Origin of the sequence: Simiduia aestuariiviva, from assembly GCF_014192475.1 — a bacterium.
Classification (GTDB): domain Bacteria; phylum Pseudomonadota; class Gammaproteobacteria; order Pseudomonadales; family Cellvibrionaceae; genus Simiduia; species Simiduia aestuariiviva.
This window is the reverse complement of sequence record NZ_JACHXZ010000002.1, coordinates 645,623-835,309: the sequence shown is the minus strand read 5'-3', so window position 1 is coordinate 835,309 and position 189,687 is coordinate 645,623. Positions and strand designations below refer to the sequence as shown.

The following is a 189,687-nucleotide window of genomic DNA, read 5'->3' as shown; positions in this document are numbered from 1 at the left end:
ATGTCGAACTCGCTTCGACCACGAGCAAGCAGGTAGCAGACTTGACGCTCGCTAAACCATCTAAAGATTCTGCCCAGTTTTATGGTGAGGTGTCCGACTAATCTGACGGGATCAGATTAGGACAGCAGGCCAAAGACTGCTGCCCCGAAGGGGTGAGGCGCAGGACGCGCCGAATCAATGTCGAACTCGCTTCGACCACGAGCAAGCAGGTAGCAGACTTGACGCTCGCTAAACCATCTAAAGATTCTGCCCAGTTTTATGGTGAGGTGTCCGAGTGGTCGAAGGAGCACGCCTGGAAAGTGTGTATATCGAAAGGTATCGAGGGTTCGAATCCCTCCCTCACCGCCATACAAAACAGCCCGGCTAATGCCGGGCTTTTTTGTATGTGGAGAGGGAGATTTGGATGAGAACCCCCGGTTCGATCAGCCCGCGTTCGCGGGCTAAGACGCCGGCTTTGCCGGCGCCCCGAAGGGGTGAGCGCATCGCGCGAATCAATCCCTCGTCCACCTACGGTTCGCGAGGGCCGGTCTTGAGCAAAGCTCAAGCCGCTAACACGGCGCCGAGCAGCGCTCGCCGAAACCCCGAGTTAGCCCCTCACCGCCATACAAAACAGCCCGGCTAATGCCGGGCTTTTTTGTATGTGGAGAGGGAGATTTGGATGAGAACCCCCGGTTCGATCAGCCCGCGTTCGCGGGCTAAGACGCCGGCTTTGCCGGCGCCCCGAAGGGGTGAGCGCATCGCGCGAATCATCAGCCTTGCTTTTCAAGGCTAAGACGTCCGGCTTTGCCGGCGCCCCGAAGGGGTGAGCGCATCGCGCGAATCAATCCCTCGTCCACCTGCGGTTCGCGAGGGCCGGTCTTGAGCAAAGCTCAAGCCGCTAACACGGCGCCGAGCAGCGATCGCCGAAACCCCGAGTTAGCCCCTCACCGCCATACAAAACAGCCCGGCGAACGCTGGGCTGTCTTGTGTTTGGGAGATGGTGAAAGGGTGCGCTAATGGCACGTTTTGCAGTCAATTTGCCCATCTTTTGGTCGCGTTATTGTGGATATGGATTGCCGGTAGCCGTTGAGCAAGGTGCCGCTTTGGTTGGCCGCGCGCTAGGGTGTATGCTCAGTGTCTACTGTGCAGTTAAAGGGAAGTACTATGCCATCTGCGAAGCAAATATGTACCTTGTCATCCGCTCAATTAAGTGTGGCTGTTGATCCCGCGCAGTGCGCCGCTCAACCTCAAGCGGATGCACCGGTTGATTTGCGCGTTATCGGCCATGAGCGTGCACGCGCTGCCTTGGAGTTTGGCCTTTCCATGGCAATTCCAGGCTTTAATATTTTTGCGGTTGGCGATACGGGTACCGGGCGTAGAACGCTGATCAGCCAAGCCCTGTCTGCACATGCTGCGTCGCTGCCCGCTGGCGCGGAATGGTGTTACATCAACAATTTCGATAATCCTCACGCACCGCAAGCCCTGTGGCTTAACCCCGGCGATGGCAAGGCGCTGTTATCGCGCATCAATCGTTTTATCGATGAGCTGTTGGTGCTATTTCCCGAGGTGTTTGAAAACCCCGCCTATCAGCGCAAAAAAAAGCAGATCGATCGAAAGTTTTCTCAGCGCTATGAGGAGGCCATAGCCGCCGTTGAGCAGGAGGCGTTAGCGAACAGCGTAGGCTTGTATGAAGAGGATGGTTCGGTCACTTTTGCGCCATTGATTGACGGCCAGGCAGTGGATGATGCGCAGTTTGCAGCGCTCAGCGAGTCAGACCGCAATCACTTCTATCAATTGCTTGCCAGTCTTGAAGAGCGGTTGTCTGAGCGTCTATTAGAGCTGCCAGTATGGAAGCGCGAGGCGGTGGGGCAGCTGCGCAAATTAAAATACGACACCATTGAGCAGGTGGTGCGCCCGTTATTGAAAGATCTGGGGCGCGAGTATGCCAGTCATTTAGGTGTTCAAAAGTATTTGCGCGAAGTCAAAGAGCACATTGCCGATACGTTGCTGGATATAATTGCCAATGAAGATGAAGAAAATCCAGACGATCGAATTTTTAGGCATCAACTGGAGCGAAAATTTCTTCCCAACCTTTTGGAAGCGCGCGACCCGACCCAAGGTGCCCCTGTCGTTTTTGAGCAAAACCCCACCTTTCAAAATTTGTTTGGTGTGGTGGACTACAACATGGCCCAAGGGGTGCTGAAAACCAACTACCGCATGATTCGCGCAGGCGCCTTTCATCGCGCCAATGGCGGATTTTTGCTCTTAGATGCTGAAAAATTATTGAATCAACCGGCCGTCTGGCAGCAGTTTAAGTTGGTGTTGAAAACCCAGCAGATTCAAATTGAGCCGCCCTATGGCGAGCTGGGTTCTACTGGAGCCTACCAACTGCAACCTGAAAAAATTCCGCTGGCCGTGAAGGTGGTTTTGCTGGGCTCGCCCGAGGTCTATTACACCTTGCAGCAACTCGACGAGGAGTTTGCAGAGTTATTTCGCGTGCTGGCCGACTTTGATAGGCACCTGTTGCCCACCGACGACAATCTCTTTGCGTTTAGTGCTCTGGTGCGTGAACGCGGGCGGCGCTTGGCGTACCCGAGTATTAGTGATGAAGCTGTAGCGCTACTCGCCCGCATGGCCATGCGCAACGCGGAGCATCAGCGCAAACTGTCGGCCAACATTCAGCAGTGGAACGAATTGCTCGATGAAGCTCATTACATATGGCGCACGGCGGGGTCGGAGGGCGACATCACCGCTTCCCATGTGGCCAAAGCGCGCGAGCAAAAGCAGTACCGCACGGGCCGAATCAGTGAGGCCATGCTCGAAGACATTAAAGAGCGGCAGGTGTTGATCAGTACTGAAGGGCGAGCGGTTGGCGCCATCAATGGATTAACGGTGTATTCCGTGGGCGACAACAGTTTTGGCAACCCCGCGCGCATTACCGCCACCGTCTATGCGGGCAAACAGGGCGTGACCGATATCGAACGCGAGGCCGAGCTCGGTCGCGCCATCCACTCCAAGGGGGTCATGCTGCTCACCGGCTATTTGGGTCACACCTATGGCCAGCATTTTCAACTGTCGATCTCAGCCAATATTGCCATTGAACAATCCTATGGGCAGGTAGATGGTGATAGTGCATCTCTGGCGGAAGTGTGTGCGCTCATCTCCGCAGTGACAGGCATACCGATCGATCAGTCGCTGGCGGTGACCGGCTCTATTAACCAGCACGGACAGGTGCAATCCATTGGCGGCGCCAATGAAAAGATCGAAGGTTTCTTCCGCCTGTGTCGCGATCGTGGGCTCACCGGGCAGCAGGGCGTCATCATCCCCAAGACCAACCAAATGAATCTTATGCTCGACGACGATGTTTTGGCTGCGGTGGCAGCAGGGCAGTTCGCTGTCTATGCCGTGGAGACCATCGATCAGGCGCTGGAGCTGTTGCTCGATACAGAGGCCGGCGAGCCCGACGGCAATGGCGGTTACCCACCGGCCTCAGTGCACGGCAAAGCCATGGCGCGGCTCAAGGCGCTATCGGCACTGGCGCATGCGAATTAGTCGCCGGCGAGTCAAAAAATCATCGATTTGGCGCCTATACCGCCAAATCACCAAACGAGCCTAAGCCGTTGAATAAAATTAGTATTTTTCTGGAAAAAGGGCTTGACTCACATAGGGGGCATCCCTAATATACGCGCCTCCAGACGAGACGTCAGGAACACGCGCTTGTAGCTCAGCTGGATAGAGTACCTGGCTACGAACCAGGCGGTCAGGGGTTCGAATCCCTTCAAGCGCGCCATACAAAACAAAAAGGCCCCATGTGAAAACATGGGGCCTTTTTGTTTTGCGGTGTGCGGACGGTGATGAGAACCCCTCGGGTTCGACAAAATGCGAATAGCATTTTAGACCGAGCGCCAGCGAGCCCGCAGGGTGCAAGCAGCCCAAAGGCTGATTGCAGTCAATCCCGACCCGATCCTGCAGGCATTTCAGTAATGAAAACATGGGGCCTTTTTGTTTTGCGGGGTGCGGATGGCCGTTACCGCCGTCCTGGCTCTCACGGCATTTGCACATCCTTGTGCGGCAGGGATGAGGCCGCTCTCAGGCTCCTGCCTTGCGTGCCATTCGTACATCCGAGGCTCCTGCCTTGCGTGCCATTCGTACATCCGTGTACATCAACCCCTCGGGTTCGAGAAAATGCGAGCAGCATTTTAGACCGAGCGTAAGCGAGCCCGCAGGGTGCAAGCAGCCCCTAGGCTGACTGCAGTCAATCCCGCCTGATCGTGTAGGCAATCCCGCCCTAGCAGTACGAAAGTGATAGCTTCCCCTTCAGCTATTCAACGCTTGAGTTCACTAATACTTTCTTTGTTTTTGAAGCTAAGAGCTCATATTGACAGCTTAATGAATCAATAGATTCGCTTGCTAAAGAATCATCCAGCCGTCGACTAAATAGCTGGATCACACGAGATACTTTGATGGTGTAAAGTGCTGTATGAATACCCAGAATATTTAAAATTCCGGTATTTTATTGAAAAATATTGTTCCGTCAGGTCTCATATTTGTTCTTACAAAATAAAAATACTTGATAAAACAAGAACTTCCCGTAGTGCGCATCCTGCATATGAGAACTCGCATTCAGCATACCAAGCGCGCACACTTTCCTTTTGTCGTGCTAAGATCCACCAAATTAATCGTTTTAAATCAGAATGTTACAGCATGTTGATTTAAGCGCCACCGGCATACTGTGCCGGCACACTAATAAAATGTTAAGTTACCAAATATGAGTGAAATTACTCTCAATCAACTAAGAAATACCCTAGAGCGCAGTCATTGGAAAGTTCTAGATGAACTACCAGGCGACGATTATAGGTTTTCGGGATTTTGGAAAATTGCCCGTCCGGATAATAGCTCTCCATTGACTATTGCTTTTAATGGGTTGGATGATATGGAAACATATCCGATGGAAAAATCGTATGGATTCGAACTTGTTGAGCATCCTGAAATTAGCGCTTATATGGGTAAACATACAACAAAGTCTTGGCCGAAAGAATTGCAAGCTTTTATAGAGAAACTAAATGAAATTCAAACTTAACAAGCGCAGCAAAAGCGACGCTAAAAAGCAGCGCGCTTTCTGCGGGCGTTAGCTTAGAACGGAGATTGTCAGGCCTATGAGCAAATGGATCTTTGCACTAATTCAGTTTTTCCCTTTATCCACGTTCGCCACATTTGCTTTTTGGTATGGTGCACCATCTGTAGAGCGTTGGCTTGAGGCTTTTCAGATTGGAGCCCTATTAGGCTTATTTCAATTAGCAATACTACTGCCGCAAAAAAAGCCACTAAACAGACTTGTACTTGCGGGCAATATTTATCTTATCTTTGGTGGGATAGCTGTTTTTTTGCAACAATGGTGGTATTTGGAGATATACGACTCGTTAAGAGAGTCCGCCATTCTAGCTATAATGGTAGTTGTTGGCTGCATAACTACCTTTACATCTTCATATGGCTTCATCGCTGTAAAAGACGTCTCAAGGAAGTATTCTTTGTGGCTGTTAGTGGCTACTTTGTCAATGTTACCGTTTTCAATTGTATTTGAGGGTAATCGTCTGTATGCCGCAGTAATTCCGATAATTTTCTTAGCTATCCTTCATCGCTTTTTGTCGTATGTAGCTAAAGAAGATGTATTGGTTCAAGATGTCAGCTAACAAGGGCAGGCAAAGTGGGCCGCAAAAGACGCGGCCCTGACTCGCTATCACTCGCCTTTCCTGCCGGCGTTATGTGTCCAAGTTACCCACGAAAAGTAGACACCCTGTATAGTTATATTTGACTGATATGGAGGTGTCGAATGACACGCAAAAAACACCAGCATCAAGAAATAAAAATGAGTGAAAATATCGCACAGAAAAGGCCTATCTATTTTCTAGTATTTGCAGTGGTTACATTAGTGCTTGGGTCCTATTTATCATACGCAAACCTAGGACTATCTTTAGCGCTAATCCCTCCAGTAATTTCATACATAGGTATCGCTCTTCTATTTATCGAAATCGCTACGGGTAATATCGCACTGGTCAATATAAGCGACTGGAACAAGGTTGAAATAGGTATCTATGGGAAGCTGGCTTTATTTTTTATGGCTATTGGTGGCGTAGCAAATAGCTTTGTAGTTGGCTAATGCATAACAAGTGACTACGGTCTAAAGTCAAACTCTTAGGCCATTTTCTCGTCCCTGTAAGCGTCGTTTTTACCATCGAATTTAGGGTTGTCGGTTGCTTTCGCATACAGGTAATAGGGGCTGCTTTTTTCGGTTTTCCTGCGATAGCGAATGTCCTGGCTCACGCTATTTATTCAAATGCTTTGCACTTTCGCTTAAACCAAGACAGTCGCTTTACGATATTGTTAGGGCAGTTGCTACTGCAGTGGGCGTTCAGTTGCGAAATTTTTTCGATTTCATTGTTTATGCTGAATACTTTGCCATTTACGATATGCTCATAACCCGGATGTTCTGATGAAAACCGGAAGTGGTTTTCAGAATTGCCGATAATCACTTTTTCCTGTGCAACGGCATAGATATCAAAGCGCCATATATTCCAGTTGCTCCAATTGTAGCTTGATAAACAACGATTCATAGATTCGCCAACTGTCATGCTGTCGAAGCCAGAGCTTTGTGCCGGGCCTGAAATTGTAGTAGTTAACGTAATTAGACGGCTAGTAACGACAGCTTTGATGAGGCTTTTTACCATGGCTCAGTCCTTTGAATTTAGTCAATACGGGGTAAACAATATGTGATGACTTTGAGATGGTCAACAGAAAGTCAAATCTATGTGTCGGCTTGTTAAACCCAGAGTGATTAAGTACAAGCCATTTGAGTGTACGGGTAATTCGACTTTCTTAGACCATAGGTTGCTTTGTAAAAGGAATTGGGTCAGCGTAATGAATTGGCTGATGGGTTGCTCTCAGTGGAGGGGCTGCACGATATAGTCATGGAAGGCAATGCGTGGCAATGCCTTGAGACTGCAGTCTGAGTTCCAATGTATAAACGAGTGACCAAGCTTCATTAAAACCCCTTATCCTCTTCACTCTCATCTTCCTCCATGCTCTCCAATGATAAGTTGCCAAAGGACATAGGTGCCTGGGCCTCTTTGGCGGCCGGTTTTTCCTTGTTGACTTCTGGGACTGGTTCGCTGCTGCCGGTTTTTTTACTGTCGAGTTTAATCCGCAGCCGGAGATTGTTTGGCGAGTCTGCGTTGGCGAGGGCTTCTTCGGCGCTGATGCGGCCCTCTTTGTAGAGATAGAACAAGGCACCATCGAAGGTTTGCATGCCCAAATTTTCAGATTTCTCCATGATTTCTTTGATTTCTTCCAGTCGGCTTTTCAAAATCATTTCTTGAATGGTTTTGGTGCCGATAAGGATTTCTACGGCGGCGCAGCGCTTGCCGTCTACTGTGGGAATGAGCCGTTGGGACACAAAGGCGCGCAGGTTTTGCGACAGTGACAGTAAAAGCTGTGGTCTGCGTTCTTCCGGGAAGAAGTTGATGATGCGTTCGAGGGCTTGGTTGGCATTGTTTGCGTGCAATGTGGAGATGGCCAAATGACCGGTATCAGCAAACTCCAGTGCGTGTTCCATGGTTTCGCGGTCGCGGATTTCACCGATGAGAATCACATCGGGCGCCTGCCGGAGTGTATTTTTTAGGGCATTTTTAAAGCTCCGAGTATCAACCCCCACCTCGCGTTGGTTGACGATACTTTTTTTATGTTTGTGCACATATTCCACGGGATCTTCGATGGTGATGATGTGCCCGCCGCTGGTGCTGTTGCGGTGGTCTATTAACGCGGCGAGGGAAGTGGATTTTCCCGATCCGGTGGCACCCACAAAAAGGACTAATCCGCGCTTGGTAAGGATAATGTCCTTAAGCACTTCAGGTAGTTTTAAGTCTTCAAACTTGGGGATATCGGCCTTGATATTGCGCGCCACGATGGAGACTTCGTTGCGTTGTTTAAAAATATTGATACGAAAACGACCCACGCCTGCAATTGAGGTGGCCAGGTTCATTTCCAGCTCATGCTGAAACACCTCGCGCTGCTCTTCATCCATGATCTCGTTGGCAATGCGCTCGATTTCGCCCGAGGGGTAGGGCGTTTGACTCAGCGGTTTAAGGGCGCCCTGAAATTTGGCGCAGGGCGGGGCGCCGGTGCTCAAGTAGAGATCAGAGCCGTCTTTTTTGGCCAGTATGTTGAGCAGGTTGTCGATCGGTGTGCTCATTGTGCGCTCCCCAAGAATTAGGAATTCATTATAGGAAGGCTGGCGGCTTCTGCCCAGTTTGTTGCGAATTAGACGGTGTTGATGGCGTGATGTGGGAGGGCGTTGCTGTGAATTGTGCCTTGTAGGCGCGGTAAAGACAGGTGAGATCTAGGCCCTGCAGTCGGACAAGTTTCCGTGCAGGCTGTTTAGGTGGCGTGACCTGTATGGCTCAGTGTGGATGGTACAAGGCCCAAAGTGACATGTTACGGGTGCTAGCAGTAAATGTTCACCTTGGGGGACGTCTAGATTGCGAGGATCGTTTGGCCGAATCCGTTCATTCGGCGCGACCCGCGCACTCTAGTGGGACGCAAGAAAGCTGGTTACTTGGCTGGTGGCGCTTTCCTGACTGATGGCGTACTTGTCGCGCACCATTTCAGTGAGCTTTTTCTGATCGCCACCGGAGGCCTTTAGGTCACCTTCAGTCAGCTTGCTCCAGCGGGTGTGTGCTGCGGCAATATTGCTGGACCACGGGTGCTTTGCCTTGGCAGGTTGGGCACTGGCGGCTTTGTTCGGTTGGGTTTTATCGGTGGTTTTCATGATGGCATTCTCGCTGAGTTAGGTTCGCGCCGAGAGTGGCGCAACATCGAGGAGCAAGTGTGTCAATTGGGAGGGCGGGCGTCTGTTCGTTAGCCCGCTTTGGGGCGCAATAATGGCGCCGATCATTTGGTGGATAAGTGGGGTGATGGGCGAGTGCGAGTCCCGGTCCCCTCTGTGATGGTCTTTTGTGTAACTTTAGAAATATCGGCGCGAGTGCAATGCGGGTGGGCCTGCGCCGTGCAATCGCCTAATTCGGCGCCGCGTGTTTAACGATTGCGGCGACATCGATACCTTGTGGCAGTGCACCGTACAGCGATTGGCTGCCCGCGTGGGTTGCCAGCCGGCTCACGCAGAACGCTTCTGCCAGGGGTGACTTGAGGGTAATGAGTGCCATGGCTTGCATGCTCAGTGCTAACCCTGCCGTCAGTTGGCGGGCTTGTGGGGCCAGCTGTGCTTGCGGTTGCTGAAATGTCGCCCGCATACGGGCCACGTGCGGCGCCAGTAGCGGCAGCTCCGCGCTAGCCGTATCTAGGGCCTGCCAGAGCGCTGTTAAGCATTCAGGGTGACGCTGTAAGACCCGCAGCAAGTCGAGGCACTGGACGTTGCCCGAGCCCTCCCAGATGGCGTTGATGGGGGCTTCGCGATACAGGCGCGCCATGGGGCCGGTGTCCATGACGCCCATGCCGCCAATGCACTCCATGGCCTCGTAGGCATGGCCCGGCGTGCGTTTACAAATCCAGTATTTACCCACGGCCGTGCCGATGCGCAGCAATGCTGCCTCGACGGCGTCATCGGGGCGATCCAGTGCCATGGCCATGCGCCATGTGAGCGCCAGTGCGGCCTCGCTCTCCAACGCAAGATCGGCTAAGACACGGGTCATCAAGGGTTGGTCCACGAGGCGTGCGCCAAAGGCGCTGCGGTGCTGGCAGTGGTGAATGGCTTGGGCGGTGGCCGCTCGCTGCCCGGCGCTGGAGCCCATCATACAATCGAAGCGGGTGAGGGCGACCATCTCCAAGATATTGGCGATGCCTCGTCCTTCTTCGCCAATCAGCCAGCCATGGGCGCCTCTGAGTTCGGTTTCCGCAGACGCGTTGGAGGCATTGCCCATTTTTTGTTTGAGCTGCTGAAGTTGAAGAGGATTTTTACTGCCATCTTCGCGCCAACGTGGCACTAAAAAGCACGACAGACCCTGCTGGGTATGCGCGAGCGTGAGAAAGCCATCACTCATGGGCGCCGATACGAAATATTTGTGGCCCACCAATTCATAGAGTTCTCCACCCCCGGGCTGGCCAATCGGGTGGGCGCGGGTACTGTTGGCGCGCACATCGGAACCGCCTTGCTTTTCAGTCATGGCCATGCCGAGGGTGATACCGGCTTTTTGTTGCCAGGGTTTATTGTCGCCGTCGTAGTCTGGACTGCAAAGCTTAGGCAGCCACTGTGCGGCAATGTTGGGTTGTTTGCTCAACGTGGGGACGGCGGCAAAGGTCATGGTGATTGGGCAGCAGTGGCCGGCTTCCACTTGATTGTGGCAATAGTAGAGCGCGGTGCGCAGCTGGTGTGCGTTGGATTGCCCTCCTTGCCACGGCAATGCGTGCAGGCCGGTGGTGACTGCCTCACCCATCAGCTGATGATAGCTGGGATGAAACTCCACGCAATCTACCCGTTCGCCAAAGCGATCATGGGTGCTAAAAATTGGCTTGTGCAGGTTGGCTTGATGGCCAAGCGCTAAATAGTCAGCTTGGCCCCATGTGCGCCCTTTTTCTGCCAGCAGGGCGCGTTGGTTTTCGCCCAGTGATTGTGTGGCATTCACTAGCGCGCGGTCGCTCAGATACAGGTTGTAGTCTGCTAGCGGGCCCGATTGGTTGTCGACGCTGTGGGTGTTGGCGAGGAACGGGTCGTGCTTAAACATGGCGATTATCCAAAAGCGCTGGTGGGTTTACGCGCTGAGTGCCCGCAGGCAAAACTGCACAAGGGGGGCAATATCGCTCGCGCAAAAAGAGGCGTAGCTGGGCGGTACGGCCAACGGCTCGGCCATGGCGCCGACCAGTGCGGTGGCGGCGAGCGCAGCGGGTTGAGGCGCGAATTGTCGCTGCTCAATGCCGTCTTCAATGACTGCCTGAAAGCGCGTGGCCCAGCGGCGTCGGTGCTCATTGCGGGCCTGCTCTACGGCGGGGTCAACGGGCTCTGCCACCAGGGAATAGGCAAGTTGCGGATTGGCGTGGGCGCGCTGTAAAAAGGCGGTGAGCAGCATTTCTAGCTGTACGATGGGGGCTGCGCGGTGATTGACGCATTCGAACACGGCGTGCATTTCATGGGTGCTGGCACGCTCGAATAGTGCCACGGACAAGGTGGCCTTATCGGTAAAATAGCGATAGAGATTGCCTGTGGCCATGCCGGCCTGCTGGGCGATGCGCGCCATCGACAGGGCGCTAAATCCGCCCCTAGCAACAATCCGGTGACCAGACCTTAGCAGCATTTGCTGAGTGTCTACCTTGCGAGCTTCCGTGCGAGCTGTTGCTTGATACGCCATAAAGTGAATGTCCATTCATTTTTGCAGGGCAGTAAACCAGTACAGACGTACAGGGTCAAGCGAGGCGCGGGGGATTCCGACCAGTGGTCACTGTGGCGCTCAGCGGGGCGCTGGTGCAAGGCGTTACCCTTATAAATATCGGATCGCTCACTTGTATGTGGGTGGTGTTATGAATGTCAATAAAGGCTGATGGGTTTGAGGTTGAAGCCGTCCATAATTTAAGTGCCTAACATTTTCTGTGCTATTGGATTTTTAGATTGTGCCAAGTAGCAGACTCTTCGGTAATCGATTAACAAAAAGCGGAAATGCAATGACTGGAAAAAAACAAACATTGGTGTGGCTTGCGGCAAGTATTTGGCTGCTCTTTGCCTCGGCGAGCGGGGCTGCAACCTATCGAGATTTAGATCAGCAACAGTTGTGGTATTTGGAGTTAGACACGGGGCGAGTGGTGATTGAGCTCAATGACACATTTGCGCCCAAAACTGTCGCGCAAATTAAGCAGCTAACGCGAGCGGGCATTTATGACGGTGTGTCGTTTTATCGGGTGATCGATGGGTTTGTGGCGCAGGCGGGGCCTGGTGATACGCCTCTCTCCGATAGCGCAATTAAACGCTTGGGGCAGACAAGTATTCCGACCCTGCCCATGGAATCGGTATTGCCGTGGTCTAATGCACGGGCCTTTACGCCAGTGCAAAGGCAGGATTTGTTCGCGCCGCAAACTGCATTCAGTGCGGGCTTTGCGGTTGGCCTTAACGCGACGTCTAGCGAGGCGTGGCTGTTGCATTGCCCGGGTGCAGTGGGCATTGCGCGCGGCAATGAGCCAGATTCGGCCACCAGTGATTTTTACGTGGTCATTGGTCAGGCCCCGCGGTATTTAGACGGCATCATGACCGTGTTTGGGCGCGTGGTTTGGGGCATGGATAAGGTGCAGGCAATTTTGCGCGCAGACCCCCAAGGCTCTGGTGTGATGGCACCAGATGAACCACAGACGCGCATTCAGCGCGCTGTTTTAGGGAGCGATTTGCCGCCCGAACAACAATTGATGCTAGCGGTTGAGCGCACGGTGGGTGAGGCGTTTGAACAAAAACTTGCCGCTCGTAAACTGCGCGATCACCCCTTCTTTTTCAAGCGGCCGCCGGCGGTACTGGACGCCTGCCAAGTGCCGATTGCGGTGCAGTTGGGCACTTGATTGGCGCCAAATTTAGGCAGTGGATGCTTGGCGACTTAGCGTTAATTGCAGTCAGTTAAGCTAGGACGAAGGTCCCCAGGCCTACGCCGCTGACGGCCAATAGCAGCCAGCCAAGTATCCGATAAAATGCTTGGCTGTTTGCCTGCAGGAGTTTGTTGTGGGCGTGTAGCCCCAGCCAGTGCCCTATAGCCGCACAGGGCAGCAACCAAAGGTGCTGCCGCCATTGCAGGTCTACCTCGGCCCAAATAAACGCGGCCATTTTTATCGACACTAAAATAAACCACAGCGCAAACAGCGTATTGCGTAGTCGCGTACGTGCCACGTGCGCGGCGAAAACCGCAACGATGAGTGGCGCCCCAATGAGTGACGTTCCGCTCACATAACCGCCGAGCATGAGTAGCAGTATGTCCATGCCCGGGTGCTTGCTGACAAACGGCTTATTGAATATGTAGCTGAAGGAATAGAGCGTTACGATCGCAAAAATAATGGCGGTCATGACGTCGTTGGGCAACGCTAATAGCCCAAATACGCCCAGCAATTTGGGCGCCAACATAATGAGCAGCGCGCGCTTTAAGTAGCGCCAATCGACCCGTTGATCAATGTCTGTTGCGGCGCGGCTGTGCCAGATGGTTAGGCTGCTGAAAAATAATAAGTGCACCGCGATAATCGGCAAATAAACCAGAGGGCGATTGTCGACCAGCAGTAGAAATGGCAGTGAGAGCACGGCCCCGCCAAACCCGAGTCCCGAGCGTACAAAGCCGCTCCACACAAAAATGACGGCGATGGCGAGGTGCGCCCAAAGGCCTAATTCAGGTAAAAACACAGTGAGCCCTGTTAGCGATTAGGTGTGGCGTTTACCGGCCTTTTTGAGGGCTTTTTTGGCTTCTTTTTCAGCGGCAATGGCGGCCCTGCGGGCCTGCTCTTCGGCAATCTCAATGTCTTCTTGCGCGATTTCGTCGGGCGTTTCTAGCGTAATCTGACCGAGACGACAGGCGCGAAAATCTGAAATAAGAATTTCACCGCCCTTGTGGAAATCCACTTGATCGGCCTTCATGCCGCCCCGTCGGGTGCAGATGGCGGACAGCAATCCATAGTTGTCTTTGGGGAGCGATTTCAAGCCGTAGCGCGCCTTGAGGCCCTCGGCATAGTGGGGCATGAGGTAATCGGCTAAATAAAGGCCCAAATCCTCGAAATCGATGACGGTGTTTTTGATCGCGCTGGTAGCGGCGAGTCGAAAGCCGGTGTTTTCGTGCTCTAGGCGGGGCCACAGCATGCCCGGTGTATCGAACAGGATGACCCCGCCCTCAAGGTTGATTTGTTGCTGGGCCTTGGTGACGGCGGGTTCATTGCCGGTCTTGGTGGCCGGTCGGCCGGCCATGGTATTGATAAACGTCGATTTGCCCACATTCGGTATGCCCGCGACCATGACGTTGATGGTCCTGTTTTGCTCGGCTTTTTGGGGTGCTAATTTTCGGCACAATTCCGGGATCAGGCTCTTTAGTTTGCCGGGCTTGCGTAAGTCTACGGCCAGGGTCCGAATGTTGTTGTCGCGCTCAAAGTGGGCCTGCCAGGCCTTGGTGCGCTCAGGGTCGGCCAAATCATCCTTGCTGAGTAATTTAATCACGGGAATGTCGCCGCGGGCCTCGCTGATCACGGGGTTCTGGCTGGAGTGGGGCAGGCGGGCATCCAATATCTCTACCAGCACGTCGATGCGGGGGAGCAACTCAAGCATTTGCTTGCGCGCTTTGTGCATGTGACCTGGGTACCACTGAATACTCATCGTGCTTCTCTCAACTGCATATGGATTGGCGCCTACACCGTGGCTTGGCTCTGGGGCGGAATTTTACCGGTTAAAAGCCCGCGTGGCGATGGTGGCCTGACTATACTGAATGCTGCCGTAATAGGAGGGCAGTGTGCACAGAGGCTTAACCGGTTGGCGGACGTTGGCGTTGGTGGGGGGCATAGGCTGTTCCTCGGTCATGGCCCAACTACAAGATTTTGGAGTGACAGAGTCCGTATTGCGCTGGGTCGATGCCAAGTGGGGCACTGATGCACGGCAGCGGGTGGCCAGTTGGCCGCCCCACATGCGCATGACCTTGAAGGACTACCCGGATGATCTCGACAAGCTCAAACGGGCCAACGATTTTTTCAATCAAGTGGCATGGGTGTCAGATATCGAGCATTGGCAGCAGGAAGATTATTGGGCAACGCCCCTTGAAACGCTGGCGACAAACGGCGGCGATTGCGAAGATTTTTCTATCGGCAAGTATGTGACGCTGCACCATACTCGAATGGATCCAGATAAACTGCGTATCACCTACGTCAAGGCATTGGAATACGATCAAGCCCATATGGTATTGGCTTATTATCCGACGCCTAGCTCAGAGCCTCTCATTTTGGACAATATCAATAAGACGATATTGCCTGCCTCTCAGCGCACGGATTTATTCCCTATTTACAGTTTTAATGGCGACGGTCTCTGGTTGGCGAAATCACGCGATAAAAAACTGACCAGTGACAGCCAAAAAAGCCTGCCCCAGTGGCGCGCTGTGAACGAGCGCATGGAGCGCGAAGGTTTCAATAAGAATTAGCGACTAATTGATGCGCTAGTCGCACGCCCACATAAAACATTTTTTCTAAGCCACGGTGGTTTTCCCACGCCAATATTAGTTTTGCTGCCCCCACAAAAAAGGGCCGCAGTGCGGCCCTTTTGGCAAGACTTCTAGCAGTTATTACCAGCCAGTAATCTCTTTCAGTGCCGCACCGATGTCGGCCAGACTGCGAACAGTCTTCACGCCTGCATCTTCAAGCGCGGCAAACTTCTCGTCGGCAGTGCCTTTGCCGCCGGCGATGATGGCGCCCGCGTGGCCCATGCGCTTACCGGCAGGTGCGGTAACACCGGCAATGTAAGAGACAACGGGCTTGGTGACATTCGCCTTGATGTAAGCGGCGGCTTCTTCTTCCGCGCTACCACCAATTTCGCCGATCATCACAATTGCTTCAGTGGCGGGGTCTTCCTGGAACAACTTCAGGATATCGATGAAGTTAGAACCGGGAATTGGGTCGCCGCCGATGCCCACACAGGTGGATTGGCCAAAACCGTAGTCGGTGGTTTGCTTAACGGCTTCGTAGGTTAGGGTGCCGGAGCGCGACACGATACCCACTTTACCTGGCAGGTGAATGTGACCGGGCATGATGCCGATCTTGCACTCGCCGGGGGTAATTACACCGGGGCAGTTAGGGCCGATTAAGGTCACGCCCAACTGATCCACAACCACTTTCGCTTCCAGCATGTCCAAGGTTGGAATGCCTTCGGTGATGCACACGATCAGCTTGATGCCGGCGTTCGCCGCTTCCAGGATGGAGTCCTTACAGAAGGCCGCAGGCACGTAGATCACAGACGCTTCGGCGCCCGTGGCTGCTACGGCTTCGCGAACGGTGTTGAATACGGGCAGGCCCAGGTGCGTTTGACCGCCTTTGCCGGGCGTAACGCCGCCAACCATTTTGGTGCCGTAGGCAATGGCTTGTTCAGAGTGAAAGGTGCCTTGTGCACCGGTGAAACCCTGACAGATCACCTTGGTATCTTTATTGATTAAAACGCTCATTATTTGCCTCCCGCCGCTTTAACTACTTGCTGTGCAGCATCGGTCAGGCTGGTGGCGGCGATGATGTTCAAACCGCTTTCGCTCAGAACCTTGGCACCCAAGTCTGCGTTGTTACCTTCAAGGCGCACAACCACGGGCACTTTAACGCCCACTTCTTTGACTGCGCCAATCACGCCTTCAGCGATCATGTCACAGCGCACGATGCCGCCGAAGATGTTGATCAATACGGCTTCTACCGCATCGTCAGACAGGATGATCTTAAACGCTTCAATCACGCGCTCTTTGGTAGCGCCGCCGCCCACATCCAAGAAGTTAGCGGGCTGGCCGCCGTGCAACTTCACGATGTCCATGGTGCCCATGGCCAGACCTGCGCCGTTCACCATGCAGCCGATGTTGCCGTCGAGAGCTACGTAGTTCAGCTCCCACTTGGCGGCATTGGCTTCGCGCTCGTCTTCCTGTGAGGGATCGTGCATTTCTTTGATCTTGGGCTGACGGTACAAGGCGTTGCCGTCGATGTTGATCTTGCCGTCCAAGCAGTGCAGGTTGCCTTCTTCGGTGATCACCAGCGGGTTAATTTCCAGCAGGGCGAAGTCGAAGTCTTGGAACATCTTGGCCAGACCTAAGAAGATCTTGGTGAATTGCTTCACCTGGGCCGCGTTCAGGCCCAACTGGAAGGCCAGGTCGCGCGCTTGGTAAGGCTGTGCGCCCACCAGCGGATCGATCACGGCTTTCAAAATCTTCTCGGGGGTCTCTTCCGCAACTTTTTCAATTTCCACGCCGCCTTCAGTAGACGCCATGAACACGATGCGACGGGTTGCACGGTCTACCACTGCGCCCAGGTACAATTCTTGGGCGATGTCGGTGCAAGACTCAACCAAAATGCGCGAAACGGGCTGACCGTTTTCGTCTGTCTGGTAGGTCACCAGGTTGTTGCCCAGCCACTTTTTGGCGAAATCTTCGATTTCTTGTTTGGTGCTGACCAATTTAACGCCGCCCGCTTTACCGCGGCCACCGGCGTGAACCTGTGCTTTTACTACCCATTTGTCACCACCGATCTCGGCGGCTGCGGCAACAGCCTCGGCAGGTGTAGCAGCTGCTACGCCCTTGGATACCGGGAGACCGTACTCGGCAAACAACTGCTTTGCCTGATACTCATGCAAATTCATGATGTCGTTCCACTTTGTGCGTTTGTTGGATGGGGCATTGGCCCCGTCATAACCACAATACGCTGTACCTGTGATGGTCAGCCGTTACTCCAGACTGACCCCCTGATGTGCCTCGTGTGAGGCGTTAACGCCGTATTGTTATTATTTGCGCTTTTTGCGGTTGGCGATGTGAATAGCGTGTCCGTTCGCCGCCAATGCCGCTTCTTTAACCGCCTCTGACAGAGTCGGGTGACCAAAAATCGTCATGCCAATGTCTTCGGCTGATGAACCAAATTCCATGGCGATGGCAACCTGCTGAACCAAGTCGGCTGCCGATGGACCCACAATGTGAGCACCCAGCACGCGATCGGTGTCAGCGTGTGCCAAAATTTTCACCATGCCGCCGGTCTCGTTGGCGGCCATGGCGCGACCACTGGCCGCAAAGGGGAACACGCCAACATTGTAGGGCTCGCCCTCAGACTTGAGTTGCTCTTCAGTCTTACCCACAGACGCCACTTCCGGGTGGGTGTAAATGACGTTGGGGATAATATCGTAGTTCACTATGCTCTTTTGGCCAGCGATACGCTCGGCAACTACCACGCCTTCTTCGCTGCCTTTGTGGGCCAGCATGGGGCCGCGCACCACGTCACCAATGGCCCATACGCCGGGCGCTGAGGTAGAGCAGAGGTCATTGACGTAGATAAAACCGCGCTCGTCCAAGTTCACGCCGCTGTCGGCAGACAGCAAGTTCTGGGTGAAGGGGCGGCGACCAACGCACACGATCAGCTTGTCGAACACTTCTTTTTGCTCGTTGCCGTCGGCATCAGTGTAGGTGACGGTGACCGTCTTTTTCTTGCCTTTACCACTGACTTCGCTGCCAGTAACGCGGCAGTTCAGGCGAATATCCAGGCCTTGCTTGGTGAGAATTTTTTTGGCTTCTTTGGCAATTTGCTGATCCATCATGGCCAAGAAGTCGGGCATGGCCTCCAGCAGTACAACTTTTGAACCCAAACGGTTCCAAACTGAGCCCAATTCTAGACCGATGACACCGGCACCAATAACGCCCAGGCGCTCGGGCACCTTGTCGATTTCCAATGCACCGGTGGAATCCAGAATGACGTCGTTGTCGACTGGCGCCACGGGGATGTTCACAGGTACCGAACCGGACGCGAGGATGACGTTGTCGGCAGTCAGTGTTTGAACCTTGCCTTCGAAATCGGTGATTTCAACGGTACGGTTGGCCAGCAGTTTGCCGGTGCCGTAAAAAGAGGTGACGCCGTTGGCCTTGAACAGGCCGGCAATGCCGCCGGTCAGCTGCTTCACGATGGCTGCTTTGCGCGCGATCATGGATGGCACATCAATTTTCACGTCTTTGGTGGTGATGCCGTGAATTTCGAGGTCGTCCTTCGCTTCGTGATACTTGTAGGAGCTGTCGAGCAACGCTTTGGAGGGGATGCAGCCCACATTCAAACAGGTGCCGCCATTGACGCCCTTACCCTCGGCGTTTTGCCACTTTTCAATACAGGCGGTTTTTAAACCCAACTGAGCGGCGCGAATGGCTGCTACGTAGCCCGCAGGGCCGGAACCGATCACGATTACGTCAAATTTGTCAGACATGTTTTGTCCTCAATCCTAAAAGTGTAGGGGGCTAGCGCCCCCGAGAAATTGTGTTGTGCAGGCGATTAAATTTCCAGCAGTATGCGGGCCGGGTCTTCAATCATGTCTTTAATCGCAACCAAGAACTGCACGGCATCTTTGCCATCGATTAAACGATGATCATATGACAGGGCCAAGTACATCATGGGGCGGATTTCAACTTTGCCGTTGACGGCCATAGGGCGCTCTTGGATTTTATGCATGCCCAAAATCGCGGTCTGTGGCGGGTTCAAAATGGGGGTCGACATCAATGAGCCAAAAACGCCGCCATTGGTGATGGTGAAGGTGCCACCCATCATGTCGTCCATGCCCAACTTGCCATCGCGTGCACGCAGGCCGAAATCGCGGATGGTGTTTTCAACATCGGCCAGACCCATGTGTTCGGTATTGCGAAGTACCGGCACTACCAACCCTTTCTCCGTTGATACCGCCACACCAATGTCTTGGTAGCCGTGGTAAACCACGTCGTTGCCATCGATTGAGGCGTTAACGGCAGGGAAGCGGCGCAAGGCTTCTGCAGCAGCTTTTACGAAAAAGCCCATGAAACCTAAGCGGGTGCCATTGTGAGATTTTTCAAATTGATCTTTGTATTTTTTGCGCAACTCCATCACCGGGCCCATGTCCACTTCATTGAACGTGGTGAGCATGGCGGTGGACTGGCTGGCTTCGAGCAGGCGCTCGGCAATGCGCGCGCGCATACGAGACATGGGAACGCGCTTTTCAGTGCGATCGCCGGCCGGCATGGCGGCCGGACTTTGGCTCGCTACAGCCGCGGGGGCAGGCGCACTGGCAGGCGATGCAGCGCCGCCTTTCAAGTGATCGATAACATCGCCCTTGGTGACGCGACCGCCTTTGCCTGAGCCTTCCACAGCGCCCACATTGACGTTGTTCTCGCTTGCCATTTTCCGGGCTGAAGGGTTAACCAGTTTTTCGTCGCTCGCTTGGGGGGCTGCAGCGGCGGGAGCAGTAGCCTCCTGTTTAGGTGCACTGGCAGCGGGCGCAGCGCCCTCTTCTAAGCGGGCAATCACCTCGTTGCTGAGGATGGTGTCGCCTTCGTCTTTGAGGATTTCTGCCAACACGCCGTCGGCGGGTGCAACAACTTCTAACACCACCTTGTCGGTTTCGATATCTACAATTAGCTCATCGCGGCTGACGGCTTCGCCAGCTTTCTTGTGCCACGTGGCAATGGTGCCATCGGGTACGGACTCGGGGAATTGCGGTGCTTTGATTTCGATACTCATTGTCTCTATTCCTTAGCCTTAGCCAAATCTGTTAACGACTGCTACTTAATAGTCAGTGCTTCGTCGATGAAACGGTTTTGTTCTTCCAAGTGTGTGGACATGTAGCCCGCTGCCGGTGCGGCAGAGGCTTCTCGGCCCGCAAAATTCAAATACGCCTTGGATGAAATGTTAGCAATCACGCGACGCATATGGTGCTGGCTGGAATACCAGGCACCTTGGTTCATGGGTTCTTCTTGGCACCATACGAAATCAGTTAATTTACCGTAGGGTTTGAGTGCCTCAACCAGCTCGTCTTCAGGGAAGGGGTAGAGCTGTTCCAAACGCACCAATGCCACGTCTTCTTGTCCGCGCTCCATGCGCGCTTCAAGCAGGTGGTAATACACTTTGCCGGAGCAGAGCACAACGCGCTTCACCTTTTTCGGATTGACCGTCGTGTCGGCGAGCACGTTGTGGAAGTGACCATTGGCCAGTTCTTCTAGGGTTGAGGTAGCGAGTTTGTGTCGCAAAATCCATTTGGGGCTCAACACCACGAGTGGGCGACGCATTGGGCGCACAGCTTGCCGGCGCAGCATGTGGAACACTTGCGCGGGCGTGGTGGGAATACAAATTTGAATGTTGTGTTCAGCACACAGTTGCATAAAGCGTTCAAGGCGAGCGGAGGAGTGCTCTGGCCCCTGGCCTTCATAACCGTGCGGTAACAGCATGGTTAAGCCACACAGGCGACCCCATTTGTGCTCACCTGAGGTGATGAACTGATCGATGACCACTTGTGCGCCATTGGCGAAATCGCCGAATTGGGCTTCCCAAATTACCAGCGCATTGGGCGTGGTCGTGGCATAACCATATTCAAATGCCAGCACCGCTTCTTCCGACAACAATGAATCGAAGATGTCGAAGCGCGGTTGATCGGCACTTAAATTTTGCAGCGGTACGTAACGGCTCGCATCTTTTTGGCTGTGCACCACCGCGTGGCGATGAGAGAAGGTGCCGCGGCCCACGTCCTGACCGGTCAAACGCACGCGCACGCCCTGATCGAGAATAGTGGCATAGGCTAGCGTCTCGGCCATTCCCCAATTGATGGGTAGGGCACCACCGGCCATTTTTTTGCGGTCTTCGTAAATCTTTGAGACCTGACGCTGCACCACAACGCCGTCTGGAATGTCACAGCACTTCTGCGCAATTTGCTGCAGGTGCTTGATGTCCACACGGGTGTCGCCTTCCGCGGTCCAGTCGTGGCCGATGTAGGGGCCCCAGTCTACAAACAACGACTTGTCGGGTTCGCTCACCAAGCCGCTGGCCACGTGTTCGCCGCGATCGAGTGCAGCGCGGTACTCGTCTGCCATGGCCTTGGCCTCGGCTTCAGAGAGCACACCCTCGCTAACTAAACGCTCGGCGTAGAGCGTTCGGCTGGGCTTGTGGTTGCGAATTTTTTTATACATCAACGGCTGAGTCGCAGAGGGCTCATCCGTCTCATTGTGGCCGCGACGGCGGTAGCCCACCAAGTCGATAACCACATCTTTCTTAAATTCGTAGCGGTAATCCATGGCCAACAGTGTCACAAACATCACGGCTTCTGGATCGTCGGCGTTGACGTGGAAGATCGGCGCTTCGATCATTTTGGCGACGTCGGTGCAGTACTCTGTGGAGCGAGCGTCTTCACGCAGGTTAGTGGTAAAGCCCACTTGGTTGTTGAGCACCACATGCAAGGTACCGCCCGTCTTGTACGCGCGGGTCTGTGACATCTGGAAGGTTTCCATGACCACGCCTTGGCCTGCAAAGGCGGCATCGCCGTGCACCACGATGGGCACCACTTTATTACCAACGGGATCGTCGCGGCGATCTTGGCGAGCGCGCACTGAACCTTCAACCACGGGCGAAACGATTTCTAAGTGCGACGGGTTAAAGGCCATGGCGATATGCACTTCGCCACCAGGGGTCATGATGTTCGATGAAAAACCTTGATGGTATTTCACATCCCCGGAGGTGGTGACCAGTTTTTTGCCTTCAAATTCTTCAAACAATTCTGACGGCTTTTTACCAAAAACATTCACCAGGGTATTGAGTCGCCCACGGTGTGCCATGCCCAGTACGATTTCTTTGGCACCGTGTGCGCCGGCACTTTTTACTAAACCGTCGAGCAGGGGAATCATCGATTCACCGCCCTCAAGGCCGAAGCGCTTGGTGCCCGGGTATTTGGTGTCCAAGTGGCGCTCTAAACCCTCGGCGGCGGTTAGGCGCTCGAGAATGTTGAGCTTGATGTCGTTGTGGTAGGCGGGCTTAGAGCGCGTGGACTCCAAGCGTTGCTGCAGCCACTGCTTTTCAGAGAAATTGGTGATGTGCATTATCTCTGGGCCAATGTGGCCGCAGTAGGTGCTCTCCAGTGCCTCGATAATTTCGCGCAGTGGCGCTTCGTCTTTACCGATAAAAAGGTTGCCGGTTTGGAATACCGTGTCGAGATCGGCAGGTGTTAGACCGTGAAAGCTCAACTCTAAATCGGGAATGTGCTCGCGCTCCATCAGTCCAAGCGGGTCGAGCTTTGCCCGTTGATGCCCACGGAATCGGTAGGAGCTGATCAGTTGAACGACTTTAACTTGCTTGCGCTCATGCTCGATATTGGCACCACCAGAGCCGGGAGCGGCAATGGGGCGCGCGCGATTCTTGCCGAGCAATTCGAAATGCTCTCGAATCACAGAGTGAGGTGTATCCTGCACGACCACACCATCGACGCGGGGCAGCTGCTCAAAATAGCGGCGCCACTCTTCATCCACGGCGTTGGGATCGTGTAAATAGGTATCGTACAGATCTTCTACATAGGCCGTGTTCCCATCGGAGATATGGGAAGACTTCCTGAGCAGCTCCAACATGCTTTCTTGCATTTTACCCACCTGGTCGATGGGGCATTGTCTAGCTGTGAGGGCGTGAACAGCGCCATGTTACTGGCAGTGTTTTCCGGACTGGCGAACCAGTCGAGCGGTTACCCCATGAAAGCAGCGACAGTTCATCGTCGCTCTCACAGATAGATCGGGTCTTGCCCGACATACCCCTGCTACTTACTAGCGTCAAACTAGTTGTTTCATATGCAGACTCTTTTGGAGTCGCACTGTTTGTTAACTTGCGCAGGCGCGCTGCGCAAATAAAGTTTAGTAGGGCGAAAGATTAATACGTTGGCCTTGGGCCTTTGCATCTTTCCTGCACCTGGGTTCCGCACCTTGTAAGACCATTCAGAGAATGGTGGGCATGCCGCTTGTATTTTTTTATGACTAACCCCCGGCCCAATGGGCAGGGGGTTAGTGCGGCACTACACAGTTTGCGGGACGAGCCCGCCGCTGATTAAACAGCGCGTTCTAATAACATATTTCGAATGTGGCCAATGGCACGCGTGGGGTTTAGTCCTTTGGGACAAACGGCCACACAATTTTGGATGCCGTGGCAGCGGAATACGCTGAAGGGGTCATCCAATTTTGCCAAGCGCTCATCGGTTGCCGTGTCGCGGCTATCTGCTAAAAAGCGGTAGGCCTGTAGCAATCCGGCAGGACCGATGAACTTATCGGGATTCCACCAGAAGGACGGGCAGCTGGTTGAACAGCAGGCGCACAAAATACATTCGTACAAGCCGTCCAGTTTTTCGCGTTCTTCCGGCGACTGCAAGCGCTCAATGGCGGGCGCAGGCGTATCATTTTGCAAGTAGGGTTGAACCTTCTTGTACTGATCATAGAATTGCGTCATGTCGATGACGAGATCGCGCACGACCGGCAAGCCCGGCAGCGGACGCAGAACCAACTTGTTGTTCTTAACGCACGCAGACAAGGGCATGATACACGCAAGGCCATTTTTGCCATTAATGTTCATACCATCTGAACCACACACGCCTTCACGGCACGAGCGACGGTAGGCCAATGATGCATCTTGCGACTTAATTTGCTCCAGTACGTCCAGCACCATTAAGTCTTTGCCCTGGGTGTCCACCTCATAGGTTTGCATATGAGGGGCTTTGTCCGACTCAGGGTTATAGCGATAGATTTCTACTTTTAACATATTCACCATTCCCCAGACTTAGTAAGTACGAGCTTTGGGTTCGAAGGCTTCCATGGTTTTCGGTGTGAAGTTTACACCGCGCTTCTCTACTTTTTTCTCAGCAGGGAAGTACATGGAATGGCACAACCAGTTGACATCATCACGCTCTTGGAAATCTTCACGCGCGTGGGCGCCACGGGATTCTTTGCGCTCTTCTGCTGCCACTGCAGTAGCCTCGGCAACTTCAAGCAGGTTTTGCAGTTCCAGGGCTTCAATGCGCGCAGTATTAAAGGCGTTGCTCTTGTCGGTAATGCCGACATTTTCAATGCGTGGACGCAATTCCGCCAGTTTCTTGATACCTTCTTTCATGAACTCGCCATTGCGGAATACACCAAAGTGATTCTGCATAATGGTTTGCAGTTCTTTGCGCAATGCGGGCGCGGTATCGGTGCTGGTGGAGGTATTGACGCGATTCAAGCGTGCCATTGCACGTTCGATATCGGCCTCAGTGGCCTCTTTGTGCTCGATACCTTCGCGCAGTGCTTTTTCGATAAACATGCCCGAAGCGCGACCGAAGACCACCAAGTCGAGCAGTGAGTTACCGCCGAGTCGGTTGGCGCCGTGTACTGAAACACAGGCCGCTTCACCACAGGCATAGAAACCTTCGATGACTTCGTCTTTACCGTCTTTCAGGGTCAATGCTTGGCCGTGTACGTTGGTAGGAATGCCGCCCATCATGTAGTGACAGGTGGGCACCACAGGCACGGGCTCTTTCACTGGATCGGCATGGGCAAAGGTGCGCGACAATTCACAGATGCCGGGTAGGCGGCTTTCCAGAACTTCCTCACCTAAGTGATCCAGTTTCAAGAATACGTGGTCGCCGTCCGGGCCGCAGCCGTTGCCAGCCAAAATTTCCAATACCATGGAGCGCGCAACTACGTCGCGCGATGCCAAGTCTTTGGCGTTGGGCGCATACCGCTCCATGAAGCGCTCGCCGTGTTTGTTGATCAGGTAACCGCCTTCGCCGCGACAACCTTCCGTTACCAGTACCCCAGCGCCGGCAATACCGGTTGGGTGGAACTGCCAGAATTCGATGTCCTGCACGGGGAAGCCAGCGCGCAATGCCATGCCAATACCGTCACCGGTATTGATGTGCGCATTGGTAGTGGAGGCGTAAATTCGGCCCGCACCGCCGGTTGCAAATACGGTTGCCTTAGATTTCACGTAGACAACTTCGCCGTCTTCAATGTTCATGGCGATAACACCAACCACAGCGCCGTCGGCATTTTTAACGAGGTCTACGGCAAACCACTCGTTTAAAAAGACGGTGTTGTTTTTGATGTTGTTTTGATAAAGGGTGTGCAGCAGCGCGTGACCGGTGCGATCGGCTGCGGCGCAGGTGCGAGCTGCTTGTCCGCCTTTACCGAAGTCCTTCGACTGGCCGCCGAACGGACGCTGATAAATGCGGCCTTCATCAGTGCGCGAGAAGGGCAGGCCCATGTGGTCCAGTTCGAACACGGCAGCGGGGCCCACGGAACACATGTATTCGATGGCATCTTGGTCACCGATATAGTCGGAACCTTTAACGGTATCGTACATGTGCCAGCGCCAATCATCTTGCGGGTCGTCACTGGCGATAGCACAGGTGATGCCGCCTTGGGCAGATACGGTGTGTGAGCGGGTCGGAAACACTTTAGTGATAACCGCGGTTTTGTAGCCCGACTGTGCTAGCTGCAGTGCTGCTCGCATGCCTGCGCCGCCACCGCCGATCACGATTCCGTCGAATGAAATTGTACGCATATTAGACATTGATCAAGCTCCCCACAAAATTTCAAAGCCCCAGACCAAATAGGTCAGGGTAACCACGCCCAGAACCACTTGCGCAAACAACCGCAGTGCGGTGGCTTTTGCGCCCATTAGGCGGGTGGTGAGGTAGTCGGTCAGTACGGCCCACAAGCCGATCCAGGCGTGTGCGGCGATAGATAGCAGCGTGGCCAGGGTGAAAATGCGCACCCAAAGCTGATTGAATAAACCCTGCCAGATGTCGAAGGTCATCTCAGGCGTGGTGAAAATAAAACCTACAATAAAGAAGGTATAGGCGGCCATGACCACGGCGCTAACGCGTTGGATCAACCAGTCGTACAGGCCGCTGCGGCCAAAACTCGTAACTGCAGTTACCATATCCACACCCCCAGTGCTGTAATAGTGATGACGGCGAGTGCCAGTGCAATTTTGGCGCCGGTCTGTCCACCTTCTAAGCTCTCGCCAATTCCCATATCCATGATCAGGTGACGAATACCTGCGATCATGTGGTAGGCGAGGCCGGCCAGCGTGGCCCATAGAATCAACTTACACAGAGGGCTTGCGGTCAGCTCTTTGAGCTCCTCAAAGCTGGCCTCTGAACTTAGGCTCGCTTCCAACATCCACAGCAAAACAGCCACGCCTGCGAACAGTGCGACGCCAGAAACGCGGTGAAGGATAGAGACGTAAGCAGTGATGGGAAGTTGAATAGTGGAGATGTCGAGATTAACAGGTCTGTTTTTGTTCACGTTAAGTCACACCTTTTTGCCCAGAAATCGGGCGGTTCGAGAAAGTCTGCATAACACACAATCTCTCTAGCATAGGTAGCAAAGTGGCATTTCACCAGCTACCCCCCCTGCAAGACGCGCGAAATTATAAGGACGCAACTTGTAAATTACAAATGAAATCCGGCACTTATGTGCCCATTTTACGGGGCTTTCACCGATTTGGTTCAGGTGCGTGGTGGATGCAAAAGTCGCCTCGGTGGATTGCTGTGCGGATTGGTTACTTTGTGTGCTGTGCGCACCAGAACTGCCGCAGATTTCAGAAGTTGGGTCGTTTTTGGTGCAGCCATCTATAATTGACTATCTATTTGACAAAAACAAACTTAACTTTATAGTTGTGCCCGCTCTAAAGTCCGCTCACGGCCATTAGTGCTATAAAAGAGGGTATGCAAGCCCCGATAGAAGAGACGATTACAACTTGCAGATATAGGAGTCCCAAGATGGCTGAGAAGAAAGCACAACTGGTAGTAGAGGGGCGCGACCCCATTGAGCTGCCCATACACTCCGGTTCCACCGGTCCGGACGTGATCGACGTCAGCAGCCTCACGGCCAACGGGTACTTCACTTATGACCCAGGATTTATGTCAACGGCTTCTTGTGAGTCTAAGTTGACGTTTATTGATGGCGGCAACGGCGTGTTGTTGCACGGTGGTTATCCCATCGAGCAGCTGGCCGATAAATCTGATTATCTCGAAACTTGCTACTTATTGCTTAATGGCGAGCTGCCGAATGCGGCGCAAAAAGAAGAATTTGTGAGCACAATCATGGGTCACACCATGGTGCATGAATCCCTTACCAATTTTTTCCGTGGATTCCGCTATGACGCGCACCCCATGGCCATTATGGTGGGTGTGGTCGGCGCCTTGTCGTCTTTCTATCATGACTCTCTAGATATCAATAACCCCGAGCATCGCCTGATTTCGGCGCATCGTCTTATCGCTAAAATGCCGACCTTGGCGGCCATGTGCTACAAGCACCACATTGGCCAGCCGTTTATGTATCCCGACAATGATCTGAGCTATTCAGAGAATTTCTTGCACATGATGTTTGGCACGCCCTGCGATGATCCGGATGTAAATCCTGTTTTGGCGCGCGCCATGGATAAAATTTTCTTGTTGCATGCCGATCACGAGCAAAATGCGTCCACGTCGACCGTGCGTTTGGCTGGTTCCTCAGGTGCCAACCCCTTCGCGTGCGTGGCGGCGGGTATTGCGACTTTGTGGGGCCCGGCTCACGGTGGTGCCAACGAGGCGGTACTCGAGATGCTGGAAGAAATTGGCTCGGTGGACAATATCGACAAGTACATCGCCAAAGCGAAAGACAAGAGTGATCCGTTCCGCTTGATGGGCTTTGGACACCGCGTGTACAAGAATTTCGACCCGCGCGCTAAGGTCATGAAGGAAACCTGTGACGAAGTGTTGGCCGAGTTAGGCTTAGAGAACGATCCATTGCTGGCCATTGCCAAGCGCTTGGAACAGATCGCGCTGGAAGATGAATACTTCATTGAGAAGAAGTTGTACCCGAATGTGGATTTCTACTCGGGTATCATTATGAAAGCCATTGGTATTCCGACCGAAATGTTCACCGTTATTTTTGCCACGGGCCGCACCGTAGGTTGGATTGCGCACTGGAACGAAATGATCTCCAATCCTTATAAGATTGGCCGTCCGCGTCAGCTGTACACAGGCTACAACAAGCGCGATTTCGTTTCGCTCGAAAAACGTTAATTCTGTTAGCGTGAAAAACCCCGCCACGGCGGGGTTTTTTTTTGGTTTGGTGGTTTAGGGTGTAACTTTCCCCGGGCGCGCTAATCTACACTGAGTAGCACAAGTCTTTGCTCGTCTTGGTAGCATTGCAGGCGCGATCACCGCGAGTATGAAACATTAAGTGAGGTTGTTATGGGCAAGATGCAAATGCCAACGCCAGAGCAGGCGCTGAAAGGGCGCGCGCAGCCTATTGAGATTTCGGGCAAACATTTCGTCAATGGCGTCGGGATAATGCCGCCTTTTCCAGACGGTCTAGAGCAGGCAATGTTCGGCTTAGGCTGTTTTTGGGGGGCTGAGCGACGCTTTTGGCAGCAGCCGGGTGTTTATGCAACGGCGGTGGGTTACGCTGGCGGATTTACCCCCAACCCCACCTATGAAGAGGTGTGCAGCGGCGATACCGGGCATGCAGAGGTGGTGTTGGTGGTATTCGATCCGAAGGTCACGAGTTACGACGCCCTGTTGAAGGTCTTTTGGGAGGTGCACGACCCCACGCAAGGGATGCAGCAGGGCAACGATTTGGGCACGCAATATCGCTCTGTGGTGTACACCTGTAGCGACGCGCAATTGGCGCGCGCCAAGGCCACCTTTGCGCAATTTCAGGCGGGTTTACAGGCGGCAGGAAAGGGCAGTATCACCACTGAGATCGCATCTGCCCCCACGTTTTATTACGCTGAGGAATACCATCAGCAATACCTCGCGAAAAATCCTGCGGGTTACTGCGGATTGGCCGGCACCGGTGTTTGCTTGATGCCGGAGTAAGTGTGTTCAGTGTCAGCCCGTGGCGACGCGGGCTGATCGATTGCTACCTTCCTTGTTGTGCCCGTCCACATAGCTACACCAGTCGCTCCAGCTGCCCGGATAGAGGCTGGCAGTTGCGCCGGTCAGCGCTAACGCAAAGACATTGACGCAGGCGGTTACTCCCGACCCGCAGTAGATTACGGTTTTTTCATCGGCGTCACTCAGCCCAGCATTTTGCCAGCGCTGCACGAGCAGTTCTGGCGATTTGAATTTGCCGTCATCGCCCAGTGCGTCTTGCCAGGGTAAATTGCGCGCGCCGGGAATGTGGCCGGCAATGGGGTCGATGGGTTCTTCCCGGCCCAAGTAGCGCCCGTTTTCTCGGCTGTCTATGAGTTGCCATTCACTTTGGTGGTTCAAAATATCTTGGTGGTGCACTACCGGCATACTGCCCGGCGATAAATTCAGGTTGCCGGCACTGGCTTCGATGGTCTGGGCGCCGGATTCGGTGGGTAGGTGTTCTGCGACCCATGCCTGCCAACCGCCATCAAGCAATTGAATGTTGGCCAGACCTCCGTGCTTCAGCAGCCACCAAGCTCGGCTGGCAAAGGCGCCCTTGCTGGCGTCGTAGAGGACGATGTGGCTGTGGTTGTTGAGCCCGAATTGCGCCAATGTCTTAGACAGGGTTTTGAAGTCGGGCAGTGGGTGACGGCCGCCATGGCGTTGCGCGGGGGCAGACAGGTCGCGCTCCAAATCAACGTAATATGCGCCAGGTATATGGGCGGCTTCGTATTCACGCCGGCCCGCGTTCGGATCCGCCAACTTGAAGCGGCAGTCGAGCACTGTGGGGCGCAGGTCTGAATGGAGGCGGTGATTCAGTTCACTAGCTGAAATGAGTGGGTTCATTCTTCGCGTGCTCACTTAGGGTGCAGCCGGCGGCACTTTACCCTGCAGTTCGTAGGCAAAGGCGAGAATGTGCGCAACGGCAATGTAGAGGGCTTCAGGAATTTCATCGTTCAATTCCAATTGCATCAAGAGTTCCACTAAGCCGGTATTGTCGCACAGTGGAATGTCGTGGGCCTGTGCCAGCCGCACGATTTCTTCAGCCAAGGCGTGCTCACCTTTAGCCACCACCTTGGGTGCCTGCTCGCCGTCGTAAAACAACGCAACGGCTTTTTGAATGTGTTCTTTCGTGACGTCAGGCATGGGTATCCAGCAGTGGGCTGCTAAGGGTGTTGGGGCGCGTTGGCAAACGTCCGGCGTGGCACTCTAGGGTGTGAACTTTGAGGCCGCGGGCATGTAACTTCTGCCTGAGCACCTCTGCTTCCTGGGTCACTAATTTTAAGGTTTCTGGTTGTGCGGCCCACAGGGTGCAGTGCAGTTGGTCATCGCTGTATCGCACCCGTGCATCTAGCGGACCTAGCGCGGCAATTTCGACGCTGAGTGTCACCTGCCAAACGGGTTTTGCTTGGGCGGATTGTTGCTGGCTCGGGTTGTCTGCATCATCGTCTTCGGCCAGCCAATACTTGTGAAAATTCAGCTGCAGTGGCAGCCATTGTTGGTCAACTTTTAATGGCAGTTCAAGATTGAGGCGCCACTCGCCGGGTGTGGTGTTGTCCAATAAATGTTGTGCTTGCTGGGTGACAATTTTAGTGAGCCATTGCAGGGCCAGCGCTTTGAGGGGTTCCGCCGTTTGCGTGTTTGGCACGTGTGAAGTTTGGCTAGGTGTCGCGGGTTGCAGTAGCTGCAGCAAATGCGACAGTAAATCGGTTGCCGGTTTGGTGGTCTGGGCTGTGTTGTTAGGCTGACCCAATAGCTGCCACAGCAAGAGCTTGGCGTCTGACTGTGGCTGCGTCGCGCTGGCGAGCTTGGCTTCGGCGAACAAACCGCTATTGGCAACCGCGTTGCGCAATGACTGGCTGTCCGTGGGTAGCGTCAGTGCGTTGGTAGCCAGCTGCATTAAAGGGTTGGGTTGTTGGCCTGGTGCTGTGGGTTTTGTGGGCAGGGCTGAGGGCGTCAGCGGGGTCGGGGCGGACTGGGTTGACTTATTGGTTGCCGCGGGGTTAGTGCTGCCATTGGGCGCGTTTAGCCAAGGTTGGAGCTTTGTCAGCCATTGTGCCGTGGGTTGTTGTTGGGGTAGGGCGTGTCGTAACACCTGCATCAATGCCGATTGCTGAGCGTTGCTCAGTTGGGGCGGGCTGACATTTCTAGAAAATTGGAGAAGCGGAGTTTGAAGTGGTGGTGCCGCTTTGGCTGCGCTAGTTGTTTGTGGCGCTTCACCCGCCAGCCACGTCAGTCCACCTCTATCGGCGCGCAACGGCAGCGTTTGGCCCGCGGGCACGGGGCGGTCTGCCAGCAGGGTAATGGGGTGCTGGCCAATGCGCGCCTGCACCAGATGAATCGGGGTGCGCAGCAGTTGAGTAAGGGCTTTGATGGTGTCGGCCTGAGTAGCGTCGGCTTGCGTCGCTTGTGCGGGGTGTCCCTGCGCCGGTTTTTGCGGGTTCGACAGCGCCTGTTGTAGCAGTTGCTGCAGGCGTGCTTCAGTGGCAGCGGCGAGCTTGGGCTGACTGGCCAGCGGGGTGCTTTCGGATACCAGTGCCCAAAGCCGTGTGCCTGGGCTGAGCGATAGCGGCGCAGTGGGCGTGGCGGATGCCTGCCCGTTGCTGGCGGCTTGTCCGGTCGCTTGCGAAGGGCCAACGGGGTTGACCATTAGTCTTTCTGCTCCATTGAGTGACACTCCCACGATCGACATATTGAACCTGTCCGCCTGTTAACTCCCTTGTTATCGGCCATGGGTGCACAAGTCTGAGACATTCGGCACGGCACTTGTAGGAAAACCCTTGGCTAACAGGTGATTGTGGCGGGCGGGCTGGTTATAATCCGGTTCCTTTTTACTATAGCTGCTCGGTATGTGCTGGGCATTGACTCCCTTAGACGACGGATATTGGCTTGCTGGCGCTAAAAGACTTGAGTTGTGAACGCGATAACCGGCTGCTGTTTGAGGGGCTGAGCGTGACATTCGGTGCTGGCGACATTTGGCACATTGATGGTCCCAATGGCGTGGGCAAGACGTCGTTACTGCGCCAAATTACCGGGGTGTCGCGCTACCACGGCGGTGAATTGCGTTGGCGTGGGCGAGATGTGGCAGAGTGCCGCTATGAATTTGCGCAATCCCTCGTATATATCGGTCACACGCCTGGCATCAAAAAAGCGCTGTCAGCGCGCGAAAATCTACACCACTACTGCCCCGCTGCAGATACCTCCGCGCTTGAGGGAGCGCTCGCGGAATTGGGCTTGTATGGTTTCGAAGATGTCCCCTGTTTTCGATTGTCGGCGGGCCAATTGCGGCGTGTGGCGCTGGCGCGTCTAGCGCTTGCTTCCGAACCGTTTTGGGTGCTTGATGAACCTTTCACCGCGTTAGATGTGCATGCGATTGCGGCACTGGAGCAGCGTTTGAGTGCGCACGCGGCGCGCGGAGGTTGCGTGGTATTAACGTCGCATCAGCCAGTGAATTTACCCGTGCAGCGTTTGGCGCTGGGCGACTACTCGGTGGTGCCCGCATGAGTGTCGGTTTGGCGCAGGCCATGGGCCTGCAATTTACGCAGGATTGGAAGCTCGCAGTGCGCTCGCGCAGTGATTGGGCTAACCCCATGATTTTCTTTGTCCTGGTGATTACCCTGCTGCCTCTGGGCATTGGGCCCGAAGTGAAACAGCTTGCGGCCATTGCGCCGGGTATGATTTGGATTGTGGCGCTGCTGGCGACACTGTTGTCGTTGGATGCGATGTTTCGCAGCGATTGGGACGATGGCAGTCTTGAGCAAATGCTCATTTCTCCGCACCCCTTGCCGATGCTGGTGCTCAGTAAAATTGCCGTGCATTGGCTCGTCACTGGCCTGCCATTGACGTTGTTGTCGCCGCTTTTGGGGTTGATGTTGTCGCTGCCAGAAGCGGGTTATTTGCCGCTCATCGTCTCTTTGTTTATCGGCTCCGCCTGTCTGAGTTTTATCGGCGCAATTGGAGCGGCGCTGACGGTGGCATTGCGTCAGGGCGGGCTGTTAATTTCGTTAATTATTATGCCGTTTTATGTGCCGGTACTGATATTTGGTGCCAGTGCGGCCATGCGTGCGGTCCAGGGTTTTGAGTATCACGGATTGTTGGTCATGCTGGGCGGATTTTTAGCTTTGGCCGTAGCGGGTGCGCCCTTTGCCGTGGCCGCCGCGCTGCGGATATCCAGCGAAGGTTAACTGATGAATACCATAAAATATAAAAGGGTTTGCTTGTGAATTGGCAATGGTTCCACCGTCTGGGGTCGCCCCGATGGTTTTACGAGAAAACGGGTCGTTGGTTGCCTTGGTTGGCCACGCTGACAGCAGTGTTGATGTCGGTGGGATTAATTTGGGGCTTGGCGTTTGCGCCCGTTGATTTCAAGCAAGGCAATTCTTTTCGGATAATTTATATTCACGTACCCGTTTCTTTTCTGGCGTTGGCGGGTTACTACATCATGGCCATCAGTGGTGCGGTGGGCTATATCTGGAAAATGAAATTGGCCGATATGGTGATGAAGTCGGCGGCGCCCATTGGCGCAGCGCTCACATTTTTGGCGTTGGTGTCTGGCGCGATTTGGGGTAAGCCCACGTGGGGTACTTACTGGGTCTGGGATGCGCGCATCACTTCAATGTTGGTGTTGTTTTTCTTGTACCTTGGCATCATGGCGTTACAGGTTTCCTTTACCAATCAACAGCAGGCCGCGAGTGCCAGTACTATTTTGGCGTTAGTGGGGTGTGCGAACATTCCCATTATTTATAAGTCTGTGGATATCTGGAACACACTGCATCAGCCGGCCACCATTAAATTCACCTCGGCGCCGTCAATGCATCCCGATATGTTCTATCCGTTGTTGGTGATGATTGTTGCCATGTACTGTTTTTACGCGCTGGTATTAATCTTATTTACCCGCGCTGAAATTGTGAATCGCGAGCGTCAAACCCGCTGGGTTCAGGCTTTGAACGAGGGTCAATAAGGTGAGTTTTCAATTTGAATCGCTGCACGCGTTTCTGGCTATGGATGGGCACGGTATTTTTGTGTGGTCGGTGATGGGGATTTCGTTGGTGGTGCTGATCGCTCTTGTGGTCTGGCCCATTCGCGCGCACCGACAAGCATTGCAGGAACAACAACGGCTGGCCCGTATCGCCCAGGCCCGTCAGGCACAGCAAGCCGGACAATCACATTAAGAGGTAATTCATGCACCCCGTACGAAAGCAGCGTTTGTTCTTGATAGGATTTGTGTTGGTATTTAGCTCACTTGCTATCGGCTTAATTGTATTTTCACTGCGTGAAAATCTAAATCTGTTTTACCCACCGCAACAGTTGGTGAGTGGCTCTGTGCCATTGGATAGGGACATTCGCGCGGGCGGTTGCGTCGTGCCCGGCAGCGTTAGCCGCGATCAAACGTCGCTCAAGGTGCTATTTCGCATCACCGATGGCGTTGCAGAGGTCGGTGTGAGTTATCAAGGCATATTGCCGGATTTATTTGCCGAGGGAGAGGCCGTGGTCATCAATGGCCAGCTGCACAGTGACGGTATTTTTGAAGCCAAAGAAGTGCTCGCTAAACACGATGAAAATTATATGCCGCCCGAAGTCGCGGAGGCCATTGCCGAAGAATCACAGCAGCAGGGTGTAGAACACCAAAAAACCTGTGGAGTCATTTCCTATGATTCCTGAGTTAGGGCATTTTGCACTGGTTTTGTCCCTTGGCTTGTCACTGCTGTTATCGGTCTTGCCATTGTCGGGCAGCTTTAACGGCAGGGCGCTGTGGATGAGTACCGCCCCCTCGCTGGCCACTGGTTCCTTTGTTTTTGTGGCATTGGCGTTTGTGTGTTTGAGTTACTCCTTTGCCATAGATGATTTTTCCGTGGCCTATGTGGCCAGCAATTCCAATAGCTTGCTGCCTTGGTATTACAAGCTCAGCGCGGTATGGGGCGGCCACGAGGGATCGCTGCTGTTGTGGGTATTGATTTTGACGGTGTGGACTTGGGCCGTGGCTTTGAAGTCGGCACATATGCCCATCGAAATGCGCGCGCGCGTGCTGGCGGTGATGGGCATGGTGGCTGTGGGTTTCCTTAGCTTCACCCTGTTTACGTCCAACCCTTTCGACAGGCTGTTGCCCGGCGCGCCGGTCGAGGGCAGCGATTTAAATCCACTGTTGCAAGATTTTGGCCTGATCATCCACCCGCCGATGTTGTACATGGGTTACGTGGGTTTCTCCGTGAGCTTTGCGTTTGCCATAGCCACGCTCATTTCCGGTCGACTGGATAGCGCCTGGGCGCGCTGGTCGCGGCCGTGGACAAATCTCGCTTGGGCGTTTTTAACGGTGGGCATTGCGCTTGGCAGTTGGTGGGCCTATTACGAGCTAGGGTGGGGTGGCTGGTGGTTTTGGGACCCCGTCGAAAACGCGTCGTTTATGCCGTGGCTTGCGGGTACTGCGCTCATGCATTCACTGGCGGTGACGGAAAAGCGCGGTGTGTTTAAAAGCTGGACGCTGTTGCTGGCCATTTTTACTTTTTCACTGAGTCTGCTCGGCACTTTCTTGGTGCGCTCGGGGGTGCTGACGTCTGTGCATGCCTTCGCTACAGATCCTGAGCGAGGTTTGTTCATTCTGGCGTTTTTGTTGTTGGTTGTGGGTGGTTCATTGACCTTGTATGCCCTGCGCGTGCCCGCCGTGCGCAGCTCTGTTTCCTTTTTGGGTTTTTCCCGCGAGTGGTTTTTACTGTCTAACAATGTGTTGCTGGTGGTGGTGCTATTTACGGTGTTGCTGGGCACACTCTACCCGCTGATTGCCGATGCATTAGGCTGGGGCAAGCTCTCTGTTGGACCGCCGTATTTCAATCGCTTTTTTATTCCCTTAATGGGCATATTGTGCGTGCTGTTAGCGGTGGGGCCCTTGACGCAATACAAGCGCACACCGGCAGCCAAGTTGTTAAGCAATTTGCGCTGGCCGTTTGTGGGTGCATTGCTGCTAGGCGTGGTCACGCCCTTGGCGGCAGACGGCCCCTATTTATGGCAAGCGTCGGTGGCCGTGTTTATCGCCAGCTGGATTGTGTTCGCTGCAGTGCAGGATTTGCGCACTAAGCTGCGTCACCGCGCATCGTGGCGAGAGGGATTGTCAAAGCTGCCATTGAGCTTTTTTTGTATGCATCTCGCGCATTTGGGCATGGCGGTGACCTTGATAGGTGTGAGTTTTGTATCGCTGTTTAATGAGGCGAGGGATGTGCGCTTGTCGCCTGGCAAATCGCTCGATGTCGCGGGGTACCATTTTGAGTTGGTAGAAATGCGCAAATTGCGCGGGCCCAATTATTTGGCTGACGAGGGCTTGGTGGTAGTCACCTACGGCGGTGAAGAGGTGGCCGTACTGTTGCCGCAAAAGCGCCGCTACTTCTCCGGTGGGAATTTAATGACCGAAGCGGGAATTGACGCTGGTCTATTTCGCGACGTGTTTGTTGCGCTCGGCGAGCCCCTTGATAACGGCGATTGGGCGGTGCGAGTTCAAGTGAAACCCTTTGTGCGCTGGATTTGGCTGGGCGCCCTGTTTATGGGAATCGCGGGGCTATTGACCGTATGGGACAAGCGCTACCGGTTTGTTACGCGTAAAGCCGCGATTTCGGCTGAAGCACAGGAGGTACCCGTTGCAGCGCCTTAAGCTATTTATTCCGTTGGCCGTGTTTGCGGCGCTGGCGTTGTTGTTTTGGCAGGGCTTGAAGCTGGATCCCAACGCCATGCCGTCGGCACTAATTGATCGCCCTGTGCCTCCGTTCCACTTGGTGACGTTAGAAGACGGCAGCCAAAAGGTCGATCGCTCGGTGTTCAAGGGGCATGTCAGTTTGCTCAATGTTTGGGCCACCTGGTGTGTGTCTTGCCGGGTCGAGCATCCCTACCTCAATACACTGGCCGAGCAGGGCGTGCGCATTGTTGGCTTGAATTACAAAGATGATGTGGACCAGGCCCGCAAGTGGTTGGCTGAGTTTCACAATCCTTATGTGCTTTCAATCGTGGACGCCGACGGCCGCCTTGGGCTTGATCTGGGAGTCTTCGGCGCGCCGGAGACCTATGTGGTGGATCGCGAGGGCATTATTCGCTTTAAGCACGTAGGGGTTGTGGATGAGCGGGTCTGGCTGCGCGATCTGCGCCCGCTGATACAGCAGTTGGAAAATCAATAGCTGGTAGCACTAAACAGCTATTTAACAAAGGGTCACGTTTCAGTGGCCCTTTTTTATGGGTGCTAATTCGGCTCGGCTATAGGTGGCAGAGGTGTGTCTGCCGGTTGAGTTGCCAATTAATTACTCGGGGAGGCTAGGTTGATCGAGGGTCCAGGGCGCGTGAACAGGGCAAAAACGCCAGAGTTTACTATTCTTTGAGTGGCCGCTGGCGGCATTCATGGCGCGCTGATCAAAAATCATCCTATTGGGAACCCCTATGACCGAACAGCTCCTTCAGTTTTTCAGCAACGAGTACATGCCCCACGGGCACTGTTACCTGTGGTTACCGAGCATACTCTGGATCAATGTGGTGTCTGACTTGCTGATTGCGGTGTCGTATTTCTCGATCCCAGTGCTATTGATCCACTTGATTCGTCAGCGCAAAGACGTGAAGTTCAAAGGCATATTCATTCTGTTTGCCGCGTTTATTTTGCTGTGCGGAATTACCCATCTATTTTCCATTTACACCGTCTGGCACGGTACCTACGGTTGGCATGGTCTGGTTAAGTTCGCCACGGCTATCGTGTCGGTATTGACGGCGGTTGCGCTCTTTATGAACCGGAAGGCGATATTGAGCATTCCCTCCACCTACAAGCTGGAGCTCGCGCTGCAAGATGCCGAAGATGCCAACAACGCCAAGCGCAATTTTCTTGCCTGCATGAGTCACGAAGTGCGGACGCCCATAAACGGCGTGGTGGGCATGATCGATTTGGCGCTCAAGCACGAGGCTGATCCAGAGCAAAGCAAGCGACTGGAGACGGCGAAAAAAAGCGCCAATGCATTACTGGCAGTTATCAACGACATCATCGACATATCTAAAGTTGAAGCGGGCAAGCTGGAAGTGGAGCATGTGGCATTCAACATCTTAGAGCTGTTGGGCGAAACCGTGCGCACCTTTGGTTTTCAGCGCGGACACAAAGACATAGACATTATTTTGGATGCCACGGGCGTCGACCATGAAATGTTGTTGGGCGACCCTGGGCGAGTTCGCCAAGTTATCAGTAATTTAATGGGTAATGCCGTTAAGTTTACGTCTAAGGGCTCTGTGAAGTTGGTGGCTGAGTTAGTGCGAACTGAAGGCGGGCAAGCCACGCTTAGCTGCCGGGTGGAGGATACCGGTATTGGTATCGATGCCGCTGCGTTGGAGCAATTGTTTACCCCCTTTACGCAAGCGGATTCGTCAACCACCCGTAAATACGGCGGCACTGGGCTGGGTTTGGCCATCTGTAAGCAGCTGTGCCGTTTGATGGGTGGAGACGTTTGGGCGACCAGCGAGAAGGGCAAGGGATCGGTGTTTAGTTTTAGCGTTCCCGTGGGCTTGGTGGAGAACAAAAATAAAGGTGTATTCGACGTCAATCATGCCGATGTGAATGTGCTGTGGATTGACACCAATCCTGTGACCCAACGCATCGTGCAAAACTATTTGCGTCGAGCGAAATACAATGTGGTGCGCTGCAGTGCCGTGGATGAGCTGATGAGGTTGGACGGCAGTGTGGCCGCCAACGTCGATGTGCTGTTGGTTGACGGCGCCACCGCCAGCCAGTTTCCACCGGATATATTGGAACAGTTTGTGCGCGACCACCCCTGTGTGAAGCGCGTGTGGGTCATCGACTACGACAACGATGATCGTTTTGATGCCCCCAACTTGCCATTGACCGGCTACATTGGCAAACCGGTGTCACCTGTAGAGTTATACGCCTGCTTGAGCCAAGAGCGCAGCGTGGCGCCCGAGGCCGAAAAAACGGTGGCGCCCACTGAGGGCATATTGCCTTTGCGAGTGTTGATCGTTGAGGACAATGACATTAATCGTTCGGTGGTTGAAGGAATATTGGAGAATTTTGTCTCCCATCAGGTGTTTGCCGAAAATGGGGAAATTGCCATTGAAGTGTTAAAGAGTGTGCGCGTCGATTTGGTGCTCATGGATTGCCAAATGCCGGTCATGGACGGTTATGAAACCACCCGCGCGATTCGCAATGGCGATGCAGGGGATTTTTATCGTGAGGTTCCCATCATCGCCATGACTGCTAATGCCATGGACGGTGATCGCGAACGTTGCTTGGAATCCGGTATGGATGAGTATTTGGCGAAACCAATCGACATGGGCCAGTTGCAGAGTCTCATTGTTGATTTCGCGCACAAGATCGGGCGATACAAACCCGAGCAAACAAGCAAGGCTAGCGCGCTGGTTGAGCGGGAACCGCTAAAATTTCCAGACGGATTGCGCTATATCCTGCCAGAGAAGTTGCCCGCCTCCGCGAAGAAGAGCCCCGCGCGGATGATGAGTATGTTTCAATCGTTTTTGCTCAACAATCGCAACTTTATGGAACTGCTTGAACGCGCAGTGAACGATGATGACCACGATACTCAGCGATCGTTGATGCATAACATGAAAGGGATTAGTGCGAATTTAGGCATGAACCCGCTGTATGAACGCGTCAAGAAGATGAATGTGGGTCTGCGCATGGGCCGCGAAATTGATCAGCCTCACTTCCGCGCATTGAGTGACGTCTTCGACGCTACCGTGAAAGAATTGGAACAGGTGGTCGAATTGAATGAAGGGAGTGCGTCTTCTAATTAGCACGGTGGCCGGGGTAGGGGCGCTATCGATACTTCAATTTGAACGCTGACAGCGGTAAGGTAGTCCGCTGTCATAAACACTCAGGTGTTTATTTATAACAATAAAATTGGGACTGCTGCTATGAAAACGCGCGCCGCTATTGCCTTTGCTGCGGGTCAACCGCTGGAAATCCACGACGTCGATTTGGCGGGTCCCAAGGCCGGCGAAGTACTCGTTGAAATTAAAGCCACGGGCGTGTGTCACACGGATGCATTTACGCTTTCGGGCGATGACCCAGAGGGCGCGTTTCCTGCGATCTTGGGGCACGAGGGCGCGGGTGTTGTGGTGGATGTTGGGCCCGGTGTGAAAAGTTTGCGCCCAGGTGATCATGTGATACCGCTATACACTCCCGAGTGCCGCGAATGCGACTATTGTTTACACCCTAAAACCAATCTGTGCCAAGCCATTCGCAGTACCCAGGGTCAAGGGGTGATGCCCGATGGCTCCAGTCGATTTTCTCTAGATGGCACACCCATACTCCATTACATGGGCTGTTCTACCTTTTCCAACTACACCGTGTTGCCGGAAATTGCGCTCGCAAAAATTCGCCCAGATGCACCTTTCGACAAAGTCTGTTACATCGGCTGCGGCGTGACCACGGGCATTGGTGCCGTGGCGTTCACCATGAAAGTGGAGGCGGGCAGTACTGTGGCGGTGTTCGGTTTGGGTGGCATTGGGTTAAATGTCATTCAAGGCGCGCGCATGGTGGGCGCCACCCGCATTATCGGCATCGACACCAACCCCGCGAAGGCCGATTTGGCGCGCCAATTTGGCATGACGGATTTCGTCAATCCGGCTGAGCACGAGAACCTTGTGGATGCCATTGTGCAGATGACTGGCGGTGGCGTGGATTACAGCTTTGAGTGCATTGGCAATGTGAAGGTGATGCGCGATGCGCTCGAGTGTGCGCACAAGGGCTGGGGTCAAAGTTGCATTATCGGCGTGGCGGGTGCCGGCCAGGAAATCTCCACGCGACCGTTTCAATTGGTGACCGGCCGCAGCTGGCGCGGGTCGGCGTTTGGCGGCGCCCGAGGGCGCACCGATGTGCCGCGCATCGTCGATTGGTACATGGAGGGCAAGATCAATATCGATGACTTGATTACGCACACCCTGCCGCTCAAGGATATCAACCGCGCCTTTGATTTGATGCACAGTGGCGAAAGTATTCGCTCAGTGGTGGTGTATTAGCAATATGGGTAAAGACAGCAAAGACACTGCAAATTCAAGCTTGGAACAGGTCTCAGATATTCACTGTTTCGGCGGTCGCCAACTGCGCTACCGGCACCGAGCGACATCGCTGCCGTGCACCATGAATTTCTCGCTCTTTTTACCGCCGCAAGCCGAGCGTGCGCCAGTGCCGATTGTGTATTGGTTGTCGGGCTTGACCTGTACGGACGAAAACTTTGTCACTAAGGCCGGCGCCCAGCGGGTGGCGGCTGAATTGGGTATAGCCTTGTTGGCCCCCGATACCAGTCCCCGCGGTGAGCAGGTGCCCGATGATCCTGCTGCGGCATACGACTTGGGCTTAGGGGCCGGATTTTATGTCAATGCGACGCAGGCCCCGTGGGCAGAACACTACCGCATGTATGACTATGTGGTGGATGAATTACCCTCATTAGTGGCGTCATCCTTCGCAGAGATCGACGCAAGCCGCGCTGCCATTATGGGGCACTCCATGGGCGGACACGGCGCGCTCATGATTGCCCTGCGCAACCCTAGCCGTTACGCATCGGCATCGGCGTTTGCACCCATTTGCGCGCCGAGTCAGTGCCCCTGGGGAATCAAAGCGTTTACCCACTATTTGGGTGACGATCGCAGCCGCTGGGCGCAATACGACACTTGTGCGCTGATCGCTGGCACCGAGGCCGATATTCCCATGCGCGTCGACCAAGGCGAGGCCGATCAGTTTTTAGAAGAGCAGCTGATGCCCGAAAAATTGGTAGCGGCACTGCCGCCCGGCTACCCGCTATCGTTTCATCGCCATGCGGGTTACGACCACAGCTATTTCTTTATAGCGAGCTTCATTGAACAGCACCTGCGCTTTCACGATCTATACCTGAAAGCGAACCCGTGAGCATCGCCACGCGCACACACTTTAAGAGGCCGTAGGGATAGGCGCCCCCTAAAGCATCGAACACGGGTTTGAAGCGAAAGCCCTGTTCGCCCCCGTCGTAGTGCAAAATTTCATCTTGAATACAGCCCAATTCAGCGGCGCTGAGGTCGATGGCGTCGGCGAGTGCAATGCGCTTGTCTTGGAGTAAATTGGCGAGGTGGGTGTACACGGTGTCTTCTGTGAGACCTCGATGGGCCGCGATTTGCGCCACACTCATGCGCGCCTGTGCCAGTGCCAGAGTTTCATCGAGGGTGGCACTTTGGCCCTCGTCACTATCACTATCACTACCACTATCGGAATTTACATGGGCCTCAATGGCGGCAATAAACGGTTCGCCAAAGCGCGCTAATTTGGATTCGCCGACGCCACTAATTGCCAGCATGGCTTGTTCGGTGGTTGGGCGATAGCGCACCATTTCCATCAGGGTGGCATCGTGAAATACCACGTAGGGCGGCACGCCGTGCGCTTCGGCCAATTGTTTGCGGCAGTCGCGCAGGGCTTGCCACAGGGCCTGATCGGCTTGCGCCAACTGTTGGCCATGCTTTGAGCGTTTAGCTTTAATATCTTTGGTGTCGCGTCGCAGTTCAATGCGCGCTTCGCCCTTAAGCAGCCCGCGACAGGATTCTTGCAATTTCAGGCCGCCATAGCCTTCGGTATCCACTGCCAAATAGCCGCGCGCCACCAGTTGGCGAAATACGGAGCGCCATTGGTTGGCGTCCAGCTCTGCACCGATGCCAAAAGTACTCAATTGCTGGTGGTCGAATTGGCGGATCTTTTGGTTGTCTTTACCCAATAAAATGTCCACCAAGTGCGACACCCCAAAGCGCTGACCGGAGCGGTACACGCAGCTGAGCGCTTTGCGCGCGGCCTCGGTGCCATCCCAGGTGTCGACGGGGTTGATACAGGTATCGCAATTGTTGCACGGCGGGTGGTCGGCTTCACCAAAGTAGCGCAGCAGGGTTTGACGCCGGCAGCTGGTGATTTCACAGAGCCCGAGCATGGCATCTAACTTTTGTCGCTCGGCTTGCTTGTGCGCCAGCGAGCCATCGGATTGGCTCATCATTTGGCTGAGTAAAATCACATCTTGGTAGCCGTAGGTCATCCAGGCCGTGGCCGGTGCGCCGTCGCGGCCAGCGCGGCCGGTTTCCTGATAGTAGGCCTCCACGCTTTTCGGCAGATCCAAGTGCGCCACAAAGCGCACGTCGGGCTTATCGATGCCCATGCCAAAGGCCACGGTGGCCACCATGATAATGTTATCTTCGCGCAAAAAACGGTGCTGGTTGTGCGCCCGCGTCTCGGCGGGCAGGCCCGCGTGATAGGGCAGAGCGGTCATGCCTTCTTGGCGTAAAAAGGCCGCCACTTCCTCGGTTTTTTTGCGCGACAGGCAGTAGACAATGCCGCTATCGGCCGCGTGTTCTGCGCGAATAAAACCCAGCAGTTGCTGGCGCGGATTGTTTTTCCCCGTGATGCGGTATTGGATGTTGGGTCGATCAAAGCCGACGATAAATTCGCGGGCTTGGGTGAGGTGCAAGCGCTCGGCAATTTCTGCGCGCGTGCGACCGTCAGCCGTCGCCGTGAGGGCAATGCGTGGGATTTCTGGAAACTCTTCGGCGAGCAACCCCAGCTGCAAATAATCGGCCCGGAAGTCGTGGCCCCATTGGGACACGCAGTGGGCCTCATCGATGGCGAATAAGGCCAGTGGTGCTTGGCGCAGCAAGTTAATGGTGCGGGCTTGATTGAGCCGCTCTGGGGCGATGTAAAGCAAGTCTAATTCGCCTGCTACCAATTGCCGCTCAATGGCGCTAGCGGCATCCGGGGCGAGGGTGGAGTTTAGAAATCCAGCGCGCACGCCAAGTTGTTCGAGCGCACTGACTTGGTCTTGCATCAATGCGATGAGTGGCGAAATCACCACGCCGCAGCCGGGCCGCGCAATGGCGGGTATTTGGTAGCACAGCGATTTTCCGCCGCCTGTGGGCATGATCACTAGCGCATCTTGGCCCTGTACGAGAGTGTCGATGATGACATCTTGCGGGGGGCGAAAGCTGGGGTAGCCGAACGTGTGCTTGAGAATGTGCAGGGGATCTTGAGTCATGGGCGCATTATACGGATTGGCGCGCCCATTGCCGCAGATTCATGTGCCATTGGGTCGATTGACAGTTATCCACGCAACCCCTTAATTTTCTGACCAAAATCGGTATAATGCGGCCGCCTAGTGTTACCTCGGGTAACATTTCGGAATAATTTGAGTATATTCAGCCGTAAAATACAGAGGTAAAGCGTGAAGTTAGCAGTACGCTGGGTAATGAGAAACCACCGCGTGATCACCCGTGGCAAAATGGTGGCACGTATGTCTGTTGAAGGTTACCGCAACGGCGGTTACTGGTTTTAAACGGGTAGGCCGCACGCGCGGTCGTATTTAACGGTGCGCAAATGGCGCAATTGAGTCGAGGTTAACGTGGCGAAGATCGGCCTGTTTTTTGGCAGCGATGAGGGCAATACCGAAGGCGTTGCCTATCGGATTCAGGCGCGCCTAGGGGCGGATCTCGTGGACGTACACGATGTGGCGGATGTCACGGTGCTCGACTTTGAAGATTACGAGTACATCATTTTAGGTATACCCACCTGGGATTTCGGGCAGATTCAATCGGACTGGGAAGATTTTTGGGGTGATATTGGCAGTGTCGATTTCACTGGCAAAACCGTGGCGCTATTTGGTCTGGGCGATCAATTTGGCTACGGTGATTACTTCCTTGATGCCATGGGTATGTTGCACGACGTGGTGGTGGCAAATGGCGCGGCCATCGTGGGCTACTGGTCCACGGAGGGCTACGAATTTGATGCCTCCAAGGCACAGGTGCCGGGCGAGCCTTTGTTTATGGGGCTCGCCATCGACCAAGATCAGCAGGAAGATCTCACCGCTGATCGCTTGAATCGCTGGTGTGAGCAGATCCACGGCGAGTTTGGATTGGACACTCCCATCGTCAATCTCGACGACTAGTCGCCCTGCCAAGCTAGCCCACAGTGCGCCTAGGCCTATGCTGCGGAGGGGTGCAAGTTTTTTAGCCAGTTCCGATTCCAGCTAGCGATGCGCGGTACAAGCCGCAATAATGGCGCTGTTCTTCTAGGAATCGCGCCATGACAGTCCCCAATTCTCAATCACTGCCGGTAGCGAGCGCCCTGTGTCAGGCGGCGCGATTGGCCCGCGATGCGCGCTTCGATGGCCTGTTTTATACCGCTGTGCTCAGCACGGGTATCTACTGCCGACCTATCTGTCCCGCGCGGGCACCCAAAGAAGACAACGTACGCTATTTTGCGTCTGCCGCGGCCTGTGCCCAGGCCGGCTATCGGCCATGTTTGCGCTGTCGGCCCGATGCCGCTCCCGGCAGCCGCCCAGCGAGCCCAATCGTCGCAGAGGCGTTGCCGCTATTGAATGCGGGGCAGAGCTTGGCGGCGGTAAGTGAGGCATTGGGTATTTCCGATCGCCACTTGCGCCAATGCTTTCACGGTGAGCTCGGTGTGGCGCCGAAGCAATACCAGCTGTACCAGCGCTGTTTGCTGGCCAAGCAATTGCTGCATCAAACTGATTGGCCGGTGACCGACATTGCGTTTGCGAGTGGCTTTCACAGCGTGCGCCGCTTTAACGACTGCTTTAAGGCGCAGCTGCAATTGACGCCCACGCAAGTTAGGCAGCGAGAGGCCTGCGTCGAAAAACCGGTGACGCTGACGTTAAAGTTGACGTATCGCCCGCCCTACAACTGGCCCTGGGTTTCGGCGTTCTTGCAGGCGCGCGCCATCGATGGCTTGGAGTCTGCCGGCGCCAATCACTATGGCCGGTGCTTTACCGTGGCGGACGCAGCCGCCTGGTTTATGGCCCGCCACGACAGCGAAGCCTGTGCATTTCAGGTGACCCTTTGGTTGGCGGACTGGCGCCAGTTGACCTCGGCGGTATCTGCCATTCGCAGGATGTTAGATTTAGACAGCAACAGCGCGGCCATTGATGCGGCAGTGCAGGCGGCACTGCCAAACGCCGCCATCAATAACGGCTTGCGACTGCCCCAATTTCCGTCGGTTTTTGAGGCGGGTATCCGCGCAGTACTTGGGCAGCAGGTGTCCGTTAAAGCCGCCCGAACACTGGTGACGCAGCTCGTGCACACGCTCGGCCCGCCCTTGGCCGGCGATGGGCAAGCCCCGCCGGAAACCGCGCGGGCGGGCGAACTGCGCGTTGGTTTTCCAAGCCCCGCGGCCGTGGCCGACCACGATTTAGCGTTTTTAAAAATGCCGGGCCAGCGGCGCGAAACCCTGCGGCGCTTGGCGGCATTTTGCGCGGCGTCTCCGCACGCGCGGGCTGACAACTGGCTGGCATTGAAGGGTATTGGCCCGTGGACCGTGGACTACGCCCGCATGCGTGGGGAAGCGGCCACGGATATTTGGCTGGCGGGCGATTTAGGTGTGAAGCAAGCGCTGGCCGCGCTTGCTCGGGTAGAGCACGAGGCATGCCGCCCATGGCGCAGCTATCTCACAATCCAAATGTGGAGCCAATTAACATGAGTGACAAGGTAGCTGACAAGGTAACTGACAAGGTAACAACGCAGGGCGCTATGTCCACGCCGCTGGGCAATTTGTGGGTGAGCGCCAGTGCCGAAGGGTTGACAGAAGTGGTGTTTCGCGAGGGGCGGCCCGTTGGGTCGCCATCGGCATTGGTAAGCAGGGCGCTGAATCAGTTGGCGGAATATTTTGACGGTGAACGCCAGACCTTTGATGTGCCTTTAGCCGCGGAGGGCACGGACTTTCAACAGTCGGTCTGGGCGGCCTTGTGCGAGCTGCCCTATGGCGTCACGGCGAGCTATCGAGATATTGCCGTGCGCATCGCCAAACCCAAGGCGGTGCGGGCGGTAGGCGCCGCCAATGGGCGCAATCCGCTGGCCATCATCGTCCCTTGCCACCGGGTCATTGGCGCCGATGGCTCGCTGACGGGTTATGCGGGTGGTCTGTCTCGAAAGCAGTGGCTGTTGCAGCACGAGGGCTGTGGCACCTTGGCTGCTATGGCGCAGGGCACCTTGCCGCTGGCTTAGCGTGGCCCTCTATCGCTAGGGGGCCTCGGCAATAAACGTGGCCCGAATGGGGGCGGGGTGGCCCTCGGCGGTTTTCGATTTGTCGATTGGATCCAAGAACTCGTTGAGCGAGTGGTACAACATCCAGTCGGTGGTGCGCTGTTCGTCGAGACTGGTGGTATTCATTTCCACCATGCGCGGATTTTTAAACCCACACTTGCGCAGCCACGATAACAGGGTGTCCGGCGCGGGCAGAAACCACACGTTATTCATCTTGGCGTAGCGCCCCTCTGGCACCAATACTTCACCCATTTGACCCTCAATAACCAAGGTTTCCAGCACCAGTTGGCCACCCGCACGCAGTGTTTCGCGCAGCTCGCGCAGATGGTCCATGGGTGAGCGGCGGTGATAGAGCACGCCCATGGAAAATGTGGTGTCAAAGCAGCCGAGGTTGGCGGGCAGTTGTTCGATACCGATGGGGAGTACATCCACGGGCACCTCGCCCACAAAATGCTTCAAGCTGTAAAATTGCATGACAAAGCGGGGGGAGGGGTCAATGCCGATCACTCGACGGGCGCCCGCGCCGTGCATCCGCCAGCAGTGGTAGCCATTGCCGCAGCCCACATCGAGAATATGGCGGCCGTTTAAATTATCCAGGTGCGGGGCTACGCGATCCCACTTCCAGTCGGAGCGCCATTCTGTGTTGATGGGAAAGCCAAAAATCTCATAGGGGCCTTTGCGCCACGGGATCAGTTCGCGCAGGGTCTGTTCAATGGCTTGCCGCTGCGACGTGGGTAGGTCGGCATCGAGTGTGACGCCATGGCTGAAATCCACCTGTGTGGCCCGTAGCTTAGGGAGTTTCAAGAAGCTGTCGCGCCACTGGGCTAGGTCGCCGTAGCGGGTTTCCGATAACCCCTCTTCAATCTGTGCCGGCAGTTGCGTGGCCCATTGAGCAAAGCGCGCATCGGCGCTTAATTCGGCGAGCAGAGGGCGGTAAAAATCTAAGTAGTTCATGCTTTTATGGCGATCAAAGAGGCGAAGTTAAAACACTGAAACCAGACGTCACTGCTGGCAAAGCCCGCGGCTTTTAAACGTTTGCGATGGGCTTCAAGGGTTTCGGGAATCAATACGTTTTCGAGTGCGGTGCGCTTTTGGGCGATCTCTAAATCGCTGTAACCGTTGGTGCGTTTAAAATTGTGGTGCAGTTCGATCATTAACTCGTGGTGAGGCGCGTCCTCAAAGGCCACTTTTTCCGACAGAATCAGGACGCCACCAGGGCGCAAGCCGCGGTAGATCTTTTCCAGAATGGCCTGCCGCTCGGCGAGGGCAATGAATTGCAGGGTAAAGTTCAGGACCACTACCGAGGCGTTTTGTAGATCCACCGCCTGCAGATCATTGCAAAGTAAACGCACGGGCACTTCGCCGCTGTCGGCCTGCATGACCTGCTGAGCACGCTCAATCATGGCCTGTGAGTTATCCACGGCCACGATGGTGCAATTGGCCGCGCGAATGCGGTGGCGCATGGCGAGGGTAGCCGCGCCTAGAGAGCAGCCGAGATCGTAACAGGTGGAGTCGGCTTGCGCGTAGCGCTCTGCCAAATCCCCAATCATGCTAATTATGGTGGTGTAGCCCGGCACCGATCGCTTGATCATGTCTGGGAATACGTTGACCACGGTATGGTCGAAGCGAAAACGCGATAGCTCAGGCAGAGGCGTGGCGTAAATGTCGTCTTTCGGGTGGGTCATGCCAGGTTGCTCGAAAAACCGCCAATTCTACTGACCGGCGCCCGCGCAGGCAATGAATCTGATCTAAGCTAGTGTGCAAGGGCGCAGGAACCGCGCATAGGTAGGAGTGGAGTTCTGGTTAATTACAAATCCATCAAAGTGCTGGTGGTCGACGACTTCGACAGCTTTCGCATGACAGTGAGCCGCATGTTACAGGAGTTTGGCTGTCGGCAAGTGGATACGGCAGTGAGTGGTCAGGAGGCCCTGCGGTTGTGTGAGGCCACCGAGTACGATTTGATCTTGTGTGATTTTAATTTGGGGCGCGGCCGCAATGGTCTGCAAGTGCTAGAGGAGATGCGCCACACGCAGTTGCTGCGGCGCAGTACGCTGTTTCTCTTGGTGAGTGCAGAATCCAGTCGCGAAATTGTATTGGCGGCATCGGATTATGAGCCAGACGGCTACCTCACCAAACCCTTGAACGGCAAATCACTGCGGCAACGTCTGGACCGGGTGTTGCATCAACGCCAAGCCATGAAATCCATCTTTCGCGCCATTGAGGACAATTACCTCGATACCGCCATTGTGTTGTGTCTTCAGAAAATTGACGAGGGCAGCCGCTACGGTATTTTCTGCCAGAAATTATTGGGCACCCTCTATGTGAAAACCGGCCAGTTAGATCTGGCGGAGCAAGTTTATCGCCAAGTTCTTGAGGTGCGCGACATGGATTGGGCGCAAGTGGGCATGGCCCAAGTCAAACGGGCGCAAGGGGATATCGATACCGCCATCGATTGGCTCAATCAAATCGTGGATCAACACCCGCTGTGCATGCCGGCCTATGATGAACTGGCCGATTGCCATAACGAGTTAGCCCACAATGACGAGCGCCAAGCGATACTGGAGCGCGCTGTGGATGCCTCTCCTGCAGCGCTCTTGCGGCAGGCGACCTTGGCTGAAGTTGCCACCGCCAACAACGACAAAGTGACCGCTGCAAAAACCTATAAACGCGTGGTTAAGCTGTCTGAAAACTCAGTGCACGACAATGTCGACTGCCATCTGGCATTTACCCGAGCGGCAGCTGCCGTGTTTAGCGAAGATGATTCAGTAGGCCGCGATCTGCTGCGCGATGCCATCGCGGTTATCGATAAAGTTGAAAAAAAGTTTGGCAAGGATGAGTGTCGACACCGACAGCTGCAGCTGATTGAGTGCCAGCTGCAGATTCAGCAAGGCAATCAAAAGCGCGCCAACGAATTGTTTTTAGAAGCCAATAAAGATATGGAAAATCTAGGCTTGCAGGATGTCGAGACTGAATTGGACCGGGTGCTCGCAATGCAGGCGCTGGGGCAGCGCGACAAGGCACAAGCCAAGCTGAAAATGCTGGTTGAGGCCTTTGGCCACGACGAAGTGGCGCTGCGAAAAATCGATCGATTGCTCGAAGAACCGGTTAGCGAAGAGAGCAAGCAACAGGTGGCGCAAATTAACAAAGAGGGAATACGCCTGTACGAACAGCACGCATACCTCAAGGCGATCGAATGTTTTCAACGCGCCCGCCGACTGTTTCCCATGCATATGGGGGTGCAGTTAAATTTGGTGCAGGCGTTAGTGGGGCAAATGCGTACGGGCGATAACTCGCAAGAATGGATGGACACCGCGCTCAGTTGTCTCACGTCCGTGGAGGCCATGCTCACCGGCGGACACCCACAATTTCAGCGTTTTCGTCAGCTCCAGCAGATGGTTCGGCAGGTGGATGTCGAGCGTCAACAACAGCGAAGGGCGTGATTTAACCATGACTAAAAAAGCCCCCAATGGTCGACAGGATTCCGTGGCTGATTTTTCATTCATGCTCGCATCCAGTGTGCACGACATGAAAAATTCACTTGGCATGTTGCTCACTACGCTCGATGAAACAATGCGCGATATGCCAGCTAAAACACCGGAGCAGCAACAGCGATTTGCCACGTTGCAATACGAAGCCTCGCGCATTAATGGCGAGTTGATACAGTTGTTATCTTTGTATCGCATGAATTTGCAGGCGATGCCTATTCGCGTAGAAGAAAATTATGTGCGCGATGCTATCGATGATCAGTTAGCGCGCAACGACATGCTATTTGTGAGCCGTCATTTAAATGTAAATTTTAACTGCGACGAAGATTTGCTGTGGTACTTCGATAGCGATTTAGTGGGCGGCGTGCTGCACAATGTATTGGTCAATTGTGCACGTTATACGCGCAGCCAACTGTCCATTAAGGCGTGGCTTGAGGATTCAGGATTGTTCGTTCAGATCGAAGACGACGGGCAGGGCTATCCAGAAGCTATGCTGTCGCAGCCCGTTGACCTGGGGGCCAGTGTGTCCTTTGAGTCGGGCAGTACGAATTTAGGCTTGTATTTTGCGCAAACTGTGGCGCAATTGCACAAGGCGAAAGATCGCAAGGGTTCCATTGCTTTAGCGAATGGCGGCGACTTGGGTGGCGGCGTTTTCACGCTGTTTTTGCCATAGTGCACACCACTCTCCGACCAAGGTCTTACATTCAATCGATGCATCACTTGATAACCTGAGGCACTTAACGCGTCTTTTTCAGGTGGTGTCATGCAAGAAGTTTCCCATACTCGTCCACTGGCCGGCCGTCGCGCACTCGTGACCGGCAGTAGCTCCGGCATTGGCCTAGCTATAGCGGAGGCCCTAGCAAAAGCCGGTGCTGCGGTGGTGGTGCACGGATTAGTACCGCAGGCAGAGGGGCAGGCGCTGGCGGCCCAGATTGCGGACGCACACCTTGTGCCCTGTGTTTTTCTCGAGGGCGACATGAGTAATGCCGACGCTATAACCGGATTGATAGAGCAGGCGCAAGCGGCGCTTGGCGGGCTGGATATTTTGGTGAATAACGCCGGAGTGCAATTTACTGCGCGCACGGAAAATTTCCCCATTGAGCGTTGGCAGTCAGTGTTGAACATCAACCTTACCGGGTGTTTTGTGGCAATTAAGGCAGCACTGCCGGCCATGCAGCAGCAGGGCTTTGGCCGTATTGTCAACATCGCATCGGTGCACGGACTGGTGGCCTCCGTTGAAAAGGCCGCGTACGTGGCAGCTAAACATGGTCTGGTGGGGTTGACTAAAGTGGTGGCGCTGGAAAATGCTGAGCAGGGCATCACCTGCAACGCCATTTGCCCGGGCTGGGTCGACACGGCAATTGTGGCCAAACAAGTCACCGCCCGCGCCGAGCGCGACCAGCTAACGGAAGCGGATGCGCGTCGCGCTCTGGTGCAAGACAAACAACCCATGAGTCGAATGACTGCGCCAGCTGCCATCGGCGACTTGGTTCGCTTTCTGTGCTCCGACAGTGGGCAAACGTTAACGGGTGCGGCCCTGCCCGTAGATGGTGGTTGGACGGCGCAATGAGCGTTATGATGTGCGCTACCGCGTGCAACGAGTTTTATACAACGCCCATGCCTTTGTTACTGCTTGCCGATGATCACCCGCTGTTTCGCACCGCGCTCAAACAAACCCTGACCCAGTCAGCGTTGGTGGATGCGCCACAATGCGTAGAGTGTGAAGACCTTGCCGCTGTGCAGGCTCAGTTGGAGGCGGGTCTAGAGCCCGATTTGATTTTGTTGGACCTGCACATGCCCGGCACGCTGGGCTTTGCGGGGCTTGCCAGTTTACGCGGTTGCTACCCGGAAATTCCCGTGGCAATTGTCTCAGGCGATGACAGCTATCAGCGCGTGATGCGCGCCGAGCAATTGGGTGCCTCTGGATTTATTTCTAAGTCATTGGCGCCGGCGGAGTTGGAATTGGCTATTAGTCGCCTACTGGCTGGCGATGTTTGGTTTGAAAAAACCGATGGTGAAATCAATGACGATGTGGAGGATGTGGCCGAGCGCATCGCGAGTTTAACGCCGCATCAATTTCGCGTATTTTCCTTGATTTGCGAAGGTCGACTCAATAAACAAATCGCCTTCGAGATGTCCATCGCAGAACCGACGGTTAAATCCCACGTAACCGCGATTATGCGCAAGCTGGGTGTGAGAAAACGAACGGAAGTCATTTTGCTCGCCCAGAAGTTAGCCAGTTAATTCTCCAAATAAACCCGTCACCTAGTTTGTCAATTCCTAGGGTATATCTGCGTGCAGGCGTTGCGCATCGCCTCAAGGCGTGGGCGATGGTGTGTTCCGCTGTTTGAGTAGGCGCGCCATGAGTGCGCGCAAGGCCGCTACCTTGACCGGTTTTTTCAAAAAATAAAATCCCGCAGCGCGGGCTTCGGCTTTTACTTGATCGTCGTAGTCTGCAGAGATAATGATGGTGGGCGTATGGTGCCCGAGCAGTTTATGCAGGTGTGCAGCTACCTCAACGCCCTGCGTATGTTCAGTGAGGTGGTAGTCGGCCAGGATTAATTCGGGCGTAAACGTCGTCAAGAGTTGCTCTGCCTCGGTGGCGCCAAGTACGCCGCGCACATCGCAGCCCCAGGGCGCGAGTAGTGACTGCATAGCTTCTACGATGGCGGGCTCATTGTCCAAGCAGAGTACCTTTAAACCATCAAACTGTGCTCCCTGTCGGCTACCGGCACTGCGCGGCGCAATGCGTCTTGGGCTGGCATCGCTGAGGGGTAAGGTCAAACTGAAGCAGCTACCGCGTCCGGGCGTAGAACGCAGTGCGATTTCGATACTTAAAAGTTTGCACAATCTTTCCACCGTGGCCAAGCCCAATCCAAGTCCGCCGTCTTTGCGATTGTCGTTGAGTCGTTTAAATTCAACAAAAATTGCATTCTGATGCTCGGCGGCGATGCCTACGCCGGTGTCCCACACCTGCACCACCAGGTTGCCCCCACGGCGCCGGGCAGACATCAGAATGCGACCCTTTTCGGTGTAGCGAATGGCATTGGATAACAAGTTTTGAAGTACTCTGCGCAGCAGTTTGAAGTCCGTACAGGTTGTCCAAGTCGCACTGTGCACGCTGAGGCTTAAGCCCTTAGCTGCAGCTTGGAGTTGGAAGTCTTGCTGCAGTCCATCCAATAAATCCTTGATGTGAAACGCTTCAGGTGAGGGCGTAATGGCGCCGGCATCGAGCTTGGCTATAGCCAATAATTCACTGATGATGCTATCGGCAGCGTGGAGTGATGAGTCTAAATGTTGCAGCGTTTTTTGCAGTTGCGCCATTGGCATGAGATTGCTGTTAGGTGAAAACTGTTGCAGCAGTGCATTGGTGAAAAGCTTGGCGGCGTTGAGCGGTTGCACCAAATCGTGTCCGGCGGCGGCCAGAAAGCGCGTCTTGCCGGCATTGGCGAGTTCCAGTTGTTGATTGGATTCCTGTAACTCTGCCGTGCGCGCGCTGACGCGTTGTTCCAGCAGGTTGCGATGTTCCTCCAGTGCATCGAGGGTGCGTTGGTAGTCGGTAATATCGGTGAACGTTGTCACAAAGCCACCACCGGGCATGGGGCTGCCGCGCAACTCCAAAACGCGACCATCGCTGTGCGCGCGTTTGACCACATAGGCGCTGCCCTCAGCCATGTAGGTCAAGCGCTTTTGTACAAACTCCTCGACGTCATCGGTGTCAGAAATGTTGAGATGAATGGCGTTAAAGCGCAGCAGGTCAGCCACATGCCGACCCACGTGCACCAAATCTTTCGGGTAGTCGAACAGTTCGAGATAGCGACGATTCCATGCCACCAGGCGCAGGTTTTTATCGACCACGCTAATGCCTTGGCTGATGTTGTCGATACTGGCTTGTAATAATTCACGGGAGAAGTGGTAGATCTCTGAGGTTTCATCGAGCAGCGGCGCAGGCGCCGCGCCGCGCGCGTGCTCAACCACGTGATGGGCCGATACCGAACCGATCACGCCGGCTAGCATGTTTTCAACAAATTCCACATAGGCGGCGTCTGCCTGTGCTTGTGGCAGCAATGTTTCTGGGTATTGTGCGAGCGCGAGTCGCGCCTGCTCCGGGCCTAAAAACTTTCCGGCCAGTGCCTGTAATTGGTAGACGGGCAAGCTTTCGGCAGGTTCAGTGCTGGGCACTTCCACGTTTTGTCGCCAGCGGCTGAAGGCAATCACCGTGAAAATGTTGGCACATAAACTCCAGATAACACCGTGACTGATACTCGATAGACCTTCTAGGCCGAGCAGTGCAGTAGGGCGCAACCATTGAATTCCCGCGGGTCCGAAATTCAATAGTGCGTCGTCCAGCCAACCTGCACGCACGAGCATGGGCAACAGTAAGGTGTAACACCAAAAACCAAAGCCGATGGCAATGCCCGCCAGTACCGCCGAGACGTCTTTGCGGCCGCGGGCAACGGTTAGCCACAGGGCCGGTGCAAATTGCGCAACCAATGCAAAGGAGCTCAAGCCAATGGCGCCCAGCGCGTTGTTGTTGGCAAATAGATGGTAGTAGCCGTAGGCAAACAGCATAAGCACGAAAATGATGGTGCGACGAACCACGCGCAATTGCACGCTGATGTCGGCGCTGGGGTGGCGCTTAAGCCAGCGTTTTTCCAGTAACACGGGCACCACCAGCTCGTTGCTGATCATGGTGGCCATGGCCACGCAGGCCACAATAACCATGCTGGAGCCGGCCGATAAACCGCCCAAATAGGCCAGCAGTGCCAGGTCGGGTCGGTCGTTGGCGAGTGGCAAGCGCAGCACAAAGTGTTCAGCGGATATGGTTAAGTTTTCAAAACTTAAAAGACCACCGTAGGCGATTGGCAAAATGCAAATGCCAAACAAAATCAAATACAGCGGGACCACCCAGCGCACGGTGTCGAGATCGCGTTCCGACTCGCTTTCAACCACCAGCACATGGAATTGGCGCGGCAAGCAAATAATGGCAATCATGCCAAGGACAGTGGCCGCGATAAATCCTTGGTCGGCATCGTGACTGGCCAGTAGTTTTTGCACGCCGTCATTGTTGATGGCTTTGAGGGTTAAATCTGCGAAGCCATCGAATAGGTTGTAGGTGACGAACCATGCAATGCTCACAAAAGCGGTAATTTTAATCAGTGCTTCAAAGGCAATGGCAATCATTAGACCGTTGTGATGCTCGCGCGCATCGAGATGGCGAGTGCCGAAGGCAATGGCAAACATGCCAAGAATCATCGCAATATAAAAAGCGGTATCTTGCACGACGGGCACATCGAGCAAGTAATGGGAGTGCACCATGTTATCAGTGAGTACATGGAAACTTTCGGTGATGGCTTTCAGTTGCAGTGCGATGTAGGGAATGAGCAGAATCAGGCAAATCACAGTGACAATAACCGCCAGCGCGCGCGAGCGGCCAAAGTGCATAGCCAGATAGTCGGCGAGTGACGTGGCATTGCCTTTTTTGGCCGCGATAATCAGTCGCTTTAGCGGTGCTGCCATAAATACCAGCAGCACAATCGCGCCTAAAAATGTGGGCGGAAAATACCAACCGTTGTAGGCGGCCTGAGCAGTGGTGCCGTAAAAGCTCCACGCACTGCAGTAGATGGTGGCAGCCAGACCAATGATGAACGGTTTAAAGCGCCGGATGGTGGATTCGGCAATGCGATCGCCCCACCAAGCAATGGCAAAAAGTAGGAGCAGATAGCCCAGCGACAACAGCAGTAATTCAAAATAACTCAGCATGATTTTTTGCTATAAGTTGTGCGCAGGGCGTACCCGATGCGGCAGGTCTACTTCAGTTGAACCCCCGCACGAGTAACTACCAGTGGCCGATTGGCCGAAGACGCATTCATGGTGTCTGCATTTAATGCAATTGCCGGCAGGCTGGCAAGGGGCAGGCTTGGATCTTGAACGGGGTTGGCCTGCACCGTTTGGCTGGGTGGTAGTGCCTTGCCGTCGGTGAGGTGCGCGAGCATTTGATTTAACGCCTGCTCATAGTAAAAGTGCATGGGGACGTAGTGCATGCGCATCGGGGCATAGTTGAGTAGGGCATCGAAATGCTGGCCGTGGCTGATTTCAACATAGCGCAGACTGGGTTTGGCGGCTGCGCGCTGGTGCAACGTGGCGTATGCCCGACCCAAGTGATTTACCTGAATCAGATTGTCACCCGTGCCCTGAATGATCAGTGCCGGTTTGCCGCGCAAATCGCCGCTCATGGCGAGAGTATTTACGACGGTGCTCACAGCTTCACTGTGTGCAAGTGTGTGGAAGCAACGCAGCGCTTGATACCCTAAGTCCGGTTGCCCTGCAGCATTGCGAGAGAAATAGAGGGATTTTGGGCCACCCTCTGCTTGATCATTGATAAGGGTTATGCCGCCGGTAGGTACCACGCCACTGCCGTTGCCAAATAATCCGGCCTTTACGGCTGCAGCCGTGGCTACCGGTGTACCCTGGGCGTCGACAGAGGCATAGCTTACGCCGCACTGGTGATCTTCGACGCGGGCGCCGAGGTAGCTATTGAGATAGTTGACGACGTACGCCTCCCATAAGCTAATGGCGGCCGAGGTAGTGACCATCGGTTGCGCAGCATTGGTGAGTCCGAGCGCAGTCAACTGCTGTAACGCTTCGGCAGCCTGTTGCTCTGTGGTTTCGGCAGTCAGGTACCCATCGGCCTTAAGTTGGCCGCAGCGCGTAGCAAAGTGGTGCTGAAAAAGCGGTAGCTGATAGGCTGCCAGCGGGGACGGTAGCCCCTCGGCCAAGGCGGCACATGGGCCGAGCAGGGCGGTGTGTGTTGCCAGCTGTGGCAATGACAAGATTTTTTGTTTTTGGCCGTTAACCGAAAACGCCATCTGGTTTGGAAGGAACACGTTGGGCTCTGAAACCACCACGGCGTCCAGCCACCCCTGATCATCCTCCTCAGCCGCGCGCAACAGTGCACCGCCACCGTTCGAAATGCCCGCGCCAATGACCGTGGTATTGGTTCGGGTGTAAAACTGTTTCTCCTGTGGTTCGGCAGAGTGAAATTGGTTTAATACATAAAATCCAAATTGGGCGGCTTGCAGTGCAAAATGTCCCCAATCCATTTCCAATTGCTTGCCGCTGTGGGCATGTTTTGTGGCGACGCGGTGCGGGTAGGATTGTTGAAAGTCGGCCCGTGTGGTCGTGGCCGCCGCTTTAAAATGTACGCTGGCGTGATTGTCGGCTACTAGCGTGCCATCCACAGCCTGAGCTTGGCCGCTGTCTAGAAAATGAAAGCCGGTGCCGGTGCCCTTATCTGTGGTGGCAACGGCGCAGCCTTTGTGGAGTGCCCAGCTGCCCACTACGCCAACGGCGCCATAAATTCCTCTCGAGCCTGAAGAGGCGGTGACGACTAAACAGGGTTGCTTAGTGTCGAAACTGTCGGGCACTTGCACCATCAACAAGTTGGCAACCGAGTGATCGTTGTAGCGCACCGGCATGAGGTATTCGCGACCCGCGACGGGTGTGTCGATGGCATCGGCATAGAGTCGCCCGAATCCGTCGGCATCATTTAACGCTAACAGGGCGCGGTAATTTTCATAGTAAGCGCGCCGCCGAAGTTCCGCCGGCGTGGGCGCTTCCGCATCTTGGTAGCTGGGTGCGGCGCCACGCAGGCCCGCCAAACCCAAACCGGCAGTGGCGAGATCATCGGTCACGCCGTCAGCAACGTGCACGCGAATGTCATCCACGGCGAAGGTGGGCTTGCGGGCTTCCTCTGGTCGCAGATTGGATTGTGAAAATTGTTCGGTACACGCCAGCAATGCGGCGACCATTGGCAATAGCGGGGTAAGCCTCATGGGTTGTCCTTAAAAGACGATGAATAAAAAGAGCGCCAATATCGTGCCCAATACGGGTACCACCACCGTAAGTGCACCCATGGGTCCGTAGGCATCCTTATGGGTCTCCCCGCAAATGGCGCGAATGGTGGTAACTACATAGCCGTTGTGTGGCAGCGAGTCTAACGCCCCTGAGGAAATCGCGACCACTCGGTGCAGGGCATCCGGATTGACGCCCGCATCGAGATAGTGGGGCGCCAACTCGGGCAGCGCAATACTTTGGCCGCCCGACGCCGAACCGGTCATGGCGGCTATCACCGTGACGGCAATGGCGGCACCGATGAGCTCATTACCCGGTATGGAGGTGATGCTGGTGACGGCCAGCGCAAAGGCGGGCGACGCCTTTGCCACTGAGCCAAAGCCTACCACGGCGGCGGTATTGGCAATGGCGAGTAGGGCGCCGGTAGTGCCGGCGGTGATGATAGCGTCTAGCCCAGAAAAACTGCGTAGGGCCAAGCCCCAAGCCGCCAAGCAGCCTGCCAATAAGGCAAGAATGAGCGCGTATTGCGCGAAATATTCATGGCAGAAAAAGGTGACGCCTAACACGGCCAAAATGGGCGCCGCGGCGGCAAAGCGCGAGGGCAGTGGCTTGTCTTGTAATTCGGGGTCGTCTACCCGCGCTTGAAAACATTCGCCACGGGCAACGGCTTTGCGCATCATGGCGTTGAGCCAAACGAAGCCCATGGCTGCCATGGCAATGGCCACCACCAAGCTGACTTCCCAGCCGGCATAGGGCGACGTGCCGAGGTATTTTATGGGTATCCAGTTTTGAATTTCAGGGCTGCCGGCGGAGGTCATGGTGAAGGTTACCGAGCCAAAGGCCATCACAGCGGGAATGAAACGGCGCGGCAAATTGGCTTGGCGAAATAAACTCACCGCCATGGGGTAGGCCGAAAACGCCACCACAAACACACTCACGCCGCCATAAGTTAGCAGCGCACAGGCGAGTACCACGGCCGCGGTGGCGTGTTTCATGCCAAGCCACTGGACAATATCAGAGGCGATACGATCGGCGGCGCCAGAGGATTCCATTAATTTGCCAAACAAACTGCCTAACAAAAACATAAAAAACCAGGCCGCAATAAAATCGGTGAAGCCATTCATGTAGGCGTGAATGAAGTTATCTCCCTCGCCGACGGGAAGTAGCGGCAGACCGGCACACAGTGCCACGATCATGGCAGTGATGGGGGCCGCGATGAGCAGGTTCATGCCCTTAATGGTCAAATAGATCAACAGACCCAAGGCAAACAGCAAACCCAGCAAGCTGAACATAGGCTTTTCCAACGATTCATTATTGTTAGGGGTGCCCATTATGGCGAATGGTTGCGACAGAGAAACTAGACCTTGGTATGGTCGACCTGAATCCCTTTACTAGAACTGATGTTGCCTCATACCAAGGTCGTGCATTCAAAACGCCACTAGGCCAGTACACTGTGGTGAAACATCGGGGTAGCCCCATGTCTGCGAGCAATGAAGATATCCATAACAATAGATAAGGTAGATCACATGACTAGCTACACATTTAATGCTCAGCCTCTGGCAATGGCGATTGCACTGGCCGCCGGCATCGCGCTGCCCGCCACTGCAGAAATTGCACTTGAAGAAGTCGTGGTGACGGCGCAAAAACGCGAACAGTCGCTACAGGAAGTGCCCGTCGCGGTTACCGCCATTGGTGAAGACGCGCTGATGCAGAACGGGGTTAGCGACATCACTGACGTGCAAAAGCTTTCGCCCAACACCACCTTACAAGTAGGGCGCGGTACCAACTCGACGTTGACTGCATTTATTCGAGGCATTGGACAACAAGACCCTTTGTGGGGCTTTGAGCCAGGTGTAGGTATTTACGTAGACGATGTATACATCGCGCGCCCACAGGGTGCGGTAATGGATGTTTTAGACATCGAGCGCATTGAAGTATTGCGTGGCCCGCAGGGGACTCTGTACGGCAAAAATACCATTGGCGGCGCCGTGAAATACGTCACCAAGCGCATGAACGAGGAAACCCGTATTACGCTCAGTGGTGCTCTGGGCAGCTTCAATCAGCAGGACGTGAAATTGGCGGGCTCAACGCAAATTGCTGACGGTGTTTACTTTGGTGGCGCTATCGCTAGCTTCCAACGAGATGGCTACGGTGAGAATGTGCTGACCGGTAAAGATCAGTACGACAAAGACGTGTTAAGCGCGCGGGTTGCAATGGAGTTCACGCCCACGGATACCGTTTGGATTCGCGTGGCCGCAGACCAAACAACTGACAACTCCTCGCCTAAACACGGCTATCGTATGAATGCTGACCTCACGGCTGCGCCGGTGTTAGATAGTGTTTACGATACCGAATCAAACATGTTGCACGACAATAGCGTCGAAACCAGCGGCTTTTCTTTGACGGCCGAATGGCAGTTATCTGACAGCTTGGTATTGAAATCTATCACTGCCTACCGCGAGGGCGAAACGGAAACAGCTATCGACTTCGACAGCGTAAACCGTCCCGATTTTGATGTGCCTGCGTTCTACAAAGATGACCAAACCACACAGGAATTCCAGCTCAACTGGGAGGGCGACAACGCCAATTTGGTCAGCGGATTGTATTACTACGATGGCTCCGCCACCGGTGCGTTTGATGCCGTGTTGGGTTTCATTAATCTCACCCAACAAGTCGCGGGCAGCGTGGACACCAAGAGTCTGTCTGCATACGCTCATTACAACTGGCAATTCGCTCCGGACTGGAACTTGAGCTTGGGCGGACGCTACACCCAAGACAAAAAAGATGCTGAAGTGTATAAAGCAAACTTTTTGGGCACTTACAGCCCGCTGTTCGCCGGTAAGTACAATGCCGGGCAACCCGCGGCAGTCTTTTTGAATACTTTAACGGATTATTCAAACGATGACTCTTGGAGCAAGTTTACCCCGCACGTGGGGATTGACTACCAAGTGAACAGCGACCTGATGGTGTATGCCACTTACAGCACCGGCTTTAAGAGCGGCGGCTTTGATATGCGTGGCGACGCCGCAAGTCTGCCTTCAACCGTCGACGGGTTTGATCCAGAGACGGTGACCAGCTATGAAATGGGCGTTAAAAGTGACTTGTTCAACAATCGCCTGCGCCTGAATGCTGCGGCGTTTTACGCAGATTACACCGACATGCAAGTTACCGTGCAAGCCTTTACGCCCGGCGGTGGTTTCTCAAGTGCGGTGTTGAATGCCGGTAAATCGCGCATTCAAGGCGTAGAGTTAGAGGCCTCCTTGGCCATGACTGAAAACTTGTTGGCCAACATGACCTTGGGTTATGCGGATACTGAATTTGTTGAATTCATTTCCGGCGGTGTCGATGTTTCCAGTGATCGCGATATGCAAAATACACCGGATACCACAGCGATGTTGCAGCTAAACTACACGCTGCCCTTCGCCAGTGGTGCGGAGCTAGTGTTTAACCCCACGCTTTCCTATCGCGCTGAAACGCAAATTTTTGAGACGCCAAGCCAAATCGACCAGGATGCTTACACCTTGTTTGATATGAGCGCCACCTTCTACAGCAGCGATCAAAAGTGGCAGTTGAGCTTGGTGGGTAAGAACTTAACTGATGAAGAGTATCGCGTTGCGGGCTACAACTTCGGTGGTGCGTTTGTCACTGGTTTCTACGGTGCGCCTCGCACCATTGCTTTGTCTGGTAATTACAATTTTTAGTGTGTCTCGCTCGACCGTTTAAGGCGGCAATTTAGTCGCCTTGTTTTACCCTTTATGCTCCCTACAGAGTGATTGGCCCGCAGTGCGGGCCTTTTTTATGGATCGGCATAAATGCTAAATTGATGTCCAGTCTGACTGAATCTAGCAAGTGGAGGGCATGCGGCAGTGGAGATTCGATGCGCGCAATGCGCGGATTTATTGGCATTGGACGCCTTGGAACGTGCTGCCTTTGATGGCCATGGCTACCCCAAATTTTTCTTTCGGCAGGCCATAGATTGTTGGCCGGAAAAATTATTGGTTGCTTGTAGTGCGGGGCAATTGGTGGGTTATGCGCTATGGGCACATGCCGATAGCGATGATGCATGGCTGTTGTCACTGGCGGTGGCGGAGTCATGGCGAGGGCAGGGCGTTGCTCAAGCGCTGGTGCGACAAGTTTTGCAAGCAGCCACTGGGTGCAGGCAGTTATTGTTAACCGTAGACCCTGAAAACATTGCTGCAGTGATGCTGTATCAACGGTTAGGGTTTCATTCTATACGGAGCGAAGCCGGCTATTTTGGCGCAGCCGGTGCACGTAGTGTGTATGCCCATTCATTACCCTTCGAGTGCTAGCTCAATGCTGTGAGTTCAGGCAACCGTGTGTGGCCCCCCAGACAACAGAAAGTCGTCGAGGCATGTCCGATGTCAGCGGGCTGGTCTGTGACGTTAAAAGGGGATCGGTCTTAGGTACTACCCCGTTTGCTGTATCGCTCCTCTTGGCCATTAGTGGTGCAAAGGTGGCAAGGGCGCCGCATTTACGCCTCTCAAGCCAATCTTTCTCCGGCTGCACGAATATTAATTATTTACCTATGCATATGACTGGGATTAATCCTACGGTCATTAAAAAGTGCAGAAATGGGTGTTTTTTGAACGATACGGGCCTATCATTAAGCCAATGCTACATTTAATGACTATTGTATATTTCGTGACTATCGTTTCTTTGTTGCTGGCGTGACTTTTGGTCAATGTAAGGCTTTACTGAGATATGGCAGGTGGGCTCCGATCGGGTTCCATTATTGTTTAGCACTATGCAAGTTGAGTCAGGGCTGGGAGTGAAGGATTGGATACACAGTGTTTTAGCCGATTGATGTTGGACGGCGTTGCCGGTCAGCTCCACACCATAGATCAAAGCTTGCAAGAGATTGTAAAGGTGATTCGCGCCTACATGGGTATGGAGGTTGCGTTCATTGCAAAATTTGTGGAGAACCGCCGCGAGTTTAGATGGGTCGATGTCGCTACGGATACGCACCCTGTGAGACCAGGCGCAGGGGACCCATTAGAGTCCACCTATTGTCAGCGTATTGTCGATGGGCGTTTGCCAAGTATTGTGCCGGATACGGCGGAAAACCCAATAACTCGCGGCCTTGATGTGACTGATGCATTGGGCATTGGCTGCTACATGGGCGTGCCGGTTGAATTACCCAACGGCGATCTCTACGGGACCTTGTGCTGTTTTAAAGCAGAGGCCGATACCAGCTTAACGCGTCGAGATCTCAATTTCGTTCAAGCCTTTGCAGGGCTGGTGGGCCGTTTAATATTTGATAACTGTCAATCGGCGCTAGCGAATGAGCAAGTTAAAGAAACTATTGAAGAAATTCTTGCTAAGGATAATTTGACCACCTACTTCCAACCTATTTTCAATAGTAAGGAAGGTCGAATTACCGGATTTGAAGCACTTACTCGGTTTAACACCAACCCCTATCGCCCACCTAACGAGTGGTTTGATGAAGCCATTCAAGTGGACATGAGCGAACAGTTGGAAATGGCGGCCATTGCGTTGGCGTTGAAGTCTACAGGTAAATTATCCGCTGGTTGTTATATCGGCCTTAATGTTTCGCCGGCTCATATTCTAAGTGGCGCATTGCATCGCACGCTATTGAAAGCGCCAAAGGCAAAAATTGTTATAGAAATTACCGAACATGCGCCGATTGACGATTATCCGGCTTTGCGAAAAGCGTTGGCGCCTTTGCGTGCTGCTGGCGCTCGGCTCGCTGTCGACGATGCCGGTGCAGGTTATGCGAGTTTTCAACACACGTTAGAACTAGATCCAGATTTGATCAAACTCGATATCAGTTTAATTCGCGATATCCATCAAGACCCCAAGCGAAGGGCCTTGGCGACGGCACTTGTGGCTTTTGCGCGCTCGGTCGGCGCAGAGGTCATCGCTGAGGGCGTAGAGCAGGCAGCGGAGTTGCAAGCACTGAACACATTGGGCGTTCACAAGCTGCAAGGTTATTACATTGGACGGCCAATGCCACTGAGTGAAGCGGAACAATTTCTGGAGCAGAAGCGGTGTTCGGTTGGCTAACGGACGTGAGTTATGGCGTGTCGCTTAAGATATTCGGGTTTTCAAGCCAGATAACGTGTCGCTCAATTCGATAGGTGATATTGAAGCGCAAACGTCAAATTTTCTTGTTGTATCTTTCACGGATATTCCTGCGCAGTCGCAAGGCTTGGCAAACGCCAGTGCACTGGGAGTAGGGCGTTTGTGCAGATAGTCGCGCTTACGGTTGCGGAGCGGGTTGTGGCACCCCGAAGGGCGCCCGAGGCCCAGTGCCCATTAGCCCGCTTGTGCGAGGCTGGCCACATTGCTTTCTGGCTCTGCCTGCGGCAGGTCCTTTACTTTTTTAAGGGCGCTCATTAAATCTTGACGGTTGTCGATCAGACGCTCTGCAAGGGCTTCAATGGCGCTCTCTGTGAGGCCGGTGTCCTCTTCACTGATGAGATCTACAATGGTGTAAACGCAGTCGAGTCGCTGGTCGTGTGCATCTGCCAGTTTCTTGTCCATGTATTCTCCTGCCTGTTCGCCGTTGCGTTTTAACACGCGGTATACAATTTCAATGGCCATGTCTTTTTTATCTCCATGGTGAATGGTGGTGGCCACTCTACTGTATTTATCTGTATAAATAAACAGTATTTTGCTGCGGGTTGAGTGGCCTTTTAAAACTCGGGCGGGCATTCCAGGTGCAGCTGTTCGCCATTGGGGTGCACGAGCGAAAGCCTATCGGCGTGCAGGCATAGCCGGGGGGCTGCGGCCTGCACCGCTTCATTGCCGTAAAAGCGGTCTCCTAAGATGGGGTGGCCAAGGCTTAACATGTGTACCCGCAGTTGATGAGTGCGGCCGGTGCTCGGGGTTAGCGCCAGTCGACTGTGGCCCACTGCGGTATCGAGGACTTCATATTCTGTGTGCGCTTGCTTCCCATGTGGGTCCGGGCGCCAGAGAGGCACGCGGTCTTTATTGGGTGCCAGGGGCGTGTGAATGTGGCCGGCCGGCGGCGATGGCTGGCCCCACACCAAAGCTTGATACCGTTTGCGCACTTGACGTTCTTGCCACTGGATCTTTAGCGAGCGCTCGGCGGCCTTGGTGCGAGCTAGCGTCAATAAGCCCGAGGTGTCGCAATCGAGCCGATGAATTAAAAACAGCGCGCCATACTGCTGTTCCAGTCTGCTTAGGGCGCAGTCGTGGGTAATTGGGTCGATGCCGGGATTGGACAGAAGACCACTCGGCTTATTCACTACTAACAGCTCATCGTCACAGAATATTGTGTCTGGTAGTCCCGCCGGTGGTCGGTATTGGAAGCGCATCATTCGCCCGCAATTTCCAAATAGCGCCAGTAGGCATCGGAGTCGGGGTAGGCGGCGTTGATTAGCCATTGCATGGTGGATTCCAGCTGCTCGCGCAGCGTCCATGGTGGGTTGATCACGACCATGCCCGCGCTGCCCATACCGGGTAAATCGTGATTTCCGGTCAATCCGAACTCAAACAGCTGAATGCGCTTGATGCCCGTTTGCCGCAAACTGTATTCCAGCTGCTGCAGTCGACCGGCATCGACCACCGGGTACCAGAGCGCAAAAACGCCGGTGGCAAAGCGCTTATGGAGCGCTTGTAAATGGTTGACCACGGTTTGGTATTCGGTTTTCACTTCGTAGGAAGGGTCTATGACCACCAACCCGCGTTTAGTGGGGGGTGGCATGAGCGCAAGGCTGCGCTGATAGCCGTCTTCGTGAAAGCAGCGCACGCGCATATCGCCTCGAAATACTTCTCGCAAAAGGGGAAAGTCCGTGGGGTGCAATTCGCAGAGGGCGAGTTTGTCTTGGTCTCGCAGGCAATGGGCCGCAAACCACGGCGAGCCAGGATAGTAATGGAGGTTATTGCTTGGATTCAGTCGGGCCACTACCTGAAGATAATCGTCAAGTAACGGCGGAAGATCCTGCCGGCCCCACAATTTGCCGATCCCCTCATTGAATTCATGGGTCTTCAGGGCTTTGGCATCCTGTAAGTCATAGCGACCGGCACCTGCGTGGGTGTCCACATAGTGGAGTGGACCCGACTTTTTACACAGGTGGCGCAGGATGGCGATAATCGTCAGGTGCTTGAGGGTGTCGGCGAAATTGCCGGCGTGATAGGCGTGTCGGTAGCTGAGCATGGATTGGCTTCGCGTTTATCAAGGGCCGCAGTGTAACCGATTTACGCCATTTTCTCAGACTAGCGCCCGCTATGTTCTTTAGATGCTTGGTACTAATTTACTAGATTTGTGACGGCGGTTGGCTGCTTATAGCCACAAGTCTTATACAGCGCATTTGTAAAGAAGCAACTGGTCACCACAAATGCGATACAGCCTCTAAACTTGAGTTACTAGGTGGTATTCGAGGTTGTTATTGTGCAAATCGGTGGTCGTCAAAATGCACGGATCGGTGATCTGCTGGTTGAGCGTGGGGTCATATCTCACAAACAATTAAAGCAAGCGATTAAGTTGCAGCGTGCTCGTCGCGAGCAAGATATTCAATTCAACATTGCTCCGGATCCCAAGCGACATGCACTGGGGGCAATTTTGGTGGAGCTGGGCTACATCAGTCGCTGGCAACTGCGCCGCAATTTGAATTGGCAGATGGTGATGCGCAAAGCTGCCATGGTGATGGTTTTAGCTTCCCCCATCATGAATACTGCCTGTGGCGGTGGTGGCGGCAGCGGTGAGTCGGGCAAATCTGCTATTGTTCAGCCCGTTACATCGCCCACGGCTTCGCCTACCCCAACACCCACACCTACGCCCACTAATAGTCCGACGCCGACACCTACACCAGAGCCCACGCCGGAGCCGACGCCGGTGCCTGAAGGGCCTGTGAGTGTTTCCGGCCCGGTGACCGTCAATTGGAATACGCCGACGCTGCGCGAAAATGGAGATCCGTTGGATTTATCCGAACTGGGAGGGTACGAGGTGCGTTATCGGGAAGAGGGCGCGCCAGATTTTACTTACGTGGTGGTCGAGGGGGGCTGGGAAACCAGTAAGTACATTGGTGACTTGTATGGGAGTTATGAATTTGAAGTGGCTGCCTATGACAACAACGGTCTTTACAGCCAGTTTGTTCCCGGGCGTGTGAACGAGGGCTAATTTTTTACACAGTAGCGCGCGTGTCAAAGGAAAACGCCGAGCTCGCAGACCCGGCGTTTTTTGTCATTTATTCAGCTGCCATTGATATGGGGGCTATTTTTAAACGGGAGACACCAGATAGTTGGTGAGCTGTTGTCTTAAGAGGTCATCAATGGGTTTGGCTTTTTGAGTTGTGTAATCAAAGTGAACCAATGTTGTTCTACCTTTAGCCGCCAGAATGTCGGCCTGCCAGGCTTCTTGATAGACCTCAAGTGAACTGTTTCCCAGCCGTGAAAGCCCTGTTTTGATCAGCACATCTTTGCCGTAAAAAAGCTGGGCTGTAAAATCAACTTCGAAGCGCGCCAAAATTAACGGCCAGTTGTTGACGTCCAGAGTGGGCGTAAACAGTTCAAACACCGGTTGGCGTGCGTCTTCAAACCACACGGGCAGGGTAGTATTGCTCACGTGGCCAAGGGCGTCGGTTTCTGAAAAACGCGGCGCGATAACTTTTTCAAATAATTTGCTCATGGATTTTTCCCGAATCTCAAAGGCTGCGTAGCGTTAGCCCCAGCTGCGTCAATTCTTCTTTCTTGGCTGCATGTGACACGACTGCCGTGCTGGCTTTTTCTGGACGTAAATAGGTGGCAGCGACGCGTTGCAGATCTTCAAACGTCACCGTTAATACACGGCGGCGGAAATCTTCACGCAGGGCGCGAGTGCGGCCAAATAATTCTGCATGGAAGGTTTGTTTGGCCTCGCCAGCGGGGGAGCCTGGCTTGTCGATAGCACTAATGACGCCCAATACCGCTTCTTCAATCAGGCGTGGATCGGCCTTTTGCTGTGCCAACCAGGTGAGTGATTGATCAAAGTCTTGCAAGGTTTCCGCCAGGCGAGGGTCGCGGTAGGAATAAAACCGGAACGAGGCAATGTTGCTGTCTTGGCTGGCGCCACCACCGTAGGCTCCCCCCTGTTCGCGGATCGCTCGGTGTAAAAAATTATTTCGCAGATAACCCGCAAGCACCGTCAACGCCGGTGCATCGGCGTGAGTCATTGGCACGGTGGGGTAAGCCTTTGCACAGAAGTTAACCTGGCTGTTGGCGATCCAGGCATCATTGATAGTTTCATTGACCTCGGGCCAGCTAAAGGCCTGATGCTGATCGCTGGCGGGCATGTGAGCGCGCCAGTTGGCCAGTTGCTGGGTGAGTTCTGGCAGATGGGGGCCATCTGCCACCAGTAAAAATTGGCGGGGCGCGCATTTGACCTTTTCGTGCACAGCGGCCAAGCCGGTGAGCAAGGTTTGCAGTGCGGCGTCATCGGCCAAGGCGTCGTCCAGTTGCTTGATGTAAACGATGCGCTCTAACCCCGACAACTGGTGACTCAATTGCGCCGCGGCACAGTGACCGGCGCTTGCCGCCGCCATGGCCAGCGAATGGCCGTTGCCGGTGACCGCCTGTTCCCTGCGTGCGCGGATTTGCGCGACCAGTTCGCGCACGCGGTTGGCCTCATCGAATCGCACATCATCTAGCGTCGCTTGCATCAGGGCGGTGGCCTGGCTGTGATTGCGCGCGAGCGCTTTGGCCGAAAGGGTGAGGTAACCGCGCACACCGCGCACTGAATCGGGTGCCGCGCGCAGGCTTGAATACATGCTGAGCGTGCCGACGACTTGCGATTGCCATTGTTGCGTGGCCAGATAATCTTTGTCACCAACCCCAAGCTCTGTGACGCAGTAGGTGTAGATAGGCAGCAGATTAAACTCTTCGGCCGTCAACGCCGGCATGTCGATGATTGCCTGTTGGTATACCAAGCCGTTGGTGCCGGCGCGGTATTGGGTCAAGCGCGGTGCGGCTTCGTCGACGGCTTCTGGCGCCACATAGTGCAGGGCCTCTGGCACGTCCTCTAGGCCGACTTTGGGCAGCAACCCAGGGTCGTCGTCCTGCGCTTGGCGCGCCAATAGCGCCTGAGTTTGCTCGATAATCCGTTGCTTGTCTGTGTCATTGAGTTCCGCTTGCAGTGCGTCGAGTCGCGCGCGCTCCTCTGCGGCCTCTCGCTCGGCCTGTTGGTGGTCGGGCGTCATGACCAAGCGCAACCGATGGTTGTTATCGAGCAACCATTTTTTAACCAGCGCTTGGATGTAGCCCGGTTGATGAATTTTTTCGCGCAGTGCCGCCAGCGCCGGTTCCAGATTGAGCAGTGTCATTGGGTCACCGCGGTGGGTGGCGCTGGTGAGCGACGTCAAGATTAGCTGGAGACCGTAAGGGTAGCCGTCGCCACCAATTTCCCGTTGCTGGAGTTCTAACTGGTGCAGGCTGGCTTCAACTTGATCTAACGGCAGTCCTTCATCAGCCATTTTTTCGAAAACGGCGAGTACCTGCGCTTCAAAGGCGTCTGCATGCTCGGCTTCACTGCCGGCGATGCCACAGACGAAGGCCAGCTCTTTTTGTGAATCGTCGAGGCCGCACATCGGCGATGGCGACTTGCCTAATGGCGTGGTTTCGAGCAGGTGCTGTAGCGGGCTGGCGCTGTTGTCGAACAGTAAACTGGAGAGCAGCTGGGCCTCCAGCACGTCGTCTAAGTGCGTACTTTTTCCGAGCAACCAGCCCAGCACGATGTGCGTTTTTGCAGTCAGTGATTCATCGGCCGGTAGGGGATAAGTGGCGTTGGCCCGCTTGGGTGCGTCAAAGCGAACTTCTTCACCCACGGCAATGTGTTCGTCTAATGCTTCAAAGCGCGCGAGGGCTTGGGCTTCAAATTGCGCTTGCAGTTCCGTAGCAGGCAGGTCGCCATAGGTCATGAAAATGGCGTTGCTGGGGTGGTAGTGGCTTTTGTAAAACACCTGTAATTGCTCGTAGGTGAGCTCTGGAATGTGTTTTGGATCGCCACCGCTATTGTAATGGTAGGTGGTGGTGGGAAACAGATGGTGGCACAAGGTGTGCCAAAGCTGCGATGGCACTGCGCTCATGGCACCTTTCATTTCGTTGTAAACCACACCTTTATAGACCAGCGGCGAATCTGGATTGTCGGCTTGCTCAAATTCAACGCGATGGCCTTCCTGTGCGAAGTCCAGCGGGTCTAATCGGGCAAAAAAGACGGCGTCTAGGTAGACTTCTAACAGGTTCTTGAAATCTTTTTTGTTCTGGCTGGCAAAGGGGTAGGCGGTCCAGTCAGAGCTGGTAAAGGCATTCATGAAGGTGTTCAGGCTGCGCCGGATCATCATGAAGAAGGGATCTCGCACAGGGTATTTCTCCGAGCCACACAGCGCGGTATGCTCCAGAATATGCGCGACGCCTCTGGAGTCGGTCGGCACTGTGCGTAGCGCTACCAAAAAGACGTTTTCGTTATTGTCGGCGGCGATGTGTATATGCTGGGCGCCGGTCTTGCGGTGGCGGTACTCTTCCAGCTCAATATTCAGTGATGGGACGGCCTGGCGACGGATAAATTCGAATGCGGAATGGGCGTTCATGGGAAAACTGCTTTACCTGTTGAATGTGGGCTAATTGTAAACCTCGGCAGCCCACTGTGCGAACTGATTAAAAACTGGTCAAAAGGCTGCGAGATTGTCATTGCCGGTGGGGTTATAGACGCGCCATGGTTGCCAAGGCTATAGGTGCGCTAGGGCAGCAGGTGCGCAAGGGCAGCAGGTGCGCAAGGGCCGCCCCCATAGCAAACTGGCGGATATACCCTACATTGGGTTCAATACACTGGAGTTCAAGCGTGGATTTACCGATCTGGATAGAAACTTATAGCGCCGTCATTGGTTGCAGCTTGTGGCTGTTAGTGAGCTGGGTGAGCTATGCGCGCTTTGCGCACTATCGGGCAAAAAGGACCCATTGCTTGGCGTCCCAGTTACATGCGTTTCGTATCCTGTGGATGAAGCGTGTGATTCGGCGGGACAACCGCATTACGGACTCGTCTTTGCTCGCCAGTGTGGAGCGCAATGCGAGTTTTTTTGCCAATATTACCGTCTTAGTCATGGCCGGTATTGTTACGGCGTTAGGCAGTGCCAGCCAGGCCAATACAGTACTCAACGACCTGCCCTTTAGTGCGCCCTCGACACCGGTTGATACTGAAATTAAATTAATGCTGCTGTTTGTGATTTTCGCCTATGCATTCTTTAGTTTTACGTGGGCGATGCGGAAATTTGGGTTTTGTGCGGTGCTGGTGGGCGCCTTTCCATTACATGATGAGCCCACGAGCCAAGCCGAGCGCGATGTGTTTGCGATTAATACGGCGCGCATCATTGATCAAGCGGGGCATAGCTACAACGCCGGGCTGCGCTGCTACTACTTTGCCCTATCGTTTTTGGCATGGTTAATTAGCCCGTGGCTATTTTTGCTGGCGGTGTGGCTGGTGGTGGCGGTTTTGTATCATCGGGAGTTCCACTCAAAGGCGCTTAGAACATTGGTTGAAATCACCGACGGCATGTCAGAAATTAACGTGCAGCTTGATCGATGAGTGCTTGTTTTTGCGTTCGAGTAAGTTGTTTGATCTCCCATTCACGGCGCGAGGCGCTGGCGCGGTCGGGGCAGGGTTCTTGGTAACATAGTCGCTCAGGCGTTCGGCCGCGGAAATATTTGGCCCCGGTGCCTGCGCGATGCTGCTCGAATCGGCGCGCGACATCGGTAGTAATGCCGGTGTAGAGGCTGTTGTCACTGGCCTGAATGATGTAGACAAACCATTGTGTTGAAATCTGAGTCAAGGGGAGCACCGTGCTGGACTATCGAGAGTATTATCGCGAGTTTAACGCTATAGCCGACAAAAATAACTGGCGGCCACTCCACAGTCCGCGCAATTTGGCTACGGCAGTGCTGCAGGAGGCGGCCGAATTGAATGCCGAGTTTCAGTGGATGACAGACGAACAGTCCCATCAAGTGAGTACACAGGTAAAGGGCCGTATAGGCGCCGAGGTTGCCGATGTGGCGCTGTATCTGTTTGCCCTGTGCGAGGCGCTCGGCTTGGATTTGGACGCTGAAATTCAGCGCAAGCAATCGATCTTAACGGCACGCTCATAGACGCGTTATTTATAGGGTATACTTGGCTCCTTTCACTTGGCTCCTTTCACATGGCTTCAGTCACATTGCCCTGCGTACACATCTTCTAAACTCGCGGCTGTCCTATGGACATGGCTTCGCTTATGACAACGACACCTTCTTATGCAGCAAAATCCACCTGGCAGCAAACGTCCCCCCCTCGACAATGAAGACCGCAATTTTGACGATCTGGCGCCGCGTTTTGCTCGCAATGTCTACGGCGGATTGAAAGGACGGTTGCGGCTGGCGGTGTTGCAGCGCGATTTCAATGATCACGTGCAGCCGCTGTTAGATAGTGCTTCAGGCTTGGAGATCTTGGATGCCGGCGGCGGCCAAGGGCAGTTTGGCTTGAGTTTGGCAGGTCGGCACGCGCTGACATTGTGTGATATTTCCGCCGAAATGCTCGCACTTGCACGTGCCGAGGCGCAACAGCGCAATCTTGAAGGCGTTGCCTTTGAGCACGCCAGTGTACAAGATCTAGCCCAGCGTTCAGAGCATTGTGCTCGCTACCGGTTAGTGCTGTGCCACGCGGTGCTGGAATGGGTGGCGGATCAGCGAGGGCTCTTAGTTAACCTCAAAGAATTGGTGTGCCCAGGCGGTGTGCTGTCGTTGACATTTTATAATCGCCATGGGCTGGTTATGAAAAATTTATTGCGTGGCACCGAGCCCAAAATACTCTCGGGCGAGTTCCGGCCTCACCGTGGCAGTTTGACGCCCACGCGTCCACTCGATCCCGCAGAGGTATTGAGTTGGCTTGCAGACGATGGCTGGGAAATCCTGTGTCACAGCGGTATCCGCGTCTTTCACGATTACCAATTAACACCAGAAAGTCGGCACATGGCACCTGACAAACTCGAGGCTTTGGAGCTTCAGCTGTCGCAACAGGAACCCTATCGAAGCTTGGGTCGCTACCAGCATGTGCTGTTGCGCAGACCTAGTTTGCCTTCGACATCCAACGCTATTGTTTCATAGCGTCAGTCAATTCAGCTTTCGTTCAGCTTCACCTGCGTAATCTGGTCTCAAGGTCGAATAAGACCTCTCAACCGTTACAGGAGAAGCACCATGAACAACCGTCTTTTAATCTCTCTGGGGTGTGTGTCAGCGCTACTTGTGCAGCCAGCTTTAGCGGGCCATAACGAGCGTCAGGACTACGCCAAGGTTGTTTCGGCCACCCCAATCTACGAACAGGTGTCTTATACCCGCCCGCAGCGCGAGTGCTGGACAGAAACTGTGGCTTACGAGCGGGAACACCGCGCCTCATCTAAATCGGCCACGCCCATGTTGCTGGGCGCCGTCATTGGTGGTGCCATAGGCCATGCGGTGGGTAAAAATGATCGGCGCTCGGGGACCGCAATCGGGGCCGTACTCGGTGGCAGCATCGGCAACGATATTGGTAAGTCTCGCTCTCACACGACGGTGGATTATCGCGATGAAGAGCGTTGTGAAACTCGGCAGGTGCGTGAATACGAAGACCGGTTAACGGGTTACGACGTCACTTACCGTTATCACGGAGAAACCTACAGGACGCGCATGGATCGCGATCCCGGCAAGCGCCTGCGGGTAGCGGTTTCTGTTAAGCCAATCTATTAAACGAGGTGCGCAGTCATGAACAAGACAATTCAATGGTTGGTCTGTGCCGGCGTACTGGTATTGGCCGCTCCAGCATTGGCAGATCATCGTCGTCACAGTGACACCGACATCAGTGTCAGGCTATTCACCCCGCACATCGGTGTGCACTATCGCGATCAAGGCCATACTCGCTATGGCCATCGTCACAGGCACGGCTGCGGCCACTACTGGAATGGTCGCGTATGGGGTAGACCGGTGCCATACCACCGCGACTATGGGTATTATGGGCATCGTTCGCACCACTGGAAAAAACATTGGCGTAAACACCATCGCCGCAGCCATCGCGACCACGACTGGCACCATGGCGATCGCTACGAGGGGCGCCATGGCGGACATAGGGATGGCCATCACGACCGCCGTAGAGATGATGACCGCCACGATCGACGCGATCGACGTCGCGACGATCGGGGTCACCGCGGCAGACACGATTGATAACAGGGCGCCTAGCGCCCAGAGGATTTAAAATGCGCAGCTTACCGTTTATTTTTGCCGCTCTAGTGTGTTTATCGCCTGTGAGCCAGAGCGTAGAAGCCCAATCTGCCGTTCTACTTTATGCACAGGCAGATCACGTTGCGGGCTCTTCGGCAGAGGCGGCGCGTCTGGCTCAGGCGCGCTACGGTGGCAAAGTGTTAAAGGTGAAGCGCGATAAAGACGGGCGGCGCTACAAGGTCCGTCTGTTGTTAGACGACGGCCGCGTCAAAGACGTCGTGATTAAAGGTGATTAAATGCGACTTTTACTGATAGAAGATGAGCCCGCGCTGCAATCGCAAATTAACCAGTTATTTAGTCAGCGCCACTGGAGTGTTGACGTGGCTGGTGATGGCCGAGAGGGCGAATACCTTGGGCGCGAATACCCCTATGATGTGGCAGTGGTGGATTTAGGCTTGCCTCAAATGAGTGGTATGGAAGTCATTAGTCAATGGCGTAAAGCGGGTATCAGTACGCCCATTTTAATTTTGACCGCAAGGGATCACTGGCAACAAAAAGTCGAGGGGTTGGAGGCAGGCGCCGACGACTACCTCACCAAACCCTTTCATCCAGAGGAGTTGTTGGCGCGCGTCAACGCGCTGGCGCGACGGGCAGCCGGTCAGAGTTCCTCGGAAATCGTCGCCGGACCCTATCGACTGGATCTTGGCGGCCAACAGCTGAGCCGCGCTGGCGAGCCGATCACATTGACCAGTTTCGAGTACCGTTTGATTGAGTATCTCATGTTGCACGCGGGCAAGGTGATTTCCAAAGCGCAGTTGACCGAACACATTTACGCTCAAGATTATGATCGCGACAGTAATGTCATCGAAGTACTGATGACGCGCCTGCGTAAAAAAATGGACCCCAACAGCGAACTTAAACCCTTGCGAACGGTGCGCGGTCAGGGCTATCAGTTCGTGGTGTCAGACAGCGGAGCCGCTGCATGAGGCAGCAGCTCGTACCGTGGTTAACTGAGTCCATAAAAGGGCGTCTGCTCTTGGCAAGCTTGTTGGTGCTGCCCGTGCTGGTGGGGGCCACCGGTGTGGGCCTGGATCGCGCCTTTAAACACAGTTTGTTGGCAGCCGAACAATCGCGCCTGCGTTCGCAAGTTTATTTATTACTCGCTGCCGCCGAAGTGGACGGGGGCGTATTGGCGCTGCCCAAAGTGTTTACCGAACCACTGTTGTCGCAGGCCAACTCCGGCCTTTATGGATTTGTCCACGCCGACAAAGACAATCATCTCGACAGTGAACGCGAACTGTGGCGTTCGGCCTCAGCACAATGGTTGACGCCTGCCGAGCTGGGCCTTCAACACTCGCAGCCGTTGCGCAATGCGGTGACCGAATTTGGTCGCTGGCAGGAGGATTATTTTTTCTTGCGTTACCGCGTGCGTTGGGAATTTGGCGACGAAAATGAGCTGCCGCTGGTGTTTAGCGTATACCAAACAACGGCGCCTTTTAATGGGCAGCTTGAATCTTATCGCGCCACACTTTGGCGTTGGTTGGCCGTTGTGGGGCTTGGCAGTGTGTTATTGCAAATCGGATTGTTGTTGTGGGGATTGCGCCCCTTGCGCGTGCTGACGTCTGCAATAAGCGGCTTAAATAGTGGCGACTTACACCGGGTGGAAGGTCAGTTTCCGGTGGAATTACAGGGCTTAACGAAAAATCTAAATGCGCTCTTAGACGCAGAGCAAAGCGCGCGTGCACGCTATCGCAACACCCTCGCCGATTTGGCACACAGTTTAAAAACCCCTTTGGCGGTCGCGCGCAATGAGTTACACGCGACCACACCCGATCTCCAGGTGCTGGCTGAGCAAATGGCGCGCATGCACGACATTGTGAATCATCAGCTGCAGCGCGCGCGGGTGAGTGATGGCGATTTTCACTTGTCTATCGATGTCCTGCCCATCCTGGAACGCTTAACAAGCACGCTGAAAAAGCTGTACCCGTCGGTAGCGTTCCAGCTGCCCAAAAGCGCCGTCAAATTGCGTATGGATGAAAAGGATGTTTTTGAAATACTGGGCAACACACTGGAGAACGCCTGTAAATATGGCGCGACAGAAATTGCGGTTGAGGTCGACTCGCTGACGTTTAAAGGACAGCCTCACCTCAAGCTCGTCATCGCAGACAATGGGCCCGGTATTGCGCCAGCGGCCCGTGAAAAATTGGCGTTGCGCGGCCAGCGCCTGGATGAAAATCAACCGGGGCAGGGCCTGGGTCTGGCGCTGGTGCAGGATATTTTGGTGGCATACGGTGGCGAGCTGCAATTAGAGGCATCGACACTGGGTGGCTTGGCAGTCAATTTCTGGCTGCCTATTAAATCGAATGAATAAGGGCGACTTTTACCTTGGTGAACGAGTGGGTCATTGGTTTTGCGATTCCAGCTGGTCCAGTAGAAGAGCCTTTGCTTGATTGATGCGTGCTGCCAAATAATCATTGCCACCGCGGTCTGGGTGAAATTTTTGAATTAGTTTGCGGTGTGCTTGAATAATCGTTTGTTTATCTGCGTGTTCGGCTACCCCTAACAGCGCTCGCGCTTCGGCGAGACTCATGTCGTTGGTGTCCTGCTCGTGCAACGGCGACCCTTGCCAGTCGGGCCCAAATCGTTTGAGTAAATATAGTCGCAGGAGTTTTGCGGCCGCCGCATCGTGGGCCTGAAAATAGGTCAGTGTTTCTTCTAGTGCCGCGTGCGCGAGGCTCGACAGTGTCTGGCCAGCATGGGGCCCCGCTAACACGTCGCCGTCGGTAGCATCTGTCTGTAAGTGCAAGCCTGCGGCGTGCAAGGGGTTAGCGGCTTGGCCCATAGACTTCCAAATACGCAGTAGCGACAAGCCACGATTCAACCAGCGCCACAAGCCTGTGACAAATGGAATAACGGCCATGAGGAGTGCGCCCAACCAGTTGAGTCTGCCCGTGACAAAGGCAATAAACAGCAGGGTCAGAAATGTTCCTACGGCTATGCGCATCAGCCAAATGCGGCGGGTGGGCGCGGGCAGCGCCGCTAGGCGTCGATACAACCAGTAGAGCGCTAGTGCGAGCAATAGTAAGGGCAGCAGTCGTATTATCATAAGGTCGGTTGGGTCCGTTGCCGTGATTGCGTACAATCTGCGCTTTGAGCGAGGCAGATATTATGAGTGTGCAGGTTATCATGAAGGACGGTCGGCCAGAATGGGCGGTCATTCCCTATGAGCAGTATGAAGCGTTGTTGTCGGCGGCGGGGCAAGCCGCAGAGACAGTGCAGTCCACAGAGCAAAAAACCTCACCCGCCGACGAGAGCCCGCGAACCACAACGGCATCTGGGGTAGCGTTTAGCGTGGAAAAATTAAACGCAATGATTCAATCAACTGGAAAAAGTGCTGCGGCACTGGCTAAAGACGCGGGCATTTCGCCAGCCTATCTCGCCCAAATCGTCGCCGGACAGCGGGCGCCGAGCCCGGCTATTGTGCGCGGCTTAGCGCAAGCGTTGGGAATAAAACCGGATGAATTGCTGGGCTAGTGGTAGTTAAAGGAATAGCCCACGTCACTCAGCATTGCGGCTTCGTTATAGAGATTGATGGCCGTCAGTGGGTGCTGGTTTAGCCACGGGGCAGGCAGTTTCAATTGCAGCCCCATGGGGGCGTCGATAGCACTGACTTCCAACGCCGTCGCCAGCGGAACGTCATCGCGCCCGCGACAGAGAATCACCGCCAGACGCAGGCAGGCCACCATGTGTAAAAATCGCGGCAAGTCCTGCTCCGACACTTCCTCGAGCACTTTGGGTTTAATTGCGTTGCGTTGCAGTCGCACCAAACTGGCGAGCCAGTGTTGTTCATAGCGAGCAAAACCACCCATATCGTGATGTCGCAATAAATAGTAGCTGTGCTTGTGAAAACTGTTGTGGCTAATGTGCAGGCCAATTTCATGCAGCAGCGCTGCCCACCGCACCAATTGCGTGGCGGGCGTGCCATTGATGTGCGGTAAATTGAGTTGTCGTACCATTGCCTGCGCCATTTCGGCCACGCGCTCACCTTGGGCGCGATCACACTGGTAGATGTCCATCAGGCGGTGCACGCTTTCTTCGCGGCTATCACTGTTGCCGGCGCGACCCAAGGTTTCGTAAATAAGCCCCTCTTTCAGCGATGCCTCGGCGATGTGCAGTTGATCCAGTTTTAGTTGATCAAAAATAGCTTGGATAATTGCCAAACCCGCGGGCAAAACGTCGCGTCGCAATTTGGGCACGTTGGTGTTGCTCACCTCGCCGCCGGCGATGGTTTGTTCGATCACTCGCTGTAAATTGTCGCGCGTAATTAAACCGTTGTCTTTGGCGGTCATAAGTTCGGCGGCGGCGCGCATGGTACCTGATGAGCCCATGGCCATGTCCCAGCCGAAGCTGCGATAGGTGTGCGCAATCGGCTCGATGGCGGCGCACGCCGACAAATAGGCGGCGTCCATGCGCTCACGCGTGACAGGGCCGAATTTAAAGTGCTGCTCGGCCAGTACCACACAGCCTAAGCTCAGGCTTTCAAGCAGCCGCGGGTGTTGTCCTTGACCAATAATGAATTCGGTGGAGCCGCCGCCGATGTCGATAACCAAGCGGCGTTGTTGATTGTTTTCCAGCGTGGAGACAACCCCTTGATACACAAGGCGGGCTTCCTCATAGCCAGAAATAATGTGAATAGGGTGGCCCAGTTCGGTTTCGGCTTTACGTAAAAACTTATCGGCGTTGCGGGCAGCGCGCAGGGTTTTAGTTCCCACGGCGCGAATATTTGCCGGCTTGATGTCGCGTAAACGCTGGTTGATGCGCCCAAGCACTTCCAAGGCCTCGCGCTGTACTTCTTTGCTAAGCGTGCCGCGCGCGTCTAGACCGCGCGCGATTTGAACCATTTCCTTGTAGCGATCCACCACTTCTAAACGATTGCCTACAAGCTTCGCTACCATCAGATGAAAACTGTTGGAGCCTAAATCGACGGCGGCGTAATAGTCGCCGCTGTCAGTGTCCAATTGGGCATCACTCAATCTGCATCACTCCATACACCGGGTTCAGTGTGGCCTTGATAACGATGGGATTTGTCGAGTTTCAGCTCTGGCAGTTTGCCTTTGCTGCGTTGATCTAAGTAGTCATTGAGTAGCGTCACTACCGTCGGCGTTAGCCATGCAATGGCGATGATGTTAATTACGGTCATGAGGCCCAGCGCCATATCGGCCATGTTCCACACCGTGGGCAGCGGAGCCATCGTGCCCCATAACACCATGCACAAATAACCCGCGGTTAACGCCAGCTTGCCGGGTTTGTGATCGAGCTTAAACACATGCAGGTTGGATTCAGCGTAGGCATAGTTAGCTACCACTGAAGTAAACGAAAAGAACACAATGGCAATGGCCACAAAGTCCATGCCCCAGCTGCCCACGTGGTTCACCATGGCGTCTTGGGTGATGCGAATTCCGGCGAGCCCCTCTTCACTAGCGCCGCCCGCGAGCAAGATGATGATGGCGGTACAAGAGCAAATTAAAATGGTGTCGACAAACACGCCCAACATTTGCACCAAGCCTTGAGAAACCGGGTGATTGGGGTAGGGCGCAGCCGCTGCGGCGGCGTGAGGCACGCTGCCAGACCCGGCTTCGTTAGAATAAAGTCCGCGTTTTATGCCATTGATGGCGGCACCTAAAAACCCGCCAGCGGCCTCTTCATAACCAAAGGCGGAGCTGACAATTAATTTCAGAATGCCGGGCACGGCATTGATATTGACCGCCACAATAAACAAGGCCATGGCCACATAGGCAAGCCCCATAAACGGCACTGTAAATTCGGCAAAGCGGGCAATGGCGCGCAGGCCACCGAGCACGATAATTCCGGCCACAATCGTCATGACCAAGCCGCTATACAGCGGCGCAACGCCGTAGGCATTGTTTAACGCATCGCCAATGGTGTTGGCCTGCACTGCCGAGAACACAAAGCCGTAGCCAAACATGAGGCAGAGCGAAAAGGCGATGGCGAGCCAGCGCTTATTCAGACCCATTTGAATGTAGTAGGCCGGACCACCGCGAAATTCCCCATTGGCGTCTTTGACTTTGTAGAATTGACCCAGTGTGGATTCGACAAAGCCCGTGGCCATGCCCAGCAATGCGATCATCCACATCCAAAATACTGCACCTGGCCCGCCCAGGGTAATGGCCACGGCCACGCCGGCGAGGTTGCCCGTACCCACGCGCGCCGCCAAGCTTGTGGCCAGCGCTTGAAAGGGGGAGATGCCCTCGGCATTGGAGCGCCCCGCACCTCGCATCATGGTGAACATATGGCCGAACAGCCGAAATTGTATGGCGCCCAAACGCAGGGTGAACCACAGGCCGGCAATGACCAGCATGTAAATCAGAATGGAATCCCAAAGCACGCCGTTGATGCTGCTGACGGTGGAGGCTAAAAACTGGTTAAAGGTATCCATAGAGAGGCAGATTCTTTTGTGAGTGGGCGCCGTTTTCTGTGCGCCGTTGTTATTGTTGTGTAACCCCGCGTTGGCGGGATTATGGCTGAGGCAAGTGTGCTTATTTGGCGCGCGAATGTCTACTTAGGACTTACATGCACGGCCTATTGAGATTGCGCACGTTGGTACTCCCAGATAATGCGCGCACCCAGCCGCGCCGTTTGACCGTGCGGATCGTAGGCGGGGTTGAGTTCCGCAATGTCCAGCAACCAAACGGGCTTGTTAACTGCCTTGGCCTGTTTGATGAGGTGTTTAAATACCCAGAGCATGCGACTCGGGCTGATACCCAATGCAGCCGGTGCGCTCACGCCGGGTGCAAAGGCCGCATTAAACACGTCCAGGCACACGGTGATGTAGAGACTGTCTACGGTGGTGAGGAATGCATTGCAGGCCTCGGCAAGTGCGCTCAGCGGTTCTGATTCAAACGCATCATCTTCGATCCATTGCACGTCCTTTTCTCTGGCATATTGGAAGAGAGCGTCGGTATTGGCACTCGGATTGACCCCTAATACCCAATAGTTAAATGGATGTCCGTTGGCATCGCACCACTCGGCGATTTGTCGAAACGGCGTGCCGGAGGAGCCCGCGGGATTGGGCCGTCGCAAATCCAAGTGGGCGTCAAAATTGATGATTCCTAGCCGTGCGTTAGATTGCTGCAGCTTCGGTATCAGGCCCTGAAAACTGGCCCACGCCACCTCGTGCCCACCGCCGAGGACCACGGGGTTTGCCTGGGCCTCAATGAGTTTGGCGAGGTGTTCTGCCAACCCGAGTTGTGCGCTTTCGAGGCGGTCGCCTTCACAGATAATATCGCCGGCATCATACAGCGGGTGATCGGCACAGGCGCTGTTGGCCAGAGCGGCGCGCAGGGCGTCGGGGCCGGCGGCGGCACCCGGGCGGCCTTTGTTGCGTTTCACACCCGCATCGCTGGCAAAGCCGAGCAGGGTGACTTGTCTGTCAAGATTGGCCGACAGCGGCTGCGACAAATCCAAGCACTGCATTTGCTGGTGCCAGCGCAGTGCGGGGCTGCTTTCTTCGCTATCGATGCGCCCGGTCCAGAGCTTGGGGTTGGCGGCGCGGTATAGAGGATGACTCATTGTGCAACTCCCGCCACCCAGCGCTGGGAGGGCTTGATGAGATTGATGCCGTAACTGAGTTCGGCGGGTGAGTCGATGTGCCACAACAGTAGGTCGGCATCCATTCCTTCGGCCAGCTGTCCTTTGTGGGCCAGCCCCAAGGCTGCCGCGGCATGGCGCGTGACGCCATAAAAGCTTTCCTCCGGCGTGAGGCCAAAGAGGACACAGGCCTGACTCATGGCGGTGAGCAGCGACGCCTGCGGTGCGGTGCCCGGATTGCAATCGGTGGCAACGGCCATAGGTACGCCCGCCGCGCGCAGGGCATCGATGGGCGGTTGCTGGGTTTCGCGCAGGAAAAAGTAGGCCGCGGGCAGCAAAACCGCTGTGGTGCCCGCGTCTTTCAGGCGAGGGATGTCGGCGGCCTCGAGGTACTCGATATGATCCACCGACAAACCCTTGTAGGCCGCCACCAAAGCGCTGCCGTGTAAATTGCTCAGCTGCTCCACATGGCCTTTAACGGCAAGGTCGCGCGCCGCCGCCGCTTCAAATACGCGCTCGCATTGCGCCGGTGAAAATCCGACGCCCTCGCAGAACACGTCGACCGCATCGGCTAAGCCGGCGTCTGCGGCAGCGGGCAGGATCGCTTGAACAATGTGTTCGATGTAATCGTCTTTGTTTGAAAATTCAGGTGGTAGCGCGTGGGCCGCGAGCAATGTGGTGCGCACGGTGACTGGATTGTGCTGCTCCAGTTCACGCGCCAACCGCAACATGCGCAGTTCGTGTTCCAGCGTCAGGCCGTAGCCGGATTTGATTTCCACGCTGGTGACGCCTTCGGCCATGAGAGCAGCGAGTCGCTTTTGTGCACCCGCGAGCAGTGTTTCGTCGCTGGCGTCGCGGGTGGCGGTTACCGTACTTTTTATCCCGCCACCGCGATTGGCAATCTCGGTATAGCTGACGCCCTGTTGGCGCCATTCAAATTCGTGCGCGCGGTTGCCGCCAAAAATGAGGTGCGTGTGGCAATCGATCAAACCCGGTGTGAGCCATGCGCCCTTGGCATCAAATACGGTGGCCGCCGTGGGTGCGTCGCCAGGCGTGCCAAGCCAGTGAATTTTGCCGTTGTGAACCGCCAGCGCGCGGTTGAGCTGGCCGCCATAGGGCTGGCCGTTGGCGACGGCGGTGGCGAGGTTGACGTTGGTGATCACAAGATCAACGGTCATGGGTACTCCCTGTCGAATGGTGAATGGCGCAGTTGCGGCCCTCAGGATAGTGCGGGGCAGGCTCGAGTCAAAGTCCCTAGTGTACGCAAAGCACTTGTATATACAAGTATATACAAGTAGCATTTCAGCTCATGGAACCTCGTTACCTCACCATCAAGCAAGCATTGCTCGCGCGTATTGAAGGCGGCATTTTGGCCGCAGGCGCCCGTGTGGCCAGTGAAAATGAGCTGGCCTCAGAATTTGGCGTATCGCGCATGACCGCGCGCCGGGCGTTGGATGCCCTAGCAGACGAGGGAGTGCTGATTCGCACCCAGGGTTTAGGCACGTTCGTGGCAGACGAGCGGCCCAGCAGCAATTTGATTGAAATCCGCAACATCGCCGACGAAATTCACGGCCGCGGACACGCCTACCACTGCCAGGTACTGACCTTAGAGGCCCAAGCTGCCGACGCCAAGCAGGCGCTGCGACTGGGCTTGGCCTCCGGTGGGGAGATATTTTTTTCACGCTTGTTGCACTGTGAAAATGCGCTGCCTGTGCAGTTAGAGGAGCGCTGGGTGAACCCCAAATTCGCCCCCGACTATTTAGCGCAGCGCTTTGGTGCGCAGGATCTCACGCCCAGTGGCTACCTCAATAAGGTGGTGCCCCTGACGGAGGCGGATCATTTAATCGAGGCGGTGGGCGCGTCCGAAACGCTGCAAAGTCTGTTGCAGCTTGCGCAGGGCGAGCCCTGCTTGAAAGTGAGTCGGCGCACCTTTGGGCCAGCGGGCATCGTCAGCTACGCCCAGTTATTTCACCCCGGCAGCCGCTACCGGCTGGGTGGACACATCAACTACTAAGCTGGCCCTCATCGCCAGTGCGGTAACCCTACAGCGGCGCTACGGCGCCTGAACAGAGAGAGGCATAGATCCATGGCAAATCAAGATCCGCGCATCGACAACAGTCGCGTTATTCGCGCCGCCCGCGGCACAGAACTCACCGCTAAAAGCTGGCTAACTGAAGCGCCGCTGCGCATGTTGATGAACAATTTAGATCCCGAGGTCGCCGAGCACCCGCAGGCGTTAGTGGTGTACGGTGGTATTGGTCGCGCGGCGCGCAATTGGCAATGCTTCGACAAAATTGTCGAGACCCTCACGCGCCTGGAAGATGACGAAACCCTGTTGATTCAAAGCGGCAAGCCCGTAGGCGTGTTTAAAACCCATGAGAACGCCCCCCGGGTTCTGTTGGCCAATTCAAATTTAGTTCCCCATTGGGCCAACTGGGAACACTTTAATGAATTGGATAAGCAGGGCTTGATGATGTACGGCCAGATGACGGCCGGCTCATGGATCTACATTGGCTCGCAGGGCATTGTGCAGGGCACCTATGAGACCTTTGTGAGCGTGGCTAAAAAACATTTTGATGGGCAGGCGAAAGGCCGTTGGGTGCTGACCGGCGGCCTTGGCGGCATGGGTGGCGCGCAGCCATTGGCGGCCACCATGGCCGGCTTTTCGATGCTGGCCGTCGAAGTGGACGAATCGCGTATCGATTTCCGATTAAAGACCGGCTACGTGGATAAAAAGGCCACGTCACTGGACGAAGCGCTGGCCATGTTGGAGGCGGCAAAGGCGGAGGGCAGGGCCATTTCTGTTGGTTTGCTTGCGAATGCTGCCGACGTTTTCCCCGCGCTGGTTGAAAAGGGAGTTACTCCCGATGTGGTCACCGATCAAACGTCTGCTCACGATCCATTAAACGGCTATTTGCCGCAGGGGTGGACACTGGAGCAGGCCGTGGCTGAACGCCAGCGCGACGAAGCCGCGGTAGTGAAAGCGGCCAAACAATCAATGGCCGTACAGGTTAACGCGATGTTGGCATTGCAGGCGCGCGGTGCGGCAACGCTCGATTATGGCAACAACATTCGCCAGATGGCCCTCGAAGAGGGTGTGGCCAACGCATTCGATTTCCCCGGTTTTGTACCGGCCTATATTCGCCCGCTGTTCTGTGAAGGCATTGGCCCATTCCGCTGGGTAGCTTTATCGGGCGACCCAGAGGACATCTACAAAACCGATCAAAAAGTAAAAGAGCTGATTCCCGATGATCCGCATCTGCACAACTGGCTAGATATGGCGCGCGAGCGCATCCAGTTTCAAGGGTTGCCGGCGCGCATTTGTTGGGTCGGTTTAAAAGATCGCGCACGCCTCGGTCAGGCATTTAACGAAATGGTGGCCAACGGGGAATTAAAAGCGCCCGTGGTCATCGGCCGCGACCATTTAGACAGCGGCTCTGTGGCGTCGCCGAACCGGGAAACCGAGGCGATGCAGGACGGCAGCGATGCGGTATCCGATTGGCCGCTGCTCAATGCATTGCTCAACACTGCGGGCGGCGCAACCTGGGTGAGTTTGCATCACGGCGGCGGTGTTGGCATGGGTTTCAGCCAGCACAGCGGCGTAGTGATTGTGTGTGATGGCACCCAAGCCGCGCACGAGCGCGTGGGGCGCGTGTTGCGCAATGATCCGGGCACGGGCGTCATGCGCCATGCGGATGCCGGTTACGACATTGCCATCAATTGCGCCAAAGCACAGGGCCTTGATCTGCCAATGCTGGAAGACTGATTCCAGGCAGCGAATAAATACAACCCGTTACCCGAGATGCAGTAAACCTACTTCGGGTACCTATGAGAGATGACTATGGATACCTTTGAAATTAAACCCGGCGCCTTGACCTATGCCGATTTGTACAAGTTACACAGCCGTGCACACCAATTAACGCTCAATGCCGATTGTATCGACGGCATCAATGCCTCGGCCGCAGTGGTTAAAAAGGTCATCGACGACAACCGCGTGGTGTATGGCATCAACACCGGCTTTGGATTGCTGGCCAACACCCGCATCAAGCCAGAAGAGTTGGAAGAATTGCAGCGCTCCATCGTCTTGAGCCACGCTGCGGGCATTGGCAAATTGATGAAGCCGTCCACCGTTCGCTTGTTGATGGTATTAAAAATTAACGCCTTAGCGCGCGGTTTTTCTGGCATTCGATTGGAAGTTATCGAAGCGTTGATGACCCTACTCAACCACGAAATCTATCCCTGTATCCCATTGAAGGGGTCGGTGGGTGCCTCTGGTGATTTGGCGCCGCTCGCACACATGAGTGCGATATTGCTGGGCGAGGGTGAGGCGATCTACAAGAAGGAGCGGATCTCTGCAAAAACCGCATTGCGTTTGGCCGGGCTCAAACCATTGGTGTTGGCACCCAAAGAAGGCCTGGCGCTGTTAAATGGCACTCAGGCGTCCACTGCCTTGGCCCTGGAAGGCTTGTTCTACGCAGAAAATGTGCTGTCGGCGGCCACCGTCATTGGCGCATTGTGTGTTGAGGCTGCCAAGGGGTCACGCAAACCCTTCGATGAGCGCATCCATTTGGCGCGTGGCCATCAGTCGCAAATCGACATGGCCTTGGCCTATCGGAATTTGCTGGACCATTCGCAAATTGAACACAGCCACATCGATTGTGAAAAAGTGCAAGATCCTTATTCGCTGCGTTGCCAGCCGCAAGTCATGGGCGCGTGCTTACAACAGATGCGCAACGCACGCGACATCATTGTGACTGAGGCCAACGCCGTGTCAGACAATCCCCTGGTATTTGTGGAAGAGGATTTGGCGGCCAGCGATATTATTTCTGGCGGCAATTTCCACGCGGAGCCCATTGCCATGGCGGCCGACAACTTGGCGCTGGCCATTGCCGAGATTGGTTCCTTGTCTGAGCGCCGTATGGCCCTGTTAATCGACAGTAAGCTGTCTGGGCTGCCACCGTTTTTGGTAAACAATGGGGGTGTTAACTCTGGCTTTATGATTGCGCAGGTCACTTCTGCGGCGCTGGCGAGTGAAAATAAATCCCTCGCGCATCCCGCCAGCGTAGATTCGCTGCCCACCTCGGCCAATCAGGAGGACCATGTTTCAATGGCCACCTTTGCCGCCCGCCGTCTAAAAGACATGTATGAAAATACCGTGGGTATTTTAGCGGTGGAGTGGTTGGCCGTTTGTCAGGGGCTCGACTTCCTTGAAGGCTTATCCACCTCTGGGCCGCTGGAACAGGCGCGCGCCGAATTGCGGACCCATGTGCCGTTCTACGATAAGGACCGCTTTTTTGCCCCCGATATTGAGCGAGCGGCAGAGTTGATCGATCTCGGTGTGCTGAAATCCCTAGTGGATAAGACCATTCGCCTCTAACGGATAGCTGATGGTCAGATTTCGCCGAAGCCCGCTATGCGGGCTTTTTTGTTGAACGGCTTTTGGGACTTTTTACGGTCAAGGGCTAGGGAGCGGTTATATAGCTTGTCACTTTGATAGCAAATTACTATTAGCTGCATATAAATTAATTGCTTTTGGCTATGAGCTGTTTAGCCTACACTCATCCGAGTTAACTGATTGCGCGTAGGCATCAGTAAGTGGGGGGCTGACTCCCGTTCAACGCACACGAAGGAGGTTGTATGACAGGCATTGATATTGGTATTGATCAAAAAGATCGTTTGGAAATTGCCGAGGGGTTAAAGCATTTACTGGCAGATTCTTACACCCTGTATTTACAGACCCACTTTTTTCATTGGAATGTCACGGGGCTGCAGTTCCGTGAGCTGCACTTGATGTTCGAAGAGCAATACACCGAGTTGGCCACCGCCGTGGACGACATCGCCGAGCGCATTCGCACCTTGGATGTGGTGGCGCCCGGTACCTATAAGGCGTTTGCTCAGTTGAGCTCCATTGAAGAAGTGGACGAGGTGCCGTCGGCGGAGCATATGGTTGATTATTTAACTAAAGGGCACGAGCAGGTCGTGCGCACTGCACGCCAAGTGTTGAGCAAGGCCCAAGGGGCAGACGATGAATCCACAGCGGCGCTGGTGTCAGATCGCATGCGCGTGCACGAGAAGACAGCGTGGATGTTGCGTGCAACGCGAAAGTAGCACCGGTCATTGAAAGTAAAAGCGAAGCTAAGGCTTCGCTTTTTTTATTGTCTTTGAACGTCAATGGCGATCACAATGGCTCCACAAAGTGGCGTTTTATAGGCCGCTCAACGATAGCTAACGGAGTAGATTATGACGAGATTAATGGTGGCGGTGGCGATCATTGGGTGGGCCCTTGTGGGGTGTAGTGAAAAGCCTGCCGATTCCGAGCAGGCACAGGGTGCCATTCCCGAGCATCAACTCAAGGCTCTGGAAAAAGCCAAATCGGTGGAGGACACCCTGCAAGCGGCCGAGACCGAGCGTCGGGCGCGAGCTGAGCAGGATGAGCGCCTGCGTCGCTAGTAATCATCCTCGTCGGAGGCGTTCATGCGGGCTTGGCGGTCCGCTTCTTCCTCGCGGGCATCTTCGATGATGCGCAGCATGGTGGCGATGTCGGTTTCAACGGCAACCTGGTCGCTTTCGCCCGTCAAGGTGCTGTCTGGATGCAAATCCCCGCGCTCGTACAAATGCCAAATTTCTTCGGCGTAATGGGTGGTGAGCAGGCGGGTATCAAACTGACCGAAGAAGCGGGTCATATTGTTGATATCGCGCACCAGCATCATCTTAGCGCTGTTGTTGCCGGCCGCATTGACGGCTTGGGGCAGGTCGATAATAACCGGCCCTTCGGGTTCAACTAACACATTGAATGGTGACAAATCCCCGTGGACCAGCCCCGCGCACAGCATGCGTACAATTTCTTGCATCATAATGCGGTGAAATTCCGCTGCAGTTTCCACATCGAATTCGACATCGTCCAAGCGGGGCGCTGGGTCTCCGTGCTCATCGGTAATTAAATCCATGAGCAATACACCGTCCACAAAACCGTGTGGTGTGGGTACGCGTACCTCGGCTTCCGCCAGTCGATAAAGCGCGTCTACCTCTGCGGATAACCATGCCTGTTCTGACTCTTTTTGCCCAAACTTGCTTTTCTTCTGCATGGCACGGGCCCGGCGGCTATTGCGTGTGCCGCGGCCCTCTTGGTAGACAGCCGCCTGCTTAAAGCTGCGCTGTTTGGATTCTTTGTAGACTTTTGCACACAGGTACTGATCGCCCACACGCACCACAAAGACCTGGGCTTCTTTGCCGCTCATCAGCGGGTAGATCACCTCATCAATGACGCCGTCGGCAACCAGAGGTTGCAGCCGTTTAGGGACTTTCATAACAATTGGGCTCTGTACTGTGTAACTGGGCGGCCATCTTAGCCGAACAGCCTTGCTACCGATATAGGGAGGGCGAGATCCGGCACCTCTGCTGCCGTGCGAACCCAAGACGAGGCAGGCTTCGCTGGGGCGTGTTGGTGTATGATGCCACGGCGCTTGATGTCCCAAAGTACAGGGAACTCCTTGGTTTTCTAAGAGTCTTTAAATGGACATGGGCGCTGTCTGTTAGTGGCTTTATAAATGCTGGCGTCAAGGTTGGCGAAACGTTGATTGAAAACCGCACAGTTCGCGGAATAGATGGAATAGGTGGGAGTTCATGGTGCGCGCTGTCGTAATATTGCTAGTAATGGGGATGTATTCTGTATCTGCGTGGTCTGAAGCACCTACGCGGGCGCCAAAAATGATCATGGGTTGGTTGGAGTCAGTTCAACTGCTACCAGCTAATATGCGTATCAAAACTAAACTCGACCCGGGTGCGAAAACGTCATCGATGCAGGCAACTAATATCGAATATTTCGATAAGCAGGGTGAGCCTTGGGTGCGGTTTGATTTTACTGATACGAATTTGAATACTAAAAAACGCGAAACCCACCGGTTGGAGGGGCCATTGGTCCGGCGCGTTGTTATTAAAAGGCACGGTGCGAAAAACATCATCCGGCCGGTGGTGGCGATGAATTTTTGTTTGTACCACCAAGTCTATCGCGCTGAATTTAGTTTGGCCGATCGGCGTAAATTTAACTATGCCATTTTACTTGGTCGATCATTTTTATCAAAAGTTGCGCTCGTAGATTCCTCTGAAACATTTCTCAGTCGCCCCGCTTGTGAAGGCAACACCTTTATTCAAGACGCATTGGAGTAGCGGGCCGGTTAATTGGCGCTCAATCGCCCCAATTTGGCGTCGCTTTCCTTGTTTTGGCGGGGTGGCACTTTCATTGGATTCGTGACCGTCAATGTTCCTCGGTTAACTAGACCGCTGAGACCTTCGCTTCAGCGGTTTTTTATCTTACGTTTCATATCGAACACTGCAGAGTACTGCTATAAAGAGTGCAGTAATGCGCGTTTTTTTCGTGTGGAACGCTAAGTAGGTAGGGATTTAGGGAGTCAGTCATTGCTGAATCGCAGCGAGAGTTGGAGACAGGTGTGTCGAGCCGATCAGGTTTGGGATCTGGTTATCGTCGGAGGCGGAATTACCGGCGCAGGCGTGTTGCTTGAGGCCGCCCGGCGCGGGCTAAAAGTTTTGCTGTTAGAGCAGCAGGATTATGCTTGGGGTACCTCCAGCCGATCCTCAAAAATGGTACACGGTGGGTTGCGTTATTTGGCGCAGGGCGACTTTAGTTTGACGCGGGACTCCCTACAGGAGCGAGAGTTTTTGCTGGAAGTCATGCCCGGATTGGTTGAGCGAATGAGCTACTACTATATTTTGGGTCCCAAGGCGCCACCCCGCATCGCGGTAAAGCTACTGTTGCGTTTGTATGATTGGCTAGCCGGAATAACCAACCATTGGTATTTGTCAGCGGACCAGCTTGCGTTGGAATTACCCGGTCTAAATCGAATGGCGCACAATGGTGCCTATCACTACACCGATGCAATTACCGATGACAGTCGCCTCGTATTACGTGTGCTTGAAGAGGCACAACGTTTGGGCGCCGTGTGTGTCAACTACTGCAAAGTGGATCGACTCATTATGGGGGACGAGGGCGTGCAGGGGGTGCAGGCCACCGATAGCACCCGAAGTCATACGGTCACAATAAAGAGTGCCGCGGTAGTCAATGCCACTGGCGCCTGGGCAGACCGATTGCGCAATCAAGTCAATCCAGAACAACGCATTCGGCCACAACGCGGCAGCCACATTCTGGTCAGTTCAAAACGCCTGCGAGTGACGGGAGCTCTCACTCTGATGCATCCCGATGATGGCCGATACCACTTTATCTATCCTTGGGGCGGTAAAACTGTCATTGGTACCACAGACCTTGATCACAAGGACGATCTGGATATTGAAGCACATATCACGGCAACTGAAGTGGACTACCTGCTTCGTGCAGCCAATAGTGCTTTTCCCACCGCTCAGTTGCGCGAAGCAGATATCATTTCCACCTGGGCGGGCGTGCGCCCAATCATTAGCACCGGAAAGTCCAAAGATCCCTCGAAAGAGCGGCGTGACCATGCAGTGTGGCAGGACAAGGGCTTAATTACGGTCAGTGGTGGCAAGCTCACCACCTTTAGATTGATTGCAGAAGATGTGCTGGCAGTGGTTGCGCGGGCGGTATCAGCGCCCTTGGCTGATCGCTGCACAGCAGAACCTTTAGCGCCGTTTGCCAAGTCGGTGACAGTGACACCCATGGAATTGTTGGAATTAGGCGGTGAATTGGCGCAAGACTATTTAAGTCGATACGGCGATGCGGCGCTTGAAATGGTGCGAGATGCGCACCTCAACGATCGCACTGATGAATTACTTCCCATCTCTGATACACCTTATAGCTTTGCCGATTGTCGCTGGACACTGCGCGGCGAACAAGTGCATCACTTGGATGATTTGCTTTTACGCAGAACCACGCTCGGATTGTTATTGCCCCATGGTGGCGAAGCGCTGTTCGAAACACTGAGGGATATTTGCGGTGAAGAGCTCGGTTGGGGAGATGGGGTTTGGCAAGCGGAATTGGCTCGTTATCGAGATATCATTCAACGTTTTTACAGTACGCCCCAATTTACGGGCGCTGAAAAAAATCCCGGCATTGCATCAAATGCTTGAATTGCCGCAATAGATCGATATTGAGCTGCTGGCTGAGTTTCTTGATGGCGGGGGCGTATGCCGCCAGTGGGCGGGGTAGGGCGCGCTTGCTGGCAAAAATGACGTAATTGGCCGCATCTACACTGGCGATTAAGATCTCTTCAAATAATCCTTCAAGGGTTAAAAAGCTCGGATCATCAAAGGCGGGCAACCGAGTGAAATTCAGCACTAGCCAGCCACTGTTTGAGAGCGCCGCCGCACAGTCGGCCAGGTACCGGCAGGATTTTTGGCTTACATCCATTCCGTTGGCCAAATAAATATCAGAAAAAATAATGTCGAAACTTTCTGCCGGCTGCGCCCTAATAAAGCGTCGCGCATCATCGCAGACAACGCGCAATTGAGTGTTGTCTGGCAATGTATCTGGCGTCAGAAAATATTGTTCAGCAATGTGTTTGACACTGGCCCTTAATTCTACGGCGATGTGCTGGCAGTCGGGCTGCAATGCTGCCAGCGCGCGCACTAGCGCGCCGCCGCCCAAGCCCAAATGCAATACTTTTGACGGCGTGCAGAACGCGAGCACCATGAGCATGGCGCGAACGTAGCGGTGTGAGGGTAGGTAAGGTTGCTGCAAATGCATGGCGCTTTGTTCAAAGCGTTCGTCAAAGGTAAGCACCCGTCTACCTGATTGTTCATACACAAAAATTTCGCCGTATTCGTCGCGAGTTTGTAGCAGCGGTCGAATCTTGCGGTGTGTAAGCGCGTGCAGTAGGTGATTGGCAAATTCCGTCTTGTGCACTGAGTGTTATCCAATTTGTAGGTGTAGCTGAAGTCGATGTCGGCCGAATTCGGGTAAGGCGTTAAGCCTAGTCAATTATTAGCCAATTAAAAACCGCGTAATCATTAGGGAATTTCTATAGAGCGATATCTATATTGGGCAATGGTGACAGGGGCTGGAATCGCTCGTTGTGACACAGCTCTCGGCCTTGTAATTCCTCCCTTGAGGCATCTGACGCGCTAATCGTCTTATGCACACGATGTAACCGCATAATAATCGGGTCAAACCCGTGTGTTCCAGACACATTTAGGAGTCTCCTATGTCTATTCGAAATTGCCTGGCTGGCGCTATGGCGATTGTTTTACTGGCTGCCTGTGGCCAGTCGAACGATAACCCTACTGCAAAAGCACTAGAAATAGACCGCAAAGCGCAGCTTGGTCAATTTACTGAAGATTTTCATACGCACATTGCCGTACTCGCCTCTGATGAATTTGAGGGCCGTGCGCCGGCTACCGCTGGCGAAGAAAAAACGGTGAATTACTTGGCGCAAGAGTTCGCGAAATTAGGTCTGGTCCCCGGCAACAATGACAGTTGGTTTCAAGAGGTCCCGGTGGTCAGTGCGACCTTGACCAACAGCCCAGTGCTCACTGTGGCGGGATTACCTACTCCCATGACGTTCGAGCAGGGCGATAGCCTGATGGCTTGGAGCAAGCGCGAACAAGCGGCTATCACGCTAGCGGATAGCGAAATGGTCTTTGCGGGTTACGGTATTGTTGCGCCTGAGTACCAGTGGAACGATTACCAAGGCTTGGACGTTAAAGGTAAAACGGTGGTGGTGTTGGTCAATGACCCCGGTTATGCCACCCAGAATGCCGAACTGTTTAATGGCAACGCCATGACCTACTACGGCCGCTGGACCTATAAATACGAAGAGGCGGCACGACAGGGCGCTGCGGCGTTGCTGATTGTGCATGAGACGGGCGCTGCGGGTTACCCTTGGGAGGTGGTCACGGGCAGCTGGTCTGGTGATCAAATTAGTCTCGCCAGTGCAGACAAAGGCGCCAATCGTGTGGCCGTGGAAGGTTGGCTGCGCGGCGATGCTGCCGAGGCGTTGTTCGCCGCTGCCGGCCATGACTTTAACGCGTTGAAGGCACAGGCTGCTAGCGGCACTTTCGCGCCGATAAGCTTGGGCGTTTCTGCCAGCACCGCATTGAGCATTACTCATAAGCATTCCCAGAGTCGCAACGTTATGGCCATGATTCCCGGCCACAAGCGTTCCGATGAGGTTGTGCTCTACATGGCGCATTGGGACCATTTAGGTAAAAAGCCAGGCGCCGATGGTGAAGACGTTATCTTCAATGGCGCTGTGGACAACGCCACGGGCACCAGCGCGCTCTTAGCCTTGGCGCGCAGTTTTATGGAGATCGAATCCAGTTTGGATCGCAGTATTCTGTTTGTTGCTGTTACCGCTGAAGAGTCGGGTTTATTAGGGTCTGCCTATTACAGCCAAAACCCTGTGTTCAAGCCCTATAAAACCGTGGGCGGCATCAACATGGATGCAATGAACGTCAATGGCCCCATGGACGACGTTGTGGTCATTGGCTATGGCGCAAGCAGCATGCAGCAATTGCTGGCTCAAGCGGCGGCGCAGCAAGGGCGAAAGTTGGTGCGTGAGCCAACCCCAGAGAAGGGCTACTTTTACCGCTCCGATCATTTCAATATGTCAAAAGTGGGTGTGCCCATGCTGTACGCCAAGGGCGGCCAAGAGCACCGAGAGCACGGCAGCGAATTTGGAAAGGCACAGTCTGCAGACTATGGTAAACACCGCTACCACAAACCCGCCGACGAGTACGACCCAAATTGGGATTTGCGCGGAACGGCCGAAGATGCCCAGCTGTACTTTGATGTGGGCTTGGCGCTGGCGACGAGCGATATTTATCCGCAGTGGCATGCTAAGAGCGAATTTTTACAGGCTCGCGAAGCGTCAATTGCCGCCTGTCGCAAGGGCGGGGAACGCCGTTGCCCAACAGCGAGCACCCAGCAATAGTCAAGTTGACATAGGTGTTACCAAAGGGGCTCTGTGCCCCTTTTTTTACGAGTGGAATGCGTGATGGAAGTTGAGCTCAGCACATTATTTTTGCTGCTTGTGGTGGCCTTTACTGCCGGAACGGTGGATGCCATTGCGGGCGGTGGTGGCCTGCTCACCGTACCGGCACTAATGGCCAGCGGCATGACACCAGCGCAGGCGCTCGCAACAAACAAACTTCAGGCCAGCTTTGGTTCGCTGTCGGCGACGGTGTTTTTTTGGCGGCGAGGCCTTTTGTCCCTCAAACCTATGTTGCTGACCTTATTGTGCACCTTTGTGGGCAGTGCCTTGGGCACGTTGTTGGTGCAGCGGGTGGACACCAGCATGATGCAATGGCTGCTGCCATTGATGCTGATCGCCATATCCATATACTTTATGGTGTCACCTCGTATGAGCGACGTCGATGGCGAGCGGCGCATGTCGTCGCGAGCATTTGCGTTTTGTATCGGCGCAGGCTGTGGTTTTTACGATGGTTTTTTTGGCCCAGGCGTGGGCTCCTTTTACGCGTTGGGATTTATCAGTTTGGCCGGCATGGGCTTGCGCCGTGCCACTGCACACACCAAATTACTAAACTTCACTTCTAATGTGGCGTCATTGGTTTTTTTCACACTGGGTGGACAGGTTGTGTGGATGGTAGGGCTGGTAATGGCCGTGGGCCAGTTTGCTGGGGGCCGAGTGGGCGCCAAATTGGTTTTTACCAAGGGTGCTGCGTTAGTAAAACCACTCTTAATCACCTTGTCACTGACCTTGTCGGCAAAATTACTCTGGGATTTGTGGTGACAGGGTGTATCCTGCGAGGCTGTAAATAGGGAGGTAGCTATGAAGCGTTTAGCGGTTTTATTACTCAGTGTGGTGGCTTTGTCGGCCTGTGAGCAACAGCGCGCACCGGACCTGAGTGAGACCCCTTGGCGGGCGTTTCGCGTGGATTTTTGCACAGAAATCAGCGAGCATGAATATTGGGAAACACGCGATGTCGATAAATTAGTGTTATTGCAGAGTGCGTTTTACATTGAGAACACGCAGCCCACGGAAGCGATTGTTCGGAGTCGAAATCACCAGATATTCGTCGTGATCGATCATGAATTAGGCCCTAGCACGTGGCAGCTCACGTTAAAACGCGACCAGCAATATGTGGCGATGTTCAATACCGCCGACCCAACTCAATCCTATCAAGCGCAAACGGACCCAATGTTTTATCGGGCACTCAATACATTGCTGAAGTCGCACATGAATGAGTCCTTGGATATTTTTAGAAAGTGCAGTTTGCCCGAGGCTTAACGCGCACCGGTTTCAAACTGGCAAACAGGCGCCCTTTGGCGCCTGTTTTAGTTCTGCCATTGACAGGGTTGGTTAGTGGTTAATTGCATCGCCCGCGCCGCGCGGGTAGCGAATGGACTCCACCATATCTTGTATTTCCTCAGGCGCATTCCCTGTGAGTCGATTGACTAGCAGTGCCACAACAAAATTGAGGAGCATGCCCAGAGTGCCAATGCCTTCAGGGGAAATGCCGAGCAGCCAATGTTCCGAAGTATTGGCCGCAGGATCGATAAATTTAAAGTAAATAATATAGGCCGCGGTAAATGTTATCCCGCTTACCATGCCGGCGATGGCGCCTTCTTTATTCATTTTTTTATAAAATATCCCGAGAATAATTGCCGGGAAAAAACTTGAGGCCGCCAAGCCAAAGGCAAACGCCACGACCTGTGCAACAAACCCCGGCGGATGAACGCCAAGGTAGCCCGCAATGCACACGCTGACGCCTGCGGCAAGCCGAGCGTAAAACAATTCCTGCCGCTCGGTAATTTGCGGCATTAAATTGCGCTTGAGTAGATCGTGTGAAACCGAAGTGGAAATGACGAGCAGTAATCCTGCAGACGTTGACAGGGCCGCTGCCACGCCGCCTGCCGCTACCAACGCGATAACCCAGGCCGGCAGATTGGCAATTTCGGGGTTGGCTAGCACCATAATGTCCCGATCTACCACCATCTCATTGCGTTCGTCGGCAGCGTAAAACATACGCCCATCACCGTTGTGGTCTGACCATGAAATCAAACCCGTTTGTTCCCAGTTGGCGATCCAGCTGGGCGCTTCAACGTAGGGCGTGCCCAGTCCATCAGCGCCGTTGATCGTTTCAATCATGTTGACGCGTGCAAAGCCGGCCACCGCCGGTGCTGTGGTATACAAAATGGCGATAAATAACAGCGCCCAGCCCGCCGATTTACGTGCGTCGCGCACTTTCGGTACCGTGAAAAAGCGCACAATAACGTGGGGTAAACCCGCGGTGCCGACCATCAGTGCGGCGGTTATAAAAAAGATATCAATGGTGCTCTTACTGCCGTCGGTATAGGCCGAAAAGCCGAGTGCTTCGCTGAGCCCGTCTAGCTTGTCCAGTAGATACACGCCGGGCTCTTGTATCAGTTCTGCGCCAAATCCGATCTGTGGCAGTAGATGCCCAGTCATCATAATGGAAATAAAAATGGCGGGTACCATATAGGCAAAAATGAGCACGCAATATTGAGCGACTTGGGTATAGGTAATGCCTTTCATTCCGCCCAGTACCGCGTAGAAAAACACCACGCCCATGCCGATGATCACACCCCATATGATTTCCACTTCCAAAAATCGCGAGAAAACGACGCCCACGCCGCGCATCTGACCAGCTACGTAAGTGAACGACACGAAAATCGCGCAAAACACCGCGACGGTGCGCGCCGTTTGTGAGTAATAACGGTCGCCGATAAAGTCTGGCACGGTAAACTTGCCAAACTTTCGCAGGTAGGGTGCTAGGCACAGGGCGAGCAATACATATCCGCCGGTCCAGCCCATGAGGTACACGCCGCCGTCGTAACCCATAAAAGAAATGAGGCCGGCCATGGATATAAATGACGCTGCACTCATCCAGTCGGCGGCTGTTGCCATACCGTTGGCTATGGGGTGCACGCCACCACTGGCCACATAAAAATCACTGGTAGTGCTGGCTCTTGCCCAGATGGCAATGCCGATGTACAGAGCAAAAGACAGCCCCACAATGACAAATGTCCAGCTTTGGATATCCATATCTGCTCCTAGTCTTCCTGTACTTGAAATTTTTTATCCAAGCGGTTCATGGCCGTGACGTACACGAAAACCAATAGGACGAAAACGTAAATGGAGCCCTGTTGGGCAAGCCAAAATCCGAGTTTAAAACCGAACAAGCGAAACTGATTTAATGTGTCGGCCAGTAGGATTCCACCCACGAAGGAGACGCTAAACCACACGCTCAGCAGTATTAGCATGAGTCGCAAGTTTGCCTTCCAGTAGGCGACTTGATCGGCTTTGTTTTTAAATGCCATAGGGTTCACCTCTATTGTTATTGTTGGAGCATGACCTTGCGTTGTTTAGCGTCGCCATACCTTTGGGGGGCGGCTAAGGTCGCACTAGGCAGTGGGATATTGACCTAAAAAAGGCCAGGGTGGCAACGTTTACAGGTTGGGGTAGGCGGGTAAAAAATGGCTCACTGTGCCTGGAATTTCAAATAGCGAGTAATTGTCAGTCAGTGGCAGTTTGCCCATCCAGTAGCGCAAGGTGCCCGACCCTCTGGAGGCGCCTGTGGACGCCCCTGTGGCTGACCCTGTACAAAGTGACCAACCTTGGCTGCAAGGATTGTTCAGCAAGGCCATGATTCTGGCAATGGTGGCGTCCTCTGTTGAGCGTATGAACGAGTGGGTCGCTCAGGTTGAACGAATTAGCCACTGTGTGAAAGTGTGCCTTGGCTATAATGTTGTCAAACAGCTGTTTGAGTTAAGAGGATTAAATGGCCACCCACGTCGAAATACCCGCTGCAACGATTGCCGGTTTTCCACCCGATAAAGCGCGCCGCTTATTCGAGTTAATGGTCAGCGCCAACAAGGGCGATCACTTTCATCAATTGGGCCTGGCCATTGAACACGTCGATGCCCGATGCGTCCGTGTGCGGTTGCCCTATGGAGAGCATTTGGTGGGCAATCCCGATACAGGTGTGATTCACGGTGGCGTCCTGACCACGGTGCTTGATACCTGTTGTGGCTTCGCAACGCTGACCGCCTTGGCGCAACCTGAATTGTGTCCAACCATGGATTTACGCATCGACTACATGCGCCCGGCCACACCTGGGAAAACGCTCTATGCCGAGGGCGAGGTGTATCGCGTTACCGATCAGGTGATCTTTACCCGTGGCGTGGCATATCACGAGACGCGCGACCATCCCGTGGCCCACTGTGTCGCCAATTTCTCACGCTTAGACGCAGCCATTGCCGCCCAGATGGCGGAGCAGATTACGCGTGTAATGGATAGTTTGGAGGGCGCCCATGAGCCAAAGCAGTGATTTTGCAGATTTGGTGCGCCAAGCGCGCGCGCAACAACGCCCTGAACTATTAACCCAGGCAATTCCCTACGCCCGTTTGTTAGGGATTCAGGCGCAGCAACACCCAGACGGGTTGCGTTTTCTGATGGCAGCCTCAGCTGGCAATGTCGGCAATCCCACTTTGCCGGCGCTGCACGGTGGTGCTATTGGCGGGTGTATGGAAACGGCGGCAGCCCTGCATTTATTGATGCACATGGACACCCTCAAGGTGCCCAAAATTGTCGATTTTTCGATCGATTACGTGCGTGCAGGCAAGCTGCGCGATACTTGGGTGAGTTGTGATGTTGTGCGGCAGGGGCGCAGGCTGGTCAATATTGGCATCAATGCGTGGCAAACCGACCCGAGTGAGTCCATCGCGCGCGCCAGAGCCCACTTCCTGCTCAGCGATTAGCTGCTTAAAAAGTAGCCATCTCCGTTCCGAAAAACTCCTTGAAATGCCATAAAACGCCCCCATTTAGTTGCCATTAGGGCGCTTGTGCGCCACCCGCTGAAGCCCGGCAGCTAGCTGTCACAGGCGCGAATCGGCCGGTATGACTTGAACTTGATCACCTAGAGATAACAGGAGTTTGCACGCATGAGCGTTGAAGCCAAAAAAGAGACCCGCGGATTTCAGACGGAAGCTAAGCAGCTACTGCACCTGATGATCCACTCTTTGTATTCCAACAAAGAAATATTTCTACGTGAGTTGGTATCTAACGCCTCTGACGCAGTGGATAAATTGCGTTTTGAAGCGCTCTCCAACGACAGTTTGTTTGAGAATGACTCCGATCTTAAAGTGACGGTCGAATTCGATAAAGAAGCGGGCACAGTGACCGTGTCTGACAATGGCATCGGCATGTCCCGTGATGAGGTGATTGAAAATCTGGGCACAATTGCCAAGTCTGGCACGTCGCAGTTTTTCCAGAATCTAACCGGTGATCAGAAAAAAGATGCACATCTGATCGGCCAGTTTGGCGTGGGTTTCTACTCTGCGTTTATCGTTGCCAAAGAAGTGGAAGTGTTCACCCGCCGCGCGGGTTCCGCCGCCAGTGAAGGTGTGCATTGGACCTGCACCGGCGAAGCGGAATTTACCGTCGAAAACATCGAGCGTGAACAGCGTGGCACCACCATCGTATTGCACTTGAAAGACGACGAAAAAGACTTCGCCGACAATTGGCGTCTGCGCTCCATCATTAAGAAGTATTCCGACCACATCTCCATCCCTGTGACTATGCAGAAAGTCAATTACGATGTGGCCGACGACGAGTCAGACAAGCCCGCAAAAGACGCGGCGCCAGAGTACGAAACCATCAACTCGGCGACCGCGCTTTGGACTCGCTCGCGTTCGGATGTGTCTGATGATGAGTACAAAGAATTTTACAAGCATGTATCGCATGATCACGCCGACCCCGTGGTGTGGAGCCACAACAAGGTGGAAGGCAAGTTGGATTACACCAGTTTGTTGTACGTGCCCGCCAAAGCGCCCTTTGACATGTACAATCGTGATGCCGCGCGGGGCTTGAAATTGTACGTGCAGCGCACTTTCATTATGGATGATGCAGAGCAGTTCTTGCCGCTGTACCTGCGCTTTATTAAAGGCGTTGTGGATTCCAATGATCTGTCACTGAACGTTTCCCGTGAAATTTTGCAGCAAGACCCAAATATCGACGCGATGCGCTCGGCATTGACCAAGCGCGTGTTGGATATGCTGGCCAAAATGGCTAAAAGCGACGCCGAAAAATACGCCACCTTCTGGAAAGAATTTGGTCAAGTGCTGAAAGAAGGGCCTGCCGAAGATTTCACCAACCGCGAAAAAATCGCCAAATTGTTGCGCTTCTCTACCACCCACACCGATAAACCCGATCAGGATCAGTCGCTGGAAGACTATGTGTCGCGCATGAAGCCTGAGCAAAAGAAAATTTACTATGTGGCGGCGGATAACTTCAACACCGCCAAGAGCAGTCCACACTTAGAAATTTTCCGCAAGAAAGGCATTGAAGTGCTGCTACTGTCTGACCGTATCGATGAGTGGTTGATGGGGCATCTGGTCGACTTTGATGAGAAAAGTTTCCAAGATGTGGGCAAGGGCGCACTGGATCTGGGTGAACTTGATTCAGAGGAAGAGAAGAAGGCGCAAGAAGAAAGTGCCAAAGCTCATGCCGATTTAATTGAGCGGGTGAAGAAGGCGTTAGATGGTAAGGTTTCGGAGGTTCGCGTTACCCATCGCCTAACGGATTCGCCAGCGTGTTTGGTGGTGAGCGAGCAAGATATGGGGGCGCAGATGCGCCGGTTGTTGGAGCAGGCTGGCCAAGCCGTGCCTGAGTCTAAGCCCATTTTTGAGATGAACCCTGAGCACCCATTGCTGCGTAAGTTAGATCAAGAGCCGGATGAAGATCGCTTTGTGGATCTGGCGCAGGTTCTGTTCGATCAGGCGCACTTGGCTGAGGGTGGTCAACCGCACGACCCAGCACTCTATGTGCAGCGTTTGAACAAGCTATTGCTCGAATTGAGTCACTAATTCGACATAGGCTATTCGGTAGAGGCCATTGCCCGCGAGGGTTGTGGCCTTTATCGTTTTGTAGCTATCGAAATGGTCGTGGTTACCCTACACTTCAACCCAATAGCTGGGTGTGGCTGAGCGCAATGAGTGACAAGGGTTTTTGTCACTTTCAGCGCTTGAACCCGGCTGCTGCAGGAAATTATTACTACAACAGAGCATCTCAGAATTCATGAGCGACGAAAATTCAAACAACACAGCGTCCATTGCCACCAAGGCTGCCGTGAAACCGGTTAAAGTTGCCGTATTGGGTGGCGGAAGTTTTGGTACCGCCGTTGCCAATATCAGTGCCCACAATGGCCACCCCACCTATTTGTGGATGCGTCACAAAGATCGCGCCTTACTGTGTCAGCGGGACCGAGAAAATGCCCATTACGTACCCGGCTACCGCTTTGCTGACTCGCTCAATGCCACCTCCGATCTAGCGGAAGCGGTGGGTGATGCATCGCTAGTGTTTGTGTCCGTACCCAGTTCCGGTTTTCGCGAAGTAGTGCAAAAAATTAAGCCCTTCGTGCGCTCCGATGCTTTGTTGGTAAGTACTACAAAAGGCATTGAGGGCAAAGGCTTTACCTTAATGAGTGAAATTCTCGAACAGGAGATGCCTGGGCATGCAATCGGTGTGCTCAGCGGCCCGAATTTCGCGAAGGAAATTATCGAGCAACAGCAGACCGGCACTGTGATAGCCTCTGACAGCGGCACGCTGATAAGACGTGTGCAAACAGTGCTGAGTTCAGACACCTTTCGGGTCTATGCCAACCGCGATCGCCGTGGTGTTGAGTTAGCCGGTGCGTTGAAAAACATTTACGCCATAATCAGCGGTATGGCGACGGCACTCGGTGCGGGAAGTAATACCCATGCCATGCTAATTACTCGATCACTGGCCGAGATGAGTCGGCTTGCCAACACGCTTGGCGCTAACCCTATGACCTTTTTGGGGCTGGCGGGCGTGGGTGATTTAATTCTGACCTGTACATCTGATCTGTCGCGCAATTACCGCGTAGGGTTCGCCTTAGGGCAAGGGCGGGCATTGGATGATATTGTGGCGGAGTTGGGACAGGTGGCTGAAGGGGTGAATACCCTGCAGGTCGTTGCTGCAAAAGCGCAGGAGATGGACGTGTATATGCCGCTTGTGAAGGGCTTGTATGCGGTCATCTTTCAAGGTTTGCCCATCGAGGAGGTAGCGCACAAACTCATGGTGGGCGAGCAAAATCACGATGTAGAATTTATGGGAGCCGGTGATGAGTGATTCTCAATCTAACAATGAAAAAATGCCACCAGAAAATGTTAAGTCGTCCAGCAGCACCACATCAGATACGGGTGAGTTTGAAGCGATCAAAGGTAATGTCCTTTCGCCCGATCACTGGATACGTTTATTTTTTATGATCCTGTTTGGCTTTGTGTTGCAAGTGGCGAGCTTAGTTGTTGGCGTGGTGGTAGTGTTGCAATTTCTATTTGCACTCTTAACCGGTTCTGACAATGAAAACTTGCGTTCCTTTGGCGCGAGTCTCACTCGCTATATTGCAGACACGCTAAAATTCTTGACCTACAACAGTGAAGACAAGCCCTTTCCGTTTGCGGATTGGCCCTTCCCAGATGAGCCCAAAGATTGATATGAAGATTTGGGTACTGCGTCACGGTGAGGCACAGGCTCAGGCGGCAACTGATGCAGAGCGCGAGCTAACGCACCATGGGCGTATGCAGGTTCAGGCGCAAGCGCGTCGGTGGGGCGCGCACATGGCGCCCACCCATATCTGGGTGAGCCCCTTTGTTCGCGCGCAGCAAACGGCCGCAGTCTGGAGTGATGCGCTGATTACGTTGCCCGATGTCACACCTGCGACGGTAGACTGGCTTATGCCGGAAGCCGCTGTTTCGCAGGTGGTGGATCAATTGAGCTTGTGTGATGAGGGCAGCGAGATTTTATTGGTCAGCCATCAGCCGCTAGTGAGCGAATTGGTTGCCTATTTCACCGGCGAAGCCGCCTGGGCCTGCAGTATGGGTACAGCCTATTTGGCAGAGCTAACCCTGCCGCTCGCGGCGCGCGGTTTGGCAGATCATCACGCAATTCACGCCCCAAATTTAAGTGAGCTATGACGGCACCGCAGGAACATCTATTTCAACTGTCCGGTGAACGAACGCTCGCTGCGCGAATTTGGCACAAGCGCGACGCGCCGGTGTTGTTAGCGCTGCACGGATGGCTCGATAATTGTGCGAGTTTTAATCGCCTGGCGCCTCAGCTTGACGCCACGGTAGTTGCGCTCGATCTCGCCGGCCATGGTCACAGTTATCACCGGCCCAGCTATAGCCCTTATCACCTCTGGGATGACATCATTGATGTGGGAGATGTGATTAAGTCGTTATCGCTCACGCAGGTGGGCTTATTGGGGCACTCGCGTGGGGCCATCATAGCCACGCTCTTTGCCGCCGCACAATCCGAGTCTGTGGAGCAGCTGCTGTTGCTCGATGGGCTGTTGCCAGAACCCATAAATAGCGACGATGCGCCTGCGCAAATGCGCAAAGCTATGTCTGCATTGGCTCGCGATGCGCAGCGTACATTTCCGGTGTATCCAGACTTGGCTGCGGCCGCACAGGTGCGTCTACAGGGCATGTTTCCCTTGAGCCAAGAAGCGGCGTTGGAAATGGCGGGACGCGGCTCAAAACCAGTACAAGGGGGCGTCACTTGGCGGGTCGATCCGAAGTTATTAACGCCGTCGATGGTTAAATTAAATGCGGAGCAAATCTTTGCCTTTGCGCGCGCTATTAGCATGCCCGCGTCATTGGTGTTGGCCAGCGAGGGAATGCCAAAGTTGTTTCCAGGCTTACACAAAGTGCTGGAAAAACTCGATAATATTAACCAGCAGCTCATGGTGGGCAGTCATCATCTACACATGGAACAGCAGGCCACAGAGGTCGCCAAGATTTTTAATCAACACATTCGCGAACAATGTAAAAAGGGCGCGTTATCAGTTGTTCCCCGTTTTACACTGGATCGTCAGATGGAGAGGGCTTAGCGTGAATAAATTGATTCTACGAAGGCTGCTATTGGGGTGCTTGGGTGCGCTGGGCTTTGGCGTTGCCCTGCCGAGCGGGGCAGCGATAGATTGGCAGCTGCCCGCCGATAGTCGCATTGTGTATCAATCTGAAGTACAAGAGCAGAATTACCAGTTGATGCTGGGCGTGTATCGCCGCATAAACAACGAGTGGCGCACTCAGGGCGCGGAGACTGTGAGTGGTTTGGTCTCGCGTAAAACCATTGAGTTGCCGCGTGGTGCAGATGAGCAGGGCTTTTTCCGTGCGTTAATCACCCAATTACCCAGTCGCCGCGAGCTATTTTCTTGCACGGGATTATTGTGCGGTACCAGTAATGCTTGGGCGAATACACATTTTAATCAACGCATTCTCTATGGCTTAGATGCACATCAATTCTACGGCGTATACGAAGTGGAGCACGGTGAACACTTAGGGTATGTGGTCGTCTATGTGGTGCGTCGTGGCAATGGCAGCGTTATGGCGCAGCTTGAGGAAGTGACGCCCCCCTCGGGGATCACCGAGCGACTCGTTACGTCCGCTAAATCCATCGCCAATGCCGTGAAATCACAGGGTTACTTTTCCATTCCATTGCAGTTCACCGCGAGCGAGGGTGTCGTCATTTCCGCTGCGCAGTTGCAGGCACTGGCCAATTTCCTGAATGACGAGGGTGGCAGTTTTACGCTTGTGGGACACGATTATCGGCCTGATCAAGATCATCTAGCCGCGGGCCGTGAACATGCCGCGGCCGTGTTGGCGCTGCTCAAAGCGCGCAATGTGCGCGTCAGTTTGGGTGTTTTTAGCGTGGGCCGTTTGGCACCAGCGGGGCGCCGTTCGACGCCCGTGCGGGTAGACTTGGTGCGCGACTAGCGCACCAGGCTCAAGAATTCTGTGCGGGTTGCCGGATCATCGCGAAATGAGCCCAGCATAGCGGACGTTTTCATAACGGAATTTTGTTTTTCTACGCCGCGCATCATCATGCACATGTGTTTCGCCTCTACGATTACCCCGACACCTTCTGCGCCGGTAACCGATTTCACCGTTTCAGCAATTTGCAGTGTTAGCTGCTCTTGAATTTGCAGGCGGCGAGCAAACATATCGACGATTCGCGCTACCTTTGATAGCCCGAGCACTTTACCCGTAGGGATATAAGCAACGTGCGCGCGCCCGATAAATGGCAGCATGTGATGCTCGCACATCGAGTAGAGCTCGATGTCTTTGACGATGATCATTTCATTGGAGTCGGAGGGGAACAGAGCGTCGTTTACCACATCATCCAGCTTTTGCTGGTAGCCGCGGGTTAGAAACTCGAAGGCTTTAGCCGCGCGTTCGGGCGTGTCTGCTAGGCCCGGGCGGGTCAGGTCCTCACCAATGGCGGAGATAATGCTTGCGAAATGCTCTTTCATTTGACCTGAGTCCTTACTGTGTTTCGGGGTGTGTATTATCGCCATTATGCTGCTCAGCGCCAGTGGTTTACGGGGCCAAGTGCAGTCTGGATGATTTTTTTCGACATTGTGGTCAATGGGAATACAATAGCCGCCTGTAAAATCCATGGGGAGTTCACGTGTCACAGGTCAATCCAAAGGAAGAACTGCAAACCCTGCGCGACTGGGTGCGCTGGGGCGCGAGCCAAATGTTAAAGGCCGAGGTGTTTTTCGGGCACGGCACCGACAACGCGTGGGACGAAAGTCTTCAATTGGCGCTGCACGTGTTGCATATGCATTGGAGCGAAGATCCCTCACTGCTCGAATGTCGCTTGAGTATGGCGGAGCGAGATAAGTTGTTTGGATTGTTGTCGCGACGGATCAATGAGCGAATCCCCGTGGCTTATTTAACGGGGCAGGCGATGTTTGCAGGTTTGGCCTTTGCGGTGGATGAGCGCGTGTTGGTGCCGCGATCTCCCATGGGCGAATTAATCGAGCAGGCTTTTTCACCTTGGTTGCTGGCTGAACCTACGCGTATTTTGGATATGTGTACGGGCAGCGGCTGCATCGGCATTGCCTGTGCGCATGCCTTTCCAGAGGCCGCGGTGGTCCTGTCTGATATCTCCCCGGATGCACTCTCGGTGGCGGAGGCGAATATCAGTCGGTACGCCTTAGAGGAGCAGGTGCAAACGGTGCTCTCGGATGGTTTTAGCGGGCTTGCGGGGCAGCAATTTGATGTCATCGTCTGCAATCCGCCCTATGTAGACTCTCAGGATTTGGCCACTATGCCCCCCGAGTTTTTGTGTGAACCGAGCATCGGGTTGGGGTCTGGGCACGACGGATTGGACTTCACGCGCCGCTTTCTAGAGCAGGTGCACCAACATTTGAGCCCGCAGGGCCAGGTGTTTGTTGAGGTGGGTAACAGTTGGGTGGCGCTCGAGGCCGCATTCCCAGAGGTGCCGTTTACCTGGGTTGAATTTGAGCGGGGTGGCCATGGCGTGTTTACCCTGACCCGTACAGAGATCGACCGCTACTTTGGCGGCAGCTGAGGGCCGCTGGTGCGCGTGGCAGTGCATCGTTAATTTTTGTAGTTAGGCAACAATTGACTGTTTTCGCGTATAATCCGCGCTCTTTATTGCGATGACTGAGAATTATTGAGACCACTATGTCTGGCAACTCTTTTGGCAAGCTGTTTACTGTGACCACTTTTGGCGAGAGCCATGGCCTCGCACTGGGATGTATTGTGGACGGATGCCCGCCGGGCCTGCCGTTGAATGAAGCCGATATTCAAGTGGAGCTCGATCGCCGCAAGCCCGGGCAGTCGCGTTATACCACGCAGCGGCGGGAGGCCGATGCGGTGAAAATTTTGTCGGGTGTATTCGAGGGCAAGACCACTGGAACACCCATTGGCTTGTTGATTGAAAATACCGATCAACGCTCCAAAGATTATGCCAATATCAAGGATCAGTTCAGACCTGCGCACGCGGACTACACCTATATGCATAAATACGGTGTACGCGATTACCGCGGCGGCGGCCGCTCTTCGGCCCGAGAAACGGCCATGCGGGTGGCGGCGGGTGCCATTGCCAAAAAGTATTTGCGTGAAGTGTTGGGCGTGCAGGTGCGCGGCTACCTTTCACAATTGGGTCCCATTGCCATAGAAACGGTGGATTGGGCGCAGGTGCCGCAAAATCCGTTTTTTTGTCCAGATGCCAGCAAGGTGCCTGAAATGGAGGCTTATATGCAGGCGCTGAACAAAGAGGGCAACTCCATTGGTGCCAAAATCACGGTGGTAGCAAACGGGGTTCCGCCGGGATTGGGTGAGCCGGTATTTGATCGCTTGGATGCCGATCTGGCCCACGGTCTGATGAGCATTAATGCCGTAAAAGGCGTAGAGATTGGCGCCGGGTTTTCCTGTGTGGCCCAAAAGGGCACAGAACATCGGGATGAATTGACCCCCGATGGCTTTTTGTCCAACCATGCGGGCGGTATTTTGGGAGGTATTTCATCCGGCCAAGATATTGTGGCGCACTTGGCGCTCAAACCCACTTCCAGTTTACATCTGCCCGGGCGCAGCATCGATGTGCACGGCAATCCCATTGAAGTGGTCACAAAAGGTCGGCACGACCCCTGCGTGGGCATTCGTGCAACCCCCATCGCGGAAGCCATGATGGCGATCGTATTGATGGACCATCTGCTGCGCCATCGCGGGCAAAATGCCGATGTCGTACATCAAATTCCGGACATCACTCGCCGGTGACGGCCGCTGATCAATCGCCCGCGCCTTATTGGCGGATGTCGGGCGTCTACTTCGCTTATTTCGCCCTCGTTGGCGTACTGGTACCGTTTTTAAGTCTGTACCTGCAAGCGTTGGGGTACAGTGGTTACGATATCGGTCTACTCACTGCGACGCTCATGGTGACCAGAATCTTGGCACCCAATATTTGGGGCTGGTTATCTGACCGTCGCGGTCGACGCATGGCGTGGATTCGCATCGGCAACCTGGCGGCGTTGGTTTCCTTTCTGGGTATTTTTGTCAGCACGGAATTTTACTGGCTGATGTGGGTGCTATTTAGTTTCTCCTTTTTCTGGAATGCAGTGCTGCCCCAATTTGAAGTGGTGACGATCGCGCATTTGGCGCCGAGAACCGGCCGCTACAGCCTCGTGCGCCAGTGGGGGTCACTGGGCTTTTTTATTGCGGTGGTGTGCCTGGGGTATTGGTTTGAAGGCGACCGGATCTTATCGCTTCCCGTCATCGCCGCGGCCTGCCTAGTGGTGTTGTGGTTGTCTTCCCTGTACGTGCCGGAGGCCCCCCAATCGCTCGATACTGCTGGCGCTCGCTCTATCCGGGGGCGGGTCGGTCAGCCGGCGATCATACTTTTTTTAGTGATCGCCTTTTTGTTGCAAGTGAGTCATGGCCCTTACTACACCTTCTTTAGCATGTACTTGGCGTCGGCAGGTTACAGCGCAGCCACCATCGGTTGGTTGTGGGCGCTGGGTGTGGTCGCAGAGATCGTTTTGTTTTGGTGTATGCACCGATTGATGGCGCGAACGTCCCTGGTCACTTTGTTGCTGTGGGGAGTAGGGCTGACGGCCCTGCGCTGGGCACTCATAGCAGTATTTGTGTCGCAAATAGAAGTGTTGATCTTTGCGCAGTTGTTACATGCGGCGAGTTTTGGCTTAACCCATGCGCTGGCAATCGAATGGATTCGGCGGGAGTTTCAAGGTGCCGATGGTCAGGGGCAGGCCTTGTATTCATCGGTGTGTTTTGGCGCTGGCGGCGCGCTTGGCGCATGGCTGAGTGGCCTGCTTTGGGGGTATGCACCCGCAGCCACCTTTGCGATGGCGGCCGCTATGGCCTTCGCGGCTTTTCTCCTCTGTTTTTTACTTTATAAGCTGCGGACATAACAGCCTGCCTTTTTCGAATTAAGCTCCCTTTGTTTAATAACGTATTGCACTCACAAGTTGGGCGTTTTACTGTAGGGGTGCACCAAAAGGGTGATGCCCATCACAGTCAATAGTTATAACAGGGGCCCGCAATGTTTAAAGAATGTACGAAGACCCACCTTACAAGACTGGCTGCCATAGTCGCCGGCTTTTTATTCTGGCCCGCGATTGCATTTGCGAATCAGTGTTTAACCATCAGTTGTGACTGCGCGTCGCTCGACAGTGCTAACGATCGCGCAATATGCCAGCAGCAAGAAGTGCAGTTGATAAAAGATTGCGAATTGGCCGGTGGATTAACTGGCTATTGCCAGATTGCCGGCCTGCAGGGCGCACCCATGCCTTTCAGTTTGACGCGCAGCGATACGTTATCGCCCTCTGAAGAGGCCATCGAAATATCGTTAGACCAGATCGAGGCGTTTTACTGGTCGGTCAATCAGGACCTAGAGGGCAGCCAACGCTATATTGAAAGTTCCGCCTATGGCAATGCACTCACCGTCTACAAGAATCTGTCCACGACCTTAGATCGTATCTATGGCATTCAACGTCAGGCCTATGACAGCTGGCGCGCGTTAGATGACAAAGATGAAGCCGAAGATGTGGCGAGCGATGCATACGAAGACATGGCCGCGCTGGGCGAGACGCTATATCTGCGCGCGCGCGGGCTGTGGGCAGAGCGGGCAGAGTCCGACGCGAAATTACAACGCAAGCGACAAATACTGGCGATGAATGTGTTGCGATATGCCGGTAGTGCCTATCAACAGGCGGCAGAGTTGGCGGCCTTGGCGAAAGAGCGCGAGCTGGCCGCGAGACTTTGGCAATCATCTGCAGAGACCGCCGAAGTGATGTTATCTTGGCGCCAGCAGGCAAACTCAAAGGCGCAATACATAAATTATTATCGACAGCAAAGCGTGGCATCTTGGTATCGATCGGCCCTGTATTGGGAGCGTATTGAGGAGCCCGAGCAGGCTGAAATTGCGCGCGAAAAAGCGCTGCAACTCACTAAGTCGCAAGTTGCGCAACGCTAGTCAGCAGTTACGTTCCACGAGGAGGTTAGTGCGTGAAAGAGCGATTGGCGGTGGGGCTGTTACAGGCCGATTTGGTTTGGCAGGCGCCCGAAGATAATCGGGCGCTACTCGCCGATGTCCTGGCAGAAAGCGCATTGGGATTAGATCTGGCGCTGTTGCCAGAAACCTTTACAACGGGGTTCACGCAAGCCGCTGAGGCTTTTGCAGAGCCGGCAGAAGGACCGACGCTCGCATGGATGGCCGAGCAAGCCGCCGCCCATCAGTTGACGCTGGCGGGCAGCTATTTGGTGGAAGAGGAGGGTTGTTACTACAACCGTTTGGTCTGGATGCCCCCCAACGGAGACTACGCCACCTACGACAAGCGACATCTGTTCAGCATGGCTGGTGAGCACACGGTTTTTACTGCGGGCGCTGAGCGCAAGGTGTTTACCTGCCATGGTTGGCGCTGCTGCCCTATGATTTGTTACGACTTGCGATTCCCCGTGTGGAGCCGATCTCGTCAGGATTACGACCTTTTATTTTATGTCGCAAACTGGCCCGAGGCCCGGGCGCGCCATTGGCAGCGATTATTGCCGGCGAGAGCCATAGAAAATCAGGCATTTGTAGCGGGGGTAAACCGGGTGGGAATGGATGGCGAGGGCTTTTCCTATGCCGGCGACAGTCAAATACTCGATCCCTTAGGCGACTCCATCGCAGAAAACGAGGGCGGTGAAACAGTGCTTCGCGCCGAATTATCTGCCTTTCAATTGGCCCGTCTGCGCGATAAATTCCCCGTGCTCGAAGACGCCGACGAATTCCAACTCAAGCTGTAACCCACTTAGGTCTACACTATTCACCTTTAAAGATGAAAGGTTTATAGTATCTCAAACATACGTTTGAATTAATTTGGGCGTCGCCACGCTGTGATCGCAGATTCGCAGCTGGAATCCAGAAATCATTACTGCAAATTGGAGAGTTTCCATGGTCTATCAGGGCAAATCAGTGTCGGTGCGCCAGCTAGAGGCGGGTATTGCCGAGCTGTGTTTTGATGCTGAAGGCGAATCGGTCAATAAGTTTGATCTGCGCACTGTGCAGGAGCTGGGCGAAGCAATCTCGGCGCTTGAGCAGTTGCCTGGACTGCAGGGTGTTATCGCCACGTCGGGCAAAGGTGTGTTCATTGTGGGGGCCGATATCACAGAATTTGGCAGTGTTTTCAATGCCGGCTCAGATGCGGTAATCGCGCATTTGAGCAAGAACAATGAAAACAACAATCGCCTGGAAGACCTAGCTGTGCCTGTGGTGGTGGCCATCAATGGTTTTGCACTGGGTGGCGGCTTGGAGTTTTGCTTAGCCTGCGACTACCGCGTTGCCAGCAGTGCCGCAAAAGTCGGCCTACCCGAAACTAAGCTCGGACTTATTCCGGGCTGGGGTGGCACGGTGCGCCTGCCGCGTATTGCAGGTGTCGATACCGCTGCCGAATGGATTGCCTCTGGGCAAGATCAGCGCGCTGAAGCGGCCTTGAAGGCGGGCGTCGTCGACGCCGTCGTTGCCCCCGAATTATTGAGAGACTGCGCACTGCACACAGTCAGGCAGTGCATAGACGGTGCGCTCGACTTTAAATCCCGTCGCCAGCAAAAGACGAGCCCCATGGCGTTAAACGATACTGAGTCACTCATGGCGTTTGAGACCGCAAAATCGTTTATTGGCACGCAGGCAGGCAAAAATTATCCAGCGCCGGTAGCGGCGGTAAAAGCCATGCAAGCTGCGGCGAAGGCCGGTCGAGAGGCCGCATTAGCCGAGGAGGCCAAGGCCTTTGCGAAGCTCGCCCAAGGCCCGCAAGCCGCCGCGTTGGTGGGATTGTTTTTATCGGATCAGCTCATCGGAAAGAAGGCAAAAGGTTGGGAGAAGCGGGCGGATAAAAAAATAGCCCGCGCGGCCGTTTTAGGTGCCGGTATTATGGGCGGCGGTATCGCCTATCAGTCTGCCCTAAAGGGTACGCCCATCAAAATGAAGGATATTGCCCAGGCCGGTATCGACCTCGGGTTATCGGAAGCGTCCAAGTTGTTGACCAAGCGCGTAGCGCGCGGTCGCATGCAGCCAGCGGCCATGGCCCAAGTGCTCACGCGCATTGAGCCCTGTTTAAGTTACGACGGGTTCAAGCAGGTGGATATGGTGGTTGAGGCGGTTGTCGAAAATCCCAAGGTCAAGCATACCGTGTTGGCCGAAGTGGAGTCGCACGTGAGCAATGATGCGATTATTGCTTCCAACACATCTACCATTTCGATCAGTTATTTGGCCGAGGCTCTCAAGCGTCCAGAAAATTTCTGCGGCATGCACTTTTTTAATCCCGTCCATGCCATGCCTTTGGTGGAGGTGATCCGCGGAGAGAAAACCTCAGATACCGCGGTGGCGCGCACCGTGGCCTATGCCAACGCCATGGGTAAAAAGGCGGTGGTTGTCAAAGATTGCCCGGGCTTTTTGGTGAATCGCGTGTTGTTTCCGTATTTTGCGGGCTTCTCCATGTTGTTGCGCGATGGGGCTGATTTTCAGCAGGTAGACCGCGTTATGCAGGCCTGGGGTTGGCCCATGGGGCCGGCTTATTTATTGGATGTGGTTGGTATCGATACGGCGGCCCATTGTGAAACCGTCATGGCCGAAGGTTTTCCTACGCGAATGGGCAAGCACTTCAAAGCGTGCACCGACATTATGTATGAAGCTGAGCGCTACGGTCAGAAAAATGGCCAGGGTTTTTATCGTTACGAAACAGATAAAAAGGGCAAGCCCGCGAAATTAGTTGATGAACAGGCTTACAGTTTGTTGGCGCCGCACTGCGCTGAGCGTCGGGAATTTAGTGACGAAGACATCATTGCGCGCATGATGGTGCCCATGGTGACAGAAATGGCGCGTTGCGTCGAAGAGGGCATTGTCGATTCAGTGGCCGAAGCGGATATGGCGCTTATTTATGGCTTGGGTTTCCCGCCCTTCCGTGGCGGTGTTTTCCGTTGGGTTGACAGTGTGGGCATCGATGCGGTGCTCGCTATGGCTGAGCAACATGCGGCGCTGGGTGAATTGTATGCGCCGACGCCCGGCATGTTGGCGTTGTCGGGCAAAAAATATTACGCATAGAGCGAGGAATTCAGAGTGAGTTTACATCCAAAAGATGCGGTGATTGTTGATTACGGTCGCAGTCCCATGGGGCGCTCCAAAAACGGTTGTTTTCGCAACGTCCGTGCTGACGATTTGTCGGTTGCGGTGGTGCAAGGATTGCTGGCCCGCAATCCGGAATTAAATCCCGCAGACATCGATGATGTTATTTGGGGTTGCGTGTTACAGCGTGAAGAGCAGGGATTTAATATCGCGCGCAATATTGTGTTGCGCGCCGGTATGCCGCACAGCGTGCCAGCGCAAACGGTGAATCGTTTGTGTGGATCGTCGATGAGTGCGTTGCATACTGCGGCGGTCAATATTCGGGCTGGTCAAGGGGACGTTTATTTGGTCGGTGGTGTTGAACATCTCGGCCACCTCCCCATGTATGAATCGGTAGCCCCCAACCCATTGCTTGGACTTTCGGTTGCTAAAGCCGCAGGCAATATGGGCATGACCGCGGAATACCTCTCGCTGTTGCACGGCATTAACCGCGAGCAAATGGATGCCTTTGGTGCGCGCTCTCATCAGTTGGCCGCCAGTGCAACGGAAGCCGGAATTTTCGCGCGGGAAATTATTCCCGTGGTGGGGCACGACAGCAATGGATTTCCCGTGTTGGTGAGTCGAGATGAAACCATTCGACCAGAGACCACCGTTGAAACATTGGCGCAATTGCGACCCGTATTCGATCCGCGCAATGGCACCGTTACCGCGGGCACCTCGTCGCAACTTTCCGATGGTGCTTCGGCCATGCTGGTGATGTCGGCCGAACGGGCGCAGTCTTTGGGTTTAACACCCATAGCTCGCATTACCTCCATGGCGCTCGCCGGCGTTGATCCCAGCATCATGGGTTATGGGCCGGTGCCGTCCACAGAGAAGGCGCTGAAGCTGGCCAATCTCACCATGGATGATGTGCAGGTCGTCGAATTAAATGAAGCGTTTGCCGCGCAGGCACTGCCCGTTTTAAAAGATTTGCAGCTGTTGGATGTCATGGACGAAAAGGTCAATCTGTACGGCGGCGCTATCGCCTTGGGCCATCCCTTTGGATGCTCAGGTACCCGTATCACGGGCACCTTACTCACGGCAATGAACAACAAAAATGCCGCTATTGGTGTATCTACCATGTGCATAGGCCTTGGTCAGGGAATTACCACCGTGCTCGAACGACTCAATTAGTAGCTAGGCACAACGAACGCGATAAGGGCCCACGAGGCCCTTTTTTTGTTGGGTGTATCTGAGTGTGCGGGGCAGCCAAAGCATCTGCTACACTGCGCCATCTTTTTAGATGGTATAGGTGGATTAACAGTGCGTTCGCCCGTTGAATTGGCTGAGGGTCAAGATGCAGTCCAGTGGATGCAAACTCAATCCTTTCGTCCGGATGCCTGTTTGTGTTTCTCCGTTGTTCATCATCAATACTATTTGCCCGGTAAGCCCACTCTTAAATTGAGCGCCTTGCTGGGTCTGAAGGATGGCCTGCCACATAGCATTACCGTGTTCGCCGCTGGCGAACAGGGCGCGGGTGTCTGGCCAGAAAGTCGGGCGGCGTTAGCCCGCTGGTGTGAAGAGCGGCAGCTGGCCTGTGTGTCGCTGGATCGACCATTGCAGTTAAGTCCAATAGACATTCCCAAACCCTGGGGGCGGGAGCTGTGGTACACCGGCATTGAAGCGCGGGGCCAAAGCGGTGTGAGTGACGGGCAGGGTCGGCAAATACCGCTGCCTTGGCTGTTGGCCTTTCTGCCTGCGTGGATGGGAACTGGATGGATGGGAGCTGGACACCCACACGCATTGACCTTGTTAAAAATTCTCGACCCACTACCGGAGCCGGTGTTTGGCGATCTCTATTTCGAGATGCACGAACAAAAGCAAGAAGTTTATGTGGTTACCAAAGTGGACCCGACCGCTTGGCCCGATGGTGTGGGCGGTATCCGCTTTGGTTTTTGCCAAAACAAGCGCTCGGCGTTTAGTGACGATACCGCCTTTAAGCAAGCTTACCTACACGCAGTGTCGGCTTATCGGGCCGCGCGCGATGCCATCGATAAAGCGCTCGATCGCCTGCGCGCGCAGGCGGGTATTGGTCTGCATGAGCCGGTCGCGGCAGATCAGATGAAGCGATGGTTGGCCACTTTACCGAGTGAATTGCGCGACCAGGAGCAAAGCTTGCGGGCATCGCTCGACAGCTTTGCAGCCGTCTTGCCGCTGCGCGTAGGCGACGTCGTGAAAGTGCCTTGCCGTACACCGCATTCGTTGTTGCACGGCGTGACAACTGTCGAATTTCAAACGCCCGTGTACGAGCGCAAAATCCTTTCCTTCGCGCAAAAGGTGCTCACCCAAGACCACTGGGACACCGAAGCGGCGATGGCAACCGTAAACTTGGACGCACCCGACAATACGCCCCTGCCACGATTGCCTACACAGGACGGCTGTTGTCGTGAGCAGGTGGTGGTATTTGACGACTTCAGTGTCGAGCGTTGGCGGCTGGCAACTGGCGCCGATGTGACGTTGCCCGCCGGAAATCAGTACCTATTGGTGATGGCAATCACCGAGGGGGTGCGCGTCAATGGCGCCATATTGCCGGCAGGCAAGGCGCTGCTAGTGCCCGCGGCGTGCGAGGCCATTCGGCTTGCACAGTCTGGGTCAGAAGAGGCGGTCGCGCTCTTATCTTTTCCAAAAGCGACACAGTGACTAAGCATCTATTGGCAATATTGATGCTCGGCGTGCTCCTGGTACTGAGTGCGCCGATCAGCGCGGAGCCTGCGTTTTGGCGCGCAGAGGGCCCAGAGGGGCGGCGGCTGTATTTATTGGGTGCGATCCATGTTGGCAGCCCTCACTTCTATCCCATGCGTCAGGTCATCGAATCTGCATTTCGGGACGCCGATACGCTCGCCGTAGAGTTGGATATTTTAACGCTGGATGCCCAGTATGCGGCGCGATTCACGCAGCTGCTGGGGATGGCGGTGCCACAGGCTGCTGACTCGCCAGCCAACGGCAGTCAACTTTCAGACCCCCTGCGTCGGCAATTGACTGACTACTGTGAGGCGCAATCGCTGTGCCCGCCAGCCGCATTGCGAGATCAGATGAAACCCTGGTTGTTGGCGTTGCATATCACGCAACAATTGCTGGCGAGTGGTCCCTACCAGAGCGCGTTGGGCGTCGACCGCCACTTTCTCGCTCGCAGAGGCCGGCGGGGTCTCCTGCAACTTGAATCGTTCGAGTCCCAATTGCGGGCGTTTGATGGGCTGCCACTGGTGACGCAAGAATTGCTACTGGCTCAAGCGTTGATCGACCCGCAAGCTGCATCCAAAGCCGTTGGCGATCTCGTCGCCGCATGGCGGGCGGGTGACAATCAAGCATTGGAAGACTTAGTGTTGTCGCCCATGCGCAATTCTGCGCAGGCACTGCCGATGTATCAGCGGCTGATGGTGGCGCGCAACCGCGCAATAGTCGAACGATTACTGGCTGCTATGAACGCCCAAGAGACTGTCTTCGTGGTTATCGGTGCGGGCCATTTGATCGGCGATGAGGGGCTGGTGGCACTGCTTTCGAGCCGTGGATACTCGGTGAAACGTCTTTAGTGCATACGTGTGTTGAACAGCGCAAACGACTGTGGCACAATCAGCACCCCTTGAGCGCGACCACTGGTTTATTTTTATAATTAACCCAGTAAAAACAAAGAGTTAGCGCAAGATTTGACCAGTTCTGGCATTTTCAATCTGTGCTGAACTAACCATGCGAAAGTGGTGAAATTGGTAGACACGCTGGATTTAGGTTCCAGTGCCGCAAGGCGTGAGAGTTCGAGTCTCTCCTTTCGCACCATATTTGAGATACCGGGATGCGTGCGCATCCTCCCAGATTTCACGAGGATAAAAATGCAGGTTTCTATCGAAACGACTTCCGGTCTAGAGCGTCGTTTGACTGTTGGTGTTCCCGCCGATCAAATCGAAAGCGAAGTTAACAAGCGTCTGCAGCAAGCCGCCAAAACCGTACGCATTAACGGTTTTCGTAAAGGCAAGGTGCCCATGAAGGTCGTTAAGCAGCGTTTCGGCGCTGGCGTTCGCCAAGAAGTTGTTGGTGAAGTGATGAGCCGTTCTTTTTATGACGCAGTGACCAAAGAAGACGTAAAGCCTGCCGGTCAGCCCAGCATTGAACCCAAGCAAATGGAAGAGGGTAAAGACCTCGAGTTCGTGGCGACCTTTGAAGTTTACCCCGAAATCGAATTGTCTGACTTTTCCGATTTGGAAGTGACCCGTCTGACCGCTGAAGTAACCGACGCTGATATCGACAAGATGATTGAGGTTCTGCAGAAGCAGCAGGCCACTTGGGAAGATATTAAGCGCAAGGCAAAGAAAGGCGACCGCGTAAACATTAATTATGTGGGCACCAAAGACGGCGAGCCCTTCGAAGGTGGCAGTGCTGAGAACCAATTCTTGGTGCTGGGTTCTGACTCCATGATTCCGGGCTTTGAAAAAGGTTTGATCGGCTGCAAAGCAGGCGAAGAGCACGTGCTCGATTTGACCTTCCCCGATGATTACCAAGCTGAGGACTTGCGTGGTGCTGCCGTGCAGTTCACCGTAACTGTCAACGGTGCCTCCGCTCAAAAATTGCCCGAGCTCGATGATGCGTTCTTCGAGAAATACGGTGTAACTGAAGGCGGCCTTGAAAAATTCCGTGAAGAAGTTAAAGAAAACATGGCGCGCGAATTGAAAAATGCCGCCCAAGCTAAGGTCAAAACGCAGGTTATGGACGCGCTGGTTGAAAAGCACAGCGTTGATTTGCCAAAGGCGTTGGTTAAGTCTGAAGTTGGCACTCTGCGCAACCAAATGGTTCAACGCTTCGGCGGCGCAGCCAACAACCCCCAGATGGATTTTGCGTCCCTTTTGCCCGATGACATGTTCACTGAGCAGGCTGAGCGCCGCGTAAAACTGGGCTTGGTTGTGGGTGAGATCATTAAAGCCAACGACATTAAAGCTGACGCCGATCGCGTGCGCTCAATGATCGAAGAGCTGGCGAGCACCTATCAAGAGCCGGATGAGGTGATCAACCACTATTATAGCAACCGTGATTTGTTGGCCAGCGTTGAATCCGCTGTGCTGGAAGATCAGGTGGTGGACTTCTTACTGGCAAAAGCCAAAGTAGAAGAAAAAGCCAGCAGCTACGACGAAGTCATAAAGCCCGCAGAAAAAGACGCTTAAGCGCTGATCTGATACCCGAAGCCGCGACGTAAAACTCGCGGCTTTCTTTTCTTAGCTATGCTTGTTGTATTGGCAGTTTGGCCGGTCTCGGGTTAAGCTCCTTGCAATGGAAACTAAGTTTATAATTTCGGTCAAAAAGTAACCATGAAATTAGAGGCTGAATTTCCCTATAAAAACGCAGAATTTCAGAACGACAACCAAGGAATTGACAATCAAGATGGCAAGTTTTGATGCAGCTAACGGTGCCTCTGGCATTGTGACCAATAGCCTAGTGCCCATCGTGGTGGAACAAACCGCACGAGGCGAGCGCTCCTACGATATTTACTCCCGCCTGCTAAAAGAGCGCGTCATCTTTTTAGTGGGGCAGGTTGAGGATCACATGGCCAACTTAGTGGTTGCCCAGTTGTTGTTCTTGGAAGCCGAAAATCCCGACAAAGATATTCATCTGTACATCAATTCGCCCGGCGGGTCGGTGACCGCGGGTATGTCAATCTACGACACCATGCAATTTATCAAGCCCGACGTCAGCACCATGTGTCTGGGACAAGCGTGCAGCATGGGTTCATTCCTGCTTGCCGCCGGCGCCAAGGGCAAACGCTATTGCTTGCCGAATGCGCGCACCATGATCCATCAGCCCAGCGGCGGTGCCCAAGGGCAGGCCAGTGATATTCATATTCAGGCGCAAGAGATTCTTAAGATCCGCGAGCGTCTGAACACCATTATGGCCGAGCACACAGGCCGAAGTGTCGATGAAATCGCTCGAGATACCGAGCGCGATAATTTCATGAGTGCTGAAGAGTCCATGAAATATGGCTTAGTCGATAAAGTGTTGGCCAGTCGACCCAAGGCGGAAAAGTAGCCAATCACAGCAGGATTTGAGGCCACACTGGGTCTAAACTAGCCCTGCGGTCGCCTTTGCACTTGAAAATCTTGGGCAAAGCTAGCATCTTGTATTAATTAGAACTGTGGTAAGTGGAGTGGGTCGATGACCGATCGCACAAAAGAAGGTGGAGATGACAACGGCAAGCTGTTGTATTGCTCCTTCTGTGGCAAGAGTCAGCATGAAGTACGCAAGCTGATTGCCGGTCCATCTGTATTCATCTGTGATGAATGCGTGGATCTATGTAACGATATTATTCGTGAAGAAATACAAGAGGCCGTGGCCGAGGGCGACGGCGGCAAACTGCCTACGCCGCAAGAAATTTCGGCGACCTTAGATCAGTATGTTATTGGTCAAAAAATCGCCAAGAAGGTGTTGGCGGTAGCGGTTTATAACCATTACAAGCGTCTGCGCACTGGCGAAAAGGCCGGTAAAGATAAAGAGCCCGTAGAGCTTGGCAAAAGTAATATTTTGTTGGTGGGCCCAACGGGCAGCGGCAAGACATTGCTGGCCGAAACCCTGGCGCGGATGTTAAATGTTCCCTTCACCATTGCAGATGCTACCACGCTAACCGAGGCGGGCTATGTGGGTGAGGATGTCGAAAATATCATCCAAAAACTGCTGCAAAAGTGTGATTACGATGTAGAGAAAGCCCAGCAAGGCATTGTTTACATTGATGAAATTGACAAAATATCCCGAAAATCAGACAACCCGTCAATCACGCGCGACGTATCCGGTGAGGGCGTTCAGCAGGCGCTGTTGAAGCTGATTGAAGGCACGGTGGCTTCTGTGCCGCCTCAGGGCGGGCGTAAGCACCCGCAGCAGGAGTTTTTGCAGGTCGATACAGCCAATATCCTGTTTATCTGTGGTGGTGCCTTCGCGGGCTTGGATAAGGTCATTCGCGACCGCTCAGAAAAAGGTGGTATTGGCTTTGGCGCCGAAGTTAAGAGCAAAGATGATAAGCGCAATGTAGGCGAGGTACTGCGCGACGTTGAGCCAGAGGACTTGGTTCGCTACGGCCTGATCCCCGAATTTATTGGGCGTCTCCCTGTGATTGCAACACTGGAAGAGCTGGATAAAGAGGCGCTTATCACCATCCTCACTGAGCCGCGCAACGCGCTGACCAAGCAGTACGGTAGGCTGTTTGAGATGGAGGGGGTCGAGGTGGACTTCCGACCCGACGCGCTTGACGCCGTGGCTCAAAAGGCCATGGATCGTAAAACCGGTGCGCGCGGATTGCGGTCGATTATGGAAAATGTATTGCTCGATACCATGTACCGCATTCCGTCAGAGGAAGGTGTGTCTAAGGTGGTTGTCGATGAATCAGTTATTCGCGGGGAGTCAGAGCCATTACTGGTATATGAAACCCAAGAAAAACCTGCGAAAGCGGCACCGCAAGACTAAAAATCCAGCAATTCGAGTACAAAAGGGCCCCAAAGGGCTCTTTTTTTATGCCTGAACCGCTTGAATGCTTGTAAATACGGGGTATCGCCCCCACCTTTTGAATAACATAAAATCCAAGAAGATTGTGCCGTTACCCCCAAGGTGAGAACTGCTAGGCTACATGTAGGTCTTGTGTGACGGTCAACCCAGATTAAAGAGGCACCCTATGGATTACCAAGCACCCGCTGAAGGCAGCGTTGATTTGCCATTGTTACCCCTGCGTGACGTTGTGGTTTATCCCCACATGGTCATTCCGTTATTTGTGGGACGCGCCAAGTCTATTGAGGCGCTGGAAGCGGCAATGGCGGCCGACAAGCAGGTATTGCTGGTTGCGCAAAAGAACGCAGCTGACGATGATCCTACGGGCAAAGATTTGTATGACATTGGCACCGTATCCACTATTTTGCAGCTGCTAAAGTTGCCCGACGGTACCGTTAAAGTACTGGTGGAAGGTGGCGAGCGAGCGCGCCTGAACAACATTGTAGAAATGAATGGTTACTATCAGGCCAGTATTGCCACACTGGCGTCAGATGAAGTACCGGAGCGCGAGGCCGAAGTGTTGTTGCGCTCTGCGATGACGCAGTTTGAGCAGTACGTCACGCTGAGTAAAAAAGTCCCCGCTGAAGTGATGACTTCCTTGTCCGGTATCGATGACTTGGGGCGCTTGGCGGATACCGTTGCTGCGCACATGTCTTTAGAGTTAGCGCAAAAACAAGATATTCTCGAAATGATTTCGGTGCGCGAGCGGCTTGAACATTTGTTGGGTTTAATGGAAGCTGAAATCGATCTGTTTCAGGTGGAAAAGCGCATTCGTGGTCGCGTTAAAAAGCAGATGGAAAAAAGTCAGCGCGAGTACTATTTGAATGAGCAGATGAAGGCCATTCAAAAAGAGCTTGGCGATATAGGCGAAGAGGGCAATGAGTTTGATGAACTGGAGCGCAAAATTGCCGATGCCAAGATGCCAGAGGACGCAGATCAAAAAACCAAGGCGGAGCTGTCCAAGCTCAAAATGATGTCGCCGATGTCGGCCGAGGCCTCTGTCTTGCGCAGCTACATTGATTGGATGGTCAATGTGCCTTGGAACAAGCGCAGCAAGGTGCGTCACGATCTGGGGCGAGCCGAAGAAATTTTAGAAGCGGATCACTACGGTCTCGAGGAAGTTAAAGAGCGTATCCTTGAGTATTTGGCCGTGCAAAAGCGCGTCAAAAAAGTGAAGGGTCCAATTTTATGTTTGGTGGGGCCACCCGGTGTTGGTAAAACATCGCTCGGTGAGTCTATTGCGCGTGCTACCAATCGAAAATTTGTTCGCATGGCACTTGGCGGCGTGCGTGATGAAGCGGAAATTCGCGGCCATCGTCGCACCTATATCGGCTCGCTACCAGGCAAGCTCGTTCAAAAAATGTCAAAAGTGGCTGTTAAAAACCCACTGTTTTTGCTCGACGAAATTGACAAGATGGGAATGGATCACCGCGGTGACCCAGCCAGTGCGTTGTTAGAGGTGCTCGATCCTGAGCAGAATTCAAAATTTAACGATCACTATTTGGAAGTGGATTACGACCTGTCAGACGTCATGTTCGTGTGCACATCCAACTCAATGAATATTCCCGGCCCGTTGCTCGATCGCATGGAAGTTATTCGCATTCCAGGGTATACCGAGGATGAGAAGTTAAACATTGCCAAGCGTTATCTCGTGCCCAAACAAATGAAGGCCAATGGCCTGAAGGAAAATGAAATCGAAGTTGCCGATGACGCCATTTTGGGTATCGTCCGTTACTACACCCGTGAAGCCGGTGTGCGCGGTCTTGATCGTGAAGTGGCGAAATTGTGTCGCAAGGTTGTGACCGAACACGTCAAGCAAAATACCAATGGGTGCGTGACGGTTAACGAGGCGAACCTCGAAGAATATTTAGGTGTTATGAAATATGACTTTGGTCGCGCTGACGCCGAAAACCAGATTGGTCAGGTGACTGGACTTGCCTGGACTCAGGTGGGTGGCGAACTGCTCACGATTGAGTCGTCTGCCGTAAAAGGCAAGGGTCGCATGGTGAAAACCGGCTCACTTGGCGATGTTATGCAGGAGTCAATTCAGGCGGCCTTAACGGTAGTGAAATCGCGTGCCCAAGTATTGGGTATCGCACCTGATTACCATGAAAAGTCGGATATCCATATCCACGTGCCCGAAGGCGCGACGCCTAAAGATGGTCCAAGCGCAGGTATTGCGATGTGCACGGCGTTGGTATCCGTGCTCACCAACATACCCGTGCGGTCTGAAGTGGCCATGACGGGCGAGATCACCCTGCGTGGCGAAGTGTTGCGTATTGGGGGGTTAAAGGAGAAATTGTTGGCGGCGCACCGCGGCGGTATCAAGACAGTTATCATCCCAGCCGAAAATGAGCGTGATTTGAGAGAGATTCCCGACAATATCAAAGCAGATTTGCGAATCTTGCCGGTGAAATGGGTGGATCAAGTTCTCGAAATCGCCCTGCAGGACATGCCCAAGCCTTATTCTGATGAAGAATACCGCGCTTTGGAGCAGCAGGCGCAAGACAGCTCCAAGCGAATCAGTACTCACTGATTGTTTATTATTTGATCGTAGTGGCGAGGCTTTGCCCGGTTCGGTGAAAAACCGTGAAATCCCGTGCAGGCCGCGCCAATTCTGCGATTCATGCCTTGACCGACCTGAGTTCAGTTGGTATAAATCGCAATTCGTTACGCGATGATCAGGCAGAGCGCGGCTTGAACAGACGTTGTTTTATTTTTAATAATCGTTACAGTTTTCGTTTTAAACAGTGGAACTTGTAATAATAAAAGGGGTTTAGTGTGAATAAATCTGAATTGATCGAAGCGATTGCCGCTTCTGCGGATATCCCAAAGGCTGCTGCCGGCCGTGCGTTGGATGCAATGGTTGACTCAATCACCGGTGCACTTAAGCAAGGTGATCAGGTTGTATTGGTAGGTTTTGGTACCTTCGCAGTTAAAGAGCGTGCAGCCCGTACCGGTCGCAACCCGCAAACTGGCGCGGAGATTCAGATCGCTGCAGCTAAAGTACCAGGCTTCAAAGCAGGTAAAGCGCTGAAGGATGCTGTAAACGGTTAATTTCTGCCATAAGCAGAGCTCTGGTGGCTTTTTGAGCCAACCAGACAATCGCGAAAAAGGCGCATCCCTGATGCGCCTTTTTCATATCACCGGCCACAGATAATGCCGGGTAAACAAGATTCCATTGCCGCTATTTGCGGTTAGACAGATCCTGGGGTAGACCATGCTGCAATCTTTTCGTGACAACCTGAAGGGCACCGTTGCGATGTTCTTGGTACTGCTGATTTCAGTACCATTTATCTTTTTTGGTGTAGATAGCCTATTTACTGGCGATGCACAGTCCGGAAAAGCGGCTGAAGTTAACGATGACATAGTGACTGAAAACCAGTTGCGCCGCGCAATCAGCTTGCAGCGCGATCAACTGACTCAGCGCTTTGGCGATCAACTACCCGTAGATTTTTTGTCTGATGAGCGCCTGCGTGGCCCCGCATTAGACAATCTCATTAATCGACAATTGCGAGTGCAGGGTGCAAAAGCGGGTCGCATGACGATCAGTGACAAGGCGCTCGATGAATTAATTGTAAGCGCGCCAGGTTTTCAGGTTGATGGAAAATTTGACGCTCAGCGCTTCACTTATATGGTGCAGTCGATGGGCTACACCTTGGCGGGCTATCGCGAAATGATCCGCCAGGAAATTATCGCCGCACAGTATACCCAAGCGGTGGCAGTTACCGGCTTTGTGACTGAAGAGCAATTGGCGCAATACGTTCGCTTGACGGAACAAACGCGCGACTTCTATTGGGTAACTTTGCCAATGGCGCCCGTGCTCTCGACCGTAAATGTGTCAGACGCAGAAGTCGAGGCGTTCTACCAAGAGAATCAGCAAAATTTTCAAGTACCTGAGCGCGTTGCCGCGAAGGTGCTGGAATTGAATGTCGCTGATATCGCAGCCGATATTGAGATTACCGACGAGCAAGTCGCTGCACAATATGCCGAAAACATGAAGTCCTACGAAACTGAGCCCGTTCGCCAAGCTGCGCACATCTTGGTTGAAGCGGAAGACGATGCCGCGGCGCAAGCAAAATTGGCCGAAGTTCAAGCCGCTCTGCAAGGTGGTGAAAGCTTTACCGATGTGGCGGCTCGATTGTCCGATGATTTGGGTACTCGCGACGCCGGTGGCGACCTCGGTTTTACCTCGGGCGACACTTTCCCAGAAGAGTTTGAAACGGCGTTGGCCGCCTTGGAAGTGGGGCAGTATTCCGAGCCTGTGAAGACCGACGCGGGATGGCACATTATTCAGTTGGTGGCTCTAGACCAGGCAGAGTTGCCTACGCTCGCTGAAGAAGCTCCCATGATTCGCGTGGCGCTCGCAGAGTCTCAGGCGCAACAGCGTTTCGTTGAGGCCCTGGAGCGCCTGAAGGAAGAGGCGTATAACACCGATGATATTGACGCCGTAGCGCAAACACTCGGATTACAGGCGCAAGCTATTCCTGCATTTTCACGCTCTGGTGGTGCCGGTTTGGCTGCAGATCCTCGCGTAGTAGAAGCCGCATTTGCCGCAGATGTACTGAAGGATGGACATATCAGCCCGGTACTCGAGTTGAATGAATCCAGTGTTGCCGTTGTTAAGGTTACCCAGCATTTTCCCGCCGAAGTAAAACCACTGGCCGATGTTGCAGATTTAATTACTGCGCAATTGTCTGAGCAAAAGGCAAAAGCAGTGTTGGCTGAGCAAGGCGAGGCGATGTTGTCCGAGATGCGTGCTGGCGCTGATGTCGAGGCCGCCGCTACCGCCAAAGGATTTGATTGGCAAATCAGTCGCGACGTAAAACGCAACGATGACCGCTATGATCCACAGTTGCTCAGCAGCGTGTTTGACCTGATGTTGCGCGATGAGCAACCCAATTTTGGCCAGGCCTATACTGAAGACGGCGATTTGATTGTGCTGAAGTTGGTGGGCGTTAAAGACGGTGATCTTGCTGCGTTGACTGAAGAAGCGCGGAACGCTTTGGTTTCTCGTTTGCGCTATGAAATCGTGAGCGCAGAAATGGCGGCCTTTGAAGCTGACCTGAAAGCTGGCGCAGAAATTAAAATCTATTAATTGCTGTAGCTGCCCAACGTTAGGTTGGGCAGCTTTATCAATGTTGGCGGTGATCTTTCCTCGCCGCTAAAAAAAGCCCCGCATTCGCGGGGCTTTTTTGTGGTCGTTGAATTGGTTTAGTTAACGCGGGTTACATCCACAAACAAAGTGATTTTCTGACCTGGGTGTATGTAACTCTTGGTGTCCATGGTGTTCCACTTCAAAATATCGGACACGCTCAGATTAAATTTGCCCGCAATGCGTGCCAGCGAGTCGCCGCGGCGAACACGGTAATTGACTTTGCGAATCACGCCATTGCTATTGGTCGTCTGGGTGGCGACCTGTGTGTTAGACCATAGCACGAGCTTTTGCCCGGGCTTGATGGGATCTTTGGGTGCCATGCCGTTCCAGCGGGCCACATCTCTGACGCTGACGCGGTGAGCATTGGCGATTTTCCACAGGCTGTCACCGCGCTTAACCAAGTACGTTGATTTCTGGCTGCCGGATTTCCCCTGTGAGCGGGCCTGCTTGCTTTTGATGCGCTGGTCTTGGCTGTAGGCGTAGGACTCGACCGGTTGACTGGCCACCGGAATGACGAGCGTTTGGCCTCTGCGGATCATTGTTGAGCGCAGGTCGTTGGCCGATTTAAGTGCGCTCACGCTGGTGTGAAAGCGCTTGGCAATCAGGTTCAGGCTGTCACCGGATTTTACGGTGTAATTGGCCCAGCTCACCCGTTCCCGCGGCGGCATTGCCGCAAGCTTATCGCGAAACAAGTCCGCTTTTTCTATGGGAAGCAGGAAGTGGTAGGGACCTTCCGGATCTGTGGCCCAGCGGTTATAACCTGGATTTAAGTGGTATAGGTCTTCTAGCGACATTTCCGCCAAATCGGCAGCCTGCGCCAAATCCATTTGCGCGTCCAAATCGACCCGCTCGAAATAGGGCGTGTCGGGAATCGTCAACAAACTCAATCCATACTGATCGGCATTGCGCACCAGTTCGGCCAGTGCCAAAAGCTGCGGCACATAGGCGCGGGTTTCTCGCGGTAGCTTGAGCGACCAGAAGTCCGTGGGCTTGCCTTTGTTTTTGTTGCGACGAATGGCCTTGCGGACGTTGCCGCCGCCCGTGTTGTAGGCGGCCAGCGCCAGCAGCCAATCGCCGTCAAATTGATTGTGTAGGTTGGTTAGGTAGCGAATGGCGGCATCAGTAGACGCCTCGATATCGCGGCGGCCGTCGTACCACCAATTTTGTTTGAGCCCGTAGTGCTTGCCGGTTCCTGGAATGAACTGCCAGATACCGGAAGCGCGGCCGTGGGAATAGGCAAAGGGGTCAAAGGCGCTTTCGACGATGGGTAACAACGCCAACTCTAGCGGCAAATCATTGGCCTCAAGTTCGTCAACGATGTGGTAGAGGTATCGATTGGCGCGCTCGGACACGCGCTGCATGTAGCGCTCATTCTTTGAGTACCACTTGATGTAGGTGTCCACGCGCTCATTGTGCACCGGCTCGATTTGCATGCCAGCGCGAATGCGTTGCCACAAATCTGGGTGCTCGGCGGGCGCAAAGGCCAGCCACTCAGTGTCATCCACTGGGCAATAGGCATTCAATGTGGGGGATTTCAGAGGCGTAGCAGCCTCTTGAATGGGGGTCTGGCTGCAACCGTACAGCAGGCCGCACGCAGCAAGTGCCACGGCCAAGGGTTTCAACGTATATTTCATTAGGTGCCGGAAACTATCTGCGTAATTGCCGTGAATTGTAGGGAGGTGGTTGGAATTGGTCAACAAACGATCATAAACCCAGTTCACCCTAATAGCTTTTCGCGTTAAAAGTTATCCTTCCAGCGGCGCAGTGCACCCATGGTCGCGATCGGTTCGTCTAGAGATTGATTTGAGTGCGCGCTGACGTTGGCGATGACGTCAGGGCTTTGGGTGCGCAGAAAGGGGTTGGTGTCTAGCTCTAGTGCGAGGGTAGAGGGCAGTGTGGGAAGGCCTGCAGCGCGCTTGCACTGCTCTTGCGTGATGCGAATGTCGATGTTGGGGTTCTCTGGCTCCACTGCTTTGGCAAAGGCTAAGTTGGCCAGGGTGTACTCGTGGGCGCAGCAAATTAGGGTCGCAGGGGGCAGGGCCTTGAATTGCGCCAGTGCCTGGTGCAATTGATCGGCCGTGCCCTCGAACAGCCGCCCGCAACCGGCGGCAAACAGGGTGTCACCGCAAAATAATGCACCGGGCTGTTCGGTGTCGGCGGGTAGGAAATAGGCGATGTGATCGAGCGTGTGGGCCGGCACGTTTAATACTTCAAGCTGCCATGGCCCAATAGACACGGGTGCTGCAGGGCTGACCACCTGAGTCACTTGGGGAATCTTGGGCGTTTGGGGGCCGTAGATGGGCAGGTTGGCTCTGTTGCGCTGCAGCGCATCCACGCCGCCGATGTGATCCGCGTGATGGTGGGTGATTAGAATCCCCGTCAGTGGCAGCCCCCGCGCCGCCAGCCATTGCTCCACGGGCTCCGCGTCTCCAGGGTCCACCACCCAGCAGTGCCGGCCGTCGCTGAGCGCCCAGATGTAATTGTCTGTGAACGCGGGAATCGGGGTCAGATCGAGCATGGTGTTATCCTTTGGTAGCGGTATCCGTGTAGCAATGTCATTGTGCCTGTGTCCATAATAGAGAAGCGCGTCTGAATTCTGAATAGCGTATTGTGCATCCGTCGCAATGCGCCCAGGCCTGATCCGGAGTGATTATGAGCTATCTCACACCGCCTGAACGCTTTAAGCGTCTGCCCGGCCTCACGCATTGGGGCCGGGGCCTGCCGCCGCTGTCTGAAGCGGTACCGGCCATGGAAGCTTGGTTTCGCACTCCCGTGGGTCAGGAGATACTTAGCCGTGAACTGCAGCAGGTGGATGAAGTTTTGCAGTGCCTGTTTGGCTATCATCTGTGCCAGTTGAGCGTGTGTCGAAATTTAGAGTTGACGGCTACCAGTCGCATTCTGCACCGATTTAGCTTAAATCCGCTGTCACCCACGGGAGATCAAGATCACGGTCCCGCGGCGTTGGCGCTGCCAGAGCAGTTACCCCTGCCCGCCGAAAGTACGGATGTGGTCTTGCTGCACCATATTCTTGAGTTTTCCAACCGTCCCCATCAGGTGTTGCGCGAGGCCGCGCGGGTGCTTATGCCACGTGGCCATCTGGTTATCGTCGGCTTTAACCCTTGGAGCCTGCTGGGCGCCTGGAAGGCCTTGGCCACGTGGAGTCGGGAGCCCCACTGGCGCTACCAAGCGCTTTCTGTGCGGCGGCTGACCGACTGGTTGCGCCTGTTGGATATTGAAGCCAGCAGCCTCAGTCGAGGGTTTTACCGGCCGCCAGTGCAGGGACTGCGCGCACTGTCGATGCTTCAGACGTGGGACAGCTGGTGCGAGCGCTGGCAGTGGCAGGGCGGTGGCTTTTATGTGCTGGTTGCGCGCAAGGAGGTGACGCCCCTGACGCCAATACGGCCGCTGTGGGCTGCAGGCGAAGTGTTGCAAGGATTGGGCGCGGGTAGCTTGCCCAAGTCCAATAAGGTGGCGCGGCGCCAAGCGGCACCGCCTCGCAATCGAGGCTACAAAAACCCGCCCTCACAATCCTGATCTGGTATCCTCTGCGCTTAATTTTTACCTCGGTGGTGCACGACCGCCGAGGTGTTTTACTGAACTAAGGACGCGTGTGAAAAAGGTTGAGTTGTTTACCGATGGCGCCTGTAAGGGCAATCCTGGCCCCGGCGGTTGGGGGGTATTGATGCGCTACGGCGGCCAAGAAAAATCCCTGTGTGGGGGCGAGGCCCACACCACCAACAATCGCATGGAACTAATGGCCGCCATCGAGGGGCTTAGGGCGCTCACAGAATCCTGTGAAGTGCTGCTCACGACTGACTCCCAGTATGTGCGGCAGGGCATCACTAGCTGGATGGCCAAGTGGAAGCGCAACGGCTGGAAAACGGCCAGCCGTCAGCCGGTGAAAAATGAAGACCTCTGGCGCGCGCTCGATGAGCAAGCGGAGCGGCACGTAATCGAGTGGGCTTGGGTCAAGGGCCACTCGGGCCACCGCGAAAATGAAATTGCCGATCAATTGGCCAATTTGGGCATCGAAAAAGCGCGCGGCTAATTTTCGATTTTTTACCACCACACAGATAAAAGCGTTTTGTTATGCGTCAAATAGTTCTCGACACAGAAACCACCGGTATCGATCCCAATCAAGGCCACCGCATTATTGAAATTGGCTGCGTTGAATTGGTCAACCGCAAGCTCACGGGCCGGCACTACCATCAGTACATCAATCCCGATCGGGAGGTAGAGCAGGGCGCTATGGATGTGCATGGTATCTCCAACGAATTTCTGGCTGATAAACCTTTTTTTCGTGCGATAGCGGATGACTTTTTGGCCTTCGTGGATGGCGCTGAGTTAGTCATTCACAACGCGCCCTTTGATGTGGGCTTTATCAATCACGAGTTTCGGTTGCTGGCCGATGGCAAGCGCAATATCGAAAATTACTGTGGCGTGGTCGATACCTTGGCCTTGGCTCGAGCCAAGCACCCCGGCCAAAAAAATAACCTAGATGCGCTGTGTAAACGCTACGGTGTGGACAACTCTCAGCGCGATCTGCACGGCGCCTTACTCGATGCCGAAATCTTAGCCGACGTCTACCTGTTGATGACCGGCGGTCAGGAGGCCCTGTCCTTCGCCTCGGCAAGCGAGCAAAAACAATCGGGCGGCAGCCAGGGCATTCGTCGTCTAGATGCCAATCGTGCGCCGTTGCCGATATTGCAAGCGGATGCCGCGGAATTATCTGCACACCAACAAAAGCTGGAAAAATTGCAAAAGGTGTCGGGGGCTTGCCTGTGGTTGCAGCCCAGTGAATGACGGATTTTCCTGGATTGCGCAGGCGCCGGAATTTGTGGTGGTCAATAAAATGCCCGGCTGTGACTTCCATTCAAGCCCAGCGCAACCCGGTTTGGTGGTGCAGGTAAGCGAGGCCCTCGGACAGCGGCTCTGGCCCGTGCACCGGCTGGATAAAATGACCTCCGGGCTCGTGCTATTGGCGCGCTCGGAAGCCGCGGCGCGAATTTTTGGTGAATTGTTTGCTGCGCGCACCATGGAAAAGTTTTACTTGGCGATTGGTGTTGGCAAGCCCAAAAAAAAGCAAGGCTTGGTGGCTGGCGACATGGTGCGCAGTCGGCGCAGTTGCTGGAAGCTCAGCCCCAGCGTCAATAACCCTGCCATTACTCAGTTCTTTAGTCAGGGGCTGGGTGAAAAACAGCGGCTCTATTTGTTAAAACCACACACGGGTAAAACCCATCAGTTGCGTGTAGCGCTCAAGAGCTTGGGTGTTGCCATCGTGGGCGACCCCCTCTATGGCGGCGCGATGGAAGGCGATGCTGCCTTGGCGCGCGGGCATTTACATGCGTATCAAATGGGGTTTTACGCCTTTGATCAGCATTGGCAATTTAGCGCTCAACCCAGCGGTGGTTTGTTTGATCGAGAGGCCACGCAACAGCTGCTGCGCGATCACTTTCATGCGCCTGCGGCGTTGCCGTGGCCAGCCTTACCTGCGAGCTTGGTGCAATGATTAATTCTGTGCGCGCGACGGTCTGCGTTGTGTTGCTGCTCGGTGTGGTCGGTGCGGGCGTTGTGTGGTGGCAGCGTGCGCCCTCGGCGCCGAGCCTGCCAGAAAATGTTACCGAATTAATTCCGGCAGAGTGTTGGTTTACGCCCGAAATGCCTGCGGATTGCTACCGTTTGCGGGTGGTAGATGCGGGGCAGACGTTCGAGTTGCCCGTGGTGATATTGAGGGCAGATCAGCCCAGCCAAGCGGCGGTTTTGTATTTGTCGGGCGGGCCGGGTGGCAGCGCTTTTTTGTCGTCGGACGACATGATTTATTGGCAGGCGCAATATCGGCGTTTGGCCCTCAATGCCGACCTTGTGTTGGTGGATAGACGCGGTACCGGACTGGCGCTGCCCAATTTGCAGTGCGAAGTATATCGGCGTGATTATCGCTCGGCATTGGCCAAAAATTATTCCGCGCATCGCGAAAACGATATTATTTTTCAGTCCATGTCGGCCTGCTTTGATCAGCACTTAAGCCCCGCGCCAGAGGCGCATCGAATCGCCGTGTCGGCACTGGGTACGCAGGCCGATCGGCGCGACATGTTGGCGCTCATGTCGGCCTTGCCCTATGCGCAGTGGCATGTGTGGGGTGTCTCTTATGGGACGCGTTTAGCACTGGCCATTGCTGAGCAGGCGCCACCGACATTGGCAACCTTGGTGCTCGATTCCGTCTACCCGCCGGGTCGTGGTAGCAATGAGGAGTGGCCGCTGCTCATGAGCGAGTCCATGAACCGCTTTTTCCGTTGGTGTGATGCGAAATCCTGTGCCGATTACCGCGCGCAGACCTGGACCAGTGAGCAATTATTTCAATCGGTGCTAACCCGTTTGGATCGCCACCCCATGACCTTGTCGCTGCCCAGTTGGTACGGCGATGCGCCCTACACCTTGGTCGTTAATGGGCAGCGTTTTTTGCAGATAGCCTTTAGTGCTATTTACGATCAATACCTTTGGCCCGACATCGCTGCAACGCTGATTGAAGTGCCCAATGGGCGCGACGACGCACTGAAATCTCTGGCAGAAAACTTCATCAACAATGCCTTCGATCCGGTTTTTTCGGAGTTGGTGTTTTACGCCGCCGAGTGCAAAGACAATCTGCCCTCCGAGCGGCCGGCCGTCACTGCAGCGCTGGCGCAAAGCACCCATTATCGCCGCTATTTAGAGGGGCAAATGCAGTGGGATGTGTGCGCGGCCGATGCCTTTGAAGGTCGGCGCGGTGCAGAGCAGTTACCCACACAATTGGCGGCGCAAATTCAGGTGCCGGTGTTGATGCTCAGTGGCGCTATAGACCCCATTACCCCCGCGGAGTGGATTGAACCGCTACAAGCCACCTTGCCCCAATGGCAGTCGGCGGTGTTTGCTGATGTGGGTCACGCGGTGGTGGCCAGCGACGCGTGTGCCGAGCAGCTTTTAGCCAGTTTTGTGCACAGTCCGCTGCAAAAATTGCGCGTACAGGGGGAGGGGTGTAGGTCTGATCAGATTCAGTTGCAATACGGTGGCGGGGTTCATTAATCCCGGTTTTATCGGTTGTGGTGTTTTGACAAAAGTCGGTAGAATTGCCGCCTTTTTTCCGTTGTAGTCAGCATGAAACTCATCGTTGCCATTCGAGCGAAAAATACACAAGCTGCCCGCCAATTGTTGGCGGAGTGCCCGTGCGCCATCCTTAAGAGCCGGTTGGAATCGCAAGATCCTGCGCTGCGCAATTTGGTGGAGGGTTGCTATGCCCGCGGTTTGCTCTGCGAGCGCGAGGGCTTGGGCGTGCACTGGTTGCTGGTGGAGTCGGAATTGGCGGTATCGAGCTGGCGTGAGCGGGCCGGCGTCGAGGTCTGTTTCACTGAGCCCTGGTTGCGCCAGCAGGCATTGGCCATTCGCTATTTGAAGGGCGTGGCCTATTGCGATGCGGCGGCGGCATGGGCGGAATTTCTTCCTTGGTCCGGCCGTGAGCCCACCGCTATTCAACAGGGGGACGGCGTGGATTGGGCGGGGCTGCCCTTGACGCCGCTGCCCGCGCCTAGCCCGCAGCCGGTCGCAATCACGCCAGACCAGCAAGACGCAGCGCCAGCGACACCTAAGCAGCGGGGTTGGCGCAAGCGCAAGCCCTCTGACAGAGCCGCCATGAATCAACAGCCCCGCGCGCGGAGATCAAACCGTTCGAATACACGCGCGCAAGGGTCAGTTGTTGAAGCCAGTGGGGAGTTGCCGTTTGGGTCTGAGACGCCGGCGCCCGCTGCGCGCAAGGCCGCCGTAAAGTCCGGCGCTAAGAAGCGCCGCAAGCCCGTGGATGAAGAGCAGCTGGATTTATTCGTTTAGGCGCCCATCACCGCACTGGCGTTGTCGTTGGTGGCCACGCGATTGCGGCCCTGATGTTTGGCGCGGTAGAGGGCTTTGTCGGCCTGTTCAAACAATGCTTTTGCACTCATTTTGGGTTGCCATTGGGCGAGTCCTAGGCTGGCGGTAACCTTCAAACAGTGGTCGCCCTGTTGGATGTCGAGCAAAACGATGGCCTCGCGCACCCGTTCAGCAATAATTTCCGCCCCGCGCACATCGGTGTTGCTCAATACCACCATAAATTCCTCGCCGCCGTAGCGGAAGGTCATGTCGGTGGCGCGCGCCACCTGCATGATGGTTTGGGCCACTTCGTGTAGCACCTCGTCACCCACGGCGTGGCCGTAGCGGTCATTGATCTGCTTGAAGTAATCCAAGTCCACCATCATCAGCGACAGCGGTTGCTGATAGCGCTCGGCCAGTTGCAGCTCGCGGCGGATGGCGGTGTCCATGGCCACGCGGTTGCCGGTGCCGGTGAGGGCGTCGTGCAGGGCGGCTTTGAGCGCGTCGTGGTATTGCAAGGCGTTGCGCAGTGGGTGGATCAGCGTGCCGAGCAAGGATTCAATGCGGGCCATTTCGGCTTCGCTAAATCGCTTGGCGCGATTAAAGCGAATTTCACCTAAATCGTCTCGGGGTGTGATGAGCCGGTAGTCGCAGTGGTGGCGGTTGTCTTGGCCCAGCGACAGGTGGATACCGCGCGTTGGGTGGCGGTAGCTCAAGCCGCCGATGGGCAGCTGTTGATTCAAGTATTTGATGAAAATATCCAGCAGGGTTTGCACATCCAGTGTGGTTTGCAGGGCGTGCACCAGCTTGTGCCGCAGGTCAGGGTCTTCCTGAATGGCAATGCGGGTGAGCGTGCGTTTGTTGCTCAGGTTGCTGCGCAGTGGTGTGACCTGATTGGATTCCTGCATGGTGTACCCCTCGGCTTGCAGGCTCTAGTACCTGCACACGTAATTCACGCTCGCTAATGGCGAGCCAGTAATGCGATGAGGCGAAAAGCGTGCCATCTTTTCTTTTCTTAAAAATACTTATAAAAAACAATAGCTTAAAAATATTTGTGGCAACTCCCGTGCGGGTCTGGACGATTTTTTGACGCCTTGGCGGCAAGGCCAGCTGGCGAGCGGCGATTTTTTGCCGCTTGAAATGCTGTATAAAAACACAGTATTCTGATCTGCTCATAATCACCCGCTTTGGAGGATTGGCATGCATCAGGCGTCATCACCTCAGTTAGAACAACTGCTGCGCCAGCGCACGGACCTGTGGCGTGCGCGCTCGGCTATTCGCAGTCGGCCGGTCGTGGCCACCGGTTTTCCCGATCTCGATGCCGCTCTGCACGACGGCGGTTGGCCCTTGGGCGCCAGCACAGAGCTGCTGGCGCAGGGGCTGAATTGGCCGCTGGTGCTGCCCGCATTGCTGCGTCGGTTGCCGGGCCATGTGCTGCTGATTAATCCACCGCTATTGCCCAGCGCCACCTATTTAGCCGTGCATGGGCTGGCGCCCGAGCAGTTGTGGGTGCTCCGCGATGCCAGTTTGCGCGACAGTTTATGGGCTGCCGATCTGGCGTTGCGCGCCGGTTGCTGTGCGCTGGTCTGCCAGTGGTTGCCGGTGCGCGGCGTGACCGACCGCGATTTGCGCCAGCTGCAACAGGCCGCCAGCCGAGGCGACAGCTGGCACTTGCTAGTGCGCCCGCCCGCGGCTGCCGCGCAGGCGGCGCCCGCCGCCTTGCGCCTGCTCGCCGAGCCCAGGGCAGACGGCTTGGCGCTCACTCTGCTCAAGCAGCGCGGGGGCTGGGCCGGTCAGCAGCTGTCCTTGACCCTGTGGCCCGAACTGGCACAGCGACACACCGCGCCAGTGGAGACTTGGCCGGTGCACCTAGAGCCCTTGCCTCAGCTGCCCGAGCGGGCTGTGCCGGTGCGCTCTGCGGTACTGGCGTCACTGGTTAACGCTTAGGTGGCGGCGGTGTCGGTTTCTGGTCAGTGGGTGGAGGGGGGCGAGCGCTGGCTGTGCTTGTATTTCCCCACGCTCGCCATCGACTACTGGCAGCGGCAGCAGGCGGAGCCGGCGGCGCTGGCCTTGCACGAGGGTGCACGGCTCGTGATGTGCAGCGGCGCTGCGCGGTTGGCGGGCGTCGAGGCGGGCATGAGTTTGGCCAGCGCCCAAGCCCTTTTGCCCACCATTGTCTTGCGGCCCTATGAACCGGCTCACGAACAATCACTGCTGCAGGCGCTGGCCCAGTGGGCCTATGGTTTTACCTCCTCAGTCATGCTCGAACCGCCGCACCGTCTGGTGTTGGAATTGGCCGCCAGTTTGCGCTTGTTTGGCGGTTTGGCTGCGCTGTTGGCGCGCTTGAGCGCAGAGCTACAAGCATGGGGTTGCGAGGTCGCCCTAGGGCTGGCGCCGACGGCGGCAGGCGCGCGTTTACTGGCCGTGGCGCAAAGTGCAGAGGGGCACCCAGAGTTGTCCGAACAGCAGCGGGCGCTGGCGCAGGGAGATTGGCCGCACTTGCTTGCGCGCCAGCCGTTGGCGCGCCTGCCACTGGCAAAGGCGAGCCTGCAGCGGTTGCGGCGCGCGGGTTTTCAAACGGTGGGCGAACTGCTGGCCGTGCCGTTAGCCAGTATTGGGCGCCGGTTTGATCAGCCGTTGGTACAGTTGCTGCGACAGCTACAGGGGCTGTCGCCCGAGTTGGCCCAAGCGTGGGTGTTGGCGCCCGAGTTTAATCGCAGCCACGTGTTTATGTACGGCCTGACCGATAGCGCCCATCTGCAGGCGCCCATGCAGGCGTTATTGGCGGAGCTGAAGCAATTTTTACGTCAGCGCCAGTTGGTGACCCAAGGGTTGTGCTGGCGCTTTGTGCACGTGGATCGGCAGGTGAGTGAGTTGTCCGTGGGGGTACAGCGTGCGCACGGTGATACCGATGAATTTCTTAGGCTGACACAGCTCAAGCTCGAGCAATTCCGCATGCGCGCGCCGGTGGAGGTGGTGGGGCTGCGCGCCGAGCCGTTAACGGCGGCCGAGCCTGCGCCGGTGGGGCTGTTCCCAGAGCTGCGCGATGCCAGCGACGAGGCCGGGCGCTTGATCGATCGCCTGTATCAGCGGCTGTCGCCTGCGCAACTGTTTAGCGTGCAGCTGCAAGACGAGCACCTGCCCGAATACCAGCAGTGTCCCGTGCGGGTGCAGGCGCGCCGACCCACCTTGCCGGCGGTCGCCGCTACCGGCCTGTTGAGTCCGTGGTTGTATCCCGATCCATTGCCCTTGCAGCAGCGGCGCGGGCAGTTGGTGTGGCAGGGCGAAATATTGACGTTGGTGAGCTTGGCCGAGCGCATGGACAGCCACTGGTGGGCCGAGCGGCAGCGGCGCGACTATTTTGTGGCGCGCGCGGGGCACCGCTATGTGCGCATCTTTTTTTGCCATCAACGGCAGCAGTGGTTTGTGGCGGGTTGTTATGTTTGCTGAGTTGCATTGCGTCAGCAATTTTTCGTTTTTGCGCGGCGCGTCTCGGCCCGAGGAACTGGTGTTGCGCGCCCATGAGTTGGGCTATAGCGCGCTCGCCATCACCGATGAATGCTCCTTTGCCGGCGTGGTAAAGGCCCATGTGGCCGCTAAGGCGGTGGGCTTGCACCTGATTGTGGGCAGTGAGTTTTGCGTGGCCGACAAACACGCCGAGCTCGCCGATATCCAGCTGGTATTGCTGGCCAGTAATCGCACTGCCTACAGTGAGATTTCCGCGCTCATTACCCGCGCGCGGCGGCGTGCCGCCAAGGGCAGTTATCAATTGTTTGTGCAGGATTTACAGTTTGGCACACAGCAGTGTTTAGCAATTTTTTTGCCCAATCGCGATCAGTCCGCCGCCCTACAGTCGGCCCAATTGGCCGCGTTGCAGCGCTTTTTTAAACGGCGTTTGTGGCTGGGCGTGAGCCTGTTGGGGGAGGGCGATGATCAGTCTCACTATCAGCGGTGTGTGCAGTTAGCTACGCAGCACGCCGTGAGCATGTTGGCCTGTAATGGCGTGCACATGCATGCGGCCACCCGCAAACCTCTGCAAGATGTGCTCACTGCCACCCGCCACAATTGCACCGTGATGGCGCTGGGGCGTAGGCGTTTGCGCAATGCCGAGCGCTACCTGCGCCCGCTCGAGCGATTGGCGCAGGTGTATCCGGCTGAGTTGCTGCAAGAAAGCGTGCACGTGGCGGGCCTGTGTCAATTTTCTATGGGGGACTTGCGCTACGAATACCCGCCGGAAGTGGTGCCCAAAGGGCAGACTGCCAGTGAATATTTGGCGCACTTGACCTATCAGGGCGCCGCGCAACGTTGGCCACAGGGCACGACGCCGGCCATGGAAAAGCAATTGGTCAAAGAGTTGTCGCTCATCAAAGAGCTGGCCTACGAATACTATTTTTTAACGGTGTACGATCTGGTGCGCTTTGCGCGCGAGCGCGATATTTTGTGTCAGGGCCGTGGCTCCGCAGCCAACTCGGCGGTGTGTTACTGCTTGGGTATTACCGAGGTGGACCCTGCGCAAAGTGATTTACTGTTCGAGCGCTTCATCTCCAAAGAGCGCAACGAGCCGCCCGATATTGACGTCGATTTTGAGCACGAGCGGCGTGAGGAAGTCATTCAATACATCTATCAAAAGTACACCCGCGAACGGGCGGCATTGGCCGCCACGGTGATCACCTACCGCCCCAAAAGTGCGGTGCGCGATGTGGGGCGCGCGCTGGGATTGGACGCGCTGTTGCTAGAAAAAATCAGTGGCAATTTAAGTTGGTGGGACAAGCCCGCGCAAATATTGGCGCGCTTACAGGACGCGCAAGTGCCCGTCGACGGGCAGGTCATTCAGCAGTTCGTATCATTGGTGCACGATTTACTGGGCTTTCCTCGGCATTTGTCACAACACGTGGGGGGCTTCTTAATTACTAAAAGTCCCATCAGCACCTTGGTGCCCGTGGAGAACGCCGCCATGGCCGAGCGCACGGTAATTCAATGGGATAAAGAAGATATCGAAGCACTGGGCTTATTAAAAGTGGATGTGCTGGCGCTGGGGATGCTCACGGCAATTCGCAAAACCCTGGATTTAATTAACAGTTATCAAACGCCATCTATGTCGATAGGCCAGATCCCCCAAGAAGATCCAAAAACCTACGCGATGTTGTGTCGCGGCGACAGCGTGGGCGTGTTTCAGGTGGAGTCGCGCGCGCAAATGGCCATGTTGCCGCGTTTGAAGCCGCGCACTTTTTACGACTTGGTGATCGAGGTGGCCATCGTGCGGCCGGGGCCCATTCAGGGCGATATGGTGCACCCCTATTTGCGCCGTCGCAACGGTGAAGAGCCGGTGACCTATCCCAGCGAAGCCATTAAACAAGTGTTGGCGCGCACCTTGGGCGTGCCGATTTTTCAAGAGCAGGTCATTAAGTTGGCCATGGTGGCGGCGGGATTTAGCGGCGGTGAGGCAGACCAGTTGCGCCGCGCTATGGCCAGCTGGGGGCGCAATGGCAACCTGTATGGGTTTCGCGACAAGCTCATGCAGGGCATGGCCGAACGCGGCCACAGCAGCGATTTTGCCGAGCGCCTTTTTAAGCAGATGCAGGGTTTTGGCGAGTACGGTTTCCCCGAGTCTCACGCCGCCAGCTTTGCTTTGTTGGTGTATGTGTCGGCGTGGCTTAAGTGCCACTATCCGGCGGCGTTTTATTGCGGGCTGATGAACAGCCTGCCCATGGGGTTTTATTCGCCGTCGCAATTGATACAAGATGCCCGTCGTCATCAAGTGCAGGTGTTGCCCTTAGATGTGTGCGCCAGCGGCTGGGATCATAGCCTCGAAAATTTAACGGCCGCCGCCGCCGTGGAGGCGTCGCCGTCACTGCGCTTGGGGTTTCGTTTGGTCAAAGGGCTGCGCGCCGACACGGTAGCGCGCATCGTGACCGCGCGCGCTGCGGCAATTTTTCGCTCCTTAAAAGATGTGCAGCTGCGCGCCTGCTTGAGTGAATCTGAGTTGGAGCAGTTAGCCGCCTGCGGTGCGCTCAGTGGTTTTCAAGGCGATCGCTATCAGGCCCAGTGGGCTGTGCTCGACTTGGATCGTGCGCCATTGTTTGAGACGCATGACGCACACGATACAGCCACCGAGGCGGCGGACGCCGCGCACTTGCCTGCCGCCAGCGACTACGACAACACGCTGCTCGACTACCAAACCCACACCTTAACGCTGGGCCGACATCCGGTGCACCTGTTGCGCGATCAGCCGCAATTTAAAAACTGTAAAAGCGCGCAAGACATACTGTCTATCAATCACGGCCGCTTTGTGCGCACCGTGGGGTTGGTAACCGGTCGCCAGCGACCGGGAACCGCCTCGGGCGTCCTGTTTATGACCTTGGAAGATGAAACCGGCAACACCAATGTGGTGGTGTGGAAATCGCTGCAAGAGCGCTTTCGGCGCGCCATTCTTACGGGCAAGCTGCTGCTGATAAAGGGCGTGGTAGAGCGCGAGGGCAGGGTGGTGCATTTAATTGCTGGGCATATTGAAGATCACTCCGAGCTGATGCCGGAACTGCTATTGTCTTCCCGGGATTTTCATTAACGCAATGTGCTACTCGCGGGCACACAAAGCAAACACTGCACTCGAGAGTAGTACAAGATCAGCAGCGTAAACAAGGAGGTTATATGAAGGTGATTAAAACCATTGCGCCAAATAAGCCCGGCGCGCGAAAATTTCTAAAACTGTATGGCGACAACTTAATCGCAGTGCGCTACCGCAAGGCAGCCGGCCGCCGGTTAATTACCATAGAAATCCTAGTGGACGAATACAGTGCGCCCCAAGACAGTGGCGGCCCGCGCGTCAATCATCAGGAAAATCGCGAGCCCGTAGGCTTTCATTTGAATTTTGATCAGCATCAATTGCGCGCGCAAGCCAAGGCCCTTGGGGCCCGCTGGAGCCAGCACCAAAAACTCTGGTATCTCCCGCGCCACCAAGTCGTTGCGTTGGGGTTGGTCAACAACATCGTAGCCGGTGCCGCCGAGCGCTGTGTCGATGTAGATCTGCTCCTCAACGATGCCGGTGAACCCAGCTACGAATAACCCGCCTTAACTGCATTGCTTTAGGCGGCCGAGGCGCGGTCAGCAAGCCAACTGCCTCCGGCCCCCGGCCAAACGCACAACCTGCACTGCCGTCAGTGGTAACACCAACGGCATTGCGCCAACCCCCGTTGCCATAGCGGCAACCACTTAATCCACCAATTCAAATCTACCGATATCGTCGCCTCAACGGTGTCTGCAAAATATACGGCGGGTCTACATCTAGACATGCCTATATTTAGGCATGTCTAGATGTAGACTCAACGAAAGCATGAATGCCTAAATATAGACTTGCATGCGGCTAGATATAGACACGGCCTAGTCTAGATGTGGCATTATTCGGGCAGGAAAGGGGGGCGTGTCTAGATGTATACACTGGCATGTCTAGAAATGGCCGGCGAGACAGATGTAGACTCGCTGTTTAATAAGACTGTTATACAGGGTCGATAATGAAGCACCTACCATTTCTACTATCAGTTTGCTTTTCGCTTGCTTCATGTGCAACGTACAAGGTTGAAACATCTGAGGATTTTGCTTTCTCCAAGCTTGAAGGTCAGAGCTCGGATAATATCCGGACCCAAAAGAAAAATGATTATCCCCAAGGTTTCCAATGCTTTGAGCCTATGATGTTTGTACTGACTTTAGGGGTGGTTCCTACGCACTGCGTTGACGATTATGAAGTGAAGGTAGGAGAAGAAATCGCGGGTGACGCCAAAGTTACGGTAATGGCCGGTTGGGTACCGCTTTTCATGAGCGCACTGCCTAAATGGAAATACGGAAGCGACCCCAATCTTCCAGCAGAACTTATTGAAGCGGCCGAGAGTGCCAACTAATGTATAACAATCGCGTCAAAGGCGACGCTCGTACCTCGCGCGCTTTACGCGGGCGTTAAGTGAAAATGCTAATCCGAATACTCGATTTTATAAAAACAGGAAAATTTGGGCCTGTTGAAATAGGCATGAGCAAAGCCAAAGTATTAGAGGTGCTTGGCCCACCTGACGATGATACAGACCTTGATGGCCCAGGAAGTATATTGCTATACGCATGGTATGAATTGTTTTTTGATCCTGATGGAATTTTAAAGTCAATCCAAAATGATAACTATAATCCAAAGGATACCGGTACTTACTTTTTTGAAAACGAAAAGTTTTCTATCGACCCATGGTTTTTAAACGAGGTGCAGGAACAGAATATAGAAAGCATTAGTAGGTTGCTGTCGGATAATGGAATAAAGTTTGAAATCGTTGATTACTACGGAAGAAACGTACTTAAAGTAAATTCCGGAGTCATAGTTGATTTCGATGAAGATGAAAACGAAAATGGTATAAAAGAATTAATCGGTGTAAGGTATTGGCCGTAGAAAAATCACTTAACAAGTGACTATGGTCGAAAGTCAACCTCTTAGGCCATTTTCTCGTCCCAATAAGTGTTGTTTTTTACCATCGTATTTAGGATTGTTAGTTGCTTTCGCATGCAGGCAATAAGGGCTACTTTTTTCGGCTTGCCTGCTGTCACCATTCTCTCGTACATGGGTTTCAGTTTTGGATGACACTGAATTGCTGACATCATAGATACGAACAGCACTGTGCGCACTCTGTGCCTTCCACCACGAATGTAGCGCTTTCCTTGAAAGCTACCGCTGTCGCGATTCATAGGTGCTATGCCTACCAGCGCAGCGATTTCTTTTCGATTCAACTGACCAAGCTCTGGCAGCTCACTCATCAGTGTATAGGCCAATACATTTCCGACACCTTTTGCGCTTAATAGGAGATCGCGTTTCTGCCGCCACTCAGCAATGCTGTTAATCAGTTTGTCGAGTGCCTTATCGATACTTTTCAGCTCCTTTTTTATTGCTTTCAGTATCGCGTGAATGGGCTTGTGAACTGACTTCGGCATGCGCTTAAGTCGATTCTTCTGCATAGTGCTCATTTCTAAGCACTGGCTTCTGAAAACAAGTAAGTCACTGATAGCCCTAAGTTTTTCGGGCTTAATTGATGAAAGCCGCGGCTTCATGGCCTCCCCAAAATGGGCAATATCCATGGCGTCTAGTTTGTCTGTTTTTGCTACTCGGCCAGCAGACTTGGCAAAGCTCCTGACGTGGCCTGGATTGCACACGACAATGGGAAGTCCAGCCTTATGAGCTGCACAAACGAACTCCAGTTCCAGCCGCCCTGTGGACTCTATGAGTACACGTTTAGGTTTAAGTTTCTGTATCCGTTTTACAGCGTCTTTGATACCAGCTGTGTCATTGCAGACGCTGAAAAACTGGCCAATAGGTCTCACATAAATATCGAGTTGCTTGCTGCTTGTATCGATACCAACATTGATCTCTGACGTATCCATAAGATAAGCTATCTCCGCCTTGCTATTCGGGCTCGAGGCCCACATGACTATTCGAGTTATGCCTAGTGAGTGTCTATCACGTTCATACTTGTTATCGGTCTTAACGAACCTGGCAATCATCGAACTGTGATAAACAAGGCCTTCGGTGGCCGCCGAAGGTGGGTCTCAATTTACCCGTTAGCGAAAAGGATGTTCAACACCAAAATGGCACATTTCCAACCATACAAGCAAAGGCAGCATCGCCCTGTGGGCTGGACGCGCTAACGCGCGCCGCTGCTTTGGGCGTTATGGGTAATTAAGAGTGAATATATTGAAAGCCTCAATAATCTTTATCCTTTTGTTTATCTCGACATCTTCGGCATTTGCGGTTGATGAGAGATATAGAGATAAGGTTCAAACGATTATTGACTTATTTTCTGATGGAAATAAGGAAGGCCTTTCAAAGCTGATTAAATACCCTCTAGAGCGCCAAGCACCGATATCTAGCGTTAAAAACGCTAAAGAAATGGTAGAAAGGTTCGATGATGTCTTTGATCAAGAATTCGTATCAATGATTACTTCTTCGACCCCGGATGAATGGAGCTTGATGGGCTGGAGAGGTGTCATGTTCAAAAGTGGACTATTGTGGATGGATCTCGACGGGACTATTTGGAGCGTCACCTATCAATCTCAAATTGAAGAGCAAATCAAAGACAACCTAATCCTGTCTAAAAAACAAACTTTACACAAGTCGGTAAAGCAATTTTCTAAGCCTGTTTTAGAGTGGAAAACATCTAAGTTTCATATAAGGGTAGATGATTTAGGCCGTTACAATTATCGTTATGCCGTGTGGCCCATTGGTGTTCCTCATAGCAATAAACCTGATTTAGTGCTGGAACATGGCGAGCTTGAGTTTGACGGTAGTGGTGGAAATCGTTCGTACACCTTTACTAACGGTAAATACAAATATAAGTGCTTTGTGTGGGCATTAGGTACTTCTACGTCTCCCCCGGGAATTCTTGAAGTTTTCCGAGGAGACGAGTTGTTGCTTTCTGATCATGTTGTTGAGGTGGTGCACAATTAAACCTCAAACCCATAGCAAAGTTATCTACGTAAAGCCCAGCCTACGGCAGGCCGGACCTCAGTTGCTTTGCAACTTCGGCCCGTAATAACGGCGTTAGATCACTTTAAACATCCAACAAGGAATAACAATGACTGAAGAAGTAGAACTTAAATGGATTTCTGGATTTTGGAGAAGAATCGGCGCGCTATTCATAGATACTTTGATACTTGGTGCTACAGGTTTAGTACTAGGACTATTTCTTGAAAGCTTTTTTGTTCAAATTGGGGCATGGGGGCGTCTAGTTGGCTTCTCGATAGCACTCATTTACTTTGGCGTCATGAATAGCTCTATCACAGGCGGCCAAACAATAGGTAAAAAGGTCTTAAAGCTTAGAGTGGTTGACTCCAAGAATGTGCCCATAAGCCTTGGGAAATCGATAATCCGTTATTTCATTCTAGGGATTCCTTTCTCTTTAAACGGGGCTCAGTTTTCTAATGAGGCGATGCTTTCTTTTCTTATGTATCCGCTTTCTTTAATTATCTTTGGCGGTCTTTTTTCAATATTATACTTATACATATTCAACAGAATTACCCGCCAGTCATTACATGATCTTGTCGTTGGCACCTATGTAGTAAATGCGAACGTAGAACAACAAGAGCTCGGAAAGGTCTGGAGTGTTCATCTCATAATAGTAGCGATACTATTTCTCGCAGCTGCCGTCGTTCCCGCTTTCACTAAACAGTTAGCTCAAAGCGAACCATTCAAGGGTATGCTGGAAGTTCAATCGGCACTATCAAATAACCCAAGCGTCGCTTACGCAACAATATCGTCAGGTTCTTCAACATTCAGTTCGACTAATGAAGAAACTAAAACAACGACATATGTAAGCAGCCAGGTGTTTCTAAGAGCAGATAACGTTAGTGATGTTGAGCTTGCTCGTAGGCTAGCGTCTATCGTTATTGCCAATTATCCTCAGGCGCTTCAAAAAGATACAGTTCAAATTACGCTGACATATGGTTACGACATAGGCATTGCTTCCAGTTGGTCTAACCATGCACATAATTTCAATCCACGCGAGCTTCAAAGTGCGGAGTAGGCGTAATCTAACAAGTTGCGTAAGCGGGACAAGAAAATAAAAGGACATCCACTCTAATAAGAGGAAAAAATACCATTCGCATCTGACGACAATGCTAAGTCAGTTCTCGAATCTAAGGAAAAAACCCCTAGCTTGGTTTGTTTTAAAGGTTGGCAGGGCTTTTTTTCGATGGAATTCAAAATGTGTGTGATTTGTTTCACGGCGATGCACTGCAATTGCAGTAGCGGTATTAAATTTTCAATGAGTATCTAAAGTCAGGTAAGCAGTTTGGCTTGCGCCAATCCTGGGCTTCGGCGGTAGCCTAAGGTTTCGCACACCTGCTTTAGTTTTTGAGTGGCGCCGACAAGACCTTTAAATCGACTCTCGAATTGTGTGCTGCAATAGAGCCAGTGCTTCGGATCTATTTGCAGTCGTACCAGCAGTGGTGCCAACATTGTTGGTATGTGGCCACGTTTGTCTGTGCGAATAATTTTTCCTGTCCAATCCAGCAGCTCTAGGTAATCGGTTAGACGGAAGGGTAGGCCGTCGGGCATGTCTTTTCTAGGGTTTCCAGCAAATGCGCGTAGATTGCTGGGTTGCCCATTAGGGTGATTTGGACTGTGAGCCTGTGCGGCTTTAGCGATCCGCAATTTGGCCGATGTGTAATCGGATGCCTCTGGCGTTTTTGCCATACGCGCACGAATGGGGTTGAGATCAACGTATGCCATACAGGCGGCTAGTGCTTTTTCGTCGAGCAAGGCTTGAGATTTAAAGCGACCTTCCCAGAAACGGCCTGTACAGTTATCTTCTGCGTTTGCTTCACGTGCGATGGTTTCATTGATCAAGCGCATAAACCAACTAATGCTGGTTAGTCGATCACGCCAGTTTTTGATGCAGATGTTGAGCGCATCTCGTTCTGCTAGCGTTATCTTTTCACCTAATAGATAGCGTCGACTTAGCAGATTACCTTTGAATAAACTGTGCCAGCGTTCAATCACCTCTTCCGAGGACCAGTTATTGGACTTCTCAGTGTTGATATAACACACGACGTGGTAGTGGTTTGACATGACTGCGTAAGCGCAAACGTCGATGGCAAAAATACGGGCCAATAATAAAATACGTTCTTCTATCCATCCTCGTCTGTGCTCAAACGAGCGGCCTTGGTGCTTGCCACATAAAAATGCACGGCGTACACAGCGCGACACACAGTGGTAGTAGGGGGTCGTTTCTGTGGCGATAAGCAGCTTGCGTGGCCGTGTCATCCTTGAGTCCTCAGGCTGTGAAAGGACTTTATAAGTTATAGCATGCGGTGTCGCCTAGGGATCAAAAGTGTGAATTTTCGTTTTTGGATAGTAGTTTCTTATTAGCGTGGCTGTCCTTGCTTGGGGTTCTGTCCTTGCTTGGGGTTTTAGCGTGGCTGTCCTTGCTTGGGGTTCTGTCCTTGCTTGGGGTTTTAGCGTGGCTGTCCTTGCTTGGGGCTTGCTTGGGGCTTGCTTGGTTGAAGTTATAAGACTTTTGCGATAAATCACCGTATTGGGCTAATATTCATGGGTGTCGAGCTTTCATTGAAGCACAATGGTTACGTTAATTTTTTGAATAAACTAGGGGATAACCGATGAAAAATAATATTCTAGTGGCACTGTTCTTAGGTCTATTTGTACTTCCAGCCTTTGCTGAAAGCCCGGATGGCGTCGGCAAGGAGAAGAGGGCCGAAGCGCAGGCGTTGGCGCAGGAGTCGGCTATGGATGCAAAAGATGATATGGATGAAGAGGCTGGTCGGGTCAAGGAGAGAATGGATAAGGGAGAGGAAAAGCTTAAGAAAGAGAAAAAACTGAAGAAAGAAAAGAAGGAGAAAAAGGAAAAGAAATATAAGAAAGAGAAGTCAGAAGTAGAGGAAGAGTTTGCGTCGAAAAAATCTGAAAAGATCAAAGGACTAGAAAAGCAAAAGGCCAAAAAATCAGAGCAGACACAAAATGAACTGGATAAGGGTTCTGAGAAAGGGCAGGAAGCCCGAAAAGAAAACAGCAAGAAGTGGTGGAAGTTCTGGGGTGAATAGATTTTAGGTGCTGATCCCCGTTGTTAGCTGATATTAACGGCCTCAGCGGGGTGTCTTGATCTGCTTGCGAAAAGTGCTTTACATATCTAAATCCCATTTGGCAATGTATTTCCATTCTCCTATCTTTAAGTTTATGTCGCGCTGTATGTATGGCGGTTTACCTAAATTCCAGGCCGCAACTTTTGTTCAACCCGCTTTTGTCAGAGTTTATCCCGTTACATATTGAATCCGTATGTGCCGTGATTACACCTCCTGCGTATCCTGCCCCGATAATTTCTAGATTTTTCGTTTTAGATGCACGTTTTTAGTGAGTTTAAAGGGCTGAAAAAGCAGGCGATAGATATTTTATTGTGGATTAGTTAAGTTGCTACGTTTAAGGTATTCAAACGCGCCATTACCAGTAAAGTTAGGTGGCCGAAATATTACGCAGGGACGGCCGTAGTAATGACTGTTAATACTCAACTAGCTATCACTTGGGCAATCGCACTGGTGTTTACGTTAATAGGCTGTGGCTCCGGTGGTGGTTCTAGCTCAGGGGTTATTGCGACCAATCCCGATGTGATCACTGAGGGTGGTGCAGGCGCACCGGTGCCGGACAATACAACTAATGATAGCTACCGGATATTGCTATTGGGTAACAGTCACGTTGGGCCGATTGGCGGCATTATTCAAACGCTGGTTAGCGTTAATCAAACCGGTAAAACTGCGGTTACAAAATTGGCGCCAGGCGCAAAATTCTTAGATGAACGCATAGACGATGGCGAAACCTATGCAACGCTCACGGGAAGTCAATGGACGCACGTCATTTTGCAGGGGCAAAAGTATTCCATGAGCGCCGGTGCCATTTACCCCACAAGTGCGGCAGAGCTATGGGTAAAGCGAAGTAAAGATCAGGGTGCCACCCCAATACTGTTTCCTGAACATCCGCAACGTGGAAATGCGGAAGAAGGACGCATGCTATACGACCTGCATAAGTCGATTGCCGCAAAAGAGTTGTCATGTGTAGCGCCGATCGGTTTGGCGTGGGATGAGGCGTTGGCCAGAAATGGCAATTTGCCGCTGCATAATGCCGATGGTAATCATGCGTCCCCCACTGGAGCCCTGCTCACAGCATTGGTGTTTTACCAAATCATTACAGGCGAACTTGCAGTCGCTTTGCCCTACGTGTCGGAGTTTGATGTGGACGAAGATACCCAGACACTGCTGCGTCAAGTGGCATCTGATGTGATTTTATTTAATCCGCCCTGTGAGGTGGATTGAACGTTAATGCATTAGTCCACGCAGGGCATTGGCTAAGTAAAAGGGAATTGACCCAGTAAATGGGCTGCGAGTATGGGCGAACTTAGCTGTTATCTGCAAAGGTTAGGCGTCACTCGGCTTTGCTGGCAGTCGCACAAATACACACAGCCCGCCCAGATCCGAGGCCTTCGCCCAGATGTCCCCCCCATGTAAGTTTACCGTGCGCTTGGCAATGCTTAGCCCTAGGCCAACGCCTCCTTGGGTGCGGTCGCGGGCTTCATCGGTGCGATAGAAGGGGGTGAATAGTTTCTCCAGTGCTTCTTGAGGTACACCGGGGCCGGAATCGTTAATTTGAATACACCACTGATCGGCTTGAGCCTGCAGAGACACCACTATTTTCCCATCAGCGGGCGTGTGGCGAAAGGCGTTAGTGAGTATGTTTTCAAAAACCCCAAGGAGTGTATTGCTGCGAGTTTGTACCAGCGCCTCGTCGGGCAACGAGGTCACAGAGAGTTGAATGTGTTTGTCGTTGGCTAGCGGTGCCAGCTCTTCAATGAGGGCGGTCAGCAGCCCGCACAAATCGATGGTGTCTTCTAAGGGCCACTGTTCTTGGGCATTGATCGGCAGCGATAGAATATCGCTGATGATGTTATTGAGGTATTCGGCCGCCTGCTGAGCCTTGGCGATGTGCTCGGCACTTTGTTCGTGGGATTGTTGTTGTGCAAGGCCGAGCGCCGATTGTAGGCGCATGAGCGGCGAACGCAGTTCGTGGGATACATCTTTAATTAGCCGTTGTTGGGTGGCCATGGCTTGTTGGAGTTGTTCGGCCATTTGATCAAATGCCAGCGCCAAACCGCTCATCTCATCGCGTCGCCCTTTCAGTTCGGGCGCAACGCGGGTTGTGAAATCGCCGCCCGCTAATCGTTGAGTGGCAGCGCGCAGTACTTCAGCGGGGCGCGCTAAGTAGCGCCCCAATAGGTAGCTCACCGTACCGCTCACCAAGACTGAAATTAATAGTATGGGCCAGAGATTAATTAAAAATAACTTCAGCAAGAGGTTGGGTTCGTCTTCTTGAGACGCGACCACCATGCGGATAATTTGGCCATCCTCCAGCTGAATCAAGCGCCCGAAGTAGGGTTTGCCGCGAATTTCTGTGCGCAGAAAAGGACGCCGTTGATTTAAATCGCGAATCAGTTGTTCTACCGGCTCCGGTAGCCTGCGGCCCAGCAGGTCGTTGCCGCGCGGATTGACCACGAATACAGAGCGCAGCGCCCAGGGGGGAATGGTCTGCAGACGACTGACAAACTCTCGCTCAGTTGAATTTACCGCATCGCGGGTGGCGAAATGCAGCAGCCGCATGGCGTGAGGATCTTGATTGAAAAAGGGCGCGCGCGCGGGTCTGGGAAAGCCGCTGGGTTCAAATTTATGAATGACTAAGGCGGTGCCTAAAATGATTAAAATGGTGGTGAGCCAGAACCCTAAAAACACTTTCCAAAATAACCGAATCACTGGGCTTGCTCCTGGGTGAGCATATAGCCGGCGCCGCGGATATTAATGATGAGGTCTTTATCGCCACCGGCCTGATGTATTTTTTTGCGGACGTTACTCACGTGTACATCGATGGAGCGATCATAGGCAGTGAGCTTGCGGCCCAATGCTTGTTCAGTGAGTGTGTCCTTTGAGAGCACCTCGCCAGCGGCGGCCATGAGGAGCGATAACACGGTGTATTCGGCGCCAGTGAGCTCAAGTTTTTCGTTGCCATAAAAGCCGGTGCGATTGCCGGCGTGCAGCTGCAGTGCGCCCACTTGCAGCGATTTGCTTGCCGGTTGCGGGCTTTCCGAGCGTCGCAAGATGGCTTTGATGCGCGCGAGCAGTTCACGTGGGTTGCAGGGCTTGGCCAAATAGTCATCGGCGCCCAATTCCAGCCCTAAGATGCGGTCTACCGGATCGCCTTTGGCGGTAAGCATCAATACCGGTGTGGCGTCTTGTTCGCGCAATTGTTTGAGCAGGTCCATGCCGTTAAGCTCGGGCATCATGACATCCAAAACGATCAACGAAAACGACCGTTCGCGCAGTAGCGCGGCGGCGTCGCGGCCGTTGTGGCGGCAGGTGACGCCAAAGCCTTCGGTGCCTAGATAGCTGGCCAACAAGTCGCAGAGTTCTCGATCGTCGTCTACCAACAGTAGGGAGTGCATGCGGTTGTCCATGGGTCTGATGATTAGGTGAGGCCCTATTGTGCCGGCTGCGCCGCAAAACGGGCAGGGGGGCTTACGATTCTTAACAGTAGTTTACCGGCCTTTGCGGCCCTTTACCCCTCGTTACAACCCGTTCGCCTAGGATGACGATGCGTTAACCCACTGAAGCAACGGAGAATACTATGATGAACACCCCTCGCACGATTGGCGCACTGGCTCTAGCAACTCTGCTCGGCAGCATGAGCCTACCGAGTCTCGCCCACAAACCCGATTGCGAACACCCGCCGTTCGCGAATGGTGATGTTATGTACGGCAAGCGTTTGCATCACGCTTTGGAACAATTGGACATAACGGAGACACAGCGTGCAGAAATGACAGCCCTGCACGAATCGCAACGCGAGGCCATGCGCAGTGAGCGAACGGAATTGCACCAATTGAAAAAGGACTTTCGAATGTTGGCGGAGGCCGGCGCTAGCGACGCAGAGTTAACGGCCAAGGCTGAGGAAATTGCCGCGCGAATCAGTGATCACATGTTGGTAAAAACACGCCATCTGCAATCGATAAAAGCTTTGCTAACGCCAGAGCAGCGTGCGCAGATGGACGCTTTGCAGCAAGCGCGTGAGGCGCGTCGGTCACCTCATCAGTTGCAGCGAACAGAGGGGTAATGTGGCACGAGAAAAGGGGCAACGTTCAGTGCTCCCTTTTCTCTTCTTTGTTGTGAGGGCGCTGGCAACCAACAAATCGGTTACTGTCAGCGCTCCCTCGTTGGGCTACTCTTGGATTTTGACCACATCGCCGACAAGTGCAGCACCCGCCATAACAGCCCCGGCGCCGCATTTGAAGCTGTCGTTGCTGGAGCTCAGATTGCCCTTGTAGTTGGATTTGATATTAATCACCGCGTTGCCACCTTCCTTAATGGCGCGCTGTTTGAGAGCAAGTAGCGCGGATAGAAATACCCACTGGCACGCTTTTTTGTCAGATTTACCAAAAGCATTGGTTTTCTTGTTGGTTTTAAACTCGCCAAAGTTTTCGACCACCGATGGGTGGGGTTGGTCACCAAAGTAGAATTTGATGTCACTCCCCAAAGAAGACTTAATTTTCTCTACCGATAGCGCCTCATCGATCGAGTAAGATTGTACGGTATCGCGGGCAAAGCTGTGGCTGGAAATCATCAGTGGAATAAGCGCTAGGGCCATTAGTTTTTTCATGTTCACTCCAGTCTGAAATCAAGTGTCAATTCAGTTTAAATTTTAATGCGCAAGCTGCGGCAGGCTTAAATCGCGATTCGTATAATAGTGTATTCAGCTTCTAATTGAATGTGCTTATTGACACATTTTTCACCGATAATTTCCATTCATCTGATGCAGTAAATGTCTGCAAATTTCTGCGTTCTGGCGGCATTGCATACTCGAAGCGGCAGCTGCAAAAGGCGGGGTGTGCCCCTCAAATGGCGTTGCCTACTATAGGTTTTTAAATGAATTGATAATAAAAAAGGCGACATTAAGTCGCCTTTTTGATCACATGGGCGGTTAATCCGCTTCCTTGCTATCCGGCGCCAATTTGCGGGCGATTTTGGCGGGCGCGAAGCCGTCGCCGATGTTGGGCACATCTTTGGGCTGGCGGCGCTTGCCGATATTTTTCTGATCGCGGTCGCGCACTTTTACCTTGGAGTCTTTGGCTTTCTTTTTCGCCGCGCGCTCTTGGGCCGCTTTTTTGTCGGCTTTTTTCGGGCCGGCGGCTTTGCCTGAGGCTTTGACTTTTTCGGGGCCGTTGTAGCGAGATTCGAAGCCGGGAATGGCAATAATCTCAAAGCGCGTGTTCAGGTAGCGCTCTACGCCGGCCTTCAGATTCCACTCTTGCGGGGTGATAAAACTGATGGCGTGGCCGTCGGCACCGGCGCGGCCGGTGCGGCCAATGCGGTGGGTGTAGTCGTCGCCGTTGCGGGCCATGTCGTAATTGATCACCAGCTCAATGCCGCCGATGTCGATGCCACGCGCGGCCACATCGGTAGCCACCAGTACTTTCACATGGCCTTTACGCATTAACTCCATGACTTTATTGCGATCGTCTTGGGTCATGTCGCCGTGTACAGCGCCAGTTTTGATTTCCTGTGCACGCAGGTATTGGCATAGGTGATCGGCTTGCACGCGGGTGTTGGTAAACACCAGCGCCTGTTCAAAGTCGCGGGTTTTTAGTAGCTGCGTAATGGCTTTTTGCTTGTGATTTTGTCCGTCGCTCAAGATCACTTGTTGCAAAATGTTGGCTTGAGTTTGGCGACCCGTGGAGAGGCTAATGCGCTCTGGTTCGCGAGTGAGCTGGCCGGCCAAGGTGCCGACACCGGCGTGTGACAGGGTGGCGGAAAACAACCAAGTGCGGCGCTCGGTGCCGAGCTTGGCGGCGATGGCCACCATGTCGTCGTGAAAGCCCATGTCGAGCATGCGATCGGCTTCGTCTAGCACCAACACTTGCAAATCGTCCATGGCGGGCAGGTTGCGGTTGAAGTGCTCGAGCAGCCGGCCGGGAGTGGCGATGAGGATTTCTGGGTTTTTACGCAGCTGAGCCGCTTGAAATTTGTAGTCGTCGCCGCCGCTCACGATACCCACCTTCAGGTGGGTAAATTTCAGCATTTGCTTGGTTTCTTTGAGCAGTTGCTTGGCCAGCTCGCGGGTGGGGGCCATGATCAGCGCCAAGGTGCCCGCGGTGCGGGGTATTTCGGCGGTGAGTAGCTGCTGTACCAGCGGCAGTAAAAAGGACAGGGTTTTGCCGCTTCCCGTTTCCGACATTACCAGCAGATCTTTGCCGCTCATGGCCACGGGCATTACCGCCGCTTGTACCTCGGTGGGCTCGGTGATGGTCTGAGCTTCCAGCGCTTTGATCAGTCTGGGGTCTAGGCCTAATTGGCTAAACACGGCAATTCCTCTGGCTTTAATGAAACGGGGCGCGAGTATACCTGAATGACTGGGGCCATGCGCCAGTCATATCAGTCGCGTTTGTCATTGAATTGTAGTTCGGCTAAGCGGCGATAGAGAGGCGATGTTTCGAGCAACTGAGCATGTTTGCCCACGGCCACAATGCGGCCCTGATCGAGCACCACGATGCGGTGTGCGTGCAGCACGGTGGCGAGCCGGTGCGCGATGATGAGCGTGGTGCGGCCCTGCATCAGGTGATCTAGCGCGTCTTGGACCTTGCGCTCACTCTCGGTGTCGAGGGCGCTGGTGGCTTCATCGAGCAGCAAAATGTCGGGATCTTTAAGAATGGCGCGGGCGATGGCGATGCGTTGGCGCTGGCCGCCGGATAGGCGTACGCCCTGTTCGCCGAGGTTGCTGGCGTAACCCTGGGGCAGTTGCTGGATAAATTCGTGGGCGTGGGCGGCGCGGCTGGCGGCCACGATCTCCGCCTCGGTTGCGTCCGGCTTGCCGTAGCCGATGTTGTATAGAACATCGGCAGTAAACAGCGCCGGTTGTTGCGGCACCAGTGCCATCTGGCTGCGCAGTGCCTCTGGGTCCAGTTGTTGTAGCGGGGTGTCGCCCAAGGCAATCTCGCCGGTTTGGGGGTCGTAAAAGCGCAATAGCAATTCAAACAGGGTGGATTTGCCGGCGCCAGAGGGGCCCACCAATGCGACGATTTCGCCGGCGCCAATGGTGAGATCGATGTCTTCAAGTGCTTTTTGCTCAGGCCGTGACGGGTAGCTAAAGCTGACATTGCGCAGGGCAATGGGTTTTGGGCCAGAGGCCAGTGGGGCTGCGTTGGCGGGTGGGGTGATCAGCGAGGGGGCGTTTAGCAGCTCTAACAGGCGCTCGGTGGCACCGGCCGCGCGCTGAAGATCGCCGTACACCTCTGAAATTGTGGCGACTGCAGAGGCCACCATCACCGCATAAAACACAAAGGCACCTAGCTCACCGCCGGTCATGCGGCCTTCAATGACGTCCATGCCGCCCACCCACAGCATGGTGGCCAGTGCGCCAAACACCATCAATATGACGGCGGCAATCAATACAGAGCGCTGCTTGATGCGGGCCTTGGCCACGTCAAAGGCGCGCTCCACTTCACGCTTAAAGGCCACTTGTTCGGCTTTTTCTCGGGTGAAGCTCTGCACCGTTTTTATTTGCCGAATGATTTCGCCGGCATAGGTGCCCACGTCGGCAATGGAATCTTGGCTTTGGCGCGACAGGTTGCGCACGCGGCGACCGAAAAACAGCAGTGGCACGATCACCAATGGCACGCACAGCATGACCATGGCGGTGAGTTTTAAATTGGTAATGAGCAATAAAATCAGCGCGCCGGTAAAGGTGAGCGAGGAGCGCAGGGCCATAGACAGCGACGAGCCAATAATGGTTTGCAGGAGCGTGGTGTCGGTGGTGAGTCGCGACATGATCTCGCCACTCTTGTTGGTTTCGAAAAAGCTGGGGTGCAGTGCTACCAAGTGATTGAACACCGCCGCACGCATGTCAGCCGTCACCCGCTCGCCCAACCAAGACACCAGGTAAAAACGGGCAAAGGTGCCCGTGGCGATGAGCGCGGTGATGATGAAAATGAACCCCACGGCCTGATTGAGCTGTGCCGCCGAGGCCGATACAAAGCCCTGGTCGATCAGCATCTTGACGCCTTGGCCCAAGAGTAGGGTGGTGCCTGCGGTGAACACCAGCGCAAAGGCTGCGCCCATTAACACGCCGCCGTAGGGTTTTAGAAAGGGCCACAGTGACACCAAAATGCGCAGGTCTTTGGGGGTTGTTTTGGTTGGGTCTTGGTCGGCTTGCAGCGCATCGTCGGTGCGGGTCATGGGGCGTCCTTGTGGGTGGCTAATCGGCCGGTGATTGCGCGATATAGGGGCCTAGCAGTGTATCAAAGCAGGCGTCGATGGCCGCTTCAGTGCGCAACGTTTTGACGCTATCAAAGAATACTTGCGCGCCGGGGTAGTGGCGCTTTAGGTGTGCAAGCCACTGTTTTAACCGGTTGCCCAAATATTTTTTTGGGAACAGTGGCTTGCTGACCTCATAGTGTTCGCGCACCAATTGGGCGACCGCCAACCATGAGAGCGGGATATAGTCTTCGCCCGCTAGGCTCGCTTTAATCTGGCGCGCCAAATCCGGGCAAGACAACAAGCCCCTCCCAATCATCACATCGCTGCAGCCGCTCTCTGATCGGGCGCGGTGATAATCGGCCACCGTCCAAATGTCGCCGTTGACCACCACTGGCATATCGACCGCGCTGTTGATGTGGCCCACGCAATCCCAGTAGGCGGGAGGGCGATAGCCGTCGGCCTTGCTGCGTGCATGCACGGTGAGCCGATTGGCCCCGGCTTCCGCGGCGGCGTGGGCAATGTCTAAGTAGGGGCTGCGATCGAGGTAACCCAAGCGCACCTTGGCCGTGACGGGTGTGGTCTGCGGCACCAGATCGCGAGTGGCTTTGATCACGTCATACACGCGCTCGGGTGTTTGTAACAGGCAGGCGCCGCCGTCGTGTTTGTTGACGGTTTTTGCGGGGCAGCCAAAGTTGATGTCTACCGCGGCGGCGCCCAATTGCGCGGCCTTGCGCCCATTGCGGGCCACCCACTCGGGTTTGCCGCCCAGCAATTGCACTGCCACTGGCGTGCCTGCGGGCGTGCGCGATACATCGACAACGGATAACAGTTCGGGGCACAGGCGTGCAAACACCTTGCGGGGCAGGGTTTGATCGGTGACGCGCACAAATTCCGTGACGCAGCTATCGATGCCGCCGAGGCGGGTCAACAGGTTTCGCAACGGATAGTCCACAACGCCTTCCATGGGGGCGAGTGCTATTTGTGGCATGGAGGTTCCTGGCAAAGTGAGTCAAGGGCGCGCATCTTAACTAAACTGGCCCTAGGTTGAGTGATATTTCCACCAATTGACCAGCAAAAGTGCTATTTTGCCGGTGATTTGGTTTCCCATGTTACTGAATTTTGTAGATTTTCCTGAAATTTGCTTTCATATGCGCGTCCCGGCCCGTGTCCGGAGCGGGTATCAATGCGGAGAAACACACATGCAGCAGGAAATTGTCCAACAGGGCATAGATTTAATGGTGTTTGGTATGGGCACGGTGGTCGTGTTCTTGACCACGCTGGTTATTGTGACGGTAGCTATGTCGGGCGTGATGTCGCGCTTCTTTCCAGAGTCTGAAAAGCCGTTAACACCCTCTACGCCGTCGGGCAGCGCCGTTGACGCGCGCACCTTGGCGGTCATCAAGGCGGCCATTGCGAAGCACCGCAAGCGCTAGACATCCACTGCATAACGACTTGGCAGCGCAGCGCGCCGAGTCACCGTAAATGAAGAACACATAAGGGTTATTCCATGACAGCTAACAACAAAAAGCTCGGTATTACCGATGTGGTGTTGCGCGACGCACACCAATCGCTGTTCGCCACACGCATGCGCTTAGATGACATGCTCCCCATAGCGGAAAAGCTCGACAAGGTGGGCTTCTGGTCGCTTGAGTCTTGGGGTGGGGCAACCTTTGATGCCTGTATTCGCTATCTGGGCGAAGATCCATGGGACCGTATCCGCCAGTTAAAAAAGGCCATGCCAAACACGCCACAGCAAATGTTGTTTCGCGGTCAGAATATTTTGGGCTATCGCCACTATGCCGATGATGTGGTGCAGAAATTTGTTGAGCGAGCTGCACACAATGGCATCGACGTGTTCCGGGTTTTTGATGCCATGAATGATGTGCGCAACCTGGAGACGGCACTTAAAGCCGTGAACAATGTGGGCAAACACGCGCAGGGCACGATTTCCTACACCGTGAGCCCCGTACACACCATGGACATGTGGGTGAACATGGGGCGGAAACTGGAGGACATGGGTGCCGACTCCATAGCAATTAAAGACATGGCCGGTTTACTGCGCCCTTATGAAGGCTACGAATTGGTTAAACAGCTAAAAGCGGCCTGCGACATACCTGTGCAATTGCATTGCCACGCCACCACCGGCCTTTCGACTGCAACCATATTGAAGTGTGTGGAAGCCGGCATCGACAATGTGGATACCGCCATTTCATCCATGTCCATGACCTATGGCCACAGCCCAACCGAGGCCATCGTCGCCATTATGGAAGGCACCGAACGCGACACGGGCCTGGATATTAACTTGCTTGAAGACATCGCCAATTACTTTCGCGAGGTGCGCAAAAAGTACGCGAAATTTGAGGGCTCGTTGCGCGGAGTCGACAGCCGAATTTTGGTGGCGCAGGTGCCCGGTGGCATGTTGACCAACATGGAAAGCCAGCTGAAGGATCAAGGCGCAACTGATAAGTTTGATGCCGTGCTGGCAGAAATTCCCAGGGTGCGCGAAGACCTAGGTTTTATTCCACTAGTGACGCCAACCTCTCAAATTGTGGGGACTCAGGCGGTGTTGAACGTGCTGACCGGCGAGCGCTATAAATCCATCTCGAAAGAAACCCAGGGCGTGCTCAAAGGTGAATACGGGGCTACACCAGCACCGGTCAACGCCGAGTTACAACAGCGCGTGCTCGATGGCGCTGAAGCCATTACCTGTCGTCCGGCAGATTTGATTGATCCAGAAATGGATAAACTGGTGAACGAACTGCGCGAAGTGGCTAACGCCAAAGGCATCGCCTTAACGAAGGGCGAGGGCGAAATTGACGACGTGCTCACCTACGCGCTGTTCACGCAAATCGGTTTGAAGTTTTTAGAAAATCGCGGCAATTCTGACGCCTTTGAACCGACACCAACGGGCAAGGCCAGTGAGCCGGTGAAAAACGGCGCCGGTGATGAAGTGTATACCGTTACCGTCGAGGGTCAGCAGTATACGGTGACCGTGTCGGATGGCGGTGACTTAACCGGTGTTGCACCTGTCGGTTCAACGTCCACTGCTCCCACAGGCGCCGTTGCGCCTAGCGGTGGTGAGCCGGTAGCTGCGCCCTTGGCAGGCAATATTTTTCGGGTACTGGTTAAACCCGGTCAGCAGGTGCAAGAGGGGCAGGCCATCCTAGTGCTAGAAGCCATGAAAATGGAAACCGAGGTCAGCGCACCGAAAGCCGGTGTGGTGGGTGATATCGCGGTCAAAGAGGGCGACTCCGTTGCCGTTGGCGATACCTTGTTGAATTTAGCCTAGGAGTCATCATGGACGCATTGTTAGTGTTGTGGCACGACTCGGGCATTTACCACATGCAGCCGGGTCAGCTGGTCATGATTTTGGTGGGCATGGTGCTGTTGTTTTTGGCCATCCGCAAAGGCTTCGAGCCGCTGCTCTTGGTACCCATTGGGTTTGGCGGCATCCTCGCCAATATCCCGGGTGCTGGGCTCGCCATGTCCGCTGTGGAAAACGCCGTGTATTTTGCCAAGCCAGAAGTCATGGCCGCGCTCGCGCACGTACTGGGTGTGGTGTATGAGTCGCCCGCGCAGCTGATGGAGGCATACCATCATGCCAGTGCCGCAGCCCACGTGGCGGCGGTGCAAGTGGCCATGGATTTCAATTATGTTGATGGCATGTTGTACCAGTTCTACAACGTAGCCATTGCCAGCGGTGTGGCGCCGCTATTAATTTTTATGGGCGTGGGCGCCATGACGGACTTTGGGCCGTTGCTGGCTAATCCGCGCACGCTGTTTTTAGGCGCTGCAGCGCAGTTTGGCATCTTTGCGACGGTCTTGGGCGCCGTTGGGTTGTCGGCGCTTGGGGTCATGGATTTCAGCATCAAAGAAGCGGCGGCCATTGGCATTATTGGTGGCGCGGATGGCCCGACCGCCATCTACGTCACCAGCATTCTTGCGCCTGATCTGCTGGGTGCCATTGCCGTGGCAGCCTATTCTTATATGGCACTGGTGCCGCTGATTCAGCCACCCATTATGCGCGCGCTAACCACACCGGAAGAACGCAAAATTAAAATGACCCAACTGCGGGCGGTTTCGCGTCGGGAAAAAATTGTCTTTCCGATATTGCTGGTGGTTCTCGTGGCCTTAGTGCTGCCGTCTGCTGCACCGCTGTTGGGTATGTTTTGCCTCGGTAATTTAATGCGTGAGTGCGGCGTGGTTGAGCGCTTAAGTGACACGGCCCAAAATGCCTTGATCAACATCGTGACCATCTTTTTGGGTTTGTCGGTGGGATCAAAACTTGCCGCTGATAAATTTCTGGACCCTAAGACCTTGGGCATATTGATTTTGGGGATAGTGGCGTTTTGTATTGGCACTGCCGCGGGGGTGTTGATGGCTAAGCTGATGAACCGGTTTAGCAAGATGCCCATCAATCCATTGATTGGGTCGGCAGGGGTTTCTGCAGTGCCCATGGCTGCGCGGGTATCCAACAAGTTAGGTTTGGAGGCCAACCCTCAAAACTTTTTGTTGATGCACGCCATGGGGCCCAATGTGGCTGGCGTCATCGGCTCAGCCGTTGCTGCAGGCGTTATGATTTCGATGGTATCCGGTTTGTAAGTGCGCATCGAGGTGCTTGCCCAATAAAAAAGGCCTGCAAATGCAGGCCTTTTTCTTTTGCGGGTGCGTTCAGTGATCTTCGCGAGCGAAGGCCAGAGAAAAAGCCTTTGGCCCCACATTCACTGCAGCAGTGGCGGACATCATGGAGAGCATGGTTTTAACGCCGCGTTGCTTCGCGAACTGGCGAAAGGCTACGAGATCAGGATTGTGTTGAATATCTTCTAGCAAGCCCCCGTAACTCATAACGATAGTGTCGGTAGCTAAGCCAGAGAGAATGGAACTCTTGGCGTGATCAAACAATTCCTTCAAGGCATTGTTGTAGCCTTTGGCTTTTTTAAATGCCTGCGTTTCGCCCTTGTGTAGCTCGATAACCGGGTTGATGCCAAAGGCTTCGGCTAATTTGTAGGATAACCAGCTAATTTTGTGGTCGCCTTTGCGTAAATGGCGACGCTCACGCATATAGGAGAGGTCGAAGGGCACAATGTAGCCATACACTTTATCTCGCAGGGTATTAATTCGAGCGATGGCTTTTGCCTGTGCTTCGCGCTTTTCGTGAATTAACTTGGCGAATTCACACACCAATACCGCGTGGCCACTGAACATGGAATAGCTATCGAGCATGCGGATGCGAAAGGGCGTTTCCCGTTTGGATTTATCGCGAAATTTTGGCTCGTTAATCATTGCGGCTTCGGTTACGCGATTGTATACCTGGCTCTTGCGGCTATTGATGGTAATGACATTGACGCGGTCGTACTTGGGTAAAAACGCCGTCTCGAAAATTTGGCTGACGTCGGCAACAGACAGCGGCTCAGATTGCGCTGCGCCAAATCGCTCGCGTGTGTGGCCTTTGTAAAACGCTTTCATGGCGTCGGGATTGCGAACATCGTGAAAGGTGCCGTCCGCATGGTTGATGTAAATGGGCAGAATTTCAATGCCGTGTTTGCAGATGAACTCAGGTGTCAAATCACAGCTTGAATCGACGGCGATGCCGATGCGGTGCGTGCTGGTGTTTTCGTGTCGCGGGCGGATATTAAGTTGCGTTTCCATACTAGCCTCCTATTCCTTCAGATGTTGCTACTATAGGCTGGCCGCCGTAGTCGCGGTATCAGCGCAAGGACTCAGGTTTTGACGGTTGGAAGCAGTAGGTTTTGTAGGATTTGGCTGACAGCGGTGTCGCATAATTCCTTACGCGGCTTCGAAGCACACCTCTAGCGCCGCATTGCCACAGGGCACTTTGATTTCTTGGATGAATACTGGGCCCTTGGCGGAATGTACAACCTTGTGATTAAGGCCGAACACGGTGGTGGGGCGGGTCAGGTTGAGATCGATACCCAACTCCACAAGTTTTGGTTTGGCGGCGCCAGTGACCATATTGGTGAGTTCTCCCACTAGGTCGCAGACCTCGGCGTCGATTTGGGTGTGCTTTTCACCTAGCATGCGACTAAAAATCTCAAAAATGAGTTCCTGCGAAAAGCTGACCGCCATGCTGCCTTTTACGCCTTTACTATCGAGTTCAATGATGCCGGTAACGATGCCGAGCGCTTTTTGCGACCGCTTTACACCGCGCACACCGGCGGTTGCTTCCATTTGGGCCATAGTCAGTAATACTTGTTGCAAGGCTTGGTAAAAGGGAAGCAATAGGGTGTCATTCATGAAATAGCGCACCAATACAGCACAAAGAGAGTGTTCAGTATAGTAACCAACCCACAGGCTTTTAGTATTCATATGATGAATTATTTAGAACTTAATGTTATTAATAACCGTAAGTGATATTACTTGGATGGAGAGTTGAGAATGAGCAATTTGCTGACTTCGGCGCGTATTTTACTGAATGCCGCATATATGGCGGTTTTAGTAGCCAGTGTGCCTGCGATGGCCGATGCCCCAAAAAATGCCGCTGTACAGGTGGTGCCGGTGCAAGACGGGATATACATGTTGGCCGGTGCCGGTGGAAATATTGGCTTGTCAGTGGGGAAAGATGGCGCATTTTTGGTGGATGATCAATTTGCTCCCGTTAGCAAAGACATTTTGGCCGCTATTGCCACAGTGTCTGAACAACCCGTGAAGTTCCTGATCAACACCCACTGGCATTACGATCACACGGGTGGTAACGAAAATTTTGGTAAGCAGAATGCAATCATTGTGGCCCACAAAAATGTGCGTACGCGGTTGGCGGCGGGGGGCGTTATAGAGGCTTTCAAAAAAGAAGTGCCGCCTGCGCCTGAAGTGGCTTTGCCTGTTATTACCTTTGAGCAGGCCATTACCTTTCATTTTAATGGCGAAACTATTGATGTAACCCATCCGGCCCCAGCACATACAGATGGCGACGCAATCATCTATTTTAACAACGCCAATGTGGTACATATGGGGGATACGTTTTTTAATGGGTTTTACCCATTTATCGATGCTAGCAGTGGCGGCAATATGTTAGGGGTTATCGAGGCGGTTGCAGCAGTACTCGCACGAATTGATGACCAAACTAAAGTCATACCCGGGCACGGTAGGTTGAGCAATAAGCAAGAGCTCAAAGAATATCACGCCATGCTTAACGCTGTGCACGCTAAAGTGGCACCGCTTAAAAAGGCGGGAAAAAGTGTCGCAGAGGTGGTTGCGCTTAAGCCAACGGCCGCGTTTGATGGCAAGTGGGGTAAAGGGTTTCTGACTCCGGACCAATGGGTTGCCATTATTTATGAGGCTATTTAATGAAAATAATTGAAGCAAAAACGGCGCCTAACGCGCGCCGTGTGAGAATGTTTTTGGCTGAAAAAAACCTGCTGAATACGGTAACGTTTGAGCAGGTTGATATTCAGGCGGGTGCCAATTTATCGCCCGAATATAGAAAGAAAAACATTACCACCAAGGTGCCGGTGCTCGAGCTTGATGGCGGAGAATGTATCGGTGAGTCTGTGGCTATCTGTCGATATTTTGAGGCGCTAAATCCCGAGCCCTCGCTAATGGGGAAAACCCCTTTCGAGCAAGCCTCTATTGAAATGTGGCAGCGGCGTGCCGAGTTTCATTTGATGTTGCCAGTGGGCATGTGCTTTCAACATACCACGGGCTATTTCAAAGACCGGATGCTGCCTGTGCCGGCCTACGGTGAAGAGTGTGGTAGAGAGGCGTTGCGGTTTATGGGGTTGCTCGATGAGCATTTGGCGACGAGTCAATTTTTAGCGGGCGAGTCATTTTCTATTGCGGACATTACGGCCTTGTGTGCCATTGACTTTGCGCGGGTGGTGAAACTGCGCATGGCCGATGAGTGGGTGCATCTGAAGCGCTGGCACGGCGACGTGTCCGCTCGCCCCAGTGCGGCCGTGTAGTCTAGTTTGACTAGTTTAACTAAAGTTCAGTTAATTTAAATTAGTAGAATTGGTGGTGTGAGCACTACTGCGCGTCGGTGCTGGCGTGCAGCGATTGCAGTGTGTTGAGCGAACTTTCTCGAAGCGCTTGCAGGTCTGCTGGCATGTCATCAAGTACGCGCGACAACAGGTTGTTTAGGTGCTTTAGTTGTGCGTCGACTTGATCGTACATCACGCTGGTTTCCAACAGTTGATCAAGATCTTCAGGCGATGTGCTTTCCACGACTCCAGTGAGCCAGGTCTCATGCTCTTCTTGCATAATGCCTGCGCGCACAATGGACATGGCCAATCGACCTAGCATAGAGGCGATTGAGCGGTTCAGTGGATGTTTTGTTTGTGCAATGAGTTGGCGGGCCAAGGTGCGCATGGTTTCAAACTTGGGTTGCATTGCCTTGTGGCGCTCTAGCAGTAGTGGAGCGCTTGCCTGTTCAGGCGCTGAGCCGTTGGGTTTGTCATTGGCTTTGTTATTGCGAAAGAGTGTGGCAGTAGCCTTGTATACCTGCTCAAAGTGCAATTTATCGTTGAGTTTTAGTGCCGATAAAATCATGCGGTGGGTGTAATCACCGTATTGTTTGTAAGCGTGGAAAGCCGTGACCATATCGTCGGCGATGGCAATGATTTGTGATGCGCGACTCAAAGAGTCGCCAAATTTTTGGCTTGGGTAGCCCGTGCCGTCAGTGCGTTCGTGGTGGTCCAGCACAGCATTCCCTACCTCCTTGGGCAAGTCGGGTACAGAGTCCAAAAATCGTTTGGCGACGATGGGATGAGCCATTAGGCAATGCCATTCTTCAGCAGAAAAATTATGGGTTTTATTGGCTAGGTGGGGCGGCAGATATAGAAACCCGCAGTCGTGCAGCAGTGCCGCCATAAATACGACGCGTTGCTCCTTTTGGTCTAATTTCATTTGTCGAGCAATAGCCAATGCTGCGAGTGCTGTAAATACGCTGTTGTTATAGATTGCGGGTAATCGGATAGCCAGCACGGTAATGTTTTGCTTTAGCAGCGGAAATTTATTGTAGTAGCTGCACATGGATTTGAGTGCCGCGTCAAACATTTCATTGTTTAGTGCCTTGTGCAGAGTGGGCACCGAGGCTCTCATGCGCTTCATAAATTTAAACAGTTGATTTGGCCCGTAGGTTTTTTCTAATTGAATACATTGTTCTATGGGTTTGACGAGCCGATGTTTGACGATCATTTGAGCTCTGCGCTCGGTAAGATTTTCTCCTTTTTTGAGCAGTACAGTGCCATCCTCATCGCGAATGTCTTCGCTGAGGACCACATTTTGGGTTTCGTTGAGATCGGAAAGGTGTTGGCAAAAGATAGGGTTGCCGTCTTCTTCGCTCGCTGCTTTATCGGTGTTGCGGGTCAGCAGCGGGTGAGTGGCATCGATCATGATGTAATACTTCCTTGGTGTGACTGGCGCCTGCAAGGAAGTGTAGCAGGGCATTTTAACCCTGCCCGATACAAGGTTTTACGTGGGCAGCACTTGGGAGTTTTTGATGGTTTGTAGGCTGAAGGTGGAAACAATGTTTTTGACGCCAGGAAACTTCAATATGCGTCGCATGCTGATATCGGCAAAGTCGTCGATGTTGCGGGCCACCACCCGCAATAGAAAGTCATAGTCACCGCTGGTGGCGTAACACTCCATAATGTGACCTTCGGCAGCCACCGCCTCTAGGAAGGCCTCTGTGTCTTGCTCTGAACGTTGATCCAGGGTGACTTGAACAAACGCCGTGACGTCTAGCCCGAGTTTGCGTTGGTCAACGATGGCGGCATAACCGCTGATAACGCCAGCCTCTTCGAGTTGCTTAACGCGGCGAAAACAGGGGGACTCAGACAGCCCCACCTTTTGAGACAGCTCCACATTGCTGGCGCGGCCATTTTGCTGGAGTAGGCGAAGAATTTGTCTTTCGCTTTCGCTAAATTTCATGGTGAATCCCTGCAGCTATTCAAGTACCAGTGCAGGAATATATCAGAAGTGCTGTTTTGTTGGGTGAAATACCGCCCTTGCTGGCTAGCTGGCATGGGCGGTTTGCTGGAAAGAGCGTACTTAGAAGGACATTGAGCCGGCGCGATAATCTTTGATATGTACGTCGAAACTGCCGTCAGTATGGATGTGTTTAATGAAATAGCCTGGATCGAGCGTGCCGCGCGGTATGTCGGTTAGGTCTAAGGCCTTAAGCGGGCAGGGCTGCTTATTTTCGTCGCGCACTCGAATGATTTTGGGGAGGTGTTGCGCGCCTTTGTTTTTAGCTAGCACGATGCCAATCATGCCATTTTCCAATTCAACGATGCTGCCGGGTGGATAGAGCCCGATAAACTGGATGAACTCCAAGGTCAGGCTCTCGTCGAACTGCTTGCCGCGATTTTCGTACAGAATTTTCATGGCCTCGGTAATCGGCCTCGCGTCGCTATAGCAGCGGTTGCTTGTGATGGCGTCGTAACAGTCCACGATGGATACGATTTTGGCGTAGTCAGAGATGTCTTCACCCGACAAGTGGCGTGGATAGCCGGCGCCGTCCATGCGCTCGTGGTGGGCGTGAGCGGCGTCGATCACCTCTTTGGGGATCTCAGGTGTTTGCTGCAATAGATTGCGCCCGTGCACGACGTGAGTAGAAATGGCGCGAAACTCTTTGTCTGTGAGCTTGCCGGGTTTGTTGAGGATCGCTGATGGCACGCGCATCTTGCCGACATCGTGCAATAGGCCTGCGATGCCAATGGTATACAGCTCCTCTTCTGTTAGTCTCAGGTGGCGCCCAAAGGCAATGGCCAATATGGAGACGCTTAAGCAGTGTTCAGCCGTGTACTCATCTCGGTCGCGGATTTTGGACATCCAGAGCAGGGCATCGGGATTGCGCAAAATACTCTCAACACAAAAGTTAACGGCTTCTTTCGCTGAGGGTAAGTCGATGGCGTGGCCTTTGGCGGCACCCTCGAGAATCGACTTGGTGGTAGCTCGGCCCTGCTCATAAATCGCACGCGCCTGTTCATGCTCTTCCTCTGCGCTAAGGCTGGCCTTGTAGGCGCTGTCTTTGCGATCGAGAGCGCTGTCTTCTGGCCCTAACTCTAGGGGGATGACCACGTCTTCCTGTACTTCGATGTGGACGTAAATGCAGTACTTTTTGAGTTCGTCAATTTGCTGCTGAAATTCGAGCTTGAAACCTTGCAGCATGAAAGGGGTGTTGAGCCAGCCACAGTCTACGTCGGCCACATACATGCCGATGGCCAAGTCCTCCACATAGCACTTGCGAGTTTTCAGCTTTTTGACGGAGAAAGACTTGAGGGGAGGATTGGTCATGAATCGGCTAACGTCCTTGATACTTTCGTCTCATTCTACGTCAGCCTCAGTGTTCGGGCCAGTATGGGCTTATTCGTATTTACACAGGTAAGCGGTTTCTTCGGTCGTTTTAACCTTAAAGCTTAGGTTGGCTTCAACAATAAAGGTTTCCCCTGCGACGAACGTTTGCCACTCCACGGCATCGGGCAGTTTCACAGTGAGGGCGCCACTGACTACGGTCATGTACTCGCGTTTGCTGGTACCGAATTCGTATTCACCCACGGCCATAACGCCCAGGGTTGCAGGCAAGTCGGCAGTTTGGAAGGCGATGGAGGTCACCTTATCCTCAAAATAGCGGTTAACTTGAAACATGGTGTGACTCCTGTGGACTCGTTTTTGTTGGAATGCCCCTGTGTAGGACATTATTGCTCAAGCATAAAAAAACCCTGAATACTGCGTATTCAGGGTTTTAAAATTTGGCTCCGGTGGCTGGGATCGAACCAGCGACCAACGGATTAACAGTCCGCTGCTCTACCGCTGAGCTACACCGGAAAAGTCGCTTCCTCTGTGGAAGTGGCGCGTATCTTATTGTCAGATATCGGAGTGGTCAAGGGATTTTTATAAAAAAATTCATGGGCTTACGATGGCTGCATAGGTCTTGAACAGTCTGATTGTTTGGTGATCAGACCGCGATCTAGAGGGTGTATTTTTGCAATTTAGCGTAGGGCTCGCCACACTGTGGCCATGGAGAATATTGATAATCCGCTGTTAACTGCCGTCAAACTTTGCGTGGCTGAGCAGTGCGCTCGCGGGCTCGATGAATTGCGTGAAGTGGCCCTGTTTGCCTGGCTGAGAGACCAGAAATTGGTGCCTGAAGAGCAGTTGGGGCCGGAGGGGCTATACCGCGTCCATTTTCTGATGCGCAACGCGCTCTACCGTTTGGCGCACAGCGATACCCTAAAGCAGTGGTCGTTTTCTGCCGTGGGCGTGCAATGGCGGCCTCGGGCTAATACCGGCGAGCATATGCCGGCACCCGCTGAGGCAAACCTGGCTCAGTACTATCTGAATCTGTCGAATTTAGAGCGCTCCGAGGCGCAGGTTTCTGAGTTGTTGGCGGGTTTTTGGCGCAAATTTGAAGCCTACGTGGCAGCGGATGGCGACAAACTTTCGGCTGCGCTGTCGCTACTCGAGCTAGATGCGCTGTCAGATTTGGCGACGCTCAAGCGCCAATATCGCCGCCGTGCAATGGCCCTGCATCCCGATCGAGGCGGCTCAGACAGTGCGCTGCAGGCATTAAATCAAGCGTACGACCTGGCCCGCGCTCGCTTGACTTAGCGCCTTAAAGCCAGCACCCGAAAGCTGCCGTTATCGGCCACTTGGGTCGCTTTCAATAGCCCCTGCGCGCGCTTTTCCAGACCGACAAATTGATTGACCACCACGAGGGCTAGGCCGCTAGGGGTGAGCCATTGATGCATGGCGCGGACAAATTTTTCCGTCAGATCTCCCGACGTCGAAAAGCCTTGGTGGAAGGGGGGGTTGCACAGCAGCAGGTCTACTGGAAGTGCTAGAGGACTGGCATCGCCGTCTAGGCCTCGATCGCCCGCAAAGCTCGTGGCCCAAGCGCCACAATTGGCCTCAAATGCGGTGAGCGCAGCGGCACAGTTGTCGGTGGCGAACCAAGCGGCATTAGGCAGGAGTTCGTGACCTGCCAGTGAGAGGAATCCATAGCCGCAGCCCAAGTCCAATACGCGCGCAGGAGGGCGCGATAGTCCCTGTAATACGCTGGGGAGTTGCTCAACTAAAAAGCGGCTACCCTCGTCAATTTTCTGCCAGCCAAATGTGCCCGGTTTGCTTTGAATGGGTGTTGTGTGCCATTCGGCGATGGTGCGCAACTGCCCATAACGTTGGTCGTTAAGTGTATTTCCTGATGGCTGGGGCGGGGCTTGAAAGCGTGCCACATAGTCGTTGCCGTGTTTGTTGATCGCCTTATTGCCAAATAATTTGGCGGCGCCATCGGCGTAGCTTTTTATGCCTTCGTTTTTCTGGCCTAGCAGTATTAACGATTGCCAGCGCTGGGGCTGCTTCGCCAGCTGATTGAGAAGATGGTGGACCACGGGGCGCTCTTTGGATACGCGGTAGACAATCCGGGAAAAATTGTGCTGGCTCAGCGCTGCGTTTAGATCCCAGTCGGTAAACCAACACTGCGCGCCTTTGCGTTGGGCACGGTCAAAAATATCCCAGCGGTTGGTGAGTGTTGCAGGCACCTGTTGGTGGGAATTAATGAACGTGAGTGCATTTTCGTCGGCCAGCCAAAGGGTGTCTTGGGGTTGTTCGAGCAGCTCGCTCGCCAGTCGTTGGTCGGTGGAATTCATAGGTTAAATACTGCCGATTTCGGCTTCCGTTAGTGGCCGGTATTGGCCGGGCTCAAGCGCGGGGTCTAGGTGAATGCTCCCAATACGTTCGCGGTGCAGGGTCAGCACCCGATTGTCGAGTGCGCCCAGCATGCGCTTTACCTGATGATAGCGGCCCTCACACAGTGTCACGCGACAGCGTTGGTCTGCGAGAGGCTCGACGGTTGCGGGGCGTGTGGGGTGCGTTTCGTTGCGCAGCAGTATGCCTTCAGCGAAGGCCTTGGGCGCATCGGGCGACAATGGCGCTGCGAGACTGGCGATGTAGCTCTTTTCGCAGGCGCGGCGAGGGCTGGTGACGCGGTGATTCCAGCGTCCGTCGTCGGTGATGAGTAGCAAACCCGTGGTATCGAGATCGAGCCTGCCGACGATTTGCAGTCCGTGCTTGTTGGGTTCTTCCAGTAAATCGAGCACGGTGGGGTGGTGCGCATCTTGGGTGGCGCACAGGTAGCCCGCTGGTTTGTGCAGCATAAAATATCGGGGCCCCGCGGCCTTTAATACGGCACCATCCAAGGTTACTGTATCTGTTGCACGTACCGGAAACGCAGGGCTGGATACGGCGTCGCCGTCCACAGCGACGCGCTTGGCTTTGATGGCTGCTTGAACGTCTTTGCGTGAAAGGTCTGTCGCTTGGCTAATCCAGCGATCAATGCGCATCGGCGAAATCTTCCTTGGCGGGGTGAAAGGTTGTGAGATCGATGCGATAAACTTGCATTAACTCGTCGAGTTGCGAGCCGGCGGTGGGGCTCAGATAGGGGCGCTCAAGCATCAGTACTTGATAAACCGCTCTGCGCAATAGCGGGCCCGCATCGTCGTGGGCAACGAGTGTGGTGCGTATAAACCCAATCCAGTTAGTCATTAGTATCCACGCGGCGTAGCTTAAGTCCCGTTGCAGGTTGTCATTGGCTTGCATCAAGCCCGCATCTACTAGCGCCTGTAACAGCAGGCAGCTCTTTTCAAAAACGGCATTAAAAGTCGCTTTATGCAGTTGAGCGAGTCGAGGTGAGTCCGCCAAAATTTGTTCGATATCGCGATAAAAAAATCGGTGCGCCCAGAGCGCCTGAGTGAGGGCGTCGAGCAGTGCCACTTTATCTTTCATCGCAAATCCACAGTTCTCTGGCAGCGTCATGCGATTGAGCACCGCCTGCCGGTGCTCGAGGTATAGCTCCTCGATAATCGCCTGCTTATTACGGAAGTGGTAGTAGAGGTTGCCGGGAGAAATGCCCAGTTCAGCCGCGATGTGGTTAGTGGTGACATTTCGCTCACCGCGCTGGTTAAACAGTGCCAAACTGGTGGCAAGTATACGTGCTCGAGTGTTAGACATGAGGGGTGTAGATCTCTTTAATTGCGCGCGATTATAGCGGTTTGCCATACTTCTTGACAGGTTAGAGTATTAGCTCTAAAAATGGCGGACAGCAATAGTGCACTCATGCCCTAGGAGGCCCCATGACCACTGCCGTGCAGGCTATTAGCGATACCGATATTTCAGCCCAAGATTTGCGGGATCTGCTGGACGCACAGCGCCTGGCATACAGCGCCAATCCCATGGCATCTGCTGCAGAGCGTAAAGCGCGACTCAAGCGGTTAAAGGCAATGGTGCTCGAACACCGCGACGCCTTGATGGACGCTATGATCAAAGATTTCTCAGCGCGATCGCGCCACGAAATGCAACTGGCTGAAATTTTGAGTCTGGTGGAAATGGTTGATTATCTAAGCGGGCAAGTGGCGCGCTGGATGAGGCCAGAAAAGCGACGTTTGGCGTTGCATTTGCAACCGGGTAAGGCGCAAGTGTTTTATCAGCCGCTGGGGGTTGTGGGCATTATGGTGCCCTTTAACTACCCGCTATTGTTGGCATTGGGGCCGCTCGCAACAGCGTTGGCTGCGGGCAATCATGCCATGATCAAAATGCCGGAAGCCACGCCGCACACCTCGACACTCATGGCAGACTTAATCGCAAAATGTTTTGACCCTGCGCTGATCACTGTTGTCAACGGTGGCCCATCGGTGGCGGCCAGTTTTTCGGCACTGCCTTTCGATCATTTGATGTTCACTGGCGCCGGCAGTGTGGGCAAGCATGTGATGCGCGCAGCAGCGGAAAATCTGACGCCAGTGACATTGGAGTTGGGAGGTAAATCGCCGGTGATTATCGGCGCTGATTTTCCCATCGAAGCCGCCGCCGAGCGCCTGTGTTACAGCAAGTCTGTGAATGCGGGGCAAACGTGCGTGGCGCCGGATTATATTTTTATTCCGCGTGAAAAAGTCGAGGCTTTTAAGCAGGCTTATAAGCAAGCGTTCCAACGCTTTTATCCGAAGGTGAGCGACAACCCTGATGTTACCGCTGTTATCAGCGAGCGCCACCAGCAGCGCATCATGTCGTGGGTGTCGGCGGCCAAAGCCCAAGGTGCCTGCGTCGAGCCAGCCTCTGACGAGCAGGTGAATGACGGTACGCGGCGCATGGTGCCGCTGCTTGTCACGCAAGTGGATCGCACGATGACGCTCATGCAAGAGGAAATATTTGGCCCGGTTTTACCATTATTGCCCTACGATTCACTGGATGAGGCGATTGAGTATATTAACGCGGGCGATCGTCCATTAGCGCTTTATTATTTTGGTTTTAATAAAGCCTGCCAGCAAAAAATATTGAGTCACACCCATTCAGGTGGCGTGGTTTTTAATGAAACTATGTTGCACGTGGCGGTTGATGATTTGCCGTTCGGTGGGGTTGGTGCATCGGGAATGGGGCATTACCACGGCAAAGAGGGGTTTATTACATTCAGTAAGCCCAAGGCCGTCTTGTTCAAGCCAAAATTCAATGGGATGTCGTTTTTATACCCGCCTTACGGTGGTTTTATTGACCGGATTTTAGGGTTTTTAATTCGCTAACCAAACTGGGTCTAACGCTTTTTTCCAATGCGGCTCTTGCCAATTAATTTGGGTGACCGCATGGATGAATTTTGCGGCTGCAGGGCAGCGCAGTGAAAGTGGCTCGCCGGTGACTGGGTGCGAAAAATCTAGGCCTACTGCACTCAGTAGTAAATGGTTGGCGCTAAAGTGTTCGGCGAAAAACCGGTTGTGTACACTTTTGCCATGTTTTGCATCGCCAATAATGGGGTGTCCCGCATGTTTTAAGTGGCGCCGTATTTGATGCTTGCGTCCGGTTTCCGGCTGGCAGAGTACCAGCGAATAGCGTGCCACAGGGTAGCGATCAACGGGGTAGGGCAGTTCGCAGGTGGCCAGTGTTGTGAAGTTGGTGATGGCGCTTTGCGGGGCTTTGTCCTGTTGGCGGTGCTTGTCGGCGATGCGGTCCAGCTTCACCGACAGTGGGTAGTCCAGACGTTGGCTGGGCATGTAGCCGCGACACATGGCCAAGTAGTTTTTTTGAATGTCTTTGTCGTTGAATTTGTCGCTCATTGCCCTCGCAATGTCTGCATTTAAGGCAAACACCAGTAGGCCCGAAGTGGGCTTGTCGAGTCGGTGCACTGGGTACACATGTTGGCCTATTTGGTCGCGCAATAATTGAACGGCAAAGCGCGTTTCATGGCGATCAATGGGGCTGCGGTGGACTAAGAGCCCGGAAGGTTTGTTGATGACCACCAAGTGTTCATCCTGAAAAATCAGCGGCAGCTGTTCAGGTGTATCGATGTGTTCAACTGGGTTGGTCATGGTGGCGCTTCTGGGGTGAGGTTGTGCAATGTTGATGGGCAGAGAGTGCAGGGCCGTTACGACCCTGCACCGGTGACGCTAAATGGATTTTTCGCCAGAGTCCACGGTTTGATAAATCAGCGTATTGATGGTCATCGGGCCTACGCCGCCAGGCACTGGCGTGTAGGCGGCTACACGGTCTTTTAGTGGTGTGAGTTCCACATCGCCCACGCCGCCGGGGTGGTAGCCCGCATCGACGACTACTGCACCGTCTTTAATCCATTCCGCTTTAATGAATTCGGGCTTGCCGACGGCGCCCACCAAAATGTCGGCCTGCTTGATATGATCTGCCAAATTCTGAGTGCGCGAGTGGCACATTGTGACCGTCGCGTTGGCGCCCAGCAGCATCATGGCCATCGGTTTGCCCAGAATGGCACTGCGTCCAACCACGACTGCATGCTTGCCTGCAATGTCGATATCGTAGGCCTGCAGCAATCGCATGATGCCCTTGGGCGTCGCGCAGCCATAGGCCTCCTCGCCCATACTCATGCGGCCAAAGCCCAAACAGGTAACGCCATCCACATCTTTTTCTAGGGCAATGGCATCAAAGCAGGCGCGCTCGTCAATCTGCGCAGGCACGGGGTGTTGTAGCAAAATGCCGTGGACGTTGGGGTTATTGTTGAGTTCTTCTATTTTGGCGAGCAATTCTTCCGTAGTGGTCGAGTCAGGCATTTCTACCCGAATGGAACCCATGCCAATACGTTCGCAGGCGTTGCCCTTCATTTTGACGTAGGTAGCGCTCGCGGGATCGTCGCCCACCAAAATCGTTGCCAAGATGGGGGTTTGACCACCACTTTTGGTTTTTAACGCCTCGACGCGGGCGCTCAATTCTTGTTCAGTTTTTTGGGCAAGGGCTTTGCCGTCGAGTAGCAGGGCGGCCATGGCGGTGCGTTCCTATATAGAATTGGAGTTGGTGGCTAAATGTTGCAAACTGGTGGTCTTATTTCAGGAAAATCTGACTAATTGATCAGAAAATCATGGATCGACCAAGGGCGCGCATTGTCCCACAGCTCTGCCGGAGCGCCAATAGTCGAGATGGCGTTCTGCGTTTTTGGTGGTTCTAAAGTGAGGGTACGAGCCCTTCATTTTGTTCCGCTAAAAGGATGGGTAAACACTTCGCTAAATTTTGGCTTAGGTGTATTGTGAAGGGCGCTGCTTTCGGGCCGCTTGAGGTGCTGGCTAAGGGGAGTCCACTCGGGAAAAGCCCTGTATTATCAACCACCTAGTATTCGTAAAAAATCGAATTTCTTTTGTTGACGGGAGTGGGGTGCGTGGGTATGATGCGCACCACTTGAAACGGCGAGCCGCCGTGTTGGGTATGTCGGAGTGTAGCGCAGTCTGGTAGCGCGCCTGGTTTGGGACCAGGATGTCGGGGGTTCGAATCCCTCCTCTCCGACCATTTTAAGCGTTTGTTGCACCGAGGTGTCGTTCACGCGCCCGTAGCTCAGTTGGATAGAGCAACGGCCTTCTAAGCCGTGGGTCGCAGGTTCGAATCCTGCCGGGCGCGCCATTTTGGCCCCGGGGACATAGCGTCCGGTACAAAATCAGTGCAAACCCAGCTCCCGCCGGATTTGTTACCTACACTGATTAATTCTTTTGGCCACATGGCTTAAAAGCGCAGCAAATCTGCACCTCTATGGTGGGCGTAGCTCAGTTGGTAGAGCCCTGGATTGTGATTCCAGTCGTCGGGGGTTCAAGTCCCCTCGTCCACCCCATTTTCTCCCCCCCATTGTATATTTATTGCGCTGTAATTAAGCGTGTGTTTTCGCGTGTTTCTATTTTGTGTTCACGCTAATATTCTCGGCCATTAGTAAACCAAAAATAATAGTGAGCCCGAAATGATAGATTTCCGTTCCGATACAGTAACTCGCCCCTGTGCTGCCATGCGCAAAGTCATGGCTGAGGCAGATGTGGGAGATGATGTGTTGGGCGATGATCCCACCGTTAATATGCTTGAAGCTTGGGCCGCAGAGCGGCATGGTTTTGAGTCGGCGTTGTTTACTTCTTCAGGGACACAGGCAAATTTGCTCGGCATTTTGAGTCATTGTGAGCGCGGTGACGAATATCTGTGTGGCCAGGACGCCCACAATTATCGCTATGAAGCAGGCGGCGCTGCGGTGTTGGGTTCGGTGCAGCCCCAGCCCATTGAAAATATGCCGGACGGTACACTGCCATTGGCAAAACTTGAGTGTGCGGTGAAGCCCGATGACAGTCATTTTGCACGCACCCGATTGATCAGTTTGGAAAATACTATTGGCGGCAAGGTGTTGCCTGCAAATTACGTACACGAGATACGAGCTTTTACTGATCGCCATCGTTTGCAGCTGCATCTAGACGGTGCGCGCGCCTACAATGCTGCGGTGGCCATGGGTGTCGATATTGCAGAGCTTGCTAAGCCTTTTGATTCCATGACAATTTGTTTGTCTAAAGGATTGGGTGCGCCAGTGGGTTCACTGTTATTGGGTCCGCGCGATTATATTCAGCGCGCCCGGCGGCTGCGCAAGATGTTGGGTGGTGGAATGCGTCAAGCCGGAATTCTAGCGGCCGCAGGATATTATGCGTTGCGACACAACGTCGAGCGACTCGCTGAAGATCACGAAAACGCGCGGTATTTGGCGCAACAATTACAGCAGTTGGCAGGTTTCGAAACTGCTGCTCATCCCGTACAAACCAACATCGTATTCGTGGATGTGTCATCCAGCATTGATATCCATGGGCTGGCCAAGCAGCTGCATACACAAGGTATTTTTATGAGCCCGGGCTACCAGGGAATGCGACTGGTGACACACAAAGACATTGATCGTGCAGCTATTGATACATTCATTGACAGCGTGCGACGCGCGCTGAACTAAGTGCACCCTTAGCCGCAGCTGCACGTGATACATTCGTGCGCCATTTTGGAGAAAGGCCATGAAACATTGTTGTTTTTTAGGCGCGGTTTTATGCGCATGGTTAATGCCCAGTTTTGCTGAAACGCCAGAGCAGCCTATTTCGTCTGCCGCGGTAGTTAGCAATGTGCCCTATAGCGCTATCGCGAGTTTGCCTTTTAATGAGCCAGACCTGCGCATTGCCTATGGTCACGAACAAAGTCATTACGGACTGTTGTGGCGGGCGAGGGGAGAGCGGGCTACAAATCAGCGGCCGCTGGTGGTTTTTATCCACGGTGGTTGCTGGTTGAGTGCCTACGATATTCAGCACAGTAATGCCCTAAGCAGCGCGCTGGCCGATGTGGGGTTTGCGGTGTGGTCACTTGAATATCGACGTGCCGGGGCATCCGGTGGTGGTTGGCCCACGACGTTAAATGATATCCGGCAGGCGCTCAGGGCAATTGAAAAATTAGCCATCGCCAATCTCGATTTTGACGGCGTCGTGTTGGTAGGGCACTCGGCTGGGGGGCATTTGGCACTGCTCGCTGGTGGCGATGCGATGAACAGTTCTGCCTCAGCTGGTTCGGCATTACCCGTGCGCGCTCTAGTGGGCCTGGCGGCCATTGTCGATCTTGAGCGCTACGGTCAAGGGGGAAATAGTTGTCAAAGTGCGGTGTCAAAATTTATGGGGGGCGATCTGGCGACTCGGCGTGCGGAGTATCAAAGCGCCAACCCTGCTGAGCAGCGATTAACTGTACCGACATTCCTGTTGCAGGGCTCCGAAGATCACATTGTGGATCCCGAGCAAGCTCACCATGCCGATGCGCGCACAGTCCTCGTGCCGTCCGCCGGTCATTTTGATTGGCTCCATCCGGGTAGTGCAGCCTTTGGCGTTCTCGTTAAGACCTTAGAGAAGGTTTCCGATAATGAGCAAAAGTGAAGTTATTCCCGCAGACATTAAAAGGTTGGACGCAGAAGATCCACTAGCGGAAAAGCGAGCTGAATTTTATTTGCCACCTTCGGTTGTCTATTTAGATGGCAACTCGCTGGGCCCTATGCCAATCGCTGCACGGGCTCGTGCTCGCTCTGTGGTTGAGCGCGAGTGGGCAGACGATTTAATCACTAGCTGGAATGTGAATCGCTGGATTGAGTTGCCCACGATTGTGGGTGACAAAATAGGTCGCTTAATCGGGGCCGATAGCGGGAAGGTTATTTGCGGAGATTCGACGTCAGTTAATTTGTTTAAGGTGTTAGCCGCAGCGCTAAGCCTGCAACCTAAGCGATTTAAGGTGTTGTCGCAGCGGGGAAATTTTCCGACGGATTTGTACATGGTGCAGGGGCTGGCCGCGCTGTTAGGTGAGTCTCGCTGTCAATTGCTGACAGCGTCTGCAGACGATCTGTTGGACCAGCTGGATGAATCCATCGCAGTACTTTTGTTGACCCAGGTGGATTTTCGCACCGGCAAAATACATGACATTCGTAAAATCACTGAGCTAGCGCACGAAAAGGGCATCGTAGTTATATGGGATCTCGCTCACAGCGCGGGCGTCATCCCTTTGTGGCTCGATGATTGGCAGGTGGATTTTGCGGTGGGCTGTGGATATAAGTTTTTAAATGGTGGCCCTGGTGCGCCGGCATTTCTGTACGTGGCCAAGCGCCATCAAGGCGCTTGTCAGCAACCTTTGTCTGGCTGGATGGGGCACCGTCAACCGTTTGAGTTTTCCGACGACTATCACGCCCACGCAAGCGTCAAACAATTTCTGTGCGGTACGCCCGGAGTGCTCGGTATGAGCGTGCTTGATGCCGCGCTGTCTGTGTTTGAGGGCGTGCAAATTCAAGCGCTGCGCAAAAAATCCCTGGCATTGATTCAGCTCTGCAGGCATTTGGTGTCTGAGCGCCCCGCCTTGAGCGAATTACAGCTGCTTACGCCTGAAGAGCCCGAGCAATCTGGTAGCCAGTTGGCGTATGCCCACAGCGAAGCTTACGCCATTTGCCAGGCGCTAATCGCGCGAGGAGTGATTGCAGATTTTCGAGCTCCCAATATATTGCGGCTCGGTTTTTCGCCACTATTTTTGCGTTTCGAAGATATCTATTTAAGTGTGTTGGCGCTTGACGAAATTGTGGCGGAGCGCCAGTACTTATCACCTCGTTTTCAGGCGCGACAAGCTGTTACCTAGTGGTAGCCCTGTGTATGGCAGGGCGCAATGAAGTGACCAGTGAGTGTGTTGTTGCGGTGAATGACGGCTTGCACGCTAGTGGCTGGGCGTTCCCGGTAGGCGGATTTTAAAACAGCTGCCAAGGCCCGGTGTGGATTCTACTTGAATGGTGCCGCCATGGTGTTCAGTGATAATAAAGTAAGACACGGACAGTCCTAGTCCGGTGCCTTGACCAACTTCCTTGGTGGTGAAAAAGGGTTCAAAAATGTGTCGTCGGACGGACTCTTGAATACCCGGACCATTGTCGGCGACTTCTATGCAAAACCAATCGTTCTCTTGGTAGGCGTTGAGGGTGATCGTGGGGTTCAGTGGCGCGCCGTAATCTTGTTGCTTAAAAGCCTGAAAGGCATTGCGGAGCAGGTTGAGTATGACTTGTTGTATCTCTACCGCAGAGCAGGTGAGTGGCGGTAAATTGGTGGCGTAATTTTTTTGAATTCTCGGCAATTCTGTTTCTTCGCCGGTGTCGAGTTGCATGCTGTGGATGGCGAGTTCAAGTGAGTTGTTGAGCAATTCGGGGATGTGAGTAGGTTGGTGGTCGCGATACTGATTGCGTGAAAACTCTAGCATATTGCTGACTATCCGAGCAGAGCGTTCTCCGGCTTCGCGAATGTGTTGCAAAAATTTTGGAATTTCCCGTTGATCTAGATAGCGTTTAAGCTGCTCTAGGTCCACCGACAGTTGCGTCGCTTGCTCGCGGTTCATGGGCAGCGACGGATCTAAGCGGCGTGTGATGTTTTGTACGTTGTTGAGAATGGCGGCCAATGGGTTGTTGATTTCATGGGCCATACCAGCTGCGAGCTCACCGAGTGATAGCATTTTTTCATTCTGGATCATCATGGTTTCTACCCGCACGCGAAGGGTAACGTCGTCTATGCGAATGACGGCGCCGCCCAATTCCAGCGCCATGAGTGGGTAAACAGTGATATCGGAGTAGCGGCAATTGCTGCCTGCGCCCTGTTGGATATTTTCCAGCGTTTGCGGCACTTGGCTGTCGATTGCCATTTCAATGGTGTCGGTGGTTATGGCAATTTCCGGGTAAACGTCGTCAATGGGTTGGCCAAGTGCTTTGCGCGAACTAATACCCAGCTGCCGTTCGGCTGCAGCATTCCACAGGGTGACTAAGCCCTGTCGGCTGACGCCAATTAGTACCGAGGGCATCGAGTTGATGATTGAGTGGAGGTAGTCTTGAGTTTCGCGCAGTAACTCTTCCGCAATTTCGTGGCGGGCGAGGGCATCGCTAAGCTGGTTGTTGCTTGTGCGCAGCGATTCAGTTCGCTCTTCAATGCGGTGTTCGAGACCGGCTTTTGCCGCTTCTAAGTTGTTGCGCGCACGCTTATATTTTATGCGGCTTTTTTGCAGTAAAAAGATCATTGCCGCCTGCAGAACTGACAAGGAGGCGAGTATCCAAAACCCCAAAGGTGTGCTGTCGCCAGTGGCGGCGTGTAGTTGCGGGCTGGCAAGGAGCAATAGCAGTGCTGTCCACGGCGTAGGCCGCAGCGTATTCCATGGCATAGAGGGGCCTGGTGTCCGTTGTCCAAAGAGCGCCATTGTAGCGCCTTTGATGGAGCCTGCCAGCTGGTTAATTTGTGGTCAAAAAGCGTATATAAATCAAATTGTTAGCTTTTTTCTAAAAGTCGTTGACAGGCACAGTTAAACGCGTAGAATGCGCGGCTCTGAACAACGGGTGGTTAGCTCAGTTGGTAGAGCGGCGCCCTTACAAGGCGTAGGTCACAGGTTCGACCCCTGTACCACCCACCATATTTGGCAGTGCTTAACGCCGTTAATCACGCCACACCGGTTATGCGGACCGGTAGTTCAGTTGGTTAGAATGCCGGCCTGTCACGCCGGAGGTCGCGGGTTCGAGTCCCGTCCGGTCCGCCACTAAATAAAATAGCCTCGACACTGTCGGGGCTTTTTTATGCCTGAAAAAGCATTTCTCCACGCAGGATTGGCGCAAACCTTATGCTGGTCTGATTTCGTTGTTCGCTTCAATCTTTGATCTCTGATGACAACACTTGCTCTTGGAAGGCGATTGATTCCATAAACAGGCTGCCTGCAAGTCAATGCTATGTTGTGTGTGGCACGACCTTCAGTCCTTCGTGTGCCTTCAGTTGCGCCTAGCTTCCGCTGCGCCAACCCCCTGATAGCTGTTAATTCTCGATTTCCGCAGAAGGCATGAGTTTTGGCAGCATTCGCGAATTGCCACCACTAACAATGGTTTGAGGGGGCGCTAGTTGTGTCATGGCAGTGTCATCTGGGTGGTCTACTGTGAGTTGCTTGGCGCAAATGAATGAAATATAAATTTAAGGAATAAAGGCATGCAAGATTATACCGAAGAGCTATTGGAGTTGGTGTGCGAGGAGGATGTAGAGGAGGTTTGGGTGTGTGAGTTCATTGATATGTAGTTGCCAATGCCGGAATGCGGCCCGTCATCAATCTGGTGAATCCATCACATCGCTTCCCATCGTTGTCGATCATACTTACACGCTCTATAGTTGATTAGATCATATGTCGCAGCGCTGATCGCTTGCGGCCGGGCCGTTGGCCTGAACGGGAACTCAGTTATGCCGCTAGACGCCCATGAGTTGGCTGAAGCCATCTATGTATTTGACGGAAATCGTATTGCTCGGGAGATGTTGTATCCGGAGTTTGAGGCGATTTTGGACGGCTATGTACCTATCCCTGAATTTGCCAATAAGCAAGTTCGAGCGGTGTATGTGCGAATCAGTAGCCATCTATTTGTAAAATCAACGGTTTTCTTTTTGGTGGAATTTGATGCTGAAGGCTTTCCTGATCGTCGCTGGAATATTCCCTTATCCCAGTTAGCTGATTCGGCGGCCAGTGGCCCTGATCTAGGTGCGGGTGCAATTCGCTTAGCCTGCGCATCTCAATGCCCCATTGAGTGGCATCAGCCCAGACTATGGGATCCCAATGTAGAGTCGGGTTCGAATCATTTTGCGCTGCTAAAAAAATCCGTTAAAGCAAACAAGCTGGGCTTGATTTGGAAGCAATCGGCAGAGCCGGTAAAGCGCGCACCCGCTGATGCCGTTGATACCGCATCGGCGCGAGCGCTAAAAGCTAAGTTGGAATCTGAAGCGCGTAGTCAAATGGCGCAATTGCTGAAAGAGCAGCGATTTCGAATGAGCGTGCAGCGCAATCAATTCCAGCAGCAAGTGGATTCACTCAAGCAAGAGCATCAAAGTCGGCTCGCCCGATACCAGGAGGCGTTAGCTGCGCGAGATAGTGAACTGCAGCAATTGAATCAGGCGCATCAGCAGCTCAAAGAAAAAATGGATTCTCAAGTCGCCAAGATGGCTGGAATCCGGGAATATTTTGAGCACAAGCTCAAATCGGCGCAAGCTGGTGAGCAGGAAAGTGTGCAGTCTTTACGTCAGCAATATGAAGTGGAAATGCAGTTGAAGCTAGATGCTGCCACAACCGATCTGCAAGACATGATTCAAATGCGAGACATGGAGTTGTTGTATCGCAATGAGCAGGAGGCCAGCCTGAACGAAGAAATAGCGCGCCTGCGTGCCGAGGTTCAAAGCTTGCTGGGTAACAGCGGCGATGAAATATTGCATCGGCTACAGGAGCAAGGTATCAATTTTGTGGCCTATCAGCCGGGCGCTGGCCACATTACTATTCCGGTATCTGAACTCACCCAATACACTGAAAATCCGCAGGATTATGCAGCTAAAAAATGCGGTTTAACGGCCAGCCAATATCGCACTTGGTTGACGCATTACAACAATCCGACCTGTTGTGCGTTAAAGGCTGATGGCAGTGTGTGTGGCGCCCATATCGAGCGGGTTCACAATCCCAATGACTTCCACCCAGGTGAAAATGACCGCTGTGCCGAGCATCGAGCACAGGTAGCGCAGACGTTTGCGGTAATGTCCTGAGGCACCGTTGAGATGGTTGCACGTTTACCAGCATTGGCGGAGATCGCGGCCAAGGTGCCGATGGAAAAATTATCGTGGCCGGTGCTGGATTCGCTGTCGATCGAATGTTGGATTCGTCGCGATGACCTGCTGCCAGCTTGGTGTCAGGGCAATAAGTTTTACAAGTTGTACTACAACATCTGCAGCGCGCCAAAGGCCGCTCGGTGGGTGAGTTTCGGCGGCGCATTCTCCAATCACTTATACGCGCTGGCGTTGGCGGGAAAGGAGTTAGGGCGCAAGACAGTGGGTATAGTGCGGGGTGAGCGGCCCGCACACTTGAGCCCAACATTGTGCGATGCCGAAGCGGCCGGTATGGAATTGATCTTTATGTCGCGCGAAAAGTATCGCGCGTTAACCGCCCGCAATGGATTTACGTCTGATTGGTCTCGGATTAAATCCGAGGTGGCCCACTATTTGGGTCGTGACGATGACTGGATAGTACCTGAAGGTGGGGCGAATCGCGCAGGACTCGAAGGGTGTAAGCACTTAGGGCTCGATATTGGTCAGCGAGGACGTTTTACCGACGTGCTGTTAGCTGTGGGTACCGGGACGACCCTTGCTGGAGTAGCGCAGGGGCTGGCGAGCGTTGATGGGCCAGGTATGTCGCGCGCTGCTGAGCGCTACCCAACGGGTCATGTGCCGCAGGTGACCGGCGTTTCTGTCTTGGGTGCACTTAAATCAGGTCGCTCAACCTTGAAGGAAGAAATTAACCTGATGTTAAATGGGCAGGACAGGGTTAATTGGCGTTTGTTGGAGGGCGTGTCCCCAGGGGGGTACGGACGCAGCACTCCCGAGCTGGAGGCCTTCATGATCGAATTTAAGCGAGACACCGGAGTGCAGTTAGATCAGGTGTATACTGCCAAATTATTTTGGGTCATTCAGCAGCAGGCAAAGGCTGGATTGTGGCCGGCTGGCAGTAAGTTGTTGGCCATTCATACCGGTGGCTTGCAAGGTTTGCGCGGCCTGCACTTTAAGACAGCGAGAAAATAGATGGACGTGGCATTGTCTACAGATGACAAGGGTTTGGATTTTGGTTGGGTGCGTACTTTGGTGCCGTTGAAGGCCATGGGTGACGCTCACTTGCGCGAGCTGCTACAACATTGCCCTGAGCAGATGGTGTTCAAAGGGCAATCGCTGTTTGAGGCGGGAAGCTTTGATCGTCAGCACATCTATTTGTTGCATGGTGATGTGGAGTTTTCCTACCCCAATGGGGTTGCTGAAATAGTTAAAGGGCGCAGTAGCCTTTTTCCGCTTGTGCCTGAACAACCCAGACCTTGCACCGCAATAGCGCTTACAGATTGTAGTGTGCTACGGATCAATAGTGATCAGCTCGACAAACTTTTAACGTGGAGCCAGGTGGCCGAGTATTTAAAAATTGATACCGCTTACCAGCCGGAGCTGGATGAGGATGTCGATTGGATGTTAACCATATTAAAATCCAATCTGTTTTTTAAAGTGCCGCCCACAAACATTGGTGAAATATTCAGTCGCTTGCAGCCCAGAGTGGTGGAGCAGGGCGAGGTGATCTTGCGGCAAGGCGAGGTTGGCGATGGCTGTTATTTTATTAAGGAAGGGAATGCTGAAGTGTTGCGCTCTGCCGATGGGGTACAGCGCCCTCAGCATTTGGCAGATATTGGACCGGGCCGCTGTTTTGGCGAAGATGCGTTAGTTAACGAGACTGTGCGCAATGCCACGGTGCGTATGACCAGCGATGGGGTGTTAATGGTCATGGATAAACAGGATTTTATTCGCCTGCTGAAGGAACCTCAGGTGAATAGCTTGCCCCTTTCTGCGCTGAATACTGTGCAAGAGCAGGCGGTGTTGATCGATGTGCGAACCGAAGACGAGTACGCGTTAGGGCATTTGCCGCGCGCGGTAAATATCCCCGTGAGCTTATTGCGGTTGAAAACCAGAATGCTAGATATCTCGCAAGAGTATGTTCTCTATTGTGACACTGGTCGTCGATCTAATGCGGCGACTTCTCTATTGCAAAAGTTAGGCTATAACGTCAGCTATTTGCATCGCGGTGTTAATCAAGATGCAAGTTTGCGCCAGCAACTCTTGGTGGCAGGTGCAGATTATTTGCTAAAAGGTGGCAAGGCCGAACGGGTTCTGGGTTGAGGCCAGCCATCTGGCACCAACATCCATCGATCAATTTCCCGCCAGTAGTTTCCATCCGGTACCACGGCTGCCAAGAGCAAGGCTTGTGGTTGCGCGCTATTTTGTTGCTGGCGTAAGCAGTGAGCGAGGGATTTAGCGGTTAGGTGCACGGGTTGGTTGAGGCGTAAATTTTGCCAGCATCCAATGCTGTCGCTGTGCACACATGCCTCTCGCTTTATCAAGGCGCGGGCTAGCCAGTAAAGTCTTGGCAATAATATCCAGTGTGCAGATTGCGCCGACTGTGGAATTGCCGCCGAATGATGCAGCCAATGGCCCCTCAGATGTTGAGGATTAATGCTGGCGTGCGCCGGTTTTGTTTGTTCCTGCAGTGGATGAAACAGCCAGCCTTGTACCACCATCTTGCTTTGCCAGCTCGCACACTCCCTGTTTGGTAGCGATTTTGACGCTATCCAAGCATCTATTGCAGCCTTTGACTCCGGATGCTGCGGCAGCGGCAGCTGGTGGTTGGTGAGGCGCTGTATCTTAATATCCAGTCGGTCGATTGCATTGGGGCCAATCCAGTGGTGCTGAGCGTCTCCGGATTCGTGGCGGAGGTAGAATTTAACTGCCAGCTCAGTATGACAATAGGTGTTGATTGAGGGTGCATAGTGCAGTAAATCGAGAGCGCCAAGGGTCTTGCCGCCTGCACTGATCTGCCGATTCGCTGCGACCAGCGGCCATGAAAGTCGGTCCGTCAGCAAATGTTGCCACAGTTGTTCGTAATAGTGGCCAAGCCTAGGCGCCGGTTTGACGATTGGCAGGGCGGCAAGTTTTGCCTCTGCGAGCAGGGATTGCAGCGGTTGTAGGCCGTCCCACGAGGGTGAGTTGATCAGCGATGGGGCCTCTATACACCAAGTTAGATCACGAAGAAGCTGCCTGTCGTCCATGTAATTCTCAGCGTACTGGGTTGGGAGTGGGTCATGTCAATTCAATCCTCAGGCGTTATACTGTCGGGCCCTTGTAGCAGAGTGTCAACAACATGGCAGAGTTTTCCACGGTCGGGCTAATTGGCCGGCTGGGCGGCGATCGCGCTACCTACACATTAAAGCGATTGATTAAGTTTCTGGAGCGGGAAAATAAACACGTCCTGCTCGATGATACCTTGACGCGAGACTTTCCAAGCCACAATTGTGAAGTGGCTAACCGGGAGACGCTTGGCCAACGTTGCGATTTGGTGATTGTGGTTGGTGGCGACGGTAGTTTGCTCGGAGCAGCGCGTTCTCTGGCTAAACATAAGGTGCCTCTGCTTGGAGTCAATCGAGGCAGATTGGGCTTTCTTACCGATATCTCGCCGGATGAAATTGAAGAGAAAACCGCTGAAGTGTTGGCGGGTAAATTCATGATGGAATCCCGCTTTTTGCTCGACATGGCGGTGACCCGTAACGGCAAAGCGGTAGGGCAGGGCGATGCCCTCAATGATGTGGTGCTGCACCCGGGGCAGTTTATTCGCATGATCGAGTTTGAATTGTATATCGATGGCCAATTCGTCTATAGCCAGCGCTCTGATGGACTTATTATTTCGACACCCACTGGTTCAACTGCATACGCACTGAGCGGTGGTGGTCCAATAATGCATCCGCGGCTAGAGGCCATCGTACTCGTGCCCATGAACCCGCACACCTTGTCCAGCCGACCCATTGTGGTGGATGGCAATAGTGAAATTAAAATTTTAGTCGGCGAGCACAACACGACGTCGCCGCACGTAACTTGTGATGGCCAGACGCACGTCGTGGCTGAGCCCGGGGATGAGATTCACGTGCATAAGAAACCTCACCGATTGCAATTGATCCATCCGCTCAATCACAACTTCTATGAAACCTGCCGCACCAAATTGGGGTGGGGTAGTCACTTGGTAGACTGAGGCAGTAATCGAGGTGTCCCGATGACGTCGCATAGCGGCTTCGACATAATTGGTGATGTGCACGGCTGTGCAAACTCTTTGACTCTTCTATTGGAAAAGTTAGGGTACCGCGCGGTCAATGGTGTATTTCAACACCCGCAGCGGCAGGCGGTGTTTGCCGGTGATGTGGTTGATCGTGGGCCGCGCATCCGAGAGGCGCTGCAAATCGTCAAGCGAATGTGCGATGCCGGCAGTGCGCAAATGGTAATGGGGAATCACGAATTCGATGCCATTGCCTACCATACTCGCGCACCGGAAGACTCTGGACGCACTTTTTTGCGCGAACACACTAAGCGGCACAATCGACTCATTGCAGAAACCTTGGAGCAATTCGCCGATTACCCTGGCGAGTGGCAAGACTATCTCGCGTGGTTTAAGCAGCTGCCACTATTTCTTGAATTTCCCAATTTCCGTGTTGTTCACGCTTGCTGGGATCAGGCGCTTATTGATGAATTTAAGTGTCGGTATCCATCCAATCGAATTGATCAGGCATTCTTGGATGCCGTGGCCGATGGCGATTCCTTCGAGTGGAAATGTATCAACCGATTAACGCGGGGGCGCGACTTGCCGCTACCTCAGGGGGCAGCAATGCGCAGTGCCGAAGGGTTTGAGCGGCGATCATTTCGCGCTCGTTTTTGGGGGCGTAAGCCAAAAACCTATGGCGATTTGGCATTTCAGCCTGATCCGTTGCCCGATGACATCGCTCGACAACCTATTGAGCCTGGCGAGCACCTGGCGATTACCCGCTACGGTAAGCAAGAAGTGCCGCTGTTTATTGGTCATTATTGGCTCTCTGGTCGACCTACACCCATCGCGGATAACCTTGCCTGCTTAGATTACAGTGCCGTCAAATACGGTCGTTTAGTGGCGTACTCCATCGATGAGGAAAGGAAGCTAGATCCGGAAAAATTCACTTGGATTAATGTGGACGCGCCTTAGTTATGACGAATTGGATTTGTGCGCAACGACTGCCACTTGACGTTAATTTGGCGCCGGTGATGGCGTATTTACAAGCGCGCTCAGTAGCTTGTTGGGTGAGTGAGGAAGGCGGCCAACAATGTATTTGGCTGCAGCAAACGTCAGATGCCGAATTGCTTGAACAAGCGTTAAGCGCGCTCGCCAAGGGCGAATTGCAGTCAGAGCAAACCAGCCCGTTGACGAATTTGAAGTCCGCACACGTAATAAGCAGATTGCCGCCCGTGACGGTAGCTTTGTTGTTGTTTAGTGTGCTCGGTGCTTTGTTGGTTTATTTTGATGTCCGCGCGCAGTGGTTGAGTTGGTTGACGTTTACTGATGTTGTCGTTCGCGGTAATGCTTTGTATTTCTCAGACCTAAGCAGTGTGTTGGTCTCAGGCCAATGGTGGCGGTTACTGAGCCCGATGTTTTTGCACTTTGGGTTGTTTCATATCCTGTTTAATAGTCTGTGGGTATGGGAAATGGGGCGCCGCATTGAGTTGCGCCGATCGGGTTTGATGCTGTTTGGGTTGACGGTTTTCTCCGGGCTTGCGGCAAATATACTGCAGTATGTAATGAACGGCCCCTCACTGTTTGGTGGTATGTCGGGCGTACTCTACGGTTACGTCGGATATATTTTAGTCTGGCAGCGATTATGGCCGAGTCGTGGATTTGGATTGCCCGCTGGCATATTGGGCTTTATGTTAATTTGGTTGGTACTCTGTTTTACCGGGGTGGTCGATACGTTTATTGACGGTCAGGTGGCCAATGGCGCACACCTAGGCGGACTGCTTGGCGGTTTGCTGTTTGGATTTATTGATATGTTGCGCGTAAAAATTGCAGCGCGTTAATGGTTAGCTAGTGGATTGATACAATGAATTACCAACAATTACTCGAAAGTTTGACACCTGAGGTGTATGAGAATTTGAAGCGTGCCATTGAATTGGGTAAATGGCCCGATGGCAAGGCGCTCAATGCGGTGCAGAGAGAGACCTGTATGCAAGCGGTTATCGCCTATGAGCATAAGCACCTGCCACCCGAGCAACACACGGGATACATTCCGCCGAAGCCGCATCAGCATTGTGGTGAAAGCGATGAAGAGCAACCGGTAACGTGGAAGCATTGATGGGGAGTGTAGTTGGCAGTTTGCGTAAAATGCGTGCCGTTTTGCCGAATGCTCAGGCAGCATCCGTCGAATATGAAATGGTGGTGGGCGATCACAATGTTGCGCTAAATCCATTGATCGGCAGTAAAGTTTCACTGGACTTTACTGGCGAAATTAAATGCATTCATTGTGACAGAGTAACTAAAAAGAGTTTTAGTCAGGGGTTTTGTTTTCCCTGCTTTCAGAAGCTGGCGCAGTGCGACCGGTGCATAATGAGCCCGGAACTCTGTCATTATGATAAGGGCACCTGTCGCGAGCCGGATTGGGCGCACACACATTGCATGACGGATCACATTGTTTATCTGGCCAACTCTTCAGGGCTTAAGATCGGAATTACGCGCGCAAACCAAGTGCCGACGCGTTGGATTGATCAAGGCGCCGTGAGTGCAATTCCC

Annotated in this window: 171 protein-coding genes and 9 tRNA genes (1 of these 180 running past the window's edge); 114 read left to right on the top strand and 66 right to left on the bottom strand. The window is 53.9% G+C overall.

What is annotated here, in order from left to right:
• Window positions 1-260: 260 nt before the first annotated feature.
• The 6 genes from FHS30_RS09445 (at window position 261) to FHS30_RS09420 (ending at window position 6,136) form a co-directional block, all read left to right on the top strand.
• A tRNA-Ser gene (locus FHS30_RS09445) sits at window positions 261-348 on the top strand.
• 795 nt (window positions 349-1,143) lie between these two features.
• Window positions 1,144-3,531 carry a Lon protease family protein gene (locus FHS30_RS09440; protein WP_183910183.1) on the top strand — a complete coding sequence of 796 codons (2,388 nt, stop codon included), beginning with the start codon at window positions 1,144-1,146 and terminating at the stop codon, window positions 3,529-3,531.
• A 161-nt stretch (window positions 3,532-3,692) separates the two neighbouring features.
• Window positions 3,693-3,769, top strand: a tRNA-Arg gene (locus FHS30_RS09435).
• Window positions 3,770-4,747: 978 nt separating this feature from the next.
• Window positions 4,748-5,059 (top strand): hypothetical protein, encoded by a 312-nt coding sequence (locus tag FHS30_RS09430; RefSeq protein WP_183910182.1) that lies wholly within the window; start codon window positions 4,748-4,750, stop codon window positions 5,057-5,059.
• Between the two features lie 76 nt (window positions 5,060-5,135).
• Window positions 5,136-5,669, top strand: coding sequence for a hypothetical protein (locus FHS30_RS09425; RefSeq protein ID WP_183910181.1), 534 nt, complete (start codon window positions 5,136-5,138; stop codon window positions 5,667-5,669).
• 140 nt (window positions 5,670-5,809) lie between these two features.
• On the top strand, window positions 5,810-6,136 hold the full coding sequence (locus FHS30_RS09420) for a hypothetical protein (protein WP_183910180.1): 327 nt from the start codon (window positions 5,810-5,812) through the stop codon (window positions 6,134-6,136).
• A gap of 169 nt (window positions 6,137-6,305) precedes the next feature.
• Here FHS30_RS09420 and FHS30_RS09415 read toward each other — a convergent pair whose 3' ends face one another.
• The 5 genes from FHS30_RS09415 to FHS30_RS09395 all read right to left on the bottom strand — a co-directional run bounded on the left by FHS30_RS09415 (window position 6,306) and on the right by FHS30_RS09395 (window position 11,345).
• Window positions 6,306-6,704: a hypothetical protein gene (locus tag FHS30_RS09415; protein WP_183910179.1), complete on the bottom strand. Its 399-nt coding sequence runs from the start codon at window positions 6,702-6,704 to the stop codon at window positions 6,306-6,308.
• 314 nt (window positions 6,705-7,018) lie between these two features.
• Window positions 7,019-8,224 (bottom strand): PilT/PilU family type 4a pilus ATPase, encoded by a 1,206-nt coding sequence (locus FHS30_RS09410; RefSeq protein ID WP_183910178.1) that lies wholly within the window; start codon window positions 8,222-8,224, stop codon window positions 7,019-7,021.
• Window positions 8,225-8,560: 336 nt separating this feature from the next.
• Complete coding sequence (locus FHS30_RS09405) at window positions 8,561-8,800, bottom strand: hypothetical protein (RefSeq protein ID WP_183910177.1); 240 nt, start codon at window positions 8,798-8,800, stop codon at window positions 8,561-8,563.
• Between the two features lie 247 nt (window positions 8,801-9,047).
• A complete protein-coding gene (locus tag FHS30_RS09400) occupies window positions 9,048-10,709 on the bottom strand; it encodes an acyl-CoA dehydrogenase family protein (RefSeq protein ID WP_183910176.1) in 1,662 nt (553 codons plus the stop codon).
• A gap of 27 nt (window positions 10,710-10,736) precedes the next feature.
• Window positions 10,737-11,345, bottom strand: a complete 609-nt coding sequence (locus FHS30_RS09395) for a TetR/AcrR family transcriptional regulator (protein WP_183910175.1) — start codon at window positions 11,343-11,345, stop codon at window positions 10,737-10,739.
• 295 nt (window positions 11,346-11,640) lie between these two features.
• On the opposite strand from FHS30_RS09395, the gene FHS30_RS09390 reads away from it, so the two are divergent.
• Window positions 11,641-12,519: a peptidylprolyl isomerase gene (locus FHS30_RS09390; RefSeq protein WP_183910174.1), complete on the top strand. Its 879-nt coding sequence runs from the start codon at window positions 11,641-11,643 to the stop codon at window positions 12,517-12,519.
• Window positions 12,520-12,574: 55 nt separating this feature from the next.
• Here the strand turns inward: FHS30_RS09390 and FHS30_RS09385 are convergent, their stop codons facing one another.
• Window positions 12,575-13,342: a TSUP family transporter gene (locus tag FHS30_RS09385; RefSeq protein WP_183910173.1), complete on the bottom strand. Its 768-nt coding sequence runs from the start codon at window positions 13,340-13,342 to the stop codon at window positions 12,575-12,577.
• An 18-nt stretch (window positions 13,343-13,360) separates the two neighbouring features.
• A complete protein-coding gene (gene ylqF, locus FHS30_RS09380) occupies window positions 13,361-14,299 on the bottom strand; it encodes a ribosome biogenesis GTPase YlqF (protein WP_183910172.1) in 939 nt (312 codons plus the stop codon).
• A 199-nt stretch (window positions 14,300-14,498) separates the two neighbouring features.
• On the opposite strand from ylqF, the gene FHS30_RS09375 reads away from it, so the two are divergent.
• On the top strand, window positions 14,499-15,110 hold the full coding sequence (locus tag FHS30_RS09375; protein ID WP_183910171.1) for a transglutaminase-like cysteine peptidase: 612 nt from the start codon (window positions 14,499-14,501) through the stop codon (window positions 15,108-15,110).
• 141 nt (window positions 15,111-15,251) lie between these two features.
• On the opposite strand, the gene sucD is transcribed toward FHS30_RS09375, so the two are convergent.
• The 9 genes from sucD to sdhC form a co-directional block, all read right to left on the bottom strand.
• Window positions 15,252-16,124: a succinate--CoA ligase subunit alpha gene (gene sucD, locus FHS30_RS09370; protein WP_183910170.1), complete on the bottom strand. Its 873-nt coding sequence runs from the start codon at window positions 16,122-16,124 to the stop codon at window positions 15,252-15,254.
• A complete protein-coding gene (sucC, locus tag FHS30_RS09365; protein ID WP_183910169.1) occupies window positions 16,124-17,290 on the bottom strand; it encodes an ADP-forming succinate--CoA ligase subunit beta in 1,167 nt (388 codons plus the stop codon). Before sucC ends, sucD begins: the two co-directional genes overlap by 1 nt.
• A 141-nt stretch (window positions 17,291-17,431) precedes the next feature.
• Window positions 17,432-18,886: a dihydrolipoyl dehydrogenase gene (gene lpdA / locus FHS30_RS09360; protein WP_183910168.1), complete on the bottom strand. Its 1,455-nt coding sequence runs from the start codon at window positions 18,884-18,886 to the stop codon at window positions 17,432-17,434.
• Between the two features lie 65 nt (window positions 18,887-18,951).
• Complete coding sequence (gene odhB, locus FHS30_RS09355) at window positions 18,952-20,166, bottom strand: 2-oxoglutarate dehydrogenase complex dihydrolipoyllysine-residue succinyltransferase (protein ID WP_183910167.1); 1,215 nt, start codon at window positions 20,164-20,166, stop codon at window positions 18,952-18,954.
• A gap of 41 nt (window positions 20,167-20,207) precedes the next feature.
• A complete protein-coding gene (locus FHS30_RS09350) occupies window positions 20,208-23,042 on the bottom strand; it encodes a 2-oxoglutarate dehydrogenase E1 component (RefSeq protein WP_183910166.1) in 2,835 nt (944 codons plus the stop codon).
• 454 nt (window positions 23,043-23,496) lie between these two features.
• Window positions 23,497-24,201 carry a succinate dehydrogenase iron-sulfur subunit gene (locus FHS30_RS09345; RefSeq protein WP_183910165.1) on the bottom strand — a complete coding sequence of 235 codons (705 nt, stop codon included), beginning with the start codon at window positions 24,199-24,201 and terminating at the stop codon, window positions 23,497-23,499.
• 18 nt (window positions 24,202-24,219) lie between these two features.
• The gene (sdhA, locus tag FHS30_RS09340) at window positions 24,220-25,989 is read right to left on the bottom strand and encodes a succinate dehydrogenase flavoprotein subunit (protein ID WP_183910164.1); all 1,770 of its coding nucleotides are present in this window, start codon (window positions 25,987-25,989) and stop codon (window positions 24,220-24,222) included.
• A gap of 3 nt (window positions 25,990-25,992) precedes the next feature.
• Entirely contained in the window at window positions 25,993-26,361 is a 369-nt protein-coding gene (gene sdhD / locus FHS30_RS09335) for a succinate dehydrogenase, hydrophobic membrane anchor protein (RefSeq protein WP_183910163.1), read from the bottom strand.
• Window positions 26,355-26,729: a succinate dehydrogenase, cytochrome b556 subunit gene (sdhC, locus tag FHS30_RS09330; protein WP_183910162.1), complete on the bottom strand. Its 375-nt coding sequence runs from the start codon at window positions 26,727-26,729 to the stop codon at window positions 26,355-26,357. Before sdhC ends, sdhD begins: the two co-directional genes overlap by 7 nt.
• A gap of 476 nt (window positions 26,730-27,205) precedes the next feature.
• Here sdhC and gltA point away from each other — a divergent pair, with 476 nt between their 5' ends.
• Together gltA and msrA are read left to right on the top strand one after the other, a co-directional pair.
• Entirely contained in the window at window positions 27,206-28,492 is a 1,287-nt protein-coding gene (gene gltA, locus FHS30_RS09325; protein ID WP_183910161.1) for a citrate synthase, read from the top strand.
• A gap of 171 nt (window positions 28,493-28,663) precedes the next feature.
• The gene (gene msrA, locus FHS30_RS09320; RefSeq protein ID WP_183910160.1) at window positions 28,664-29,290 is read left to right on the top strand and encodes a peptide-methionine (S)-S-oxide reductase MsrA; all 627 of its coding nucleotides are present in this window, start codon (window positions 28,664-28,666) and stop codon (window positions 29,288-29,290) included.
• A 12-nt stretch (window positions 29,291-29,302) separates the two neighbouring features.
• On the opposite strand, the gene FHS30_RS09315 is transcribed toward msrA, so the two are convergent.
• Genes FHS30_RS09315 through fliK form a run of 3 tightly spaced genes read right to left on the bottom strand, consistent with a single transcriptional unit; the run spans window position 29,303 to window position 31,976 of the window.
• The gene (locus tag FHS30_RS09315) at window positions 29,303-30,172 is read right to left on the bottom strand and encodes a sulfurtransferase (protein ID WP_183910159.1); all 870 of its coding nucleotides are present in this window, start codon (window positions 30,170-30,172) and stop codon (window positions 29,303-29,305) included.
• Between the two features lie 15 nt (window positions 30,173-30,187).
• Complete coding sequence (locus tag FHS30_RS09310) at window positions 30,188-30,472, bottom strand: EscU/YscU/HrcU family type III secretion system export apparatus switch protein (protein ID WP_183910158.1); 285 nt, start codon at window positions 30,470-30,472, stop codon at window positions 30,188-30,190.
• The gene (gene fliK, locus FHS30_RS09305) at window positions 30,465-31,976 is read right to left on the bottom strand and encodes a flagellar hook-length control protein FliK (RefSeq protein ID WP_183910157.1); all 1,512 of its coding nucleotides are present in this window, start codon (window positions 31,974-31,976) and stop codon (window positions 30,465-30,467) included. Before fliK ends, FHS30_RS09310 begins: the two co-directional genes overlap by 8 nt.
• A gap of 239 nt (window positions 31,977-32,215) precedes the next feature.
• On the opposite strand from fliK, the gene ccmA reads away from it, so the two are divergent.
• The 10 genes from ccmA (at window position 32,216) to fghA (ending at window position 42,209) form a co-directional block, all read left to right on the top strand.
• The gene (gene ccmA, locus FHS30_RS09300; protein WP_183910156.1) at window positions 32,216-32,830 is read left to right on the top strand and encodes a cytochrome c biogenesis heme-transporting ATPase CcmA; all 615 of its coding nucleotides are present in this window, start codon (window positions 32,216-32,218) and stop codon (window positions 32,828-32,830) included.
• The gene (gene ccmB / locus FHS30_RS09295; RefSeq protein WP_183910155.1) at window positions 32,827-33,510 is read left to right on the top strand and encodes a heme exporter protein CcmB; all 684 of its coding nucleotides are present in this window, start codon (window positions 32,827-32,829) and stop codon (window positions 33,508-33,510) included. Before ccmA ends, ccmB begins: the two co-directional genes overlap by 4 nt.
• A 35-nt stretch (window positions 33,511-33,545) precedes the next feature.
• The gene (locus tag FHS30_RS09290; RefSeq protein WP_183910154.1) at window positions 33,546-34,286 is read left to right on the top strand and encodes a heme ABC transporter permease CcmC; all 741 of its coding nucleotides are present in this window, start codon (window positions 33,546-33,548) and stop codon (window positions 34,284-34,286) included.
• Window position 34,287: 1 nt separating this feature from the next.
• Window positions 34,288-34,497 (top strand): heme exporter protein CcmD, encoded by a 210-nt coding sequence (gene ccmD / locus FHS30_RS09285; protein ID WP_221197215.1) that lies wholly within the window; start codon window positions 34,288-34,290, stop codon window positions 34,495-34,497.
• Between the two features lie 10 nt (window positions 34,498-34,507).
• The gene (gene ccmE, locus FHS30_RS09280) at window positions 34,508-34,987 is read left to right on the top strand and encodes a cytochrome c maturation protein CcmE (protein WP_183910153.1); all 480 of its coding nucleotides are present in this window, start codon (window positions 34,508-34,510) and stop codon (window positions 34,985-34,987) included.
• Window positions 34,977-36,962, top strand: coding sequence for a heme lyase CcmF/NrfE family subunit (locus FHS30_RS09275; RefSeq protein ID WP_183910152.1), 1,986 nt, complete (start codon window positions 34,977-34,979; stop codon window positions 36,960-36,962). The genes ccmE and FHS30_RS09275 overlap by 11 nt, the downstream gene beginning before the upstream one ends.
• Complete coding sequence (locus FHS30_RS09270) at window positions 36,949-37,479, top strand: DsbE family thiol:disulfide interchange protein (RefSeq protein ID WP_183910151.1); 531 nt, start codon at window positions 36,949-36,951, stop codon at window positions 37,477-37,479. The genes FHS30_RS09275 and FHS30_RS09270 overlap by 14 nt, the downstream gene beginning before the upstream one ends.
• Window positions 37,480-37,735: 256 nt before the next feature.
• Window positions 37,736-40,096: an ATP-binding protein gene (locus FHS30_RS09265; RefSeq protein WP_183910150.1), complete on the top strand. Its 2,361-nt coding sequence runs from the start codon at window positions 37,736-37,738 to the stop codon at window positions 40,094-40,096.
• 120 nt (window positions 40,097-40,216) lie between these two features.
• Window positions 40,217-41,323 (top strand): S-(hydroxymethyl)glutathione dehydrogenase/class III alcohol dehydrogenase, encoded by a 1,107-nt coding sequence (locus FHS30_RS09260; protein ID WP_183910149.1) that lies wholly within the window; start codon window positions 40,217-40,219, stop codon window positions 41,321-41,323.
• Window positions 41,324-41,363: 40 nt separating this feature from the next.
• Entirely contained in the window at window positions 41,364-42,209 is an 846-nt protein-coding gene (fghA, locus tag FHS30_RS09255; RefSeq protein WP_183910293.1) for an S-formylglutathione hydrolase, read from the top strand.
• Here the strand turns inward: fghA and recQ are convergent.
• Entirely contained in the window at window positions 42,157-44,340 is a 2,184-nt protein-coding gene (recQ, locus tag FHS30_RS09250; RefSeq protein ID WP_183910148.1) for a DNA helicase RecQ, read from the bottom strand. The two genes, fghA and recQ, sit on opposite strands and share 53 nt — an antisense overlap.
• Window positions 44,341-44,703: 363 nt before the next feature.
• Between recQ and FHS30_RS09245 the strand changes: the two genes are divergently transcribed.
• The 3 genes from FHS30_RS09245 (at window position 44,704) to FHS30_RS09235 (ending at window position 47,320) form a co-directional block, all read left to right on the top strand.
• Window positions 44,704-45,246: a flavodoxin gene (locus tag FHS30_RS09245; RefSeq protein ID WP_183910147.1), complete on the top strand. Its 543-nt coding sequence runs from the start codon at window positions 44,704-44,706 to the stop codon at window positions 45,244-45,246.
• Window positions 45,247-45,383: 137 nt separating this feature from the next.
• On the top strand, window positions 45,384-46,796 hold the full coding sequence (locus tag FHS30_RS09240; protein ID WP_183910146.1) for a DNA-3-methyladenine glycosylase 2 family protein: 1,413 nt from the start codon (window positions 45,384-45,386) through the stop codon (window positions 46,794-46,796).
• Window positions 46,793-47,320 carry a methylated-DNA--[protein]-cysteine S-methyltransferase gene (locus FHS30_RS09235; RefSeq protein WP_246341228.1) on the top strand — a complete coding sequence of 176 codons (528 nt, stop codon included), beginning with the start codon at window positions 46,793-46,795 and terminating at the stop codon, window positions 47,318-47,320. Before FHS30_RS09240 ends, FHS30_RS09235 begins: the two co-directional genes overlap by 4 nt.
• A gap of 15 nt (window positions 47,321-47,335) precedes the next feature.
• On the opposite strand, the gene cmoB is transcribed toward FHS30_RS09235, so the two are convergent.
• A complete protein-coding gene (gene cmoB / locus FHS30_RS09230) occupies window positions 47,336-48,313 on the bottom strand; it encodes a tRNA 5-methoxyuridine(34)/uridine 5-oxyacetic acid(34) synthase CmoB (protein WP_183910145.1) in 978 nt (325 codons plus the stop codon).
• Window positions 48,310-49,044 carry a carboxy-S-adenosyl-L-methionine synthase CmoA gene (cmoA, locus tag FHS30_RS09225; protein WP_183910144.1) on the bottom strand — a complete coding sequence of 245 codons (735 nt, stop codon included), beginning with the start codon at window positions 49,042-49,044 and terminating at the stop codon, window positions 48,310-48,312. Before cmoA ends, cmoB begins: the two co-directional genes overlap by 4 nt.
• Window positions 49,045-49,188: 144 nt before the next feature.
• On the opposite strand from cmoA, the gene FHS30_RS09220 reads away from it, so the two are divergent.
• The 4 genes from FHS30_RS09220 to FHS30_RS09205 all read left to right on the top strand — a co-directional run bounded on the left by FHS30_RS09220 (window position 49,189) and on the right by FHS30_RS09205 (window position 53,088).
• Window positions 49,189-50,799: a response regulator gene (locus tag FHS30_RS09220; RefSeq protein ID WP_183910143.1), complete on the top strand. Its 1,611-nt coding sequence runs from the start codon at window positions 49,189-49,191 to the stop codon at window positions 50,797-50,799.
• A gap of 7 nt (window positions 50,800-50,806) precedes the next feature.
• Window positions 50,807-51,517, top strand: coding sequence for a sensor histidine kinase (locus FHS30_RS09215; protein ID WP_183910142.1), 711 nt, complete (start codon window positions 50,807-50,809; stop codon window positions 51,515-51,517).
• Window positions 51,518-51,607: 90 nt separating this feature from the next.
• Window positions 51,608-52,414, top strand: coding sequence for a 3-hydroxybutyrate dehydrogenase (locus FHS30_RS09210; RefSeq protein ID WP_183910141.1), 807 nt, complete (start codon window positions 51,608-51,610; stop codon window positions 52,412-52,414).
• Complete coding sequence (locus tag FHS30_RS09205; RefSeq protein WP_221197214.1) at window positions 52,411-53,088, top strand: response regulator; 678 nt, start codon at window positions 52,411-52,413, stop codon at window positions 53,086-53,088. The genes FHS30_RS09210 and FHS30_RS09205 overlap by 4 nt, the downstream gene beginning before the upstream one ends.
• Window positions 53,089-53,160: 72 nt before the next feature.
• Here FHS30_RS09205 and FHS30_RS09200 read toward each other — a convergent pair whose 3' ends face one another.
• From FHS30_RS09200 to FHS30_RS09190, 3 genes are read right to left on the bottom strand one after another with little or no spacing between them, the layout of a single operon-like run.
• Window positions 53,161-56,607: a hybrid sensor histidine kinase/response regulator gene (locus tag FHS30_RS09200; RefSeq protein ID WP_183910140.1), complete on the bottom strand. Its 3,447-nt coding sequence runs from the start codon at window positions 56,605-56,607 to the stop codon at window positions 53,161-53,163.
• A 47-nt stretch (window positions 56,608-56,654) separates the two neighbouring features.
• Entirely contained in the window at window positions 56,655-58,679 is a 2,025-nt protein-coding gene (locus FHS30_RS09195; protein ID WP_183910139.1) for a 3-hydroxybutyrate oligomer hydrolase family protein, read from the bottom strand.
• 9 nt (window positions 58,680-58,688) lie between these two features.
• The gene (locus tag FHS30_RS09190; RefSeq protein WP_183910138.1) at window positions 58,689-59,990 is read right to left on the bottom strand and encodes a GntP family permease; all 1,302 of its coding nucleotides are present in this window, start codon (window positions 59,988-59,990) and stop codon (window positions 58,689-58,691) included.
• A 234-nt stretch (window positions 59,991-60,224) separates the two neighbouring features.
• Between FHS30_RS09190 and FHS30_RS09185 the strand changes: the two genes are divergently transcribed.
• From FHS30_RS09185 to FHS30_RS09175, 3 genes are all read left to right on the top strand, one after another.
• A complete protein-coding gene (locus FHS30_RS09185) occupies window positions 60,225-62,399 on the top strand; it encodes a TonB-dependent receptor (RefSeq protein ID WP_246341227.1) in 2,175 nt (724 codons plus the stop codon).
• A 165-nt stretch (window positions 62,400-62,564) separates the two neighbouring features.
• Window positions 62,565-63,008 carry a GNAT family N-acetyltransferase gene (locus FHS30_RS09180; protein WP_183910137.1) on the top strand — a complete coding sequence of 148 codons (444 nt, stop codon included), beginning with the start codon at window positions 62,565-62,567 and terminating at the stop codon, window positions 63,006-63,008.
• A 487-nt stretch (window positions 63,009-63,495) separates the two neighbouring features.
• Window positions 63,496-64,743 (top strand): sensor domain-containing phosphodiesterase, encoded by a 1,248-nt coding sequence (locus FHS30_RS09175; RefSeq protein ID WP_183910136.1) that lies wholly within the window; start codon window positions 63,496-63,498, stop codon window positions 64,741-64,743.
• A 252-nt stretch (window positions 64,744-64,995) separates the two neighbouring features.
• Here FHS30_RS09175 and FHS30_RS09170 read toward each other — a convergent pair whose 3' ends face one another.
• From FHS30_RS09170 to FHS30_RS09160, 3 genes are all read right to left on the bottom strand, one after another.
• Window positions 64,996-65,283 (bottom strand): YebG family protein, encoded by a 288-nt coding sequence (locus tag FHS30_RS09170; protein ID WP_183910135.1) that lies wholly within the window; start codon window positions 65,281-65,283, stop codon window positions 64,996-64,998.
• Between the two features lie 92 nt (window positions 65,284-65,375).
• Window positions 65,376-65,951, bottom strand: a complete 576-nt coding sequence (locus FHS30_RS09165; protein ID WP_343048994.1) for an RluA family pseudouridine synthase — start codon at window positions 65,949-65,951, stop codon at window positions 65,376-65,378.
• 68 nt (window positions 65,952-66,019) lie between these two features.
• Complete coding sequence (locus FHS30_RS09160; RefSeq protein ID WP_183910133.1) at window positions 66,020-66,862, bottom strand: 23S rRNA (adenine(2030)-N(6))-methyltransferase RlmJ; 843 nt, start codon at window positions 66,860-66,862, stop codon at window positions 66,020-66,022.
• Window positions 66,863-67,096: 234 nt separating this feature from the next.
• On the opposite strand from FHS30_RS09160, the gene FHS30_RS09155 reads away from it, so the two are divergent.
• Window positions 67,097-67,825, top strand: a complete 729-nt coding sequence (locus tag FHS30_RS09155) for a fibronectin type III domain-containing protein (protein WP_183910301.1) — start codon at window positions 67,097-67,099, stop codon at window positions 67,823-67,825.
• A gap of 99 nt (window positions 67,826-67,924) precedes the next feature.
• Here FHS30_RS09155 and FHS30_RS09150 read toward each other — a convergent pair whose 3' ends face one another.
• Together FHS30_RS09150 and FHS30_RS09145 are read right to left on the bottom strand one after the other, a co-directional pair.
• Window positions 67,925-68,332: an acyl-CoA thioesterase gene (locus FHS30_RS09150; protein WP_183910132.1), complete on the bottom strand. Its 408-nt coding sequence runs from the start codon at window positions 68,330-68,332 to the stop codon at window positions 67,925-67,927.
• A gap of 16 nt (window positions 68,333-68,348) precedes the next feature.
• The gene (locus FHS30_RS09145; protein WP_183910131.1) at window positions 68,349-71,264 is read right to left on the bottom strand and encodes an insulinase family protein; all 2,916 of its coding nucleotides are present in this window, start codon (window positions 71,262-71,264) and stop codon (window positions 68,349-68,351) included.
• Between the two features lie 251 nt (window positions 71,265-71,515).
• Between FHS30_RS09145 and FHS30_RS09140 the strand changes: the two genes are divergently transcribed.
• Complete coding sequence (locus FHS30_RS09140; protein WP_343048992.1) at window positions 71,516-72,256, top strand: DUF599 domain-containing protein; 741 nt, start codon at window positions 71,516-71,518, stop codon at window positions 72,254-72,256.
• Here FHS30_RS09140 and FHS30_RS09135 read toward each other — a convergent pair.
• A complete protein-coding gene (locus tag FHS30_RS09135; protein ID WP_221197213.1) occupies window positions 72,234-72,500 on the bottom strand; it encodes a GIY-YIG nuclease family protein in 267 nt (88 codons plus the stop codon). The two genes, FHS30_RS09140 and FHS30_RS09135, sit on opposite strands and share 23 nt — an antisense overlap.
• Window positions 72,501-72,510: 10 nt before the next feature.
• On the opposite strand from FHS30_RS09135, the gene FHS30_RS09130 reads away from it, so the two are divergent.
• The 7 genes from FHS30_RS09130 to FHS30_RS09100 all read left to right on the top strand — a co-directional run bounded on the left by FHS30_RS09130 (window position 72,511) and on the right by FHS30_RS09100 (window position 77,260).
• The gene (locus FHS30_RS09130; RefSeq protein ID WP_183910129.1) at window positions 72,511-72,813 is read left to right on the top strand and encodes a nucleotide pyrophosphohydrolase; all 303 of its coding nucleotides are present in this window, start codon (window positions 72,511-72,513) and stop codon (window positions 72,811-72,813) included.
• Between the two features lie 141 nt (window positions 72,814-72,954).
• Window positions 72,955-73,803 (top strand): methyltransferase domain-containing protein, encoded by an 849-nt coding sequence (locus FHS30_RS09125; RefSeq protein WP_183910128.1) that lies wholly within the window; start codon window positions 72,955-72,957, stop codon window positions 73,801-73,803.
• 90 nt (window positions 73,804-73,893) lie between these two features.
• On the top strand, window positions 73,894-74,421 hold the full coding sequence (locus tag FHS30_RS09120; protein ID WP_183910127.1) for a glycine zipper 2TM domain-containing protein: 528 nt from the start codon (window positions 73,894-73,896) through the stop codon (window positions 74,419-74,421).
• Window positions 74,422-74,436: 15 nt separating this feature from the next.
• Window positions 74,437-74,892, top strand: coding sequence for a hypothetical protein (locus FHS30_RS09115; protein WP_183910126.1), 456 nt, complete (start codon window positions 74,437-74,439; stop codon window positions 74,890-74,892).
• Window positions 74,893-74,924: 32 nt separating this feature from the next.
• Window positions 74,925-75,185: a PepSY domain-containing protein gene (locus FHS30_RS09110; protein ID WP_183910125.1), complete on the top strand. Its 261-nt coding sequence runs from the start codon at window positions 74,925-74,927 to the stop codon at window positions 75,183-75,185.
• Window positions 75,186-75,875: a response regulator transcription factor gene (locus FHS30_RS09105; protein ID WP_183910124.1), complete on the top strand. Its 690-nt coding sequence runs from the start codon at window positions 75,186-75,188 to the stop codon at window positions 75,873-75,875.
• Window positions 75,872-77,260, top strand: coding sequence for an ATP-binding protein (locus FHS30_RS09100; protein ID WP_183910123.1), 1,389 nt, complete (start codon window positions 75,872-75,874; stop codon window positions 77,258-77,260). Before FHS30_RS09105 ends, FHS30_RS09100 begins: the two co-directional genes overlap by 4 nt.
• A 30-nt stretch (window positions 77,261-77,290) precedes the next feature.
• Here the strand turns inward: FHS30_RS09100 and FHS30_RS09095 are convergent, their stop codons facing one another.
• Window positions 77,291-77,995: a J domain-containing protein gene (locus FHS30_RS09095; protein ID WP_183910122.1), complete on the bottom strand. Its 705-nt coding sequence runs from the start codon at window positions 77,993-77,995 to the stop codon at window positions 77,291-77,293.
• A gap of 62 nt (window positions 77,996-78,057) precedes the next feature.
• Here FHS30_RS09095 and FHS30_RS09090 point away from each other — a divergent pair, with 62 nt between their 5' ends.
• Window positions 78,058-78,423, top strand: coding sequence for a helix-turn-helix domain-containing protein (locus tag FHS30_RS09090; RefSeq protein WP_183910121.1), 366 nt, complete (start codon window positions 78,058-78,060; stop codon window positions 78,421-78,423).
• Here FHS30_RS09090 and FHS30_RS09085 read toward each other — a convergent pair.
• From FHS30_RS09085 to hutI, 4 genes are all read right to left on the bottom strand, one after another.
• Complete coding sequence (locus tag FHS30_RS09085; protein ID WP_183910120.1) at window positions 78,420-79,922, bottom strand: Ppx/GppA phosphatase family protein; 1,503 nt, start codon at window positions 79,920-79,922, stop codon at window positions 78,420-78,422. The two genes, FHS30_RS09090 and FHS30_RS09085, sit on opposite strands and share 4 nt — an antisense overlap.
• Window positions 79,919-81,346 (bottom strand): alanine/glycine:cation symporter family protein, encoded by a 1,428-nt coding sequence (locus FHS30_RS09080; protein ID WP_183910119.1) that lies wholly within the window; start codon window positions 81,344-81,346, stop codon window positions 79,919-79,921. The genes FHS30_RS09085 and FHS30_RS09080 overlap by 4 nt, the downstream gene beginning before the upstream one ends.
• A gap of 143 nt (window positions 81,347-81,489) precedes the next feature.
• On the bottom strand, window positions 81,490-82,479 hold the full coding sequence (gene hutG / locus FHS30_RS09075) for a formimidoylglutamase (protein ID WP_183910118.1): 990 nt from the start codon (window positions 82,477-82,479) through the stop codon (window positions 81,490-81,492).
• Window positions 82,476-83,675 carry an imidazolonepropionase gene (gene hutI / locus FHS30_RS09070; RefSeq protein WP_183910117.1) on the bottom strand — a complete coding sequence of 400 codons (1,200 nt, stop codon included), beginning with the start codon at window positions 83,673-83,675 and terminating at the stop codon, window positions 82,476-82,478. The genes hutG and hutI overlap by 4 nt, the downstream gene beginning before the upstream one ends.
• A 131-nt stretch (window positions 83,676-83,806) precedes the next feature.
• Between hutI and hutC the strand changes: the two genes are divergently transcribed.
• From hutC to FHS30_RS09045, 5 genes are all read left to right on the top strand, one after another.
• Entirely contained in the window at window positions 83,807-84,511 is a 705-nt protein-coding gene (gene hutC / locus FHS30_RS09065; RefSeq protein ID WP_183910116.1) for a histidine utilization transcriptional repressor HutC, read from the top strand.
• A gap of 72 nt (window positions 84,512-84,583) precedes the next feature.
• Window positions 84,584-86,263: a urocanate hydratase gene (gene hutU / locus FHS30_RS09060; protein WP_183910115.1), complete on the top strand. Its 1,680-nt coding sequence runs from the start codon at window positions 84,584-84,586 to the stop codon at window positions 86,261-86,263.
• 75 nt (window positions 86,264-86,338) lie between these two features.
• The gene (gene hutH, locus FHS30_RS09055) at window positions 86,339-87,874 is read left to right on the top strand and encodes a histidine ammonia-lyase (RefSeq protein WP_183910114.1); all 1,536 of its coding nucleotides are present in this window, start codon (window positions 86,339-86,341) and stop codon (window positions 87,872-87,874) included.
• Window positions 87,875-88,134: 260 nt separating this feature from the next.
• Entirely contained in the window at window positions 88,135-88,605 is a 471-nt protein-coding gene (locus tag FHS30_RS09050; protein WP_183910113.1) for a Dps family protein, read from the top strand.
• 132 nt (window positions 88,606-88,737) lie between these two features.
• Window positions 88,738-88,947 (top strand): hypothetical protein, encoded by a 210-nt coding sequence (locus tag FHS30_RS09045; RefSeq protein WP_183910112.1) that lies wholly within the window; start codon window positions 88,738-88,740, stop codon window positions 88,945-88,947.
• Here the strand turns inward: FHS30_RS09045 and FHS30_RS09040 are convergent.
• Entirely contained in the window at window positions 88,944-89,804 is an 861-nt protein-coding gene (locus FHS30_RS09040) for a PA4780 family RIO1-like protein kinase (RefSeq protein ID WP_183910111.1), read from the bottom strand. The two genes, FHS30_RS09045 and FHS30_RS09040, sit on opposite strands and share 4 nt — an antisense overlap.
• Before the next feature lie 352 nt (window positions 89,805-90,156).
• Between FHS30_RS09040 and FHS30_RS09035 the strand changes: the two genes are divergently transcribed.
• Both FHS30_RS09035 and FHS30_RS09030 read left to right on the top strand, forming a co-directional pair.
• Window positions 90,157-90,663, top strand: a complete 507-nt coding sequence (locus tag FHS30_RS09035; RefSeq protein ID WP_183910110.1) for an ATP-dependent zinc protease family protein — start codon at window positions 90,157-90,159, stop codon at window positions 90,661-90,663.
• 249 nt (window positions 90,664-90,912) lie between these two features.
• Window positions 90,913-92,553: a glycerol-3-phosphate dehydrogenase/oxidase gene (locus FHS30_RS09030; RefSeq protein ID WP_221197212.1), complete on the top strand. Its 1,641-nt coding sequence runs from the start codon at window positions 90,913-90,915 to the stop codon at window positions 92,551-92,553.
• Here FHS30_RS09030 and FHS30_RS09025 read toward each other — a convergent pair.
• Window positions 92,510-93,328, bottom strand: a complete 819-nt coding sequence (locus FHS30_RS09025) for a polyamine aminopropyltransferase (protein WP_183910109.1) — start codon at window positions 93,326-93,328, stop codon at window positions 92,510-92,512. The two genes, FHS30_RS09030 and FHS30_RS09025, sit on opposite strands and share 44 nt — an antisense overlap.
• A 298-nt stretch (window positions 93,329-93,626) precedes the next feature.
• On the opposite strand from FHS30_RS09025, the gene FHS30_RS09020 reads away from it, so the two are divergent.
• The 3 genes from FHS30_RS09020 (at window position 93,627) to FHS30_RS09010 (ending at window position 96,671) form a co-directional block, all read left to right on the top strand.
• Complete coding sequence (locus tag FHS30_RS09020; protein WP_183910108.1) at window positions 93,627-95,354, top strand: M28 family metallopeptidase; 1,728 nt, start codon at window positions 93,627-93,629, stop codon at window positions 95,352-95,354.
• Between the two features lie 63 nt (window positions 95,355-95,417).
• Entirely contained in the window at window positions 95,418-96,173 is a 756-nt protein-coding gene (locus FHS30_RS09015; RefSeq protein ID WP_183910107.1) for a TSUP family transporter, read from the top strand.
• A gap of 39 nt (window positions 96,174-96,212) precedes the next feature.
• Window positions 96,213-96,671, top strand: a complete 459-nt coding sequence (locus FHS30_RS09010; protein WP_183910106.1) for a hypothetical protein — start codon at window positions 96,213-96,215, stop codon at window positions 96,669-96,671.
• A gap of 72 nt (window positions 96,672-96,743) precedes the next feature.
• Here the strand turns inward: FHS30_RS09010 and FHS30_RS09005 are convergent, their stop codons facing one another.
• The gene (locus FHS30_RS09005; RefSeq protein ID WP_183910105.1) at window positions 96,744-98,450 is read right to left on the bottom strand and encodes a sodium:solute symporter family protein; all 1,707 of its coding nucleotides are present in this window, start codon (window positions 98,448-98,450) and stop codon (window positions 96,744-96,746) included.
• Between the two features lie 8 nt (window positions 98,451-98,458).
• Window positions 98,459-98,725: a DUF4212 domain-containing protein gene (locus FHS30_RS09000; RefSeq protein WP_183910104.1), complete on the bottom strand. Its 267-nt coding sequence runs from the start codon at window positions 98,723-98,725 to the stop codon at window positions 98,459-98,461.
• 461 nt (window positions 98,726-99,186) lie between these two features.
• On the opposite strand from FHS30_RS09000, the gene FHS30_RS08995 reads away from it, so the two are divergent.
• From FHS30_RS08995 to FHS30_RS08960, 8 genes are all read left to right on the top strand, one after another.
• Entirely contained in the window at window positions 99,187-99,735 is a 549-nt protein-coding gene (locus tag FHS30_RS08995) for a PaaI family thioesterase (RefSeq protein ID WP_221197211.1), read from the top strand.
• Window positions 99,719-100,165, top strand: coding sequence for a PaaI family thioesterase (locus FHS30_RS08990; protein WP_183910103.1), 447 nt, complete (start codon window positions 99,719-99,721; stop codon window positions 100,163-100,165). The genes FHS30_RS08995 and FHS30_RS08990 overlap by 17 nt, the downstream gene beginning before the upstream one ends.
• A 183-nt stretch (window positions 100,166-100,348) precedes the next feature.
• Window positions 100,349-102,271: a molecular chaperone HtpG gene (gene htpG, locus FHS30_RS08985; protein ID WP_183910102.1), complete on the top strand. Its 1,923-nt coding sequence runs from the start codon at window positions 100,349-100,351 to the stop codon at window positions 102,269-102,271.
• Window positions 102,272-102,482: 211 nt separating this feature from the next.
• On the top strand, window positions 102,483-103,556 hold the full coding sequence (locus tag FHS30_RS08980; RefSeq protein ID WP_183910101.1) for an NAD(P)H-dependent glycerol-3-phosphate dehydrogenase: 1,074 nt from the start codon (window positions 102,483-102,485) through the stop codon (window positions 103,554-103,556).
• Window positions 103,549-103,920: a DUF4389 domain-containing protein gene (locus tag FHS30_RS08975; RefSeq protein WP_246341226.1), complete on the top strand. Its 372-nt coding sequence runs from the start codon at window positions 103,549-103,551 to the stop codon at window positions 103,918-103,920. The genes FHS30_RS08980 and FHS30_RS08975 overlap by 8 nt, the downstream gene beginning before the upstream one ends.
• Before the next feature lies 1 nt (window position 103,921).
• Complete coding sequence (gene sixA / locus FHS30_RS08970; protein ID WP_183910100.1) at window positions 103,922-104,401, top strand: phosphohistidine phosphatase SixA; 480 nt, start codon at window positions 103,922-103,924, stop codon at window positions 104,399-104,401.
• Window positions 104,398-105,318, top strand: a complete 921-nt coding sequence (locus tag FHS30_RS08965) for an alpha/beta fold hydrolase (protein WP_183910099.1) — start codon at window positions 104,398-104,400, stop codon at window positions 105,316-105,318. Before sixA ends, FHS30_RS08965 begins: the two co-directional genes overlap by 4 nt.
• A 1-nt stretch (window position 105,319) precedes the next feature.
• Window positions 105,320-106,204, top strand: a complete 885-nt coding sequence (locus FHS30_RS08960) for a DUF4892 domain-containing protein (protein ID WP_183910098.1) — start codon at window positions 105,320-105,322, stop codon at window positions 106,202-106,204.
• Here the strand turns inward: FHS30_RS08960 and folE are convergent.
• A complete protein-coding gene (gene folE / locus FHS30_RS08955) occupies window positions 106,201-106,785 on the bottom strand; it encodes a GTP cyclohydrolase I FolE (protein WP_183910285.1) in 585 nt (194 codons plus the stop codon). The two genes, FHS30_RS08960 and folE, sit on opposite strands and share 4 nt — an antisense overlap.
• Before the next feature lie 113 nt (window positions 106,786-106,898).
• Here folE and prmB point away from each other — a divergent pair, with 113 nt between their 5' ends.
• The 16 genes from prmB to FHS30_RS08875 all read left to right on the top strand — a co-directional run bounded on the left by prmB (window position 106,899) and on the right by FHS30_RS08875 (window position 127,002).
• The gene (gene prmB / locus FHS30_RS08950) at window positions 106,899-107,807 is read left to right on the top strand and encodes a 50S ribosomal protein L3 N(5)-glutamine methyltransferase (protein WP_183910097.1); all 909 of its coding nucleotides are present in this window, start codon (window positions 106,899-106,901) and stop codon (window positions 107,805-107,807) included.
• 116 nt (window positions 107,808-107,923) lie between these two features.
• Complete coding sequence (aroC, locus tag FHS30_RS08945; RefSeq protein WP_183910096.1) at window positions 107,924-109,018, top strand: chorismate synthase; 1,095 nt, start codon at window positions 107,924-107,926, stop codon at window positions 109,016-109,018.
• Window positions 109,015-110,166: an MFS transporter gene (locus FHS30_RS08940; RefSeq protein WP_343048981.1), complete on the top strand. Its 1,152-nt coding sequence runs from the start codon at window positions 109,015-109,017 to the stop codon at window positions 110,164-110,166. The genes aroC and FHS30_RS08940 overlap by 4 nt, the downstream gene beginning before the upstream one ends.
• A gap of 131 nt (window positions 110,167-110,297) precedes the next feature.
• Entirely contained in the window at window positions 110,298-111,230 is a 933-nt protein-coding gene (locus FHS30_RS08935; protein ID WP_183910095.1) for a hypothetical protein, read from the top strand.
• 32 nt (window positions 111,231-111,262) lie between these two features.
• Window positions 111,263-112,042 carry an amidohydrolase gene (locus FHS30_RS08930; RefSeq protein ID WP_183910094.1) on the top strand — a complete coding sequence of 260 codons (780 nt, stop codon included), beginning with the start codon at window positions 111,263-111,265 and terminating at the stop codon, window positions 112,040-112,042.
• 148 nt (window positions 112,043-112,190) lie between these two features.
• Window positions 112,191-114,335, top strand: coding sequence for a fatty acid oxidation complex subunit alpha FadB (gene fadB / locus FHS30_RS08925; RefSeq protein ID WP_183910093.1), 2,145 nt, complete (start codon window positions 112,191-112,193; stop codon window positions 114,333-114,335).
• Between the two features lie 15 nt (window positions 114,336-114,350).
• Entirely contained in the window at window positions 114,351-115,529 is a 1,179-nt protein-coding gene (gene fadA, locus FHS30_RS08920) for an acetyl-CoA C-acyltransferase FadA (RefSeq protein WP_183910092.1), read from the top strand.
• A 129-nt stretch (window positions 115,530-115,658) separates the two neighbouring features.
• The gene (locus tag FHS30_RS08915) at window positions 115,659-117,035 is read left to right on the top strand and encodes a hypothetical protein (protein ID WP_183910091.1); all 1,377 of its coding nucleotides are present in this window, start codon (window positions 115,659-115,661) and stop codon (window positions 117,033-117,035) included.
• Window positions 117,032-117,925, top strand: coding sequence for a TraB/GumN family protein (locus FHS30_RS08910; protein ID WP_183910090.1), 894 nt, complete (start codon window positions 117,032-117,034; stop codon window positions 117,923-117,925). The genes FHS30_RS08915 and FHS30_RS08910 overlap by 4 nt, the downstream gene beginning before the upstream one ends.
• Window positions 117,926-118,081: 156 nt before the next feature.
• Window positions 118,082-118,166, top strand: a tRNA-Leu gene (locus FHS30_RS08905).
• A gap of 53 nt (window positions 118,167-118,219) precedes the next feature.
• Complete coding sequence (tig, locus tag FHS30_RS08900; RefSeq protein ID WP_183910089.1) at window positions 118,220-119,542, top strand: trigger factor; 1,323 nt, start codon at window positions 118,220-118,222, stop codon at window positions 119,540-119,542.
• 217 nt (window positions 119,543-119,759) lie between these two features.
• Window positions 119,760-120,401, top strand: coding sequence for an ATP-dependent Clp endopeptidase proteolytic subunit ClpP (gene clpP / locus FHS30_RS08895; protein WP_183910088.1), 642 nt, complete (start codon window positions 119,760-119,762; stop codon window positions 120,399-120,401).
• 126 nt (window positions 120,402-120,527) lie between these two features.
• Window positions 120,528-121,826, top strand: coding sequence for an ATP-dependent Clp protease ATP-binding subunit ClpX (clpX, locus tag FHS30_RS08890; protein ID WP_183910087.1), 1,299 nt, complete (start codon window positions 120,528-120,530; stop codon window positions 121,824-121,826).
• Between the two features lie 205 nt (window positions 121,827-122,031).
• Window positions 122,032-124,440, top strand: a complete 2,409-nt coding sequence (gene lon / locus FHS30_RS08885; protein ID WP_183910086.1) for an endopeptidase La — start codon at window positions 122,032-122,034, stop codon at window positions 124,438-124,440.
• 245 nt (window positions 124,441-124,685) lie between these two features.
• Window positions 124,686-124,961 carry a nucleoid-associated protein HU-beta gene (gene hupB, locus FHS30_RS08880; RefSeq protein ID WP_183910085.1) on the top strand — a complete coding sequence of 92 codons (276 nt, stop codon included), beginning with the start codon at window positions 124,686-124,688 and terminating at the stop codon, window positions 124,959-124,961.
• A gap of 163 nt (window positions 124,962-125,124) precedes the next feature.
• On the top strand, window positions 125,125-127,002 hold the full coding sequence (locus FHS30_RS08875) for a SurA N-terminal domain-containing protein (RefSeq protein ID WP_183910084.1): 1,878 nt from the start codon (window positions 125,125-125,127) through the stop codon (window positions 127,000-127,002).
• A gap of 116 nt (window positions 127,003-127,118) precedes the next feature.
• Here the strand turns inward: FHS30_RS08875 and FHS30_RS08870 are convergent, their stop codons facing one another.
• Together FHS30_RS08870 and gloB are read right to left on the bottom strand one after the other, a co-directional pair.
• A complete protein-coding gene (locus FHS30_RS08870) occupies window positions 127,119-128,696 on the bottom strand; it encodes a LysM peptidoglycan-binding domain-containing protein (protein ID WP_183910083.1) in 1,578 nt (525 codons plus the stop codon).
• Between the two features lie 104 nt (window positions 128,697-128,800).
• Window positions 128,801-129,580 (bottom strand): hydroxyacylglutathione hydrolase, encoded by a 780-nt coding sequence (gloB, locus tag FHS30_RS08865; protein WP_183910082.1) that lies wholly within the window; start codon window positions 129,578-129,580, stop codon window positions 128,801-128,803.
• Between the two features lie 134 nt (window positions 129,581-129,714).
• On the opposite strand from gloB, the gene FHS30_RS08860 reads away from it, so the two are divergent.
• From FHS30_RS08860 to FHS30_RS08835, 6 genes are all read left to right on the top strand, one after another.
• Window positions 129,715-130,596 carry a class I SAM-dependent methyltransferase gene (locus FHS30_RS08860; protein WP_183910081.1) on the top strand — a complete coding sequence of 294 codons (882 nt, stop codon included), beginning with the start codon at window positions 129,715-129,717 and terminating at the stop codon, window positions 130,594-130,596.
• Window positions 130,597-130,672: 76 nt separating this feature from the next.
• On the top strand, window positions 130,673-131,110 hold the full coding sequence (gene rnhA, locus FHS30_RS08855) for a ribonuclease HI (protein WP_183910080.1): 438 nt from the start codon (window positions 130,673-130,675) through the stop codon (window positions 131,108-131,110).
• Between the two features lie 41 nt (window positions 131,111-131,151).
• Complete coding sequence (dnaQ, locus tag FHS30_RS08850; protein WP_183910079.1) at window positions 131,152-131,865, top strand: DNA polymerase III subunit epsilon; 714 nt, start codon at window positions 131,152-131,154, stop codon at window positions 131,863-131,865.
• On the top strand, window positions 131,858-132,571 hold the full coding sequence (locus FHS30_RS08845) for a pseudouridine synthase (protein ID WP_343048980.1): 714 nt from the start codon (window positions 131,858-131,860) through the stop codon (window positions 132,569-132,571). The genes dnaQ and FHS30_RS08845 overlap by 8 nt, the downstream gene beginning before the upstream one ends.
• Window positions 132,568-134,118, top strand: a complete 1,551-nt coding sequence (locus FHS30_RS08840; protein WP_183910078.1) for an alpha/beta fold hydrolase — start codon at window positions 132,568-132,570, stop codon at window positions 134,116-134,118. Before FHS30_RS08845 ends, FHS30_RS08840 begins: the two co-directional genes overlap by 4 nt.
• Before the next feature lie 72 nt (window positions 134,119-134,190).
• Window positions 134,191-134,916, top strand: a complete 726-nt coding sequence (locus tag FHS30_RS08835) for a hypothetical protein (protein WP_183910077.1) — start codon at window positions 134,191-134,193, stop codon at window positions 134,914-134,916.
• Here the strand turns inward: FHS30_RS08835 and FHS30_RS08830 are convergent.
• Window positions 134,913-135,842: a GGDEF domain-containing protein gene (locus FHS30_RS08830; RefSeq protein WP_183910076.1), complete on the bottom strand. Its 930-nt coding sequence runs from the start codon at window positions 135,840-135,842 to the stop codon at window positions 134,913-134,915. The two genes, FHS30_RS08835 and FHS30_RS08830, sit on opposite strands and share 4 nt — an antisense overlap.
• A 292-nt stretch (window positions 135,843-136,134) precedes the next feature.
• On the opposite strand from FHS30_RS08830, the gene FHS30_RS08825 reads away from it, so the two are divergent.
• From FHS30_RS08825 to FHS30_RS08800, 6 genes are all read left to right on the top strand, one after another.
• Complete coding sequence (locus FHS30_RS08825; protein WP_183910075.1) at window positions 136,135-136,881, top strand: SOS cell division inhibitor SulA; 747 nt, start codon at window positions 136,135-136,137, stop codon at window positions 136,879-136,881.
• A gap of 9 nt (window positions 136,882-136,890) precedes the next feature.
• Complete coding sequence (locus tag FHS30_RS08820; RefSeq protein WP_183910074.1) at window positions 136,891-138,384, top strand: Y-family DNA polymerase; 1,494 nt, start codon at window positions 136,891-136,893, stop codon at window positions 138,382-138,384.
• The gene (locus tag FHS30_RS08815) at window positions 138,320-141,499 is read left to right on the top strand and encodes an error-prone DNA polymerase (protein ID WP_425502362.1); all 3,180 of its coding nucleotides are present in this window, start codon (window positions 138,320-138,322) and stop codon (window positions 141,497-141,499) included. The genes FHS30_RS08820 and FHS30_RS08815 overlap by 65 nt, the downstream gene beginning before the upstream one ends.
• A gap of 83 nt (window positions 141,500-141,582) precedes the next feature.
• Complete coding sequence (locus FHS30_RS08810; RefSeq protein WP_183910073.1) at window positions 141,583-141,996, top strand: DUF5710 domain-containing protein; 414 nt, start codon at window positions 141,583-141,585, stop codon at window positions 141,994-141,996.
• A 446-nt stretch (window positions 141,997-142,442) separates the two neighbouring features.
• Window positions 142,443-142,826 (top strand): hypothetical protein, encoded by a 384-nt coding sequence (locus FHS30_RS08805; protein ID WP_183910072.1) that lies wholly within the window; start codon window positions 142,443-142,445, stop codon window positions 142,824-142,826.
• Between the two features lie 59 nt (window positions 142,827-142,885).
• On the top strand, window positions 142,886-143,353 hold the full coding sequence (locus tag FHS30_RS08800) for a hypothetical protein (RefSeq protein ID WP_183910071.1): 468 nt from the start codon (window positions 142,886-142,888) through the stop codon (window positions 143,351-143,353).
• A 41-nt stretch (window positions 143,354-143,394) separates the two neighbouring features.
• Here the strand turns inward: FHS30_RS08800 and FHS30_RS08795 are convergent, their stop codons facing one another.
• The gene (locus tag FHS30_RS08795; RefSeq protein WP_183910070.1) at window positions 143,395-144,336 is read right to left on the bottom strand and encodes an IS110 family RNA-guided transposase; all 942 of its coding nucleotides are present in this window, start codon (window positions 144,334-144,336) and stop codon (window positions 143,395-143,397) included.
• A 301-nt stretch (window positions 144,337-144,637) separates the two neighbouring features.
• Here FHS30_RS08795 and FHS30_RS08790 point away from each other — a divergent pair, with 301 nt between their 5' ends.
• Together FHS30_RS08790 and FHS30_RS08785 are read left to right on the top strand one after the other, a co-directional pair.
• Window positions 144,638-145,399 carry a hypothetical protein gene (locus FHS30_RS08790; RefSeq protein ID WP_183910069.1) on the top strand — a complete coding sequence of 254 codons (762 nt, stop codon included), beginning with the start codon at window positions 144,638-144,640 and terminating at the stop codon, window positions 145,397-145,399.
• A 127-nt stretch (window positions 145,400-145,526) separates the two neighbouring features.
• The gene (locus tag FHS30_RS08785; protein WP_183910068.1) at window positions 145,527-146,474 is read left to right on the top strand and encodes an RDD family protein; all 948 of its coding nucleotides are present in this window, start codon (window positions 145,527-145,529) and stop codon (window positions 146,472-146,474) included.
• 254 nt (window positions 146,475-146,728) lie between these two features.
• On the opposite strand, the gene FHS30_RS08780 is transcribed toward FHS30_RS08785, so the two are convergent.
• Window positions 146,729-147,715 carry a transposase gene (locus FHS30_RS08780; RefSeq protein ID WP_183910067.1) on the bottom strand — a complete coding sequence of 329 codons (987 nt, stop codon included), beginning with the start codon at window positions 147,713-147,715 and terminating at the stop codon, window positions 146,729-146,731.
• 353 nt (window positions 147,716-148,068) lie between these two features.
• On the opposite strand from FHS30_RS08780, the gene FHS30_RS08775 reads away from it, so the two are divergent.
• On the top strand, window positions 148,069-148,509 hold the full coding sequence (locus tag FHS30_RS08775) for a hypothetical protein (protein WP_183910066.1): 441 nt from the start codon (window positions 148,069-148,071) through the stop codon (window positions 148,507-148,509).
• 444 nt (window positions 148,510-148,953) lie between these two features.
• Window positions 148,954-149,769, top strand: a complete 816-nt coding sequence (locus tag FHS30_RS08770; RefSeq protein WP_183910065.1) for a hypothetical protein — start codon at window positions 148,954-148,956, stop codon at window positions 149,767-149,769.
• Window positions 149,770-149,871: 102 nt separating this feature from the next.
• On the opposite strand, the gene FHS30_RS08765 is transcribed toward FHS30_RS08770, so the two are convergent.
• Together FHS30_RS08765 and FHS30_RS08760 are read right to left on the bottom strand one after the other, a co-directional pair.
• Window positions 149,872-151,257 (bottom strand): ATP-binding protein, encoded by a 1,386-nt coding sequence (locus FHS30_RS08765; RefSeq protein ID WP_183910064.1) that lies wholly within the window; start codon window positions 151,255-151,257, stop codon window positions 149,872-149,874.
• Window positions 151,254-151,943, bottom strand: coding sequence for a response regulator transcription factor (locus tag FHS30_RS08760; protein ID WP_183910063.1), 690 nt, complete (start codon window positions 151,941-151,943; stop codon window positions 151,254-151,256). Before FHS30_RS08760 ends, FHS30_RS08765 begins: the two co-directional genes overlap by 4 nt.
• 182 nt (window positions 151,944-152,125) lie before the next feature.
• On the opposite strand from FHS30_RS08760, the gene FHS30_RS08755 reads away from it, so the two are divergent.
• Window positions 152,126-152,608 carry a Spy/CpxP family protein refolding chaperone gene (locus FHS30_RS08755; RefSeq protein WP_183910062.1) on the top strand — a complete coding sequence of 161 codons (483 nt, stop codon included), beginning with the start codon at window positions 152,126-152,128 and terminating at the stop codon, window positions 152,606-152,608.
• 105 nt (window positions 152,609-152,713) lie between these two features.
• On the opposite strand, the gene FHS30_RS08750 is transcribed toward FHS30_RS08755, so the two are convergent.
• From FHS30_RS08750 to FHS30_RS08735, 4 genes are all read right to left on the bottom strand, one after another.
• On the bottom strand, window positions 152,714-153,151 hold the full coding sequence (locus tag FHS30_RS08750) for a hypothetical protein (RefSeq protein WP_183910061.1): 438 nt from the start codon (window positions 153,149-153,151) through the stop codon (window positions 152,714-152,716).
• A gap of 321 nt (window positions 153,152-153,472) precedes the next feature.
• Window positions 153,473-154,852, bottom strand: coding sequence for a DEAD/DEAH box helicase (locus FHS30_RS08745; protein WP_183910060.1), 1,380 nt, complete (start codon window positions 154,850-154,852; stop codon window positions 153,473-153,475).
• Between the two features lie 71 nt (window positions 154,853-154,923).
• Window positions 154,924-156,723, bottom strand: a complete 1,800-nt coding sequence (locus FHS30_RS08740) for an ABC transporter transmembrane domain-containing protein (RefSeq protein ID WP_183910059.1) — start codon at window positions 156,721-156,723, stop codon at window positions 154,924-154,926.
• 19 nt (window positions 156,724-156,742) lie between these two features.
• Window positions 156,743-157,732, bottom strand: coding sequence for a tRNA dihydrouridine synthase (locus FHS30_RS08735; protein ID WP_246341225.1), 990 nt, complete (start codon window positions 157,730-157,732; stop codon window positions 156,743-156,745).
• Between the two features lie 211 nt (window positions 157,733-157,943).
• Here FHS30_RS08735 and FHS30_RS08730 point away from each other — a divergent pair, with 211 nt between their 5' ends.
• The 3 genes from FHS30_RS08730 to FHS30_RS08720 all read left to right on the top strand — a co-directional run bounded on the left by FHS30_RS08730 (window position 157,944) and on the right by FHS30_RS08720 (window position 161,346).
• The gene (locus FHS30_RS08730; protein ID WP_183910058.1) at window positions 157,944-158,177 is read left to right on the top strand and encodes an OadG family protein; all 234 of its coding nucleotides are present in this window, start codon (window positions 157,944-157,946) and stop codon (window positions 158,175-158,177) included.
• Between the two features lie 74 nt (window positions 158,178-158,251).
• On the top strand, window positions 158,252-160,033 hold the full coding sequence (gene oadA / locus FHS30_RS08725) for a sodium-extruding oxaloacetate decarboxylase subunit alpha (protein WP_183910057.1): 1,782 nt from the start codon (window positions 158,252-158,254) through the stop codon (window positions 160,031-160,033).
• Window positions 160,034-160,041: 8 nt separating this feature from the next.
• Complete coding sequence (locus FHS30_RS08720) at window positions 160,042-161,346, top strand: sodium ion-translocating decarboxylase subunit beta (protein ID WP_183910056.1); 1,305 nt, start codon at window positions 160,042-160,044, stop codon at window positions 161,344-161,346.
• A gap of 69 nt (window positions 161,347-161,415) precedes the next feature.
• On the opposite strand, the gene FHS30_RS08715 is transcribed toward FHS30_RS08720, so the two are convergent.
• Window positions 161,416-162,393, bottom strand: a complete 978-nt coding sequence (locus FHS30_RS08715) for a DegV family protein (RefSeq protein ID WP_183910055.1) — start codon at window positions 162,391-162,393, stop codon at window positions 161,416-161,418.
• 138 nt (window positions 162,394-162,531) lie between these two features.
• Window positions 162,532-162,999, bottom strand: coding sequence for a chemotaxis protein CheX (locus FHS30_RS08710; protein WP_183910054.1), 468 nt, complete (start codon window positions 162,997-162,999; stop codon window positions 162,532-162,534).
• 141 nt (window positions 163,000-163,140) lie between these two features.
• Here FHS30_RS08710 and FHS30_RS08705 point away from each other — a divergent pair, with 141 nt between their 5' ends.
• Window positions 163,141-164,049, top strand: a complete 909-nt coding sequence (locus FHS30_RS08705; protein WP_246341224.1) for an MBL fold metallo-hydrolase — start codon at window positions 163,141-163,143, stop codon at window positions 164,047-164,049.
• Complete coding sequence (locus FHS30_RS08700; protein ID WP_183910053.1) at window positions 164,049-164,663, top strand: glutathione S-transferase family protein; 615 nt, start codon at window positions 164,049-164,051, stop codon at window positions 164,661-164,663. The genes FHS30_RS08705 and FHS30_RS08700 overlap by 1 nt, the downstream gene beginning before the upstream one ends.
• A gap of 64 nt (window positions 164,664-164,727) precedes the next feature.
• Here the strand turns inward: FHS30_RS08700 and FHS30_RS08695 are convergent, their stop codons facing one another.
• From FHS30_RS08695 to FHS30_RS08675, 5 genes are all read right to left on the bottom strand, one after another.
• A complete protein-coding gene (locus FHS30_RS08695) occupies window positions 164,728-166,095 on the bottom strand; it encodes an HD-GYP domain-containing protein (protein ID WP_183910052.1) in 1,368 nt (455 codons plus the stop codon).
• A gap of 78 nt (window positions 166,096-166,173) precedes the next feature.
• Complete coding sequence (locus FHS30_RS08690) at window positions 166,174-166,632, bottom strand: Lrp/AsnC family transcriptional regulator (protein ID WP_183910051.1); 459 nt, start codon at window positions 166,630-166,632, stop codon at window positions 166,174-166,176.
• A gap of 120 nt (window positions 166,633-166,752) precedes the next feature.
• The gene (locus FHS30_RS08685) at window positions 166,753-168,000 is read right to left on the bottom strand and encodes an HD-GYP domain-containing protein (protein ID WP_183910050.1); all 1,248 of its coding nucleotides are present in this window, start codon (window positions 167,998-168,000) and stop codon (window positions 166,753-166,755) included.
• Between the two features lie 69 nt (window positions 168,001-168,069).
• Window positions 168,070-168,351 (bottom strand): pyrimidine/purine nucleoside phosphorylase, encoded by a 282-nt coding sequence (gene ppnP, locus FHS30_RS08680; protein ID WP_183910049.1) that lies wholly within the window; start codon window positions 168,349-168,351, stop codon window positions 168,070-168,072.
• Between the two features lie 105 nt (window positions 168,352-168,456).
• Window positions 168,457-168,531, bottom strand: a tRNA-Asn gene (locus FHS30_RS08675).
• 192 nt (window positions 168,532-168,723) lie between these two features.
• On the opposite strand from FHS30_RS08675, the gene FHS30_RS08670 reads away from it, so the two are divergent.
• Window positions 168,724-169,314: a DNA-J related domain-containing protein gene (locus FHS30_RS08670; protein WP_183910048.1), complete on the top strand. Its 591-nt coding sequence runs from the start codon at window positions 168,724-168,726 to the stop codon at window positions 169,312-169,314.
• Here FHS30_RS08670 and FHS30_RS08665 read toward each other — a convergent pair.
• From FHS30_RS08665 to FHS30_RS08655, 3 genes are read right to left on the bottom strand one after another with little or no spacing between them, the layout of a single operon-like run.
• On the bottom strand, window positions 169,311-170,351 hold the full coding sequence (locus FHS30_RS08665; protein WP_183910047.1) for a class I SAM-dependent methyltransferase: 1,041 nt from the start codon (window positions 170,349-170,351) through the stop codon (window positions 169,311-169,313). The genes FHS30_RS08670 and FHS30_RS08665 overlap by 4 nt on opposite strands.
• Before the next feature lie 3 nt (window positions 170,352-170,354).
• A complete protein-coding gene (gene rsuA, locus FHS30_RS08660) occupies window positions 170,355-171,044 on the bottom strand; it encodes a 16S rRNA pseudouridine(516) synthase RsuA (protein WP_183910046.1) in 690 nt (229 codons plus the stop codon).
• The gene (locus tag FHS30_RS08655; RefSeq protein WP_183910045.1) at window positions 171,034-171,711 is read right to left on the bottom strand and encodes a TetR/AcrR family transcriptional regulator; all 678 of its coding nucleotides are present in this window, start codon (window positions 171,709-171,711) and stop codon (window positions 171,034-171,036) included. Before FHS30_RS08655 ends, rsuA begins: the two co-directional genes overlap by 11 nt.
• A 122-nt stretch (window positions 171,712-171,833) precedes the next feature.
• Between FHS30_RS08655 and FHS30_RS08650 the strand changes: the two genes are divergently transcribed.
• Complete coding sequence (locus FHS30_RS08650) at window positions 171,834-173,270, top strand: coniferyl aldehyde dehydrogenase (protein ID WP_183910044.1); 1,437 nt, start codon at window positions 171,834-171,836, stop codon at window positions 173,268-173,270.
• On the opposite strand, the gene truC is transcribed toward FHS30_RS08650, so the two are convergent.
• A complete protein-coding gene (gene truC, locus FHS30_RS08645) occupies window positions 173,259-174,050 on the bottom strand; it encodes a tRNA pseudouridine(65) synthase TruC (RefSeq protein ID WP_183910043.1) in 792 nt (263 codons plus the stop codon). The two genes, FHS30_RS08650 and truC, sit on opposite strands and share 12 nt — an antisense overlap.
• 78 nt (window positions 174,051-174,128) lie before the next feature.
• On the bottom strand, window positions 174,129-174,971 hold the full coding sequence (gene folD, locus FHS30_RS08640) for a bifunctional methylenetetrahydrofolate dehydrogenase/methenyltetrahydrofolate cyclohydrolase FolD (RefSeq protein WP_183910042.1): 843 nt from the start codon (window positions 174,969-174,971) through the stop codon (window positions 174,129-174,131).
• A 440-nt stretch (window positions 174,972-175,411) separates the two neighbouring features.
• Between folD and FHS30_RS08635 the strand changes: the two genes are divergently transcribed.
• The 6 genes from FHS30_RS08635 to kynU all read left to right on the top strand — a co-directional run bounded on the left by FHS30_RS08635 (window position 175,412) and on the right by kynU (window position 179,133).
• Window positions 175,412-175,488, top strand: a tRNA-Pro gene (locus FHS30_RS08635).
• Between the two features lie 34 nt (window positions 175,489-175,522).
• Window positions 175,523-175,599 (top strand) — tRNA-Arg (locus tag FHS30_RS08630).
• A gap of 129 nt (window positions 175,600-175,728) precedes the next feature.
• A tRNA-His gene (locus FHS30_RS08625) sits at window positions 175,729-175,804 on the top strand.
• Window positions 175,805-175,927: 123 nt separating this feature from the next.
• The gene (gene ltaE / locus FHS30_RS08620; RefSeq protein WP_183910041.1) at window positions 175,928-176,941 is read left to right on the top strand and encodes a low-specificity L-threonine aldolase; all 1,014 of its coding nucleotides are present in this window, start codon (window positions 175,928-175,930) and stop codon (window positions 176,939-176,941) included.
• A 58-nt stretch (window positions 176,942-176,999) separates the two neighbouring features.
• The gene (locus tag FHS30_RS08615; RefSeq protein ID WP_183910040.1) at window positions 177,000-177,896 is read left to right on the top strand and encodes an alpha/beta hydrolase; all 897 of its coding nucleotides are present in this window, start codon (window positions 177,000-177,002) and stop codon (window positions 177,894-177,896) included.
• Window positions 177,883-179,133: a kynureninase gene (gene kynU, locus FHS30_RS08610; RefSeq protein ID WP_183910039.1), complete on the top strand. Its 1,251-nt coding sequence runs from the start codon at window positions 177,883-177,885 to the stop codon at window positions 179,131-179,133. The genes FHS30_RS08615 and kynU overlap by 14 nt, the downstream gene beginning before the upstream one ends.
• Before the next feature lie 75 nt (window positions 179,134-179,208).
• Here kynU and FHS30_RS08605 read toward each other — a convergent pair whose 3' ends face one another.
• Window positions 179,209-180,684 carry a two-component system sensor histidine kinase NtrB gene (locus FHS30_RS08605; protein ID WP_183910038.1) on the bottom strand — a complete coding sequence of 492 codons (1,476 nt, stop codon included), beginning with the start codon at window positions 180,682-180,684 and terminating at the stop codon, window positions 179,209-179,211.
• A 170-nt stretch (window positions 180,685-180,854) separates the two neighbouring features.
• Here FHS30_RS08605 and FHS30_RS08600 point away from each other — a divergent pair.
• The 5 genes from FHS30_RS08600 (at window position 180,855) to FHS30_RS08580 (ending at window position 185,234) form a co-directional block, all read left to right on the top strand.
• Window positions 180,855-180,930: transfer RNA gene (locus tag FHS30_RS08600), tRNA-Val, on the top strand.
• A gap of 46 nt (window positions 180,931-180,976) precedes the next feature.
• Window positions 180,977-181,053, top strand: a tRNA-Asp gene (locus FHS30_RS08595).
• Between the two features lie 683 nt (window positions 181,054-181,736).
• Window positions 181,737-183,074, top strand: coding sequence for a sodium:proton antiporter (locus FHS30_RS08590; protein ID WP_183910037.1), 1,338 nt, complete (start codon window positions 181,737-181,739; stop codon window positions 183,072-183,074).
• A gap of 12 nt (window positions 183,075-183,086) precedes the next feature.
• Window positions 183,087-184,103, top strand: coding sequence for a 1-aminocyclopropane-1-carboxylate deaminase/D-cysteine desulfhydrase (locus FHS30_RS08585; protein WP_183910036.1), 1,017 nt, complete (start codon window positions 183,087-183,089; stop codon window positions 184,101-184,103).
• The gene (locus FHS30_RS08580) at window positions 184,104-185,234 is read left to right on the top strand and encodes a cyclic nucleotide-binding domain-containing protein (RefSeq protein ID WP_183910035.1); all 1,131 of its coding nucleotides are present in this window, start codon (window positions 184,104-184,106) and stop codon (window positions 185,232-185,234) included. It begins immediately after the preceding gene.
• Here FHS30_RS08580 and FHS30_RS08575 read toward each other — a convergent pair.
• Complete coding sequence (locus tag FHS30_RS08575; RefSeq protein WP_183910034.1) at window positions 185,192-186,160, bottom strand: DUF1853 family protein; 969 nt, start codon at window positions 186,158-186,160, stop codon at window positions 185,192-185,194. The two genes, FHS30_RS08580 and FHS30_RS08575, sit on opposite strands and share 43 nt — an antisense overlap.
• Before the next feature lie 92 nt (window positions 186,161-186,252).
• Between FHS30_RS08575 and FHS30_RS08570 the strand changes: the two genes are divergently transcribed.
• The 5 genes in view from FHS30_RS08570 to FHS30_RS08550 are tightly spaced (at most 23 nt apart) and all read left to right on the top strand, a layout consistent with a single transcriptional unit that may run on beyond the window.
• A complete protein-coding gene (locus FHS30_RS08570; RefSeq protein ID WP_183910033.1) occupies window positions 186,253-187,134 on the top strand; it encodes an NAD(+) kinase in 882 nt (293 codons plus the stop codon).
• Window positions 187,135-187,155: 21 nt separating this feature from the next.
• Window positions 187,156-188,112, top strand: a complete 957-nt coding sequence (locus FHS30_RS08565) for a metallophosphoesterase (protein WP_183910032.1) — start codon at window positions 187,156-187,158, stop codon at window positions 188,110-188,112.
• A gap of 2 nt (window positions 188,113-188,114) precedes the next feature.
• Entirely contained in the window at window positions 188,115-188,978 is an 864-nt protein-coding gene (locus FHS30_RS08560) for a rhomboid family intramembrane serine protease (RefSeq protein WP_183910031.1), read from the top strand.
• A gap of 23 nt (window positions 188,979-189,001) precedes the next feature.
• Window positions 189,002-189,253 carry a YeaC family protein gene (locus FHS30_RS08555; RefSeq protein WP_183910030.1) on the top strand — a complete coding sequence of 84 codons (252 nt, stop codon included), beginning with the start codon at window positions 189,002-189,004 and terminating at the stop codon, window positions 189,251-189,253.
• Window positions 189,241-189,687 carry the 5' portion of a DUF2797 domain-containing protein gene (locus FHS30_RS08550; RefSeq protein ID WP_343048974.1) on the top strand. 402 nt of this gene lie beyond the right edge of the window, so the window shows 447 of its 849 coding nt (coding positions 1-447); it begins with the start codon at window positions 189,241-189,243; the stop codon falls past the right edge of the window. The genes FHS30_RS08555 and FHS30_RS08550 overlap by 13 nt, the downstream gene beginning before the upstream one ends.

What these genes read in the sequence shown, in the direction of transcription:
- FHS30_RS09440 (WP_183910183.1), top strand. Translation starts at nt 1,144, where the DNA reads ATGCCATCTGCGAAGCAAATATGTACCTTGTCATCCGCTCAATTAAGT.
- FHS30_RS09430 (WP_183910182.1), top strand. Translation starts at nt 4,748, where the DNA reads ATGAGTGAAATTACTCTCAATCAACTAAGAAATACCCTAGAGCGCAGT.
- FHS30_RS09425 (WP_183910181.1), top strand. Translation starts at nt 5,136, where the DNA reads ATGAGCAAATGGATCTTTGCACTAATTCAGTTTTTCCCTTTATCCACG.
- FHS30_RS09420 (WP_183910180.1), top strand. Translation starts at nt 5,810, where the DNA reads ATGACACGCAAAAAACACCAGCATCAAGAAATAAAAATGAGTGAAAAT.
- FHS30_RS09415 (WP_183910179.1), bottom strand. Translation starts at nt 6,704, where the DNA reads ATGGTAAAAAGCCTCATCAAAGCTGTCGTTACTAGCCGTCTAATTACG.
- FHS30_RS09410 (WP_183910178.1), bottom strand. Translation starts at nt 8,224, where the DNA reads ATGAGCACACCGATCGACAACCTGCTCAACATACTGGCCAAAAAAGAC.
- FHS30_RS09405 (WP_183910177.1), bottom strand. Translation starts at nt 8,800, where the DNA reads ATGAAAACCACCGATAAAACCCAACCGAACAAAGCCGCCAGTGCCCAA.
- FHS30_RS09400 (WP_183910176.1), bottom strand. Translation starts at nt 10,709, where the DNA reads ATGTTTAAGCACGACCCGTTCCTCGCCAACACCCACAGCGTCGACAAC.
- FHS30_RS09395 (WP_183910175.1), bottom strand. Translation starts at nt 11,345, where the DNA reads ATGGACATTCACTTTATGGCGTATCAAGCAACAGCTCGCACGGAAGCT.
- FHS30_RS09390 (WP_183910174.1), top strand. Translation starts at nt 11,641, where the DNA reads ATGACTGGAAAAAAACAAACATTGGTGTGGCTTGCGGCAAGTATTTGG.
- ylqF (WP_183910172.1), bottom strand. Translation starts at nt 14,299, where the DNA reads ATGAGTATTCAGTGGTACCCAGGTCACATGCACAAAGCGCGCAAGCAA.
- FHS30_RS09375 (WP_183910171.1), top strand. Translation starts at nt 14,499, where the DNA reads ATGGCCCAACTACAAGATTTTGGAGTGACAGAGTCCGTATTGCGCTGG.
- sucD (WP_183910170.1), bottom strand. Translation starts at nt 16,124, where the DNA reads ATGAGCGTTTTAATCAATAAAGATACCAAGGTGATCTGTCAGGGTTTC.
- sucC (WP_183910169.1), bottom strand. Translation starts at nt 17,290, where the DNA reads ATGAATTTGCATGAGTATCAGGCAAAGCAGTTGTTTGCCGAGTACGGT.
- lpdA (WP_183910168.1), bottom strand. Translation starts at nt 18,886, where the DNA reads ATGTCTGACAAATTTGACGTAATCGTGATCGGTTCCGGCCCTGCGGGC.
- odhB (WP_183910167.1), bottom strand. Translation starts at nt 20,166, where the DNA reads ATGAGTATCGAAATCAAAGCACCGCAATTCCCCGAGTCCGTACCCGAT.
- FHS30_RS09350 (WP_183910166.1), bottom strand. Translation starts at nt 23,042, where the DNA reads ATGCAAGAAAGCATGTTGGAGCTGCTCAGGAAGTCTTCCCATATCTCC.
- FHS30_RS09345 (WP_183910165.1), bottom strand. Translation starts at nt 24,201, where the DNA reads ATGTTAAAAGTAGAAATCTATCGCTATAACCCTGAGTCGGACAAAGCC.
- sdhA (WP_183910164.1), bottom strand. Translation starts at nt 25,989, where the DNA reads ATGTCTAATATGCGTACAATTTCATTCGACGGAATCGTGATCGGCGGT.
- sdhD (WP_183910163.1), bottom strand. Translation starts at nt 26,361, where the DNA reads ATGGTAACTGCAGTTACGAGTTTTGGCCGCAGCGGCCTGTACGACTGG.
- gltA (WP_183910161.1), top strand. Translation starts at nt 27,206, where the DNA reads ATGGCTGAGAAGAAAGCACAACTGGTAGTAGAGGGGCGCGACCCCATT.
- msrA (WP_183910160.1), top strand. Translation starts at nt 28,664, where the DNA reads ATGGGCAAGATGCAAATGCCAACGCCAGAGCAGGCGCTGAAAGGGCGC.
- FHS30_RS09315 (WP_183910159.1), bottom strand. Translation starts at nt 30,172, where the DNA reads ATGAACCCACTCATTTCAGCTAGTGAACTGAATCACCGCCTCCATTCA.
- FHS30_RS09310 (WP_183910158.1), bottom strand. Translation starts at nt 30,472, where the DNA reads ATGCCTGACGTCACGAAAGAACACATTCAAAAAGCCGTTGCGTTGTTT.
- fliK (WP_183910157.1), bottom strand. Translation starts at nt 31,976, where the DNA reads ATGGTCAACCCCGTTGGCCCTTCGCAAGCGACCGGACAAGCCGCCAGC.
- ccmB (WP_183910155.1), top strand. Translation starts at nt 32,827, where the DNA reads ATGAGTGTCGGTTTGGCGCAGGCCATGGGCCTGCAATTTACGCAGGAT.
- ccmE (WP_183910153.1), top strand. Translation starts at nt 34,508, where the DNA reads ATGCACCCCGTACGAAAGCAGCGTTTGTTCTTGATAGGATTTGTGTTG.
- FHS30_RS09275 (WP_183910152.1), top strand. Translation starts at nt 34,977, where the DNA reads ATGATTCCTGAGTTAGGGCATTTTGCACTGGTTTTGTCCCTTGGCTTG.
- FHS30_RS09265 (WP_183910150.1), top strand. Translation starts at nt 37,736, where the DNA reads ATGACCGAACAGCTCCTTCAGTTTTTCAGCAACGAGTACATGCCCCAC.
- FHS30_RS09260 (WP_183910149.1), top strand. Translation starts at nt 40,217, where the DNA reads ATGAAAACGCGCGCCGCTATTGCCTTTGCTGCGGGTCAACCGCTGGAA.
- recQ (WP_183910148.1), bottom strand. Translation starts at nt 44,340, where the DNA reads ATGACTCAAGATCCCCTGCACATTCTCAAGCACACGTTCGGCTACCCC.
- FHS30_RS09240 (WP_183910146.1), top strand. Translation starts at nt 45,384, where the DNA reads ATGACAGTCCCCAATTCTCAATCACTGCCGGTAGCGAGCGCCCTGTGT.
- FHS30_RS09235 (WP_246341228.1), top strand. Translation starts at nt 46,793, where the DNA reads ATGAGTGACAAGGTAGCTGACAAGGTAACTGACAAGGTAACAACGCAG.
- cmoB (WP_183910145.1), bottom strand. Translation starts at nt 48,313, where the DNA reads ATGAACTACTTAGATTTTTACCGCCCTCTGCTCGCCGAATTAAGCGCC.
- cmoA (WP_183910144.1), bottom strand. Translation starts at nt 49,044, where the DNA reads ATGACCCACCCGAAAGACGACATTTACGCCACGCCTCTGCCTGAGCTA.
- FHS30_RS09215 (WP_183910142.1), top strand. Translation starts at nt 50,807, where the DNA reads ATGACTAAAAAAGCCCCCAATGGTCGACAGGATTCCGTGGCTGATTTT.
- FHS30_RS09210 (WP_183910141.1), top strand. Translation starts at nt 51,608, where the DNA reads ATGCAAGAAGTTTCCCATACTCGTCCACTGGCCGGCCGTCGCGCACTC.
- FHS30_RS09205 (WP_221197214.1), top strand. Translation starts at nt 52,411, where the DNA reads ATGAGCGTTATGATGTGCGCTACCGCGTGCAACGAGTTTTATACAACG.
- FHS30_RS09200 (WP_183910140.1), bottom strand. Translation starts at nt 56,607, where the DNA reads ATGCTGAGTTATTTTGAATTACTGCTGTTGTCGCTGGGCTATCTGCTC.
- FHS30_RS09195 (WP_183910139.1), bottom strand. Translation starts at nt 58,679, where the DNA reads ATGAGGCTTACCCCGCTATTGCCAATGGTCGCCGCATTGCTGGCGTGT.
- FHS30_RS09190 (WP_183910138.1), bottom strand. Translation starts at nt 59,990, where the DNA reads ATGTTCAGCTTGCTGGGTTTGCTGTTTGCCTTGGGTCTGTTGATCTAT.
- FHS30_RS09185 (WP_246341227.1), top strand. Translation starts at nt 60,225, where the DNA reads ATGACTAGCTACACATTTAATGCTCAGCCTCTGGCAATGGCGATTGCA.
- FHS30_RS09170 (WP_183910135.1), bottom strand. Translation starts at nt 65,283, where the DNA reads ATGGCCATTGAAATTGTATACCGCGTGTTAAAACGCAACGGCGAACAG.
- FHS30_RS09160 (WP_183910133.1), bottom strand. Translation starts at nt 66,862, where the DNA reads ATGCTCAGCTACCGACACGCCTATCACGCCGGCAATTTCGCCGACACC.
- FHS30_RS09150 (WP_183910132.1), bottom strand. Translation starts at nt 68,332, where the DNA reads ATGAGCAAATTATTTGAAAAAGTTATCGCGCCGCGTTTTTCAGAAACC.
- FHS30_RS09145 (WP_183910131.1), bottom strand. Translation starts at nt 71,264, where the DNA reads ATGAACGCCCATTCCGCATTCGAATTTATCCGTCGCCAGGCCGTCCCA.
- FHS30_RS09125 (WP_183910128.1), top strand. Translation starts at nt 72,955, where the DNA reads ATGCAGCAAAATCCACCTGGCAGCAAACGTCCCCCCCTCGACAATGAA.
- FHS30_RS09120 (WP_183910127.1), top strand. Translation starts at nt 73,894, where the DNA reads ATGAACAACCGTCTTTTAATCTCTCTGGGGTGTGTGTCAGCGCTACTT.
- FHS30_RS09115 (WP_183910126.1), top strand. Translation starts at nt 74,437, where the DNA reads ATGAACAAGACAATTCAATGGTTGGTCTGTGCCGGCGTACTGGTATTG.
- FHS30_RS09110 (WP_183910125.1), top strand. Translation starts at nt 74,925, where the DNA reads ATGCGCAGCTTACCGTTTATTTTTGCCGCTCTAGTGTGTTTATCGCCT.
- FHS30_RS09105 (WP_183910124.1), top strand. Translation starts at nt 75,186, where the DNA reads ATGCGACTTTTACTGATAGAAGATGAGCCCGCGCTGCAATCGCAAATT.
- FHS30_RS09100 (WP_183910123.1), top strand. Translation starts at nt 75,872, where the DNA reads ATGAGGCAGCAGCTCGTACCGTGGTTAACTGAGTCCATAAAAGGGCGT.
- FHS30_RS09095 (WP_183910122.1), bottom strand. Translation starts at nt 77,995, where the DNA reads ATGATAATACGACTGCTGCCCTTACTATTGCTCGCACTAGCGCTCTAC.
- FHS30_RS09090 (WP_183910121.1), top strand. Translation starts at nt 78,058, where the DNA reads ATGAGTGTGCAGGTTATCATGAAGGACGGTCGGCCAGAATGGGCGGTC.
- FHS30_RS09080 (WP_183910119.1), bottom strand. Translation starts at nt 81,346, where the DNA reads ATGGATACCTTTAACCAGTTTTTAGCCTCCACCGTCAGCAGCATCAAC.
- hutG (WP_183910118.1), bottom strand. Translation starts at nt 82,479, where the DNA reads ATGAGTCATCCTCTATACCGCGCCGCCAACCCCAAGCTCTGGACCGGG.
- hutI (WP_183910117.1), bottom strand. Translation starts at nt 83,675, where the DNA reads ATGACCGTTGATCTTGTGATCACCAACGTCAACCTCGCCACCGCCGTC.
- hutC (WP_183910116.1), top strand. Translation starts at nt 83,807, where the DNA reads ATGGAACCTCGTTACCTCACCATCAAGCAAGCATTGCTCGCGCGTATT.
- hutU (WP_183910115.1), top strand. Translation starts at nt 84,584, where the DNA reads ATGGCAAATCAAGATCCGCGCATCGACAACAGTCGCGTTATTCGCGCC.
- hutH (WP_183910114.1), top strand. Translation starts at nt 86,339, where the DNA reads ATGGATACCTTTGAAATTAAACCCGGCGCCTTGACCTATGCCGATTTG.
- FHS30_RS09050 (WP_183910113.1), top strand. Translation starts at nt 88,135, where the DNA reads ATGACAGGCATTGATATTGGTATTGATCAAAAAGATCGTTTGGAAATT.
- FHS30_RS09045 (WP_183910112.1), top strand. Translation starts at nt 88,738, where the DNA reads ATGACGAGATTAATGGTGGCGGTGGCGATCATTGGGTGGGCCCTTGTG.
- FHS30_RS09040 (WP_183910111.1), bottom strand. Translation starts at nt 89,804, where the DNA reads ATGAAAGTCCCTAAACGGCTGCAACCTCTGGTTGCCGACGGCGTCATT.
- FHS30_RS09035 (WP_183910110.1), top strand. Translation starts at nt 90,157, where the DNA reads ATGTATTCTGTATCTGCGTGGTCTGAAGCACCTACGCGGGCGCCAAAA.
- FHS30_RS09020 (WP_183910108.1), top strand. Translation starts at nt 93,627, where the DNA reads ATGTCTATTCGAAATTGCCTGGCTGGCGCTATGGCGATTGTTTTACTG.
- FHS30_RS09015 (WP_183910107.1), top strand. Translation starts at nt 95,418, where the DNA reads ATGGAAGTTGAGCTCAGCACATTATTTTTGCTGCTTGTGGTGGCCTTT.
- FHS30_RS09010 (WP_183910106.1), top strand. Translation starts at nt 96,213, where the DNA reads ATGAAGCGTTTAGCGGTTTTATTACTCAGTGTGGTGGCTTTGTCGGCC.
- FHS30_RS09005 (WP_183910105.1), bottom strand. Translation starts at nt 98,450, where the DNA reads ATGGATATCCAAAGCTGGACATTTGTCATTGTGGGGCTGTCTTTTGCT.
- FHS30_RS09000 (WP_183910104.1), bottom strand. Translation starts at nt 98,725, where the DNA reads ATGGCATTTAAAAACAAAGCCGATCAAGTCGCCTACTGGAAGGCAAAC.
- FHS30_RS08995 (WP_221197211.1), top strand. Translation starts at nt 99,187, where the DNA reads ATGGCCACCCACGTCGAAATACCCGCTGCAACGATTGCCGGTTTTCCA.
- FHS30_RS08990 (WP_183910103.1), top strand. Translation starts at nt 99,719, where the DNA reads ATGAGCCAAAGCAGTGATTTTGCAGATTTGGTGCGCCAAGCGCGCGCG.
- htpG (WP_183910102.1), top strand. Translation starts at nt 100,349, where the DNA reads ATGAGCGTTGAAGCCAAAAAAGAGACCCGCGGATTTCAGACGGAAGCT.
- FHS30_RS08980 (WP_183910101.1), top strand. Translation starts at nt 102,483, where the DNA reads ATGAGCGACGAAAATTCAAACAACACAGCGTCCATTGCCACCAAGGCT.
- FHS30_RS08975 (WP_246341226.1), top strand. Translation starts at nt 103,549, where the DNA reads ATGAGTGATTCTCAATCTAACAATGAAAAAATGCCACCAGAAAATGTT.
- sixA (WP_183910100.1), top strand. Translation starts at nt 103,922, where the DNA reads ATGAAGATTTGGGTACTGCGTCACGGTGAGGCACAGGCTCAGGCGGCA.
- FHS30_RS08965 (WP_183910099.1), top strand. Translation starts at nt 104,398, where the DNA reads ATGACGGCACCGCAGGAACATCTATTTCAACTGTCCGGTGAACGAACG.
- folE (WP_183910285.1), bottom strand. Translation starts at nt 106,785, where the DNA reads ATGGCGATAATACACACCCCGAAACACAGTAAGGACTCAGGTCAAATG.
- aroC (WP_183910096.1), top strand. Translation starts at nt 107,924, where the DNA reads ATGTCTGGCAACTCTTTTGGCAAGCTGTTTACTGTGACCACTTTTGGC.
- FHS30_RS08935 (WP_183910095.1), top strand. Translation starts at nt 110,298, where the DNA reads ATGTTTAAAGAATGTACGAAGACCCACCTTACAAGACTGGCTGCCATA.
- fadB (WP_183910093.1), top strand. Translation starts at nt 112,191, where the DNA reads ATGGTCTATCAGGGCAAATCAGTGTCGGTGCGCCAGCTAGAGGCGGGT.
- tig (WP_183910089.1), top strand. Translation starts at nt 118,220, where the DNA reads ATGCAGGTTTCTATCGAAACGACTTCCGGTCTAGAGCGTCGTTTGACT.
- clpP (WP_183910088.1), top strand. Translation starts at nt 119,760, where the DNA reads ATGGCAAGTTTTGATGCAGCTAACGGTGCCTCTGGCATTGTGACCAAT.
- clpX (WP_183910087.1), top strand. Translation starts at nt 120,528, where the DNA reads ATGACCGATCGCACAAAAGAAGGTGGAGATGACAACGGCAAGCTGTTG.
- lon (WP_183910086.1), top strand. Translation starts at nt 122,032, where the DNA reads ATGGATTACCAAGCACCCGCTGAAGGCAGCGTTGATTTGCCATTGTTA.
- FHS30_RS08875 (WP_183910084.1), top strand. Translation starts at nt 125,125, where the DNA reads ATGCTGCAATCTTTTCGTGACAACCTGAAGGGCACCGTTGCGATGTTC.
- FHS30_RS08870 (WP_183910083.1), bottom strand. Translation starts at nt 128,696, where the DNA reads ATGAAATATACGTTGAAACCCTTGGCCGTGGCACTTGCTGCGTGCGGC.
- gloB (WP_183910082.1), bottom strand. Translation starts at nt 129,580, where the DNA reads ATGCTCGATCTGACCCCGATTCCCGCGTTCACAGACAATTACATCTGG.
- FHS30_RS08860 (WP_183910081.1), top strand. Translation starts at nt 129,715, where the DNA reads ATGAGCTATCTCACACCGCCTGAACGCTTTAAGCGTCTGCCCGGCCTC.
- dnaQ (WP_183910079.1), top strand. Translation starts at nt 131,152, where the DNA reads ATGCGTCAAATAGTTCTCGACACAGAAACCACCGGTATCGATCCCAAT.
- FHS30_RS08840 (WP_183910078.1), top strand. Translation starts at nt 132,568, where the DNA reads ATGATTAATTCTGTGCGCGCGACGGTCTGCGTTGTGTTGCTGCTCGGT.
- FHS30_RS08835 (WP_183910077.1), top strand. Translation starts at nt 134,191, where the DNA reads ATGAAACTCATCGTTGCCATTCGAGCGAAAAATACACAAGCTGCCCGC.
- FHS30_RS08830 (WP_183910076.1), bottom strand. Translation starts at nt 135,842, where the DNA reads ATGCAGGAATCCAATCAGGTCACACCACTGCGCAGCAACCTGAGCAAC.
- FHS30_RS08825 (WP_183910075.1), top strand. Translation starts at nt 136,135, where the DNA reads ATGCATCAGGCGTCATCACCTCAGTTAGAACAACTGCTGCGCCAGCGC.
- FHS30_RS08815 (WP_425502362.1), top strand. Translation starts at nt 138,320, where the DNA reads ATGTGCGCATCTTTTTTTGCCATCAACGGCAGCAGTGGTTTGTGGCGG.
- FHS30_RS08810 (WP_183910073.1), top strand. Translation starts at nt 141,583, where the DNA reads ATGAAGGTGATTAAAACCATTGCGCCAAATAAGCCCGGCGCGCGAAAA.
- FHS30_RS08805 (WP_183910072.1), top strand. Translation starts at nt 142,443, where the DNA reads ATGAAGCACCTACCATTTCTACTATCAGTTTGCTTTTCGCTTGCTTCA.
- FHS30_RS08795 (WP_183910070.1), bottom strand. Translation starts at nt 144,336, where the DNA reads ATGGATACGTCAGAGATCAATGTTGGTATCGATACAAGCAGCAAGCAA.
- FHS30_RS08785 (WP_183910068.1), top strand. Translation starts at nt 145,527, where the DNA reads ATGACTGAAGAAGTAGAACTTAAATGGATTTCTGGATTTTGGAGAAGA.
- FHS30_RS08780 (WP_183910067.1), bottom strand. Translation starts at nt 147,715, where the DNA reads ATGACACGGCCACGCAAGCTGCTTATCGCCACAGAAACGACCCCCTAC.
- FHS30_RS08775 (WP_183910066.1), top strand. Translation starts at nt 148,069, where the DNA reads ATGAAAAATAATATTCTAGTGGCACTGTTCTTAGGTCTATTTGTACTT.
- FHS30_RS08770 (WP_183910065.1), top strand. Translation starts at nt 148,954, where the DNA reads ATGACTGTTAATACTCAACTAGCTATCACTTGGGCAATCGCACTGGTG.
- FHS30_RS08760 (WP_183910063.1), bottom strand. Translation starts at nt 151,943, where the DNA reads ATGCACTCCCTACTGTTGGTAGACGACGATCGAGAACTCTGCGACTTG.
- FHS30_RS08755 (WP_183910062.1), top strand. Translation starts at nt 152,126, where the DNA reads ATGATGAACACCCCTCGCACGATTGGCGCACTGGCTCTAGCAACTCTG.
- FHS30_RS08750 (WP_183910061.1), bottom strand. Translation starts at nt 153,151, where the DNA reads ATGAAAAAACTAATGGCCCTAGCGCTTATTCCACTGATGATTTCCAGC.
- FHS30_RS08740 (WP_183910059.1), bottom strand. Translation starts at nt 156,723, where the DNA reads ATGACCCGCACCGACGATGCGCTGCAAGCCGACCAAGACCCAACCAAA.
- FHS30_RS08735 (WP_246341225.1), bottom strand. Translation starts at nt 157,732, where the DNA reads ATGCCACAAATAGCACTCGCCCCCATGGAAGGCGTTGTGGACTATCCG.
- FHS30_RS08730 (WP_183910058.1), top strand. Translation starts at nt 157,944, where the DNA reads ATGCAGCAGGAAATTGTCCAACAGGGCATAGATTTAATGGTGTTTGGT.
- oadA (WP_183910057.1), top strand. Translation starts at nt 158,252, where the DNA reads ATGACAGCTAACAACAAAAAGCTCGGTATTACCGATGTGGTGTTGCGC.
- FHS30_RS08720 (WP_183910056.1), top strand. Translation starts at nt 160,042, where the DNA reads ATGGACGCATTGTTAGTGTTGTGGCACGACTCGGGCATTTACCACATG.
- FHS30_RS08715 (WP_183910055.1), bottom strand. Translation starts at nt 162,393, where the DNA reads ATGGAAACGCAACTTAATATCCGCCCGCGACACGAAAACACCAGCACG.
- FHS30_RS08710 (WP_183910054.1), bottom strand. Translation starts at nt 162,999, where the DNA reads ATGAATGACACCCTATTGCTTCCCTTTTACCAAGCCTTGCAACAAGTA.
- FHS30_RS08705 (WP_246341224.1), top strand. Translation starts at nt 163,141, where the DNA reads ATGAGCAATTTGCTGACTTCGGCGCGTATTTTACTGAATGCCGCATAT.
- FHS30_RS08700 (WP_183910053.1), top strand. Translation starts at nt 164,049, where the DNA reads ATGAAAATAATTGAAGCAAAAACGGCGCCTAACGCGCGCCGTGTGAGA.
- FHS30_RS08695 (WP_183910052.1), bottom strand. Translation starts at nt 166,095, where the DNA reads ATGATCGATGCCACTCACCCGCTGCTGACCCGCAACACCGATAAAGCA.
- FHS30_RS08690 (WP_183910051.1), bottom strand. Translation starts at nt 166,632, where the DNA reads ATGAAATTTAGCGAAAGCGAAAGACAAATTCTTCGCCTACTCCAGCAA.
- FHS30_RS08685 (WP_183910050.1), bottom strand. Translation starts at nt 168,000, where the DNA reads ATGACCAATCCTCCCCTCAAGTCTTTCTCCGTCAAAAAGCTGAAAACT.
- ppnP (WP_183910049.1), bottom strand. Translation starts at nt 168,351, where the DNA reads ATGTTTCAAGTTAACCGCTATTTTGAGGATAAGGTGACCTCCATCGCC.
- FHS30_RS08670 (WP_183910048.1), top strand. Translation starts at nt 168,724, where the DNA reads ATGGAGAATATTGATAATCCGCTGTTAACTGCCGTCAAACTTTGCGTG.
- FHS30_RS08665 (WP_183910047.1), bottom strand. Translation starts at nt 170,351, where the DNA reads ATGAATTCCACCGACCAACGACTGGCGAGCGAGCTGCTCGAACAACCC.
- rsuA (WP_183910046.1), bottom strand. Translation starts at nt 171,044, where the DNA reads ATGCGCATTGATCGCTGGATTAGCCAAGCGACAGACCTTTCACGCAAA.
- FHS30_RS08655 (WP_183910045.1), bottom strand. Translation starts at nt 171,711, where the DNA reads ATGTCTAACACTCGAGCACGTATACTTGCCACCAGTTTGGCACTGTTT.
- FHS30_RS08650 (WP_183910044.1), top strand. Translation starts at nt 171,834, where the DNA reads ATGACCACTGCCGTGCAGGCTATTAGCGATACCGATATTTCAGCCCAA.
- truC (WP_183910043.1), bottom strand. Translation starts at nt 174,050, where the DNA reads ATGACCAACCCAGTTGAACACATCGATACACCTGAACAGCTGCCGCTG.
- folD (WP_183910042.1), bottom strand. Translation starts at nt 174,971, where the DNA reads ATGGCCGCCCTGCTACTCGACGGCAAAGCCCTTGCCCAAAAAACTGAA.
- ltaE (WP_183910041.1), top strand. Translation starts at nt 175,928, where the DNA reads ATGATAGATTTCCGTTCCGATACAGTAACTCGCCCCTGTGCTGCCATG.
- FHS30_RS08615 (WP_183910040.1), top strand. Translation starts at nt 177,000, where the DNA reads ATGAAACATTGTTGTTTTTTAGGCGCGGTTTTATGCGCATGGTTAATG.
- kynU (WP_183910039.1), top strand. Translation starts at nt 177,883, where the DNA reads ATGAGCAAAAGTGAAGTTATTCCCGCAGACATTAAAAGGTTGGACGCA.
- FHS30_RS08605 (WP_183910038.1), bottom strand. Translation starts at nt 180,684, where the DNA reads ATGCCATGGAATACGCTGCGGCCTACGCCGTGGACAGCACTGCTATTG.
- FHS30_RS08590 (WP_183910037.1), top strand. Translation starts at nt 181,737, where the DNA reads ATGCCGCTAGACGCCCATGAGTTGGCTGAAGCCATCTATGTATTTGAC.
- FHS30_RS08585 (WP_183910036.1), top strand. Translation starts at nt 183,087, where the DNA reads ATGGTTGCACGTTTACCAGCATTGGCGGAGATCGCGGCCAAGGTGCCG.
- FHS30_RS08580 (WP_183910035.1), top strand. Translation starts at nt 184,104, where the DNA reads ATGGACGTGGCATTGTCTACAGATGACAAGGGTTTGGATTTTGGTTGG.
- FHS30_RS08575 (WP_183910034.1), bottom strand. Translation starts at nt 186,160, where the DNA reads ATGGACGACAGGCAGCTTCTTCGTGATCTAACTTGGTGTATAGAGGCC.
- FHS30_RS08570 (WP_183910033.1), top strand. Translation starts at nt 186,253, where the DNA reads ATGGCAGAGTTTTCCACGGTCGGGCTAATTGGCCGGCTGGGCGGCGAT.
- FHS30_RS08565 (WP_183910032.1), top strand. Translation starts at nt 187,156, where the DNA reads ATGACGTCGCATAGCGGCTTCGACATAATTGGTGATGTGCACGGCTGT.
- FHS30_RS08560 (WP_183910031.1), top strand. Translation starts at nt 188,115, where the DNA reads ATGACGAATTGGATTTGTGCGCAACGACTGCCACTTGACGTTAATTTG.
- FHS30_RS08555 (WP_183910030.1), top strand. Translation starts at nt 189,002, where the DNA reads ATGAATTACCAACAATTACTCGAAAGTTTGACACCTGAGGTGTATGAG.